Origin of the sequence: Streptantibioticus parmotrematis, from assembly GCF_019890615.1 — a bacterium.
In the GTDB taxonomy this organism is placed as follows: Bacteria; Actinomycetota; Actinomycetes; order Streptomycetales; family Streptomycetaceae; genus Streptantibioticus_D; species Streptantibioticus_D parmotrematis.
This window is the reverse complement of record NZ_JAINVZ010000002.1, coordinates 109,720-336,443: the sequence shown is the minus strand read 5'-3', so window position 1 is coordinate 336,443 and position 226,724 is coordinate 109,720. Positions and strand designations below refer to the sequence as shown.

Below are 226,724 nucleotides of genomic sequence, written 5' to 3'. Positions count from 1 at the left end.
CCGGGAAGGCCCGGCGGGGCTCGTCGTGGAAGGCTCGGGCGTGCGGCCTCGGCGGTACTCAGTACCAGCCGTTGGCCTCCCAGAACTGCTGGGCGCCGCAGGGGCTGTGGTACCGGTCGTTCATGTAGCCCAGGCCCCACTTTATCTGCGTGGCCGGGTTGGTCCGCCAGTCGGCGCCCGCCGAGGCCATCTTGGAGCCGGGCAGGGCCTGCACCAGGCCGTAGGCGCCGGAGGAGGCGTTGGTCGCCTGGTAGTTCCAGCCGCTCTCGTGCGTCACGATCCAGGAGAAGCACTCGTACTGCTGCTCGTTGCCGATGATCTGCTGGGCCATCGCCTGGATGCCCGAGACCGAGTAGTCGCCCGAGCTCAGCGTGGACAGCGACTGGCGCTGCTCGTCGCGGGAGGCGGCCTCCTGCTTCAGCTTCGCCAGCTCGGCCTGCTTCTTCTTCAGCTCGGCCTGCTTGGCGGCCGCGACGCGGGCGGCCTGCTCGGCTGCCTGCTTCGCGGCGGCGTCGGCGGCGGCCTGCTGCGACTGGACCTGTTCGGTCAGCGACGCGACCTGCGCGTTGGTCTGCTGACCGTCGACGATGGTGTCGAGGGAGGTCGCGTCGGCGACGGGCTGCGCGGCTGCGGCGGTCGGCTCGCTGCCAGAGGCGACGCCCACGACGGCACCCACGGTGGTGACCGCGGTCGCTGACGCTACGGCGATACCCCGGACGGAGATCCGGCTCACACGGTTTCCTTCCAGCGTCGCCCGCGTTGGTGACCGCGCGGACGCAATCGTGCCCCTGACACTGGCCTCCCCCTGGTGGCGGACCGGAGTCCGACTGGTCACGGGAGGCACGGGCCCGGTGCGATCCCCGAGCGGGGTCCGCGTGGTGCTGGGCGGCTTACGGCCAACACTGTTCAGTTCTGGGGGTTTTCGCACCGTCGCCGGTGCGGTGCGCCGTAAGCGGGACCTGACAGCCCCACACCCTGCCCGACGATGACGCGCTAAGGCAATTCTCAGTTGCGTGGCGAACGTCACAACGCGTTTGGGCCTGCTGGTTTCACGGAAACCCCGGCGTGTCGCCCCCGGACACGGCTAGGCTGCTGCGCCCTTCACGGACGCAGCAGCCTCAGCGTGTCAAATCCTTTACGCGCAGCGACCGTTGGCCACTGCTTCGGCGGGTCCTACGGCTGGACGTCCTCCAGCATCTCGGTCACCAGTGCGGCGATCGGGGAGCGCTCGGAGCGGGTCAGCGTCACATGGGCGAACAGCGGATGACCCTTCAGTTTCTCCACCACGGCGACCACTCCGTCATATCGTCCGACCCGAAGATTGTCCCGTTGTGCCACGTCGTGGGTGAGAACGACCCGGGATCCGGCGCCGATCCGGGACAGAACGGTCAACAGCACGTTCCGCTCCAGGGATTGCGCCTCGTCCACGATCACAAAGGCGTCGTGCAGCGAGCGGCCCCGGATGTGGGTGAGCGGCAGCACCTCCAGCATGCCGCGTTCCACGACCTCCTCGATGACGTCCGCCGAGGTGACCGCCGAGAGCGTGTCGAAGACCGCCTGCGCCCAAGGGCTCATCTTCTCCGACTCGTTGCCCGGCAGGTAGCCCAGCTCCTGTCCGCCCACCGCGTACAGCGGCCGGAAGACCATCACCTTGCGGTGCTGCCGCCGCTCCAGCACGGCTTCCAGGCCCGCGCACAGCGCCAGCGCCGACTTGCCGGTGCCCGCCCGGCCGCCCAGCGAGACGATGCCGACCTCCGGGTCGAGCAGCAGGTCCAGCGCGATCCGCTGCTCGGCGCTGCGGCCGTGCAGCCCGAACGCCTCCCGGTCGCCGCGTACCAGCCGCACCGAGCCGTCCTCGGCGACCCGGCCCAGCGCCTTGCCGCGTTCCGACTGGAGCACCAGGCCGGTGTGGACCGGCAGCTCCTCGGTGCCCGGCAGGGCGGTGGTCTCCTCGGCGAAGAGCCGGTCGACGTCCGCGCCGGTCACCTGGAGCTCCGCCATTCCGGTGTATCCGGAGGTGATGGCCAGTTCCGCGCGGTACTCCTCGGCCAGCAGCCCGACCGCGGACGCCTTGATGCGCAGCGGCAGGTCCTTGGAGACGACGGTGACGTCGTACCCCTCCGCCTGGAGGTTGCGGGCGACCGCCAGGATGCGCGAGTCGTTGTCGCCGAGGCGGAAGCCGGCCGGAAGCACGCCCGGGTCGGAGTGGTTCAGCTCGACCCTGAGCGATCCGCCGAGCTCCCCGATCGGGATGGGCGCGTCCAGCCGCCCGTAGCGGATCCGGTACTCGTCCAGCAGCCGCAGCGCCTGGCGGGCGAAGTAGCCGAGTTCCGGGTGGTGGCGCTTGGCCTCCAGCTCCGTCACCACGACGACCGGCAGCACCACTTCGTGCTCGTCGAACCGCATGACGGCGTTGGGGTCGGCCAGCAGCACGCTGGTGTCGAGGACATAGGTGTGCCGGTCGTGCTCCCGGCGATTCTTGCTGGTCACCACGGGTGGACGAACCCCCTCGGGAGAGGTGTCGAGGCGACGGCGGTACGGACTGCGCGCGCGTCGCGCGGTACTGGACCGGGGCCGGACCCGTGGGCCGAGGACCGGCCCGCACCGTGACGCGGCCCGCCCGAAGGGGCTGGGCCGATGGACAGCACGTCCGTGTGCACTGGGCCTCCCGGACGGACGGCGCGCAGCCGCCCGCTCAGTCGTCCGGCGCCCGTGGCCCGGGTGCCGGTCTGAGGGGGGTATTCCCGCGAAAGTGGTTGCGTATGCGACGAGGTCCGCGCGTGGGACGGAGGGCTACGCCCGGGGGACGGGTGCGCTAGTTGCCGTAGCGGCGGTGGCGGGCCGCGTAGTCACGCAGGGCGCGCAGGAAGTCGACCTTGCGGAACGCGGGCCAGAAGACCTCGCAGAAGTAGTACTCCGAATGGGCGGACTGCCACAGCATGAATCCGGACAGCCGCTGCTCGCCCGAGGTGCGGATGATCAGGTCCGGGTCGGGCTGGCCGCGGGTGTAGAGGTGTTCGGCGATGTGGTCGATGTCCAGCACCTCGGCGATGTCCTCCACCGAGGTGCCGCGCGAGGCGTGGTCGAGCAGCAGCGAGCGGACCGCGTCCGCGATCTCCTGGCGGCCGCCGTAGCCCACGGCGACGTTCACCAGCAGGCCGTCCGCCTCCCGGGTGGCCTCCTCGGCCTCCTTCAGCACCGCCTGGGTGTGACCCGGCAGCAGGTCCAGGGTGCCGACGTGGTGGACCCGCCAGCGGCCCCTGGCGGCCAGGCCGGAGACCGCGCCCTCGATGATGCCGAGCAGGGGGTTGAGCTCCTCCGGCGGGCGGCTGAGGTTGTCGGTGGACAGCAGCCACAGGGTGACCACCTCGACACCGGTCTCCTCGCACCAGCCGAGCATCTCGGCGATCTTGTCCGCCCCGGCCCGGTGGCCCTCCACCGCGCTGCCGCCGGAGGCCTTCGCCCAGCGCCGGTTGCCGTCGAGGATGACGCCGATGTGCTTGGGGGCCTGCGCGAGATCCAGCCGGGACTCGACGCGGCGTGCGTAGAGCCCGTACACCAGGTCGCGCAGATTCATGCTTTCCAGCCCCTCGAAATACGGCACCCCGCGGCTCACCATACTGCGCTGGGGGCCGCGACCACGACCCCGGGGCGAGGTTCGGAACCCTTGCGGGGGCCGGGCGCAAGCCGACGCGCGGGCGGTCCGCCGACCGGAAACCCGTGATAGGCAGGGCGTATGGATGTACGTTCCCTCTATCGCGCCGCCGACGAGCGCTACGCCGGCATGGAGTACCGCCGCACCGGACGCAGCGGACTGAAGCTCCCGGCGGTCTCGCTGGGCCTGTGGCACAACTTCGGCGACGACCGCACGCTCGGCTCCCAGCGGGCCATCCTGCGCCGCGCCTTCGACCTCGGCGTCACCCACTTCGACCTGGCCAACAACTACGGCCCGCCCTACGGCTCCGCCGAGTCCAACTTCGGCACCCTGATGGCCCAGGACTTCCGCCCGTACCGCGACGAGCTGGTCATCTCGACCAAGGCGGGCTACGACATGTGGCCCGGCCCGTACGGCGAATGGGGTTCGCGCAAGTACCTGCTGGCCAGCCTCGACCAGTCGCTGAAGCGCATGGGCGTCGACTACGTCGACATCTTCTACTCGCACCGCTTCGACCCCGACACCCCGCTGGAGGAGACCATGGGCGCGCTGGCGTCCGCGGTCCAGCAGGGCAAGGCGCTCTACGTGGGCGTCTCGTCGTACAACGCGGAGCGCACGGCGCAGGCGGCGCGGCTGCTGCGGGAGGTGGGCGTCCCGGCGCTGATCCACCAGCCCTCGTACTCCATGATCAACCGCTGGATCGAGGACGACCGGCTGCTGGACACCCTGGAGGCGGAGGGCATGGGCTGCATCTGCTTCGCGCCGCTCGCCCAGGGGATGCTGACGGACAAGTACCTCGGCGGCATCCCGGAGGACTCACGGGCCGCGCAGGGCACGTCGCTCGACCCGCACCTGCTCACCGACGAGGTGGTCGAACGGCTGCGCGGGCTCAACGAGATCGCCCGGCGGCGCGGCCAGTCCCTCGCGCAGCTCGCGCTCAGCTGGGTGCTGCGTGACGAACGGGTGACCTCGGCGCTGATCGGCGCGTCCAGCGTCGCCCAGCTGGAGGCCAACGTCGCGGCGGTCGGCGCGCCCGCGCTGACCGACGACGAACTGCGGGAGATCGACTCGTTCGCGGTGGACTCCGGCGTCAACATCTGGTCCCGCAGCAGCGAGGCATGAGGCGAGCGGCGGGGGCGTGAGCGGGGCGGCGGGGGCGTGCGCCGCTGGGGCCGCCCCCGCCGACGGCCCGTCAGTGCGCCGCAGCCCCCGCGCGATGCCACCCCCGCGCGGTGCCGACGCCCCGTCAGTGCGCCGCCGCGCCCAGCAGCACTCCGCCCAGCGTGCCCGCCAGCATGAACGGGCCGAAGGGGATCGCGGTGTGCCGTCCCGCCCGCCGGGTGGCCAGCAGCACCAGGGCCACGAGCGCGCCGCAGCCGAAGCACAGCACCGTGCCGGTCAGCAGCACCGGCCAGCCGTACCAGGCCAGCGCCATACCGAGCGTCGGCGCGAGCTTGACGTCGCCGAAGGCCATGCCGGAGGGGTTGATCACCATCAGCCCGAAGTAGCCGACGCCGAGCGCCAGTCCGCCCAGCAGCGCGCGCGGCCAGGACCCGGCGTGCGCGGGCAGCAGCGCGGCGCCGCCCAGGGCGAGGGCGGTCCCGGCGGCGGCCGGCAGCGTCAGCGCGTCCGGCAGCCGCATCGCCGTCAGGTCGACCCGGGCCAGCGTGAGCCCGACCGGCGCGAGCAGCAGCCACACCGCCAACTCCGGCCTTACGCCCACCACTTGGCCGAGCGCGGCGCACACCAGGCAGCCCAGCAGCGCGGACCGTATCCGTACCGCCCGGCTCACGGCGGTGGATTCGTGGTCCGCGCCGGGGGCCGCCAGCCGGTGGGCCGTGCGGGGGACGGCGGAGCCGGTGGCGAGGCCCCACAGCGCGGCCGCGCAGACGACGAGGACGTGAGGAGCCACCCGGGTGACGCTACCGCCGGTCGCGGCGCGCGGTCTCAGGTCTTGACGATGTTGCCCTTGCCGACCGTGCCGACCTGCACGCTGTCGGCGATCATGTCCGCCATCCCCTGGGTGAAGTCGGGGCCTTCGCCCTGGATGCGGATGAGCACCGGGCGGTCGCGGGCGTCCACCACGCGCAGGTAGACCACCCGGGTGCTGGGGCCGTGCTTGCCGTGCCGGTAGGTGTAGGTGACCTGGTCCGCGGGCTTGTCGCCGAGGGTGAACGCGGGGCTGCGCTTGACCTTGGCGCCCTTGGGCCGCGCCGGCCAGCCCTTGCCGGGGGCGGGCAGCACCTCGACGGTGGCGATCTCCTTGCCGTCCTGCTTCCAGACCGCGCCGGCCAGCGCGCCGTGCGGCAGGGCCGACGACGGCAGGTTGGTCCAGTCCTTGGGGTGGGCGAACGCCACGCCGTCCGCGTTGACGTAGTTCCAGCTGTCCGGTGCCCCGGCGCCCACTCCGCACCCGGTGGTGGTCGCACCCAGCAGCAGGACGCCGCCGAGGGCGACCGCCGCCGCGTTCCAGCGTCCGGCGCCGCGCTTGGAGCCGCTGCCGCGCTTCGAGCCGCTCACGCTCACTTCACCCTGCCGTTCACCTTGCCGTCCGGTACGGGCGCGGCCGGTGATCCGGGGCGCCCGGGGGGTGTGTCCCTCTGCTAAGACGCCGCACAGGTTCCCCTGGTGCCCTTTCCGTGACGGAAAGCACAGATGAACACGCGATCGCCGGAGAACGGCCGGATGGCGGGGCCCGGTGCGGGGGCGGGGTGACGCGGCGTGCCGCCGTCCGGGTGGCCGGATCACGTCCCTGGGAACGGCCGGATCACGGCGGGGAGCGAGCGGAGGGGAAGCGGAAAGAGAACGGGCCGATCCGCGGGGTGGGATGCGGATCGGCCCGAGGGGGGGACTCTCACTGTAGCGCGCGATCGGGTGGGCGGGGCCCCTTCGGACACCGAATGCCCGGTCGGGAGCGGGAAAAGAGACCGGATGACCTGTTGTACGCAGGTTGACGCGGGGAGGGCGACGTCATGGGGTGGAGCGACGGGCGGGCGGTGCTGCGGGTCCCGGCGGACGGCGGCGGCGCCGTCGCCGTACCGCTGGAGGTGGCCGCGTCCTACCGGGCGCGCAGCCGGGGACTGCTGGGGCGGGACGGCGTCGAGGGCGCGATGCTGCTGACCCCCGCCTCCGGGGTGCACACCTTCCGCATGCGGTTCGCCCTCGACGTGGCCTATCTGGACCGGCGGATGCGGGTGCTGGCGGTGCGCACGATGCCGCGCAACCGGCTGGGGCTGCCCAGGCCGCGTTCCCGTCACGTGCTGGAGGCGGCGGCCGGGGCGATGGCGGGGTGGGGGCTGCGGCCCGGGACGGTGGTCGCGGTGGAGCCGGTCGCGCCGGAGCCGCCCGGCGTCAGTCGCCCGTCGTCTTCGGGAACGTGATCTCGACGCGCCGGTTCTGGCGGCGGCCCGCCTCGGTGGAGTTGTCGGCGATCGGGTACTGCTCGGCGTAGCCGCGTACGTCGAACTGGATCGAACCGTCGTCCGGGAGGTCCCTGGCGAGTTCGGTGTAGACCGCCTCGGCGCGCTGCTTGGAGAGGGTGACGCCGTGCGCGTGGGTGCCGAGGTCGTCGGTGAAGCCGAAGACGTGCACCCAGGTGGCGTGCTGCTGGGCGATCTCGTCGGCGATGGCCCGCAGCCGGGCGTCGGCGTCCGGGCTCAGGGTGGCGCTGTCCTTGGTGAACATCACCTCGGACTGGAGGTCGAAGGTGACGGCGGCCGGGGTGTCGGAGACCCGTTCGTCCCCGGCGGAGTCCGACTCGACCGTCTCGATGTCCAGCACCTCGGGCGCCGCGAGCGTGGCTCCGGGCTGGAGGCGCAGTCCCGCCGCGTGCGGGTCGACCTGGGCCGGCGGCGAGGACGCGGTGGACGGCGCCGGGCCGGGACCGTCGTCCGCGGTGGCGACGCCCGGAGCGGCCGGGCCGAGGGCCGCGGCGGCCAGCAGCGCGAGGGCGGCCACCGTGGCGCGGTGCCGGGCGGCCGGCCTCGCGCCGCGCCGGGCGGTCGCGGGCCTCATCCCGAGATCGCGATCGTCGCGGAGGGCAGGGTCGGCACCTCGAAGTCCACCTGCGCGGTGGACGCGGGCGGCGCGGGGAACTGCGCGAAGACCGGGATGTCGGCGCCGGGCTGGATGATGTCCAGGCCGGTGGTGCACAGGCAGCGGCCGTCGGTGTCGCGCAGCACGTAGTAGCGCTTCTTGGCGGCGAGGTCCACGAGGCTGGCCCCGGCGAGCGAGCCGCCGTTCTTCACGAGCGCCTCCTCGTCGCCGCGCCAGTTCGCGGCCTGGGTGAACGGCTGGTCCCCGGTGTTGCGCACGGTGCCGGAGACGGTGACGAAGCCGCCGGACTCGCGGCGGGCCGAGGTGAGGGTGAGGACGATGCCGTCCGGGCCCTTGATGGTGGCCAGTACGGTGCCGCTGTCGCCGCTTGGCGCACCGCCCCCCGAACCGCTCGCCGCGCCCGGGTCGCTGGGGGCACCCGCCGAAGTGCCGCCGCCCGCGGCCGGTTTGGCGCCGCCACCGCAGCCGGTGAGCGCGAGGGCCAGCCCGACACTGGTCGCCACCGCCGCCGCGCCGGTGGCGAACCGCGCCGTCCGCCCGGTCCTCCGGCTCCTCGGGGTCCTCGTCATGGCCGTTCCTTCGTCGCTCAGCTGGTCAGGTGTACGTCGAACAGGTCCGCAACGGACGGGAAGACGGTCAGGTCCGAGGGGTCGACCGGCCAGCCGTGTCCGTCGCACGTCAACGTGCCCACCGGGCCGGTGGCGGAGGGACTGGGCGACGGACTCGGCGAGGGACCGCCAACCGGCGCTCCCGGCGAGGGAGTCGGGCTTGAGGTCGAAGAGGGCGCGGGCTGTACGGGCTGCCACGCGCAGCGGGGCCCGATCGCGGCGCTCGCGTCGGCGTGCGCCCTGCGGTTCTCGGTGCCCGCCAGCACGGAGCGGCCCACGGTGTAGTCGGTCTCCACGGTGACCGCGTAGCCGTCCAGGCCCTGGGGCCGGCAGTCGGTGGTGTGCGCCTTGTTGAGCGCGGCGAACTCCCCCGCCTTGTCGCAGGAGTCGCGCAGCCCGGGCAGGTCGCCGTCGAGCAGCGTGCCGATGTCGTCGAGCCGTCCCGTGCGGAAGGCGTCGAGCAGCGCGTCGCGCACCTGGTCGCCGCTGTCCTGGGCGGCGGCGAGCGCGGCGGAGTCGGCCGCCGTCTGCGCCCCGTTGCGGGTGGCGGCGGCCTGGCCGACGGCGAAGTAGGCGAACGCGAGGAAGAGCAGCGCGCCGATCACCACCACGTAGACGGGCATCATCTGGCCCCGGTCGTCGCGCCGGAGACCGGGGAGCAGGACGGAGCCCGGGGCCACCTCACAGGACGGGCCGGGACCGGGGCCGTTCAACGTGGCGTGCCGGGCGGTTACTTGGCGACCTTGGCGATCTGTGCGGTGATCGCGTCGTAGATGGTGGTGCCGATGTTCGTGCCGAGGATGGCGGCCACGATCAGGACGACGACCGCGATGATCCCCAGGTACTCGACCGACGTCTGGCCCCGGTCGGCCTTGGCGGCGACCCGGCGCACCACCGTGTCGCGCCAGCCGGTGATCCGCAGGTGGGCGGTGGTGGCCGCCCTGGAGGCGATGGTGTGCTCCCGCATCTTCCGCACGACGGACCTCTCCTTCGGTGACGCGCAGAACGCGTTCGGTGACGCTGGGGACGCCCGGAGAGTAAGGGGACAGCCGTGCCTGTTTCGAGGGCCCGGGGGCCCAAACGGGGGCCCAGGCGGCAGCGGTTGGGGAGTGCGGCGGCAGCGCGCGCGACGGGAGCCGGGCGTTCAGCCGGAGCCGCGCGCGTAACGGGAGCCGGATGCCTCGCGTCATCACCGCTCACCCCTCCCCTCGGAGTGTCCACGTGCCCAGCCAGAGGGCGATCGCCTTGCTGCGGCTGTCGGCGCGGAGTTTGCCGAAGATGCGGTTGATGTGGTTCTTGACGGTCTTCTCGCTGATGAAGCAGGCCGCCGCGATCTGCTGGTTGGTCATGCCCCCGGCGATCAGCTCCATCACCTCCTCCTCACGCGGGCTGAGGCCGAAGCGGGTCCGGTCCGCCGCCGCACGTCTCGACTGTCCCACATCCGATTGCAGTTGCGAAGGCCCAGATTGCGACTGCAAAGGAATGGGTGCGGCAGCCGTCCCGGTGGCTCCAGAGCTCCCGGCCGTCCCGCCCCCGGCGCGCATCCGGGCCAGCAGCACCGTCGCCGCGCCGGCCGAGAACGCCGCCCGGCCCGCCGCCACGTCCCGTACCGCGTCCAGCAGTTGGCCGGGCGTGAACTCGCCGTGCACCAGGTAACCGCCCGCGCCCCGGTGGATCGCCTCCTCGACGGCGGCCCGCCCGCCGGTGAACGACAGCGCCAACACCGGTGTCAGCGCGGCGAGTTCCGGCAGCGCGGCGGGGCCCTCGGCTCCGGGCAGGCGCGGGTCGAGCAGGACGAGGTCGGGCCGGTGGGCGGCGACCGCCTCGCGCGCGGCGCCGCCGTCCGCCGCCTCGGCGACCACCTCGACCCCGTCCTCGGCCGACAGCAGCGCGGCCAGGCCCGCCCGCACCACCGCCGCGGCGTCCGCCACGACCACCCGCACCGCGGGCGCCGCGCGGGCCCGCCCCGCCCCGCTCACCTGCCCAGCACCTGGCCCACGCCCACGTCGCTGCCCAGGAAGAAGCCCGCGATCAGCAGGATCATCGTGGCCGGGACCATGAACGTCGTGATGACCAGCGTGGACTTCGGGACCGCGCGGGCCGCCTGGCGGCGGGCGTTCTGCGCGTCGGTGCGGCGCATGTCCTGGGCGATCTGGATGAGGGTGTCGGCGATCGGCGCGCCCAGTTCCTCGCCCTGCTGCAACGCGGTGGTGAACTGGGCGACCGCCTCGGAGTCGTTGCGGCGGCGCAGGTCGTCGAAGGCCTGGCGGCGGCTGACGCCCAGGTCCATCTGGCGCAGGGTGATGCGGATCTCGTCGGCCCACGGCCCGCGGTAGTTGTCGGCGACGCGTTCCAGCGCCTGGCGAAAGCCGAGGCCCGCGCTGACGACGACCGCGAGCACGTCGAGGAAGTCGGCGAGGGTGCGTTCGATCTCCGCCTTGCGCTGCCGGATCGCCAGCCGGATCCCGACGTCCGTCCACCACACGCCGAACGCCAGCAGCGGCGGCGCGACCAGCCACTCCCCCCTGACCAGGAAGACCACCGCGCCGAAGAACCCGAGGAAGCCGTAGACCGCGCGCCGTGCCGCGTACCGGTCGACGGTCAGGCCGCCGGGGTTGCCGGCCAGGTCCAGCCTGCGCCGCAGCCGGTTGACGCGTGCCGGGCCCATCGCCCGCAGCACGGCGGGCGCCCACCGCATGCCGAGCCGGTCGACCACCGAGCCGACCGCCGTGGTCCGCGTCGCGCCGACCTCCAGGGCGAGCGCCAGGTCGTCGGGCAGCACCACCTCCCGGCGGTACAGCGCGATCCCGTACGCGATCCCCGCGACCGACAGCGCGGCCAGCAGCCCCAGCAGCGCTCCCGCCATCACCCCTGCCTCCCCTCGTACGAACCGGCGCCCGTCAGGCGCCCGCACACCGTCACGCGCCGACACGCCATCCCGCGCTCACACATCGATCCGCGCCAGCCGCCGGATGACCAGGAAGCCGATTCCGTAGAGCGCGAACGCCACCACGACGGCCGCCTGTCCCAGGAACGTCCCGGTCATGGTGTCCAACGAGCCGGGCGCCATCCGGTTGAGCATCAGCAGCGCGCCGATCCCGATCGCCGGGACCGCGTAGGCGGTGACGGTGACCTGGGAGAGGGTGGTGCGCACCTCGCGCCGGGTCTCCTTGCGTTCCTGGAGCGTCTCGGTGAGGTTGCGCAGCGACTCCACCAGCGTGCCGCCCGCGCGGCTGGCGAGCACCAACGTGGTGACCAGGACGGCGAGTTCGCGCGAGGGCAGCCGCTCGCGCAGGTCGCCGAGCGCGTCCTCCAGCGAGTGGCCGACCGCCAGCGCGTCGGCGACCTTGGTCAGTTCCTCGCCCGCCGGTGCCTCCAGTTCGTCGGCGGCCATGCCGATGGAGGTGCGCAGCGCGAGCCCGGCGGAGGCGCTGTTGGCCAGCAGCCGGGAGAGTTCGGGGAGTTGGCCGATGAACCGTTCGATGCGCTTGCGGTGCCGCCAGTTGAGGAACGCGTACGCGGACCAGGCGGCGATCGCGCCCGCGAGCGGCCCGAAGAACGGTGCCAGCACGGCCGCCGCCAGCACCCACAGCCCGGCCACCGCGACCACCATCCACGCGGTGAACTCGCCCGGGCTGACGTCGAGTCCGGTGGCGGCGAGCCTGCGGTCCAGGCCGCGTCCGTAGCGGGTCCGGGCCACCGCGGCGTCCAGCCCGGCGAACCGTTCGCGGCGCCCGGGGTGCCGCGCGGGGCCGGCGCCGGTGAGCCGGTCTACCAGCTCCCGCCGCTCCGCGCGCCCTCCCGCCCACACCCGCAGCCCCCACACGGCGAGCACGCAGGCGGCGAACGCGGCGCCCAGCGCGAACCAGCCCATCGGTCGCATCGCTACTCCGCCTTCCGCAGGGTGAGTTGGTCCTCGCCGGTGGCCACGCCGAACGCGGGCGGCACCGCCTCACCCGCCAGGTACAGGCGGTCGGCGGTCCGGCGCGGCAGCGGGTGGTGCTCGTAGAAGCCCCGGGTGACGCGGTCGGCGGCGAGCGGCCCGGCCCTGAACTCCCCCGCGGTCACCAGCCGGAAGCCCTCCCGGCCGCGCGAGGACAGCAACGCGATCTCGGTGACGCGGCGCGATCCGTCGGCGCTGCGGGTGAGCTGCACGATGACGTCCACCGCGCTGTTGATCTGGTCGCGCAGCGCCTCGAACGGCACCTTGACCTCGCTCATCGAGGCCAGCGTCTGGAGCCGCATCAGCGCGTCCTCGGCCGAGTTGGCGTGCACGGTGGCGAGCGAGCCGTCATGGCCCGTGGACATCGCCTGGAGCATGTCGAGGGTCTCGCCGCCGCGCACCTCGCCGACGATGATGCGGTCGGGCCGCATGCGCAGCGAGTTGCGGACCAGGTCGCGGATGGTGATGCGGCCCTTGTTCTCGACGTTGGGCGGGCGGCTCTCCAGCCGGATCACGTGGCTCTGCTGGAGCTGGAGTTCGGCCGCGTCCTCGACGGTGATGATGCGCTCGCCGTCGGGGATCAGCCCGGACAGCGCGTTGAGCAGGGTGGTCTTGCCCGAGCCGGTGGCGCCGGAGACGATCAGGTTGAACTTGGCGCGTACCAGGGCGGCCAGCAGCGTCAGCATGTGCTCGTCCAGCGAGCCCAGCTCCAGCAGTTCGGCGAGGGTGTAGGAGCGCGGGAAGCGGCGGATGGTCAGCGTCGGGCCGGTCAGCGACAGCGGCGGGATGATGACGTTGACGCGCTCACCGGACGGCAGCCGGGCGTCGACCATCGGATTCGACTCGTCCACGCGGCGGTTGACGGTGGACACGATGCGTTCGATGGTCTGCATCAGCTGCTCGGTGGAGGCGAACCGCGCGTCCACCCGCTCGACCCGGCCGGCCCGCTCGACGTAGACGTGGTCGGGCCCGTTGACCATGATCTCGGTGACGCTCGCGTCCTCCAGCAGCGGTTCCAGCACGCCGAGGCCGAGCGCCTCGTCGACGACCCGCCGGATCAGCGAGGTCCGCTCCTGGGTGGACAGGACCGGGCCCTCGCGGCTGATGATGTGGCCGAGGACGCGTTCGAGCCGCCGTCTGCGCTCGGCCATCGCGAGCGACGACATCTCGGCGAGGTCGATCTCCTCCAGCAGCTTGGCGCGGTAGGTGGCGGTCAGGTGGCTCTCCTGCTGCCGCCCGGAGTCCGGTTCGGGGGCGGCGACACGGGAACGCAGGCTCGTCATGCGCATCAGTCCCGGGGCATGGTGGCGCTGCGCGTCACCGGGTCGAGGAAGGAGATTCCGGGCAGGACGGACGGCACGGTCACGGTGGCGGTCGCCGTCACCCGGTCCGCGCCCTCGTCAAGGCCTATCCGGGGCTTGAGCCAGTCACTGGCGGAGGCGGCCCCGGCGGCGGCGTTGTCGGTACGGGCGGCGGCCCGCGCGGCGGTCCCGGCCTGCACGCCCGCGTAGGCGACCAGGCCCAACTGGACTCCGGCGAGGGCCACGAGCAGGAGGACGGGCAGGAAGCCGAGGTATTCGATGGCGACGGACCCGCGATCGCCGGTGGGCCGCCGCGTCCGTATGGCGCCGGGCCTTCCAGCGTTCCCGCTCACCACGTCCGCCCGTCCCGCGTTCCCGCTCACGGCGTCTCCTTCCCCGCGCCCGCCGTCCCGTCCACGGTGAACGGGAAGGCCAGGAAGCCGGGGACGAGCACCGGCACCTTCAGGGCGACCTTCGCGGTCACCACGTCACCGGAGCCGCCGACGGCCACCGAGGCGTTCGCCGCCCACGCGGACGGCAGGTCGGCGTCGGCGGCGGCCCGGGCGTCCTGGCCCACCGCCGCGGCCCGCGCGGCCCGGTCGGCGGCGTCGCCCGCGAGCGTGAACGTGTAACCGGCCAGCACGAACTGCCAGATCAGCAGCAGCGTCAGCAGGATCAGCGGGGTCATCCCCAGCAGCTCGACGCTGATCTGCCCGCGATCGGACCGCAGGCCCTTCCTGACGTCTCGCGGGCGCATCCTCAGCTCCCTCCCCCGGCGCCGATGGCCCTGCGCTCCGAGCGGCGCGGCAGGCGGTGCGGGGTGCGTTCGGCGCGTGCCGGGGCGGCGGGAGCACCGGCCACGCCGAGCTCCGCCGCCAGCGACCACAGCGCCTTGCGGATGGTGCCGCGCGGGTCGAGTTCGTCCATCCGGCCGCTGTCCACGACCGCCTGGAGTTCCTTGAACGCGGCGGGCACGACAGTGCGGGCGGCTCGGGTGCCGGTGACGCGTTCGACCAGGGCGGGCTGGATCTCGGTGTGCCGGGTGTGGCGGTTGACGACCGTGCGCACGTCCTGCGGCTTGCGCACCCGCAGGCGGTCCCACAGCCGCACGGTGCGCTTGGCGGCCCGGACGGCCACCACGTCCGGGGTGAGCAACAGCAGGGCGGTGTCCGCGAGTTCGACGGCGACCGCGCTGGCGCCCTCCAGGCGGCTGCCGCAGTCGATCACCACGACGTCGTGCCGGGCGCGCAGCGCGGTGACGATCTGGCGGGCGGCGCGGTCGGTGACCGCCTCGCCCTGTTCGCCGTCGGCGGGGGCGAGCAGCAGCGACAGGCCGCTGGGGTGGCTGAACATGGCGTCCGCCAGCACCCGCGAGGAGAGGTCGGTGATCTCCGCGAGGTCGGCGATGGAACGCCGGAAGCGCACGTCGAGATAGGAGGCGAGGTCCCCGGTCTGGAGGTCCATGTCGACCAGCGCGACCGAGCGGCCGGACGCCTGGGCGGCGAGGGCGAGTTGGACGGCGGTGACGGTGGCGCCGACTCCGCCCTTGGCGCCGGAGACGGTCACCACCGTGCCGGCCCGCTCGCCCGGCGCGTCCGCGCCGCCCCCGCCGAGGTGCCGCCGTACGCCGGAGGCCCACGCGGCGGCCGAGCGCACCCGGGGCGCCAGTTCCTCGTACGACGGCGGCAGGCCGATCAGCCCGCGCGCGCCCGCGTCCATCGCGGCGGAGTACAGCGCCGGGCCCTGGTCGGCGCTGAGCAGGATCACGCCGACGGCCGGGAAGCGCAGGGCGACCTCCCGCACCAGGTCCAGCGGGGGCAGCGGCCCGACATCCTCGTGGACGAGGACCACTTCGGGCAGGTCGTCCACGCCGGAGGCGGCGAGCGCGGCGAGGGTGTCGAGGAGGGCGGCGGAGTCGGCGACGGTGGTGGCCGGTTCGGTGCCGGGCACCTGACCGAGCAGGGTGGTGGTGGTCCGCGCGGCGTCGGGGTCGGCGACGGCGGCCAGCAGGCGGATGGTCATGCGCGTCTCACTTGTCGCCGTCGAGGGTGTAGGTGCGCTGGTCCTGCGGGACCGAGGGGCTGCCGGGGGCGACCAGGGCGAGCCGGACCTTCGTCGCGAACGACTCGGCGTAGGCGACGCGTTGGGCGTCCTCGGTCTGGAGCGCGAAGGTGATGGGGACCTGCTTGCCCGGGTCCCGGCTGTCGTTCTGGTCGCTGGTCTGCCCGGCCTGGGTGATCTTCCCGATCTCCAGCACCCGGGCGTCGCTGACGATGATCCGCGACTCGGGCTTGCCGCCCGGGCCGCCGTTGGCGAAGGTGGCGAAGATGTTGACCTGGTCACCGGGGTCGATGGTCCCGGCCACGCCGGTCTCGGCGTCCACCATGATCGCGATCTCCTGTTCGTCGGGCCGCAGTTGGGGCCGGTCGGAGACCATGTCGGTCTGGAGCAGCGAGCCCTTGCTGAGCGCGGCGGCGGCGATCTTGCCGTTGACGTCGCCGAGGTCGGTGACGGCGGTCGCGGGCAGCCAGCGCTTCGGCACGTTCACCCGGTGGAACTGGTCGGGGCTCAGCGGCTGGTAGGCGGGTATGTCCTGGTCCAGCTCGTACGCCGTCGTCTCGGACCCCACCTTGGAGTCGACGTCGCCCACGACGGCGACGACTCCGAAGAAGGCGGCGATCGCGCACAGGACGGACAGCGCGAGCAGGACCACACCGCGCCGCTGACGTGAGTTCATCGACAGGACCAATCGCTTCGGACGGGGGACGAACGGACTGGCTGTGCTGTGCGTATGAAGCTGTGCGTATGAAGCTGTGCCGGTGAAGGTCTGTGCGGCCGTGCGGGCTACGGAACGGCGCCGTGCTCCGCCGGTTCGGTAGCCGGGCAGGCGCAGAACGCGCAGCGGTCGCCGACGAGTTCGAGCCCGCAGCAGCGGCAGTGCGCGCGGTGTGCGGAGGTGACGAGCTGGTAGAGCACGCCGACGTCCTCGATGTACGCGGCGAACTCCACGAGCCGGGCCGTGCCCCACCAGCGGGCCGAGTCCTGCGGCAGCGCGAACTCGCTCACGTGACCGCAGTTCCACTCGGGGCCGAGCCGGGAGCGCACCCACTCGTCGGCCAGGCCGTGCGCGGCCAGCGCGAGGTGGGTGGGGTAGTCGGGCCCGGGCAGCCGGGTGTGCGGGCCGAGGGTGGTGAGGGTGGCGGCGGGGGCGGCGAGGACCGCGAAGCGGGCGCCCGGCAGCCAGGAGCGCAGGTGCGGGCCGAGGCCGACCTCCAGCCGGTCGAGCCCGGTCACGCTGGACAGGACCGCGCCCGCGTGCAGGTAGTGGGCGAGCAGCCGGGCCGCGCTGGCGAGTACGCCGGGCCCGAGGTCGTAGCGGGAGATCTGGCGTAACTGCCGGGCGAGCAGGGCCAGGGCGAGCGGCGGCAGGTCCACCTCGACCAGTGCCATCCGGTCGGTCTCCAGCAGTGAACGGATCGCGTGCAGCCGTCTGCGGTGCTCGTCCGGCAGGCCCGCCGGGACCAGGACGACGAGGTGGCCGACCGCCTCCAGCGCGGCCCAGGCCGTCGACAGCGCCTGGTCCAGGGGCTGTTGGTCCGGCGCGGGCAGCACGAGACCGGCCGGGGTGTGCTGGTCGGGGGCGGGCAGCAGGAGGTCCTTGCTGGTCACGCCGATGACGGTCGACATGCGCACCCCCTGCGTCTCACCGCTGCCCAGACACCCGCCCGTTGAACCCCTCGCGCCTCACGGTGGCCCGCAGCCTATCCGGGATTTACGGGATGAGCAGTGCCTTCTGCTACCCAACCGCGACGCACCGCAACCATGCGGGTAGCCGGGGCCGGACCATGCGGGAGGCAGCGCCCGGACCACGCGGGAGGCCGTGCCCCGACCGCGCGGCAAGCCTGTGCCCGAGCCATGCGGGAAGGCCGTGCCCGAACCCTTGACACCAGCACTGGTCTGGACCACTTTGGTCCAGGCCAATAGCCACCACCCTCCCGACGCGCGAGCGTTGCCCCCAGGAGGCTTCAATGTCAGGTCCACGCCATCACGACGCGCCGGGCTGTCGCGGCCCACGGCACTCCCGGCGCCCGCTCCCCCTGCTCACCGCCGCCGCCGTGGCGCTCTCGGCAGCCGGGATCGGCCTGTTCACCCTGTCCACGGCGAACCCGGCCGGCGCGGCCGACGCCAACCTGGCCGCCAACCCCGGCTTCGAGTCCGGCCTGTCCGGCTGGACGTGCACCGCGAACAGCGGCACGACCGTCTCCAGCCCGGTGCACAGCGGCAGTTCGGCCCTGAAGGCGACCCCGTCGTCGTCGGACGACGCGCAGTGCTCGCAGGTCGTCAGCGTCCAGCCGAACTCCTCGTACACCCTGAGCGCGTACGTGCAGGGCAGTTACGTCTACCTGGGCGCGACCGGGACCGGCGGCACCGACCCGTCGACCTGGACGCCGTCGGCCTCCTCCTACCAGCAGTTGTCGACCACGTTCACCACGGGTGCGAGCACCACGTCGGTCACGGTCTACCTGCACGGCTGGTACGGGCAGCCCGCCTACTACGCCGACGACGTCTCCCTGACCGGGCCCGCGGGCTCCGGCTCCACGACCGGCGGGACGTCCACCGGAGGCACGTCTTCGGGCTCGACCACGGGCGGGTCCACGACGGGCGGTTCCACGACCGGGGGTTCGACCACGGGAGGCTCGACGACCGGCGGGTCCACGACCGGGGGTTCGACCACCGGAGGGTCCACCACCGGGGGCTCCACGACCGGGGGTTCGACCGGCGGTTCGACCGGTCCGGGCGGGGGCGGCCTGCCCAAGCACGCGGTCACCGGCTACTGGCAGGACTTCTGCAACGGCGCCACCGTCCAGAAGCTCTCGGACGTCAACAGCGCCTACGACATCGTCGCGGTCGCGTTCGCCAACGCCACCACCACGCCCGGCGCGGTGGACTTCAGCCTCGACTCCTGCCTGAACTACACCGACGCCCAGTTCAAGGCGGACATCAAGGCGGCGCAGGCGGCGGGCAAGAAGGTCATCATCTCGGTCGGCGGCCAGAACGGCACGATCTCGGTCACCGACTCCACCTCGGCGACCAACTTCGCCAACAGCGTCTACTCGCTGATGCAGACCTACGGCTTCGACGGCGTCGACATCGACCTGGAGAACGGGATCAACCCGACGTACATGAGCCAGGCGCTGGAGGACCTGTCGGCGAAGGCGGGCTCGGGCCTGATCGTCACGATGGCCCCGCAGACCATCGACATGCTCTCGCCGTCCAGCGACTACCTGGCGACCGCGCTGAAGATCAAGAACATCCTCACCGTGGTCAACACCCAGTACTACAACTCGGGTTCGATGAACGGCTGCGACGGCAACGTCTACTCCGAGGGCTCGGTGGACTTCATCACCTCGCTCGCCTGCACCGCGATCCAGGCCGGGCTCGACCCCTCGCAGGTCGGCATCGGCGTCCCGGCCTCCTCCAGCGCGGCAGGCAGCGGCTACGTCTCGCCGTCCGTCGTGAACAACGCGCTGGACTGCCTGACCCAGGGCACCGGCTGCGGGTCCTTCAAGCCGTCGGCCAAGTGGCCGACGCTGCGCGGCGCGATGACCTGGTCCACCAACTGGGACGCCAGCAACGGCAACCAGTTCGCCTCCCAGGTCGGCGCGCACGTCCACGCGCTGCCGTAACGGCACGGACGAACGCCCGGTGGGCGGGGACGCGGACCGCGCTCCCGCCCACCGGCGTGTGCGGTCGCGGCACCACCTGAACGTCGGCCACGGCCCGGGCCGTCGGCCGCACCGAGAGGGTCCAGCGGCAGTCCGTGTCGCGTATGACGAGGGTCAACGAGCTTCCCTGCTTAAGCAGTTCACGCTCCGTGTGCGTCCCGGTGTGCCGTAACGCGGTCACCCCGTCCGCGTGCGGCATGCCCGCGGCGCGGGCCCAGGGCGCCCGCGCCGGGTCCGGGTCCAGGCGCTCCGCGAGGCGTCCGACCTGGGCCGTCAGCCAGCGCAGCGCGAGCTTGGGCGAGATCGTGTCCCACGAGGCCAGTACGTACGTGCGGGTCTGATCCGTGCCGAACACCGGGCCTTCGGCGACCACTTCGCAGCGGTAGGTTCCGTTCATGCCGGGCCGCCTCGCCACATCACCCAGGGGCGTTCGATGACCTCGGCATAGCTGGTGTGTTCCGGGTTCTCCCGCAGATGCCCGAACGCCCACTCCTGCGGCCCGCACGGATCCGCACTCGCCTGCGAACGCTCCCCGCACTCGCTGTCGTCCTCCCGCAACGCCAGACACCGCAACGCGTACGTCACCGCAGGTGCGTCGTCGTCCCGGTCCGGCCGCAACGTCCACTCCACGAACCCGAACACCCGCCTCGGCGCGCTCACAGCACCTCACCGCGACTACGGGCGTTCGCCCTCGCCGTCTGAGCCCGTAAACGCTGCTCAGGACTGACCGCCCGCACGTCCTCGGGCCTCGCGGCCCATTCCCGCCCACCGGTCACCGGCCGCAGGAACCACCGCCCGCACCACTCACCACGGAACTCACCCACCCGGTCCCGCGCCACGTCCACCACGAGCGCCCCCGGCTCAGGCGGACGCGGAAGCTCCATCGGCCCCGCAGGAACGCCCTGGTCACACACGATCACTCCTCTCCGTAGCCATTCCGCTACCAAGCGAGTTCAGCGTGACCTAGAGTTGGTGTTCGTTCAACGTGCTGATAACGGCTGGAAGGTTGGTGACGCCCCCTTGAACCGCAAGGAGTTGAACCCGGACAGCTCCCCGCAGGCAGCGTTCGGCGCCCGCTTGCGCAGCTCACGCGAGGAACGCAAGTGGACGCAGGAGGAGTTGGGCCAGCGGATGGAATATGCCAGCTGCCATATGTCGGCAGTCGAAACTGGTCGCAAGCCTCCGACCTTGCGGTTTTCGCGCAGTGCGGACCTGGCCTTCGGCAGCGGCGACATGTTCGAACGCCTGTGGCGGGAACTGCGGAACGGTTCGCTGCTGGAAGGCTTCCCGGAGTACGTGGGGTACGAGGGGCGGGCGGTGGAGATCCGGCTGTTTCAGGTCGGAATCGTGCCTGGCCTTTTACAGACGCCCGAGTACGCAAGGGTGTTGGCAGACACCGCCGTGGCGCGGGGCGCCATCCCGCCCGAACAAGGCGACGAGCGTGTGGCGCTAGTAGCCGAACGTCAGGCGGCGCTGGTGCGTCCCCGGCCGCCCATGGTGATGGCTGTGCTGGACGAGAGCTGCATCCGCCGCCCGGTCGGCGGACCGGAGATCATGCAGGCCCAACTGCAACGGCTGGTCGAGTTCGCAGCTCTCCCCAACACGGTGCTTCAGGTAGCACCGTACGACATGGGCGAACTTCGACCGTTCGACCTGCCAGTGAACCTGCTGACCCTCTCTGACCGGTCCATGGTCGCGTACGCCGAGGCGCAGACGCGAGGGCACATGGACCGTGAGACCACGCTCATCGTGCCCTTGTTGACGGCCTACCATCAGCTACAGGCCGAAGCGCTCTCACAAGCGGCTTCCGTGGCGATGATCAAGCAGGCAATGGAAGGAACCATCCGTGGCTGACGAACCCCGCTGGTACAAGTCCTCCTACAGCAACAATGGCGGCGACTGCATCGAGGTCGCCGCCAACCTCAGCGGAGCGCACGGCATCGTTCCCGTCCGTGACTCCAAAGACCCGAACGGGCCGGTTCTCTCCTTCCCGACCGACGTCTTCAGCGCTTTCGTGGAGGGCGTCAAGGCTGGAGAATTCGGCGCCGTCTGAAAGGACGCCCCGCGATGACCGAGTCCCTTCGCTGGTCCAAGTCCTCGTACAGCAGCAATGGCGGCGACTGCGTCGAAGTCGCCGCCAACCTCACCGCCTCCCAAGGCGTCGTGCCCGTACGTGACTCCAAGGACCCGGAGGGACCGGTCCTCACCTTCCCGGCCCCCGCCTTCAGCGCCTTCGTGAACAGCATCAAGAACGGGGAGCTGCGATGACCGAACCCCTCCACTGGTTCACGTCCTCCCACAGCGACAACGGCGGCGACTGCGTCGAGGTCGCCGACGCCCAGGACCACGTGCTGGTCCGGGACTCCAAGAACCCTCACGGGCCGGTGCTCGGCTTCCCCGCTGCCGCCTTCGCCGCCTTCGTGAGCAGCGTCAAAGCCGGGGAGCTGCGATGACCGAACCCCTCCGCTGGTTCAAGTCCTCCCACAGCGACAACGGCGGCAACTGCGTCGAAGTCGCCGACACGCAAGACCACGTACTCATCCGCGACTCCAAGAACCCTCACGGGCCCGCGCTCGCCTTCCCGACCTCCGCCTTCGCCGCCTTCGTGAACGACATCAAAACCGGAGAGCTGCGATGACCGAACCCCTCCACTGGTTCACGTCCTCGTACAGCAGCAACGGCGGCGCCTGCGTCGAGATCGCCGCCGACCTCACCGCCTCGCACGGGATCGTTCCCGTCCGTGACTCCAAGGACCCGAACGGGCCGGTCCTCTCCTTCCCGGCCGACGCGTTCTCCGCCTTCGTCGTGAGCGTCAAGGCCGGAGAGTTCGGTCCGGCCTGAGGACCGCCACCGCGCACGCCGGGGACGGCGGCTCACCGCCTGCCGCCTCGCCGACCTCCCGCGCGACGGGGCCGCGTCACGGCGTGGCGCGTTCCCGCTGGGCCGTGCGTCGGCGCGCGGTTTCCTCGACCATCGCCGCCAGTGCGTCCGTCGCGGCGCCAGGGTGCCGGTTCTTGGCGGTCGCGAGCGACAGCGACCAGGTCAGGTTGTCGCTGCCCGGGCCGATGACGCGCAGCGTGGGGCCCGGGTGGGCGTAGGCGTCGGGCAGGATCGCCACCCCCAACCCGTTGCGCACGTACGCCATGGCCGCCTCGGCGTTGGCCACCTCGATGGAGACGTAGCGGGACTGCCCGGCCGTGGTGAACGCGCGGTCGACGATCGACCGGCTGCCGTAGCCGATCGGGAAGTCGACGAAGACGTCGTCGGCCAGCTCGGCCAGGGTCGCCGCTCCGCGACCCGCCAGGGGATGGGTCGGGGCCACGACGAGGTGCATGCTGACGGACAGGAGCGGGGTCAGCCGCAGGCGGTGACCGGCGGGACCGGGTTCGGACAGCAGGGCCAGATCGAGACGGCCGGCGGCCAGGTCGTCGGCGAGGTCGCGGGAACCGCCCGACCGGTGGCTGAGCCGCACGCGCACCCGTGGGTGGTCCCTGTGCATCCGGCCCAGGGCGGCGGGAAGATCGATGTCGGGCAGCGAGGACACCACCCCGAGACGGACCTCGCCCTGGATACCGCCCTGGACCTCGTCGACGGCGTCGATGGCGGCCCGGGCCGCCGCGAGTGTGTCGCGGGCCCGCGGAAGCAGGGCGCGACCGGCCTCGGTCAGGGACACCTCACGGGAGGTGCGGTGGACGAGCTGGGCCCGCAACTGCCTCTCCAACGTCTTGAGTCCGGCCGAGACCGCGGATTGCACCACGTGCAACCGTGCCGCTGCCCGGGTGAAGTTCCGCTCCTCCACCACGGCGACGAAGTACTCCAGTTGCCGAAGCTCCACACCGATCACGATCGTTGATGGTAGTCAGCGCCGTTCATCGTTGGACGCGAACGGCTCGGTGGATGAGGCTCGTTGGCATGGGAGAAACGGAACCGAACGTCAGCGTGCGCAACAGCCGGGTCCTGATCGTCGGTGCCGGGGTCGCGGGACCGACCCTGGCGTTCTGGCTCGCCCGCCACGGCTTCACCCCGACGGTGGTCGAGCGGTCGCGGCGGGTACGCGGGGGCGGTCAGGCGATCGACGTGCACGGCAGGGCCGTCGACGTGCTGGCGAAGATGGGGCTGCTCGACGCCGCGCGCGCCGCCCGGACCGGTATCCGGGGCATGGACTTCGTCGACGCCCGCGGCCGGACCGTGGCCAGGACCACCGCGTTCAGCCTCACGGGCGGAGTCGCGGGCGGCCCCGACATCGAGTTGATGCGCAGCGACCTGGCGACGTTGCTGCTGGACAGCACGCGTGCCACCACCGAGTACGTCCACGGTGATCACCCGGTGGCACTCGAACAGACCGGCACGGCCGTCACCGTCGAGTTCGCGAGCGGGTCGGTCCGGGAGTTCGACCTGGTGGTGGGCGCCGACGGCGTCCGCTCCGCCACCCGGTCGTTGGCGTTCCCGGCGGGCAGCCACCGCCTGCACCGGCTCGGGCGCTACATCGCCATCGGGGACGTCCCCAACTTCCTCGGCTACGACCGCTGGGAGACCTTCTACGCCGCGGGGCCGGACCGTCGGGTCTGCTACTTCGCCGGCGCGGGTTCCACTCGCGTGATGTTCACCAAGACCGACCCGGACCTCGACGTCGACCAGCACGACGGCGAGAGCCTACGGGCGCTGCTGCGCTCCCACTTCGCCGGTGACGGCTGGCAGACCGACCGTCTGCTCGACGAGGTCACGGGCACCCCCGACTTCTACTTCGACGATCTGCGCCAGGTCCACATGGACTCCTGGCACCTCGGACGGGTCGCGCTCGTCGGGGACGCCGGCTACTGCGCCTCACCCTCCTCCGGCCTGGGAACGACCCTGGCCATCGTCGGGGCCTACGTCCTGGCCGGTGAACTGGCCGCCGCCCACGGCGATCACCAGGTCGCGTTCGCCCGCTACGACCGGCGGATGCGGCCGTTCGTCGCGGACTGCCAGGAACGCGCGCGCCGCGGCGGGAACCTCTACGTCACCCGCTCCCGCTTCTGGCTGCAGATGCAGCAGATCCGGCTCTCCAACCTGCCCCCGCTCCGACGCGTCATGACCGGTCTGGCCGCCGGAAGCAAGGAACGCATCGGCATGGGCATCACCCTCCCCGACGACGACCGCGACACTGTGTCGCCGATCCCGTGATCCGCGATCCACGCCCAGGCCGTCGATGGCATCGGTCATGAGTGTCCGCTAGCGCTCAGCGGGCCAGGAACTCGTCCACCCGGATCTCGTCCCGCGACGACCAGGGTGACGGCCGCGACGCCTCGGCTCCGCCGTCGCCGGCGGCGACTCCCGCGCGCACGGCCCCGCGCAGGCGTCAGCGTGCGAACTTCTCGATGGCCGCCGGGGTGACGGGCGTGAAGAAGTTGACGAGGTTGCCGTCGGGGTCGCGGAAGAGCAGCGAGCGGTTGCCCCAGGGCATCGTGGTGGGACCGGCGACGAAGTCGGTGACGAAGCCGGTCAGGCTCTCGTGGACGCGGTCCACGTCGTCGACGAGGAACTCCGTGATCACGCTGTGGTTGTCCGCCGGGCGGGCGGAGCCCGGGGCGAACAGCGGGACGGTGCTGGTGCCGCCGATCGCGAGGGTGGCGCCCGCCGCCGTCTTCAGTTCGGCGAACTCCTCGGTGAACCACGTCGCCCGCGCCCCCGTGGCCCGCTCGTAGAACGCGACGAGGCGGGCCACGTCGTCGGTGATGATGCGGATCGAGACGAACTCCATGGGAATCTCCTTGGCTGTGCTGAAGGCCCGCACGTTCCGGCCTGTGCTTCGCAGCCTAGGACGGATACCGGACAGAATCGGTCCTGTATTCGCGTTAGGCTGCGGACATGTCCCGACCCACCGCCCGCGTGCTGACACTCCTGGAGCTGTTGCAGTCCGGCGGCACCCGGACGGTCGCCGAGCTGGCCGACCGCCTCGGTGTGGAAGGGCGCACCGTGCGGCGCTACGTGGACCAGCTGATCGACCTGGACGTCCCCGTGGAATCGGTGCGCGGCCGCTACGGCGGGTACCGGCTCGCTCCCGGGTACCGCCTGCCTCCGCTGATGTTCAGCGACGACGAGGCGCTGGCCGTGCTGCTCGGCCTGTTCGCCGGCCGTCGTGCGGGGCTGACGACGGCGCAGCAGACGGCGAACGAGACGGCGTCGGCGAAGATCCGGCGGGTGCTGCCCCGGCACATCGCCCGTCGCCTCGACACGCTCCTGGAATCCCTCGCCTTCACCGAACAGCCCGGAGCGTCCGACACCCCGGACGCCGACGTCCTGCTCGCCGTCGCCGACGCGGTGCGCCACCGCCGACCGGTCTCCATCCGCTACACGGACCGCGACGGACGGCGCAGCGACCGCACGCTGCACGCGTACGGGATCGTCGTCCACGGGGGCCGGTGGTACGTCACGGGCCAGGACGCCCGGATCGGCGAGGACCGGACCTTCCGGCTCGATCGCATCGCGGACGCGCGGACCCTGCCCGGCTCGTTCGAGGCGCCCGCGGGTCCCGACCCGGCACAGCGCCTGTTGTCGGCGTTCGCCACGGCCGAGTACCGGCACGAGGTGACCTTGCGGGTGCACGGGACGGTCGAGCGGATCCGTGCCCATCTCCCCGCCAGCATCGCGGAGTTGGAGGAACACGAGCCCGCGGCGGACCAGGACGACCCGGCGGCCGGACGCTGGTGGCGCGTCGAGCTGCGGGCGGAACGGCTCGACTGGCTGCCTCCGCTGCTCGCCGCCCTCGACCGGCCGTTCGTCATCGAGCGCCCCGACGAACTGCGCGACCTCGTCACCGCGTTCGCCGACCGCCTCGCGTCCCGCGCCCGCCAGGCCTGACCGCGAGGACCGGCGCGTTCAGCCCAGCACCGCCAGCGCGTCGATCTCCACCAGCAGCCCGGCCGGCAGGCCCACGTAGACGGTGGTACGGGCCGGGGGCACCGTCACCCGTTCCGCCAGGAACTCGTCGTAGAGCGCGTTGAACTCGGCGAAGTGCGCGGTGTCGGTGAGGTAGACGCGCAGCATCACCGCGTCCTCCCAGCCGGCCCCGCCCTCCTCCAGCACCGCCTGGACGTTGGCCAGGGTCTGGAGCGTCTGCTCGCGCAGGCCGGGGCCGGCCGGTTCCGGCTTCCGGCCCTCCTGCGCGGGCAGGAAGCCGACCTGTCCGGCGACCTGGAGGACGCCGCCCTTGCGCACGCCGTGCGAGAAGCGGGCGGGCGGGGCGGTGTGGGTGGCGGGGGTGACGGCGACCTTGTCGCTCATGCTCGATCGGCCTCTCGTTGGCTCGGGTTGGGGAGCGGATTGGGGATCGCGTCGCCGCCCGCGTACTCGCGGGTGACGGCCCGGGCGGTGCTGAGCACCAGCGGGCGCAGGGCGAGCAGTTCCTCGGCGGTGACGACGACGTTGGGCGCCGAGATCGACAGCGCGGCGGCGACCCGGCCGTCCGGACCGCGCACCGGGGCGGCGACGCAGTTGATGGACTCCTCGTGGCCGCCGAGGTCGGCGGCCCAGCCCTGTTCGCGTACGACGGCGAGTTCGGCGAGGTAGGCGGCGGCGTCGGGCGTGGAGCACGGGGTGTAGGCGGGATACTCCAACCGGGCTGCTGTGGAACGCCGTTCGGGCTCGGGGAGGTCGGCCAGCAGCACCTTGGCGACGGCGGCCACCGTGATCGCCACCGGCCGCCCGACGCGCGAGTACATCCGCACCGGGTAGCGGCTGTCCACCTTGTCGACGTAGACCACCTCGCCCTCCTCGCGCACCGCCAGGTGCACGGTGTGCCCGCACTCCTCGCCGAGCGCGACCAGATAGGGGTGCGCGGTCTCGCGGACGTCCAGCGCCTCCATCGCGTGCTGGGCGAGCCCGAACAGCCCGGCGCCCAGCCGGTAGCGCTGGTCCGGCTGGCGGTGCACGAGGCCGTGGGCGTGCAGGGTGCGCAGGAGGCGCAGGGCGGTGGACTTGTGGACGTCCAGCCGCGTCGCGACCTGTTCGAGCCCGGCCGGGCCCTCGGCGAGCAGCGGCAGGATGCTCAGCGCGCGATCGACGCTCTGACTCACGATGCGGTCTCCGTCCGGCCCGCGGTCTCCGTCCGGCCCGCACCAGCCGCCTCAGTCCGGCTCGCGCCCGCCGCCTCCGTCCGCCCCCCGCCCTCCGTCCAGCCCGCCGCCAGCCGCAGCCCCCGCCAGGCGGCCTCGTCCAGCGCGACCAGCGCGTCGGCGTCGTCGCGGGCGGGCGGCGTGCCCAGATCGGCGTGGACGGTGAGCGCGGCGGCGGCCAGCAGATGCCCGTGCCGCAGCCGGTGTGCCATCGGCAGCCCGCGCAGGCAGCCGGAGAGGAACCCGGCGGCGAACGCGTCGCCCGCGCCGACCGGTTCGACGACCTCGACGCGCGGCGCGGGCACCTCGACGGCCGGTGCGCCGCAGGCGTACGCGATCGCGCCGTCCGGGCCGCGCTTGACGACGAGCAGGCCGGGCTCCGGCAACGCGGCCCGTACCGCGTCGGCGTCCGGGAGGCCCCACGCCTCGTGCGCCTCGTCCTCGCCGACGAACACCACGTCGCAGTCGCGGGCCAGCTCCGCCAGCACCGCCGGATCTCCCGAACGCCACAGCGCCGGGCGGTGGTTGACGTCGAACGACACCACCGGCCGGCCCGGCCGCCGCGCGGTCAGCGTCCGGAGCAGGGCGAGGCAGGGCGCGGACAGGGCGGCGGTGATGCCCGACAGGTGCAGGACGCGGCCGGACCGCACGGCGGACCCCATCGCGCCGTCCCCCGCCACGCCCTCCGGGGACATCGCGGACGCGGCGGACCCGGCACGGTGGTAGAGCACCCCGGTCCGGTCCGCCAGCCGCTCCTTGAAGTAGATCCCGGTGGGCCGGTGCGGATCGCGCTCGACGGCGCGCACGTCCACGCCGCACGCGGCGATCTCCGCCAGCAGATGGTCGCCGAAGGGGTCGGTGCCGACCCGGCTCACCCAGCGGGCGCGATGGCCGTAACGGGCCAGGTAGCAGGCGACGTTGGACTCGGCGCCGCCGATGCCCCGGTGGAAGCGGGTCACACCGGCGAGCGGGCCGCGCGTCTCGGGCGTGAAGGCGGCCATGGACTCGCCGACGCACACCACGTCGAACTCCGCGCCGCCGCCGTCGCGGTCCGGCTCCCGTTCCGTCGTGAAGAGCACGTCCGCCTCCGTCCTTCCGTTGACCCGCCGCCGCGCCGGATGTTAGACAACGGGAAGCACCGTACGCAATGAGCGTTGCACAGGATGCAACGCACTCGTCGAGGAGGCCGGATGCCCACCGTCGCGGAGCTGTCGCGGGAACGGGTCGACCACCGCTTCAAGAGCCTGCCGCCGGACGCGGAGGGCCGCACCCTCGGTGAACTGGCCGCCGAGCGCCGCGACTTGTTCGAGGGCGGCTTCCTCACCCCCGTGCTGACGCTGCTCGCGCCCGCGCTGGAGCACAACCTCGACCAGCTGGAGCACTACGCGCACGACCACCGGCTGGCCTTCGCGCCGCACGGCAAGACCTCGATGGCCCCGCAGCTCTTCGACCGCCAACTGGCGCGCGGCGCCTGGGGCATCACCGCCGCGACCCCCTGGCAGGCCCGCGTCTACCGCGCGTACGGCGTCCGGCGGATCTTCCTGGCCAACCAGGTCGTGGACCCGGCGGCGCTGCGCTGGATCTGCGCCGAGCTGACGTCCGACCCGGAGTTCCGGCTGGTGTGCTACGTGGACTCGGTGCGCGGCGTGGAGCTGATGGACGCGGCGCTCACCGCGACGCTCGACGTGGTCGTGGAACTGGGCGTGCCCGGCGGACGCACCGGGGTGCGCGACGAAGCGGCGGCCGACGTCGTCGCCGACGCGGTGGCGGCCTCCCGGTGGCTGCGGCTGGTGGGCGTCGCGGGCTACGAGGGCGAGGTCCCGGAGAAGACGGAGGACGCGGTCACCGCGTGGCTGGACCGACTCGTGGCGCTGACCCGGCGGTTCGACGCGGCGGGCCGCTTCGCGGAGGCGGACGAGATCGTGCTGAGCGCGGGCGGCAGCGCCTGGTTCGACGCGGTGGCCAAGGCCTTCGAGCCGGTCGACGGGCTGTCGAAGCCGGTGCTGCGGCTGCTGCGTTCGGGCGCCTACGTCACCCACGACGACGGCCACTACAGCGAGATCACGCCGTTCCACGACCGCGTACCGGCCGAGGGCTCGTTGCGACCGGCGCTGCGGTTGTGGACGCAGGTCGTCTCCCGGCCGGAGCCGGACCGCGCGTTCCTCAACGCGGGCAAGCGCGACGCCCCGTACGACCTGGGCATGCCCGTACCGCAGGTGATCCGGGGCGCGGACGGCTCGCTGCGCCCGGCGGACGGACTGCGCGTGACGAAGCTCGCCGACCAGCACGCGTTCGTGGAACTCACCCCCGAGACACCGCTGGAGGTCGGCGAGTGGGTGGGGCTCGGCCTGTCGCACCCGTGCACGTCCTTCGACAAGTGGCAGCTGATCCCGGTGGTCGAACAGGACGGCACGGTCACCGACTTCGTGCGCACGTTCTTCTGACGCGTCCCGACTCACCGCGAAGGCGGCCCCCTTGGATCTCGTCCTGCGAGACGCGACCGTGGTCGACGGCACCGGCGCCACGTCCCCGTACCGCGCCGACGTCGCCCTCGCGGACGGGCGGATCGCCGCCGTCGTGCCGTACGGGACGGGCCGCCGGCCGGGCGGGCGCCGGGTGCTGGACGCCGAAGGGCTCGCGCTGGCACCGGGGTTCATCGACATGCACGCCCACAGCGACCTCGCCCTGCTGCGCGACCCCGCGCACGAGGCGAAGACCGCGCAGGGCGTGACGCTGGAGGTGCTGGGCCAGGACGGGCTGTCGTACGCGCCGGTGGACGACGCCACGCTGGAGGCGGTGCGGGCGCACATCGCGGGGTGGAACGGCGACGGCGGCGACGTCGACTTCGACTGGCGTTCGGTCGGCGGCTACCTCGACCGGCTGGACCGGCAGGGCATCGCCGTCAACGCCGCCTACCTGGTGCCGCAGGGGACGGTACGGGCGATGGTGGTCGGCTGGTCGGACCGCCCGGCGACGGCGGACGAGCTGGACCGGATGAAGGCGCTGGTGGCGGCCGGGCTCGCGGAGGGCGCGGTCGGCATGTCGTCCGGGCTCACCTACACCCCCGGCATGTACGCGCCGACCGCAGAACTCACCGCGCTGTGCCGGGTGGTGGCCGCCCACGGCGGCTACTACTGCCCCCACCACCGCGGCTACGGCGCGGGCGCGCTGGAGGCGTACCGCGAGATGCTGACGGTGACCCGGGACGCGGGCTGCGCGCTGCACCTGGCGCACGCCACGATGAACTTCCCCGCCAACGCCGGTCGCGCCGGAGAGATGCTGGCCCTGCTGGACGAGGCGATCGCGCACGGCGCCGACGTCACCCTCGACAGCTACCCGTACCTCGCGGGCTGCACGACGCTCGCCGCGCTGCTGCCGGGCTGGGCCACCGAGGGCGGCCCCGAGGCGACGCTGCGCGCGCTGCGCGACGACGCGACGGCCGCGCGGATACGGCACGCGATGGAGGTCACCGGCTCCGACGGCTGCCACGGCGTGCCCGTCGACTGGGACACCGTCGAGGTCTCCGGCGTCGGGGACCGGGCGCTCGCCGGGCAGGTCGGCGCGACCATCGCGGGGATCGCGCGGGAACGCGGCGAGGAGCCGTTCGCCGTGGCGCGGGCCCTGCTGCTGGCGGACCGGCTGGCGACGACGATCCTCCAGCACGTCGGCGACGAGACGAACGTCCGCGCGATCATGCGCCACCCGGCCCACACCGGCGGCAGCGACGGCATCCTGCGCGGCGACAAGCCGCATCCGCGCGCGTACGGCACCTTCCCGCACTACCTCGGCCACTACGTGCGCGAGATGGGCGTGCTGTCGCTGGCCGAGTGCGTCGCCCACCTCACCGGGCGCCCCGCCGCCCGCCTGGGCCTGGCCGACCGGGGCCTGATCCGGGTGGGCCACCGCGCCGACCTGGTGCTCTTCGACCCCGCGACGGTGACGGCGGGCGCGACCTACGCCGCGCCCAGGACCGCCCCCGCCGGGATCCCGTACGTGCTGATCGACGGCCGATTCGTCATGGAGGACGGGCGGCGGACGGGCGTGCTGGCGGGGCGGTCGGTGCGCCGTTCGCGGGCGCCGTCCTCACGCCCACCGGTGCGGTGACGTGGCGAAAAACACCGGGCGGGGCGCGGAGGCTGCCCGTAGGGTGTGCGCATGCAGGTCATCCAGTCGACGAAGCTCGCGAACGTGTGTTACGAGATCCGGGGCCCGGTTCTCGAAGAAGCGATGCGGCTGGAGGCGGCGGGTCACCGCATTCTCAAGCTGAACACCGGCAACCCGGCGCCCTTCGGCTTCGAGTGCCCGCCGGAGATCCTGGAAGACATGCTGCGCTCGCTCGGCGACGCGCACGGCTACGGCGACGCCAAGGGCCTGCTGTCGGCACGCCGCGCGGTCGTCCAGCACTACCAGCCCCAGGGCATCGAGCTGGACGTCGAGGACGTCTACCTCGGCAACGGCGTCTCCGAACTGATCCAGATGTCCATGCAGGCGCTGCTGGACGACGGCGACGAGGTGCTGGTCCCCGCCCCCGACTACCCGTTGTGGACCGCCGCGGTCTCGCTGGCCGGCGGCACGGCCGTGCACTACCGCTGCGACGAGCAGTCCGACTGGATGCCGGACCTCGCCGACATCGAGCGCAAGGTGACCGACCGCACCAAGGCGATCGTCGTCATCAACCCCAACAACCCCACCGGCGCGGTCTACGACGACGAGATGGTCCGGTCCCTGGCCGACATCGCCCGCCGCCACCAGCTGATCGTCTGCTCCGACGAGATCTACGACAAGATCCTCTACGACGACGCCACCCACACCCCGACCGCCGCCCTCGCGCCCGACCTGCTGACGCTCACGTTCAACGGGCTGTCCAAGGCGTACCGGGTCGCCGGGTACCGCAGCGGCTGGATGGCGGTCTGCGGACCGAAGGCGCACGCGGGCAGCTACATCGAGGGCCTGACGATCCTGGCGAACATGCGGTTGTGCGCGAACATGCCCGCGCAACACGCGATCGCGACCGCGCTGGGCGGTCACCAGTCGATCAACTCCCTCGTCCTGCCCGGCGGCCGCCTGCGCGCGCAGCGCGACGCGACGTACGAGGCGCTGACCGCGATCCCGGGCATCACGTGCGTCAAGCCGAAGGGCGCGCTGTACGCGTTCCCGAGGCTGGACCCGTCGGTCTACAAGATCAAGGACGACCGCCAGATGGTCCTGGACCTGCTGAGGGCGGAGAAGATCATGATCGTCCACGGCACGGGCTTCAACTGGCCGGAGCCCGACCACTTCCGCATCGTGACGCTGCCGAGGGCGGAGGACCTGACGGACGCGGTCCAGAGGATCGGTTCCTTCTTGGACGGCTACGCGCAGTTCTGAGCCCCTGAAAACCAGGCGATCGCGCCCACCCCGAAGCCCCGAAAGGGGCGCGGGGAACTGCGCGCTCAGCCACCACCGGCCGGTGGCCGAACAACGACCGTAGGCCCCCAGACCGGTGACCCAGTCCCGGTCCGTCGTGGCTGCTCGCGCAGTTCCCCGCGCCCCTAAAAGATCTCGGGCTCAGCCCATCAAGCCCAAAGGGGCGCGGGGAAACGCCCCGCGCCCCTAAAGAAATCAGCCCAGACGTCGCACCAGGCTCCGGTACTCGTCCCACAGTTCCTTCGGGGTGTGGTCACCGAAGGTCTCCAGGTGCTGCGGGATCAGCGAAGCCTCCTCGCGCCAGACCTCCTCGTCGACCGACAGCAGCAGGTCGAGGTCCGCCTCGGAGATGTCGAGGCCGGCCGTGTCGAGCGCGCCGCGCTCCGGCAGCACGCCGATCGGCGTCTCGACGCCCGCCGCCTCGCCGTTGAGCCGCTCGACGATCCACTTGAGCACGCGCCCGTTCTCGCCGAAGCCCGGCCAGACGAAGCGCCCGCCCGCGTCCTTGCGGAACCAGTTGACGTAGTAGATCTTCGGCAGGTTCGCCGCGTCGTGCGTCTGCCCGATCTTCACCCAGTGACCGAAGTAGTCGCCCATGTTGTAGCCGCAGAACGGCAGCATCGCGAACGGGTCGCGGCGCAGTTCGCCGACCTTGCCCTCGGCCGCGGCGGTCTTCTCGGAGGCCACGTTCGCACCGAGGAACACCCCGTGCTGCCAGTCGAACGACTCGGTGACCAGCGGCACCGCGGAGGCACGCCGCCCGCCGAACAGGATCGCCGAGATCGGCACGCCCCGCGGGTCCTCCCACTCGGGCGCGATGATCGGGCACTGCGAAGCGGGCACCGTGAAGCGGGCGTTGGGGTGCGCGGCGGGCGTGCCGGACTCGGGCGTCCAGTCGTTGCCCTTCCAGTCCGTCAGGTGCGCCGGGGTCTCCTCGGTCATCCCCTCCCACCACACGTCGCCGTCGTCGGTGAGGGCGACGTTGGTGAAGACCGAGTTGCCGTACATGGTCTTCATCGCGTTGGCGTTGGTGTGCTCGCCGGTGCCGGGGGCGACGCCGAAGAAGCCCGCCTCGGGGTTGATCGCGTACAGGCGGCCGTCCTCGCCGAAGCGCATCCACGCGATGTCGTCGCCGATGGTCTCCACGGTCCAGCCGGGGATCGTCGGCTCCAGCATGGCCAGGTTGGTCTTGCCGCAGGCCGACGGGAACGCGGCGGCCACGTACTTCGGCTGCCCCTTCGGCGGGGTGAGCTTCAGGATGAGCATGTGCTCGGCGAGCCAGCCCTCGTCCCGGGCCATGACCGAGGCGATGCGCAGCGCGTAGCACTTCTTGCCGAGCAGCGCGTTGCCGCCGTAGCCCGAGCCGTAGGACCAGATCTCGCGGTCCTCGGGGAAGTGCGAGATGTACTTGGTGGAGTTGCACGGCCACGGCACGTCGGCCTGGCCCGCCTCCAGCGGGGCGCCGAGGGTGTGCACGGCCTTGACGAAGAAGCCGTCCTCGCCCAGCTCGTCCAGGACCTGCTGCCCCATGCGGGTCATGGTGCGCATCGAGACGGCGACGTAGGCGGAGTCGGTGATCTCCACGCCCAGCGCCGACAGCGGCGAGCCCAGCGGGCCCATGCAGAACGGCACGACGTACATCGTGCGGCCGCGCATCGAGCCGCGGAACAGCCCCTTGTCACCGGCGAAGACCTCCCGCATCTCGGCGGGGGCCTTCCAGTGGTTGGTGGGGCCGGCGTCCTCCTCCTTCTCGGAGCAGATGAACGTGCGGTCCTCGACGCGGGCCACGTCGGTCGGGTCGGACGCCGCGTAGTAGGAGTTGGGGCGCTTGACGGGGTCGAGCCGCTTGAAGGTGCCCTTGGCGACGAGTTCGTCGCACAGCCGCTGGTACTCGTCCTCCGAGCCGTCGCACCAGACGATCTCGTCGGGCTGGGTCAGCTCGGCGATCTCGCCGACCCATGCGATCAGGTCCTGGTGTGTGGTGGGAGCCGCATTGCCGCGCGCCACGATCGCTCCGTCCCGCCCGGGACCACGAGGAAGCCGGGCGTCAATGTCGAGGGTTGAGGGGGCCCCTTGGGGGCTGCGACCCGGATGCTTCATGGCCGCTCATCCGGTGCCGACCGCACTCATATGAGTGTCTGGCCCGTACACCCGATCTGTCCAGCCCCGGCGAGGTGAGCATTGCCACTTCAACGCCCATTCATTACTTACTCGTAACCTACGGTGGCGTAGGTAGCATGACGGGCATGACACCGGTCGAGGAGACTCGCGGCTCGGCATCGGCCGCCGCCGCGAGCCAGGGTCAGGGTGCCGTCGCGCAAGCACAGGCCGCCGTCGCGCAGGCGCAGGCCGTCGTCAAGCCCAAGCTGCGCGGATGGCTGCACGCCGGGATGTTCCCGGCCACGCTCTTCGCGGGCGTGCTCCTGACCGCGCTGGCCGACAGCCCGCGGGCGCGGGTCGGCTGCGCGGTCTACACGCTCACCGCCTGCCTGCTGTTCGGAGTGAGCGCGCTCTACCACCGGGGCAACTGGGGACCGAAGGCGTCGGCCGTCCTACGCCGTCTGGACCACGCCAACATCTTCCTCATCATCGCCGGTACGTACACCCCCCTCGCCATCCTGCTGCTGCCGTCGGGGACGGCGACCGCGCTGCTGTGGTTCATCTGGGCGGGCGCGCTGGCCGGAATAGCGTTCCGGGTCTTCTGGGTGAGCGCGCCGCGCTGGCTCTACACGCCCTGCTACCTCGCGCTGGGCTGGGCAGCGGTGTTCTTCCTGCCCGACTTCATGCGCACCGGCGGCGTCGCGGTGCTGGTCTGCGTGACGCTGGGCGGCCTGCTCTACAGCGCGGGCGGCGTGATCTACGGGATCAAGCGGCCCAACCCGTCACCGCGCTGGTTCGGCTTCCACGAGGTCTTCCACTCGTTCACGCTGGCCGCGTTCATCGTCCACTACGTGGGGATCTCCCTGGTGGCGTACACGCACAGGTGAGCGGCGTACGCGTGTACGCGCCACTGGACGGCCCGCACGCACACGCTCCGGTGAGCGGCCCGCACGCCAGGTAACGACACCGCATCCATCCAGGCTCCACCACTCCTACACCTTCTCTTCACAACCGGCGCGGGACTACCGTCCCGCCATGAAACGCCGTCATTTCGCCATATCCGTGGCCGCGTTCGCCGCGGCCTGCTCCCTCGCGGCCTGCGGGCCCACGGCGTCCGGCGCGAGCGGGGTCGCCCCCGCCACGACCGCGCCCACGGCGGCCACGACGACCGCGGCCCCGACGACCGCGCCGCCCCCTTCGCCGCCGCCCTCGCCCTCGACGCCCGCCGCCAAGCCGACGCCCACCCCGGCGGCTCCCCGCACCCACGCTCCGGCACCCACGCACACCGCGACGCGTCACCCGGCGCCGCCGCCCGTCACCCGTCCGGCCGAGCCCGCGCCGACCACCCATGCGGCGGCATCGGTGTGCAGCATCCGTTCGAACGCGGGCAACTGCTACCGCGCGGGCGAGTTCTGCCGTGACGCCGACCTGGGCAAGTCCACGACGGACAGCGCCGGCCGCGTCATCCGCTGCGTCATGGAGTCGGGCCGCCCGCACTGGACGTACTGACGATCCCGGCGCCCTCCCCGTAAGACCTCCCGCACGAGGACGACCCGCGGCAACCCGCCGCGGGTCGTCCTCGTTTTCGCGTACACACCCACGTACACACACGCCCGCACCCGTACCCCCGCCCGCACCCCCGCCGGCACCCCTGCCCGCACCCGTTCCCACCTGGGCACCTGGCGCCATGCCGCCACGGGAGTTACTATTTTTTGAGAGTGACTGTCATATAAGACTTACTACCGGATCCTCTCCGCCGTTCCCACCGCCGGAGCAGGCCCCGGCCACCGAAGGGTGAACGCCATGCACGCCACCACCCCCGCGCCCGCCACCTCCGCCCCGCCCGACCCCAAGCGCTGGTGGGCTCTGGGCGCGCTCGTCGCGAGCATGCTCGTCGTCGGGTTCGACGCCACGATCCTCAACGTCGCGCTGCCCACGATGGCTTCGCAGCTGGGCGCCGACATCAGCCAGCAGCAGTGGATCGCCGACTCCTACACCGTCGTGCTGGCCGCGCTGATGCTCCCGGCGGGCCTGCTGGGCGACCGCTTCGGGCGGCGCCGGATGCTCGTCGTCGGCCTCGCGCTCTTCCTCGCCGGTTCGCTGGCCGGGGCGCTGGCCGGCTCGCCCGCCGGGGTCATCGCCGCCCGCACCGGCATGGGGCTGGGCGCCGCGCTGATCATGCCGTTGGCGATGGCCGTGCTCCCGGCCGTCTTCGGACCCGGGGAGCGCACCAAGGCGATCGGCATGCTGACCGCCGCCACCGCGCTGGGCATGCCGCTCGGCCCGATCATCGGCGGCTGGCTGCTGGACCACTTCTGGTGGGGCTCGGTCTTCCTGATCAACGTGCCCATGGTCGCCATCGGCATCACCGCCTGCGTCTTCCTGCTGCGCGAGTCCTCCGACCCGTCCGCCCCGCGCATCGACACGATCAGCTCCGCGCTCAACTGCGTCGGGCTCGGCGCGCTGGTCTACGGGATCATCGAGGCGCCGCGCCGGGGCTGGGGCGATCCCCTCGTGCTGGTCATGTTCTTCGGCGCCGCCGCACTGCTGACCGCGCTGGTGCTGCGCGAGCGGGTGGCCGTACGGCCGATGCTGGACGTCGGCCTGCTGCGGCAGCGCAACTTCCTGTGGAACGCGGTCGCCGCGACGCTGGTGATGTTCGTGCTGATGGGGCTGCTGTTCGTGCTGCCCAACTACCTCCAGGCGGTGCTGGGCGCCGACGCGTTCGGCACGGGCGTGCGGCTGCTGCCGATGATGGCGGGGCTGCTGGTGACCGCCCGGGCCGCCGCGCCGCTGGTCGCCCGCTTCGGGCCGCGGCCGGTGATCGCGGGCGGGCTGCTGGTGCTGGCGGCCGCCGCGTTCCTGGGCAGCCGCACCACGGCGGACGACGGCTACGGCTACACCGCGCTGTGGCTGTCGGTGACCGGCTTCGGGTTCGGCTTCGCCATGATCCCGGCCATGGACGCCGCCCTGGGGACGCTGCCGCGTGAGCGCGCCGGTTCCGGCTCTGGGCTGCTGATGACGCTGCGGCAGACCGGCGGGGCGATCGGGGTGGCGCTGCTGGGCAGCGTGCTGGCCTCGGCGTTCGGCGCCAGGCTGGACACGGCCGGGCTGCCGCCCGCGGCGGGCGCGGTCGCCGGCAAGTCGGTGGTCGCGGCGCACACGGTCGCCGCCACCCTCCACGACCCCCGCCTCGCGGCCTCCGCGAACGCCGCCTACGTGCACGGCATGGACGTCGTCCTGCTGCTGTGCGGGGTGACGGCGGTCGTCGCGGCGGTGCTGGTGGCGCTGCGGCTGCCGGACTCGCGTACCGCCCAGGCACCGGCCGCCGCCGTGGCCCCCGCACCGGCCGATGCACGACAATGACGGACATGGCCTCCGCTACCACCCCCGCCGCCCCCGCGCTCGGCCTGCGGGAGCGCAAGAAGATCAGGACCCGCCAGGGGATACGGCACGCCGCCTACCGGCTCTTCGAACGCCAGGGGTACGACGCGACCACCGTCGAGCAGATCGCCGCCGCCGCCGAGGTCTCCCCCAGCACCTTCTTCCGGTACTTCCCCACCAAGGAGGACGTCGTCCTCACCGACGAGTACGACCCGCTGATGGAGGCCGCGCTGCTGGAACGCCCGGCGGACGAGCCGATCGTGGACTCGTTGCGGCAGGCGGTCGTGCCGCTGGCCCGCCAGATGGCGGCCGGGGAACACGACGAGATGCTGCAACGGATGCGGCTGGTGCGCGAGGTGCCGGCGATCCGGGCCCGGATGGGCGAGAACATGTCCGTCTCCTGCGGCCTGCTGGTCGACGTCCTCGCCCGCCGCACCGGCCGCCCCGCCGACGACCTGGGCCTGCGCATCGTGGTGGGCGCGCTGCTCGGCGGCTGGCAGGAGACGATGATGCACTGGGTCGAGAACGACGGCACCGAGGACCTGGGCGCACTGCTGGAACGCACCCTGGACATCCTCGCGGACGGCCTGGGCCGGCACGCCCTCTGAGCCCCTGAGGCACTCCGCCCTCAGCCCCCGAGCCGCTCCGCCAGCGCCTCCGCATCCGTCACCGGCGCGTCGCACGTGAAGTGGCGGCACACGTACGCGGCCGGGCGGCCGTCGACCAGCGGCCGGTCGCGCAGCAACGGGAACTCCTCGCCGTCCGGCTCGCCCACGGCGACCACCGCGCCCGGCGCGGTCCCCAGCAGCGCGGTCCGGTGCAGCGCGGCGGTCGCCGGATCGCCCGCGGGTCCGACGACGGCCACTTCGCGGGGTCCGTCCAGCGCCGCTTCCGCCGCCGCCAGGCCCCAGCCGATGAACCGCGGTGCTCGCCCGGCCAGCGCGCCCACGATCCCCAACGCGCCCTCGGCGGCGGTGCGATGGCGTTCCGAGCCGGTGTGGGCCGCGTACGACAGCAGCGCCTGCGCGGCGGCGGTCCAGCCCGAGGGGGTCGCGTTGTCGGTGGGGTCCTGCGGCCTGCGGATGAGGCGTTCGGCGTCGTCGGCGGTGTCGTGGAAGCCGCCGTCCCCGTCGGCGAAGTGCCGCAGCACGGTGTCGAGCAGCAGCCCGGCGAACTCCAGCCACACGCCCTCGCCGGTCACCCCGGCCAGCGTGACGAAGCCCTCGGCCACGTCCGCGTAGTCCTCCAGGACACCGGAGTTGGCGCCTACGACGCCGTCGCGCGAGGTGCGGGCGAGGCGCGCGTGCTCGTCGTCCATGTGCACCCGTACGAGCAGGTCGGCGGCGTCCAGCGCGGCCCGTACGAGGTCGGGGCGCTCGAAGTACGCGCCGGTCTCGGCGAGCGCGGCGATCGCCAGCCCGTTCCACGCGGCGACCACCTTGTCGTCCCGGCCGGGCCGGGGCCGCAGCTCCCGCGCCTCCAGCAGCCGAGCCCGCACCTCCCCGATCCGTTCGCCGTCCGCCAACTCCCCGCCCTTGAGCTGGAGTACGGAGGCGCCGTGCTCGAAGGTCCCGTCCTCGGTCACCCCGAAGTACTGCGCGGCGAGCCGGGCGTCCTCCTCCCCCAGCACCTCGCGCAGCTCATCGGGCGTCCACACGTAGTACGCGCCCTCGGCGTGCGTGCCGTCGGCGCGGTCGCTGTCGGCGTCCAGCGCGGAGGCGAACCCGCCCTGCGCGGTGCGCAGTTCACGCACCATGAAGTCGGCGGTCCCGACCGCCACACGCCGCGCGAGGTCAGAGCCGGTGGCCCGCCACAGATGCGCGTACACCCGGCACAGCAGCGCGTTGTCGTACAGCATCTTCTCGAAATGCGGCACGACCCATTCCCGGTCCACGCTGTAGCGCGCGAAGCCGCCGCCGAGCTGGTCGTAGATCCCGCCGCGCGCCATCGCCTCACAGGTGTCGGCCGCCATCTGCAACGCGCCCTCGGAACCGGTGCGCGCGTGGTGCCGCAGCAGGAACTCCAGCGCCATCGACGGCGGGAACTTCGGCGCGCCCCCGAACCCGCCCCGCGTGGCGTCGTACTCCCGCGTCAGCCCCAGCAGCGCGGCCCCCAGTTCCTCGGCCCCCGGCGCGGCGCCCCCGACCTGCGCGATCCGTCGTTCGGACAGATCCCGCACGATCCGCCCGGCAACCTCCCCGACCTCCTCGCGCCGGTCCCGCCAAGCGCTGCGCACGCCCTCCAGCACCTGCCGGAACCCGGGCATGCCGTGCCGTGGCTCAGGCGGAAAGTAGGTCCCGAAGTAGAACGGCTCCCCGTCCGGCGTCAGAAAAACGGTCATAGGCCACCCACCCTGCCCGGTAGCCGCCTGCACCGCCTCCATGTACACGGCGTCGACGTCCGGCCGCTCCTCCCGATCCACCTTGACCGCGACGAACCCGTCATTGACGACAGCAGCGGTGGCAACGTCCTCGAACGACTCCCGAGCCATCACATGACACCAGTGGCACGCCGAATACCCCACGGACAGCAGCACCGGCACGTCGCGCCGCCGCGCCTCCGCGAACGCCTCGGGGGACCAGGGCCACCAGTCCACCGGGTTGTCCGCGTGCTGAAGCAGATAAGGCGAGGTCACACCAGCCAGCCGGTTCATGCGATCCAGCCTCCCACAACGCCCGCCTCGGCCGGTGCGGCCCGGCCCGACAGGGCCGGAACCCCGTTCCTCCGTGTGCCTCGCCGCCCCGCTGCCGCGCCATCGAGGCCCACCGCGGTCCCTCGCCCGTTCACGAATCCCACGCCGCCGTGCGGTCACGCAGCGCGACCAGGCATCATGCCGTGACATAGGCGCTGAGCACGCACCTCGCTGCCCGCGGACACCGCGAACGGCCGCCCCGAGGCGGTGTGCCACAGTGCCGCCATCGAGGAAGGGAGCCGGCCAATGGAATTCGCGGTCCTGGGGCCGTTGTTGCTGGGCGACGGTACTCGGTGGATCAGCCCCGCCTCGGCACGGGACCGGGCCTTCCTGGGCGAGTTGCTGGTGCACGCGGGAGAACCGGTCACGGTCGAACACCTGACGGAGGCTGTGTGGCGCAAGCGTGTGCCCGCGGATCCGCGCAACGCGGTGCAGGTGCGGATCTCCCGACTGCGTCGCCTCCTCGGGCCCGGATCGGTGGCCAATGGGCCGTCCGGTTACAGCCTGCGCGCCGGCGCCGCGGACTGCCTCCGGTTCCGGGAGCTGACCCGCCGCGGCGCCGAGGCCCAGGGCGATGCCGCTGTCGATCTGCTCGACCAGGCGTTGTCACTGTGGCGCGGCCGGGCGTTCGCCGACATCCCCTCCTCCCCGTGTGTCGACATGGAGGCGTTCGCGCTGGAGGAAGCCCGGCTGGTGACGTTCGAGGACTGGGCGCAGGCCTCGCTGGACGCCGGTCGTCACGCCGAGCTGGTCACCGCACTCCGCCCGGTCCTCAACGAGCACCCGCTACGAGAACGTCTGCGCGGGCAGCTGATGCTCGCCCTCTACCGGTCGGGCGTTCCCGGCGAGGCCCTGGAGACGTACCGGGCCGGGCACGCCGAGTCGGTGCGTGAACTGGGACTCGACCCGGGTCCCGAGCTGCGGAGTCTGCACGAGGCGATCCTGGCGGGCGATCCCGCCCTGAGCGTGCCGCCACCGTCCTCGTCGGTGTCGGCCCGCCAGGTGATGGTCCCCCGGCAGCTCCCCGCCGGTGTGAACGACTTCGTCGGTCGCACGGAACTGGTCGGGGAACTGACGCGGACCCTCGGGACACCGGCCGACGGCGTGCCCGTCGTGGCCGTCACCGGCTTGGGGGGCATCGGCAAGACCAGCGTCGCGCTGAAAGCCGCGCACCAGGTGCGCGGTGCCTTCCCCGACGGCCAGCTGTTCGCGGATCTGCGCGGCACCAGTGACGCTCCTCGTTCGCCGACCTCGGTACTGGCCCAGTTCATCAGGGCGCTGAGAGGTGACGGCGCGCTTCCCGCGACCGAGGACGAACTCGCCGTCCTGTACCGCAGCCTGCTCGCCGAGCGCCGGGTGCTCGTAGTGCTCGACGACGCCGCGGATACGGCGCAGGTCAGTCTGTTGCTTCCCGGGTACCAAGGGTCCGCCGCGATCGTCACCAGCCGCACGAGGCTCGCGGCGCTCGACGGGGTCCAGTCGTTCGGCCTCACGGCACTCGTCCCCGATCACGCGGCGAAGCTGTTCGCCGACATCGTCGGTGCCGCCCGCGCCGCGTCGGAACCGGAGGCGACCGAGCGAGTGCTGACCGCGTGCGGCGGCATGCCGCTGGCGATCCGGCTCATCGGTGCCCGGCTGGCGACCCGGCCCGACCTGTCGGTCGCAGACATGGCGCGCCGCCTGTCCGGCTCGCATCCCCACCTCGACGAGTTCGACGACGGTCAGAGGTCGGTGCGCACCTGCCTGGAGACCAGCTACGTGGCCCTGCCCCCCGCCACCGCCCGAGGACTGCGCCTTCTCGGGCTGTGGGACGGCGAATGGTTCGGACCGGTCCAGTTCGCCGCGCTGGCGGACGTCTTCCCGGGCGAAGCGGAGACGGCACTCGGCCACCTCATCGGCGCGCACCTGGCGGACGCCCCGGAGGCCGGGCGCTACCGGCTGCACGACCTGGTCCACGAGTACGCGAGCGAGCGCGTCGGCAGGGAGGAGGGCGAGCCGGAACGCGACGCGGCGGTGCGCCGTCTCCTCACCTGGTACCTGAATGCCGCCGACAACGCGCGGCGCGCGATCCGTCCCAGCCGGGACAGCGCGCCCCCGCCGTACGAGGGTCCTGCCGAGGTTCCCGGCTTCGCCGACCGCGAGAGCGCGCTGGGCTGGCTCGAGCGGGAGCGCGCGAACCTGACCGCTCTGGCCGAGCGAGCCGGGCGCCGGCAGATGCACGACCTGGTCTGGTACGCCCCTCTGGTTCTGGCCGACGTGTGCCACCTGCGGGGATACTGGTCGGACTGGCTGGCGCTCTGTGAGACGGGCCTGCGTGCCGCACGCCGTCTTGCCGACCCCCGTCCGGAGACCGTGGTCGCCAACCTGGCCGGAGTCGTCTGTCTGTCTCTGCGGCGGCTCGACGAGGCCATCGAGCACTTCCGGCGGGCGGCGGAGCTGAACCACGCCTCGGGCGACCAGATCATGGAAGGCTTCGTCCTGAACAACCTCGGGGACGCCTACCACGCAACAGGATCGAACGCCCAGGCCGTCGAGGTGCTCCACCGGGCCCTGACCATCGCCGAGCAGACCGATTCCCCGCACCTGCGCGGTGCGGCGCTGTACAACCTCGCTTGCGTCGACGTCGACGCCGGCCGGCTCGACGAAGCTTTGCAGCGCTACAACGAGGCACGCGACACGTACCGTTCGAGCGGACGACCCGACGCCGAGGGCCAGGTGCTCACCGGTCTCGCCGCCGTGCAGCAACGACTCGGCCAGGACACGGCGGCGCTGGAATCGCTGCGGCAGGCCGTCCGCGTCCACCGTGACGCGGGAAACCGGCCCGGGCAGGCCGCAGCACTGCGCGACTTGGGCGACGCCCACCGGCGCGCGGGGGATCTCGTGCAGGCCCGGCGCGCCTGGACGGTCGCGCACGAATTGCTCGCCGCCGTCGGCAGCACGCAGGCCGCGGACATCCGCGCGCGGCTCTCCGAGGCCGGCGGATGAGCGCCGTCGCGGCCCGCGCACTATCGCCGCTTGTCGAGCCAGAAGCCGCCGATCGCCAGGGCGTCCATCGGCGACGACCAGAACATGCGCAGAGCGTCCGCCGGTGAGCAGACGATCGGCTCCGACTCGTCGTTGAACGAGGCATTGACGAGCGCGAGGACTCCGGTGCGGGCACCGAACGCGTGGAGGAGCCGGGCATACCGGTCGTCCGCCGCGGCGGTCACCACCTGCGGGCGCAAGGTGTCGTCCACGTGCACCGCCGCAGGGGCCCTGGTCCTGGCCGTCTCGGTGGCGTAATGGGCGACAGCCATGAAATCGGTACTGCCCGGCGACGGAGTGAGAACGAGGTCCCCGGCGGCGTCCGCGTGAACGCTCAGACCGAGCGGACGCCACCACTCGCGCCTCTTGATGTCCCGGTTCATGCGGTCACGCGTCGTGACGGAACGAGGGTCCCCGAGGATGCTTCGACGGCCGAGGGCTCTCGGTCCTCCTTCGGCGCGGCCCTGGAACCAGCCGATGACGCTGCCGTCGGCGAGCGCCGTCGCGGCTGCTTCCACGACCGCATCGCCGTGATGGGTGTAGCGGGCGCCGGTCTCGTCCAGGACACGTCCGATCCCCTCGTCGGAGAAGTCGGGGCCGAACGCGATGTGTGTCATACGCCGCGACGGGATCGTCGCGTAGCCGCGCTGACGCGCCACCTCCAGTGCCGCACCAATGGCGATGCCCGCGTCGTCGGCCGCGGGCTGCACGAAGAGTTCGGTCGCCCCGCTGTAGCGCTGCAAAACGCCGTTGGCGGCGCAGTTCAGGGCGACGTCCCCGGCCAGGCACAGCCGAGTGGTACCGGAGGCGGCCAGGGCCCGGCGGGCCAGGGAGAGCAGACACCGTTCCAGTGCGGCCTGCATCGAAGCGGCCAGGTCGGCTTGTTCCGGCGTGAAGTCGTCGCACCGGCTGAATCCTCCCGAGGCGCGGTCGTAGCTGAGCCAGCTGGTGCGCTCCGGCACTCCCAGCGCCGCGTACGCGGCGCGGCAGCATTCCTTCATGCGCCGCGACCAGTCCGGGGTGACGTGCCGGAAACCCCCGGTATCCCGCGGACCCATCCCGTACTTCGACAGGTCGATAGCGTAGCCGGAGGCGGTCTCGGTGAGGAAGCCCAGGTCATACCGTGGTTCGCCGTAGGCCGCGAGTGCCATCAGCTTGTCGGCGCCGCCCAGATCGCCGAGTCCGAGGTATCCGGCGGCACTCTCGTACAGCAGCCCGAGCGACTGGTTGAACGGGTAGTCCTCCACCAGTTCGAGGCCGTCGGGCGTGCCGCGGTAGAGGCTGGTGGCCGCGCCGTCGCCGGCACCGTCGACCACCAGCACAGCCGCACGGTCGAATCCCGAACAATGGAAGGCGGAGGCGGCGTGGGCCAGGTGATGCCCGATCACACTGACCTCCACCGGCTGGTGGCCGTCGAAGTACCTGGGCTCGAGCGTCTGCCGGATCAGTCGCCGGTGCCGGATGGCGGGCCCGTCCAGCCAGCGCGGGACGAAGCCGGCGACGATGTCGTCCACGTCCGCGAGGCCTATGCCCGCACGATCCAGGCAGAAGCTCACCGATCTCGATGTCTTGCGCGTTCCGGCACTCCATCTGCGCCTGCTGAAGCGCTCCTCCTCGGCGAAAGCGACGATCTGTCCGGTCTCGTCGACGAGACACGCGGAGGCGTCGTGGCGGTACGGACCCCCGAGTCCGAGTACGTAGGGCATGCGATGTTCCGTTCCTCTGGGTTGCGGCCCCGATGGCTCAGCGAGCCGGCATCCCCTGGGGGGCGGGCGGCGTGGTCCGGTCGCGCGTCCCGTGGTAGCCGACCGCGCCCTTCGCCATGACGATCAGGTCGGAGCCGGGCAGCGCCTCCGGCAGTCGGTGCGTGATGAAGATGAGGGTCCTGCCCGGGAAGTCACGGTCCAGGTTCCGGTAGATCTGCTCGGCTGTCTCGCTGTCGACACCGCTGAGCGTCTCGTCCATGACCATGACGGGGTAGCCGGCCAGGAGCGACCGGGCCAACGCGAGCCGCTGCCGTTCCCCACCGGAAAGCTGGGCGCCACGCTCTCCGACCGGCGCCTGGAGGCCCAGCGTGAGCCCTGCCACAAGGCCGGACAGACACACCGTCTCGAGGGCCTTCGCGATGTCGGCGTCATCGGCGTCCGGCCGGGCGAACAAGAGGTTCTCACGGATGGTCGCGTTCGACAGTACGGCTTCCTGCGGCACGAGCGTGACGTGGTCGCACAACGACGCGGTACGCGGACCGTCGGGCGGGCGAACGGAGATCTCTCCAGCGTCAGGCTGGACCAGTCCCGAGATCACAAGCCCGAGCGTGCTCTTGCCCGCACCGGACTCGCCCATCACGAAGGTCCGTGATCCGGCGTGGATCGTCGCGCTGAACCCGTCGAGCACCCGTCGGCCACTGCCCGGGAAGCCGTATCCGACGCCGTCCAGGCGGATCGAGCCGGGCCGCTCCCGCGGGCGGGTCAACGCGGCACGCGGGCTGCGCCGGCGCGTACGCGGAAGATCGAGGTAGGCGAAGATCCGCTCGAACATGGCCGCGGAGCTCTGGATCTCGGCACTGACTTGCAGCAGTTGCTGGATCGGTGTGGACAGCCTCGTCTGCAGTGTCGTGAGCACCACGACCGCGCCCAGCGACAACCCCGGCAAAACGGTCCCGGCGGCCCAGTAGGCACACGCCGGAAGGCAGGCAAGAGTCATCGCGATCAGGGCCAACGCGGTCCGCCCGGCGAGCCGTTGCCTGATGGCCTTGTCCCGCACATCCGACGAGGCGCGCTCGAACACGTCACGCTGCCAGTCCTCGCGCGCCAGCGTCCGCCCGATGATCACACCGGCCAGCGAGAGGTGCTCGCCGGAGATCTGAAGCATCCGCGCCACGTGGCTCTGCTGTTCCCTGGCGAGGCGGCGCCGCTTGCGCGCGAACCTGTTGTTCAGCAGGTTGAGGGCCAGCGACAGCACAACCGAGGCAAGCCCTATCGGCCAGCTCATGTACAGCATGACGACCGCCGAGGTGACGAACGTCGCTGCGCCGCCGAGCAGCGAGTGCGCGGCGAACGTCATGACATCGCTGACACCACCGATGTCACTGGCGAGGCGCGCCTGGATCTCAGCAGTGGACTCCTCACCGAAGTAGTCGAGCGGCATCTCCTGCATCGCGCCGTACAGATCCGTCCGCAGGGTGTGGACGATGCGCTGACCTGTCCGGTTGTTGATGGCCGCGAGCAGAATCGACAGTCCCCCGGCGAGCATTCCGGCAAGGATCATCAGGACGCACAGGACCGCGAGCAGGCCGGTGCGACAGTGTGGCAGCGCGTCGTTGATCACAGCGCGCAGCAGGACCGGGCTGGAGGCGTTCAGTCCCGAGATGATCGCGACGATCAGCAATGACAGGGCGAGCTGGCGTCGATGCGGCCTGAACAGGCGCAGCACCCGGCGCCAGACATCCGTCCTGCCGACGCCGCTGTCTCCTTGCGGGCCGGGGCGCTCCGGCCGGATCACGAGGCCCTGTCCTGCGGTGCCGGTTCGGCCGCGGTCTGGAAGAAGCCCGCGATCGAATACCTGGCGTGGTCGCCCGCCGTCACGTCCACCTTCTTGACGGCGTGCATGACGCCCGCCTTCATGACCACGAGCCGGTTCGGGTACGGCGTGACGAACTGGCCGATTCCGCCGGGTGTTCCGGTCGCCCGCTGGGGCTGCTCGTCCCCGGTACCGCGATGCCACTCCGGTGTGCCGGACAGCAGCAGCTCCGCTCCCCATTTGGGCTGCCATTCGGGGTGGAGGTAGAGGACGTAGGAACCGGCCCTGTTTTTGGCGTCCTTGTGCCAGGACAATCCGCTTCCCATGGGATAGATGTAAGACGTGCAGGTGAAGAATTCCCAGGCTTCACCCTGCTTGCCGACCCAGGGGGCAAGATCGGGCAGCGCCGCCTTGATCGCGGTGGCGACCACGTCGATGCCCCTTCCGCAGGGGTGCACCAGGACGTTCTCCGGCGGCGCCGGGTGATCGCTCAACACGGAGGAGCCGACGAGCGGATCGCCATCCAGCAGTTTGAAGGCGGTGTGCCACCGGCGCGACCTGACGTAGGTGAAGTTCTCGGACCCCAGGTACGCCTGCATCTGCTGAAAAGCCTCGGCACCGAGAAAGTCGTCGAACACGGCGAACTGGTCCGAACTGTGAAGGAGCTCCATGCGTCTTCCTGTTCTTCAGTCTTCCTGGTGCCGACGCAGGTCGGCGAGTACGGACCGGGCGATCCTGTCGGTCCTGCGCAGGAGGGCCGAGTTCATCCGCACTCTCGGCAGGCTGGAGTGGGTCGGCGTCGCGGCCGAGGCCCCGACGGCGTACCAGTGCGGATCAGGCATGCCGGACGGGGTCAGCACCTGACCGGCGTCGGACACCCTGAACTTCGGCGCCCGGGCCGCGGGAACCACACCACCGGACACGCCGTCGGCGCAGGCCGCGGTGGACAGACGCACCGGTGCCTCCGTGGAGGAAACGACCGGAGTCCCGGCGGCCGGGTCCGGCATACGCGCTTCGACGAGACTCGAGAAGTGGATCTCCGTGTCCGGGACGCAGAGCGACCGGCAGCGCAGCCGCCCGGTCCCGTCCGCGGTCACCTCGCCGATCGGTCCCAGGAAGGTGACGACGCCCGCCCGGGACAGAGCGATCAACTCTTCCTGGCGCGGCCACGGGGCCCCGCCTGCGAGGTACTTGATCTGTGATGCCAACCACCGCCTGACCCCCGCGACGGCCTCGGTCGACTCCCGTCGCAGACCGTCTCGCGGCATCTCGACCAGCAGGTTGGACACGCGCGAGAGCGCGGTCAACGCCGCACGGTCGGCACTGTGGTCCGGGCTCATGGAACGCCGCGAGGACGCCGCCACGTGACGGCGCATCCACGTCTGGAGGCTGCCGAGATCCCCGAACGTCGCTTCTCGCAGGGGGTCCGTCGTCCGCTCCAGATCGAAGACGTCCTCGGAGGACCGCACCGCCGCAGTGACCATCGCGAGCCGCGCCCGGCCCCCTGCCCGGGCCTGTCGGAGTCTGACGGAGAACTCGTCCCACGCCGAGGCCACCCGGTCCGGATGGGAGGCGAACAGCTCGAAGTAGTAAGCGTACTCGGCTTCGTACGTCACGCGCCGCTTGATGTCCGCCACGGCCGCGGCGGGATCGCTCACCCGCGCCGCCGCGAACAACGAGTCCGCGTCCGGCCAGCGAGGCACGACGCACTGCCGTGGAAGCGGGAGTTGCGGCCACGGAGCGGGACGGTGCGGAACACCGCGACGCGATCCGACCATGATCCGCGGCTCGCGACCCGACGGGACGTAGGTGAGGGAACCGGGCTTCTCCCGAACGAATCGTCCGCCTCGTTCGGTCGTCAGCAGCTGGAGGTAGTCGTAGAACGTCAGGCCGATGCCCCGCATGAGGACGGGTTCCCCCGCCGCCACCGCCGCGACCGCCTCCACCGAGGCGGTGCCGGCGGGGACATAGCTGCCCCCACTCGACCGGGCAGCGTCACGCAGCCGCTTCTGCCGGGCTGTCAGGGCCGAACCGGGTCCGCCGTACGCGAAGACGACGTAGTCGCACTCCAGCGCCTCGTCACGACCCTGCAGCCGCACCAGTTGTGTCGTCCTGCCCCGCGCCACGCGTGAGGTCACCTCGACCGCGACGGTCGCGTGCCGCTCCACGGTGACGCCGGGCGGACACTGCTCCTCGACATGCTCCAGGAACCACCGCAGGTACTCGCCCATGACCCGCCGGGACGCCCACCGCTGTCGTGAGGTCTCGGGCACGAGCGGATCGAGCGACGAGTCCTCGCTCAGCGGCGTCCCCTGCGCGACCGCCCACTCGTGCAGGGTCGGCCCCGGACGTACGGGCCCCTCGCAGTCCACCGTTGCGTCGGTGAACATCGTCACGGTTCCGGCCACCGTGTTCATCCACAACCGCCCGGGCTGGTCCCGGTGCCAGACACGACCTCCGGCCTCGACATAGGGATCGACGAGATGCATCCGAAGGCGCGTGTCCCCGCCCACCGACCGCACGTTGGCACAGATCCGTTCCAGGACCGACAGGCCACTCGGTCCCGCACCGATGACGGCCACGGACCGTTCCCCCGGATCGTCCGCGGTACCGGCTGCGCCCCTCATATCGCGCACGCCCGGCCGACGGGCCGTCCGTCATCGGTATCCGCGAAAAAGATGCCCCGGGCATCGCCCACTTCGTCGACGAGCCGCCGGAACTCGGGGAAGTTGCTGTCGTGTTCGATGATCACGGTACTGGGGGCGCACCTGCGCGAAACCTTCTCGGCCAGCTGCCAGACCGAATCGCCGATGATCTCTGAGTGGGTGTCCATCAGCGTGCCGTCCGACCTGGTGACGCCGCCCGCGAGGTGGATGTGGACGACGCGTTCGAGCGGCAGCTGGTCGAGGTACTCGTCGACGTCGAACGAGAAGTTGACAGAGTTGATGTACAGGTTGGCCACGTCCAGGAGGAGCAGGGCGTCGGTCCGGTCCACCAGTTCTGCCAGGAAGGACGCGGCGTCGAGATGGCTGCCGAGGGTGACGTTGTAGGTGATGTTCTCGATGGCGAGCGGCATCCCGATGGCCGATTGCGTCTCGAGAACGTTGCGCACGCACCGCCGCAGGCTCTCCTCGCTGAGGATCGGCGGGCACAGATGGCCGGAGTTCACGCCCGGGACATGGGTCATCGCGAGGTGTTCGCTGTAGTAGTCCGCCTCGCAAATACCCGACAGTTCCTTGATGAATACGAGGTAGTCGGGGTCGATCCTGCCGGCTCCCGCCAAGGACAGGCCCACGCCGTGCGGGACCGCACGGAACCGCCCGCACACCTCCCGCACCGTGTCGAGGCCGCCCGGCATGCGCCACTGGTCGGCGAGGATCTCCACGACGTCGATCTGTCCGGCATGCGTCGCGAGATCCTCGTGCAACTCCCGGCGATAGCCGACGCCGGCGCCCCGGCGCGCGATGCGCCGGGTGAGGCCGTCAGTGGTCACGACGTCCAGGGTCATGAGGGTGGTCTCCTAGTTCCGGTCCGCACGTCTCTGCCGTCCGCAGGCGCCAGACGCCGCAGGCACGACAGGCTTCACAGCCGTCGGCCAAACGTCCGCCGGAGGCTCGCAGGATTTCTGTGATGTCTTCGATCACGACTACGCCGGCGCCGCCGGCATCGTCATTCCGCGCACGCGCCACAGACATGGGCGATCACTCCGGATTCCATGAGCTTTTCCAGGATCGGGCCGATGGTGTCCTTCCGGATTCCGGCGTCATCGGCCCCATCCGCGTCGAGGAGTTCCGCGACCCGTGCCGGACGGCTGAGCCTGTCGGCCACCCAGGCCGCCCCCCGGGTCACCCGCAGGATCCGCGGCGTCCGCGCGCCCCGGCGCACGGAGACGATGAGGTGTGTCGGCGACCCGGTGTCCGTCATGTCGCTCTTCCTCACGACGATGCCGACGACGTCCACCGCGAAACTCGCGACGTGCGTGCCTTCGCTCCGCCAGAAGACCGCGCCCGAGGTGGGATCGCACGCCGGTTCCGACTCCGGGACAGCGGCCCGGACCGCCGTGCTCGCTGCGGAGTTGGCCGTGGCGAGGAGCCACTCGAAGCGTGCGACCTCGGGCACCGAGCGGGGAAGGCCGTCGTAGAAGAGTCCGCACTCGCTCAGGTAGCCGACAAAATCCGACACGTACGCCTCACGCGGGCGGGACGGACTCGGCAAGTGCGCGTCGACGTATTCACCAATGATCCGGGGGTTGTTCGCCTTCAGCCAGCGATAAGCGGTCGGCATACCCCGGGCCAGCAGATTCTTGTTCTTCGCCGTGAGGCTGTCGGCGAACGACTCGATCTCCCGCGGCGGAACAGCGGCCAGGAATTCCTGGCCTTCGGGCCCGAGCCCGAACGACTCCGCGCATTCGTGAGGACTGATCCTGTGGGCGATCCGATAGCCCGGATTCATGTAGAGCTTGAAGAGGGCGATCTGAGCGTCGAGGAGTTCCACGAGAGCCCGCCTTTCATCATGACTCGGTGCCGTCGTCCGGCCCGGCGGGCGACCGGGCCGGACGACGGCGATGACGTCAGCCGCAGTGCTCGCAGCCGCCGTGACACGCCTCGACTCCGCAACCGCACGGAGCGTAGAGAGCCTCGAGCTCTTCCTCCTCCGGCAGCTCCACCGGAATGATGAGCTCTGACTCGAGTTCGGCGACGGTCGGAGAAATGAGTGAACCAGGAATGGCGATCACCTCCATCAGGGAACGCGGGTTTCGCGTTCACCAGGACTATGACGATCAGGCCTGTACGCGCGCTGTCACGCCGTGAAAGGACGTGGTGACGGGCGCCGCAGCCGGGGCCAGGACTCAGGCCCGGTCGAGCCGGAACGACGGCCGCGGAGCGCGCGCCAGGGCGGTCGCCTCGTCGAACAGGGCCGCCGCGGCCTTCCCGGCATCGCACGCCGCCAGTTCCAGGACGACCCGCGACACGGCGACCCTGATCTGCTGTTCCGCCGCCGTCCTGTCCAGCGAGAGGAAGTCGGGCCCGACGGATCGCAGCACTTGGCCGACGAGCGACTTCACCGCATCGGTCACCCGCGGCGGGTGGACTCCGATGCCGATGTGCAGGGACGGCTCGCTCTCGGTCATCGCCTCGTGCGCGGTGCCGCACTCCATGAACATGACATGGCCCGCCCGTACTTCGACGACCTCGTCGACCGCCGGTGTGGCGTCCCCGGCGATCCGGCCGCCCCGCCAGCGGTCGTCATCGGGCACGCCGTGCAGCAACCACCGCTTCCGTCCGTACGTCTGGACGGCGAAGACGTGGTACTCGTCCCGGTGGACGGCCAGCCCCTGCGAGCCGGGCGGCGTCAGGAAGGCCGTCGCGCGCACTTCGGCGCCCACCGCCGCGCTCAGTCCCCGGACCAGTTCACGCGCGGGAACGTGCCACTGTTCGAGACCGCGCAACGCCAGCGTCGCACCGGCGTGGAAGTGGCGCAGCACCGCCTTCGGATCGACGTACAGCGACTGCCCGGACGCGGCGACGCGTTTCGTGGTCGTGTACTCCGCGACCGGCACCGGGACACCGTTCTTTACCAGCCCGGCGAACGGGTATCGCAGCAGGCTCGCTTCGAGGAAGTCCTCGATGTGGTCGATCGTCAGTACGCCGAGCGCGTCCTCCGACGCCTCGAACGTCCGAGGAATGCCGTCAGTCGGCACGGGAGCGGCTGCCAGAAGCCGCAGCGCCCCGGCCAGTACCCCCATGTCGCCCGTCCGGCGCGTCTCCAGATCCGGGTCTGTTTCCACCTGTCTCCTCCGGGTACTCGTTCTCGCTGTCCCGGTCGCGGAATGCTCCCGGAGGTCGTCCTGCTGACGAAGACGCCCCGTCCCTTCGCCCGCGCGGTTCCCCGCACCATGCCGGAGGCGGCTGTACGCGTGCTGTACCCCGGCGGCGAACCGGCTCCCGGCGATGCCGTCCGTCGGAAGCCGCCGCCACGCGGCCTTTTGGCTATGCGAGCCCGTACCTCGTCCCGTACGGTCAAAAGCCTTCTGTACGCGGCCTGTTGGCCGGAACGAGGCGGATGACGGGGAGGCGCGGATGGGCGAGGGGCTTCGGGAGGGGGATCGGCGGGAGGCCGAGCGCGTGGTGCGGGCCGTCGCGGGGCAGGGGCGCGACGGGGAGGAGCTGACCGCGCGGGCGCTGGCCGCGCTGGACGAGATCGCGGAGCAGGCCGGTCCCGAGTACGCGGCCTACCTGGGCGCGCTCAGCCCGGCGAGGGCCGCCGGACCCGCGGTGTTCGCCGGGGTGTCCGGGGTCGCCGCGTTCGCCATGGACCTCGGGCACGGACTGACCGCCGGGGCCGCGTTGACCACCGGGGTCGTGGTGGCCGCCGCCACCGGTGCGGCCGGCGCCGCCCGCGAGGCGATGCGCCGCCGCCCGGACGATGACGCGCAACGCCTTCGTTCCGCCTGGCTGACCGCCCTGGAGCGGCGCGGAGTGACCCCCTTCCTGGAACGCGAACGCGCCGTGCGCCCGGCCACCAAGGCCCCCAAGGACGCGCCACCGCCCGCCACGAAGACCACCTCGCTGCCCCAGCCCCGCAAGACCCAGGACCGCAGCGCCGCCGCCCGGCAACGTTCCGTCCTCCAGCAGTCGTTCGGCCAGCTCCCGCGCCCGCAGGGCCCGTACGCCGGGCGCAAGGAGCACCTCGCGCGGATCAGCCAGTGGGTGCAGCAGGCCAGGGCGTCCACCGAGACGAAGCCGGTCGTCGTCGTGCTGCACGGGCCCACCGGGTCCGGCCGCAGCTCGCTCGCGGTGCGCGCCGCGCAGCAGTTGAGCGACCAGTTCCGCGGCGCCTGCGTCGTCACGTTGCGCGGCGGCGACCCCGAGGGCTCGCTGTCGACCCGTGAGGCGCTGCTGCACCTGCTCAACCGGCTGGGCGCGCCGCGCGACCAACTGCTGTTCCGGGAGCGCCCGTCGCAGGAGCAGCACCTGAGGCTGCTGAGCGAGCAGTACCAGAAGCACCTGACCGGCCTGCCCGTCGTCGTCGTGCTGGACGACGCCGACGACCCGGCGCAGGTAAGGGAGTTGGTGCCCCGGCACTCCGAGAGCCTGGTGCTGGTCACCGGCGCCCGGCCGCTGGAGCTCGGCCTCGGGGACACCGCGTGGGTGCACCACCTGCCGGTCGACGCGCTGGCGGCGCCGGACGCGTACGGGCTGCTGCGCGAACTGGCGGACGGCAAGCCGCTGCCCGACGACCCCGCGTCGGCCGACCGCGTACGGGAGTTGTGCGGCGGGCTGCCGCTCGCGCTGCGCGCCGCCGGGACCTCGCTGGGCTCGCGCACCCTGCGCGGGCTCGCCGACGACCTCGACGCGTACGGCCCGATCGACCCGCTGGAGCGCGCCCTGAGCCTGCGCTACCGGGACCAGCCCGACGTCTCCCGGCGGCTGCTGCGCAGGCTCGCGCTGGCGGGCCGGGCCAGCCTGGGCGCCGCCGCCGGGGCCGCGCTGCTGTCCACCGACGAGGCGGAGGCCGCCCGCAGGCTCGGCGACCTGGCGCGCGCCGGGCTGGTCGAGCCGGTCCGCGGCAGCCGCTACCGGCTGCACGACGCGGTGCGCGGCTTCGCGCTGGCCCGGCTGCTGGACGAGGAGGAGCCGGACGAGCGGGCCGCCGCGCAGGAACGCCTGATCCGCACCTACTCGGAGCTGGCGGACCTGGTGATCCGGCTGGTCGACGGCAAGACCTCGACCCGCGCCGGGCACGACGCGGGCGGCGCGGTCGGCTCGCACGGCTTCGCCTCACTGGACGCGGCGCTGCGCTGGCTGGACGAGGAGTCGTCGTTCATCACCGCCGCGCTGCGCACCGCCGAGGGCGTCGACCAGGCCGCCGTGCTGCACCTGCTGGGCGCGCTGTGCGACTACTGCCTGCTGCGCGGCGACCTGTACCGGCTGGGCGAGATCAGCGAGCTGACCCAGCAGGTCGACCAGGGGCTGCTGGTGCGCTCGGTGCAGTGGCGCACCGGCATCGCCGCCCGGCAGCTGGGCGAGCTGGACCGGGCGCGCTCCACGCTGACGTCGGTGGTCAACCTCTACTTCGAGGCGCAGCACCCGGCCGGCGCGGCCCGCGCGTTGTGCAGCCTCGGCATCACCCTGCACCACCAGGGCAACCTGACCGAGGCGGCGGCCAAGCTGCGCGAGGCGCTGGACCTGCAGAGCGGCGACGACCTGCGCGCCGACCGCGCCTGGACGCTGCACGCGCTCGCCGCCGTCCTGCGCGACCAGGGCCGGGTCGCCGACGCGCTGCGGATGCTGCTGCTGGCACTGGAGCTGCACGGCGAGAGCGAGAGCGTGCACGGGCAGGCGTGGGCGCACATGCAGCTGGGGCAGGCCTACCTGCGGCTCGGGCAGGTCGCGCTGGCCGAGGCCGAACTGCGGCACGCGGCGCAGGAATACACCGCCACCCGCGACAACCGCGGCACCGCCTGGACGCTGACCCAGCTCGCCCGCGCCCGGCTGGCCCGCGGCGAGGCGGCGGACGCGGTGGCGGGGCTCGGCGAGGCGCTGGCCCGCCACCGGGAGAACGAGGACGCGCGCGGCGAGGCGTGGACGCTGTACTACCTGGGCCAGGCGCAGGAGGAGACCGGCGACGCCGACGAGGCGCTGCGGTCGCTGGAACGGGCCCGCGGGATGTTCAGCCGGATGCGCGACGTCTACGGGCTGGCCTGCGCCCGGCACCACGCGGGCCGCGTCACCCGGGACGTGCGGGCGCGGCGGGTGGGCAACCTGCGCAACAGCGGCTTCGCCCGGCAGATGCTCCAGGACGCCCGGCAGGACTTCCACCGCACCGGCGTGCCGCACGGCGAGGCGTGGTCGTGCGTGGAGCTGTCGGTGGTGGACGCGGGCAACGGGCGGCTGCCGCAGGCGCTGGCGCTCGCCGACGAGGCGGTCGCCCTCTTCCGGGGCGTCGGGGACCGCAGGGGCGAGGACTGGGCGCGTTTCCTGCGCTGCACGTATCTTCCGCTGGTCTCCGAGGAGGGCGCGGCGGAAGCCCGCGAGGAGCTGGCCGCGCTGGCGTCCGACGACTTCGAGGGCCGCGACCCGGCGATCGCCGAGTACGTCACGGCGTGGTCCCACGTGCTGCGGCGCGGTCTTGAGCCGGGGGCGGCGTGGGAGGTCTGGCGGCTCGGCATGACACCGGCACGCGCGGCCCGCGAACGGCTGGCCCTGCGGGAGGACGCACGGGCGGACGGCTGAGGGCGTACGGGGCCCGGGCGGACGGCTGAGGCAGCGCTTGGCGTGATGTCGGACACACCCGCCTGCGGGGGCCGCTGGAACCGAGGAAACGCCCGCCTGCGGGGGCCGGTCGGGACCGGCCCCCGGGTGATCGCGTTCCTCCGCGGGCCGCCTAGCCCTCGCCGCGCGCCGCCCCGCCGGAAGCGGAGCCGGTCGTGGAACCGGCGGCCGAACCTGCGGCGGAGCCACGGGCGGCCGAAGCCGGGCCGGACGCCTTCTCCTTACGTCCCGCACCCGGCTCCGGGTCGGGGGCCTCTTCGAAGTCCACCTTCTTGAACTGCTTGTTCATGCTCTTGAGCAGCAGCCACACGGCCGCGCCGAGCGCCGCGAAGACGACGAAACCGAGCAGACCGGGCGTGACCTTGTTCTGGTCGACGTCCGCGAGCATGACCAGGGCGGAGTGTGCCGGCACGGGGGCGAAGGATGCGTTCACACCGACCATTGTCTACCCGGCCTCGCCGACACCCGCGAAGAGGTCCGACTCCGGCAGGCTGGTGGGCACCCGCGACTTCGCCAGCTCGTAGTCCTCGGTCGGCCAGACCTCCTTCTGGAGGTCCATCGGCACGTGGAACCAGAAGCCGTCCGGGTCGATCTGGGTGGCGTGCGCGAGCAGCGCCTTGTCGCGGATCTCGAAGAAGTCGCCGCACGGCACGTAGGTGGTGATCTGCCGCTCGGGGCGGTCCATCTTCTCCCAGCGCTCCAGCCAGTCCCCGTACGGCGACTCCAGGCCCCGGGCGAGCAGCGCCTCGTGCAGGGCGAGGGTGCGGTCGCGGTTGAAGCCCTGGTTGTAGTAGAGCTTCAGCGGCGCCCAGGGCTCGCCCGCCTCCGGGTAGCGCGACGGGTCGCCCGCCGCCTCGAAGGCGACCATCGAGATCTTGTGGGTCATGATGTGGTCGGGGTGCGGGTAGCCGCCGTTCTCGTCGTACGTGGTCATCACGTGCGGGCGGAACGAGCGGATCAGCTTCACCAGCGCACCGGCCGCCTCGTCCACGTCCTGGAGCGCGAAGCAGCCCTCGGGCAGCGGCGGCAGCGGGTCGCCCTCCGGCAGGCCGGAGTCCACGAAGCCGAGCCACGCCTGCTTGACGCCGAGGATCTGCCGGGCCTCGTCCATCTCCTTGGCCCGCACCTCGTGGATGTGCTCCTCGATGTACGGGTCGCCCTGGAGCTTGGGGTTGAGCACGGAACCGCGCTCGCCGCCGGTGCAGGTGGCCACCAGCACGTCGACGCCTTCGGAGACGTACTTCGCCATCGTCGCCGCGCCCTTGCTGGACTCGTCGTCGGGGTGCGCGTGTACGGCCATCAGCCGCAGCTGCTCGGTCAAGACAAGATCCTTAGGAAATGGGGCTCCGGAGCCGTTCCGGGAGCACTGTCATCGCGTCCGGGGACGCCCTCTATAGTGACCGACGCGGGGGCCTGAATAATTCCGTGGCCCCGCCGCTGGAGGAACCGACATGACCGCCGTGCGCGAAGGGCTGCCCGAGGGCCGCTACGGGCGCCCCAGGACCCCCGACCGCTCCGACCGCAAGCTGCGCGTCGCGGCCTGGGTGACCGGCGCCCTCGCGGTGGTGGCACTGGGTCTGTACGGCTGGTCGTACATGTCGGGCAGCAGCGTCAACGCCGACGTCCTGACCTTCAAGGTGGTCTCCGCCTCCCAGGTGAACGCCACCATCCAGGTCTACAAGGGCGCCGACCAGACCGCCGTGTGCACGGTGGTCTCCGAGGACGTCGACAAGGACGAGGTCGGCCGCAAGGACGTCACCGTCACGCAGCACGGCACCACCGTGGTCACGGGCGTGACGATCCGCACCACCGCCCGCGCCACCGACGCCGAGCTGCTGAGCTGCACGGCACGCTGAGGCTCGGACCGCGCTGCGCCGCGTACCGCGCTGAGCCTCGGACCACGCTGCGCCGCGTACCGCGCTGACCAGCGCCGACGGCACGGCTTACGGACCGGAGGGCCGGTTTCCGGCGGGCGCGGCGCCAGGGGTGATTCACCCCTGCCCTCCTCCCGCCGGGCCGCGGGAATTGTTACGCTCGTGGTTTCGCCCGTCCGACATGGCGCAAGCTGGTTGGAGGGGCGTGTCGTACATCTGGCGCCGGACGCGCCGCGCCCGCCGGGAGCGGCACCACCCGCCGGACGGCGGACCGACGGCCACCAGAGCCGCCCGACACCGCGAGAACCACCACCAGAACCACCGCAAGCCGAGTACCGACGAGGAGCACCTGTGACCCAGACCAGCGAGAGCGTCACCTGGCTGACCCAGGAGGCGTACGACCAGCTCAAGGCCGAGCTGGAGCACCTGTCGGGTCCCGCACGCGCCGAGATCGTGGCCAAGATCGAGGAAGCCCGCCAGGAGGGCGACCTCAAGGAGAACGCCGGATACCACGCCGCGCGCGAGGACCAGGGCAAGCTGGAACTGCGCATCCGCCAGCTGACCCAGCTGCTCCAGCACGCGAAGGTCGGCGAGGCGCCCGCGGACAACGGCGTGGTCGCGCCCGGCATGGTCGTCACGATCGCCTTCGACGGCGACCCCGACGACACGCTGACGTTCCTGCTCGGCTCGCGCGAGTACGTCTCCGACGAGATCGACACCTACTCGCCGCAGTCCCCGCTCGGCTCCGCCGTCAACGGCAAGAAGACCGGTGACGACGCCTCCTACGAGCTGCCGAACGGCTCGAAGGCGGCGGTGCGCATCCTGGACGCCAAGCCGTACCAGGGCTGAGACCGGCCGCTGACCGTACGACGAGGGCCGCGAGCGATCGAACGCTCGCGGCCCTCGTGCGTGTGCGGCGGCAGGCGGCAGGAGGATCAGGCAGCAGCCGTGCGGTACTTGTGCACGGACCAGGTGCGGAAGACCAGGACGATCACGACCGACCAGATCAGCGACGCCCACGCCGGGTGCTGCATGGGCCAGGCGTGCGAGACGATCCCGGTCGGGTTGCCGAACAGCTGGCGGCAGGCCTGCACGGTCGCGCTGAACGGGTTCCAGTCGGCGATCGTGCGCAGGAACGACGGCATGTTGCTGGTGGGCACGAACGCGTTGGAGATGAACGTCAGCGGGAACAGCCAGATCAGCCCGCCGGACGTGGCCGCCTCCGGGGTGCGCACCGACAGGCCGATCAGCGCGCCGATCCAGGAGAACGCGTACCCGAGCAGGAGCAGCAGACCGAACGCGGCGAGCGTGTCGAAGACGCCGTTGTGCACCCGCCAGCCGACGATCACCGCGACGATCGAGAGCACCACGACGGTCAGCGCGGTCTGCACCAGGTCGGCGATGGTCCGCCCGGTCAGCACCGCGCCGCGCGCCATCGGCAGCGAGCGGAAGCGGTCGATCAGGCCCTTGTGCATGTCGTCGGCGATGCCCGCGCCGGCGCCCGCGGTGGCGAAGGTGACGGTCTGCGCGAAGATGCCGGCCATCAGGTAGTTGCGGTAGACCGACGGGTCGCTGCCGTGCTGGCCGGGGACCGGGATGGCGCCGCCGAAGACGTAGCTGAACAGCACGACGAACATGATCGGCTGGATGAGGCCGAAGATGACGACCTCGGGGATGCGCAGCATCCGGATCAGGTTGCGCTTGGCGACCACCAGCGAGTCGTGCGCCGCCTGGAGCGGACCGCCCGCGGGGCGCGGGGCGAGGGTCTGGTCGGTCGCGGTGGCCGTGGTCATCGGGCCGCCTCCTCGGTCTCGTTGCCGTTGCCGGTGCCAGTGCCCGTGCCCGTGCCGGTGGCGGCGTCCGGGCCGGAGCCGCCGGGCGTCTCCTCGTCGGAGTCGGCCTCCTCGGCCGCGTGCCCGGTCAGCGACAGGAACACGTCGTCCAGCGTCGGGCGGCGCAGGCCGATGTCGTCGATCCCGATGCCGCGGGTGTCCAGTTCCCTGATCACCTCGGCGAGCAGCTTGGCGCCGCCGGTGACGGGCACGGTGATGCGCCGCATCTGCCGCTCGACCTTGGCCTCGCCCTTGGCGAAGCCGGTCATCACCTCGGTCGCGGTGGCCAGCAGGTCGCGGTCCTGCACGACGACCTCGACGCGCTCGCCGCCGGTGCGGGCCTTGAGCTGGTCGGAGGTGCCGCGGGCGATCACCTTGCCGTGGTCGATGACGCAGATGTCGTGCGCGAGGCGGTCGGCCTCCTCCAGGTACTGCGTGGTGAGCAGCAACGTGGTGCCGCCGGAGACCAGTTCCTCGATGACCTCCCACAACTGCTGGCGGTTGCGCGGGTCGAGGCCGGTGGTCGGCTCGTCCATGAACATCACCGGCGGGCTGACGACCAGCGCGGCGGCCAGGTCGAGTCGGCGCCGCATGCCGCCGGAGTAGGTCTTGGCGGGCCGGTCGGCGGCATCGGCGAGGTGGAAGCGCTCCAGCAGCTCCAGCGCCCTGATCTTCGCGACGCGGGCGGACAGCTGGTAGAGCTGGCCCACCATCTGGAGGTTCTCCCGGCCGGTCAGGTACTCGTCGACGGCCGCGAACTGGCCGGACAGACCGATCGACCTGCGCACCTCGTTGGGTCGCTTGAGCACGTCGATGCCGGCGACGTGCGCGGTGCCGCTGTCGGGTTGCAGCAGGGTGGTCAGCACGCGGACGGCGGTGGTCTTCCCGGCGCCGTTGGGTCCGAGCAGACCGAGGACGGTGCCGGTGGGCACGTCGAGATCGACACCGTCCAGAGCCCTGACGTCGCCGAAGGTCTTCACCAGCCCTTCGGCGTGGATGGCGCCTGGCATGTGGGGTCTCCCAGTGTGTGGAGCGGGCGGGATGAGGATGTACCACTGGCGGGCCGCCAGCCGTACGAACATACGGAACGAAAGGCGTACGGGCGCGACAGACGCCCGGACCGCTCTGACGAGTATCGCCTAACGCGATATATCGCGTCAACCGATATGCGGGCCGTCACCCGTGCCGACGGTCCGGCCTGTCCGACCAGTCCGACCGCGCCGACCGGTCCGCTCAGCGGATGATCGTGTAGCCCGCCCCGCCGAGTGCCTCGATCAGCCGCGCGCAGTGTTCCGGTCCCTCGGTCTCCAGGTGCAGTTCCACCTCCACCTCCGTCAGCTGCAACTGCGGGTCGATGCGCACGTGGCCGACGTCCAGCACGTTGGCGTCGGCCTGCGACAGCACCCCCAGCAGCAGCGCGAGCGCCCCCGGCCGGTCGGTCAGGCGCACCCGCAGCGACAGGTAGCGGCCGGCCGCCGCCATGCCGTGCCGCAGCACCCGTTGCAGCAGCAGCGGGTCGACGTTGCCGCCGGACAGCACGGCGACCACCGGGCCCTCGAACGCGCCCGGGTCCGACAGCAGCGCGGCCACCGGGCTGGCCCCGGCGGGCTCCACCACCATCTTCGCGCGCTCCAGGCACAGCAGCAGCGCCGACGACAACGCGTCCTCCGAGACCGTGCGGACCTCGTCCACCAGCTCCTCGACGATCCGGAACGGGACGTCTCCGGGGCGGCCCACCTTGATGCCGTCCGCCACGGTGTGCGGCGACTGGAGGGCCACCGGCCGCCCCGCCGCCAGCGACACCGGGTACGCGGCGGCGCCCTGCGCCTGCACGCCCACCACGCGCACGTCCGGCCGCAGCGACTTGACGGCCACCGCGATCCCGGCCGCGAGCCCTCCGCCGCCCATGCCGACGACGACGGTGCGCACCTCGGGGCACTGCTCCAGGATCTCCAGGCCGACGGTGCCCTGGCCCGCGACGACGTCCGGGTGGTCGAAGGGGTGGATGAGGACGGCGCCGGTCTCCTTCGCGTACTCCTGCGCGGCGTGCAGCGTCTCGTCGACGACCTGGCCGTGCGCGCGCACGTCGGCGCCGTAGTCCCGGGTGGCCGCGACCTTCGGCAGCGGTGCGCCGGTGGGCATGAAGACGGTGGCCCGCACGCCCAGCAGCGAGGCGGCCAGCGCGACGCCCTGCGCGTGGTTGCCCGCGCTCGCCGCGACCACCCCGGCGGCCCGCTCGGCGGCGGTCAGGCCCGCGATCCGCACGTAGGCGCCGCGCAGCTTGAACGAGCCGGTGCGCTGGAGGTTCTCGCACTTGAGGTGGACCGGGGCACCGACCAGGGCGGACAGGTGACGGCTGCCTTCCAGCGCGGTCGTCCTGGCCACGCCCGAGAGCGTCTTGGCCGCGAGGCGTACGTCGTCGAGCGTGACGGCGGCGGGGCGTGCGACCCCGCGGCCGGTGGTGCGGTGGTCCATGCGTTCAGCATGGCAGGGCGCCGCCGGTTCGGCTCGACGGTCCGATGTTTGGACAGCGGGGGTACGGGGAACAGCCCGTCCGCGTACCCTTCCGACATGCCGACCACCGTTGACATGACGTCCACCGCACTCTACGAGCGCCTCCAGCACGAGGTGGCGCTCTTCGCCCGCCGGGCCGAGCAGACCCGGCTCGGCGGCGTGGGCAAGGCCCGCAACTCCATGGACCGGGCGGCGTACCTGCTGCTCAACCGGCTCGACCGGGAAGGCCCGATGGGCGTCAAGGCGCTCGCCGAGGGCATGGGCATCGACTCCTCCACCGTGACCCGGCAGGTCGCGCCCCTGGTCGAGGCGGGCCTGGTCAAGCGCACCTCGCACCCCGACGACGGCCGGGCCGTGGTGCTCGCGCTCTCCCCGCGCGGGATCGAGCGCCTGGAGGAGGTCCGCGCCTCCCGCCGCGAGCTGATGGCCCAGGTCACCGAGGACTGGTCGGCGGACGAACGCGAGGCGTTCACCGAGCTGTTGACGCGCTTCAACCTGGCGCTGTCGGAGTACCACCTGACGGTGGCGCAGGGCGACTGACCGCCCCGGAGATCCTCGGCGGCCGAACGCGTGCCGCCTCACGCCGAACGGGTGCCGCACGCCTCTTGACCGGGGCGGCCGCGATGCCGTCCCATGGCCCGAAACCACTGTGCCGGGGGGAGGCATGGTCAGCGCGCGACGGCGGATCAAGGAGCAGCGCAGGGCCCGCGAGTTCCAGGCGTTCACCGCGGGCGCCGGCGGACGGCTGCTGCACGTCGCGACGCTGCTCACCGGCGATCCCGGCGAGGCCGAGCGGCTGGTGGTCGCCGCGCTGTCGCGCACGTACGCCGACTGGTTCCGGATGCGCGGCGAGGACCCGTACGCGCACGCCCGTCAGGAGCTGACCGCGGGCTACGCGCACCGCGCCTGGCGCTACCGGCGCCCGTGCGGCGGCAGGCTGGACCGGCTCCCGCCCAGGGAGCGGCTGGTGCTGGTGCTGCGGATGTACGAGGGCCTGGCCGACGAGCAGGCCGCCGCCCAACTGGGCCTGCCCACCGAGCGGTTGCGCACCCTGTGCCAGCGCGCGGTGGCGGCGATGCGCAGCCGTGATCCCGGGAGCCGCGATCGGAGCGACCGCGATGCGAGCCGCGCTCCGGGCGGCCGTGGTCCCGGAGGATCCCGGTGAGCGGCGAGGCGGTCGACCGGCTGCCGGGCGGCAAGGAGGGCGAGGTCCACGCCATGCTGGACGCCGCCTACCCGGTGGTCCCGCCCGACCTGGCCGCCCGCGCGATGGCGCGCGGCTCGCGCCGCCTGCGCCGAAGACGCCTGGCCCGTACCGCCCTCGTGCTGCTCCTGCTCGCCGCCGTCGTGGCCGCCGCGGTCTGGGCGATCGCGGTCTGGCCCTCCCCTCCCCCGCTCAACGTGCCGCCGCCGCCCGGCGGTTGGTGAGCCGGGCGGCGGCGCGACGTGATACGGCTATGGGGATCAGCTATGGGGATCAGCTGTGGGGATCAGCCCAGCGCCTGCCGCAGGTCCGCCAGCAGGTCGTCGATCGCCTCGATGCCCACCGACAGCCGGACCAGGTCGTTCGGCACCTCCAGCGCGGAACCCGCCGCCGAGGCGTGGGTCATCCGGCCCGGGTGCTCGATCAGCGACTCCACGCCGCCCAGCGACTCGCCCAGGGTGAACAGCTTCGCCCGGTCGCAGACCCCGACCGCCGCCTCCTCGCCGCCCTCGACGCGGAACGAGATCATGCCGCCGAACGCCTTCATCTGCTTGGCGGCGACCTCGTGCCCGGGGTGCGTGGGCAGGCCCGGGTAGAGCACCTGGCTGACCTTCGGGTGGTTGCTGAGCATCTCGGCGACCCGCTCGGCGTTCGCGCAGTGCCGGTCCATGCGCACCGCCAGCGTCTTGATCCCGCGCATCACCAGCCACGCGTCGAACGGACCAGCCACCGCGCCCATCGCGTTCTGGTGGTACGCCAGCCGCTCGCCCAGCTCCGCGTCGGAGGTGACCAGCGCGCCGCCGACCACGTCGGAGTGGCCGCCCATGTACTTGGTGGTCGAGTGCACGACGACGTCGGCGCCGAGCGCCAGCGGCTGCTGGAGGTAGGGGCTGGCGAAGGTGTTGTCGACGACGAGGTGGGCGCCCGCGCCGCGCGCGACGGCGGCGAGCGCCGCGATGTCGGTGATGCCGAGCAGCGGGTTGCTGGGCGTCTCCACCCAGACGACCTTGGTGTTGGGCCGCAGCTGCGCCCTCACGGCGGCGGTGTCGGAGGTGTCGGCCACCGACCACTCCACGCCCCAGCGCTCGACGACCTTGGAGAACAGGCGGAAGGTGCCGCCGTAGGCGTCGTTGGGGATCACCACGTGGTCGCCGGGGGCGAGCAGGGTGCGCAGCAGGCAGTCCTCGGCGGCGAGCCCGGAGGCGAACGCCAGACCGCGGCGGCCGCCCTCAAGCGCGGCGAGGTTCTCCTCCAGCGCGGTACGGGTCGGGTTCGCCGACCGGCTGTACTCGTAGCCGCCGCGCAGGCCGCCGACGCCGTCCTGCTTGTACGTCGACACCTGGTAGATCGGCGTCACGACGGCGCCGGTCTGGGCGTCGGCGGGCTGGCCGGCGTGGATGGCGCGGGTCTCGAAGCCCCGGTCCTGGTGGGTGTGGTGCTCACTCATGGTGCGAGCGTAATGCGCCGGGAAGGAATGCCGGGAAGGAATCCCCCGCGGACCGTCGGCGTTGACGCTGACGTCGTCAGGTCGGCCCGGATCCCTCGGAGAGGTAGCGATGTTCTTCAGCCGCTTCAAGACGAAGCTCCCCACCGCGCAGGAGGCCCTGCCCGGCCGCACCGAACCCGTGCTCGCCGGGTCGCCCCGGCACACCGTCCTCGGCAACCCGATCCTCGGCCCGTACCCGCAGGGCCTGGAGGTGGCGGACTTCGCCCTGGGCTGCTTCTGGGGAGCGGAGCGGCGTTTCTGGCAGACGCCGGGCGTGTGGACCACGCTCGTCGGCTACCAGGGCGGCCACACGCCGAACCCGACGTACGAGGAGGTCTGCTCCGGCGAGACCGGCCACACCGAGGCGGTCCGGGTGGTCTTCGACCCGGAGGTCGTCTCGTACGAGCAGCTGCTGAAGGTCTTCTGGGAGTCGCACGACCCCACGCAGGGCTTCCGCCAGGGCAACGACGTGGGCACCCAGTACCGCTCGGCGCTCTACACCCACGACGACCTCCAGGCGAAGACCGCCGCCGCCTCCCGCGACGCCTTCCAGCCGGTCCTGTCCGCGAACGGCTACGGCGGGATCACCACGGAACTGGCCCCGGCGGGCCCGTTCCACGCCGCCGAGGAGTACCACCAGCAGTACCTGGACAAGAACCCCGCGGGCTACTGCGGCCTGGGCGGCACGGGCGTCTCCTGCCCGGTGGGCGTGGCGAGGGCCTGAGGGGGCCGCGGGCCGGGCGGCGGGGTGCCGTCCTCGGGCGTGGGGCCGTCCTCGGGCGTGGGGCCGTCCTCGGGCCTGTGACCGTCCTCCGGTACGTAGACGACGAGGGTCTGTTCGGGCTGCTCCGCCAGGTGGAAGGCCGTATAGGCGTACGTGACGATGCCCCGGCCCGAATGCCGTAGGCGTTTACGGCCGCTGTGGCGGGGCTGGACCTCGTAGCGGGACCACCAGGCGCGCGCCTGCGGGCTGCCCTCGCGCAGCTCCTCGACCAGTCGTGTCCAACGCGGGTCGCCGGGGTGGCGGGCGGCGAGGGTGCGCAGGCGGGCGAGCAGGCCGCGGGCCTCCGGCTCCCAGTCGACGACGACGTCGCGGGCGACCGGTTCGAGGAAGACCCAGCGCACGAAGTTGGCCGGGCGCCCCTCCCGCACCAGGCCGGGGAACAGCTCCTCGGCGGCCGCGTTGTGGCTGAGCACGTCGTAGGTGCCGCCGATGACGTACGCGGGAGCCGGCTGGAGGAGCAGGGGGACGGCGGCCGCGGCGGCGGTGAGCGGCTCGCGTTCGCCGGTCGCGTCCGCCCGCGGGTGACCGGCGAGGCCCAGCAGGTGGTCGCGTTCGTGCCGGTCGAGGCGGAGCGCGACGGCCAGGGCGGTCAGCACCTGCTCCGAGGCGCGGATGTCCCGCCCCTGCTCCAGGTACGTGTACCAGGTGGCGCTGATCCCGGCGAGCAGGGCCAGCTCCTCCCGGCGCAGCCCCGGCGTGCGGCGCCGCCCGGTCGACGGCAGGCCGCACTCCTCGGGCGTGAGGCGTTCCCGGCGGCTGCGCAGGAACGCGCCGAGCTGGCGACGTCGCTCCGGAGGATGGGCGGGCATGGCGAATGGCACCTCTGGTTCCAGAATGAACGCGGTCTGGATACCAGGCTAAGCCGCGTCAAGACTGATGGTCGTACGTAATGGAACGACGGAAACAGGAGGCACCCGATGTCCGGAATCACCGGCAAGGTCGTGGCGATCACGGGGGCCGGCAGCGGCATCGGCGAGGCGGCGGCGCTGTTGCTGGCCGAACGCGGCGCCCGGGTCGTCCTCGGCGGCCGCAGGTCCGAGCGGCTGACGGAACTGGCGGACCGGATCGTGAAGGCGGGCGGTGAGGCGGCGTGGGTCCGCGCGGACGTGACCCGGCGGGAGGACCTGGAGGCGATGGTCGCGCTGGCCGTCGAACGGTTCGGCCGACTCGACGTGTTCGTGGCCAACGCCGGGGTCGGCACGATCTCGCCACTGGACGACCTGCGGGTCGAGGAGTGGGACCACATGGTCGACGTCAACGTGAAGGGCGTGCTGCACGGCATCGCCGCCGCGCTGCCGGTCTTCCGCGCCCAGGGCGCGGGCCACTTCGTCACGACGGCGTCCACGGCCGCGTACCGCGTGGTGCCGTCGATGGCGGTCTACGCGGGAACGAAGGTCGCGGTCCGCGCGATCTGCGAGGGCCTGCGCCAGGAGGCGGGCGCGGACCTGCGGGTCACCACGGTCTCCCCCGGCGTCACGGCGACGGACTTCGCGGAGGCGTCCAGCAACCCGGAGGTCAGGGCGAACATCACGAAGATGCGCGACGACCTGGCGATCCCGCCGACCGCGATAGCCGAAGCGATGGCCTTCGCGATATCCCAGCCGAAGACGGTGGACGTCAACGAGATCATCGTCCGGCCGACGGCGCAGAGCTGAAGAGCCCGATACGCCCACGCCGGGTAGCGGCGACCGCCGAGGACGCCTCAGTCCCCCGTCCACGCCCTGAAGCGGAAGCTGCCCTCCCCCCGTACGACCTCCGTCTTGCCGAAGCCCGCCTCGCTCAGGCGGGGCGGGAGGGTGTCGGGGTCCACCTCCACCCTCGTGTCGCCGATGTGGAGGAGGCGGAATCTGCGGCTGGTCAGGCTGTCGGTGCCGGTGAAGACGCCTCCTGGGCGCAGGACCCGGCGGGCCTCGGCGAACAGGCGGTCCTGGAGGGCCGGGGACGGCACGTGGTGCAGCATCGTGAAGCACACCACCGCGTCGAACGCCGCGTCCGGCAGCGGCATCGCGCTGCCGTCGCCCTGGACGATCCGCGCCCGGTCCCCGAACTCCCGCTCCAGCAGCCGGGCCGAGGCCGGGTCGACCTCCAGCGCGGTCAGCCTCGGGACCCGCCGGACCAGGACGCGCGTGGTGGCGCCGAAGCCGGGGCCGATCTCCAGTACGTCGGTGCCCAGGTCGAGGCCGTCCAGGGCCCACGGCAGGACGCCCTCCTCGATCTTGCGCGCCCACGCGTCGGAACTGCACAACTTACGGTGGATGAGATTCATCGGCATGCGTTCGACGCTAGAACGGGGGGCGAATGTCCACCACCGGCTGGAGTGCCAACTGATGTCGCGAGAAGGACAACCCCCTCTGCACGACCCGCCCGTGAGCCCGGACGCTCCGCCCACCAGCGCCATCGCGGTCGGCGCCTTCGCCCTCGCCGACGGCCAGTGGTTCGAGGAGCACGTCCACGCGCACCACCAACTCGCCTGGTCCTTCAAGGGAGTTCTGACCGTGCGCGCGGCGGGCAGCGTCTGGGTGCTGCCGCCGTCGATGGCGTTGTGGCTGCCCGCGCGCACCCCGCACGCCACCGGCGCCGCGGTCGCCACGTTGTCGCGCAGCCTGTACTTCCCGCCCGCGCGGTGCCCGGTGCGCTGGTCGGCGCCCACGGTCGTGGCCGTCTCGCCGCTGCTGCGCGAGCTGATCTGCCACCTGGCCGACGGTTCGGTGGGCGAGGCGGCCAGGGCCCGCGCCGAGGGCGTCGTCTTCGACCAGCTGCGGCCGGTCTCGGTGACGACGGTGCTGGCGCCGATGCCCGACGACCCCCGGGCCCGGCGGGTCGCCGAGGCGCTGCGCGCGGACCCGGCCGACGGGCGGACACTGGCCGAGTGGGGGACGCTGGTCGGCGCCAGCGGGCGCACGCTGGCCCGGGCGTTCGTCTCCGGGACCGGTATGGCGTACGGGAGTTGGCGGGCGCGACTGCGGTTGCAGGAGGCGATGCCGCTGCTGGCGGCGGGCGCCCCGGTGGCATCGGTGGCCCGCCGCGTCGGCTACGCCTCACCGAGCGCGTTCGTGGCGGCGTTCCGCAGGACGGTGGGGGTGGCGCCGGGGGCGTACTTCGCACCGTGAGCGACCCACTCGCGTCATCCGCCCGTCGCGCCCCCGCCCTCGCGCTCGGTCAGCTCGACGCGTCCCCGCCCTCGCGCTCCGTCAGCTCGACGCGCCCCCGCCTGAGCACCGCCAGCCGGGGTGCCCGGCGCGCGGTCGCCGAGTCGTGCGTGACCATCACCAGCGTCGGGACGTACCCCGGTTCCGGGACGGCGTCGGCATGGCGGGCGGCCTCCAGCAGCGCCAGCACCTCCGCGGCGTCCTGTCGGCCGAGGCCCCCGGTCGGCTCGTCGGCCAACAGCACCTTCGGTCGCTTCACCACGGCCCGGGCGACCGCCACCCGTTGCCGTTCGGCGGGCGTCAACTCGGCCGGTACGCACCGCAGTCGAGCGCCGAGACCGGCCCATTCCAGCGCCCGCGCCGCCCGCGTCCGCCGTTCGCCGCGCCGTACGCCGAGCGGCACGAGGGCGGCCTCCACGTTCTGCCGGGCGGTCAGCGCGGGCAGCAGGTGCGCACGGCGCGGGACGAATCCGATGTGCTCGGCGCGTACGGCGGCCAACGTGCCGTCGTCCAGCGCGGCCAGGTCCGTGCCGTCCAGTTCGACGGTGCCCTCGGTCGGGCGGTCGAGGCCGCCGAGCAGCCGCAGCAGCGTGGACTTGCCGCCGCCGGGCGGGCCCTGCACGACGAGCTGCCCGCCCCGGGGGACGGACAGCGTGACGTCGCTGAGCCCTTCGACCGTGTCGTCGGCCGGCCCGTAGCGCTTGGTGACGGCGGTCAGCCGGTACATGGGTGATCCCATCGCGGCAGCCTACGGCCGTGCCGAGGCGCGTGCCGCGCTCACCGGTCGCGGCCGGCCCACCCGCCAGGCGCCGCAGGCCGCCACGAGCAGGGCGGCGCCCAGCGCGAGGACGGCGGCGAGCGCGATCAGGGAGGAGGAGACGGGCGCGGTCAGGGCGACGCTCAGGGCCCGGCCGCCCGTGTGCCCCGCGCCGCGGGTGACGGCGTGCAAGCCGTCGAGGTCGCCGGGGGAACCGGCGACCGCCGCGAGGTCTCCGGCCCGGGTGTGGGAGGCGCCGGAGCCGGAGGGGCGGGCGGTGAGCGTGGGTCCGATCGCGGTGAGCAGGCGGGTGGCGGTCAGGCCGAGGGCCAGCCCGGCGGCGGCGCCGATCAGACCGGTCGCGCCCGCCAGACCGACCGCCTGCCGGGCGATCCGGGCGCGCCCCCAGCCGAGGGCGCGCAGCGTCGCGTACCCCCGCTCGCGTCGGCCGATCGCGGAGGCCATCAGGACCGCGGCGGCCACGACGGCGGCCGCCGCCACGCCGAACGCGGCCCAGCCGCCGGGTCCTGACGTCCAGCGGTAGGTGGTGGCCAGCGGGCCGCTGACGCCCGCGGCGAGGTCGGCGGAGGTGGAGACGGTGGTGCCGGGCAGGGCGGCACGGATCGCGGCGGCCACCCCCTGCGCCGGGTCGCCCGAGGCCGTGGCCGCCGCACCCGCCGCACCCGCCGCACCGGCCGGCTCCTGCGACACCGTGACGTAGACCGTGCCGACCGCTCCGGGTGTGCCGGCGAGGGCCTGGGCGCGTCGCAGGGGGAGGTAGAGCTGCGCGGGGGCGGTGCTGTCGGACGTGGTGGCGATGCCGACGATCCGGTACGCGGTCCCGGCCAGCGTCACCGACGAGCCGATGCCGAGATGGTGGGCCAGGGCGTAGCCGCTGTCGGCCACCGCGACGGGCTCGTCGCCCTGCGCGGCGGTGAAGGCGGTGCCGCGAGTGATCGTGGAGGCGCTCAGCGGTCCGAGACCCGGCGCGGTCACGTCCACGCCGTACGCGCTCAGCTGTGCGCCGCCGCCGTGCGTCGCTCGGCCGCCGTGGGTCGCGGTGTCGCCGTGCGTCGCGGTGTCGCCGTGCGTCGCGGTGTCGCCGTGCGTCGCGGTGACGTCGAGCGCCAGGCCGCCCGCCGCCCGCGCCACCCCGGGCTGCGCGGCGACCTTCGCGACCGCCGAGGCGTCCAGCGGCGCGGGCCCCCGCACGGTGACGCGGTCGCCGTCGCGGGTGGTGGGGCCGACGCGGGCCGCGAACTCCAGCCCGGGAGCGCCGCCGTCGCCCGGCGCGGCCCGCGTCACCGTCAGATCGGTGCCGGTGCCGTACGCGGAACGCAGCACCTCGTCGCGGGCCCGCTGCGTTCCGGCGCGCAGCGCGCAGGTGGTGAGGACGAGGGCGACGGCGAGGGCGAGCCCCGCCATCACCGCGAGCACGCGCCTGCCAGGACGTCGCAGCTCACGCCGTAGACAGGTGAAGAACATCCCAACCCTCGCCAGTGCCGCCGCCCACCGCTCCCGCACCCCAGCTTAGGGAGCGGCGGTGAGGGGTCGCTGAGGCGTGGATGAGACCGCGGTGAGAAGATCCGGCGCTCACGGGGCGCGCCGGTCCGTACCACCAGGGTGAACCGACCCCCCCTAAAAAGCCTGACGGGCCGTCAGGACGCGGCGCCGCCCGCGGTCCACTGGCTCCACGGCATGTTCCAGTCGCTGAGCCCGTTGTCCGGCGCGATGGTCTTGTCGTGGGAGTTCTTGACGATCACCACGTCACCCACGAGCGAGTTGCCGTAGAACCACGCGGCGTTGGTCGTCGGGTCGCCCGCGCCCTTGACGTCGCGCATCCCGATGCAGCCGTGGCTGGTCGCGGCCGAACCGAAGATGCCCGGCGCGGACCAGTAGTTGCCGTGGATGAAGGTGCCGGACGCGCTCAACCGCATCGCGTGCGGCACGTCCGGGATGTCGTACTCCCCGCCGAAGCCGACCGTGGAGCCGTTCATCCGAGTCTGCTGGTACTTCTCGGAGATCACCATCTGCCCGTTGTACGTGGTGTGCTGCGGGCTGCCGGTGGAGACCGGGATCGTGCGGATCACCCGGCCGTCGCGGACCACCGTCATGGTCTGGGTGGCGGCGTCGACCGTGGAGACCTGCGAACGGCCCACGGTGAACGTGACGGTCTTGTTCTGCACACCGGTGAGACCGGAGGCGCCCTTGACGTTGTCCAGGTCCATCTTGAGGGTGACCTTGGAGCCGGGCTTCCAGTACTGCTGCGGCCGGAAGTCGAGCCGCTGGTCGCCGAACCAGTGACCGACCACGCGCTGGCCGCTGCTGGTGGAGACCGAGATGTGCGAGGCGACGGCCCGCTTGTCGGTGATCGCCTTGTCGAAGTCGAGCGAGACCGGCATGCCGACGCCCACCGTGGAGCCGCCGTCCGGCGTGTAGTACGCGATGAAGCTGTGCGCGGGCGAGACGGTGGTGAACGTCGCGTTCGCGTCCGCCGGGCGGCCTCCCGCGTCCTTGGCGCTCGCGGAGATCCGGTACTGGGTGGCACGCGACAGCCGGTCGTCCGGCGTCCAGCTCTTGCCGTCGGCGGATATCCGGCCCGCCACCGCCTTGCCGCTGACGGCCTCGGTCATCGTCACGTGGGTGAGGGTGCCGTCCGCCACGGTGACCTTGGAGTCGGCGGCGATGCTCGCGCCGGAGCTCCGGTCCTTCGGGGTGATGGTGATCTTCGCCTGCGAGATGTCCTTCGCGGGCGCCGAGTCGGCGGCGGCCGCACCGGTCGCCTTCGACGCGGCGTGCGAGCCCGATCCGCCGCACGCGGTGAGCGCGAGGGCGCCGCCGAGCAGCACCGACGCCGTGGCGACGCCGCGCCGTGCGACGCGCCGGCGGCGCTGCTCGGAGGACGTGCCGGGACCGGCCTGCGAGGGGGACTTCACACCTATCTCCATCCATACGGCTACTGCGCGGGTTTCACGCCGACGCACTAAAGGAGAACATCTGTGGCCATAGGTCCGTTCCGTTCCCTGGGTTTCTGTGAGGAATCGCACCCGGGCACACGTGGGGCCCGTGACCGCGTTCTCGCTGGTCACGGGCCCTGTGGGCCTCCTGTGAGGCCTACTCGTCCTCGGTCTCCTCGGTCTCCTCGTCAACCTCGTCGTCGGCCTCGTCCTCCCACAGGTCCCACTCGTCGTCGTCCGGGTCGTACTCGGTGTGGGCGCTGTTCCACGACGCCTGCACGAGTTCCACCCCGGGGACCCCGGTGACCAGGTCGAAAGGGTCGACCAGATAGGCGAGCGCCTCGGCCTCGTCGCGCTGGACGGCGTCCCTGGCGTGCGCCCGCTCGTCGTCGGGCATGAACTCGTCGCCGGTGATCTGGTCCAGCGCGGCGCCGGTCAGTTCGCCGGTGTCGGTCAGCTCCAGGACCAGTTCGACCTGGAGGCGGACGTAGCGGGCGCCGTCGCCCTCGGCCTCGGTCTCGATCTCGGTCTCCGTGGCGCCGTTGGGGGGTTCGTTCTCCGTACTCATGCGACGGAGGGTAGGCGCCCGGGGCGCCCGCGGTGGCCCGGACACGGCGGGCGCGGCGGCGTTCACCACCGCCGGAGGGCCGCTGAGCGGGCGCATTACCAGGTGACTTCCCAGCGGCGCTCGAATCTCACTAACATCGTCGCCACGGTGAACTCGCCGTATCTGCAAGGGGGTTCCATGGCCACGCGCCGTTCGCTCACCACCACGACCGCGGTCGCGGGGGGACTGCTCGCCGCCCTGTGTTTCGTGCCCTCGGCGTCCGCGTCGGTCGAGCATCCCGAGCACTCCGCGACGGCGTCCGCCGCCTCGGCGGGGACGACCGCCTCCACGCGGTCGTCCGGTACCGCCGCGGCCACCCGGCACACCGCGGACACCGTCAGGGGCGCCGCCGCGGCCACCGCCGCGGGGCTCGCCGACACCGGAAGCGTCGACACCACGCCGTACCTGGTGGGCGGCAGCGCCTTCCTGGGCGTGGGCGCGGCGCTCCTGCTGTACTCCAGGCGCCGCGCCCTCGTCCTGTTCTGAGGCGTGTGCCCCGGCCCGTTACGCCAGCGGGCCGGTGACCGACTCGGCGGCGCGCACCAGGGCGCCGGAGCGGACGAACGCCTCGGCCGCCGCGAGGTCCGGGGCCAGGAAACGGTCCCGGCCCGGGCCCTGCACACCGGCGGCGCGGGCGGCCTCGATGACCGCGCGGGTCGCGGGCGCGGCGGCGGCCTCCTCGTGCGCCTGCTCGCGGATCTCGATGGCGCGGGTGGCGGCGACCAGCTCGACGGCGACGATCCGGGCCAGGTTGTCCACCGCCAGGCGCAGCTTGCGGGCGGCCGACCAGCCCATGGAGACGTGGTCCTCCTGCATCGCGGAGGACGGGATGGAGTCGGCGGAGGCCGGTACCGCGAGCCGCTTGTTCTCGCTGACCAGCGCCGCCTGGGTGTACTGGGCGATCATCAGGCCGGAGTCGACGCCCGGGTCGTCGGCGAGGAACGGCGGCAGGCCGTGCGAGCGGTTCTTGTCCAGCAGGCGGTCGGTGCGCCGCTCCGCTATCGAGCCGAGGTCGGCGGCGGCGATCGCCAGGAAGTCCAGCACGTACGCGACGGGCGCGCCGTGGAAGTTGCCGTTGGACTCGATACGGCCGTCCGGCAGCACCACCGGGTTGTCCACGGCGGCGGCCAGCTCGCGGTCGGCGACCAGGCGGGCGTGCGCCAGGGTGTCCCGGCCGGCGCCCGCGACCTGCGGCGCACAGCGGATGGAGTACGCGTCCTGCACGCGGGGGGCGGCGTCCTGGTGGTGGCCGGTGAGGCTGGAGCCCTCCAGCACCCGGCGCATGTTCTCGGCGCTGGCGGCCTGGCCGGGGTGCGGGCGGATGGCGTGCAGCTCGGGGGCGAGCACTTTGTCGGTGCCGAGCAGCGCCTCCAGGGACAGCGCGGCGGTGACGTCGGCGGAGCTGAAGAGCGTGGCCAGGTCGGAAGCGGCCATCAGCAGCATGCCGAGCATGCCGTCGGTGCCGTTGAGCAGCGCCAGGCCCTCCTTCTCGCGCAGCTCGACCGGCTCGATGCCGTGCTCGGCGAGCAGCTCGCCGGACGGGCGCACCACGCCGTCCGGGCCCTCGGCCTCGCCCTCGCCCATCAGGGTCAGCGCACAGTGCGACAACGGCGCCAGGTCGCCGGAACAGCCCAGCGAGCCGTACTCGTGGACCACCGGGGTGATCCCGGCGTTGAGGATCGCCGCCATGGTCTCGGCGACCACCGGCCGCACGCCGGTACGGCCCGAGGCCAGCGTCTTCAGGCGCAGGAACATCAGCGCCCGCACGACCTCGCGCTCGACCCGCGGGCCCATCCCGGCCGCGTGCGAACGGACGATGGAGCGCTGCAACTGCGCGCGCAGCTCGGGACCGATGTGCATGACCGCGAGCGCGCCGAAGCCGGTCGAGACGCCGTAGACCGGACGGGAGGACGCCGCCAGCTCGTCGATGACCGCGCGCGAGGCGGCGATGCCCTCCAGCGCCTCGGCGGACAGCTCGACGCGCGCGGCACCCCGCGCCACCGCCAGCACGTCGTCCGCGCTGGTCCCCGACGATCCCAAGACCACACTGTGCATATTCATATTCACGAACCATAGACAGTGAATCGTTAGCTGTCACGACCCGGCCGGGAACCGTTACGCGGCCGACGCCCCCGGAAGCTGCGCCGCTCGTCCGGGCGGGACGGCGTGGAGTCCGCCAGTTCGGCCACCGCGCGCCCGGCGACCACCGGCCTGGCGGATCGTTCCGCCTTGGCGCGGTACTGCGCCGCGTCCGCCAGCCGGAACAGCCGCCGCGCCGAGCGCACCGGCCCGGCCGGCGAGTCGGTGGACGCCATGCCCACCGCCACCCCGTCGCCCAGGCCCAGCCAGCGCGCCCGGGAGCACAGCTCGACCGCCGCCTTCTCCACCTCGGCCGCCTCGCACCCCTCCGCCAGCAGGCAGAACTCGTCGCCGCCCAGTCGGGCCGCGAGGCTGCCGGGCAGCATCGCGCCGCACAGCGACAGCACCGAGCCGAAGCCGACCAGCAGCTTGTCGCCGACCTCGTGGCCGAGGGTGTCGTTGACCCGCTTGAGCCCGTTCAGGTCGCAGACCACCAGGCTGACCGGGGTGCCCTGCTGCCGGTGGCGCTCCAGCGCCTGGTCCAGCCGGGCGTCGACCGCCCGCCGGTTGGCGAGCCCGGTGAGCGGGTCGGTGAACGCGAGCCTGCGCACCTCCTCCAGCCGCTCGGTCTGCGCGATCCCGGCCGCGATCACGGCGGCCAGCACGGTGGCGAACTCCGCGTCCGCCCGGTCGAAGATCCGCGCGCCCGGCTCGCGGGCGACGTACAGCTCGCCCCAGGCCCGCCCGTGCAGCACGATCGGGGCGACCACGCAGCACCCCCGGCCCCTGCGGCGCAGGGCGGCGACCCTCTGGTGCGGGTACGCGCCCGCGCCCGCGCCGTCCACGGTCTCCACCCACGCGTGCGGCTCGCCGCCGCCGGCCCACTCGTCGTGCAGGTACTCCACGACCTCGGGGAAGTCGTTGACCGGATAGGTCTCGTCGGTGGGCAGCGGCTCCTCGCCCGGAGCGAGGTCGCCGTCGTTGACCAGCACCCGCAGCTGCCCGGACTCCCGCTCCCACACCGAGACGGCGGCGAACGTGCCGCGCAGGGCGGTGCGCGCGCGCCCGACGGCCGCGCACGCCGCGTCCAGGGGCGTCTGCGCCGTCGCCACGGCCTGGGCGAGCCCCACGACGGCCATCATCCGCCCGTCACCCACCATCTCCGCGCTCACCGCTCACCGCCCTCCGTCGCGCCGTTCGTCGTTCGGTCTCCCAAGGCTAAGGACATCCGGGAGGTTTTGACTCGCGTGACGGTGCGTTAGGGCTGAACAGAGCAGTGATGGGGCGGGCGGCTCTCGGGGGCGGAGTGCTTCTTCTGCGCCGCTGCGCGGCTTGAGGGGGCGGAGGCGGGGGGCCTAGGTGCTGCGCACCTGCCGACACCGGCCGCTGCGCGGCCGTAGGAGGCATGGTTCCCGAATCGCTTGCTTCACCGTTGTCTCCGGCAAGGACTTTGGCGGTGGAATTCCTTGCCGGAGACAACGACGTGACAAGTAATCCGGCAAGGGACGCCCCCGGGCCGCCACGTTCCGGGCGCGCAGCGCCCGGGCATCAGCGAGGTGCGCAGCACCGGGGCCCCCGCCTCCGCCCCCTCAAGCCGCGCAGCGGCGCAGACGTGACACTCCGCCTTCCGGCCCCCGCCTCCCTGCCCCCGCCCAAAAAGACCTACACCCCCGGCCAGTCCGGCTTGCGCTTCTCGTTGAACGCGGCGACCCCCTCCGCCCGGTCCGCCGAGAACGCCGTCGCCCGCCAGGCCGCGTCCTCGACCTCCAGGCCCTCCCGCAGGCCCAGCCCCTGCCCCAGCCGCAGCGCGCGCTTGGCGCTGCGCAGGCCGATGGGCGAGTTGGCCGCGATGCGCTCGGCCATGGCCAACGCCTCCTCGCGGTCCTGTCCGTCGTCCACCAGCACGTCGACCAGGCCCAGCTCACGGGCTTCTGCGGCCTCAACGCGGCGGGCGGTGAAGACCAGCTCGGCCGCCCGCGCCGCGCCGACCCTGCGCGGCAGCAGCTGGGTGCCGCCACCTCCGGGGATGACGCCGACCGAGACCTCGGGCAGGCCCACCACCGCCGTGCCGTCGGCCACGATCACGTCGCAGGACAGCGCGAGTTCGAAGCCGCCGCCGAGCGCGAAGCCGTGCACCGCCGCGATCGTCGGCATCGGCAGTTCCAGCACGCCGGTGTACGCGGCCCTGGTCACCGGGCGCTGCCGCATCAGGTCGGCGTCGCTGAAGCCGTTGCGCTCCTTGAGGTCGGCGCCCACGCAGAAGGCCCGCTCGTGGGTGGAGGTCAGCACGACGACCCGCACCCCGGCGTCGGCCGCGAGGTCGGCGCAGGCCGCGCCGACGTCCCCGGCCATCCGCGTGGAGATCGCGTTCATCGCCTTGACCCGGTCCAGGACCAGTTCCGCCACGAACCCGCGGTCACCGTGTCGCCGGACGGCGACCCACTCCCCGTACCGCTGTGTCTGCTGTTGCTCCGTCATGAGCGCCGATCATGGCAGCTCAGCCGCGCCGCGTCAGCAGCCAGGGCTCGACGACGCCCAGTCCGCGCACCGGACGGCGCCACATCGGCTGGAGCGCGAAGCGGTACTTGTCGTCCTCGTCGACCTCCGCCTCGGAGACGGGCGCGTCGCCCGACTCGCCCAGCGCCTGCGCCAGCGAGCCGTCGACCAGGACCGCGTCCCGGGGCGCTATCGAGGTCAGCCGGCTGGCCAGGTTGACGGTGGTGCCGAAGACGTCGCCCATCCGGGTCGTCACCGTGCCGAAGGACATCCCGACCCGCAGCGCAGGCATCGTCTCGTCGCCGGTCAGCGTCTCGATCATGCGCAGGCCGATCTCCGCCGCGACCCCGGGGTCGTCGGCGACGAAGAGCACCTCGTCGCCGAGCGTCTTGATCAGGCGGCCGCCGTGCGCGGCGACCAGGTCGGCGGTGGTGGTCTCGAACGCCTCGACCAGCTCGCCGAGCTCCTCCTCCTCCAGCCTGCGGGTCAGCCGGGTGAAGCCGACCAGATCGGCGAAGCCCACCGCGAGCCTGCGCTTGACCGCCTCCTCGTCGTCGGCCTGCGCGACCCGGCTGGTGGCCGCCGCCAGCTGCCGCCGCCAGACGTAGACCAGGAACTCCTCCAGCTCCGGCAGCAGCAGCTCGACCAGCGGGTACGCCACCTCGGCCCGGGTCATCCCGGGCTCCGGCGGTTCGGTGAGGCCCTCCAGGAAGGAGTCGGTCTGCCAGTCGGCGAGGCGGGCGGTGGTCTGGCCGGTGGAACGGGCGACCTGCACCGCCATCGACTCGCTCAGCAGTCCGGCCTCCACCAGACCGGCCAGCCGCCGCAGCGCCAGCACGTCCGCCTCGGTGAGCGCCTTGGCCTGCCCGATGTCGGCGAAGCCCATGGCCCGCCAGAAGCGGGAGGCCAGTTCCATCGAGACCCCGGCACTGCGGGCCGCCTGGAACGGCGTGTACCGGCGGTCGGCGCCGAGGATCAGCTGTTCGAGGCGGAGCGCCAGCGGGTTCGCGCCGACCGCCTCGCTGCGTTCCTCGGGAGTGCTGGCGCCGCCGGTGCGCGGCTCGTCGTCCGCGGTCACCGCCCGCCCCCTGCCCGGCTCTTGACCACTGCCCTTCCGATCACACTGGGGGTCACCTGGGATGCCCCAGGAGAACGTCGGGTCAACGATACGGCAGTGTGCCGTAGCTCACGCTCAGGACGTCGCTCGTACGTGCACCACGTCACCCGCGGCGACGGTTTCGCGCCGTTCCCCGGTGTCGACCACCAGCCGCCCGTCGCCGTCGATGGCGACCGCCTCGCCGACCAGGTCCTGACCGCCCGGCAGCTCGACGCGGACCGTGCGGCCCAGGGTGGAGCAGCCGGCCGCGTAGGTCTCCTGGAGGCGGCAGGCGTGCGCGTCGCCCTCGGCGGCCCGCCAGGAGCCGTACCACTCGCCGAGCGAGCGCAGCACGGCGCGCAGCAGCGGGTCGCGGTCGGTCGTCTTCGCCCCGGCGAGCGCGAGCGAGGCGGCGGTGGGCACCGGAAGCTCGTCCTCGGTCAGCGTGACGTTCAGTCCGATGCCGAGGACGATGCCGTCGTCCCCGGCGCGTTCGGCGAGGATGCCCGCCGCCTTGCGCTCGGAGCCGGGTGGGGTCTCCCCTGGACGGAGCTTGTCGGAGTCCTCGGGGACCGTGACCAGCAGGTCGTTGGGCCACTTCAGGCCGGTGTCGACGCCCGCGGTGCGGGAGACCGCGGCGGCGGTGGCGACCCCGGCGAGCAGCGGCAGCCAGCCCCAGCGCTCTACCGGTACCCCGGTCGGCCGCAGCAGCACGGAGAAGAACAGCCCGGAGCGGGCGGGCGCCGACCAGCGGCGGTCCAGCCGCCCGCGCGCCGCCGACTGCTCCTCGGCGACCAGCACCGCGCCCCCGGCGGCACCTTCGCGGGCCCGGGCCGCGAGGTCGCTGTTGGTGGAGCCGGTGTTCTCGACGACGTCCAGCGAGGTCCACAGGCTGTCGTCGGTCAGCAGCGCGCGGCGCAGCGCGGTCTCGTTCAGCGGCGGGCGGTCGAGGTCGGCCCAGCGGTTGGAGGTCATGACGGCACCCTACGAGCCCGCACGGCCCAGTGTGGCCAACGCCGCAGTGCTCACAGCGCCACCTCGACACTACGCTGAGGAAACAGCGTTACTCGTTAGTCACGTCGCGCACCCGTATGTCCGACCAGACGAGCAGGAGAGCCGCCGGATATGGCCGAGCCGGAGTACGACATCCACACCACCGCGGGCAAGCTCGCGGATCTGCGCCGCCGTATCGAGGAGGCCACCCACGCGGGCTCCGCCAGGGCCGTGGAGAAGCAGCACGCCAAAGGCAAGCTGACCGCCCGTGAGCGCGTCGAGCTGCTGATGGACGAGGGGTCCTTCGTCGAGCTGGACGAGTTCGCCCGGCACCGCTCCACCAACTTCGGCCTGGAGACCAACCGCCCGTACGGCGACGGCGTGGTGACCGGCTACGGCACCGTGGACGGCCGCCCGGTCGCGGTCTTCTCGCAGGACTTCACGGTCTTCGGCGGCGCGCTCGGCGAGGTCTACGGCGAGAAGATCGTCAAGGTGATGGACTTCGCGCTGAAGAACGGCTGCCCGGTCATCGGCATCAACGACTCCGGCGGCGCGCGCATCCAGGAGGGCGTCACCAGCCTCGGGATGTACGGCGAGATCTTCCGCCGCAACACCCACGCCTCCGGGGTGATCCCGCAGATCTCCCTGATCGTCGGCCCCTGCGCGGGCGGCGCGGTCTACTCCCCCGCGATCACCGACTTCGTGGTGATGGTCGACCAGACCTCGCACATGTTCATCACCGGCCCCGACGTCATCAAGACGGTCACCGGCGAGGACGTCGGCTTCGAGGAACTCGGCGGCGCCCGCAGCCACTCCACGAGGTCCGGCAACGCGCACCACATGGCGGGCGACGAGAAGGACGCCATCGAGTACGTCAAGGCGCTGCTGTCGTACCTGCCGAGCAACAACCTCTCCGAGCCGCCCGCGTACGCCGAGGAGGCGGACACCGCGGTCGGCGACGAGGACCTGGAGCTGGACACCCTGGTGCCGGACTCCGCCAACCAGCCGTACGACATGCACACCGTCTTCGAACACGTCCTGGACGACGGGGAGTTCCTGGAGACGCAAGCGCTGTTCGCGCCGAACATCCTCACCGGCTTCGGCCGCGTCGAGGGCCGCCCGGTGGGCGTGGTCGGCAACCAGCCGATGCAGTTCGCGGGGTGCCTGGACATCGACGCCTCCGAGAAGGCGGCGCGTTTCGTGCGCACCTGCGACAGCTTCAACATCCCCGTGCTGACCTTCGTCGACGTGCCCGGCTTCCTGCCCGGCACCGACCAGGAGTGGAACGGCATCATCCGCCGCGGCGCCAAGCTGATCTACGCCTACGCCGAGGCCACCGTCCCGCTGATCACCGTCATCACCCGCAAGGCGTTCGGCGGCGCGTACGACGTCATGGGCTCCAAGCACCTGGGCGCCGACCTCAACCTGGCCTGGCCGACCGCGCAGATCGCGGTGATGGGCGCGCAGGGCGCGGTCAACATCCTGCACCGCCGCACCCTCGCGGAGGCCGAGGACCCCGAGACGCTGCGCCAGCAGTTGATCACCGAGTACGAGGACACCCTGCTCAACCCGTACGTCGCGGCCGAACGCGGTTACGTCGACGCGGTGATCGAGCCGTCGCTGACGCGCTCGCACATCGTCAAGGCGCTGCGGACGCTGCGCAACAAGCGCGAGAGCCTGCCGCCGAAGAAGCACGGCAACATCCCGCTCTAGGAGGCCGCGATGATCAAGGTCGTACGGGGCAACCCGACCCCTGAGGAACTGGCCGCGGCGCTGGCGGTCGTCCAGGCCCGCACGGCGTCCGGCGAGGACACGGAGGGCGGCGGCACACCGCTGCGGGCGTGGGCGGACCCGGCGCGCTCGCCGGCGCTGCGCCCGCTGCCGAGGGCGGGCGCGGGCGTGTGGCGCACCGCGTTCTGGCCGAACTGAGGCGCGCAAGCGGTGGGACGGTCGGCCCGCGCGTTCTGAGTACTCCTACTCAGGCGCGGGCCGACCGGCTCGGCGCAGGATCGGGGGATGCTGTGGTCCGACCGCCGATCCGACGAACCCGATGAATCCCACGAATCCGACGTACCAGATGCGGAGTTGCGGCGGGCGCTGGCGAGGATGCGGCGGGCCGGGCTGCTGATGGCGGCGCTGCTGCCGCTGCTGATGGTGCTGGCCGCCTGGCGGCCGTGAGCCGGCCGCCGCGCGGCGCTCGTTACCCTGATCCGCATGACCGCTGACCGCACCCTGGTGCTCGCCTCCGCCTCCCCCGCCCGGCTCGGACTGCTGCGGCAGGCCGGACTCGATCCGCGGGTGGTGGTCAGCGGGGTGAACGAGGAGGCGATCAGCGCACCCACCCCGGCCGAGCTGGCCCGGGTGCTGGCCGAGGCCAAGGCGACCGCGGTGGCGGGCGGGTTGGACGATCACGCGCTGGTCGTCGGCTGCGACTCGGTGCTGGACCTCGACGGGCGGGCGCTGGGCAAGCCGAAGGACGCCGCCGACGCCGTGGAGCGCTGGCGGGCGATGCGCGGGCGCAACGGCGTGCTGCGCACCGGGCACTGCGTGATCGACACGGCCACCGGCAAGCGGGTCAGCGAGACGGCGTCGACCACGGTGCGGTTCGGCACGCCGGACGACGCCGAGATCGAGGCGTACGTGGCCAGCGGCGAACCGCTGTACGTGGCGGGCGCGTTCACCCTCGACGGCCGGTCGGCGCCGTTCGTCGAGGGCGTGGACGGCGACCCGGGCAACGTGATCGGCTTGTCGCTGCCGCTGCTGCGCCGCCTGCTGGCCGAACTGGGCGTGCGCATCACGGACTTGTGGGTCCGGTAGGTCACCCGGTTCGGTGGGGCCGGGTCACCCGGTGGTGGGGCTGGGCGAGCCGTCCGGCGGCCCGTCGGCCGGTACCGGGCGCGGCGGCGCGTAGGACATCAGCGTGGCCACCACGAGGGCCAGCACCACCATCATCGCCGCGAACGCGAGCCACCCCATCATCCCGACCAGGAACGCGCCCAGCACGCCGTGCACCACCGCGCAGACGACGAGCACGATCCGCCCGACCCGGCCGGGACCCCGGTCGGTGATCGCGGCGCGGGCCGCGAAGGCCGCGCACACCAGCAGGAAGAGCCCGAACAGCACCGCGGCCCCGAACGCCCCCGAGGACATGGCCTTCGGCTTCAGCCCGGCCAGCGACATGTTCTGGCGCTTGACGGCGAGGCCCAGGATCACGTTGACGAAGGCCACGGCGCACGCGTCCACCACCAGTGCGACCGCCGTGACCGCGGCTATCGGTCTGCGCATGGGCCCCCCTCGTTACCGGCGGTATCAACGGGATTGACGCTACTAACGGGTAATCCTGGCCACAAGACGCCGGACGATCTCTGTCGCGTCTCCGTCGTGCATCTGTCGGGTATCCGCCGTGCGTCAACCGGCACACGTCAGACTTTCCGGCCTTCACTCGTGGGAATCCCACAAAGAATCGCCCCTGCTCGCCCCCGGGTCCGTGCCGCGGGGGCGATCCGGCCGGATGGCGCGATCACCCGGCGTACCGTGGACCGACAAGGCCTCCAGCGTCGCGCGAGAGATCGGTACCACCCTGCGTGTGGGCAAGCTCACCCATAGGGGTGACTCGGCATGACGTGTCGGCAGTCCCTAAACTCGGCTTGTTTCAAGGAGGGAGCCATCGTGCGCAAGGTGCTCATCGCCAACCGCGGCGAAATCGCCGTCCGCGTCGCCCGTGCTTGCCAGGACGCCGGGATCGCCAGCGTAGCCGTCTACGCCGATCCGGATCGGGACGCTCTGCACGTCCGCGCGGCCGACGAGGCGTTCGCGCTGGGCGGCGACACCCCGGCCACCAGCTACCTGGACATCGCCAAGGTGCTGAAGGCGGCGGCGGATTCGGGGGCGGACGCGATCCACCCCGGTTACGGCTTCCTGTCGGAGAACGCCGAGTTCGCGCAGGCGGTGCTGGACGCGGGGCTGATCTGGATCGGCCCGCCCCCGCACGCCATCCGCGACCTGGGCGACAAGGTGGCCGCCCGCCACATCGCGCAGCGCGCCGGTGCCCCGCTGGTCGCCGGCACCCCGGACCCGGTCTCCGGTGCCGAGGAGGTCGTGGACTTCGCCCGGGAGAACGGCCTGCCCATCGCCATCAAGGCGGCGTTCGGCGGCGGCGGCCGCGGCCTGAAGGTCGCCCGCACCCTCGAAGAGGTCCCGGAGCTGTACGACTCCGCGGTCCGCGAGGCGGTCGCCGCCTTCGGCCGTGGCGAGTGCTTCGTCGAGCGCTACCTCGACCGCCCCCGGCACGTGGAGACCCAGTGCCTGGCCGACAAGCACGGCAACGTGGTCGTCGTCTCCACCCGTGACTGCTCGCTCCAGCGCCGCCACCAGAAGCTGGTGGAGGAGGCCCCGGCGCCGTTCCTGTCCGAGGCGCAGGTCGCCGAGCTGTACCGCGCCTCCAAGGCCATCCTGACGGAGGCCGGGTACGAGGGTGCGGGCACCTGCGAGTTCCTGGTCGGCCAGGACGGCACGATCTCCTTCCTTGAGGTCAACACCCGCCTCCAGGTGGAGCACCCGGTGACCGAAGAGGTCGCCGGCATCGACCTGGTGCGCGAGATGTTCCGCATCGCCGACGGCGAGGAACTCGGCTACGACGACCCGCAGTTGCGCGGCCACTCCTTCGAGTTCCGCATCAACGGCGAGGACCCGGGCCGCAACTTCCTGCCCGCCCCCGGCACCGTGACCCGTTTCGACGCGCCCTCCGGCCCCGGTGTGCGGCTGGACGCGGGCGTGGAGGCCGGCTCCGTGATCGGCCCGGCGTGGGACTCGCTGCTGGCCAAGCTGATCGTCACCGGCGCCACCCGCAGGCAGGCGCTGGAGCGGGCGAGCCGGGCGCTGGCCGAGTTCCAGGTCGAGGGCATGGCGACCGCCATCCCGTTCCACCGCGCGGTCGTCACCGACCCGGCGTTCGGCCCCGAACTGACCGGCTCCGACGCGCCGTTCACCGTCCACACCCGGTGGATCGAGACCGAGTTCGACAACACCATCCCGCCGTTCGCCGGTGGCGCGGTGGACGACGAGGAGGGCGAGGGCGGCCGCGAGACCGTCGTCGTCGAGGTCGGCGGCAAGCGCCTGGAGGTCACCCTGCCCGCGTCGTTCGGCGGCGGCCTCGCGGTGGCCCCGGCGGCCGGCGCGAAGAAGGCCACCCGCCGCAAGACCGCCAAGAAGGCGGGCGCCGCGGCCTCGGGTGACACCCTCGCCTCCCCGATGCAGGGCACGATCGTCAAGGTCGCGGTCGAGGAGGGCCAGGAAGTCGCCGAGGGCGACCTCATCGTGGTCCTGGAGGCCATGAAGATGGAGCAGCCCATCAACGCCCACCGGGCCGGCACCGTCAAGGGCCTGGCGGCCGAGGTCGGTTCCTCGGTCTCCTCCGGCGCGGCGATCTGCGAGATCAAGGACTGACCCCGCCCCGCGCGGATGCGAGGGCCCCGGCCGCCTGTTCCTGAGGCGGCCGGGGCCCTTCGCGTACGCGATGGCGTACGCGGCGACGTACGGCTAGCGCCTGCGCGGGGTCAGGTCGGCCACCCGGCCGTCCTGCGGCAACGGCGTCCCGCGCAACGGGCCGCCGCCGGACGGCGTAGCGCCGCCCGGGCGGGCGTGGCGGCGCGGGCCCGGTACCGGAACGTCTCTGCGCGGCGGCCGCCCGCCTGACGCGCTCTCGCCGCCGTCCGCGGGCGACACCTGCGCGACGGTGATCCGCACCCCGCAGTCGGCGAGCGCCTGGAGCTCGGTCGCCGCCCGGTCCTCGCCCGCGGGCGGCTCGTCGGTGACCAGGTGCGTGATCACGTCGGACGGCACGGTCTGGAACATCGTGTCGGTGCCCAGCTTCCCGTGGTCGGCGAGGACCACGACCTCCGCCGCCGCCTGCACCAGGGCGCGGTCGACGCTGGCGGAGAGCATGTTGGAGGTGGACAGGCCGCGCTCCGCGGTCAGGCCGCTGCCCGACAGGAAGGCCCGCGACACCCGCAGCCCCTGCAACGACTGCTCGGCGCCACTGCCGACCAGCGCGTAGTTGGAGCCGCGCAGGGTGCCGCCGGTCATCACGACTTCGACCCGGTTGGCGTGCGCGAGCGCCTGGGCGACCAGCAGCGAGTTGGTGACGACGGTCAGGCCGGGGACGCGGGCGAGCCTGCGGGCCAGCTCCTGGGTGGTGGTCCCGGCCCCGACCACGATCGCCTCGCCCTCCTCGACCAGTCCGGCCGCGAGGTCGGCGATCGCGGTCTTCTCCGCGGTGGCCAGGTGGGACTTCTGGGGGAAGCCGGACTCCCGGGTCAGACCGCCCGGCAGCACCGCGCCACCGTGCCGGCGGTCGAGCAGTCCTTCGGCCTCCAGCGCCCGCACATCACGCCGTACGGTCACTTCGGAGGTCTGGACGACGCGGGCGAGCTCCCGGAGCGAGACCGCTCCGTTCGCCCGCACCATTTCGAGGATCAACTGACGACGTTCTGCTGCGAACACAAAACAGACGGTAACGCCAACGAGCGTCTGCTTTCAGTAGTTTGCACCAATTAACAGAAGTTGTTCACGGGCAGGCCGTCCCGGTGCTATAACGCGCGTGGGGAACCAGCCGTTCCGGCCGGTTCCCCATGGGGCAGGGTTTTTGGCGGAGCGTCAGTTCTGCGCGGTCCTGCGGCTGTGCAGCTGCCGCGCCACCTCGGCGATCGAACCCGACAGCGACGGGTAGACGGTGAAGGTGTTCGCGATCTGCTCGACGGTCAGGTTGTTGTCGACCGCGATCGAGATCGGGTGGATCAGTTCGCTGGCGCGCGGCGAGACCACCACGCCACCGACGATGATCCCGGTGCCGGGGCGGCAGATCAGCTTCACGAAGCCGTCCCTGATGCCCTGCATCTTGGCCCGCGGGTTGCGCAGCAGCGGCAGCTTGATGACCCGGGCGTCGATGACGCCGTTGTCGACGTCGGCCTGGCTGTAGCCGACGGTGGCGATCTCCGGGTCGGTGAAGACGTTCGCGGAGACCGTCTTGAGGTTCAGCGGCGCGACCGTCTCGCCCAGGAAGTGGTACATCGCGATCCGGCCCTGCATCGCGGCCACCGACGCGAGCGCGAGCACGCCGGTGCAGTCGCCGGCCGCGTAGACGCCGGGGGCGGTCGTGCGCGAGACCTTGTCGGTCCACACGTGACCGGACTCCTTCAGCCGCACGCCCGCTTCCTTCAGGCCGATCCCCTCGGTGTTGGGGATCGAGCCGACCGCCATCAGGCAGTGCGTACCGGAGATCACCCGGCCGTCCGCGAGCGTCACCTCGACGCGGTCCCCCACGCGCTTGGCGGCGGCCGCGCGGGAGCGGGCCATCACGTTCATGCCGCGGCGGCGGAAGACGTCCTCCAGCACGGCGGCCGCGTCCGGGTCCTCGCCCGGCAGCACCCGGTCGCGGGACGAGACCAGGGTGACCCGGCTGCCCAGCGCCTGGTAGGCGCCCGCGAACTCGGCACCGGTCACACCGGAGCCGACCACGATCAGCTCTTCCGGCAGCTCCTCCAGGTCGTAGACCTGCGTCCAGTTCAGGATGCGCTCGCCGTCCGGCTGGGCGTCGGGGATCTCGCGGGGGTGGGCGCCGGTGGCGACCAGGACCGCGTCGGCGCTGAGCGTCTCGGTCGTGCCGTCCGCGGCGGTCACCGTGACGGTACGGGTGCCGTCCAGCTCCTGCGTCGGCTCCAGGCGGCCGCGGCCGCGCATCACCCGGCCGCCGGCGCGGGTCACGGAGGCGGTGATGTCGTGCGACTGGGCCAGCGCGAGGCGCTTGACGCGGCGGTTGACCTTGCCCAGGTCCACGCCGTGCACGCGGGCGGACTGCTCGCGGGGCGGGGTGTCGTCGGTGACGATGATGCCGAGTTCCTCATACGAGGAGTCGAAGGTCGTCATGACCTCGGCCGTCGCGATCAGGGTCTTCGACGGCACGCAGTCGGTCAGCACCGACGCGCCGCCGAGGCCGTCGCAGTCGACGACGGTCACCTCCGCGCCGAGCTGGGCGGCGACCAGCGCCGCCTCGTATCCGCCGGGTCCGCCACCGATGATCACGATCCGAGTCACGCCCTCCATTGTCCCGCACGCGACGAGAGCGTCGAACCGGGGGCTCGGTCGGGCCCGCCTCGCGTTCGGGCGGCTCCCGTACGCTGTCGCTCATGTCGCTCTACGCCGCCTACGCCGGCAACCTCGACGCCAGGCTGATGACCCGCCGCGCACCGCACTCCCCGCTGCGCGGGACGGGCTGGCTGAACGGGTGGCGGCTGACGTTCGGCGGCGAGCAGATGGGGTGGGAGGGGGCGATCGCCACGCTCGTCGAGGATCCCCTGCACCAGGTGTTCGTGGGGCTGTACGACATCGCGCCGGTCGACGAGGAGTCGATGGACCGGTGGGAGGGCGTGCCGCTGGGGATCTACCGGCGGACGACGGTGCGGGTGCACACGCTGGACGGGGATCTGACGGCGTGGGTGTACGTGCTCAACGACTACGAGGGCGGGTTGCCTTCGGCGCGGTATCTGGGGGAGATCGCGGACGCGGCGGAGTCGGCGGGGGCGCCGCACGATTACGTGATGGAGCTGCGGAAGCGGCCCTGCTGATCGCTGCCCCTTCGGCGGCGGGGTCGGGGGCGGGGCGGGGCAGTCCCTCCGTGGACCGCATATTTACGAGCCCCCGCCCTGGACGCACGACGTTCCTTCACGGGGACGTTCGGGGACTCACAAATATGCGACAGCGTCCACGGAGGAACTGCCCCGCCCCGCCCCCTTCTGCCGTCCCCCACAGTGCTGCTCCGCTTCCCGTGCTCTGTGATGCTTCTGCCGCTCTCCGCCGCTTCGATGAACCTCGGTCCGGAAACCGGCTGACCTGTCCCTGATCTACGGGTGGCGCGGGGCGAAAGCTGTGTGATCTACGCAAAACGATCACTGTCAACTGTTCGATCGGACAATTCTTCCGACCCCGTCCAGGAGACGTCTACGCGCGTAGGCAAACCTCGGTTACCCTCATCCGCGTGAACGCAACCGCATCCGCATCCGAGAGCCCCTACGCCGCCGCCGAGACCGCCGCCGCACGCCTGCGCGAGCTGACCGGTGCGGAGAGCCACGACGTCGCGCTGGTCATGGGGTCGGGCTGGGTCCCGGCCGCCGACGCGCTGGGTGAGCCCGAGCACGAGATCGCCGTCACCGAGCTGCCCGGCTTCCCGCCGCCCGCCGTCGAGGGGCACGCGGGCAAGATCCGTTCCGTGCGGATCGGCGAGAAGCGCGCCCTGGTCTTCCTGGGCCGCAACCACCTGTACGAGGGCAAGGGTGTCGCCACCGTGGTGCACGGTGTCCGTACCGCCGTCGCCGCCGGGTGCAAGACCATCGTGCTGACCAACGGGTGCGGCGGGCTGCGTCCCACCTTCCGTCCGGGCGAGGCGGTCCTGATCAGCGACCACATCAACATGACGGCGACCTCGCCGATCCAGGGCGCCCACTTCGTCGACCTGACCGACCTGTACTCGCCGCGGCTGCGCGCGCTGTGCCAGGAGGTCGACCCGACGCTGACCGAGGGCGTCTACGTCCAGCTGCCCGGCCCGCACTACGAGACCCCGGCCGAGATCGGCATGGTCCGCGCGATCGGCGGTGACCTGGTCGGCATGTCCACCACGCTGGAGGCGATCGCCGCGCGTGAGGCGGGCGCCGAGGTGCTGGGTATCTCCCTGGTGACCAACCTCGCCGCCGGCATGACGGGCGAGCCGCTCAACCACGAAGAGGTCCTGGAGGCCGGCCGCGAGTCGGCGACCCGGATGGGCAGCCTGCTGGCCCAGGTCCTCGGCCGTATGTGACGCACTCGCACCGACGCGACTAGGAGCCGTAGATGGTCAACGACGACACGTTGGCGCAGGCACGCGCCTGGCTGGCCGAGGACCCCGACCCCCGGACCCGGGCCGAGCTGGCCGAACTGCTGGAGGCGGGCACCGAGGCGGCCGCGGCCGAGCTGGCCGAGCGCTTCGCCGGGACGCTGCAGTTCGGCACCGCGGGGCTGCGCGGTGAGCTGGGCGCGGGCCCGATGCGGATGAACCGCGCCGTCGTCATCCGCGCGGCGGCCGGTCTCGCCGCGTACCTCGAGGGGCGCGGGCAGGGCGACGGGCTGGTCGTCGTCGGCTACGACGCGCGCCACAAGTCGTACGACTTCGCCCGGGACACGGCGGCCGTGATGACGGGGGCGGGCCTGCGCGCCGCGGTCCTGCCGTCGCCGCTGCCCACGCCGGTGCTGGCCTTCGCCATCCGCCACCTGGGCGCGGTCGCGGGCGTCATGGTGACCGCCAGCCACAATCCGCCGCGCGACAACGGCTACAAGGTCTACCTGGGCGACGGCTCGCAGATCGTGCCGCCCGCCGACGCGGGGATCGCCGCCGAGATCGCCGCCGTCGAGGCGCTCGCGGACGTGCCGCTGGCGGACGGCGGCTGGCAGGTGCTGGGCGAGGAGATCACCGACGCCTACCTGGCGCGCACCGCGTCCGTGGTGACGGAGGACGGACCGCGCGAGGTGTCGGTGGTCTACACGCCGATGCACGGGGTCGGGCGCGACGTGCTGGTCGCCGCGTTCGAACGCGCGGGCTTCGGCACGCCGTCGGTCGTTCCCGAGCAGGCCGAGCCCGACCCGGACTTCCCCACGGTGGCGTTCCCGAACCCGGAGGAGCCGGGCGCGATGGACCTCGCGTTCGCGCACGCCCGCCGCGTCTCGCCGGACCTCGTGATCGCCAACGACCCGGACGCCGACCGCTGCGCCGTGGCCGTGCCCGACGCCTCGGCGGACGGCGGCTGGCGGATGCTGCGCGGCGACGAGGTCGGCGCGCTGCTCGCGGCGCACCTCGTGCGCTCCGGCGCCAAGGGCACGCTGGCGGCGTCCATCGTCTCGTCCTCCCTGCTGTCGCGGATCGCCGCGGCGGCCGGACTCCCGTACGAGGACACGCTCACCGGCTTCAAGTGGATCGCCCGGGTGCCGGGGCTGCGCTACGGCTACGAGGAGGCGCTGGGCTACTGCGTCGACCCCGAGGGCGTACGGGACAAGGACGGCGTGACGGCGGCGCTGGCCGTGGCCGAACTCGCGGCGGGCCTGAAGGCGCAGGGCCGCACGCTCACGTCCCTGCTGGACGAGCTCGCGCTGGAACACGGGCTGCACGCCACCGACCAGCTGTCGGTGCGGGTCGCCGACCTCGGTCTGATCGCGGGGGCGATGGCGCGGCTGCGGGAGCGTCCGCCGGTGCGGCTCGCGGGTCTCGACGTCGCCTCGGCGGAGGACCTCGCGCGGGGCACGGACCAGCTGCCGCCGACGGACGGCCTGCGCTACCACCTCTCCGGCGACGGCGAGGTCGCCTCGGCACGCGTCATCGTCCGGCCCAGCGGCACCGAGCCCAAGCTCAAGTGCTACCTGGAGACCGTCGTCCCGGTGGCCGGTCCTGAGCGGCTCGACGCGGCGCGGGCGACGGCCCGGGAGACGCTTGCGGCCCTGAAGAAGGACTTCGCGGCAGCGGCCGGGATCTGACCGGACAGCGGTACGGGCAGGCTCACCAGTGGGTGGGCCTGCTCACCGTTTCCGGCAACTTCGTCGTCATGTCGCCCTGCGCGGCGGTCAGTTGGGGCTGGGTGAGGAACAGGGTGCCGGTGAGGTCGGCGCCGTGCAGGCGCGCGTCGCGCAGGTCGGCTCCGGTGAGGTCGGCCGCGCGCAGGTCCGCTCCGCGCAGGTCGGCCGCGACGAGGCAGGCACCGCGCAGGCTCGCTCCCCGCAGGGACGCTCCCCTCAGGCGGGCCGCGAACAGGTCGGCGCCCCTCCTGTCCTTCGTGCGCCCCGGGACGCCCGCGCGGGCCAGGTCGCTCGCGCGCAGCAACGAGGCGTTGACCTCGGCGCGCACCGCGGCCACGTCCACCGCGACGACCTCCTCCGGCGTTCCCCGGGTCAGCTGCTCGACGCGCTCGCGGGCCGCCGCCAGTTCGTCGTGGACGGGCGCGGCGGCGGGCAGGACCAGCGCTTCCGCGAGGTACCGCAGCAGCTCGTGCAGGTGCCGCATCACCGGGAAGACCTCGGACATCCGCCGGGCCCGCTTCGCGTCGCCGCGCCAGTCGCGCCCCTCGAACGTCACCTGCGAGACCTTCTGCCCGGCCCCGAAGCAGTCGAAGACGGTGCACCCGGTGAAGCCGTCGCGGCGCAGGGTGGCGTGCGTCCCGCACCGGAAGTCGTCCGCCAGGTTCGGGCACGGCGTTCCCGCGGCCTTGTCGATCGCGAAGTCCGCCGACCGCGCGAACGGCAGCGCGACGCAGCACAGCCCGAAGCAACGGGAGCAGTCCGCCCGCAGTTCCGACAGCTCGGACGGGGACGGGTTCTCTGCTGGGTCGCCAGGGCGCACGCGGGGGTCCTTCGAGGGGAACGGGCGGACGGGCGGGCGGGCCGGGGCTCAGCTCGCGGCGAGGACGACGGTCGCGATCGCGCCGACGACGGCGGGGGCGATGACCTCGTAGGCCCAGCGCACCGCCACCTCGCCCTTGGCGGCGTCCTTGGGCGCGTTGCGCTCGGCGAGATCGTTGAGCTGGTCGATGACCTGGTCGGACTGGGCGCGGGGCGGGCCGTCCGTGGCCGTGGTGCCGCCGCGGCCGAAGGCCGGACCGCGGGACGGCGCGCTGCCGGTCTCCACGCCCGCCGCCGCCCGCATGGCCTGCCGGCTGGCGCGCTTGCGGGCCCGCATCGAGACCGGCACCGACCACAGCTGGAACTTCCTGCCCCCGGCCAGCACCTCACTGGTGTAGCCGGACCGCACGGCCTCCACGGCGGCCCACGGGATCGTGATGGTCCGGAACGGGTTGCGCACCAGCATCCGGGCCTCGCCCGCGTAGACCACCGGGCGCAGCGTGAAGGCGTAGACGAGCGGCGCGCCCAGCACCAGGACGGCCAGCGCCAGCCAGGGCGTGCGCCCGCTCCCGTGCAGCATGGCGTCGATCACCAGCCACAGCCCCAGCGCGAGCAGCAGCACGCCGCCGACGACGCCCATGGGCGAACGGAAGGCGCGGTCCGCGTAAGCGGAGCCGTCGGCGCCGGAGCGCCGGTTCGGCGAGGGGGACGGGTACTGGCTGGTCATGCGATCGATTCTGCACGAGGCCCGGGGGTGAACCGCGAGCGGCTCGGGTTGCGGTATGGCATCGATGGATCGGTCGGCGTGGGCGGGTGCGATCGGCGGGGCGGGGGTGCGTGTCGCCGAATCAGTTGTCCGGTCATTGTCTCCGACAAGGTTTTCAGGGGGGGTCGAGAGGACGGAAAGTTGACGATTTCCTTGTCGAAGACAACGGGGTGACAAGCGATTCGTGAACCTCCATCGCCCGCCGGGGGTCGGTGCTCTACGTCCCGGGCCATGGCAGCAGAGGCCCCGTGTCGTACGTCCCTGGTCGCGACGGCGTACGGCTCGCCCACCGGGAGGTGGGCAACGACCTGGATCGTCGGCACCATCGAGGGCGCGGTTCTCCTCCACCGTCCGGCTCTCCGGCGCGGGTTCGCCCCCTTCAGCCAGCTTCTCGAGCAGGGCGTCGATCTGGGGGTCGAGGGACACGAGGAGGGCCTTCCTGGAGCTGGCGCCGGGGGCAGTGGAGGGGTGCGGGTCAGCGGGCGATCGAGATCGCGAAGGGGGTGAATCCAGCGGACCGGATGAGGTGGGGGACGAAGAGGATCGCGGCCTCGGTGGCGCGGGCGGTCTGGATCCCGCCGAGGTCGGTGATCCATTCCTTGTGCCAGCCGAGGTCGGTGAGCAGGTCACCGACCTCCTGCTTGGCCTGCTGGTCGTCGCCGGAGAGGAACGCGGTCGGTGCCTGGGTGAGCGTGGCCGGGGCGGTCATCACGGGGAAGAGCATGGTGTTGAGGGTCTTGACGACGCGGGTTTCGGGGAGGGCGTCCTGGAGTTGTTCGGCGAGGCTTGAGCCGGGGTGGATCAGGTCGGCGGGCAGTCCGTCCGGTCCGTCGGTGGTGGCGTTGGAGACGTCGACGAGGATCTTGCCGGACAGTTCGTCGCGCAGGGCGGCGAGCCGTTCCAGCGAGCCGGCTCCCGGGGTGGCGTTGATGACGATCCGGGCTGTCCGGGCGGCGTCGGCGGCGGCGCCCGGCGCGCGGTCCGCCACCATCACCTCATGCCCTGCCCGGGAGAGGGCCGCGGCCAGGTTGCCGCCGACGCGGCCGTTTCCGAGAACTGCGATCGTGGTCATGGTGATCTGGTCCTTTTCGTGGGTGCGAACGGTGATACGCGGTCAGCGGGAGAGCGTGGCGACGGCCTCGGCGTGGACGCCGGGCGCGACGGCGGGCCGTTGCCCCCCGAGGCTTCGGAGCCGGCTAGCTGAAGAACCGACGGACGCGGGAGACGAACCATTCCGGTTGTGCCAGGTGTGGATAGTGCGTGCGGGTCGGTGCCTGCTCGACCACGGCCGCGGGAATACGGCCGGCGAGCCAGTCGGCGTAGTCCCCACCGGGATCGGTTCCGTGCAGGGACAGGTACGGAACGTCGGGCGGGAGACTCGTGGTGCGCCGGGACCACGCTGCCAGTGCGTCTGCGTCCCAATCGAGCAACGGGGTCCAGTACCCGCTGAACACTTCCTGGTCGAGGGTGCGGCGGCGTTCGATGTCGGCCACCAGCGCAGGGTCCAGCTCGCCGTGCAACTGGGCGAAAACCGTACGGACGCAGTCGGCGAAGCCCTCTCCCCGCACGGCGGCGGCTATCTCCGCGGGGAGTGGGCCGACCCGTAGTGACTGGTCGACGTTGACCACGCCACGAGTCGGGTAGCGGGCCGCGTAGGCAGTCGCGATCACTCCGCCGAGGGAGTGACCGACGATGAACGGGGATTGGTCCTCGCCCAGGGACTCGATCAGCCGGTGGACGTCCTCCACCGACTCGTCGATCCCGTACGGCCGGGTCCGAGGCGAGTCTCCGTGGCCACGCAGGTCGACGCTCAGCACGCGAAAGTGCTGCCGCAGGTCAACGGGGTCCCAGAAGCGCCGGTTTTCGGTGATGCCGTGGACGACCACGAGTATCGGTCCCGTGCCGGCGAGGTCGTGAGCCAGCTGATCGTCGGCCATGACGTGGTCCTTTCCTGCGGGGTGTGGTGAGCGGTCAGCGGGAGAGCGTGGCCACGGCTTGGGCGTGGATGGCGGGTGTGGTGGCCAGGAGGCTCTCGCTCCGCGGGGTCCAGGGGCGGCCCTGGGCGTCGGAGATGTGTCCGCCGGCCTCGGTGACGAGCAGTGCCCCGGGCAGCAGGTCCGCGCGGGCGCCGGCGAACTGCCAGAAGGCGTCGATGCGGCCGGCGGCCACGTTCATCAGGTGCAGGGTCGCGGGCACGGAGGTGCGCACGACGAGCGCGTCGAAGAGCATGGCGGTGATGGAGGAGCCGACGCGCCGCACGACCTCGTCGTCCTCGTCGGGCCGGGCCTGGCTGGTGGCCACGATGCTCAGGCCGAGGTCCGCGGTCGCCGAGACGTGCAGCGGCCGGCCGTCGACGTGGGCGCCCGCGCCGGTGAGCGCGGTGTAGGTCTCGCCGGTCAACGGCAGGTGGACCACGGTGAGCACCGGCTGGTTCTCACGCACGAGGGTCGCGGTCACCGCCCATTCCGGCAGGGCGTGCAGGTGGTTGACGTTGCCCTCGGCCGGATCCACGACCCACCATTCGCCGGACGGCAGCGCTCCGCCGTCCAGTTCGTCCTCCACCCAGCCGGCGTGCGGGCGCAGCTGCGCCAGGCGCGGGCGCAGGATGTCGAGGGCCGTGTCGTCGTTGGCGGCCAGCGCGCGCATCAACTCCTCGCGACTCCGGTAGCCGACTACTTCGCCGAAGCGCTCGCGCAACGCGGAACCGGCCGCACGCACGGCGATCGCGGTCTGGGCAAGCACCTCGGCGTCGGAGGCAGTGACGTCAGCGTCGGCACCCTGAAGGGTTTCGGACATGGTGAACTCCCTTGCGAATAGGGGGTGATGGGGCCGTTCGGGCCGAACCACGCGCTCTGTTCAGCGCTCTGCTCGCGACGGTATACAGCCCCTTGATTAACTTCAAATGCATGTAAAGCATGACTAGGATTACTCACATGCAATTGGACTTGAACCTGCTCGCCGCGCTCGACGCTCTGCTGGAGGAGGGCAGTGTGGCCGGGGCGGCCGCACGCCTGCATGTCACCGCCCCCGCGATGAGCAGGAGCCTGGGCCGAATCCGGTGCACCACCGGGGACCAGATCCTGGTACGCACCGGCCGCACGATGACCCCGACGCCGTACGCGATCGCCGTCAGGGAACAGGTGCACGAGCTGCTGCACCAGGTCCACGGAGTGCTGGCGCCGAGTCGTGAACTCGACCTGGCAACGCTGGAGCGCACCTTCACCCTCCGCTGGCACGACTCCCTGGTCGCCCTGAGCGGCCCCGCACTGCTCTCGGCCGTACGCGAACAGGCGCCGGGCGTGCGCTTGCGCTTCGTCGCGGAATCGAGCATCGACACCCCCGGGTTGCGGCGGGGCGAGGTCGACCTGGAGGCGAATGCCAACCGCCCGAGCGCACCGGACATCCATGCCGAGAACGTGGGCGAGGACCGAATCGTCGTCGTCGTGAGGCAGGGACACCCCCTCAGCCGCGTCAGGACCGTTACCGCGAAGCGGTACGCCGCCGCTGAGCACGTCACCGTCTCTCGGCGCGGAAGCCTCAGCAATGCCCTCGACGACGCCCTCGCGCGGCTCGGCCTCACCCGCCGCGTGGTGGCGACCGTGCCCACGGAAGCGGCCGCGCTGGAGTTCACGCGCGGCTCCGATCTCCTGGTCTGCGTCCCCGAAGCCACCACGCGCTCCGCGGTCGCCGACCTCGGCCTGGTCGTGCTCCCCCTACCACTCGAACTGCCGTCGGCACCGATATACCTGTCGTGGCATCAGCGCTACGACACCGACCGCGCCCACGCCTGGCTGCGCGGGCTGGCGCGAACCGCGCTGGCCACGGGCGGAGCGTCCGCATAGGCGGCGCCGTCTCGCCGTGGTTCAGGTGGCCGTTGCGGGAACCAGGTTGTCGAGCCCTTTCGCACTGCCCGTCGCGGCTTCTTTCGAACGCGGCAGCATGATGCTCTCGTAGGCGCGGACGGCGTCGTCGACGCCGGATTCGGTGACGAGGGCGTGGGCGAGGTCGGCGCCGTCGAGCATGGCCAGGTTCGCGCCCAGACCGACGGGTGGCATCAGATGCGCGGCGTCGCCGAGGAGCGTGACGCCGGGAACGTGGTCCCAGGTGTGCGGGGCGGGCAGGACGAACAGGGACCGATGGATGAACCCGTGGTCGCTGTTGCTCAGGATGTAGCGCAGGCTCTCGTCCCAGTCGTCGAACAACCTCAGCAGATGTGTGCGCACGGCCCGCTGGTCGTCAGGGGCGATCCCGGCGGCCTCGTGCCAGTCCTCGGGTGCGCGGAGCGCGATGTAGGCGCGGATGTGGCCGTTGCTGTTGCGCTGGGCGACCAGAGTCCTGCCGACGCCTTTGGCCAGCATCGATCCGTTGCCGACCAGCCGCGCGAGGTCGGGATGGCGGGTGTCGCAGTCGTCGAACCCGGTCTCGACGAAGGTGACTCCGGTGTAATCGGGTACGGCGGGCGACAGGGCCGGGCGGACGCGTGACCAGGCGCCGTCGGCGCCGACCACCAGGTCGAAGTCCTCGGTGGTGCCGTCGCGGAACAGCAGTCGGCAGGTTCCGTCCGCGAGCGGGGTGGCACCGCCCACGGCGCGGTCCCAGCGCACCGCGCCTTCGGTGAGCGAGTCCAGGAGCAGGCCACGCAGCTGGCCCCGGTCGATCTCCGGCCGGCCACCGTCGGCCGTCGGCCCCTGCCGCGCCAGGAGGGCGGCGGTGGCGAAGTCGAGCACACGCCACTCGTCACCTTCGGGACGGGCGAGGGCGTGGAACCGGTCGAGGAGCCCCGCCGTACCGAGCGCGGCCTGGCCGGTACCGGGATGCATGTCCAGGGAGCCGCCCTGCGGGCGGGCATCGGCGGATACCTCGCGTTCGAAGACGGTGACGGAGCGACCGTGGTGCTGGAGGACGCGGGCGCAGGTGAGGCCGCCGAGACCGGCGCCGACGATCGCGATGCGGGGATCACGAGCAGAGTTCATGGGAGTGTCCCTCGGGTGGTGGATCAGCCGCCGGGAGACCCGGCACCACCAAGAAACCACACTCACCACGTAAGTGCAATGACTCAACTTTCGAAGTGAATACGCTTCGAGGTATGGTGGGCAGGTGACCGAACCGACCGGGCGCCGCGAGCGCAAGAAGGCCCAGACCCGCCAGTCCCTGGCCGACGCCGCACTCGAACTCTTCCTCGACCGCGGCTACGACCAGGTCGGCGTCAAAGACATCGCCGACCGCGCCGACGTCTCGGTGACCACCCTGTTCAAACACTTCTCCGGCAAGGAAGCCCTGGTCTTCGACCAGGACGACGACCTGGAAGCAGAGCTCGTCGCCGCCGTGCGCGAACGCGCCCCGGGCCAGTCGGTCCCGCAGGCGCTGCGCGAGCACATCCTGCTGAAGCAGACCCAGCTCGCCGTCCATGCCGCCGACCCGCGGTTCGCCGACTTCACCCGCCTGGTACAGGAGACCCCCGCGCTGCGCGACTACGCCCACCGCATGTGGACGCGCCACGAAGCGGCCCTGGCCGGGGCCATCGCCGAAGCGACGGATGCGCCCGAGGACGACGTCAGCTGCGCCGCCCTGGCCCGGTTCGCCCTGGAGGCCCGCAGCCTCGTCCTGCGGCACCCCGAACCGCACCGAGCCGCCGACCAGGTCTTCGCGCTGCTCGAACACGGCTGGGCAGCCTCCCACCCGAGCGACTGACCGGGCCGCCAGGCGCCCCGCGGTGCGCTGTGGCGGTGCGCGCGCCGGGACCTCGGCGAGGCCCCTCCGTGCGACATCGCCCCTCGATACCCCGTCGGCCCTCATCGCACGGGCCCGGCCGATGAGCCGGATGGCGTTGTACCTACCGGCGGTCCGGGTGGCCCGCGCAGGGCCACCCGGAACCCCGGGGGGGTGACAGCCGCTACGCGCGTAGATATGCTCGGGTGGTGACCATGCCCCAGTCCATCCCCCAGACGGTCCCCGCCCACGGCCCCGACGCCGCCGCGCGGCTGGCGTCCATGGCGGACGTGACCGCCTCCGATGCCGCGCTGCGCCGGTTCCTGCACGGGCTGCCCGGTGTCGACGCGGTCGGCCTCGAAGGCCGGGCCGCGATGCTCGGTACGCGTTCGATCAAGACGACGGCCAAGGCCTACGCCATCGATCTGGCCATCTCGATGATCGACCTGACGACCTTGGAAGGCGCCGACACCCCCGGCAAGGTCCGGGCGTTGTGCGCCAAGGGCGTCAGCCCCGACCCGACCGACCGCACCACCCCGAGGGTCGCCGCGATCTGCGTGTACCCGGACATGGTGGAGACCGCCAAGGCCGCGCTCGCCGGTTCCGGCGTCCACGTCGCCTCGGTCGCCACCGCCTTCCCGGCCGGCCGGGCCGCGCTGCCCGTCAAGCTGGCCGACACCGCGGACGCGGTCGCCGCGGGGGCGGACGAGATCGACATGGTCATCGACCGCGGTGCCTTCCTGGCCGGCCGCTACCTGTCCGTCTTCGAAGAGATCAAGGCGGTCAAGCAGGCGTGCGCGAGGGAGGACGGCAGCGCCGCCCACCTCAAGGTGATCTTCGAGAACGGCGAGCTGTCCACGTACGACAACATCCGCCGCGCCTCGTGGCTGGCGATGCTCGCGGGCGCCGACTTCATCAAGACCTCGACCGGCAAGGTCGCCGTCAACGCGACGCCGCCGGGCACCCTGCTGATGCTGGAGGCGGTCCGCGACTTCCGCGCGGCGACCGGCGTGCAGGTGGGCGTCAAGCCCGCAGGCGGCATCCGCACCTCCAAGGACGCGATCAAGTACCTGGTGATGGTGAACGAGACGCTCGGCGAGGAGTGGCTGACCCCCGAGTGGTTCCGCTTCGGCGCCTCCAGCCTGCTGAACGACCTGCTGATGCAGCGTCAGAAGCTGAGCACCGGCCGGTACTCCGGTCCCGACTACGTGACGGTGGACTGATCACGATGACCTCCCCCTTCAGCTACGCGCCCGCCCCCGAGTCGCGGTCGGTCGTCGAGATCGCGCCGTCCTACGGGCTGTTCGTCGACGGCGAGTTCCGCGAGGCGGCGGACGGCAAGGTCTTCAAGACCGTCAGCCCCTCCTCCGAGGAGGTGCTCTCCGAGGTCGCGCAGGCCGGTGCCGCCGACGTGGACGCCGCCGTGGGCGCCGCCCGCAAGGCGTTCGAGAAGTGGTCCGCGCTGCCGGGCGCCGAGCGCGCCAAGTACCTGTTCCGCATCGCCCGGATCGTCCAGGAGCGCTCGCGCGAACTGGCCGTGCTGGAGTCGCTGGACAACGGCAAGCCGATCCGCGAGTCGCGCGACGCCGACCTCCCGTTGGTCGCCGCGCACTTCTTCTACTACGCGGGCTGGGCCGACAAGCTCTCCCACGCGGCCCTCGGGCGGAGCCCGATGAACGGCACGAGCGGCACGGACCCGAAGCCGCTGGGCGTCGCGGCCCAGGTCATCCCGTGGAACTTCCCGCTGCTGATGCTGGCGTGGAAGGTCGCCCCGGCGCTGGCCTGCGGCAACACGGTCGTGCTCAAACCCGCCGAGACCACGCCGCTGTCCGCGCTGTTCTTCGCCGACATCTGCCGCCAGGCGGGCCTGCCCAAGGGCGTCGTCAACATCCTCACCGGTGACGGCTCGACCGGCGCGGAGCTGGTGGCCCACCCGGACGTGAACAAGGTGGCGTTCACCGGCTCGACGGAGGTCGGCAAGGCGATCGCGCGCACCGTCGCGGGCACCCGCAAGAAGCTGACCCTCGAACTCGGCGGCAAGGCGGCCAACATCGTCTTCGACGACGCCCCGGTCGACCAGGCCGTCGAGGGCATCGTCAACGGCATCTTCTTCAACCAGGGCCACGTGTGCTGCGCGGGCTCGCGCCTGCTGGTGCAGGAGTCGGTCGCCGACCAGGTGCTGGACGCGCTCAAGCGGCGGATGGCGACGCTGCGGGTGGGTGATCCGCTGGACAAGAACACCGACGTTGGCGCCATCAACTCGGCCGAGCAGCTGGCCCGGATCACCGCGCTGGCCGAGGCGGGCGAGGCGGAGGGCGCCGAGCGCTGGGCCCCGGCCTGCGAACTGCCGTCCTCCGGTTACTGGTTCGCCCCGACGCTGTTCACCGGCGTCACCCAGGCGCACCGGATCGCCCGCGAGGAGATCTTCGGCCCGGTGCTGTCGGTGCTGACCTTCCGTACGCCCGCGGAGGCGGTGGAGAAGGCCAACAACACGCCGTACGGGCTGTCGGCCGGCATCTGGACCGAGAAGGGCTCGCGCATCCTGTGGATGGCCGACAAGCTGCGCGCGGGCGTGGTGTGGGCCAACACGTTCAACAAGTTCGACCCGACCTCGCCGTTCGGCGGCTACAAGGAGTCGGGCTTCGGCCGCGAGGGCGGCCGGCACGGTCTGGAGGCCTACCTCGATGTCTGAGTCGCGCTTGAACGTCCTCAAGACCTACAAGTTGTTCGTCGGGGGCAAGTTCCCCCGGTCCGAGAGCGGGCGGGTGTACGAGGTGTCGGACGCCAAGGGCAACTGGCTCGCCAACGCGCCGCTGGCCTCGCGCAAGGACGCGCGGGACGCGGTGGTGGCCGCGCGCAAGGCGTTCGGCGGCTGGTCGGGGGCGACCGCGTACAACCGCGGCCAGGTCCTCTACCGCGTCGCGGAGATGCTGGAGGGCCGCCGCGAGCAGTTCGTCCGCGAGGTGGCCGACGCGGAGGGGCTGTCGAAGTCCAAGGCGGCGGCGGTCGTGGACTCAGGCATCGACCGCTGGGTCTGGTACGCGGGCTGGACGGACAAGATCGGGCAGATCGCGGGGGCCGCGAACCCGGTGGCCGGACCGTACTTCAACCTGTCGACCACCGAGCCGACCGGCGTGGTCACGGTGCTGGCGCCGCAGGACTCCTCGTTCCTGGGCCTGATCTCCGTGCTGGCGCCGGTGATCGCGACCGGCAACACCGCGGTCGTGGTGACGTCGTACGAGGCGCCGCTGCCCGCGCTGTCGCTGGCGGAGGTGCTGGCCACCTCGGACGTGCCCGGTGGCGTGGTGAACGTGCTGTCCGGCAAGGCGTCGGAGATCGCGCCGCACCTGGCCGCGCACGCGGACGTCAACGCGATCGACCTGACCGGCGCGGACGCCGACCTGGCGCGTGAGCTGGAGGTCGCGGCGGCGGAGAACCTCAAGCGGGTGCTGCGTCCCGCGGTGACCGCCGAGGACTGGACGGCGGAGCCGGGCACCGAGCGGCTGCTGGCGTTCCTGGAGACGAAGACGGTCTGGCACCCGATCGGGGTGTGAGCGCGGCCCTCTTCAGGGCGACCCTCTTCGGAGTGAACGAAGGCGGCGGTCCGTGTGCGTGACGGACCGCCGCCTTCGGCGTGTGCGCGGGGAGATGTCCGCTCAGCCGGGCAGCAGGTTGGTGACCTCGCCGACCAGCGGCAGCTGGGACAGCGAGTCGCCGTCGGTCAGCGGGCCGGTGACCGTCTGGGTGCCGACCGGCTTGAAGTCGGCGATCTGGGTGCCGACGCCGTTGGTCAGCGGGTCGACGGTGGTGCGGGCCAGCGGGTCGAGCTGGAGGTGCTTGACGGGGGCGACGCCGCTCTCCAGTCCCTGGATCGTGCCGCCCACCACGTCGTCGGCGCCGGGCAGTTGGCTCGCCTGGGCGGCACCCGCGCCGGCGGCCAGGGCGGCCCCGGCCGCCGACAGGGCGAGTGCGGTACGCAGCAGGGCGCGGGAGGCGGACGTGGTGCGGAACGACATGGGGTACCTGCCTGCCGGACGGTGCGGTGGTCTGTGCGGTCTTCTGCTTCGAGCCCGGACCGTAAGTCCGCTCATCGAACCGTACGATTAACGGGCATTACGGACACAACGCGCTGACCGCACAGCGTAGTTGATCCGGCGCGGTCGGTCCACCAGCGCTCGCGCGCGGCGGATGCGTCACACTGGTCTTCCGTGACCACCGCTGATCCCGCCGCCCCCGTCGCCGTGCCCACCGCCCGCGTCGTCCTGCTGACCGGGCCCTCCGGGTCGGGGAAGTCCACGCTCGCCGAGCGCACCGGGCTGCCGGTGCTCAATCTCGACGACTTCTACAAGGCCGCCGACGACCCCACGCTGCCCCAACTGCCGCACGGCGCGGGCCCCGACTGGGACTCACCGCTGTCGTGGCACGCGGACGCCGCGATGGCCGCGCTGGAGACGCTGGCGCGCACGGGGACCGCGCGGGTCCCGGTGTACGACATCGCGTCCAGCTCGATCACGGGCGACGCGGTCGTCGGGCTCGGCGGGGTGGGCCTGTTCGTGGCGGAGGGGATCTTCGCCGCCGAACTGGTCGCCCGGTGCGAGGCGGCCGGGCTGCTGGGCGCGGCGGTGTGCCTGCGCGGACGGCCGGTCGTGACGGCGTGGCGGCGGCTGCGGCGGGACCTGCGCGAGGGCCGCAAGTCGGTGCCGTACCTGCTGCGGCGCGGCTGGCGGCTGATGCGCGCCGAACGCGGCATCGTGGCCCGGCAGACCGCGCTGGGCGCGACGGCGTGCGACGACGGAGCGGCACTGGCCCTGATCACCCGCGCGGCGTTGACACCCTCACGGCGGCGGCCGGAGGCGTACGCGGTCCGGTAGGCGGCGGGGGCGCGTCGACCGCCCCCATACCGAAGGCGGTCGCGGGCGCCTTCGGGGCCCCATTTCCCCGCAAGCGCGCGCGACCGCCTGTTTTTCCCCTCGGCGCGGGGCCGTGCCCCGCGCCCCCTCGGTTCCCCCGGTCCTCTCAGGCCACCAGCTCGCCGAACGCCTCGTTCTCGTCGCGGCCCTGGGCCAGCGCCTGGTCGTCGCGCAGGCGGCGCAGCGAGCGCCAGATGCTGCTCTTGACGGTGCCGACGCTGATGCCCAGGATCCCGGCGATCTCCGGGTCGGTACGGCCCTCGTAGTAGCGCAGCACCAGCATCGTGCGCTGGGTCTCGGGCAGCTTGGCCAGCGCCTGCCACAGGACGGCGCGCAGCTCGGTGCCGTGCATCTCGTCGCTGTCGCCGACCGTCTCGGGCAGCTCCTCGGTCGGGTACTCGTTGAGCTTGCGGCGGCGCCAGGCGGAGATGTGCAGGTTGGTCATGGTGCGGCGCAGGTAGCCGCCCACCGCCGCCTTGTCGGTGATCCGGTCCCAGGCGCGGTAGGTGGAGAACAGCGCGCTCTGCAGCAGGTCCTCCGCCTCGTGGCGGTCACCGGTGAGGTGGTAGGCGGTCGCGTACAGGGAGGCGCGGCGTTCGGCGACGTAGGCGGTGAAGTCCGCCTCGCTCGAACGGCTCTTCCGCTCCCCCGTGGCCTCCCCGTACGCGGTGGCGGCGACCCCCGCGGCCCCGCCCTCGATCGCGGTCATGAACGGCGCGCGGTGGCGCACGGAACCGGACCCGACCGGCTGGCGTCCGGTACCTCGGGAGACCTCGGACCGCAGGCGCGGCGCGCACCCCCGCCCGCCCCTGCTCTGCGGCAGGAGGTGTCCCTCGGCACCGGACAGATTGTCGTTCCACTCGGCGGAGTGCGGGCGCTGCCGCACGATCGCGGCGGAGGTGGTGGTGTGCATGGCGCTCATCTCGGGACCCCCGTGGAGTGGAACCAGCTTCTGACGGTTTCGGCGGTGGTCGGCCGCCGTGGTGAAAAGACTGTCGGATCAGTTTCATGGGCCTGTCCGTCGAATGTCACAGCACCGTCACAGCGCGGCCCGCTACGCCGGGTGGACGTGACGCGACGGGCGGAAGAACCGTTCAACATCGACGCGCGGGCGTTTCCCCGTGACGCACGGTGAGCGCCGGGCGTTCCGGGGAGACCGGAGGGCGGAAGGGCGGACGGCGGCGGTCGTGGGCCGCCGGGGCCGTGCGACACAATGGCCTGCGTGCCCTACCTGTTGCTTATCGAGGACGACGACGCGATTCGTACCGGCCTCGAACTCGCCCTGACCCGACAGGGTCACCGTGTGGTGGCCGCCGCGACCGGTGAGGAGGGTCTGGAACGGCTGCGCGAGCAGCGCCCCGACCTGGTCGTGCTGGACGTGATGCTGCCGGGCATCGACGGGTTCGAGGTGTGCCGCCGCATCCGGCGTACCGACCAGTTGCCGATCATCCTGCTGACCGCGCGCAGCGACGACATCGACGTGGTCGTCGGCCTGGAGTCCGGCGCCGACGACTACGTGCTCAAGCCGATCCAGCCGCGGGTGCTGGACGCCCGCATCCGCGCCGTGCTGCGCCGGGGCGAGCGTGACAGCACCGACGCCGCCGCGTTCGGCTCGATCGTCATCGACCGCTCCGCGATGACCGTCACCAAGGACGGCGAGGACCTCCAGCTGACGCCCACCGAGCTGCGGTTGCTGCTGGAACTGAGCCGCAGGCCCGGACAGGCGCTGTCCCGCCAGCAGTTGCTGCGCCTGGTGTGGGAGCACGACTACCTCGGCGACTCCCGGCTGGTGGACGCGTGCGTGCAGCGGCTGCGGGCCAAGGTCGAGGACGTGCCGTCCTCGCCCCGGCTGATCCGCACGGTGCGGGGCGTCGGCTACCGGCTGGACCCGCCGCAGTGACGACGCGCTCCACGGCACGTCGTGCGCTGTCCTGGGTGACCCGGGTGCGGTTCGGCAGCCTGCGGCTGCGGCTGCTGGCGGTGTTCGCCGCGGTCGCGCTGACCGCGGCGGTGTCCGCGTCGGGCATCGCGTACTGGCTCAACCGCGACGCGGTGCTCACCCGCGCCCAGAACGCGGCGCTCGACGACTTCCGCGCCTCGATGACGCGCAACGTGGGCTCGCTCCCGGTGAACGCGCCCTGCGACGAGTTGCAGGAAGCCGCCGACCGGATGGCGAGCAACACCCAGAGCTACCAGGTCCTGCTGCTCGGCACGGACGTCAACGGCGCCCATTGCGCGGCCAGTTCGGGCCACGGCGCCTTCACGCTCGCCCAGGTGCCCGCCTCGCTGCGGACGGCCGTGGACAAGGCCCGGCCGCTGACCGACGGCAACCACGACGCGTACCACCTGTACTGGCAGCGCACGACGGCCGGCGGGCGCCCGTACCTGGTCGGCGGCGCGCGGATGATCGGCGACGGGCCGACCGGCTACATGTACAAGTCGCTGGCCGCCGAGCGCAGCGACCTCAACTCGCTCGCCTGGTCGCTGGGGATCGCCACCGCGCTGGCGCTGATCGGCGCCGCCCTGCTGGCGCAGGCCGCCGCGTCCACCGTGCTGCGGCCGGTGCAGCGCCTCAGCGTGGCCGCGCGCAGGCTGGGCGAGGGCAGGCTCGACACCCGGCTGCGGGTGTCCGGCACGGACGAACTGGCCGAGTTGTCAAGGACGTTCAACAACGCGGCGGAGGCGTTGCAGCGCCAGGTCGAGGATCTGAGCAACCGTGAGGCGGCCTCCCGGCGGTTCGTCGCCGACATGTCGCACGAACTGCGCACCCCGCTGACCGCCATCACCGCCGTCACCGAGGTGCTGGAGGACGAGGCGGACTCCCTCGACCCGATGATCGCCCCGGCGGTGCGGCTGGTGGTCACCGAGACCCGGCGCCTCGGCGACCTGGTGGAGAACCTGATGGAGGTCACCCGTTTCGACGCGGGCACCGCCAGGCTGCGCGTCGACGAGGTCGACGTCGCCGACCTGGTGACCGCCTGCATCGACGCCCGCGCCTGGCTGGACGCGGTCGAACTCGACGCGCCGCGCGGCATCCTGGTCCGCCTCGACCCGCGCCGCCTCGACGTCGTCCTGGCCAACCTGATCGGCAACGCCCTCAAGCACGGCGGCTCTCCGGTCCGCGTCACGGTACGCACCGAGGGCCCCGACGAAGGCGTGGCGCGAAGCGCCTCCGTCGAGGGTGGTGGTGGGAGAGGGACCGGACTGGTGGTGCGCGTCTCGGACAACGGGCCCGGCATCCCGGAAGAGGTGCTGCCGCACGTCTTCGACCGCTTCTACAAGGCGGACGCCTCCCGGGCCCGCAGCGAGGGCAGCGGCCTGGGCCTGTCCATCGCCATGGCGAACGCCCACATCCACGGCGGCGACATCACCGCCGCCAACCGCCCCGAAGGCGGCGCGGAGTTCACCCTGCGGCTACCGATCCCCCCGCCGGAAGGCGAGGAGCACGACGGCGACGACGACCACGGCGGCGACAACGGCGACGCGGCACACGACGGCCACAACGGCGAGGCGAACGGGGGGCAGCGGTGAGACGCACGACGACCGGCCCCGCCCACGAGACGACGGCGGCCGGGGCGGCGTCCCGGGCCGTGCGGCGGGCGCTGCGGCTGACGCTGGGCCTGGCGGTGCTGGGCGGCGCCGCGGCGGGCTGCGGGATCAGGGCCACGGCCGTGCCGGTGGACGCCGGGCCCGCGCCGACCCGGGTGTCGTGCGCGCTGCCGCGGGCGACAGCCCCGGGCGACACGTCGGGCCTGACGTCGGTCGAGGTCTACCTGGTGTGCAGCCAGCGGGTCTCGCCGGTCCAACGTGCCGTTCCGGAAAAGGCGTTGAACCAGTCGGACCGGCTGACGGCGGCGCAGCTGCTGCTGGCCGAGCTGGAGCGCAAGCCGGACCAGGCCGAGGAGAAGGGCGGCTTCGCCACCGAGGTGCCCGGCGGGCTCCAGGTGGTCGGGCCCGCGACCGGCGACCCGGCCGCGACGCTCCGCCTCGACCAGGACCCCGACGACCTGCCCTCGTACGCGATGGGCCAGCTGGTGTGCACCTTCGCGGGGACCCCGGCGGGCGACACGGGCCGCACGGTGGTGCTGGGCGGGCCCGACCCGCACGTCCCGCCGCGGCGTTACACCTGCGACGAGACGATGCGCACGGTGCCGGACGCGGGGACGACGGCGGGCAAGCCCGCGTCGTAGGACGCTCCCGCAGGACGAGGGAGGCGCGGCGGACGTGACCGGCGTCGCACCGGCTTTCACGGAACCGGCACTTCTACCGCGGCGTCCATACTTGACGTGCAGCGAGAAGTACTTTCCGTCGACGAGCGGACCACACGCAGCGGCGGGCGACAGCCGTCCCTGAGGTGGGCGCGTCCGGTGGGCGCCGCTCTCGTCGCACTCCACCTCGTCGCCGTCTACCTGCTGGCGCTGCGCCCGATGTCGGGCACCTGGGTCCCGGCCGGGAGCGTGGTGCCGCTGCACACCATCCGGCAGTACCTGGAACTCGGCCCGGCCGCCGCCGTGCACCACCTCGCCACCGGGCTGTCGCTGCTGGCGCCGCTGGGCGTGCTGCTACCGCTGGCCGGCGGGCGGGTGACCACTTCGGCGCCGGGCTCCTTCGCGCGCACCGCGTTCGGCGGGCTGATGCTGGCGTTCGGCGCGGAGGTCGTGCGGACCGGGATGGCCGGTTCGGTCTTCGACGTGGACGTGGTGCTGCTCAACACGCTCGGGGTGGTGCTGGCGCACCTCGCGGTGGTCCCGGCGGCCCGCGCGGCGCTGCGGCGGCGCGGCTACGGACAGGCCGCCGAGGCGTGGACGACCGACGCGGCCGTGGGGACGGCGGGAGCGGGCGCTGCGGGTTCGGGTCCGGTGGGTGCGGCGGGGCCGGGTCCGGTGGCGGGCGCGGGGGCCGGTTCCGGTGCCGCGATGCCGTCGGTGCGGCTGGTGCCGTAGCCCACGAGCCCCGGCCGCGACCGCGCGGGTACGCCAACGGGCCGCGCCCGTGAAGGAGCACGGCCCGTTTCCGGACATGCGACGCGCTCGCGGTCGGCGGCGCGTCGGTGCCGTTGGCGTGCGGGTGTCAGCCGCCCAGCGGGAGCGAGCCGCTCAGGTTGCCGACCGGCAGACCGCCCAGCAGGCCACCGCCGTTGGCGGCGGCGAGGGTCGCCGGGGCGTTGTGCACGACGCCCTTGACCGCGTCGGTGGCCTGGGCGGCACCCGGGACCAGGTTGGAGACCTGGTCGACCGGCAGCTGGGTGGTGAGCGCGTCGAGAGCGGAGGCCGGGTCCGCGGCGGGCACCGACGGGAGCGCCGGGGCCGCGCTGGCCGAGCCGGCGGCCGCGGCGGCGAAGGCCACGCCGAGAGCGGCGGCACCGAGGGTCTTGATGGTTCCGGTCTTCATCGAATTACATCCTCGAACGATGGCTTGTGTCGGCGATGGCGTGCGCCGGCCCGCGATGGCGTGCGGACCGCTACCGTTACCGCGGAAAAGTGGTGATCACGACGGGTGAAGGTGTGATCACCGTTCGTCAGACGCTAGCCAGGTGCGCCACGCCGCGCAAACAACGGGCCGGGGCCGCGCGCCTCACGCGTGACTCCGGCCTTCCCGCCTCGTTCGGGCGGTTCCCCGCCGCCGCCGCGTTACGCGCCGGGCGTGGCGGAACCGCTGGCCACGCCCGATGATCCGGCCGCGTGCTGGAACAGCCATTCGGCCTTCAACTCGGCGTAACCCGGCTTGATGACGTCGTTGATCATGGCCAGACGTTCATCAAAAGGAATGAAGGCGGACTTCATCGAATTGACGGTGATCCATTCCAGGTCGTCCAGCGTGTAGCCGAAGGCGTCCACCAGATGGCCGAACTCGCGGCTCATGGTGGTCGCGCTCATCAGCCGGTTGTCGGTGTTGACGGTGACCCGGAAGTGCAGCGCGCGCAGCAGGCCGATCGGGTGCCGCTCGTACGAAGGGGCCGCGCCCGTCTGGAGGTTGGAGGTCGGGCACAGCTCCAGCGGGACGCGCTTGTCGCGCACGTAGGAGGCGAGGCGTCCCAGCTTGACCGTGCCGTCCTCGGCGACGTGGATGTCGTCGATCAGCCGCACGCCGTGACCCAGCCGGTCCGCGCCGCACCACTGGAGCGCCTGCCAGATCGACGGCAGGCCGAACGCCTCACCGGCGTGGATGGTGAAGTGGTTGTTCTCCCGCTTGAGGTACTCGAAGGCGTCGAGGTGGCGGGTGGGAGGGAACCCGGCCTCCGCGCCCGCGATGTCGAAGCCGACGACGCCCAGGTCGCGGTAGCGGTTGGCGAGTTCGGCGATCTCCAGCGAACGGGCCGCGTGGCGCATCGCGGTCAGCAGCGCGCCGACCCGGATGCGGTTGCCGGCGGCCAGCGCGCGGCGCTCGCCCTCCCGGAAGCCCTCGTTGACGGCCTCGACGACCTCTTCGAGGGACAGGCCCGCCTCCAGGTGCTGCTCGGGGGCGTAGCGGATCTCGGCGTAGACCACGCCGTCGGCCGCCAGGTCCTCGGCGCACTCGGCGGCGACCCGGAAGAGCGCGTCACGGGTCTGCATCACGGCGCAGGTGTGGGCGAAGGTCTCCAGGTAGCGTTCCAGGCCCTTGCCGCCGTCGTCGCCCTGCGCCTTGGCCGGGGAGTCCGCGGCCTCGCGGAACCACTCGGCGAGCTTGCCCGGTTCGGTCTCCGGCAGGTCGCGGTAGCCGACCGCGTCGGCGAGTTCGATCACCGTCGAGGGGCGCAGGCCGCCGTCGAGGTGGTCGTGGAGCAGCACCTTGGGAGCGCGCACGATGCGCTCGGCGGTGGCGGTCGCGGGGGTGACGAGCGCCGTGCCCGGGCGGGCGGCGTCGGCGGCTCGTACGGCGGCCCCGGCGCCGGCGCGCGGGGCGGTCTCGGCCGCGGTGTGCGGCGTGCCGGTCTCACCGGCGTGACGGTTCTCGCTCTGCATCGGCCGATGGTAGCCCCTACGCGCGTAGACCGTGGCCGAAGAAGGTGCTGGAGGCGTTCTGATACCGAAGATTGACCTACTGGCCAGGTGGTGACCACCGATCCTTCTGCCAAGGTTTTGCCATGGCTTCGCAAGCTTTGCCTGTACGTGGTGCCCGGCTCGGGCGCGCGGTGGGCGCCGACGCGGTCCGCGGCGTGCGCGCGGCGGTGATCGTGCTGCCGGCGGCGCTGCCGGTGAGCACCCGGCACGGCTCCGCGCTGTCCACCGCGGCGGTCCGCCCGATCGTGCGGCGGCTGGCCCGCGCCGGGGCGGACGACGGGCTGGTCGCCCACGTCGTGCGCTACCGCTTCCGCGGCTGGAACGGCGGCCACGCGCATCCGGCGCAGGACGCGGCCTGGGCGGCCGACGAGATCGTGCGGCGGTACGGGGACGTGCCGGTGTGCCTGGTCGGCTACGACATGGGGGCGCGGGCGGCCCTGCACGCGGCGGGCCATCCGGCCGTCAACGCGGTCGTCGCCCTCGCCCCCTGGCTGCCGCCCGGCCCGGAACCCGATCCGGTGAAACAGCTCGCCGGCCGCCACGTGCTGATCGCCCACGGCACGGACGACTCGGCCTGCGACCCTGAACTGTCGTACCGGTACGCGGCGCGGGCCAAGAAGATCAACCCCGACGTCTGCCGCTTCGAGGTCCACTCCGACGGCCACGCCCTCCGCCACCACCGCCCCGAAGTCCTCGCGTTGACCCAGGACTTCACCCTCGGCACCCTGTGCGCCCACCCGCTGTCCCGCCCGGTCGTCGACGCCCTGGCCGCACCCCCGCCGCTCGGCCTGCGCATGCCCCTGGCGTCGGGGTTCGGACGGGGGCGGTGAGCGAAGGAGGCGCACGCCCCGCCCGGTGACGCCCGCCCGGTGACGTCTAGCGCGGCAGCAAGCGCCCCCGTCTGGCGAGGAGGAAGCGTTTGAAGGCGGTTACCGGTGGGGTGTCGGGGTGGCCTTCCAGCCAGGCCACGCCGATCTCGCGGACGGCCTTCGGGGCGGTGACCGCGAGTTCGACGACGCCGGGGCGCGGGACCGCGGGCGGCGGGAGCAGGGCGACGCCCAGGCCCGCCGCGACCAGGCCGCGCAGCGTCTCCGCCTCCTCGCCCTCGAAGGCGACCTTCGGGGTGAAGCCCGCCTCCTCGCACAGCGCGTCGGTGATGCGCCGCAGCCCGTAACCCGTCTCCAGGGTCACGAACCACTCCCCCTCCGCCTCCGCGACCCGCACCCGCTTGCGCCCGGCCAGCCGGTGGCCCTCCGGGACGACCAGCCGCAGCCGCTGCTCGTCCAGTGACCGCACCACCAGGTCCGGCGCGTCCGGCAGCGGCGCGGTCAGGCACAGGTCCAGGTCTCCCGCGCGCAGCCGTTCCAGCATCGCCTCTCCGTAGTTCTGTACGAGCTGGAAGCGCACCCGGGGATGGTCCGCCCGGAACTCCCGCAGCAGACTGGGCACCGTCTCCGGGCCCAGCGTGTGCAGGAAGCCGAACGCCACCTTGCCGCTGTCCGGGTCGGCGTCGGCCCGTACCTCCTCCGCGGCCCGCCGCACCCCGTCCAGCGCGCGGTCCACCGAGGCGAGGAAGGCGCGGCCCGCCGGGGTGAGCGAGACGGTGCGGCCGTGCCGGGCGAAGAGCGTGACCTCGAGGTCGGCCTCCAGCCGGGCCATCGCGCGGCTGAGGGTGGACTGCGGCACGCCGAGCTGCTGCGCGGCCCGCGTCACGTGCTCGTGCCGGGCGACGGCGGCGAACTGCGCGAGCCGGGGCGCCAGCAACCCGTCCCACGCCACCTCGCCGTGCTCGGGGTGCGCCACGGAATTCGTCACGGAAATGTCTTCTTCTTTGCGACCGCGTGACACCGACCGCGCTGACCTGTCTTCATGCACCACAGCATCGATTATCGGTCATTCGTGCATTGGACGCATGAAAGGCGCCGCCGTAGCGTCGAAGCATGCCTTCCGCGGATACCGGGGCGGCGCGCGACGCCGCCATTCTCGCTGCCCAACTCCCTTCGGACACCAAGCTGTTGCCCGGCACCTCCGCGTACCGCCGGGCGATCCTCGCGCTGTTCGCCGCGGGCACCGCGACCTTCCTGCTGCTGTACTCGACCCAGGGCGTGCTGCCCGCGATCTCGCAGAGCCTGCGGGTGACCCCGGCGCAGGCCAGTCTCACGGTGGCGATGACGACCGCCGGCCTCGCGGTGGCGCTGATCCCGCTGTCCGCGCTGTCGGAACGCTTCGGCCGGGTGCCGGTGATGGCCGCCTCCGTCTTCAGCGCCGCGCTGATCGGGCTCGCGGTGCCGTTCGCGCCGGACCTGACCACGCTGGTCGTGCTGCGCACCCTTCAGGGCGTCGCGCTGGCCGGACTGCCCGCGACCGCGATGGCGTACCTGGCGGAGGAGGTCTCGCAGGCCGCGATCGCCTCCGCGATCGGGCTGTACGTGGCGGGCAACAGCATCGGCGGCATGTGCTCGCGGGTCATCGCGGGCTTCGTCACGCAGGTCGCGGGCTGGCGGGTGGCGCTCGGCGTGCTGGGCGTGCTGTCGCTGGCGTGCGCGGTGGCGTTCGTCCTGCTGGCGCCGAAGGCGCGGCACTTCCGTCCCGCGCCGATCTCGCCGCGTGCGCTGGCCCGTACCGTCGGCGGCCACCTGGGCAATCCGCTGCTGGTGCGGCTGTATCTGCTGGGCATGCTGTTCATGGCGGTCTTCGGCTCGGTCTACACCGTGCTCGGCTACCGGCTGACCGCGGCGCCGTTCGACCTGCCCGAGGGGCTGGTCGGGGCGATCTTCCTGGTCTACCTGGTCGGCACGGCGTCCAGCGCGGCGACCGGTCGCCTGGTGGCGGGAGTCGGGCGGCGCGGCGCGCTGTACGTGGGGATCACGCTGGTGGCCGCGGGGCTCGGGCTGACGCTGCTGGCGTCGCTGGCCGCGGTGCTGGGTGGTCTGGTGCTGATCACGGCCGGGTTCTTCGTGGGGCACGCGACCGCCTCCGGGGCGGTGGGTCACACCGCGAAGGCGGCCCGAGCGCAGGCCTCGGCGCTCTACCTGACGGCGTACTACATCGGCAACAGCGTGGGCGGCATGGTCGGCGCGACCGCGTACCACGGCGACGGCTGGCCCGGCACGGTAGCGGTGGGCCTGACGGCGATGGTGGCCGCGACGGGCATCACGCTGTACGGCACCCGGGCGGCCCGCAGGAGTCCGACCCGCGTGCGGACCGCGTGAAACCCGTCAACTCCCCGGAAAGGCTCCGGTGTCGATCGTGAGGTCGAAAGGCGCCGGAAGGTGGACCTGGTCGCCGAACTTGGCCGTCTGCAAGGTCTTGTACGTGTGTTCCTCCGGCTCTCCGAAGAGCGTGACCAGCGGGCCGCCCGGTGCCCAGCGGTCGACCAGGAGGTAGAGGGGAACGCCGCCTGTCGCGTATCCCGCGAGCTTCGTGATGCGGTCGCGCCTGGCGTTCGACGGCGAGGTGACCTCGATGGCCAGCAGCACCTGATCAGCCGCGACGTAGTGACCAGGGGTGTGGTCGACGACGTCCTCTGGGATGACGACCAGGTCGGGGACGTAGAGGTTGCCGTACGCGGGCACGGCGACATCCAGGGTTGTGTACACGCCGAGTTCGTCCGGGATGGCCTTGACGAGCATGCGCAGCAGTTTGAAGACGATGCTGGAGTGCTGATTGGCCGGCGATGGCGTCACCGTGATGCTCCCATCGATGATCTCCACCTTGCAGCCCTCGGGATGGTCCATCGTCGCCCAGATCCCGACAAGCTCGTCCCAGCTGTAACCGTCATCCTGCGGCGGCTCGATGGGGAGTGCGCTCATGGTGGTCTCCTTAGTCCGTACGCCACCCACCCAAGCATGACGAACGGGACCGGTGGCCGTCCACCGATCCCGTTCACCCAGAAGGGGAAACCGCAGCTCAGGCGATACGTTCCAGCACGATCGGGTCCGCCTCGAAGGACGTTCCGGGCGCCTCGATCGTCACGCCTCCGTCCAGCGCCTCGATCGCGTACGCGAAGCGCTCCGGCGTGTCGGTGTGCAGCGTCATCAGCGGCTGGCCCGCGGTGACCTGCTCGCCGGGCTTGGCGTGCAGTTCGACGCCCGCGCCCGCCTGCACCGGGTCCTCCTTGCGCGCGCGGCCCGCGCCGAGCCGCCAGGCGGCGACGCCGACCGCGTACGCGTCCAGGCCGGTGAGCACGCCGGTCGCGGAGGCGGTCACCACGTGCCGCTCGCGGGCGACGGGCAGCGCCGCGTCCGGGTCGCCGCCCTGCGCCGCGATCATGCGCCGCCAGTGGTCCATCGCGGAGCCGTCGCGCAGCGCCTTCTCGGGGTCGGCGTCCTTCAGGCCGGCCGCGTCCAGCATCTCGCGGGCCAGCGCGAGGGTCAGCTCGACCACGTCGGCCGGGCCGCCGCCCGCCAGCACCTCGACGGACTCGCGCACCTCCAGCGCGTTGCCCGCGGTCAGGCCGAGCGGGGTGGACATGCCGGTGAGCAGCGCGACGGTGCGCACCCCGTGGTCGGTGCCCAACCCGACCATGGTGGAGGCGAGTTCGCGCGCGTCGTCGAGGTTCTTCATGAACGCGCCGGAGCCGACCTTGACGTCCAGCACCAGCGAACCGGTGCCCTCGGCGATCTTCTTGGACATGATGGACGAGGCGATCAGCGGGATGGCCTCGACCGTGCCGGTGACGTCGCGCAGCGCGTACAGCTTCTTGTCGGCCGGGGCCAGCCCGTCGCCCGCCGCGCAGATGACCGCGCCGACGTCCCGCAGCACGCCCATCATCTCGTCGTTGGACAGCAGCGCCCGCCAGCCGGGGATCGACTCCAGCTTGTCCAGCGTGCCGCCGGTGTGGCCGAGGCCGCGCCCGGACAGCTGCGGAACGGCCGCGCCGCAGGCGGCGACCAGCGGCGCGAGCGGCAGCGTGATCTTGTCGCCGACGCCGCCGGTGGAGTGCTTGTCGGCGGTGGGCCGGGGCAGCGACGCGAAGTCCATCCGCTCGCCGGAGGCGATCATCGCCGCCGTCCAGCGGGCGATCTCGGCGCGGTCCATGCCGTTGAGCAGGATCGCCATGGCGAGCGCGGACATCTGCTCGTCGGCGACCTCGCCACGGGTGTACGCGTCGATCACCCAGTCGATCTGCTCGTCGGTGAGGCGGCCGTGGTCACGCTTGGTGCGGATGACGGAGATGACGTCCATGAATGCGGTTCAGATCCTTACCTGTCTCAGCGGTTGAGGTCGTCCGGTCTCAGCGGTCGAGGTCTTCGGGGCCGAAGGCGTCCGGGAGCAGCTCGCGCATCGGGCGGACGCCGGAGGCGGTGTCGACCAGCAGCTCGGGGCCGCCGTTCTCCCACAGCAGCTGGCGGCAGCGCCCGCACGGCATGAGCACGTCGCCGTTGCGGTCGCAGCAGGTGAACGCGGTCAGCCTGCCGCCGCCAGAGGCGTGCAGCGCGGAGACCAGACCGCACTCGGCGCACAGCGCGACGCCGTAGGCGGCGTTCTCCACGTTGCACCCGGTCACGGTCCGGCCGTCGTCGACCAGGGCGGCGGCGCCCACGGGGAAGCCCGAGTAGGGGGCGTAGGCCCGGGTCATGATCTCCCGGGCCCGCTCCCGCAGGGCCGCCCAGTCGACGGCGCCGGTGTCGACGGCGCCGGTCGCGTCGCGAGCCGTCACTTGCCCTGGCCCTTCCGGTACGGCTTGCCGTCCGCCTTGGGCATGCGCAGCCGTTGCGCGGACAGCGCGAGGACCAGCAGCGTGGCGACGTACGGGGTGGCGCTCACGAACTCGGAGGGGATGGTGTCCGTCATGAGGAACCACAACAGCAGCAGGGCGGCGAAGACCGCGCTCAGCACGGCCTGCCGGTAGCTCTTACGGGAGAACTTCCAGACCGCCATCAGGACCAGCAGCAGCACCAGCAGGAGCAGCAGCGCGTGCGCGGCCGGGCCGCCGTTGCGCAGCTGGAGGCTGTCGGTGTAGCCGAACAGGCCCGCGCCCATGGCGAGTCCGCCGGGCCGCCAGTTGCCGAAGATCATCGCGGCGAGGCCGATGTAGCCGCGGCCGCCGGTCTGGCCCTCGTTGTAGGCGTGCGCCGGGACCATCGCCAGGAACGCGCCGCCGAAGCCGGCCAGGCCGCCGGACAGGATGACGGCCGCGTACTTGTAGCGGTAGACGTCGACGCCGAGCGACTCGGCGGCCACCGGCGCCTCGCCGCAGGAGCGCAGCCGCAGGCCGAACGGCGTGCGCCACAGCACCCAGTACGTGGCGCCGAACAGCAGCGCGGCGATCACGGTGAACACCGACAGGTTGGTGACCAGCCCGCCCAGCACACCGGCCAGGTCGGAGACGAGGAACCAGTGGTGGGCCTCGACGTGCGCCAGCCACGGCGACAGGCCCGGCACGGTGATCGACGGGACGCTGTTGATCGGCGGGGACTGCTTGGGGTTGCCGCCGAGGGTGGCGGCCTTGCCGGTGTTGAACCAGATCTTGGCGAGGTACTCGGTGGCGCCCTGTGCGAGCAGCGTGAGGGCGACACCGGAGACGATGTGGTCGACGCCGAAGGTGACGGTGGCGATGGCGTGCACCAGGCCGCCGAGCGCGCCGCCGATGACACCGGCGAGCAGGCCGATCCACGGGCCGTGCTGCCAGCCCGCCCAGGCGCCGAAGAAGCTGCCCAGGATCATCATGCCTTCGAGGCCGATGTTGACCACGCCGGCGCGTTCCGACCACAGGCCCGCGAGCCCGGCGAGGCCGACGGGCACGGCCATCTGCAGGGCGCCGCCGATCTGGCCGGAGGAGGTGACGTCGCGGGCGCCGGTGATGGCCCGCACCGCCGCGACGGCGATCAGCGCGCCCGCGACGATGAGCAGGATCACGGGGGTGGACAGCTTGGTGCGCGACGCCTTCGCGGGCGCGGTCTTGGCGGCCGGAGCCGCGGTGGTCGTGGCGCTCACGCCGTCACCTCCGCCTTCTCAACGGTCTTCAGGGACGCGGCGGCGGCAAGTTCCTCGCCGACCTTGCGTTGCTGGCGGCCCAGGCCGTAGCGGCGCACGACCTCGTAGGCGATGACGACGCACAGCACGATGACGCCCTGGATGACGCCGACGATCTCCTTGTCGTAGCCGTTGAACTCCAGCCAGTTGGAGGTGCGGTCCAGGAACGCCCACAGCAGCGCGCCGATGCCGATGCCGACCGGGTGGTTGCGGCCGAGCAGCGCGACGGCGATGCCGATGAAGCCGATGCCGGTGGGGAACTCGTCGCTGTAGGTGTGCGCCTCGTTGAGCAACGCGGGCATGCCGACCAGACCGGCCAGCGCACCGGAGATGATCATGCTGGTGACGATCATCTTCTTGACGTTGACACCGCTGGCCTCGGCGGCCGACTCGGACTGGCCGACGGTGCGCAGGTCGAAGCCGAAGCGGGTGCGCGACAGCACGAACCAGTAGGCGACACCGGCGAGCACCGCGATCACGATGAAGCCCTCGATGGGACCGGCCGCCGGGTTGGTGGTCATGGTGAAGAACCACGCGGACTTCGGCAGCATCGTGGTGTAGACGCTGTTGGTGTTGGAGTTCAGGTGCGCGAGCCTGCCCGGCTGGAGCAGGTAGGAGATGACCGCGGTGGCGATCGAGTTGAGCATGATCGTGGCGATCACCTCGCTCACGCCACGGCCGACCTTCAGGAAACCGGCGATGGCGGACCACGCGGCGGCGACCACCATCGACACGACGATGATCAGCGGGATCTCCAGGAACGACGGCAGGGTGACCATGCCGCCGACCACGGCGCCGAAGAAGGCGCCCATCCGGTACTGGCCGTCGACGCCGATGTTGAACAGGTTCATCCGGAACCCGATGGCGACGGCGAGACCGGCCAGGTAGTAGGTGGTGGCCTCGTTGAGGATGAAGACCTGGCTGTCGCTCTTGAAGCCGTAACTGACCATGATCTGGAAGGCCTTGAACGGCTCCTTGCCGGTGGCCAGCAGCACCAGGGCGGTGACGACCAGCGCGGCGACCACCGCGAGGACGGGCGCCGCTATGCCGAGCAGCAGCCGGTCCTTGTCGATCTTGGCGAACTTCTTCATCAGTCCTCTCCCCCGGCCGTGTCGGAGGCGGTGTCGGAGACGGCGGTGTCCCGGGCGGTGCCGGTGACGGCCCCCGCGGCGGCGTGTTCGAGGTGGCCGGAGCTGGCGCCGGTCATGGCGGAGCCCAGTTCCTCGGGGGTGATGGTGGCGGGGTCGGCGTCGGCGACCAGCCGCCCGCGGAACATCACCCGCAGGCAGTCGGACAGGCCGATCAGCTCGTCGAGGTCGGCGGAGATCAGCAGCACCGCCAGGCCCTCGCGGCGGGCCTCGCGGATCTGGTCCCAGATCTGCGCCTGCGCGCCGACGTCCACGCCGCGCGTGGGGTGGGCGGCGATCAGCAGCTTGGGCTGGTGGCTCATCTCGCGGCCGACGATCAGCTTCTGCTGGTTGCCGCCGGACAGCGAGGCGGCGGTGACGTCGATGCCGGGGGTGCGCACGTCGTACTCGGCGACGATGCGCTCGGTGTCGCGGCGGGCGGCGGCCGGGTCGAGCAGCGCGCCCTTGCTGTTGGGCTTCTCGGTGACGTGGCCGAGGATGCGGTTCTCCCACAGCGGGGCCTCCAGCAGCAGGCCGTGCCGGTGGCGGTCCTCGGGGATGTAACCGATGCCGTCCTCGCGCCGCTTGCGGGTCGGCGTGCGCGAGATGTCCCGGCCGTCGAGGGTGAGCACGCCCGCGTCGGGGGCGCGCATGCCCATGATGGCCTCGACCAGTTCGGCCTGGCCGTTGCCCTCCACACCCGCGATGCCCAGGACTTCGCCCTTGTGGATGGTCAGCGCGATGTCGTCCAGCACGGTGCGCTCGACGCCGTCCTGGTCGGGGGCGGTGAGCTTGAGGCCGTCGACCTGGAGCATCGGCACGTCGGTGACGGTGGACTCGCGGGTCTCGGGCGACGGCAGTTCGCTGCCCACCATCAGCTCGGCGAGCTGCTTGGTGGTGATGGTCTTCGGGTCGGCGGTGCCGACGGTGGTGCCGCGCCGGATGACGGTGATCTCGTCGGCGACGGAGAGCACCTCGCCCAGCTTGTGCGAGATGAAGATGACGGTCAGGCCCTCGGCCTTCAGCTCCCGCAGGTTGTCGAAGAGCGCGTCGACCTCCTGCGGGACCAGCACCGCGGTCGGCTCGTCGAGGATGAGCGTGCGGGCGCCGCGGTAGAGGACCTTGAGGATCTCCACGCGCTGCCGGTCGGCCACGCCGAGGTCCTCGACCAGCACGTCGGGCCGCACGTTCAGCCCGTACGCGTCGGAGATCTCGGTGATCTTCGCGCGGGCCTTCGTGCCGATGCCGTACAGCTTCTCGCTGCCGAGCACCACGTTCTCCAGGACCGTGAGGTTGTCGGCGAGCATGAAGTGCTGGTGCACCATGCCGATGCCCCGGACGATGGCGTCGCCCGGGTTGGAGAACGAGACCTGCTCGCCGTCGACGGCGATGGTGCCCTCGTCCGGCTTCTGCATGCCGTAGAGGATCTTCATCAGGGTGGACTTGCCGGCGCCGTTCTCGCCGACGAGGGCGTGCACGATGCCACGGCGGACCGTGATGTCGATGTCGTGGTTGGCGACGACGCCGGGGAACCGCTTGGTGATTCCCTTGAGTTCCACGGCGGGGGCGCTCGCGGGGGCACTCGCGGCGGAAGGGGGACTGGACGCGTTGATGGCGCACTCTCCTCGGGGCGAAGGAGCCGGGCGGTGGGCGGCGGAGGCGGCGGTGGGCGCGCCGGCCGGATGACCGTGCCCTGGTCGGGCGGAAGGCGAAGGGCGAAGGTACCGCGCCTACGGGTGTCTACGCGCGTAGCGGTACCGAGGGAAATCCGCCGCCGGGCGACAACGCGTTGCGGCGGTGCTTTCCGGGGGCTCTCAGGGGGCGTTCACGGGCTTTCCCACCGGCGGCGCGAGGGGCCCGGAGGGAGTGGTTCCTCTCCCGACGGGCCCCGTACGCCTGGCGGCCGGCCCGCCCGGGGCCCGCGGCCGGGACCGGGCGGTGTGCCGCGGTGCCGGTCACGGGTGACCCGGGGTCAGACCCGTGGTCCGTGTCAGGGGGTCTGCTTGACCTTGATCTGACCGGAGATGATCTTCTTGGTGATCGCGTCCAGCTGCGGCTGGATGTCCTTGATGAACCCGCCGCTGGTGGCCAGGCTGACACCGCCGTTGGCCAGGTTGTAGGTGTTGTTGCCGGTGAGCGGCTTGCCGTTGTGGACGCTCTGGATGAGGTCGTAGACGGCGACGTCCACGTTCTTGACCGCGGAGGTCAGGATGGAGTCCTTGTACTTCGCCAGCGCCGGGTCCTGGTACTGGTCGGAGTCGACGCCGATCGCCCAGGCGCCCTTCTTGGCCGCCACGGTCTCGATCGAGCCGGTGCCGGAGCTGCCGGCCGCGGAGTAGACGACGTCGATGCCCTGGGAGAGCATGCCCGCCGCGGCGCTGGCGCCCTTGTCGGGGCTGGAGAAGCCGGACAGGTCGGAACCGGTGCTCAGGTACTGCACGGTGACCTTGTCGGACGGCTTGGTGTCGGTGACACCCTGCTGGAAGCCCGCCTGGAAGCCCTTGATCAGCGCGTTGTCGACACCGCCGATGAAGCCGATGTGGCCGGTCTTGGACTTCAGCGCCGCGGCGACACCGGCGAGGTAGGAGCTCTCCGGGGTGGCGAAGCTCATGCTGTCGATGTTGCTGCCCGGGACCACCGAGTCGACGATCGCGAAGGTGGTCTTGGGGAACTTCGGGGCCTCGGCCTTGAGGGCGTTGGCGTAGGCGAAGCCGACCGCGATGACCGGGTTGTAGCCGTTGGACGCGAGGTCGTCGAGGTACTGCTCGCGGTCCTGGTCGGTGTCGGTCGTCTTGGCGGTCAGCTCCTTGGGCGTTCCACCGAACTCCTTGGTGGCCTTGTCCAGGCCACGCGCGGCGGAGTCGTTGAACGAGTGGTCGCCACGACCACCGACGTCATAGGCGATGCCGACCTTGAGGCTGCCCTTCCCGGAGGAGGAGGACGAGCCGGAGCTCTGGGTCGAGCTGGCGCCACACGCGGTGGCACTGAGGGCAAGGGCCGCGGTGGCTATACCGGCGGCGGCAAACCTGGTTACCCGGCGCACGAGGGGTACCCCTTCATCCATCTAGCGCCCCGTCCGGCGCTGGTTCTGCGGCAGCTTAACGCGCGTAGATGTCAGGTAAAGGGGGGTTGGGAACCCGTTATCGGATCGACGCCAACGGCAGGTTTCACGGCGATCAACGCCCGATGGCGGACGAAGCCCACCCTATCCGCCCGCCCCGACGGAAGATCCGCAGCTCAGGGCGGGGGCGAGGCGGCGGACGACGTACCGGGCGGCCGGACGGTTCGGCGGGGCGGGCCGACTGGCTGGCCGGTTTGGCGAGGTTGCGTTGTCCGTTCATCGGAAGGTTCGTTGACTAGGTGGAGGACGGACCCGGAGGGTGAGCCGTAGCGCATGAACGTTCCACCCGCGCCCTACGTGTACGAGATAGGTGTACGACGTCGAGCACCTTCCCCGACCAGCCCAGGTGTGATGCCCGGTGAACCTGACCACGGCGACCGAAGCCGAACTGCTCGCCAGACGCGACCGGCTGCGCGAGCAGTACGCCGCGCTGAAGGGCCGGGGGCGTTCCCTGGACCTCACCCGCGGCAAGCCGTCCGCCGCCCAACTCGACCTGTCCGCGCCGCTGTTGTCGCTGCCGGGCCCCGAGGCGTACACCGGGGCGGACGGCACCGACGTGCGCAACTACGGCGGCGCGATGGGGCTGCCGGAGCTGCGGGAGATCTTCAGCGGCCCGTTCCAGGTGCCCGCCGACCGGCTGCTGGCGCTGGGCGGCTCCAGCCTTGAGCTGATGTACGACTGCGTGGCGCACGCGCTGCTGCTGGGGCTGCCCGGGTCGGTGCGGCCGTGGGCGGCCGAGCAGTCGGTGGCCTTCCTGTGCCCGGTACCCGGCTACGACCGGCACTTCGGGATCTGCGAGCAGCTGGGTGTCGACATGATCCCGGTGCCGATGACCGCCGACGGGCCGGACATGGACCGGGTGGAGCACCTGGTGGCGCGCGACCCGCAGATCAAGGGCATCTGGTGCGTGCCGAAGTACAGCAACCCCACCGGCGTCAGCTACGCGCCCGAGACGGTGCGGCGACTGGCCGCGATGCCCACGGCGGCGCCGGACTTCCGGATCTTCTGGGACAACGCCTACGCCGTCCACCACCTCACCGACGCCGAGCCGCAGATCGCGGACGTGCTCGCGCTGGCCGCCGCGCACGGCAACGAGGACCGGCCGTTCGTCTTCGGCTCCACGTCGAAGATCACCTTCCCCGGCGCGGGCGTGGCGTTCCTCGGCGCCTCCCCCGCCAACGTCCGCTGGACCCTGCGCCACCTGTCGCGCCGCACCATCGGCCCCGACAAGGTCAACCAGCTGCGGCACACCCTCTTCCTGCGCGACGCGGACGGCGTACGGGACCACATGCGCCGCCACCGCGAGGTGCTGGCGCCGAGGTTCGACCTGGTCGAGCGGGTGCTGACGGAACGCCTCGGCGGCACCGGGATCGCCTCGTGGACCCGCCCGGAGGGCGGCTACTTCGTCACCCTGACCGTGCCGGACGGCTGCGCCACGCTCACCGTCTCGCTGGCCGCGGAGGCGGGCGTCGCCCTGACCCCGGCCGGCGCCCCGTACCCGTACGGCCGCGACCCCCACGACCACACGATCCGCATCGCCCCCAGCTACCCGTCCCTGCCCGAACTGTCCGAGGCCTTGGAGGCGTTGACGGTGTGCGTGCTGCTGGCGGGGGTGGAGCGGTTGCTGGGGACGTGAGGCTGGGGCGGGGGCCAGGCCGGGGGCCGGGCCTCCCGGCGCTCCGCGGGAGGCCTCGGCCGTGCCGCGTCCTCAGCCGTGCAGGGCCGTCGCCGTGAAGAGTTCGACGCCTACGCGGATCGCGTTCTCGTCGGCGTCGAAGTCGCCTCGGTGCAGGTCGCGGATGGCCGGGTCGCCGGGGGTGCGGACGCCGAGGCGGGCGAGCGCGCCGGGGACGTGTTCGAGGTACCAGGAGAAGTCCTCGCCGCCCAGGCTCTGTTCGGTGTCCTCGACCGCGTGGGTGCCGAAGCGCGAGACCATCGCGTCGCGCAGCAGCTCCGCCGAGGTCTGCTCGTTGACGACCGGGGGGACGCCGCGGTGGTAGGTCAGCTCCCACTTGGCCCGGTACATCGCGGCGATCTGGTCGATGACCTCGTGGATGAGGTCGGGCGCGTCCCGCCAGGCGGTCAGGTCCAGGCAGCGGACGGTGCCCTCCAGCTCGGCGTGCTGCGGGATCACGTTGCAGGCGTGGCCGGCCTGGATGCGGCCCCACACCACCGACAGGCCCGCGCGCGGGTCGATCCGGCGGGCCAGCACCGCGGGCAGCTCGGTGGCCATCTTGGCGGCGGCGGTGACCAGGTCGGTCGTCAGGTGCGGGCGCGCGGTGTGGCCGCCCGCGCCGTCCACCGACAGCACCAGGCGGTCGCAGGCGGAGGTGATGGGGCCGGTGCGCAGGCCGATGCGGCCGACCTCGACCTTGGGGTCGCAGTGCACCGCGAGGATGCGGTCGACGCCGTCCAGCGCCCGTGCCTTGATCACGTCGAGCGCGCCGCCGGGCATGGCCTCCTCGGCGGGCTGGAAGACCAGGCGGACCGGGCGGGTGAGCCGTCCGGCGGCGGCCAGAGAGGCCAGCACGATGCCGGTGCCGAGGACCACGGTGGTGTGCATGTCGTGACCGCAGGCGTGGGCCTTGCCCTCGTGCGTCGAGCGGTACGGCACGACCTTGGTGTCCGGGATCGGCAGCGCGTCGATGTCGGCCCGTAGCGCGAGGCGTGGACCGCCGTCCTGTGGACCGATGTCGCAGATCAGGCCGGTGCCGGGAAGCTCGCGCGGGGTCATCCCGGCCTGCTCCAGACGGGCCTTGATCGCGGCCGTGGTGCGGAACTCCTGGCGGGACAGTTCGGGGTGCATGTGCAGGTCGCGGCGGAACTCGACGAGCTCGGCGAAGAGCTCGTCGGTCAGGGCGCCGGACTCCGGAGTTGAGTGGTCCACCCCCGACAGCGTAGGACTCATGACCACTCCCGAGTAACGTCGTTGGCGAAAATTCCAGCCCGTGAGACCAAAAAAGTTCCCGCGTCGCGCATACCCTGACACGGCGTGGGTATTGCCACCCTTTAGGCCTACACGAGCCCCACCTTTTCCATGGTGGACCAACGAGCAACCTCACGCGCGGCAACGGGTCCGGATGGCGGACACCTGCTCGACTACGCTCGGTGACCGATCTCGTCCAGAAGCCCGGCGTAGAGCGCCAGCAACGGTGCCGCCTGGGTCTGCCAGCACCACTGCCGCAGCACGCCGGAACGCTCGTAGGCGCGGCGGTAGCGCGGCGGGTTCGTCAGCACCGCGCCCACCGCGCGCACGAAGTCGGCGGTGTCGGCCGCCCGGAAGACCTCGCCGTTGCCGGTGGCCAGGGTGGCCGCGGCCATCGCCCGCACGTCGCTGACCACGACCGGCAGCCGCGCGTGCGCGTACTCCAAGTACCGGGTGGCGACGTGCGCGTACTCCAAGTACCGGGTGGCGAGGGTGACTTCGTGGTGCGGCAGGTGGTGCACCGGGACCACCCCGATGTCCGCGCTCGCCAGGAACGCGGGGACGTCCTCGGGCGTTGTGTAGGGCAGGACGTGCAGGCGTGCGGCGACCCCCAGCTCGCCCGCCCGGTCGACGAGGTCGCGCACCCGCTCGTCGCCGGGATCGGGCACCACGAAGGCGGCGTGCAGGTCGTACAGCTTGGGCAGCGCCTCGACCGCGGTGAGGAGGCCGCGTTCCGGGGCGACGCCTCCGCTGTGCACCAGCAGGGGGACGTCCGGCCCGAGCCCGCAGGCGGCGCGCACCCCGCCGCAGGCGGCGACGGTCGGGACCGCCGCCGGGGCGACCGTGCCCGCGGGCACGCGAGCTGAAGCGGCTGCGCGTGCGGAGGAGGCCGCGCGTGCGGCGGTGACGGCGCGGGCCGAGGCGGTCGCGCGTGCGGAGGAGGCCGCACGCACCGAGGCGGTCGCCCCTGCTGAGGTGGTCACCCGTGCCGCGGAGGCGGTCGCGCGCACCGCCGAGGCCGCCGACCGCGCTCGCGCGACCGGGGCCGACGCGTGCGCGTGCACCGGGGTGTCCGCGTGCGCCGGCGCGTTCAGGACGACCAGCGGCGGGCGGGCCGGCCGGAGGCGGGCGGCGAGGTGGTCACCGTAGGCCGCGCAGGCGGTCACGACCGCGTCGGCCTCCTCGGCGTGGGCGCGTTCGTCCGACTCGCGGGCCGCCGCCGCGCGCCGGGTGGCCGCCGGGGTGAGCGCCGAGCAGTCGGTCGCGTCCCAGATCACCCGCACCGTGCGCCCGGCGGCCTCGGCGCGCACCGCCGCGCGGACGGCGACGCCCAGCGAGCGGCGGCCGCGCGCATGGATCAGGTGCGGGCGGCACGCGTCCAGCACCGGCCCGTACGCCGCCTCCAGGTCGAGCAGCGACGGGTCGAGCCGCCGCCAGGCCCGCCTGCGCGCGGTCAGCCTGACGAACGCCGTCACCACGTCGTCCAGCGCACCGGTCGGCGTCAGGCGGCGACGCACCGCCGCCTCGTACTGCGCGGCACGCAGGCGCGTCCAGGCCCCGCGGACGGCGTGCCCGAGCCGGGCGGCGGCGTGGATGGCGCGCGCCACCGCCTGCCTGGACAACGGCCGGTACCGCACCGCGAGTTCCGCTTCCCGGGTACGAAGTGTCCGGTCCCGCACCGCGAGCCGCGCGGTGCGGTGGCGGTGGGTCTCGGCGCTGCGGTACGCCAAGGGCCAGCGCAGGCCGGGCCTCGGCCGCGCGGCGCGGTGTCCGGCCAGGGTGCCCGGCACCTCGACGCGGCGCACCGTCACCCCGGGCAGCGCGGGAGGAGGGCTGTCGTCCGCCCTGCCGACCAGCGTCACGTCGTACCCGGCCGCGGCGGCGGCCCGGGCGACGCGGTGCGCGCGCGAGTCGTGGCCGAGTGCGGCGCTGTCCGAGACCACCAGAACGCGCGCGGCCGGGCGCCGGGCGGGCGAGGCCGTGCCGTCCAAGGGCGATGTGCTCCCCATGGGAGCAGACAACCCGACACCGGTGATCGGCCGATGACCCGGGCATGGCGCGCCGCTGAACGCCACGCGGAGGCTTTCCGCCGCCGAAGGCCCGACCGCGGCGCCCACCACCACGTACGCGTCACCCGTCACCGACGCGCCGCCCGCCGTCGACGCTCCGCCCACCACCCCGTACGCGTCACCCATCATCGTCGCTCCGCCCACCACCACGTACGCGTCACCCGCCGTCGTCGCTCCGCCCGCCACCCCGTACGCGCCGCCATCGCCCACGTACCGCCCCCGTCTCAGCCGCGCCCGTACTTGTCCTCCGCCTGCCAGCACACGACCAGGCCCAGGGCCAGGGTGAAGAACGCCCAGAAGAAGGCGAGCGGCCAGATGTGCGGGGTCAGGCCGCCGTAGCCAGCCAGCAGGCAGTGGCGGGCCAGTTCGATGTAGATCGCGCCGGGATTGGCGTCCATCAGGACCTTCACCACGTGCGGCGCGTGCGCGACGACCTTGGAGACGCTGTAGAAGACACCGCACAGGTACATCCAGGTGCGCAGCAGCCACGGCACCAGCTCGCCGATGTCGTGGTTGCGCGAGCCGACGCGTGCCATCAGCATCGAGCAGCCGAAGTTGAACAGCGTCTGGAGCGCCATCGCGGGGATCAGCAGCAGCCAGCGTGCCCTGATCGGTTCGCCGGTGGCCAGCACCACGGTGAGCACCACGCCCATCGACAGCAGCAGTTGCTGGAGCTGGATGAGGGTCGCCGACAGCGGCAGGCAGGCACGCGGGAAGTGCACCGCGCGCACCAGGTCGAGGCGGGCGGAGATCGACCAGGTGCCGGTGGCGATCGACTCGCGGGTGTAGGTGAACACGAAGACGCCGACGGTGAGGAACGCGATGTAGTTGTCGCCGGTGCCGTCGGTGCGCTGGAGGAGTTCGCCGAAGATCAGCCAGTAGACGAAGACGTTGAGCAGCGGCGTCAGCACGTGCCAGATCTGGCCGAGTCTGGCGGTGGTGTAGAGGGCGGTCAGGCGGGCGTGGGCGTACTGCGTGGTGAAGTGCCGCCGCGACCACAACTCCCGTACGTACTCCGCCAGTCCGGGGCGGCGGGCGGCCGGGGCGAGTCCGTGGCGGGCCACCAGGGCGTCGACCTCGGCGTCGGTCAGTTCCGCCGGAGCGAGGTCCGTGTCGAGGGTGAGGGTCACGAAGTCACCGCCGGGAGGATGGAGTTGGTGAGCGGGTTGCGGGCCGTGCCCAGGCCGTGCCTGCTGCGGGCGGCCTGGGTGATGCCGGACAGGAAGCCGTGCGCGCGCGGCGAGGCGTGGCCGGTCAGCCAGGACGGGTCGACCTCCAGGACGTCGACCCGCACGCCGGTGCCGGCCAGCGCGAGCGGCAGGGTGTGCACCACGGTGGAGGGGAAGCTCAGCAGCCGCGAGCCGATCGGGCCGCGCCGCGCCACGAGTTCCAGCGGCAGGTCGGGCCGTACGATCTCCAGCCCGGTGCGGCGGGACAACTCCCGGAGTTTGTCCTCGCGTTCACGGCGGTGCGCGAAGTAGCGGGTGGCGCCGCCCTCCTCGGCGATGGCGGCGACGGCGGCGAGATAGCGGTCGTGGTCGACCACGCCGGACTCCACCAGGGAGGTGCCTATCAGGTCGGCGCCGTCGCGCAGCTTCGGCGGGCCGAAGCGCGCACGCGTCCACTCCAGCCGGTTGGGGCGCACCACGGCACCGGGCGGGGCGGTCACCGGCATCGCGCTGAACAGCTCGATGCCGGTGCCGCGCCCGGCGGTCAGACGGCGCCTGGCGTGCGCGGCGAACGCGGCGAAGGCCAGGTCGCGGGGACCGCGCGAACCGCCCGCCCGGTGCCAGCGCACCAGCCGCCTGCCCTCGGCGATCAGCGTGGCGAACTCCATGGTCGCCGTGCCGTCGTCGATCACCACCAGCTCGCGGGCCCGGCTGAACGGCAGCAGCGCCTGCACGAAACGGGAGAACGGATCGCCCAGCACCAGCCGCGAGGCCCGCATCAGCGAGGGCGCCAGGCCCGCCAGCGTGCGCAGCGGCCCGGCGGAGGCGGTGCGCGGCTCGCACCAGCGCACCGCCAGCCCCTCGTCCCGGGCGAGTTCGGCCATCCGGCGCAGCTGCCCCCGGCTCATCGGGTCCCGCGGCGGCAGCACGACGACCGTGCAGGCACCGGGGGCGTCGTCGCCGGAGCCGACGGCGTCACCAGAGGCGTCGGCGTCAACGGAACCGTGTGCAGCGGCGTCAACGGAACCGCGCGCGTCGGCGAACCGCGGCCCGCCGCGTTCCGCGTGCGCCCACTCCAGCAGGTTGAGCAGCTGTACGGGCGACTCGACCAGGGCGAGGGTGCGCGCCGGGGCGTCGGCGTCGGCACCGGTCACGCGTTGACCGGCTCTCGGCCCTGCTCCTCGGCCCGGCCCGCGGCCTCCGACTCGGCCCGCGCCTCCGCCTGCGCGACGACGCCCTGGACCCGGCGCAGCTTGCGCATCGGCCCCAACTCGCCTTCGTAGACCCGCTTGACGCCGTCGCCGAGTGAGGTCTCGACGATGCGGATGTCGCGCACCAGGCGCTGCAGGCCCGGGGTCTCCACGGAGGCCGCCTGGTCGGAGCCCCACATCGCGCGGTCGAGGGTGATGTGCCGCTCGACGAAGACCGCGCCGAGGGCGACGGCGGCCAGTGTGGTCTGGAGGCCCACCTCGTGGCCGGAGTAGCCGATCGGCACGTTGGGGTACTCGGCCTGGAGGGTGTGGATCATCCGCAGGTTGAGCTCCTCGTGCTTCGCCGGGTACGTGGACGTGGCGTGGCACAGCAGGATGTTGTCGCTGCCCAGCACCTCGACCGCGTGCCGGATCTGCTTCGGGGTGGACATGCCGGTGGACAGGATCACGGTGCGGCCGGTCGCCCGCAGGGCGCGCAGCAGTTCGTCGTCGGTCAGGCAGGCCGAGGCGACCTTGTGCGCGGGCAGGTCGAAGTTCTCCAGGAACTCGACGCTGGGCACGTCCCACGGCGAGGCGAACCAGTCGATGCCGCGCTCCTTGCAGTACGCGTCGATCGCGCGGTACTCGTCCTCGCCGAACTCCACGCGGTGGCGGTAGTCGATGTAGCGCATCCGGCCCCACGGGGTGTCGCGCTCTATGTCCCACTGGTCGCGCGGGGTGCAGATCTCGGGGGTGCGCTTCTGGAACTTCACCGCGTCGCAGCCTGCGTCGACGGCCGCGTCGATGAGCCGGTAGGCGTTCTCCAGCTCGCCGTTGTGGTTGATGCCGATCTCACCGGTGACGTAGACGGGCCGGCCGGTGCCGACGACGCGCTCGCCGAGAGTGCGCAGGCGCTGGGGTGCGGGGGTCATGGGGACGGGTCCTTTCGATGGGGGGTGCGGTGCGGCAAAAGGGCTTCGGGGAAAGGGAGTTCAGTGGGCGGTGGCGGAGAGCGGGGAGTCGGCGGGAAGCGGGGAGGCGGCGGGAAGCGGGGAGGCGGTCGGGAGCGGGGAGTCGGTCGGGACGCCGTCGAGCAACGGCGCCAGGGCCCGGGCCCGCGCCAGGTCGTCCGGCTCGTCGATCTCCAGCACGCGGGCGGGGTCGGTGCGCACCAGCGCGGTCCTGCCGAAGAACCGGTGCCCGGCCTCGCGGAAGCCGTCGACCCGCATCGCGTACGCCGCGCCGGTCTCCAGCAGGTCTTCGGGGCGGTCCTGGCGGCGCGGGCGGACCGCCTTGTCGTGGTTGACGCCCACCGCGTCGTGGTTGACGCCCACCGCCTCACCGCCGCGCCCCCGCGGGGAGCCGCCGTCCACCCGCCACATGAAGCCGTGGAACGGTGCCGCGGTCAGCGCGCTGTCGGCGCCCTCGTGGACCACGGCGGCCGCGACCGCGTCGATCTCGTCGGCGGTGACGAAAGGGCTGGTGCACTGTACGAGCAGGACGACGTCCACGCGGCTGCCGTGCATCGCCTCGTACGCCTCCAGCGCGTGCAGGACGGCGGCCTCGCTGGTGGCGGTGTCGCCCGCGATGGCGGCCGGGCGGGGCACGACGTCCGCGCCGGCCGCGCGGGCCGCCTCGGCGATGCCAGGGTCGTCGGTGGTGACGACGGTGGCGCCGACCAGCCCGGCACCGAGGCAGGCCCGGACCGCGCGGGCCACCAGCGGGACGCCGCCGACCGGTTGGAGGTTCTTGCCCGGTACGCCCTTGGAGCCGCCGCGCGCGGGGACGACGGCGAGGACGAACGGGGTCGTGGGCGTGGCGTTCACAGTTCTCCCAGGCGGCGGATGACGGGAGCCACGCGCTGCACGCCGTGGCGGTAGGCGGCGCGGGCGGCGTTACGGGTGAACTCCCGCGTGAGGCGCCGCACTTGCCCGTCTTCGGCAGGCGGCGCGGTTCCCACGGGGCGCCCTTGCGGGTCGAGTCCGTGGCGGGCGAGCACACCGGGCAGGTAGGCGGGGGCGGTGCGGGGGGTGTAGTACGGGCGCGGGGGCGGCAGTTGGCCTGCGGCGGCGAGGTCCTCGACGCGTTCGCGCACCAGGCGGAACGGGTCGTCGGCGCCGACCCCGTTCGCGCGCAGCCAGTCCGCGTCGGCGCGCGGCAGCAGCCCGTCGTCCAGCTCGTCCCAGGAGGCCAGGCACCCGGAGCCGGTGAAGTGGTGGTTGCCCAGCGCCTCGCGCACCCCGAAGTCGGTCAGCACGGCGGTCGGCATGCCCCGGTGCATCGCCTCCAGGGCGGCCGTCGAGGAGACGGTGACCAGCAGGTCGGCGCGGTCCAGCACCTCGCCCATCCGCCCGTAGACCAGGCGGACGCCTGGCGGCAGCGGGGGGTCGAGGCGCGCCGCGAGGCGTTGCAGCGGGAACTCCTCGACGTGGGTGGTGTGTTCGCCCGGCTTGCTGCGCAGCTTCACCAGCACGTCGCGGTCCGGGTGGCGCTCGGCGTGCCGGGCCGCGCGGCGCAGCAGGTACGTGCGCTCCTCGCGCGAGGCCGGTACGGAGGGCTGGGCGGCGAAGACCACGGTGAAGCGGCGCGCGGCGTCCGGGCCCCGGTAGGGGGCGCCGTCGAGGAACGGCAGCGCGGCCTCGGTCACGCAGGAGGCGTCGGCGCCCACGCCCTCGTAGACGTCGCGGAAACGGCGGGCGTCCTGCGGGCTGTTGGCGATCACGACGTCGGCGCCGTGCCGCAGCAGCAGGCCGTCCGCCAGCTTCTCGTAGACCACGCCCACGTAACCGGTGACGGTGACCGGCCGGGGCCGAGGCGCCTGCCCCCAGACCCGCGCCAGCCCGTGCAGCGCGGCCTGGACGGTCCCGCCCACGCAGGCGAGCAGGACGACACCGGGGCCGCCGGAGTCAGGGTCGCTCGCGGCATCGTGGTGACCGCCACGAGCCCCCGCCTCTGCTTCTGCCTCCGCCTCCGCCTCCGCGAGGAACTGACGCATCGTCACTTCCCGCAACGAGTCGGCGGCGATACCCAGTTCACTCAGCTGACGGGTCGTCGGTGTCGCCCGACCACGCAGCAGCCGTCCGTCGAGCCGGGCCTCCGGCGCGATACGGCGAGCGGCCAGCGCACCCCATTTCCAACGCGTGTCGGAATCCGCGAGCACGGTGATGTGATGGATCTGATCGGGACTTACGGGCACGACGCAGACCGTAGGAATCGAATCGGAGCGCGGGGCATACGAAGTCGCAACAAACGGTTAACAGACCGCCGACGAACGGGGCTCCGGAATACCCGTAAAGATCATCGGGGAGAAGGCCCGGACCGGGTTCACGGCGCTGCCACACGTCGTTCACCGACTGGCCCGCGCACCGCAATCCCGTGTGGCCGCCCGCCCCCTACCGTTCCGCGGGTGGTCAAGCTCTCCGTCATCGTGCCGTTCTACAACGTGCAGACATTCGCGCCCGACATGCTGAGAAGCCTGGCATCGAATGCGCGCTCCGATTTCGAATTCATTCTTGTGGATGATTGTTCGACCGACCGGACCCCGGAGATACTGGAACGTGCCGTGGGGAAGGGCGGACTGCCCGGCGCCCGTCTCGTACGGCACGAGCACAACCGCGGTCTCGCCACCGCCCGCAACACCGGTCTCGACGCGGCCGAGGGTGAGTACCTGGCCTTCCTCGACGGCGACGACTGGCTGGCGCCCGGCTACCTGGAGCGCCTGCTGACCGGGATCGAACGGCTGGGCTGCGACTTCGTGCGCACCGACCACGTGCAGTGCACCCGCGCGGAGCGCACCCTCCACCGCGTCCCGCACGGCCGCCGTGGCGAGGTGCTCGACCCGCGTGACGCCATCCTGCCCGCGCACACCTCGACCTCCGTCGACTACCCGTACGCCTGGGCGGGCATGTACCACCGCAGGCTGCGCGAGGCGGGGCTGCTGCACTTCCCCGACGGGCTGCGCACCGCCGAGGACCGGCCGTGGATCTGGCGGCTGCACCGTGAGGCGGACTCGTTCGCCGTGCTCGGGCTGCTCGGCGTCTTCTACCGCCGTGGCGTGGCGAGTTCGCTCACCCAGATCGGCGACGTGCGGCAACTGGACTTCATCCGCTCGTTCGACCAGGTGCTCGCCGAGACGGCGACCGACGCGCGGGCGGCGGAGTTCCTGCCGAAGGCGGTGCGCACCTACTGCGCGATCATCGCCCACCACCTGTCCAACATCGACCGCTTCGAACCGCACGTCGCCCGCCGCCTGCGCACCCTCAGCGCGGCGGCCCTGCGCCGCATGCCGCAGGACCTGCTGCGCGACGCCCTCGACACGATGGACCTGGACCGCACGGTCCGCCTCAGGCGCCTGCGCCTGGTCGACCGCCTGCGCGCGGGCGGCACCGTCGGCCGGGGCGCGGGCGGCGCCCGGAGCGCGGGCGGCGGCCGGAGCGCGGGCGCGACGCGCAACGAGGAGGAGGCGGCGTGACCGCGAAGGAACCGCAGGCGAAGACCCCCGGCTCCGGACCACAGGCCCCGGCGGAGCCGACGGCACCGGGATCCGGGAGCGGGACGCGCACCCAGATCTTCCTCGCGTCCACCCTCTACGGCACCGCGACCCTCGCGGCCGCCCTCGACGCGGGCCTGTTCCGCCCGGCCGACCGCCGCATCCTCCTGGTGAGCAACAACGCCGCCGTCCCGGAGACCACCCGCCCCCTGAACGAGGCCCCCGGCTTCAGCGCCCTGCGCGACCGCTTCGACGAGGTCATCTCCTGGAACGAGGCCATCTCGCCCTTCCACCCCAGCGGCTGGTCCCCGCGCCCGGACGACGTCCCCCTGTGGGAGCGTCACCTGCGTCTGCTGTGGAACCTCCAGGACACCGAGGTCGAACTGGCCGTGGAGTCGATCCAGGTCGAACCCGCTCTCGCCCTCGTCCAGCTCTTCCCGGCCGCACCCATCGACGTCTACGCGGACGGCCTGATGAGCTACGGGCCGACCCGCAACAAGCTCGACCTGCTGGTCGTCACCCGGGTGCGCCGCCTGCTCCACCTGGACCTGGTCCCCGGCCTCACCCCGCTGCTGCTGTCGGAGAGCAGGGTCCGCCCGCACATCGTGCCGACGCCCGCGGTCATGAAGGTGCTGGCCCAACTCGCCGCCGTCAACGAGCCGTTGACCGCCGCCGCGACGGCCGCCGACCCCGGCACCGGGTCCTCGGGCCCGGCCCTGCTGCTCGGCCAGTACCTCTCCGCACTCGGCATCCTCACCGCCGACGAGGAAGAACGCCTCCACCTGCGCATGCTGCGCGGAGCGGTCTCCCGCGGCCACCGGGCGATCGTCTTCAAGCCGCACCCGACCGCCCCGGCCCGCTACTCCCGCCTGCTGGAGAAGGAAGCCGCCGAACTCGGCGTCGAGTTCACCGTGCACGACGAACCCGTCCTCGCCGAAGTGCTCTTCCAGAACCTGCGCCCGGCCCTGGTCGTCGGCTGCTTCTCCACCGCGCTGCTGACCGCCTCGGCCCTGTTCGGCCTGCCGGTCGCGCGCACCGGGACCGAATTGCTGCTGGAGCGCCTGGCCCCCTACCAGAACAGCAACCGCGTCCCCGTCACCATCGCCGACGCGCTCCTGCCCCCGCTCACCCCGCAGGACCGCCCCGCGGCCACGCCCGACGGCACGCCGCTGCCCGTTCCCCAACTCACCGCCCTGCTAAGGGCGGTGGGCTACTGCATGCAGTCCAAGGCCTATCCCCGGCTGCGCGACGACGCCATCACCTACCTGACCCGGCACCTCGACGCCCACACCCGCGTCTACTTCAAGCGCCGCCGCCTCACCGCCCTCGCGCTCCCCGGCGGCGTCCCCGCCCAACTGGCGTTCCTCCCCCGCAACCGCACCGTGCGCCGCGCGGTCCGCCGCGCCCGCCACGTGCTCAGGCCCCGCGTCCCCCGCCAGGACCCCGCCCGATGACGCCGGCAGCGGAAGGCGGCGCCGAGGGCGCGATAGCCGCGGGCGCGATATCGGCGGGCGCGAGCGGCGGCACGGATGCGGGCGCGGGCGGCGGTACGAGCGCGGGCGCCGGTTCGTTCGGGGAAGGCCGCAGGGCGGCGGGGCGGCGGCTGCGCGCTCTGGACGGACTGCGGTTGATCGCCGCGCTCGCCGTCTGCGCGTACCACTACGCGGGGCGCGGAGGCGACATCGCACACGCCTGGGGAGCCTCCGCGCACACCCTCTTCCCCACCCTGTCCGGCCCGTTCTCCTACGGCTGCCTGGGCGTTCAGCTCTTCTTCGTGATCAGCGGGTTCGTGATCTGCATGAGCGGCTGGGGCCGCACTCCGCGCGCGTTCGCCGCCTCCCGCGCGGCACGGCTGCTGCCCGCGTACTGGATCGCGATCCTGCTGATCACCGTCGTGTTCGCGCTGCCCTGGGTCCCGTTCCGCCCGGTCTCCCCCAGCGACCTGCTGACCAACCTGACGATGCTTCAGATGCCGGTCGGCGCCCCCCGGGTATTGGGGGTCTGCTGGACCCTGTGGGCCGAGTTGCGCTTCTACCTGCTGTTCGCGCTGTTCGTCCTGTGGCGCGGTGCCGGACGCCGCCAGGTCCTCACGTTCTGCGTGCTGTGGACCGCGGCGGCGGTGATGGCCGACGGATCCCACCAGCCGCTGCTGAAGCTGGTGTTGATGCCCGAGTACGCCCCCTTCTTCGTCGGCGGCATGGGCCTGTACCTGGTACACCGGTTCGGGCACGACGCCGCGAGCTGGTCGGTGGTGGCGGTCGGCTGGCTGCTGGGACAGCACTACGCGGTGAGCGAGATGGTGGCGCCGCGCACCGCCCACGTCTTCCACCACCGCGGCCAGCTGACGGTCATCGCCCTGGTCACGCTGTCCTTCGCCGCGGTCGCCGTCGTCACCCTGACCCCGGTGAGCCGCGTCGACTGGCGCTGGCTGACCACCGCGGGCGCCCTGACGTACCCCTTCTACCTGGTCCACGAACACCTGGGCTGGGTGCTCATCGACGCCCTCCGGCACGACCTGCCCGGACGCGCGCGGCCGCCCGCCTGGGCCGTACTGCTCGGCTGCGCCGCGAGCATGCTGCTGCTCGCCTGGCTGCTCCACGTCCTGGTGGAACGCCCGCTCACGCCCCGGATCAGGCGGGCACTGCTGAAGTCCGCCGGTCCGCCGACGCCCGCTCTGCCTCCGGCCCCTTGACGCCCGCCCGTCGCCCTCAGGGGGCCGACAACCGCGCCACGCGGCAGAGGAACGGGAAAAAGCCTGTCGACGCGGGCGGGGCGGGGGGAAAGACGCCCCGCCCGCGTCAGGCGCGGACTTCAGGCCGGTAACGGGGGAACCGGCACGCCCGCGGGTCGATGACCAGTCGACCCACCATGCTCTGCGCCGGGTGGCCGGAAAGTGTTACACCGGCCCACGGGCGCGGGCGCGCGGCGACTTCGGACGGTGCCCGGGCGGGGCGAGGAGGGGCGGGAAGCCGGGTGGGCGTGCCGTGGTCAGTGACTCAGCAGGGTTCCGGGCAGGCTGCCGAGACGCTTCGGAACGTGGCCGTGCCCACCGCCGCCGTCGCCCCCGGAACCGTTGGATCCGCCACCGACAGGCGGCTTCCCGCCAGATCCGGCGCCGCCGGAGCCCGGTCCGCCCCAGCCCTTGCCGCCCGAACCCTTGCCCGGGGAGCCCGGGGCCCCGCCGACCGGGGCGTTGCCCGTCGGGAGCGGGTCGAGGTGCTTGCCGCAGTAGGCGTCGAAGGCCTGCTCGGCCGCGCCTCCGGCCAGTTGCTGAAGAAGGCGCTGCTGCGCGGCGCTGCCGTGGCCGTTCCTGACGGCGAGGTAGGCGGCGCAGAACGCGGCGGCGTCACGCGCACCGGAGCCGCCCTTGCCCCACTGCTCCGGCGGGAGGAGGGTTCCGGACGGCAGGCCCGACGAGTCCGGAGAGCCCGGCGACGAGTGGGACGGCGTCGGGCCCGTGGAGCCCGGACCGCTCGCGCCCGCGCTCGGCGAGACGGGCAGCCCGGAGGAGGACCCGGTCGGCAGCGGTGTGGAGGGGGACGCCGTTCCGCCGAGGGATGGCGAGGCGGAACCGCCCGACGCCTCGGGCACCGGATCACCGCTGCTGAACGGCGACGGAATGACACCGGTCCCGGCCGCTGCGGCGACACCGCCCACCAGAGCGGTCGCGGCGAAGGCGGCCGCCACCGCGACCTTGGCGGAGCCCGTCAGCCCCCGCAGCCCGTTCCACCCGCGACGCAGGCCGAAGCGTCCGCCCGGTGACGGGTTCGGGAAGGCGCCCGTGGTCGCCGCGGCCACCCCAGCCGTCGCGGTCGCCGCGTTCGCCGTGGCCGCCGCGTTCGCCTCGCGGAAGGCGGCCAGGGCCGCGGACTCACGTGCCGGGTCGATCGGGACGGCGTCGACCTCGGCGACGGCGGCCGTCAACAGCTCGTTCAGCCCTGTCAGTCCACGCTTCTGTGCATCGTTGGGCACAAACCCATCATTTCGGGTGACATCGATGGCAGGGACGGCGGACGCGGCGCCGGCAACGACGTCAGGGGCGGCGTCGGACTCGACGCCGGGGGCGGCGTCGGCAGCACCCGGCGCACCCGGCGCGCCCGCCTCTGCTGAACCGTTACGGCTGGTCGGACCCGCGCCCGCGCTCCGGGAGCCACCTGCTGCGGCGGCCACGGGGTCGGCCGACTCGTGTCCGGGGTCGGCCGACGCGCGCCCGGGACCGACCGGCTCGCGTCCGGGGTCGGCCGACGCGCGCCCGGGACTGACCGGTTCGTGTCCGGGGTCGGCCGACGCACCGCTCAGCAGACGCTCGGCGGTTTCGTCGTCCAGCCATTCATGGCGGCTTCCGCTCATCTCACGTCCTTCTGCGTCGGCGCCCCCGCAAACGTCACACCGTCCGACGCAGTGTCGTCCTCCAGTAGTTCCGCCAGCCTTCGCAGCCCCCGGTGCGCCGAGGTGCGTACCGCCCCCGGCCGCTTGCCCAGCACCTGCGCCGCGCTCTTCGCGTCCAGGCCGACGACCGCGCGCAGCACGACCGCCTCCGCCTGGTCGGCCGGCAGCCGGGAGATCAGGGCCATCGCCCGTCCCGTCGCCAGCGAGGCGAGCGCCTCGTCGGCGGTGTCCGAGCGGTCGGGTATGCCGTGGAGCACGGTCTCGTCGCCACCGGGCAGCGGGCGGCGGCCGACCTTGCGTATGTGGTCCAGCGCGCGGTTGCGCGCGATGGTCGCCGTCCAGCCGCGGAAGCGGTCCGCGTCGCCGGTGAACCGGCCGAGGTCACGCGTTATCTGCAACCACGCCTCGGACGCGACGTCCTCCGCGTCCGCGTCGCCGACGAGCGTGCGCACGTAGGCGAGGAGCCGGGGGTGGACGGTGCGGTAGACCGTGCGGAACGCGGTCTCGTCGCCGTGCTGGGCGGCGGCGACGGCAGCCGTCACCCGCTCGTCGTCCGTGTCCTGGTCCGCCCCCGCCACGTGCCTCATCATGCCTGATCCGAAAGCTTGCGCCGAGTGCCCGTACCTGGGCGGTGTGACACTTTCCCGGCCTTGGACGCTGACTGGAATAAGCGACGCGCACGAACGGCACGCGCCGCGAGAGGGTGGCCGGGGAAGCTCCTGTGGGGGGAGGCGACTCCGGCCGCCTCTCACTCTTCTGCCTCATAACCGGTTGAAACGTCAACCTGTGAGCCGCAAGTGGACGCCGACGGTCCACGCGCGATCCCGGCCGTCACCGTTCCGGTGGCCCGCCCCACGTCCACCCCACGCGACGCTCCCCTCCCGTACGAGTGAAATTCGCGCATCTGTCGGTCAGCTCCGCTCATCGCCCGATACGTTGGTCGGGCCGCACGGTGCCCCGACACCACCAGCCGCACACACCCAGCAGCCGCACACATCCGGCCACACACACCTGGAGCCGAAGCTGGCCAGCGACCTCCCGGCGGTCCCGCACGCCCCGTGCGGCGCGACGTCGGCCCCGCTACCCGCGCAGAGCCGCGGGGCCACGACGCCTGCCGCTCCGCCGCCGGTCCGTCCCGCGCGGGAAGCGCGCCTGCGCACGGGTCTCGCCCGTCTCAACGCCGCGGCCTCCGGGGAGGCTGAGCGCATGCTGCTGGACTGCTGCGCCAGCGGACGCTGGGCCCGGAGGGTGGCGGACCACCGCCCGTACCGCGACCTGGGCACGCTGCTGGCCGCCGCCGACGAGGCCGCGTACGACCTCAACCCGTCCGATCTCACCGAGGCGCTCGCCGGTGAGTGCGCGCAGCCGCTGCCGCCGACCAGTGGCGGGCTCGCCGCCCACACCGCGCTGAGCGCCGCGCACGCCGAGTACGAGCGGCTCTTCGGCCACGCCTTCGTGATCAGCCTCGACGGGGTCGACCCCGAGGAGCACGCCAACCACGTGCTGGCCGGCATCCGCTCCCGCCTGGGCAACAACGTCGAGGAGGAGCGCAACATCGCCGCGGCCGAGCTGCGCGCCCTGGCCCGCGCCCGCCTCAGCGCCCTCGTCCACGCCGACGCCTGAAGCCGCGACCGCCTGAAGCCGCGCCCCCGAAGCCGCGACCGCCTGAAGCCGCGCGCCCCCGAAGCCGCCTCCATACACCCCGCTCGACCCGCTCGCGTTCACCCGCTCGTGCGGGATCGATCACACCTGACCGACCCCGGACGCGAGTACCGACAACGCGTCGCTACGATGTCCAGGGCCGGTGGACCATACCCGGCCGGGCCCGACCGACAGTGAAGCCGGCAGGTCCCTAGTCCCGTAACCGGAGGGTTTTCCGTGCCGGCTGGAACGCTGTACCGCGGCCGGGAAGGAATGTGGTCCTGGGTGGCTCATCGAGTCACCGGCGTCCTCATCTTCTTCTTCCTGTTCGTACACGTCCTCGACACCGCGCTCGTTCGTGTCTCCCCGCAGGACTACGACAAGGTCGTCGCGACCTACAAGAACCCCGTCGTGAACCTGCTGGAGTACGGCCTGGTCGCGGCCATCCTCTTCCACGCGCTCAACGGCCTGCGCGTCATCGCGGTCGACTTCTGGTCCAAGGGCCCGAAGTACCAGCGGCAGATGCTGTGGTCCGTGGTCGGAATCTGGATCGTGCTGATGGCCGGGGCGTTCTACCCCGTGCTCCAGCACTCGCTGCGCATTCTGTTCGGGAGCTGAGGATGTCTGCCGATACCCCTGTCGACGCCGTGGAACTGACCTCCACCAGCGGTGCGAGCGCCTTCTCCCCGGACAACCCGGCGCCGGTCATCGAGCCGCCGCGCGCCCGCACCAAGCGCACCCCGCGCGCCACCCGCACCAACTTCGAGCTCTACGGCTGGCTGTTCATGCGGCTGTCGGGCATCGTGCTCGTGGTGCTGGTCCTCGGCCACCTGCTGATCCAGCTGGTGCTGGACGGCGGCGTGAGCAAGATCGGCTTCGCGTTCGTCGCCGGTCGCTGGGCCAACCCGTTCTGGCAGCTGTGGGACCTCACCATGCTGTGGCTGGCGATGCTGCACGGCGCCAACGGCCTGCGGACCGTCATCAACGACTACGCCGAGCGGGACGCCACCCGCAGCTGGCTGAAGGCGTTGCTGTACACCGCCACGGCGTTCACCGTGCTCCTCGGCACGCTGGTGATCTTCACCTTCGACCCGAACATCCAGTAGATCCGGGGCTGACGCGACATGCAGATCCACAAGTACGACACCGTCATCGTCGGCGCGGGCGGCGCCGGCATGCGCGCCGCCATCGAGGCGACGAAGCGCAGCCGCACCGCCGTGCTGACCAAGCTGTACCCGACCCGCTCCCACACCGGTGCGGCGCAGGGCGGCATGGCCGCCGCGCTCGCCAACGTCGAGGACGACAACTGGGAGTGGCACACCTTCGACACGATCAAGGGCGGCGACTACCTGGTCGACCAGGACGCCGCCGAGATCCTGGCGAAGGAGGCCATCGACGCGGTCCTGGACCTGGAGAAGATGGGCCTGCCGTTCAACCGGACGCCCGAGGGCCGCATCGACCAGCGCCGGTTCGGCGGTCACACCCGCAACCACGGTGAGGCGGCCGTCCGCCGCTCCTGCTACGCGGCCGACCGCACCGGTCACATGATCCTCCAGACGCTGTACCAGAACTGCGTCAAGGAGGGCGTGGAGTTCTTCAACGAGTTCTACGTGCTCGACCTGCTGCTCACCGAGGTGGACGGCGTCAAGCACACCGCGGGCGTCGTCGCGTACGAGCTGGCCACCGGCGAGATCCACGTCTTCCACGCCAAGGCGGTCATCTTCGCCTCCGGCGGCAACGGCAAGTTCTTCAAGGTGACCTCCAACGCGCACACCCTGACCGGTGACGGCCAGGCCGCCGCGTTCCGGCGCGGGCTGCCGCTGGAGGACATGGAGTTCTTCCAGTTCCACCCGACCGGCATCTGGCGCATGGGCATCCTGCTGACCGAGGGCGCCCGCGGCGAGGGCGGCATCCTTCGCAACAAGGACGGCGAGCGCTTCATGGAGAAGTACGCGCCGGTCATGAAGGACCTCGCCTCGCGTGACGTCGTCTCGCGCGCGATCTACACCGAGATCCGCGAGGGCCGCGGCTGCGGTCCCGAGGGCGACCACGTCTACCTCGACCTCACGCACCTGCCGCCGGAGCAGCTGGACGCTAAGCTGCCGGACATCACCGAGTTCGCGCGCACCTACCTGGGCATCGAGCCGTACACCGACCCGGTGCCGATCCAGCCGACCGCGCACTACGCGATGGGTGGCATCCCGACCAACGTCCAGGGCGAGGTGCTGTCCGACAACACCACGGTCGTCCCGGGCCTGTACGCGGCCGGCGAGGTGGCGTGCGTCTCGGTGCACGGCGCCAACCGCCTGGGCACCAACTCGCTGCTCGACATCAACGTCTTCGGCCGCCGTTCCGGCATCGCCGCCGCCGAGTACGCCTCGACCCACGACTTCGTGGAGCTTCCGGAGGACCCGGAGGCCCAGGTGATCGAGATGGTCGAGAGCATGCGCGACGCGACCGGCAACGAGAAGGTCACCGACATCCGCAAGGCGCTGCAGGAGACGATGGACACCAACGCGATGGTGTTCCGTACCGAGCAGACGCTCAAGCAGGCCGTCGAGGACATCGCGGAGCTGAAGCGTCGCTTCCAGCGCGTGAGCGTCCAGGACAAGGGCAAGCGGTACAACACCGACCTGCTGGAGGCCATCGAGCTGGGCAACCTGCTCGACCTGGCCGAGGTGCTCGCGGTCTCCGCGCTGGCCCGCAAGGAGTCGCGCGGCGGTCACTACCGCGAGGACTTCCCGAACCGCGACGACGTCAACTTCATGCGTCACACCATGGCGTACCGCGAGGTGGGCGACGACGGCACCGAGACGATCCGTCTCGACTACAAGCCGGTCGTGCAGACCCGCTACCAGCCGATGGAGCGTAAGTACTGATGAGCACCGCAACGGTGGACAACAACCACTCCGCCGCGCTGGACGCCGCCGAGAGCACCGACGCGCACCTGATCACGGTCACGCTGCGGGTCCGGCGCTACAACCCCGAGGTGTCCGACCAGGCCTCCTGGGTGGACTACAAGCTGGAGATGGACCCCAAGGAGCGCGTCCTGGACGCCCTCCACAAGATCAAGTGGGAGATCGACGGGACGCTGACGTTCCGCCGGTCCTGCGCCCACGGCATCTGCGGGTCCGACGCCATGCGGATCAACGGCCGCAACCGGCTGGCCTGCAAGACGCTGCTGAAGGACATCAACCCCGAGAAGCCGATCACGGTCGAGCCGATCAAGGGGCTGGCGGTCCTGAAGGACCTCGTGGTCGACATGGAGCCGTTCTTCCAGGCCTACCGCGACGTCATGCCGTTCCTGATCACCAAGGGCAACGAGCCGACCCGCGAGCGCCTGCAGTCCTCCGAGGACCGCGAGCGCTTCGACGACACCACCAAGTGCATCCTGTGCGCCGCGTGCACGTCGTCCTGCCCGGTCTTCTGGAACGACGGCCAGTACTTCGGCCCGGCCGCGATCGTCAACGCGCACCGCTTCATCTTCGACTCGCGCGACGAGGCCGCCGAGCAGCGCCTGGAGATCCTCAACGACCGTGACGGCGTGTGGCGTTGCCGCACGACCTTCAACTGCACGGACGCCTGCCCCCGCGGCATCGAGGTCACCAAGGCCATCCAGGAAGTCAAGCGCGCCTTGATCACGCGCCGCTTCTGACGGACACCGCTCGCGCCGAAGGGGCCGCGTTCCACCCGGAACGCGGCCCCTTCGGCGTTGTCGTGTCGTCAGCCGCTCGTGCGCAGCGCCTTCAGGCCCCGCAGGCCGATCAGGCCGATGGCGGTGCCCAGGAGGAAGGAGACGATGGCCAGCAGGAGGTGGATCCAGAAGTAGGCGGTCGGGTCGCCGTCGTGGAAGGCGAGACCGCTGGCGTCGGCCCAGAGGTTCTTGACGAAGGTGATCCAGATGCACCAGCTCCACGCGCCGAAGGCGACCAGGAACCAGCAGACGCGGCGGCTGAGCTTCATGGCGTCCAGTATGGACGGGGTCCCGGAGCCGCCCGTCGCGGGGGTGCGCGGGACGGTTCCGGATGCGCGGGGCGTTCGCCCGGTTGCATGACCGGAACGTGGGTTTCCTCACTCAGCCGGGTCATCGTCGGGGTGTCCGCTTTCGCCGGATCCCCCTGTACGTTCATGGGGTGCCCTCGAACCGTCCGGCCCTGCGAGGCCGTCCTGCCCTGACCGTCAGCGCCGCCGTGCTGGCCGGTTCCGCCGTGCTGGCGTCGAGCCCGGTCGCCCATGCCGCCGACCCCGCGGAGCCCCGGCCGCCCGAGCACATGTCGACCGTGGGCGGCGACCGGCTGGGCCAGGAAGGCACGCAGGTCGCGCTCACGGCGGGGGTCCCGGCGCTGCCGAAGACCACCGCGCGCTCGTGGATCATCTCGGACGCGGAGACCGGCCAGGTGCTGGCCGCGCACAACGCGCACTGGCAGCTGGCGCCGGCGAGCACCCTGAAGATGCTCTTCGCCGACACCGTGATGCCGAAGCTGCCCAGGGCCCAGACGCACGTCGTCACCGCGCAGGATCTCGCGGGGATGGGCGTCGGCAGCAGTCTGGTGGGCATAAAGGTCGGCCTGCCGTACACCGTGCAGGACCTGTGGCGCGGCGTCTTCCTGCGGTCCGGCAACGACGCCGTGCACGTGCTGGCCTCGTTGAACGGCGGAGTGGCGACCACCGTCAAGGAGATGCAGGCCAAGGCGGCCGACCTGCAGGCCGACGACACCCACGTGATCAGCCCGGACGGCTACGACATGCCGGGCCAGGTCTCGTCCGCGTACGACCTGTCGCTCTTCGCCCGCGCGGGGCTGCAGAACGCCGACTTCCGGTCGTACTGCTCGACGGTGAGCGCGCAGTTCCCCGGCGACTTCAAGAAGGGCTCGAAGGACCGCGAGAGCTTCGCGATCCAGAACACCGACCGCCTGCTGGCCGGTGACCCCGTCGAGGGGCTCAGGCCGTACCCGGGCATCGCGGGCGTCAAGAACGGCTACACGACCAACGCGGGCAACACCTACACCGGTGTCGCCGACCACGACGGCGTGAAGCTGCTGGTCACCGTGATGCATCCGGACGCCGGCGGTGACGAGGTCTACAAGGAGGCCGCGTCGCTGCTGGACTGGGGCTTCAAGGCCGCGGGCAAGGTCCAGCCGGTCGGCACGCTGGTCGCGCCGAAGAGCGCGCTGCCGGGTGACGGCGCCTCGGCGGGCGCGGGCAAGGCCGGCGGTACGTCCGCGTCGGCGAAGCAGGCCGGTTCCGGCTCGGGCGGCATGTGGACGGCGGCGGGCATCACCGCGGGCGCGCTGGTGGTGCTGGCCGGCATCGCCGTGGCGGTCCGCCGCAAGTGGCCGCTCCCGTCGGGCAACCGCCACCGGGGCTGAGCGGCGCGCCACCGAGGCTGAGCGGCGCTGAGCGACACGTCCACGCCCGGGGTCAGGTCCCGCCGCCTCGCGGTCAGGGGCTGTCCGCGGCGGTCGTCTGTCCCCGGTGGCCGGGCCCGGAGTCGTCCCGCTGCTCGAGGCGGCAGACCTCGGCGCGCTCCTCGCGTTCCGCACGGCGGACCCGCGCCCGCTCCGCACGGCGGGCGTCGGTCTCCTCCTCCGCGTCCTCCTGCCGGTCCTCCCGCGCCTGCTCCGACTCCGCTTCGGCCTCCGCGACGCGGTCCATCTCCATCTCGCCCTGGGAGCACTGCGTCGCCGTCCATGCCGAGCACAGCAGCAGCAGCTTCGCCATGAAGTTGATCCACAGCAGCAGCGCCACCGGCGTGCCGAAGGCGCCGTACATGCTCTTGCCCGCGACGCCCTGGAGGTAGCCGCTCATGGCGACCTTGAGTATCTCGAAGCCGACGGCGCCCAGCAGCGCGGCGCTCACCACCGCGCGGCGGCCGGGGCGCACCCTGGGCAGCGAGGTCAGCAGGTAGGCCAGCATCAGGAAGTCGCCGAGCACGGCGATGACGTAGCCCGCGACGGTCAGCAGCCAGCTGCCGACGCCGTTGCTGGGAATGCCGATGTGGTGCGCGGTCCAGCCCACGGCCGAGGTCGCGAAGGCCGAGCACGCGGTGGTGGCCAGGCCGACGACGCCCAGCCCGAACAGCACGCCGAGGTCGAGGACCTTGCGGACGATCGGGTTGTCGTTGGGGTCGTCCAGCTCCCAGACCGCGCGCAGGCAGCCGCGCAGCGCCCCGATCCAGCCGATGCCGGTGAGCAGCAGCAGCGCGCCGGCGATCAGGCCGACGGTGCCCGCGTGCGCGGCGAGGCTGCTCACGTCGATCTGCTTGGACAGTCCGGGGAGCTGCTGGTTGAGCTTCTGCTCGACGGTGTGCAGCTGGCCGGGGCTGAGCACGGCGGCGCCGATGGCCGCGCCGACGGTGATCAGCGGGAAGAGCGCGATGAAGCTGGTGAAGGTGATGGCGGCGGCGAGCCGGGACCACTGCACCCGCTGTGCGTGCTCGAACGCCCGCCAGCCGTGGGTGCGCATCCCCCGCGCGATCCACGGCCCGATGACGGGAAGCCGCGTCAACCAGTCCATGATCGCCGGATACCCCCGATACCGCCGTGCACACCGCTTGGGCCGCCAGAACCGCCGAATTCCCCCAATGGGGTGGTCTTGCCGGGTTTTCCCGTCGTGGCTCCGACGTGCGGGCGCCGCATGGCCGTGTTAGGCGGGGCGCGGCGACCCGGTACGAGACGGCCCGCGCCGGACGCGACCGCCGACGCGGGGAACCGCCCCTCAGGCGCCGTCTACCGCACCGGTTCCGTCTACCGCACCGGCTCCGTCTACCGCACCGGTTCCGCCGCGTCCAGGCCGCCCGACTGCTGCTGTGGCACCCCCGGTGTCAGGCCGGACGCGTGGGCGAAAGGGTAGTCGCGCAGGGTGCGCCAGACCCCGTCGTCGCCCTGCTCGTAGAGGCGGAAGCCGGTGACCGTCCAGGACGCGGTGTATCCGGCCAGTTCCCGCTGGGCGCGGTCGAGCGCCTCCTCGGGCACGCCGTGCGCCACGGTGACGTGCGGGTGGTACGGGAATTGCAGCTCCCGGGCGACCGGCCCGGACCGTACCCGTTCCTGGAGGGCGGCGCACTCCGGTCCGCCCTCGGCCAGGGTCACGTAGACCACCGGGGAGAGCGGGCGGAAGGTGCCGGCGCCGGCCAGGCGCAGCCGGAAGGGGCGGCCTGTGCGCGCGACCTCGGCCAGGTGGGCGCCGAAGGCGTCCAGCACGGCCGCGTCCACCTCGGTGGGCGGCAACAGCGTGACGTGCGTCGGAATGGCGTGCGCAGCCGGGTCCCCGAAGCCCGCGCGGCGCTGCTGGAGCAGGCTGCCGTACGGCTCGGGGACCGCGATGGATACACCGATCATCCGTGTCCCCAATGCGATCTCCCCTTTCGAGGTGTTGAGGAGGCCGGGCCTTCGACGTCTTCGGTGGTGGTGGGTCCTGGCGGCCGCTCGCGGCCGGGTGCCTTCGGCGCGGTCCCGCGCGTCCGGCACCCGGGGCGGCGGACGGTCAGTGCTTGGCCGGCACGAAGCCGACCCGGTCGTACACCGTGGCCAGGGTCTCCGCCGCGACGGCGCGGGCCTTCTCCGCGCCCTTGGCCAGGACAGAGTCCAACGACTCCGGGTCGTCCAGGTATTCCTGGGTGCGCTGCCGGAAGGGGGTGACCCACTCGGTGAAGACCTCGGCGAGGTCCGTCTTGAGCGCGCCGTAGCCCTTGCCCTCGTAGCGCCGCTCCAGCTCCGGGACGGCGGTGCCGGTGAGCGTCGCGTAGATGGTCAGCAGGTTGCTGACGCCGGGCTTGGCCTCGGTGTCGTAGCGGATGACGGTGTCGGTGTCGGTGACCGCGCTCTTGAACTTCTTGGCCGAGGTCTTGGGCTCGTCGAGCAGGTTGACCAGGCCCTTCGGTGAGGAGGCCGACTTGCTCATCTTGACCGCGGGGTCCTGAAGGTCGTAGATCTTCGCGGTCTCCCGGACGATGTAGGCGTCGGGGATGGTGAACGTGGGCCGGGCGGCGCCCTGGTCGAAGCGGCCGTTGAAGCGCTCGGCGAGGTCGCGGGTCAGCTCGATGTGCTGGCGCTGGTCCTCACCGACCGGCACCGCGTCCGCCTGGTACAGCAGGATGTCGGCGACCTGCAGTATCGGGTACGTGAACAGCCCGACGGTGGTGCGGTCGGCGCCCTGCTTGGCGGACTTGTCCTTGAACTGCGTCATCCGGGAGGCCTCGCCGAAGCCGGTCAGGCAGTTCATCACCCAGCCGAGCTGGGCGTGCTCGGGCACGTGGCTCTGGACGAACAGCGTGCAGCGCTCCGGGTCCAGCCCGGCCGCCAGCAGCTGGGCGGCGGCGAGGCGGGTGTTGGCGCGCAGCTCGGCCGGGTCCTGCGGCACGGTGATCGCGTGCAGGTCGACCACCATGTAGAACGCGTCGTGGGTCTCCTGGAGCGCGACCCACTGGCGGACGGCGCCGAGGTAGTTGCCGAGGTGGAACGAGCCCGCGGTCGGCTGGATGCCGGAGAGCACGCGAGGCCGCTGACGGGCGACGGGCGACGGTTCGAAGGCCATGCGGTCATTGTCTCAGGTCCCGGGCCCCGCCCGGCACGGCCGCGCGCTCCTTCTCGCGCGGCGGCCGTGCGGGCCTGAGGGGTCCCGGGCGTCGGGGGTCCCGGGCGTCAGGGATTCCGGGTGTCCGGGGCCCCGGGTGCGGCGGGTCAGCTCAGGTCGACGCCCGGGTAGAGCGGGAAGCCGGAGAGCAGTTCCGCGGCGCGGGCGGCGACCCGCAGGGCCACGCCCTCCTCCAGCACGTGCTGCGCCTTCGACGGCTTGCCGCCCGAGGTCAGCCCGGGCTGCGCGGAGCCGAGCACGGTGTCGATCAGCGCCGCGATCTCGTCCATCTCCGCCGTGCCGAGCCCCCGGGTGGTGAGCGCGGGCGTCCCCAGGCGGACGCCGGAGGTGTACCAGGCGCCGTTGGGGTCGCCGGGGACGGAGTTGCGGTTGGTGACGATGCCGGACTCCAGCAGCGCCGCTTCCGCCTGCCGTCCGGTGAGCCCGTAGCCGGTCACGTCCAGCAGCACGAGGTGGTTGTCGGTGCCGCCGGTGACCAGCTTGGCGCCGCGCCTGAGCAGGCCGTCGGCGAGCGCGCGGGCGTTGTCGACGACGCGCTGGGCGTAGTCGCAGAAGTCGGCGCGGCGGGCCTCGGCGAAGGCGACCGCCTTGGCTGCCATGACGTGCGGCAGCGGCCCGCCCAGCACCATCGGGCAGCCCCGGTCGACGTGCTCGGCCAGCTCGCTCTGGCACAGCACCATGCCGCCGCGCGGCCCGCGCAGCGACTTGTGGGTGGTCGTGGTCACGATCTGCGCGTGCGGCACGGGGTCGAAGTCGCCGGTGAGCACCTTTCCGGCGACCAGCCCCGCGAAGTGCGCCATGTCGACCATGAGCGTGGCGCCCACCTCGTCGGCGATCTCCCGCATGATCCGGAAGTTCACCAGCCGGGGGTAGGCGGAGTAGCCGGCGACGATGATCAGCGGCCGGAAGTCGCGGGCGGTCTCGCGCAGCGCGTCGTAGTCCAGCAGCCCGGTCGCCGGGTCGGTGCCGTAGGAGCGCTGGTCGAACATCTTGCCGGAGATGTTGGGCCGGAAGCCGTGGGTGAGGTGGCCGCCCGCGTCCAGCGACATGCCCAGCATCCGCTGGTTGCCGAAGTCGGCGCGCAGCGCGGCCCAGTCGGCGTCGGTCAGCTCGTTGACCTGCCGCACGCCCGCCTTCTCCAGCGCGGGGCTCTCGACGCGCTGGGAGAGCACCGACCAGAACGCGACGAGGTTGGCGTCGATCCCGGAGTGCGGCTGCACGTAGGCGTGCTCGGCGCCGAACAGTTCGCGGGCGTGCTCGGCGGCGAGCGACTCGACGGTGTCGACGTTGCGGCAGCCCGCGTAGAAGCGGCGGCCGACGGTGCCCTCGGCGTACTTGTCGCTGAACCAGTTGCCCATGGCCAGCAACACGGCGGGGGACGCGTAGTTCTCGCTGGCGATCAGCTTGAGGGAGGAGCGCTGGTCCTCGACCTCGGCGCCGATGGCGTCGGCGACGCGCGGCTCGACGTCACGGATGACGTCGAGGGCGGCGCGGAAGGCGGTGGACTCGGTGGAGCGCGGGGTCGGCTCTGGTGCCATGGGATCCTCCGGCGGTCTTACGTGCGTGCTTCACGGACGTGTACGAACGGTCGGTCGGCCCAGGCGCACGGCACTCGCTTCCCGGGCCGCTCCCCGATGGTCGGTCCCATCCCAGCGCGCCAGTCACGGCCCGTCGCCACTCTAACCATCGGGATTTTCTTGCGCCCTATCGATAACCCGGAATGCGCGCTTTCTTCCCCGGCCCGCGGGCGGACGATAGAAAGAGGCCACCCCCGCCGGACGCCCGAGCAGGTCACGCCTGCGCGCGCGAGCAGGTCATCCTGCGCACGATCGGAGAACGCCATGACCACGCAGCCGACGCAGCCGACAGCGGCCGCCCCGCAGGACCCGCACGCCTCCCCCGCTTCATCCGCTGCGCTGATCAGCCGGGCCGACGCGTACAGCGCGCACAACTACCACCCGCTGCCGGTGGTCGTCGCCTCCGCCGAGGGGGCCTGGATGACCGACGTCGAGGGCCGCCGCTACCTCGACATGCTCGCCGGGTACTCGGCGCTCAACTTCGGCCACCGCAACCAGCGGCTGATCGACGCCGCCAAGGCCCAGCTGGACCGCGTCACGCTCACCTCGCGCGCCTTCCACCACGACCGGTTCGGCGACTTCTGCGAGCAGCTGGCCGAGCTGTGCGGCATGGAGTCGGTGCTGCCGATGAACACCGGCGCCGAGGCGGTCGAGACGGCCGTGAAGACCGCCCGCAAGTGGGGCTACCGGGTCAAGGGCGTGCCGGACGGCCAGGCGCGGATCGTCGTGGCCGCCGACAACTTCCACGGGCGCACCACGACGATCATCAGCTTCTCCACCGACGAGGAGGCCCGCGCCGACTTCGGCCCGTACACGCCGGGCTTCGACGTGGTGCCGTACGGCGACCTGGCGGCGCTGGAGGCCGCGATCGACGAGCGCACGGTGGCCGTGCTGCTGGAGCCGATCCAGGGCGAGGCGGGCGTCCTGGTCCCGCCGCCGGGCTACCTCGCGGGCGTGCGGCGGATCACCCGCGAGCGCGGCGTGCTGTTCGTCGCGGACGAGATCCAGTCGGGACTCGGCCGGACGGGACGCACCTTCGCCTGCGAGCACGAGGGCGTGGTGCCCGACATGTACGTGGTGGGCAAGGCGCTGGGCGGCGGCGTGGTCCCGGTCTCCGCGATCGTCTCCTCCGCCGAGGTGCTGGGCGTCTACCGGCCCGGCGAGCACGGTTCGACGTTCGGCGGCAACCCGCTGGCCTGCGCGGTCGCCCTGGAGGTCATCGCGATGCTGCGCACCGGCGAGTTCCAGCAGCGCGCGGCGGAACTCGGTGACCACCTGCACGCGGAACTGGGCGCGCTGGTGGGCGGCGGCACGGTCGACGCGGTGCGCGGACGCGGGCTGTGGGCGGGCGTGGACATCGCACCGGGCCACGACACCGGCCGCGAGGTCTCCGAGGCGCTGATGGAACGCGGCGTGCTGGTCAAGGACACCCACGGCTCGACGATCCGCCTCGCGCCGCCGCTGGTGATCTCCAAGGAGGACCTGGACTGGGGGCTCACGCAGCTGCGCGAGGTGCTGGGGGCGTAACGGGCGCCTCCTGGGCGGCGGTTGGCGTTCGGCGGTCGGCGTCCGCCGAGCAACGATTCGCGTTTCGGCACCCGGTGTCCGTCACGCGGCGGTCCGGCGTCGTTCCGTGCCCGCCACCGGGACGCCGAGGGGGCGGGCCAGGCCGATCACGCCCTCGTCGAGCCGTTGCAGGTGGCGCAGCACGCGGAAGGTGACCGTGCCGGGGCGCGGGCCCGCCGCCTGCGGTCCCTCCAGCATGGCGGCGATGCTCGCGCCCGACTCGACCTCGCCGGTGGCCTGCTCGTCGGTGAGGTACGCGGTGAGCACGTCGAGGTTGTCGTGGATGCGCCGCACGGCCCCCGCCAGCCGGGGGTCGGCGGCGATCCTGGTGCTGTCGGGCACGAGTTCGGCGGTGGCCGCCAGCGAACGCGCGTGGTAGGCGCACGTCTCCAGCATCGCCACCACGTAGCGCGCGGTGCGCCTGCGCACCCGCAACGGCGTGATGGGGTGCGTCAACGGCCGCGTGGAACGGCGCAGTTCGTCCAGCGCGGTGTCCAGGTCCCGTGCCATGTCCAGCAGATCGACGGGCGTGCCGCCGCTGAGCTGGGCCACGGCCGCGGTGCTGACGTCCCTGAGCCGTTCCAGGACGGCGCGCAGCTGCTGGTCGGTGCGTTCGCCGGTACGTACCGGCAGCACCATCAGCGCGGCGATCATCCCGCAGCTGGCGCCCAGCGCCGTCTCCTCGATCCGCAGCACCAGCACGGCGGCGCTGTAGGTGTTGAGCAGCGTGTAGAGCAGGCCGAGCATCGCCGTGACGAAGAACGACATCAGCGCGTACGACAGCGGCGCGGTGAAGAACATCCCGAACACGCACAGCAGCACCAGCAGGAACGCGGTCCAGGTGTGGTGGCCGACCAGCCCGGCCAGCCCGACACCGGCGACGACGCCGCACACCGTGCCCAGCACCCGGCGGTAGCCCTTGACCACGATCTCGCCGGTCGAGGAGGTGTTGAGGAAGACCACCCAGCAGGTCAGCACCGCCCAGTACCAGCGCTGCGAGGACAGGAACTCGCCGCCCACGATGGCCAGCGCGGAGCCGACCGCGACCTGGCAGGCGGCCCGGGTCGTCGGCCGGTCCAGGCCGTGCGGCTGCTCGTCCTCGTCGCCCGCCTCCTCGGCGGCGATCGACAGCCCCTCCGCCTCGAACTCCTCACGCGAACGCGTCGTCTCCGGCGCGTCGTCGGACTCGTCGTCCACGCCGTCGTTGATGGCCAGCCGCAGTCCCAGCACCGCGCGGGCCGCCTCGCCGACGCAGCGGAAGACGTCCTGCACGGCGAGCGGGGCGTCCGGCAGGTTCTCCTCGTCGCGGTAGGACAACAGCCGGTTGCGGATGACGGTGAGCGCGGTGCCGGGGGCGCCTGGGCCGAGCCGGGTGATCAGCAGGTGCAGCCCGGCGAGGTCGCGGCGCAGCCGCTGCGTCGTGGCGTCCTCGATCGGGCTGTCGGTCGGCGCGGTGAGCGCGGAGGCGTCCGGCAGGTGCAGCGTGAGGGTGTCGGCGCCCTCGTAGTCGCGGGCCTTCATCAGCATCAGGCCGAGGCGTTCCGCGGCGATCTCGGCGTCGGCGATGCGGCGTTGCAGGAGCGCGGCGGAGGCGGCGTCCCGGGTGCCGTCGTCCAGCCGCCCCTGGATCATCAACGCGCACTCGTGCAGCCGGGCGGTCTGGCGGCGCAGGTCGTCGACGGTCTTCTCCACGCGGTCGGCGGCCGCCTCGCCCACCAGCTCCGCCTCGATCAGCACGACCTGCGCCAACCGCGCCCGGAACGCGTGCCGCAACCGGTCGAGCACCCCTTCCGGCGTCGCCCGCACCAGCACGAACCGCCCGACCGCCGCCCCCAGGAAGGCCGCCGCCAGCGTGCCCGTCAGCTCCGGCAGCATCCCGACCCGGGCGTGCACGAACAGCGAGACGAAGTAGATCTGAAACCCGATCAGGCCGAGCGCGGTGCCCCGGTCGCCGAACCTCCGCACGTACACGGCGGTGAAGATCAACGCGATGAAGAACAGGTCACCGGCGACCACGTACTGGTTGAGCACCGCGCCCAGCGAGACCGCCGCGACCGCCGTGGGGAACCCCAACGCCAGCGTGAGGGCCTGGTCCTTCGGCACCCGCTCGCTGATCGCGAACGTCGCCACCATCGCGGCCATCGCCCCGGCCACCAGCAACGGCGCGGGCGCCCCGAACGCGGCCAGCACCGCCAGCGCCAGCACGATCGACGCCACCGTGCGCAACCCGGCCATCAACCGCAACAGCCCAGGATCGGAGGCGCCGAACCGATCCCACCAGCCGGTTGGTCCCTGCCGCCTCAGTCCCGTCATGCCGCCGCCGCTCTCCCCGCTCCCGTACTTCCGCCGCACGTCAATGCCGTTGTACGCCGCGAACAGGATCTCACGTAAGGGGGCGCGGGCGACGGGACGGGGCGGGGTGGGCCGGGGCGGGGTGGGCCGGGGCGGCGGTGGCTGACGACGGCGGAGGGTGGCGGGCTTCCCAGCGGTGGGCTTCCCGACGGTGGGCTTCCCGGCGGTGGGCTTCCCGACGGTGGGCAGCGGGGTGGGGGCGGCAGCGGCGGGTGGGGTGCGGGCGGCAGCGGCGGCGGCGCGCGTGGCGGGCGGCAGCAGCGGGCGGCAGGCGGCGGGAAATCGGCTCCGGGCGGGGCGGGCCCGTAGAGTCCGGGGCGTGCTACTTGGTCTGCTCTGTGCTCTCGGTTCCGCCGTCTGTTTCGGCACCGCCTCCGTCTTCCAGGCCGTGGCCGCCCGCCGCGCGGCCTCCGCGGACGACTCCGCGGGCGTCGATCCGCGCCTGGTGATGCGCGCGGTACGGCAGGGCTGGTACGTGCTCGGGCTCACGCTCGACGGGGCGGGCTTCCTCCTGGAACTGGTCGCGCTGCGTTCCGTGCCGATCTACGCGGTCGGCGCGGCGCTGGCCGCGAGCCTCGCGGTGACGGCGGTGGTGGCCTCCTGGATGCTGAAGGTGTCGCTGGGCAGGGCGGAATGGGGCGCCGTCCTCGTCGTCTGCCTCGGCCTCGGGCTGCTGGCGGCGGCCTCCGGCGCGGAGGGCCACGGCACCGGCGGACCGGCGCTGCGGTGGGGCACGCTGGGCGCGGCCGCGCTGGTACTCGTCGCCGGCCTCGCCGCGGCCCGCCTGCCGGCCCGGGCACGGTCGGCGGCGCTGGGCCTGGGCGCGGGGCTCGGCTTCGGCGTGGTGACCGTCGCGGTGCGGCTGATCCCCGACTTCGGCATCACCGACCTGCTCACCAATCCCGCGACCTACGCCGTGCTGCTGGGCGGCGGCACCGCGTTCCTGCTGCTGACGACCGCGTTGCAGCACGGCTCGGTGACCGTGGCCACCGCGGGCATGGTGATCGGCGAGACGATCGGCCCGGCGCTGGTCGGCGTCCTGGCCCTCGGCGACCGCACCCGCGACGGCCTGGCGGGTCTCGCCATCGCGGGCTACGCCCTGGCGGTCGTGGGCGCGCTGGCGCTGGCCCGATTCGGCGAGGGCGGAGCGGAGCCCCATCCCCGGGACACGGGGGCTTCGGCGACGTCCGAGGACACCGGAGGCACGGGGGGCACCGGGGGCACCGGGGGCACCGGAGGCGGGACTTCGGCTTAGGCGAGGCGGGCGCGGTCGACGCGGGCACGAGCGGCGTTGACGCGGGCCGCGTTGACGCGGGCGTGGGCGACCCCGGTCCGTTGGCGGCGTTGGCGCAACTGGCCGTCGGACGTGGGCGGAGGCGCGGGCTACGCCGCCGCCGGGGCGCTCGTGATGACCGCGAACAGCGCGCCGAACGGGTCCGCCAGGACCGCGGAGCGGCCCACGCCGGGTATCTCCTCCGGAGGCATGATCACGCTTCCGCCCCGGGCGCCCGTCGTCGCGGCGGCCGCGTCCGCGTCGGCGACCTCGAAGTAGGGCCGCCAGCCGGACGGTGTCCCGGCCGCCACGAGGTTCTCCGCGACCGGCATGATGCCGCCGTGCGCCGCCTCGGCACCCGCCCCCGTGGGGCTGACGACCGTGTACGTGAACCCCTCCATCGGCGACTCCTGGGCGTCCCAGTCGAAGACCGAGGCGTAGAAGTCCTTCGCCCGGGCCGGGTCGGTGCTGTGGAGTTCCGTCCAGCACAGCGTGCCCGGGTCGGTGACCGCGTCCAGACCCTTGGTGCCGCCGGGCTGCCAGACGGCGAACTCCGCCCCCGTCGGGTCGGTGAGCCCCGCCGTCCGGCCCGCCGTGAAGACGTCGTACGGCCCCGAGCGGATCTGCCCGCCCGCCTGCTCGACCGCCTTGGCCGTGGCGTCCGCGTCGGCGGTGGTGAAGTACAGCGTCCAGGCCGAGGTGGCGGCTTCCTCGGTCAGCGGTCCCACGGCCGCCACCGTGGCGCCGTCCAGGGTGAACATCCCGTAGCCGCCCGCCTCGGGCCCGGCCGAGCGGAAGACCCAGCCGAACAGCTCGCCGTAGAACTCGGCGGCGGCCTGTGTGTCGGGCGTGCCGAGGTCGACCCAGTTGGGCGCTCCCGGCACGTATCGCGTGGTGAGCATGGTGAACACTCCTCGGCTCTCGATCCGGGTCTCCCGGCTCTCGTCCCGCTTCTCCTCCAGCTTGGCAGCGACCACTGACAATCGCCCCGCGAGAGCGACGCGCCCGAGGTCACGGGGCGGAACCGGGCCGCGTGCGCCGGCCTTGGAGGGCGAGGGTGGCGCCGCGGGGTCGTCGCACAGTCGAGCGGGGCTCCATGGCCCGGTCCCTAGGCTCCTTGTGTTATGCGCGAGTTGACGACCGCAGGAGCGCGGCGCTCCGGCACACGCCTGGAAGCGCTCTTAACCTTCGGAGAAAGGGGTGGGGGAAGTCGTGCACTTCGCCGAGCTTGAGGTTCCCGGGACCTACGTCATCACACCGGACCAGATCGTCGACGACCGTGGCACGTTCTACGAGTCCATGCGCACCGACGAGTTCGAGCGGGTGCTCGGCCACGCCTTCGAGCCCCGCCAGATCAACTACTCGGTCTCCCGCCGCAACACCCTTCGCGGCATCCACAGCGTGACGAACCCGCCGGGCCAGGCGAAGTACGTCACCTGCGTGCGCGGCACGCTGCGCGACTTCGTGGTCGACCTGAGGGTGGGCTCGCCGACCTTCGGGCGGTACGCGAGCAACGTGCTGGACGCGGAGTCCGGACGGTCGGTGTACGTGCCGGAGGGCGTGGGCCACGGGTTCATCACGCTCACCGACGACGCCTGTATCTGCTACGTGCTCTCCAGCACGTTCGTGCCCGGCACGCAGATCGACATCGACCCGCTCGACCCCGATCTGGCGCTGCCGTGGGGGTACACGGAACAGCCGCTGATGTCCCCCAAGGACGAGAAGGCGCCGTCGCTGAAGGAGGTCATGGAGGCGGGCCTGCTCATGCGGTGGGAGGACTGACCGCCCGCCGTCCGGTGGACTGAGGCGGCCGCCGCCACGCGACGAGCCACCGAGGACCTGCCGAGACGCCCCGCCGCAAAGCCGTGCCGGGGCCGCGTCAGGGGCGTGCCGGGCCGCCGCCCGGGCGCACCCGTGTCAGGGCCACCCGGCGCGCCGCGTCAGGCCTGCCCGGCGCACCGCGTCAGGCTTCGTCCTCCGCGAGCCTGGCACGGGCCTCCATCAGGGCGAACCCGAGCAGGTTGAGGCCGCGCCAGCCGTCCGGGTCCGCCGCGCGCTCGTCGTCCGCGGCGAGGCCGATCCCCCACACCCGGTCGAGCGGGCTCGCCTCGACCAGCACCCGCTGACGCGTCCCCAGCAGGTAGGCGCGCAGCGCGGGATCCTGGCCGAACTTCGCCACGTTCCCCCCGACCACCAACTCCCAACGGCGCAGCGCCCATTCGTCCTCGTCGAAACCGGTCACGTCGCGACCCAGTTTCTTCGCCTCGGCGGGAGTGCGCGCCGCCAGAACACGTATTCGGGCCCGTTCGTCACCGAACAGCCGCGCCTTGCCGGCCATCATCCAGTGGTGTTCCGCGCTGGCGTAGCGGACGCCGTCCAGCTCGAAGGGCGCGGGCCACCACTGGCTGAGGCAGCCGGGCCCCACGCCACCGTCCCGCGACGGCCGGTGCCCCCAGAACATCAGGTACTTCGGGCGCACGCCCCGGGCCACCAGCGCCGACAACTCCGCGCGGTCACGGACCTCGTGCGGCTCCATCGCCCCTGTCGTTCTCCCCTCGGCGGCCCCGACGGGGGCCTGGTTCCCGTTCATGCCTGGATCCTGCCAGAGGGGTCTGACAACGCCCGTACGCCGACGGCGGATTACCCACCTCGGCAGGGCTTCGCGCGAGCGGCCTCAGGACTCGCGCGCCGGCGGCGACATCCGGGTCGTGACCCCGATGCGGTTCCAGGCGTTGATCGTGATGGACATCGCGATCAGCCGGCTCAGCTCGGCCTCGTCGAAGACGCGGGCGGCCTCGTCGTAGACCTCGTCGGGGACGCCGTGCTCGCCCAGGGTCGTGATGGCCTCGGCCAGGGCCAGCGCGGCGCGTTCGCGTGCGCTGAAGAAGGGCGTGTCGCGCCACACGGCGACGCCGGTCAGCTTGCGGTCGCCGACGCCGAGCGCGCGGGCGTCACGGGTGTGCATGTCGAGGCAGAAGGCACAGCCGTTCAGCTGTGAGGCGCGGATGCGGATCAGCTCGCTGACGACGGGGTCCAGGCCGTCGCCAGCCGCTTCGTCCAGGGCGCGCATCGCGGCGTAGAAGTCCGGGGCGAGCTTCGGCAGCCGCATGCGCTGCGGCTCGGCGGGGACCGGGGCGTCGGTGGCGTGCTCCAGGGTTTCGGTGGTGTTCGCTGTCGTCGTCATACCTCCCACCCTAGGCAGCCATTGGCTCGGTGCTGTGGTCCACTTGAGGCATGGACGAGCGGGCCAATCACGGCGTCGACCTGCATCTGGAGCTGTCCCGCGGCGGCGGTCTGCGGGCCGGGCTCGAAGGGGCGCTGCGGGCTGCCGTACGGGAGGGCCGTCTTACGCCCGGCACCCGGCTGCCCTCGTCGCGCACGCTGGCGAAGGACCTGGGGATCGCGCGCAACACGGTCGCCGACGCGTACGGGCAACTGGTCGCGGAAGGCTGGCTGACGGCGCGGCAGGGATCCGGCACGCGCGTCGCCGGGCGGGCCTGCCCCGAACCGCCCGTACCGGCGAGCACGCTGGTCGACGCCTCACTGCACGCCGCGGAGCACGGCTTGTCGGAGACGGCCACGCTCGCGCAACGCAGGCAGTACGACCTGCGGCCGGGCTCGCCGGACCTGTCGTCGTTCCCCCGCTCGGCCTGGCTCGCCGCTGCCCGGCAGGCGCTGAACCGCGCGCCGAACGAAGCGTTCGGCTACACCGACCCGCGAGGCCGCCCGGAACTGCGCGAGGCCCTCGCCGGGTATCTGTCGCGTGCGCGGGGCGTGCGCGCGCACCCCGATCTCATGGTGGTGTGCACCGGGTTCGTCCAGGCGGTGGGGCTGCTGGGCAGGGCTCTGGCGGCCGGCAGCGGCGCGCCGCCCTCTGGTCGCGGGACGTCGCGCGGTGGGCGGCGCATCGCCGTCGAGGCGCTGGGCTTCCCCGACACCCGCACCGTGCTGCGCCGGGCGGGGCTGACGACGTACGAGCTTCCGGTGGACGCGGACGGCGCCCGGGTGGACGCCCTGGGCGACACCGACGCCGTCCTGCTCACGCCCTCGCACCAGTACCCGACCGGCGTCCCGCTCTCACCGGCGCGGCGGGGCGAGGTGGTGGCGTGGGCCCGCAGGACGGGAGGAGTGGTCGTCGAGGACGACTACGACGGGGAGTTCCGCTACGACCGGCAACCGGTCGGCGCGTTGCAGGGCCTCGATCCGTCGGCGGTCGTCTACGCGGGCACCGCGAGCAAGAGCCTGGTGCCGGGGCTCCGGCTGGCCTGGCTGGCGCTTCCGGCGCGGCTTCTGGAGCCGGTCGTGGCGGAGAAGCGGCTGGCCGATCACCACTCCCCCGTACTCGACCAGTTGACGCTCGCGGAGCTGATCACCTCGGGGGCGTACGACCGCCATGTGCGGCGGATGCGGCTGCACTACCGCCGTCGGCGCGACCGCCTGGTGGCCGCGCTGGCCGAACACGTCCCGCACGTGCGGGTGTCGGGCATCGCGGCGGGACTGCACGCAGTGGTGGAACTGCCCCCGGGCTCCCCGTCCGAAGCGGAACTCGTCGCGCGTGCGGCCCGGTTGGACCTGGCGCTGGCCGGCAAGAGCTACTACGGCACGGTGGACGCGGCCGGCCCCGCGTTGGTCATCGGTTACGGCAGCCCTCCGGAACACGCCTTCACCGGCGCGTTGGAGAGGCTGTGCGCGGTGCTGGCGGGGTAGGGCGGCCGGGCCCGATTCACACGGAACCGACCCCCCGCCCTCACTCCCCGTCACGGCGAGAACCGGCCGCCCAACCCCCGCGAGAAAGCCGGACGTTCGGCCGGATCCCGCTCTGTCGAGGCCGCCGGACGCGGCCCTATCGTGTGGATCCTCTCGGCGCCGAGACACCCACCATTTGGCATGCCTCAGTCAGGCGGCGGATCCGGTCCACCGGCCCCACCCACGGGCTCCACCCACCGGTTCCGCCTGTCTGACCTGCGGCAGCGATCGAAGGGAAACGTCCCCATGCTCGGTGCGTTAGCCATAGGCGGGGCGGCCGCGTCGCTCATCGCGTCGTCGCTGATCGGCGCCCACAGCGCGCAGGTGTGGCCCATCGGCGACGTCCCGCCGCCGTCGTTCACGGTCGGGCTCGTCAGCGTCAACGGCTCGGGCTGCCCGGCCGGGACCGCGGCGGTGGCCGTCTCGCCGGACGACACGGCGTTCACCGTGAGCTACAGCAGCTACCTCGCCCAGACCGGCGGCGGCGCCGCGCCCACCGACTTCCGCAAGAACTGCCAGCTCGACGTCAGAGTCAACGCCCCGCAGGGGCTCACGTACGCCATCGCGGAGGCCGACTACCGCGGCTACGCCTATCTGGCGAGCGGCGCCAGTGCCCAGGAGAGAGCCAACTACTACTTCCAGGGCGAGTCGCAGACCAGCAGCGCCACGCACTCCTTCTCCGGCCCGATGGACGACGACTGGCAGGCCTCCGACGTCACCGGCATCGCCTCCCTCGTCTACGCGCCGTGCGGGGAGACCCGCAACCTCAACATCAACACCCAGCTCAACGTCACCGCCGGGTCCTCCGACCCGTCGAGCACGAGCTTCATGACCATGGACTCGACCGACGGCAGCCTGACCACGATCTACCACCTCGACTGGGCCACCTGCCCGACGAGTTGACCACGCGCGACAGCCCGCCGCCAGGCCTGTGGAAAAGCCTGGCGGCGGGCTGCCGACCCCACCTGTGGATAACTCTGGGTCACGCCCCGGACACGAGTAGTGTGGAACGCGCTCAGGCCCTCGAGGTCAGAGCAGACCCAGGGCGCGCACCGCGTCGCGCTCCTCGGCCAGCTCCTTGACAGAAGCATCGATGCGAGCGCGCGAGAACTCGTTGATCTCCAGCCCCTGGACGATCTCGTACGAGCCGTCCTTGGTGGTGACCGGGAAGGAGGAGATGAGGCCCTCCGGAACGCCGTACGAGCCGTCGGAGACGACGCCCATGGAGGTCCAGTCGCCGTCCGCCGTGCCGTTGACCCAGGTGTGGACGTGGTCGATGGCGGCGTTCGCGGCGGACGCCGCCGACGAGGCACCGCGCGCCTCGATGATGGCGGCACCGCGCTTGGCGACGGTCGGGATGAAGTCCTCGGCGAGCCACTTCTCGTCGCCCACGGCCTCGGCGGCGTTCCGGCCGGCGACCTCGGCGTGGAAGATGTCGGGGTACTGGGTGGCCGAGTGGTTGCCCCAGATCGTCAGCTTCTTGACGTCTTCGACGCCCGCGCCCAGCTTCTTCGCGAGCTGGGTGGCCGCGCGGTTGTGGTCGAGGCGCGTCATGGCGGTGAAGCGCTCCGCGGGTACGTCCGGCGCGGCGGCGCGGGCGATCAGGGCGTTGGTGTTGGCCGGGTTGCCCACCACCAGGATCTTGACGTCGTCGGCGGCGTGGCCGTTGATGGCCTTGCCCTGCGGCGCGAAGATGCCGCCGTTGGCCTCCAGCAGGTCACCGCGCTCCATGCCCTTGGTGCGCGGGCGGGCGCCGACCAGCAGGGCCACGTTGGTGCCGTCGAACGCGACGTTCGGGTCGTCGGAGATGTCGATGCCGCGCAGCAGCGGGAAGGCGCAGTCGTCGAGCTCCATGGCGGTGCCCTCGGCGGCCTTCAGGGCCGGGGTGATCTCCAGCAGCCGCAGCTTCACCGGGACGTCGGCGCCGAGCAGCTGACCGGAGGCGATCCGGAAGAGCAGTGCGTAGCCGATGTTTCCGGCGGCACCGGTGACGGTGACGTTGACGGGAGTGCGGGTCATTGCGATCTCCTGCGCTGTGTTTACGGGGGGATGCCCCCGGTCCCGGGACGGTGGGCGTCCCCGGCCCTGTCGGCCCTTGGTCCGGCTCCCGCGACCTCATCTCTCGACGCCGAGAGAACCGCCGTCAGGCTATCGGACGGCGGCCGCCCGGGATCGCCGGGAGGGTGTGGTGCGTCCCACTCCGTCCCGGGCCGGGGCGGCCGTTCACAGCCCGGCGCATGGCCGACCGCTGGAGGCGCTCTAGGGGGTCCGCGTGGTGTGCGCGGGCGGCGGACAGGAGTGTTCGAGGCCGCTGGCGAGTCCGCCGCCGAGGATGGCGGTGGCGAGGAGTCCGGCGATGACCGCCCGCTTTCGTCGGGTGCGCCGGTCGGCGAGCACCGGGTCCTGGCACGGGCGCTCCTGCGGTCCGGGCAGCGGCGAGCGTGGCCGTGGCACGTACGTCCTGTCCCCGGTGAGCGTGCGTGCGGTCCCTTCGGACGCGACGGACATCGCGTGCGGTAACTGGCGACAGCCTGCCATGTCGATTCCCCCGTTCGTAGCGTGGTGTCCCACCATGACTACCCAAGGCGACGGCATACAGGTCAGATTGGTTTCGGAAAACCTTCCCGTTGGGCCGAGATCCGGCCAGATACAGGGCGATCGCCCGGGTCCCGCAGCGCGGCGGGACGGCGCGGCGGAAGGGCACGCCGAGGGTGCGGCGAACCGCAGGCGGCACAGCATGGCGAAGGCCCGCCCCCTTCGCCGGGAAGGGAACGGGCCTTCGGATGCGGCTTGTTCGCCGCGAGGGCCGTCGACCGGTGACCGCGACGCCCCAGCGCCCGCGCACCCCGGCGCCTCAGCGGCGCACGGCGAAGCGCAGCAGGTGATCGAGGAACTGCAGGTGCAGCACGGGGTTGGGCTGCGCCATGAGCGTCAGCAGCACGATCGCGGCGCCCAGGACGCCGTACGTGATCAGGTCGGTGAAGCGGCTGCGCACCGCCAGCATGCCCACCGAGGGGACCAGCCAGCGCAGCAGCGCCCCCAGCAGCAACGAGGCGCCGACCACGATCAGCCCGGGCCGGAAGGCGCCCGCGCCGGTGATCGCCAGCCCCAGCGCCACGCCGCCCAGCACCGTCAGCAGCGGCCACTGCCGTACCGGCGCGGAGTGCTCGCCGCCGACCGCGCGGCCGCCGCCCTCGGGCCGCGCGGTGTCGGTGGTCTGCGGGAACCCGGCCTTCCCGTCGGCCGGCTCAGCCGGCATGGCCCGCGGCGGCCGCGCGTTCGGCCGCTTCGACGACGTTCTGCAGGAGCAGGGCGCGGGTCATCGGGCCCACGCCGCCCGGATTCGGCGAGATCCAGCTCGCCACCTCGCGCACCCCGGGGTGGACGTCGCCGACGATCCGGCCCTCCTCGTCCCGGCTGACACCGACGTCCAGCACCGCGGCGCCCGGCTTGACGTCCTCCGGCTTGACCAGGTGCGGCACCCCGGCGGCGGCCACCACGATGTCCGCCTGGCGCAGCACAGCCGCCAGGTCACGGGTGCCGGTGTGGCAGAGCGTGACGGTGGCGTTCTCCGAACGGCGGGTCAGCAGAAGGCCGATGGAGCGGCCGACGGTGATGCCGCGTCCGACGACGGCGACGTTGGCGCCGTTGATGGCGACGTCGTGACGGCGCAGCAGCTCGACGATGCCGTTGGGGGTGCACGGCAGCGGGCCGGTCTGGCCGAGAACGAGACGGCCCAGGCTCATCGGGTGCAGGCCGTCGGCGTCCTTGTCCGGGTCCATCAGTTCCAGCACCCGGTTGGTGTCGATGCCCCGGGGGAGCGGGAGTTGGACGATGTAGCCGGTGCAGGCCGGGTCGTCGTTGAGCTCGCGGACGACCGCCTCGATCTGCTCCTGGGTGGCGTCGCCCGGCAGTTCGCGCTGGATGGAGGCGATGCCGACCTGGGCGCAGTCGCGGTGCTTGCCCGCCACGTAGATGTGGCTGCCGGGGTCGTCGCCGACCAGGATGGTGCCGAGGCCGGGCGTCACGCCCCGGGCCTTGAGCGACTCGACGCGGGCGGCGAGTTCGGACTTGATCGCGGCGGCGGTGGCCTTGCCATCGAGAATCTGGGCGGTCATGCCCCCCAGTGTCCCGGATGGGGCGCGCGGTGTACCAATCAGGACACCGCACCGGTCGGCAAAACGCGCATTTCACCGCAAGGGACCTGCGGCGACCGTAGCTGTCTGGACATGGCATGTCTTGTGCTAAGACGATGGGGCAGCTGGGCCACGGGGGTGCGGGGCGGTAGGAGTCCTGATGTCTTCTTGCGTCCGGCCGTCCCCGTTTCTCCGCTCCACGGCTCGAAGGACTTGCCAGTGAGTTACCCGCCCGGCCCCAGCGACCCGTACGGCCAGCAGCCTCCGCAGTACGGCTACCCCCAGCAGGGTCAGCCCCCTCAGCCCCCGCAGGGCTACCCGCAGCAGGGCCAGCCCCAGTACGGCTACCCGCAACAGGGGCAGCCGCAGTACGGATACCCGCAGCAGGGCTACGACCCGAACGCCGCGTCGTACGGCTACCCGCAGCAGCCGCCGGGCACCGTCCAGGCCAACAGCGGCTACGTCAACATCGCCTACCTGGGCACCGTCCAGGTGGCCACGATGGGCCAGCGGTTCCTCGCCCGGCTGCTCGACGGGCTCGTGACCTCCGTCGTCATGGGCATCGCGATGTTCGCGGGGCTGGCCAGTGTGCTGGGCATCGCACACAAGGTGAAGGACTGCTCGGGCTACGACCCGACGACCGACGCGTACAGCCAGTGCGTGCACGACCAGGCGGCCGCCGGCGGCAGCGCCGTCGCGGCGATGCTGGGCTTCATGGCCGTGTTCGCGATATTCGCGCTGCTCTACGAGTGGCTGATGATCTCGTTCCTCGGCGCGACGCTGGGCAAGATGGCGCTCGGCCTCAAGGTCGTCAAGGAGGCCAACGGGCAGGTGCCCGGCCTCGGCAGCGGCTTCGTGCGGTACATCATCCCGGTCGTCGGCATCTTCCTGTGCTACGTCGGCGCGCTGCTGGTGTACATCTCGCCCTTCTTCGACAGCAGCGGCAAGCTCCAGGGCTGGCACGACCGCGCGGCCGGCACGCTCGTCATCAAGAAGTAGCCCGTCAGGGCCGGCCGGAGGCCTCTGCTCCCCGGACCCGTTCCGGCCCGGGCGGGGGCCTTCGCCGTGTCCTGCCGGAGGCCTTCGCCGTGTCCTGCCGGGGGTCGGGGCGGCGCGTCCGCATACTGGCGGCGATGACGCGCGCGGACCGGCCGGAGCGGCCAGAACGACGAACGCGGCGGGGACGCCGGGCACCACGGCTGTGGGCGGCGCTGGTGGCGTCGCTGCTGCCGCTGCTCACGGCGGGCGGCCGGTGCCCGCCGCCGGGGCCCGTCGACGCGGGCGAGGTGGGCGGCGCGGGCCAGGTCGTCGCCGTCGCGGCGCACGGCTCGTACGCCACCGTGACCGCCTGGCAGCGCACCGGCGCGGGCTGGCACGAGGTCAGCGCGACGGCGGGCGCCCGCGTGGGCGCGAACGGGGTCACCGACGGCGCGACGCGCGTGCAGGGCACCGACACCACGCCCACCGGCGTCTACCGCCTCACGCACGCCTTCGGGGTGGGCCCCGATCCGGGGACGGCGCTGCCGTACCACCAGGTCACCGCGGACGACTGGTGGGTGGAGGATCCCGGCTCCCGTTACTACAACCGCATGCGCCGCGCGTCGCAGGGCGGCTTCCCGCTCACCGAGTCGGGACCGCACGCCAGCGAGCACCTGGCCGGTTACCCGGTGCAGTACCACAACGCGGTGGTCGTCGACTTCAACACCGACCCCGCGGTACCGGGCCGCGGCGCGGGCATCTTCCTGCACGACCTCGGGCCGCAGCACGGTGCGACGGCGGGCTGCGTGGCCGTACCGGAACCGGTCCTGACCGGCATCCTGCGCTGGCTCGACCCGGCCCGCCGCCCCGTCATCGCCATCACCGGCGACGCGGTCGCGGGCGGCGCCCGTTGACCCCGGAAGGGCCGAACAGCCGCCGCCCGCGCGGGCGATGGTCAACGGCGCGACACCGCCGCCCTCATCGGTGGAAGACGTCCACCGCCATCAGTGGAAGAAGTGCCGCGTCCCGGTGAAGTACATCGTGACGCCCGCCTTCTTCGCCGCCTCCACGACCAGTTCGTCGCGCACCGAGCCGCCGGGCTGGACGACGGCGGTCACGCCCGCCTCGGCCAGCACCTCGAAGCCGTCGGGGAACGGGAAGAACGCGTCGGACGCCGCGTAGGAACCGGCGGCCCGCTCGGCGCCGGCGCGCTGCACGGCGAGCCGGGCGGAGTCGACGCGGTTGACCTGGCCCATGCCGACGCCGACGGTCGCGCCGTCCTTGGCCAGCAGGATCGCGTTGGACTTCACCGCACGGCAGGCGCGCCAGGCGAAGGCCAGCTCCCGCAGGCCCTCGGCGGACAGCGCCTCGCCGGTGGCGAGCGTCCAGTTCGCCGGGTCGTCGCCCTCGGCCTGGAAGACGTCGGTGTGCTGGACGACGGCACCGCCGGAGATCAGCTTCAGGTCGGTGGGCTGGGCGGGGGTGCCCTCGACGCGCAGGACGCGGATGTTCTTCTTGCGCGCCAGCACCTCGACCGCGCCGTCCTCGTAGGCGGGGGCCGCGATGACCTCGGTGAAGATCTCGGCGACCTGCTCGGCGAGCGCCGCCGTCACCGGGCGGTTGACGGCGATGACGCCGCCGTACGCGGAGACCGGGTCGCAGGCGTGCGCCTTGCGGTGCGCCTCGGCGACGTCCGCGCCGATCGCCACGCCGCACGGGTTGGCGTGCTTGATGATGGCGACGCACGGCTCGTCGTGGTCGAACGCGGCGCGCCGGGCGGCCTCGATGTCCACGTAGTTGTTGAAGGACATCTCCTTGCCGTGCAGCTGCTCGGCGTTGGCGAGCCCGCCGGGGCGGCCGTCAGTGTAGAGGGCGGCGGCCTGGTGCGGGTTCTCGCCGTAGCGCAGGACGCGTTCGCGCTCCAGGGCGGTGCCGGTGAACTCCGGCAGCGGCGCGGCGGGCTCCTCGGGCGCGTACGCGGTGGTGAACCAGTTGGCCACTGCCACGTCGTAGGCGGCGGTGTGCTGGAACGCCTCGGCGGCCAGCCGCTTGCGGGCGGTCAGGTCGAAGCCGCCGGCCGCGACGGCGGTGAGCACGTCGGCGTAACGCTCGGGGTTGACGACAACCGCGACCGAGGGGTGGTTCTTGGCGGCGGCGCGGACCATCGAGGGGCCGCCGATGTCGATCTGCTCGACGCACTCGTCGGGCGACGCGCCGGAGGCGACGGTCTGCCGGAACGGGTAGAGGTTGACGACGACCAGCTCGAACGGCTCGACGCCGAGGTCGGCCAGCTGCTCGCGGTGGGCGTCGAGGCGCAGGTCGGCCAGGATGCCGGCGTGGATGCGCGGGTGCAGCGTCTTGACCCGGCCGTCGAGGCACTCGGGGAAGCCGGTCAGGTCCTGCACGGCGGTCACCGGCACCCCGGCCCCGGCGATGCGGGCGGCGGTGGAGCCGGTGGAGACCAGCTCGACGCCGGCCGCGTGCAGTCCGCGGGCCAGCTCCTCCAGGCCGGTCTTGTCGTAGACGCTGACCAGGGCGCGGCGCACCGGGCGGCGGGAGTCCGCGAAGCCGGCGGCGGGACGGTCGGGGCTCACGGGGCTGTCGGGGGTACTCACGGGACGATGACCTTTCTTCCCTCGATGCGGTAACCGTCGCGGGCGAGACGTCCCACGACATCGACGAGCAGACGGCGCTCGACTTCCTTGATGCGCTCGTGCAGTGCGCTTTCGTCGTCCTCGGGCCGGATCTCGACCACGCCCTGGGCGATGATCGGCCCGGTGTCGACGCCGTCGTCGACGAAGTGGACGGTGCAGCCGGTGACCTTGGCGCCGTAGGCGAGCGCGTCACGCACGCCGTGTGCCCCGGGGAACGCGGGCAGCAGCGCGGGGTGGGTGTTGACGAAGCGCCCGCCGAACCGGGCCAGGAACTCCTTGCCGACGATCTTCATGAACCCGGCCGAGACGACCAGGTCGGGCTGGTGCGCGGCGACCGCCTCGGCCAGCGCGAGGTCCCAGGCCGCCCGGTCCGGGTGGTCCTTGACCCGGCGTACGAACGTCGGCAGCCCGGCGCGCTCGGCGCGTTCCAGGCCCGCGATGCCGTCCCGGTCCGCGCCCACGGCGACGATCGTCGCGCCGTAGCCGGGGTCGGCGGCGACCGCGTCCAGCAGGGCCTGGAGGTTGGTCCCCGAGCCGGAGACCAGCACGACGAGACGGGCGGGGCGGGCGGGGGTGCTTCCGGGGGAACCGGCGGAGGCCACGGGTGGGTTCCTTCTCGTGGGACCGTGTGTTTGTGTGGTCGTACGAACCGAAGGGGTCGCGGGATCCGGGGAACCCTACGAAGGCGCCGACCGTCAGCAACGATACCGGCACGGCGAACGGCCCCCGCAGGCACTGGGGCGGCACCGCCCGGTAGCGTCTCAGTACCGGGGGCCGACCGCCCTTCGGGCAGAGGGGCCGACGGGGCCGACGGCCGGACCACGGCCGCGCAGGCGGGACGAGGAGCAGACGGCAGGGCATGGCGCGAGCAACGATGAGCAGCGGCCGGATCACCATCACGCGCGGCGCGGGGACCACTCCGGTCGCGCTCCCGGCGCTGCGCGAGCGGCGGACCCCGTCCTCCCCCGGTGGTTCGGATCCCGGGCAGGACTCCGGTTCCGGGCGGGAGTCCGGTTCCGGGCAGGACAACCCGTTCGCCGCGCCGCCCAAGGATGCGCCCGGCCGGCCGTGGCAGCCGCGGCAGCCCGACCGCGGCGACGACGAGAACAACGAGAACGATGAGCACTCCGGCGACCGGGGTGACCGGCCGCAGGGCGACCGCTGGAGCAGCCACCAGCCCGAGCCCGGCCGGGGCAGCGGTCCTTCCGGCCCCTTCGGTGGGGGGCCGTTCGGCGGCGGACAGGGGCAGGGGCCAGGGCCGGGGCAGGGACCCGGGCGGCCGACGCGCCAGCAGCAGGGGCCGCGCTTCGACGTGACCGACCCGGTGCAGCGGCGGGCCCGGTACGCGCTGCTGGGCGGGATGTGGGGGCTGTTCTTCGCGCTGTTCGGCGTACCGCAGCTGGCGCTGCTGCTGGGCGCGCTGGCGCTGTACTGGGGTATCAGCGCGCTGCGCGGCAAGGCCAAGCCGCCCGCCGCCGCCGGACAGGCGGGGCAGGACGGGCAGACCGGGAAGGCGGGGCAGGCCGACCAGGCGACGCGGGAACGTGCGCTGTCCGCGTGGCAGTCGCCCGCCCCGGCGGAGCAGGGCCGACCGGCGTCCCAGGCCGGGTCGCAGGGTGGCGCCGGGGCGTACCGCCCGCAGTTCACGGCGGCGGTGAGCGGGATCGTCGCGGCGGCGGTCACGCTGGCGATCGTGGCGGCGACGTTCTCGTTCCAGCTGGCCTACCGCGACTACTACACCTGCGTGAACGACGCCCTCACCACGCCCGCCCGGCAGTCGTGCAGCCATCTGCTGCCCAAGCCGCTGCGGGCGGTCTTCGGCAACCAGGGCTGAGCGCGGCGGGAACAGAGCCGAGCGCGGCGGGCCGCTGACCTCCGGCGTCAGGGGCGCGGGGTCTCGGCCTGACCCCCCGCGCCCTCGGCGGACGCGGCCCGATCCTCAGCGCTCTCAACCGGCGCCTTCGGCTCACGGCGGTGCCACCACCACGCGCCCAACGCCCCCGGCAGCGCGATCGCCGCGGTCCACGCCGCCGCCGCGCCCCCGGTGAGCCAGCCGTCCGGGCCGAAGCGCGCCAGCGTGTCCACCCCCATCGGCCCGGCGGTGAACCAGGTGGCCACCGTCAGCACGCCCCCGCACACCACCGCCGCCCCGCAGCAGGCCCCCGCGATCCGCCCCACCGTCCAGCCGTCTCCCACCGCGGCCCGGCCCACGAACCACGCCACCACTCCCCCGGCGCACACCGGCACCGCCAGCGCGGCCCAGGCGACCGCCGAGCTTCCGTGCGGCAGCGCGGCCAGCAGGGGGAAGCGCGGCAGCACCGGCGGGTAGCCGTGCGCTCCGGCGGGGCTGACGGCGCTGTTCAGGCCGACCGCGAAACCGGGGCCCAGGGCGTACGCGGCCGACCACACGGCGGCGTTCGGCACGAGCGCGGCCGCCAGCAGCAGCACCGCGCAACGGCCGGACAGCGCGTTGGTGAGCCCGGTGAAGGCGTCGCCCACCGCGTGCGCGTGCCAGCCCAGGGCGATCGCGACCAGCAGCGCGCCGCCGCCCGCCAGCGCCACCGCCCCGGCCAGCCCCGCGCGCACGGCCACCGCGATCTCGTACGACCACCCGCGCAGCCGCCGGGGCAGGGCGAGCGGCGGGCACCCGCAGGCGGTCCAGGCGCCGGACGCGCCCGCGCAGGCGGCAACCACGGGCACGCGCAGCAGCGCCCAGAGCGGTTCGGCCCGCAGCGGCCCGACCTGGGCGCAGCACACGACCAGCACGGCGACCAGCAGATACCCGCCGACCAGCCAGGCCGTCGTACCGACCGGGCCCAGCAGGCGCGGACGCCCGGACCAGGAGCGGTGCGGTCCCCGAACGAGGCCGGGGCCGCTTCCCTCGTCGGCGCCGTCGGCGTCCCCGGCGTCATGGGCCCCGTGGACGTCTCCCGTGGCGGCGTCGTCGTCCGGCTCGTCCTCGGAAAGGGCGTGCGCCGCCGCGCGGTGGACGAGCCAGACCGGCAGCGCGAGCAGCAGCGCGGGTGTGACCCCGACCGGCGCCCAGCCGCCGGTCAGCGCGTCCGGCCGCAGCAGCCGGGCGCCGTGCGCCAGCAGCCACAGGGCCGCCGCGACGTGCAGCGCGTCGCCGGGGCCGCCGTCCGGATAGGGCGAGGTGATCCACATCAGCAGCACCAGCACGGCGATCGCGCCGAGCCCGAGCCCCGCCGCGACCACCCCGCCCAGCAGCGCCACGACCGCCTCGGGGGCACGGCGTACGGCGCGTTCCCGCAGCGGCGGCGTGTACCGGGCGGACGGCGGGGGCGAGGCGAGCTGGGTCACGTCGAGCCATGATGCCGACAATGCCCGGTTCATCCCGGTAGCCGCCGATTGGTCGACGTGTCGTTCGCACCCGGTCGGTCGAGGTGTCGTTCGTACCCCATCGGCGACGTGTCGTTCGTACCGGCGCGAGCCCCACGGCACGGTTGCGGGCATGACGAAGGCCCGGTCCCACACGAACGGCGGGAACCGGGCCTTCGGTCACGAGCACGAGGGGTGCCCGCACGAGCCTCACGGCCGTACGGGCGTCCTCTGACGCCTCAGCGGCGCGCGTCGGGCGTCGGGCGCCCTCGGACGCCTGAGCGAAGCGTCGTCGGCGTTCAGGCGCCGAGCGCGGCGCGGGCGAGGCGGGCGGTCTCGGACGGGGTCTTGCCGACCTTGACGCCCGCGGCCTCCAGGGCCTCCTTCTTCGCCTGCGCGGTGCCGGAGGAGCCGGAGACGATGGCGCCGGCGTGGCCCATGGTCTTGCCCTCCGGGGCGGTGAAGCCCGCGACGTAGCCGACGACCGGCTTGGTCACGTTCTCCTTGATGAACGCCGCCGCGCGCTCCTCCGCGTCACCGCCGATCTCGCCGATCATGACGATCAGGTCGGTGTCGGGGTCGTCCTGGAAGGCCTTGAGCGCGTCGATGTGGGTGGTGCCGATGATCGGGTCACCGCCGATGCCGACCGCGCTGGAGAAGCCGATGTCGCGCAGCTCGTACATCATCTGGTACGTCAGCGTGCCGGACTTCGAGACCAGGCCGATGCGGCCGGCCTTGGTGATGTCGCCCGGGATGATGCCGACGTTGGACTGGCCCGGGGTGATCAGACCGGGGCAGTTCGGGCCGATGATGCGGGTCTTGTTGCCCTTGGCACCGGCGTGCGCCCAGAAGGCGGCGCTGTCGTGCACCGCGATGCCCTCGGTGATCACGACGGCCAGCGGGATCTCGGCGTCGATGGCCTCGACGACCGCGTCCTTGGTGAACTTCTCCGGGACGAAGATGACGGTGACGTCCGCGCCGGTGGCCTCCATGGCCTCGTTGACGGAGCCGAACACCGGTACCTCGGTGCCGTCGAAGTCGACCTTCTGGCCGGCCTTGCGGGGGTTGACGCCACCGACGACGTTGGTGCCGTCGCCGAGCATGAGCTTGGTGTGCTTCATGCCGGTGGAGCCGGTCATGCCCTGGACGATGACCTTGCTGTCCTTGGTCAGGAAGATAGCCATGGTGTGGTTGTCCTCGTCCCTTACTTCGCAGCCAGCTCGGCGGCGCGCTCGGCCGCGCCGTCCATGGTGTCCACGCGCTCCACGAGCGGGTGGTCGGCGTCGGTGAGGATCTTGCGACCCAGCTCCGCGTTGTTGCCGTCCAGGCGGACGACGAGCGGCTTGGTGACGTCCTCGCCGCGCGACTTCAGCAGCTCCAGGGCCTGCACGATGCCGTTGGCGACCGCGTCACAGGCGGTGATGCCGCCGAAGACGTTGACGAAGACGGACTTGACGTCCGGGTCGCCGAGGATGATCTCCAGGCCGTTCGCCATGACCTCGGCGGAGGCGCCGCCACCGATGTCGAGGAAGTTGGCGGGCTTGACGTTGCCGTGCCGCTCACCGGCGTACGCGACGACGTCCAGGGTGCTCATGACGAGACCGGCGCCGTTGCCGATGATGCCGACCTCGCCGTCGAGCTTGACGTAGTTGAGGCCCTTGGCCTTGGCCGCTGCCTCCAGCGGGTTGGCGGCGGCCTTGTCCTCCAGCGCCTCGTGCTCCGGCTGGCGGAAGGCGGCGTTCTCGTCCAGTGAGACCTTGCCGTCGAGCGCGATGATCTTGCCCTCGCCGGACTTGATCAGCGGGTTGACCTCGACGAGGAGGGCGTCCTCCTCGATGAAGACCTTCCACAGGCTCTTGAGGACCTCGGCGACCTCGCCGGCGATCTCGGCCGGGAACTTCGCCGCGGCGACGATCTCGCGGGCCTTGGCGTCGGTGACGCCCTCGATCGCGTCGACCGGGATCTTCGCGAGCGCCTCGGGCTTGCTGACCGCGATCTCCTCGATCTCCATGCCGCCCTCGACGGACGCCATGGCGAGGAAGGTGCGGTTGGTGCGGTCCAGCAGGAAGGAGACGTAGTACTCCGCCGCGATGTCCGCGGTCTGGGCCAGCATCACCTTGTGAACGGTGTGGCCCTTGATGTCCATGCCGAGGATCTGCCCGGCCTTCTCCACGGCGTCGGCCGGGTCGGCGGCCAGCTTCACGCCGCCCGCCTTGCCACGGCCACCGGTCTTGACCTGGGCCTTGACGACCGCACGGCCACCGAGACGCTCGGTCACCTCGCGCGCGGCTTCCGGGGTGTCGATGACTTCACCGGCAAGCACGGGTACGCCGTGCTTGGCGAAGAGGTCCCTCGCTTGGTACTCGAACAGGTCCACGCGCGTCCGTCCCTTAGTTTCTCTGGAATCGCGGTCTGTGATCGCGGTTTGGTGTCTGCGTGGGCGTGCCGTGAGCGGCAGCGTGACTACGCGATCGGTGAGAGGGCGCACACGTCGGCCAAATACGCGGCATGTCCGCATCGCAGGTTATCCCTGCCTCAGGCAAGGGTCTAAATTCCAGGGAACACCCGGGCGGTGAGAACGGTCACAGAGCGACGGGTCGTACGCGAGGGGTGACGCGGACCGTACACGGGTGTGGCGCGGGTGTGGCGTGCGCGCTACGGGCGGATGGCGGGGGGAACGCGGGCCGCCGAGGGGCGTTTCCGCGGGGCGGCGGGGCCGGTTCTACGGGCGCGGCGAAGCCGGTTCCGCGGCAGGACTGGTCTACGGCAAGGCCGGGGCGGATGTGCCGCAGGGCCGGGCGGCCCGGGACGCGTGGGGGGAGTGGTCACACGTCCGGGCCGCCCGGGGTCGGGGCACTGCTCAGGCGCTCAGACGTTCAGCGGCAGCGAGGTGGCGGTCGGCAGCTGCGACAGCGCGGCCGTGGGGACGCCCGCCGTCGGCAGCTGCGGCAGGCCCGCGGTGGGGACACCGGCCGTCGGAAGCGCGCCGGTCGCGGGCAGGGACGGCAGGGCCGGGAGCGACGGGATCGCCGTCGCGCCGCCGACCGGGCCGGTCACCCCGGACGCCACGCCGCCGACCGGCACCGCCGTCACGGTGTAGCGGACCCCGTTGACGGCGCCGGTGCCGGTGGCCAGGGCGCTGGGGGCGACGGTGCCCGCGGCACCCTGCGCCAGCGGCACGACGCCCGCCGTCACCCCGTCGGCGAGCGGGACGGCCTGACCGGCCACGCCCTGCGCGAGCGTGCCGACGCCGCCGACCGCGCCCTGGGCGACGGGCAGCACGTTGCCCACCGTGCTCAGGGTCACCGGCAGGACGTCGTTCACCGCGCCCTGCGCGACCGGCAGGACGTCGTTCACCGCGCCCTGCGCGACCGGCAGGACGTCGTTCACCGCGCCCTGCGCGACCGGCGGCAGTACCTGCGACGTGACCTGGCCGGTGCCGGTGCCGATGCCGGTGCCGGGCAGGGCCTGGGTGAGCTGCGCGGACTTGGCGATCCGGGTCAGGGTGTCCAGCCGGGTGCCCGCCGCGAGAACGCCGTTGGCGACGTCGGCCGCGTTGCCCGGGTCGGCCGGCAGCGCCGGAATGTGGCCCGTCCCGCCGGTCAGCCCGCTCGCGGTGCCGGTGACGCCGGACGCGGCGCCCGCCGGGTCCTTCGGCAGCGCGCCCGTGACGGAGCCGACCGGCAGCTTCCTGGCGACGCCCGCGACGCCCGCGACGCCCGAGGCGCCGGTGGTGTCCGGCACGTGGACGGACTTGACGGCGCCGAGGCGGCCGAGGGCGTCGCCGGTGGCGTTCTTGGCCTGCGGCTGTTCGACCTGACCGCCGCCGGTGAGGCCCTGGACGGTGCCGAGGGTGGTGCCGACCGCGCCGGACGGGTCCGCGACACTTCCGGCGGTGCCGGACACGGTGCCCACGGCGCCGGAGGCGGCACCGGTCGCGCCGCTCAGGGCGCCGGAGGCGGTACCGGTCAGGGTGTGCGAGGCGGGCAGGGTGCCGGTCACGCCGGAGACGGCCCCGGTCGCGGTGCCGACGGCGCCGCTGGTGCCGCCGGTGCCGGGGACGGCCGGAAGGGTGGCGGCGTTGGCGGCGACGCTGCCGAGGCCCCAGATGCCGCCCGCGGCAGCGACGACGACTACGGCACGACGAATGCTCGTACGCATGGAGATGGTGCTCCTTGATGATGTGGTCCGCATCGACTCACGTGTGAGCGAACGGAATTGATGGAGCGTCAGGTAAAGGTGACGCGAGGGGGAACCGGTGGGTGGGGCCGGTCCGGCTCACGTGACGCGGGGGTTCGGACGACGCGACGGGGTACGAGCGGGGCGGCGCGCTCCGGATCGGCCCGTGGGCCGTTTCGCCAGCCGCGGGCGTCGGCCTGTAGGCCGTTTCGCCTGCCGTGGGCGACCGAGGTCAGCCGCACGGCGACCACCTGCCCGCACGACGAACCATGGGGGCCACCGCGAGGCGGCCGTGGTGAGCGCCGGACAGGCTGAACGCCGGAGGGGCTGACGTCGGAAGGGCTGACGCCGAAGAGACACCGCTCGCCCGCCCTCGCCGCGCGGCGTCGTCTACGTGCGCGGGTGGGCCGGGCCGGTGCCGCCTAGTCCGGCTGTACGGAGACGTCCGACGCCCGCCGAAGCGGCGCCGGACCGTGCGCGGCGCCCGGGGCGGCCGCGTTCAGGGGGAACCGCACGCCGCACCCGAAGAGGTCGGCGTGCCCGTCACCCGTGTGGTGGGCCGCGCCGTCACCCTCGACGGGGTGTCCGGAGCGGTCCGAGGGCGCCGGGGCGTGCCCCGGGGCCTGCTGGGGTGCCGCCTTCGATCCCGCGAGCGGGAACGGGTGGGCGGCGCCGTGCGCCATCACGTCGTAGGCCTGCGGCCCGCTGACCTGCGACGCGAAGGCGCCGCCGCGGACCACGCCGGGACGCCCGGCACCGCGGTGCCGTACGGTCCCGCCCGAGGTTGCTGCACCCCCGTGCCCGGACCCGTGGTGACCGGCGTTCACGTCGCCGATCACCCGGACGACGGGCGCGGTGACCCGGCCCGCCGTGGCACGGACGGAGCCGGCCAGGCCGTTCAGCGGTCGCGCGGTCCTGGTGGCCGCCGCCACCGTGCCGCGCACGCCCGAACCCGCCCGATCAGCGGACGAGTTCACGTCCCGCGTGGCCTGACCCGCGACGTTCCCAGCTGCTTGATCGGCCGTCAGCGGCCGGTCGGGCAGCGTGGCGGCGCCGGGGAGGGTGGTGGCAGCGGGGCGCGCGGGCTGGTTGCCCGGCGTGTCCGCGTGCGCCTTCCCTCCGCAGACGAAAGCGAGGGCCAGGAACCCCCCGAGCAGCAGCGCCACCCACAGCGCGCGCCGGGCGACCGTGGTGCGCGGACGCACGACGGCAGCGGGCAATGCGAGGGCGGGGGGCAGCACAGTGGGGGGACCTTCCCGTACGGATGACACACGTTCCGGGTGACGGGTTCGATCCTTGCACGCGCGACGGGGGTCGGCGCAACCCCTCTCTCCGGCTTACGGCTGATGCGGGGTCATGTCCGCTATGCGCGGTCCGTCTATGCGCGGTCCGTCACCGGGCGTCGGCGGCCCGGAGCCGCAGGCGCCCGGCGTCAGTGCTCCGTCGTGAGCGGCGTGCCGTCCAGTTCCGGGTCCGGCACCGGCAGCGGGCGCTTCTCGATGGCCGCCGCCATCACGTCGGGGAAGAGGTCGGGCGTGCAGGCGAACGCGGGCGCCCCCAGCGCGGCGAGCGCCGCCGCGTGCTGCCGGTCGTAGGTAGGAGGGCGCGCCCTCGTCGGACAGCGCGAGCAGCGCGACGAACTGCGTGCCGGCCGCCTTCATCGCCGCCACCCGCGCCAGCATCTCGTCGCGTATGCCGCCCTCGTACAGGTCGCTGATGAGGACGACGATCGTGTCGGCGGGACGGGTGATGAGCGTCTGGCAGTAGGCGAGGGCGCGGTTGATGTCGGTGCCGCCGCCCAGCTGCGTGCCGAACAACACCTCCACCGGGTCGTCGAGTTGATCGGTGAGGTCCACCACGGAGGTGTCGAAGACCACGAGCTTCGTCGCGATCGACCGCATCGACGCGAGCACCGCGCCGAACACCGACGCGTACACCACCGACGACGCCATCGACCCCGACTGGTCGACGCAGAGCACGACGTCCTTCGTCACGCCGCGCGCCGCCCGCCCGTGGCCCACCAGCCGCTCGGGCACGACGGTGCGGTACTCGGGCAGGTAGTTGCGCAGGTTGGCGCGGATGGTCCGGTCCCAGTCGATGTCCCGGTGGCGGGGGCGGTTGACGCGGGTGGACCGGTCGAGCGCTCCGGTGAGCGCCGAACGGGTGCGGGTGGCGATCCGCCGCTCCAGGTCGCGCACCACCTTGTCGACGACCACGCGGGCCGTCGCCTTGGTGGTCTCCGGCATCGCGTGGTGCAGCGACAGCAGCGTGCCGACCAGGTGCACGTCCGCCTCGACGGCCTCCAGCATCTCGGGTTCCAGCAGCAGGGCGGACAGCCCGAGCCGTTCGATCGCGTCGCGCTGCATCACCTGGACCACGGACGACGGGAAGTAGGTGCGGATGTCGCCGAGCCAGCGGGCGACCCGCGGCGCCGAACCCCCGAGCCCGGCGGCCCGTTCGCTCCCGGAGCCGCCCTCCGCCCCGCCGCCGTACAACGCGGCGAGCGTGCGGTCCATCGCGGCGTCACGGCCACCGAGCACGCAGCCCGTGCCGTCCGCCTCCCCGCCGCCCAGCACCAGCCGCCACCGGCGCAGCCGTTCGTCACCGTCCGCCACGGGGGCCTCGACGGCCGCCTCCGGTACGGCGTTTCGCGTCGCGGTCATTCGGAGCCTCCTGCGTCGTCGTGAATGGTGGTGGCGCCCGCGGCGGGGGCCCCGGCGAGTGCGGGCAACGGGCCTGCGGCCGGGGCTGGATCCGGCGCGGCGGCCGGCACAGGCTCCGGTGCGGCGGCCGGCACGGGCGCCTGCGCGGCGGTCCCCAGCAGCAGCCTGAGCGTGGGCAGCACGGCATCGGCGCGCGCCAGGTCCAGCCCGGCACCGAAGCCCATCGCGGCGCCCGGAGCCTTCGCCGAGCCACCAGGCGACCCGGACCCGCGCCGCACCAACTCGCCCACCCCGCGCCGCACTCCGGACTCGAACCCGGCGAACGTCCTGCGCACCAACGGCAGCACATCCGTGAACGCCTCCGCCGGAACCGACGACAGCCAGGCGTCCACCAGCCCCAGCAGCCGTTCGTCGTGGAGCAGCAACATGCCGCCGCCGGACAGGAAGCCGTCCACCCAGGCCGCCGCCTGCCGTGGCTCGGTGCCCGGCGACAGCGCGAGGCCCATCAGCCGCGCGGCCCGCTCCGCGTCGAGCAGCCCGTCGTCCAGCAGCAGCCGGGCCGCCCGCCCGCGTATCAACCCCGGTACGCCGCCGTACCGTTCGGCGAGCGCGCGCAACGTCCCGGCCCAGCGCTCCCGCAACGCGTCACCGGCCCCGGTCAGCAGGCCCACCGCCGCGTGGACGGCGTCGAGGTGCGGACGCGTCCCGGCCGCGCCGTCGTCGTCTAGTCCCGCACAGGCGGGCGGCAGCCCCACGCAGACCCGGACCGCGATCCCCTCGGCGACCTCCCGCAGCGCGCCGGAGTCCGTCCCGCGCACGTCCCCGTACCGTACGGAACGCACCAACGCGGGCAGCGCCTCGGCGAGGTGGATCACGTCCGCGTCGAGCGCGGCCCGGTCGGCGAGGACCCGCATCACGGTCGGCAGCGCGTCCGGCAACGCGGCCAGCAGGCACCGCTCGGCGAGCCCGGTCACCTCGGCCAACGTCGCGGCGGCCGCCGCCACGTCCTCGGCCTTCGCGACGGCGGCGGACTCCACGGTCGTCCCCCACACGCCCGCCTCGGCCACCCGGACCGTCAACTCCGGCTCCCAGCTCAGCCGCCACGTCTCGCGGAACGTCCCCGTGCCCGCGGTGCGCGAACGCGTGGGCGCGCCCCACTCCACGCCCAGCAGCCGCAACCGGTGCAACAGCCTGCTGCGGCCCGCGTCCGTGTCCTTGCGAAGGTCGAAATCGAGTTCGCGGTCGGCGGCCTCGGGCTTGAGCCGCAACGCGCGCTGTTGCCGGGCGAGATCGCGGGCGAGCGGGACGGCGGGCGCGGAGTCGGGCACCTCCCCCATCTCGTCGCCGACCACGAGCCGTTCACGGATCAGCGCCAGCGGGACGTCCGAGCCCTCGCACATCACCGCCCGCACCGCGTCCGTCGTCTCGCCCAGTCCGGCCAGCGGACGCCCGCGCATCGCCGCCAGCGTCCCGGCGAGCCGGACCGCCTCGATGACGTGCGCGCTGGAGACCTGCCGGTCCTCCGCCCGCAGCAGCCCCGCGACCCTGGTCATCCACCGCTCCACCGGCCGGTCCCGGCAGCCGAACAGGTGCCGGTACCACCCGGGCGAGTCGATCCCCGCGCCGTACCCGCTGTCCCGGCTCAGCCGCCGGTGCGTCCACGGCACCCAGGTGACCTCGGCCTTCACCTTGGGCAGCCCCTTGAGCACCGCGCGGTCGGCGGCCACGGTCGTACGGGCGGCGAGCGCGGGCACGTGCCAGGCGCCGCACACCACCGCCGTACGGTCGTACGCGCGTCGCGCCTCCCGCAGCCGCAACCGCATGTGCGCCTCGCGGACCGCGTCGCGCGGATGCCCGCCGTCGCCGTACCGCTCGCGCAACTCCCCCATGGCCTCGGCCACCGCCTCGAACGCCGCGAGCGCGTCACCGCCGTCGTCCACGCCTCCGCGGTGCTCGACGGCGTCCTCCCACCATCGCTCCGGATCGTCGTACCCGGCGGCCTGCGCGAGCACGGCGAGGGGGTCGATGCGAACGGGGTCCTCGGTTGCAGCGTCCTCGTCGGGAGCCACCCCCGCCGGTTCGTCCGGTCCCGCGCCCGCCGAACCACCGCCCATCGCGAGGGAGTTGGACGCGGGCAGGTCGATGAAGCGGACCGGGACGCCGCGCTCGAGCGCCCAGCGGATCGCCACCCACTCCGGCGAGAACTCCGCGAAGGGCCAGAACGCGGACCGCGCGGGCTCGTCGGCGGCGTGCGCCAGCAGCGCCACCGGCGGGCGCAGGCCCTCGTCGGCCGCGATGTCCACGACCGCGTCCGCCTCGGGCGGCCCCTCGATCAGCACGACCTGCGGGTCGTACTGATCGAGCGCGGACCGTACGGCGCGGGCCGAGCCGGGCCCGTGGTGCCGTACGCCCAGCAGCCGCACCGCGTCGTCCGGCGACCGGGGAGGCCGGGGGGACGGGGGCTTCGGGGTGGTCATGCGCTCACCTCCCGGCAGGCCCGGTAGAAGTCCTTCCAGCCGTCGCGCTCGCGGACCACGGACTCCAGGTACTCGTTCCAGACGACACGGTCGGCGGCCGGGTCGCGGACGACGGCGCCGAGGATGCCCGCGGCCACGTCGGCGGAGCGCAGCACCCCGTCGCCGAAGTGGGCGGCGAGGGCCAGGCCGCCGGTGACGACCGAGATCGCCTCGGCCGTGGACAGCGTCCCGGAGGGCGACTTGACCTTGGTGCGGCCGTCCGCGGTGACGCCGTCGCGCAGTTCGCGGAAGACGGTGACCACGCGGCGGATCTCGTCGGCGCCGGGCGGGGCCTGGGGCAGGTCGATGGCGCGCCCCATCTGGTCGACGCGACGGGCGACGATGTCCACCTCGTCCTCGACCGTGGCGGGCAGCGGCAGCACCACCGTGTTGAAGCGTCGGCGCAACGCGCTGGACAGGTCGTTGACCCCGCGGTCGCGGTCGTTGGCGGTGGCGATCAGGTTGAAGCCGCGTACCGCCATCACCTCCTGGCCCAGCTCCGGTATCGGCAGCGTCTTCTCGGAGAGGATCGTGATCAGCGTGTCCTGCACGTCGGCCGGGATGCGGGTCAGTTCCTCGACGCGCGCGATGCCGCCGCCCGACATCGCCCGCATGACGGGACCGGGCACCAGCGCGTCCCGGCTGGGCCCGTGGGCGAGCAACCGGGCGTAGTCCCAGCCGTACCGGATCGCCTCCTCCGGCGTGCCCGCGGTGCCCTGCACCAGGAGCGTCGAGTCGCCGCTGACGGCCGCCGCGAGGTGCTCCGACACCCAGGTCTTGGCCGTCCCCGGCACTCCCAGCAGCAACAGCGCGCGATCGGTGGCGAGCGTGGTCACGGCGACCTCGACGATCCGCCGCGGGCCCACGTACTTGGGCGAGATCGCGGTGCCGTCCGGCAGCACCCCGCCCAGGAGATAGGTGGCGACGGCCCACGGCGAGAGGTTCCAACGCGCCGGGCGCGGGCGGTCGTCGGCGGCGGCCAGCGCCTTCAGCTCGTACGCGAAGGCGTCCTCGGCGTGCGGCCTGAGAACCTCTTCCTCCGCCCCGGTCCCTGCTCCCTCCGCCCTGGCGGCCGACTCCTCCGCCCCGGCCACCGGTCCCCCCGCCCTGGCGACCGCCGCCTCGTCCGCCCTGATCTCTGATTCCTCGGCCCTGGCCCCTGGTCCCTGGGCCCTGTTCTCCGGCTCTCCGACCCTGTTGTCCGACATGACGTCCCCCTGACAAATGTGGAAACGGCCGCGCCCGGACGAGGCCGTGCGCGGGCAGCACGGCCCTCGTCCAACCCCCGTGGGCCGCCTGCGAATCCACCTTGCACCCGACCACTGACAACGCCTCTCCGGACCGGTGAAACCGCAGGTCAGAACCGATTGTCAGTGGCCGCTCGTAGCGTTGCGGACATGGAGGACACCGAACAGCGGTGGTCGGCCGGGCAAGTGCTCGCACTCGCTCCTGACGCCGCGTCAAGCAAGGCGGGCACCAAGCTCGGCGTGCCCGGCCCGTGGTCCGGCACGGGCCTGTCGGAGGGGTGCGCGCCGCCGGGCGGCGAGGGCACGGCCAAGGGCGTCGAGGCGGCACGCGCGGACGGGGAAGACGGGGAGCCGGGCGGCGGCGTCCTCATGGTCTGGGGCCTGTGCGCGGGCAGCGGCAAGACCCCGTACCGCACGGTCGTGGACGTTACCGCTCCCGCGTTCAAGTGTTCTTGCCCCAGCCGCAAGTTCCCGTGCAAACACGCCCTGGGCCTGCTCCTGTTGTGGTCCCAGGGACGGGAGGGCGGCGTCGCGGCGGCCGAGCCGCCGGACTGGGTGCGGGAGTGGCGGGCGGGGCGTCAGGCCACGGCGACGCGGCGCCGCACGCCCAGGGCCGAGGTGGCCGATCCGGCGGCGGCCCGGCGCAGGGCGGAGCGCAGGGCGTCCCGGGTGGCGGCCGGGGCGGCGGAGCTGGACCAGCGACTGGCCGACAGCCTGCGGTCGGGCCTGGCCTCCGCGGGCCACGAGGACCGCCGGATCTGGCAGGAGGTGGCAGCCCGCATGATGGACGCCCAGGCTCCCGGACTGGCCTCCTGGACAAGAGAGTTGGCGGTGATACCGGGTTCCGGCGGGGACTGGCCGACGCGGCTGCTGGAGGAGCAGAGCCTGCTGCACCTGCTGGCCCGCGGCTACCTGGGGTGCGACGGGCTGCCCGAGGGCCTGGCGGCCACCGTCCGCACCCGGGTCGGCTTCACCGCGGACACCGCGGAGCTGCTGGCCGGCCCGACCGTGCGGGACCGCTGGCTGGTGCTGTCCCAGCAGGATGCGCTGGAGGGGCAGTTGACGACCCGGCGGATATGGCTGCTCGCTGCGGAACGAGGGCGTGCCGCGCTGCTGCTGGGGTTCGGCGCGACGGGCCGGACGCCTGAGCTGTCGCTGCCGGTCGGCCGGATCGTCGACGCCGAACTCGCCTACCACCCCGGCGCCGTCCCGCTGCGCGCCGCGCTCGGACCTCAGCACGGTGCGCCGGAGCCGGGCCGAATACCGCCCGCAGTGGCGGTCGGCGACGCGCTCGGGGCGTACGGGGAGGCATTGCGCGCCGATCCGTGGCTGGACGAGTGGCCGGTCGTGCTGGGCCCGGTCGTGCCGGTGCCGACAGCGCACGGCTGGCAACTGGCCGACGCGGAGGGCGACTCGGCGCTGCCCGTGGATCCCCGGCGCCTGGACCGCCCGGGCCTGTGGCGCCTGGCCGCGGTCTCGGGCGGCACCCCGGTCACCGTCTTCGGCTCGCTGGGCCATCGCGGCTTCACGCCCCTGACGGCCTGGTCACCGCAGGCCCCGGGCGACCCGGTACGGCTGTGAGCGCCGCGCGGCAGCCGTACGGGGGTCGGCCGCCGCGATGCCGTCCGGCGAGGCGCAGGGGCCACCACGCGGTCGTGGCCGCGTGACTGAGGCGCAGGCGTCAACCGCGCGGTCGTGACCGCGAGACCGCGCACGGCGCGCGCGGTCGTGACCGCGTAGGGCACGCACGGGCACGACCGCGCTCACGGGATCGACAGCGTGAGCCCTGATGCAGAACGACACGATCAGAAGGGGGAGAGCAGCCATGGCACTGACGACACCGCGTCCACCCGCGACCGGGGCCGACACGGGCAGCGCGCATCCTGAGGAGCCCGGGAGGTCGGCGGGGTCCGGGCCGCCGGGCGGGCCCGCGTCCGGTCGGCGGCCGGGCGCTCGCACCGCGCCGGGTGGGCGGGACGCACCGGAGGTCCGCGAGAGCCGAGACCGACCCCTCCCCTCCTGGGAGGAGTTGTTGTCCGCCGCCCTGCTCGGGACGGACCGGCGGGCGGCCTCCCGCCTGGACGGCGCGGGTGACGATCCGGCCCGTGCGCTGCTGGACGCCGCAGCCGTGGAGACCGTACGCAGACGCGCGGGCCTGCGGCCGCCGACCGCCGCGCCGCGTCCCGTGCCCGCGCAGCACGACCCCCGGCCGCCGCTGCCCGCGGCGGCCCGGGACCGGCTCACCATGTTGCTCAGCGACCGCGTGGGCGCCGGGGGTTCGGGCGGCGGGGGCCGGCGCGGGACGGCTCCGGCGCTCGCGGAGTTGCTGCCGCAGTGGCTGGCGGCGGCCACGGCCCACGGCTACCGCGCGCCGGACGCCGCGCTGCCCGCGTTGCTGGACGCGGCGCGGGCCAGGACCGACCTGCGGCCCGACGCGCTGGCGCTGGCCGGGCCGCGCGGGCTGTGGCTCGCGGAACTGAACCCGGACTGGCGGTTCGCGCTGCGTTCCGGCGGTCGCGGCGCGGCGGGGCGGGCGGCGGACGAGCCGGAGGCGGCACGACGGCTGTGGGAGGAGGGGCTGTTCGCGGAGCGGGTCGCGGTGCTGACCTCGATACGGGAGCGCGATTCGGCCGAGGGGCTGGCGTTGCTGCGTTCGACGTGGGCGAAGGAGCGGGCCGAGGACCGGCTGATGTTCCTGGACTCGTTGCGGGAGCGGCTGTCGGCGGACGACGAGCCGTTCCTGGAGCAGGCGCTCGCCGACCGCAGCCGCAACGTGCGGGCGACGGCGGCGGAGTTGCTGGCGGGTCTGCCGGGTTCCGCGCTGGCCGGGCGGATGGGGGCGCGGGCGATCAGCTGCGTGGCGTTGGACCGTACGGGGGTCGGTCCGCGCGTCGTGGTGGAGGCGCCGCACGAGTGTGACGCGGCGATGGAACGCGACGGGGTGGCCCGCAAGCCGCCGTCCGGCCGGGGCGAACGGGCCTGGTGGCTGGGGCAGTTGGTGGAGGCCGCGCCGCTGGGCATATGGACGGAGCGGCTGGGCGGGCGGGCGCCCGGGGAGATCGTGGCACTGCCGGTGGCCGACGACTGGCAGGCGGACCTGCACGCCGCCTGGTGCCGGGCCGCGGTGCGGCAGCGGGACGCCGACTGGGCGCGGGCGCTGCTCGGGCCACCGCCGGAGCGGGCGGACGCGGGCGGCACGGCGTCGGTGGTGGGCGATCCGGCGAAGCTGCTGTCGGTGCTGCCGCACGAGGAGCGGGCGGCGTGGGTGACGCGGTTCATCGCGGCGCACGGGCTGTCGGAGGCGTTCCAGCTGCTGGGGGCGTGCGCGGTGCCGTGGGCGGAACCGCTGGGCCGGGCGGTGGTGGACGCGCTGGACATCGCCCGGGAGGCGGGCAGCTATCCGTGGAGCTTCAGCGGGGTGATGGGCCTGGCGGAGCGCTGTCTCGACCCGGCACAGGCGGACCGGCTGGAGCCGCTCACCGCGATACCCGAGGAACCGCCGGACGGCTCGCCCGGCGCCGGGGGCTACTGGTCGGAGGCGTTCCAGCGCCTGGTGGGGACGCTGCGGCTGCGGGCAGCGATGTACGCGGAGCTGGCCCCGGACGCGTAGGGCGCCGGGGCGGTGCCGCGCCGGGGCAGTGCTGTGCCGGGGCGGTGCGCGGGGTGCCGGCCGGGCGTGGCCCCACCGGCCCCTGCCCGGAAAGGCGGGCCGGGTGCGGGCTACGCCCCCGCGGGCTGGCGGACGTTCTCGCGGACCCAGGTCACGACGTCGCCGGTGGTCGTGCCGGGGGTGAAGATCGCGGCGACGCCCAGCTCCTTGAGCGGGGGGATGTCCGCCTCGGGGATGATGCCGCCGCCGAAGACCTGGATGTCGCGGGCGTCGCGCTCGCCGAGCAGTTCGATGACCTTGGCGAAGAGCGTCATGTGCGCGCCGGACAGGATGGACAGGCCGATCGCGTCGGCGTCCTCCTGGATCGCGGTGTCCACGATCTGCTCCGGCGTCTGGTGCAGGCCGGTGTAGATGACCTCCATGCCCGCGTCCCGCAGCGCGCGGGCGATGACCTTGGCGCCGCGGTCGTGGCCGTCGAGCCCCGGCTTGGCGACCACCACGCGGATCGGACCCGACACACCCATCACTGCCTCCATGCCTGCCGTGCCATCGCTGCCATCGGGCTCACGTTGTGAACGAACGTTATCCCCCAGCATCCCGCACGCGGCAGTTTCGCGGCACGGGGGGAGGGGGAAATCACACGTGGGACATATTCACGGCGCGCCAGGCCCGAGTCCCGCCCTCGGTGATCCGGCGTCACGCCACAGCCGGACTCCCGTGGCGAGGGGGCCGCGCGCGCCAGGGGAGCCGCAGCCAGGCCCCGCGCCGCCGTGCCGTCAGCCGCCCGGCACGGCGGCGCGACCGGGCCGCCGACCGCCACCTCTCGCGTCGGCACGCCATCCGCCCGGCCGTCCGCCGAGCCGCTCACGCCTGCCCTACGGCTGCCCTCAAGGGCGTACGGAGACGATGCCGCCCGCGTACGCCGCACGGGGAGGCAGGCCATGGACAGCAGCGACCCGAGCACGACGACCGACGACACCGGGTGTCCGTACGGGTTGGGGCGCATGGCCGCCACGGCCCGGGTGACGATGACGGAGGTGGCGGTGCTCGCGCGGCACCTGCTGCTCTATCCGACGGGTGTGTTCCAGGAGTCCCCGGCCCCTGCGGCAGCGTCCGTGCCGCGACAGCGCACCGCACCGCCTCGGACGGCACCGCCGACCGGCCCGTCCGGCCCCGCCCACACGCCGCTCACCGGCCCCGTGCCCACGCCCGTTCCCGTCGCGGACCTCCCGCCGGGGAACGGACCGGTGGGCGCGGACGGGCAGCTGCCGGTGCTGTTGCTGCACGGGTTCGTGGACAACCGTTCCGTCTTCACCCCGTTGCGCCGCAACCTGCGCCGGCACGGCTGGCGGCAGGTGAGCGCGCTCAACTACTCGCCGCTGACCAGCGACGTGCGGCACGCGGCCGCGCTGCTCGGGCGCCACGTCGAGGAGTTGTGCGAGCGCACCGGCAGTGCGCGCATCGACCTCGTCGGGCACAGCCTCGGCGGGCTGATCGGGCGGTACTACGCGCAGCGGCTCGGCGGTGACGTCCGGGTGCGGACGCTGGTCACGCTGGCGACGCCGCACGCCGGGACGCGCGCCGTGCCGTTCGCCGACCCGCATCCGGTCGTGCGGCAGATGCGGCCGCGTTCCGCGCTCATGGCCGAACTCGCGCTTCCCGCGCCCGGTTGCCGTACGCGGTTCGTCGCGTTCTGGAGCGATGCCGACCCCATCATGACGCCCACGGAATCCGCGCGGCTCGACCACCCGGATCTGATCATCGAGAACGTCGGCGTGCAGGGCGTCGGTCATCTCGCGATGGCGGTGAACGCGCAGGTCGTGGCGGGGGTTCGACAGGCTTTGCGGAGCGTTTCCGACGCCTCGGAGGCAGTGGACGCGGCCTGATCCGCCCCTCACTCGCACGCCTCGCGCGTATGCCCGAAATTTCCCCGCATTGTCGGGTTCGGCCGTGCCGGTATACAGTCGCCGATCATTGTCATGACGCCGACGCGAAAGAGATGTCGACGGTGGACGATCGTGAACACGATCCGCTTTTCGGCCCGTTGCCCGGTGGTCACGACGGGCAGCACGCGTACGCGTACGGCGAACCGCGTTCCGCGTCGTACGGGAGCCCGTACGGCGACCCCGCCACCGCCCGGCCCGGCCCCGCCGACCCCGCCGCCTCCAGCGCCTCGGAGGTCCCCGGCTCCCCGGCCCGCGGTCCCGTCCGGCATCGGCATCGGGCCCGCGGGCGGGCCGGTGGACGGCGTCGCAAGGCGCCGCCGAAGCGGTTCACCCTGCTGACGGTGGCGGTGCCCTCGGTCGCCCTGCTGGGGGTGGCCGCGGCGGCGGTGAGCAGTTTCGCGGCCGGGCAGCACGGCGGCGGCCACTCGCGTACCGACGCCGCGTCAACCGCCGCCCACCAACGCGCCGTTGACGGCGCCGATGCGACGACCCCCGCTACGGCCTCCGCCACGACCGCCTCAGGAGCCGCCGCTCGCACCGCCGTCCCCGCCGCCGACCGGGCCCGTCAGCGCGCGGCCCTGAAGCAGCGTCAGACGCAGGACGCACCCCACGACGTCCTGCCCGTCGTCCAGCGCGGCCTGAGCGCGTACTTCGGCGAGACCGGCGCGCACTGGCTGTCGATGCACACCGGCATCGACTTCCCCGTGGAGCCCGGCACGCCGGTGCGGGCGGTCACCGACGGCACGGTGCGCGTCAAGTGGAATCCGTCGTACGGGAACATGGTCGAACTGACCGCGCCGGACGGCACGCAGACCTGGTACTGCCACCTGAGCGCGGCGCGGGTCGCCTCGGGCGCGGTCCGGGCGGGCGAGGTCATCGCGTACTCCGGCAACACCGGCAACACCACGGGGCCGCACCTGCACTTCGAGGTGCGGCCGCACGGCGGCGCGCCGGTGGACCCGCTGCCCTGGCTCCTCGCCCACGGCCTCGACCCCCGCTGAAGGCCTGCGGCAACTCCCCGGCCCGCCTCAGCCCTACAGCTCCCGGCCCGCGTCAGCCCTACAGCTTCTCGACCGGCGCGTACCGCAGCAGCAGCCGCTTCGGCTTCTCGCCGCCGAAGTCCACCGTCGCCTCCGCGTTGTCCCCGCTGCCCTTGACGGCGACGACCGTGCCGAGGCCGAACGAGTCGTGGGTGACGCGGTCGCCGACCGCCAGCGCGACCACCTCGCGTTCCCGCGCGCCCGCACGCCGTGTCGCGAACCGCGAGGACGTGCCGCCGCCACCGCGCCCGCCGGAGGCGAGCACCGACGACCCGGGCGAGACCTTCGGCGACGGGGCCGAACCACCGGTGCGCTTCCAGTCGATCAGCGTCGGCGGGATCTCCTCCAGGAAGCGCGACGGCGGGTTGTACGCGGGCTGGCCCCAGGCGCTGCGCATCGCCGACCGCGTCACGTACAGCCGCTCGCGGGCACGGGTGATGCCGACGTACGCCAGCCGTCGTTCCTCCTCCAGCTCCTTGGTCTGGCCGAGGGCGCGCATGTGCGGGAAGACGCCGTCCTCCATGCCGGTCAGGAACACCACCGGGAATTCGAGGCCCTTGGCGGTGTGCAGGGTCATCAACGTGATGACGCCACCGCTCTCGCCCTCCTCCCCCTCGTCCGGGATCTGGTCGGAGTCGGCGACCAGGGCGACCTGTTCCAGGAAGTCCGCGAGGGTGCCTTCGGGCTGTTCCTGCTCGAACTCCAGGGCCACGGCGGCGAGTTCCTGGAGGTTCTCCACCCGGGTCTCGTCCTGCGGGTCGGTGGACGCCTGCAACTCGGCCAGGTAGCCGGTGCGTTCGAGGACCGCCTCCAGGACGGTGGCCGGGCCCGCGCCGGACTCCACGATCGTGCGCAGCTCCTCCAGCAGCTCGTTGAAGCGGCGCACCGCGTTCGCCGAGCGCGCGGCCATGCCGTACGCCTCGTCGACCCGGCGCAGTGCCTGCGGGAAGGAGATCCGCTCGCGCAGCGCCAGCGCGTCGATCATCGCCTCGGCGCGGTCGCCGATGCCGCGCTTGGGCACGTTGAGGATGCGGCGCAGCGGGACGGTGTCCTCGGGGTTGGCCAGCACGCGCAGGTAGGCCAGGACGTCCCTGACCTCCTTGCGCTCGTAGAAGCGGACGCCGCCGACGACCTTGTACGGCAGGCCGACGCGGATGAAGATCTCCTCGAACACACGGGACTGCGCGTTGGTCCGGTAGAAGACCGCGACGTCCGACGGCTTGGCGTGGCCCGCGTCCGTGAGACGGTCTATCTCCTCGGCGACGAACTGCGCCTCGTCGTGCTCGGTGTCGGCGACGTAGCCGGTGATCACCGCGCCCGCGCCGGCCTCGGTCCACAGGTTCTTCGGGCGGCGGCTGGTGTTGCGTTCGATGACGGCGTTGGCGGCGGTCAGGATGTTCTGCGTGGAGCGGTAGTTCTGCTCCAGCAGGATCGTGGTCGCGTCGGGGTAGTCCTCCTCGAACTGGAGGATGTTGCGGATGGTCGCGCCGCGGAACGCGTAGATCGACTGGTCGGCGTCGCCCACCACGCACAGCTCGGCCATCGCGTCGTCCGGGTCGGCGGCCTGCGGCGGCACCGCGGGGTCCGGCTCCAGCGTCGCGGGCGTGCCGACCAGCTCGCGCACCAGCGTGTACTGGGCGTGGTTGGTGTCCTGGTACTCGTCCACGAGGACGTGGCGGAAGCGGCGGCGGTAGTGCCCGGCGATGTCGGGGAACGCCTGGAGCAGGTTGACCGTCGTCATGATGATGTCGTCGAAGTCCAGTGCGTTCGCCTCGCGCAGGCGGGCCTGGTAGAGCGCGTAGGCCTCGGCGAGCTTCTTCTCGAAACCGTTCTCGCTCTGCGCCGCGAAGCTCTCCTCGTCGATCAGCTCGTTCTTGAGGTTGGAGACCTTCGCGCTGAACGACTTCGGCGGGTACGTCTTCGGGTCGAGGTCCAGGTCGCGGCAGACCAGGGCCATCAGGCGCTTGGAGTCGGCCGCGTCGTAGATCGAGAAGCTGGACGTGAAGCCCAGGTGCTTGCTCTCCCGGCGCAGGATGCGCACGCACGCGCTGTGGAACGTGGAGACCCACATCGCGTTGGCGCGCGGGCCGACGAGCTGCTCGACGCGCTCCTTCATCTCGCCCGCGGCCTTGTTGGTGAACGTGATCGCGAGGATCTGGCCGGGATGGACGCCGCGGTCGCCCAGCAGGTGGGCGATGCGGTGGGTGAGCACGCGGGTCTTGCCCGAGCCCGCGCCGGCGACGATGAGCAGGGGCGAGCCGGAGTGGACGACGGCGGCGCGCTGCTGCTCGTTCAGCCCTTCGAGCAGCGCGGCCGGGTCGACGACGGGGCGGGCCACACCGTCACGGTAGTGCGCGTCCCGGGGCGCGGGCACGTCGAAGCGACCGCCGAACAGGTCGTCCGGCGCGTCGTGGTCCGCGGGCCGCGCGCCGTCGTGGGACACGTGGGCGTCGTCGTCCGGTGGCGGAGGCGCCTCGTCCGCGGGCGGTTCGAACGAGGCGAGGAAGTTGTCGTCGAAGAGGCTGCTCATCGTCGTACGAGTCTAGGCGGCGGCACTGACAGCCCGCGGCGCCTCCCGGGATCCGGGTGCCGCTCGCGTAGGACGTGCCGCGGATGGCTCGCGCCCCACGTGCCGCAGATCACGAAAGCATTTCGGACAGATCACGTCTCAGGCTTCACATCCGCCCCGCGCGTTCGCTAGCGTGCTCGGCCAAGGCGGCCGTCCCCCACCACCGGCGCAGTGCCGGTGCGGTACGCCTCCGCCTTCCGGGGCCCCGATCCGGCGTACGCCAACGGCCGCCACCCGCGGAACAAGCCACCGGCGGGCGGTCCACGGAAGGAGCGCCGTCCATGGCGTCGCACCGCAAACCGTCCCCCCGCATCGCCGCGATACCCGGGCCCCGCGCGGCGATCTGCGTCACCTCCGCCGCGCTGGCGACCGTCACCCTGCTCGGCGAGAACGCCTCGGCCGCCCCGGCGAAGCCCCAGCCGACCATCGCGCAGGTGCAGGCCCAGGTGGACTCCCTCAATCACCAGGCGGAGGTGGCGAGCGACCAGTACGACCAGGCCGCGCAGAACACCGCCACCCAGCGGCAGAAGGCCGACGCGCTGCTCGACCAGCTCGCCCAGGGTGCCCAGCGGCTCAACGACGCCCGGCGCACGCTCGGGCAGCTGGCCGACGCCCAGTACCGCACCGGAGGGCTCGGGCAGACGGCGCAGTTCCTGCTCGCCTCCGACCCCCAGCAGCTGTTCGAGCAGACGCACACCTTCGACCGCATGACCCAGCGGCAGCAGCGGGCGTTGTCGGACTACGAGACCCAGCAGGCGAAGACCTCCGGCGCCCGGGCCCGTGCCGCGAGCGGCGTGCGGGCGCTCACGCTCTCGCAGCAGAAGCTGGCGGGCGACAAGGCGACCGTGCAGAAGAAGCTCGCGCAGGCGCAGTCCCTCCTCAACAGCCTCACCGCGCAGCAGAAGGCGAAGCTCGCGGCGTTGCAGAAGCAGCGCGAGGAGGCGGCGGCGCGGACCGCGGCGAAGCTGGCGGCGGAGCAGAGGGAGCGGGCGAAGCAGTCCTCCGGCTCGTCGTCGGGCTCGTCGTCCGGCGGCTCGTCGTCCGGCGGGTCCTCCGACGCGTCGTTCGCGGCGAAGGCGGCCAAGGCGATCGCGTTCGCCAGGGCGCAGCTCGGCAAGCCGTACGTGTGGGGCGCGACGGGCCCGAACTCCTACGACTGCTCGGGCCTGACCCAGGCGGCCTGGGCGGCGGCAGGCGTGACGCTGCCGCGTACGACCTGGGACCAGGTCAAGGTCGGCACCCGTGTCTCCGTCGACGACATGCAGCCGGGCGACCTGGTCTTCTACTACAGCGACATCAGCCACGTGGCGATGTACATCGGCGACGGCCAGATGATCCAGGCCCCGCACACGGGCGCGGTGGTGGACGTCCAGCCGGTCACGGAGATGCCGATCTACGGGGTGACGCGCCCGGCGTAGGGGGCCGGAGGGCCGGGGTGGGGCGCCGGAGGCGTCAGGTCCACAGCACGGCGATGAAGATGTTGGCGACGGTCAGCGCCCCGACCGTCGCCACCACGCCCTTCTCGACGGTCTCCTCGTCCCGCTTGACGTAGACCAGGCCCAGGATGACCACGAGGAACGCGAGCTTCAGCCCGATCTTCGGCACGCTGAGGTGGACGTGCTGGGCGTCGCTCAGCCCGACCAGCACGATGCCGGTGACCAGCATGGTCAGCGCGCCGTGCAGCATCGCGGGCACGACGCGGGCCTCGCCGCCGCGCATCGCCTTCATCTGGGTGAGCACGCCGCCGAGCAGGGCGGCGATGCCGATGATGTGGAGCCCGACGAACAGGTGGGTGAGCACGTCCATGCCGGCGAGCCTAACCAGGCCCCTCCGGGGCCCCGCGCCCACCCCCTGGCACGACCCGGCCGAATCCCGGCGGGGGCGGTGAGCCGGGGGCTACGGTGGTGCGCGGTGCTCGGGAACGGGAGGCGGCCGTGACGCGGCGACGTGGGCCCTGGTGGGCGCTGTTGGCGACCGCCGGGCCGCTGTACGTGACGATGATCGCCTCGTCGGCCGCCGCGCTGGTGGACACGGCGCTGCTGGGGCATTACGCCACGGCCTCACTGGCCGCGTTCTCCGTGACGATCGCCGTGTTCAACCCCGTGATGTCGATGATGCAGGGGGCGGAGCGCGGCGTGTTGCCGTTCGTGGCCGCGCACAAGGACGACCCCGAGGCCCTGCTGCCGGTGGTGCGCAACGCGATGTGGCTCGGCTACGCGGTCGGCACGCTGGGGGCGCTCGTGGTGGGCGCGGTGCCGTTGATCGGTGAGATGACCGGGACGCCGAGGGCGACGCTCGATCATCTGGGCGTCTTCCCTTACCTGTTGGTGGGCAGCGTGGTGGCGACCGCGCTCGGGACCACGACGTCGACCGTGCTGATCGGCCTGGGGCGGGCCCGGGTGGTGATGAAGGTCGGGCTGCTCAACACCGGTATCGGGGTGGGGCTTTCGCTGCTGCTGGTGCGCGGCGCCGGACCGCTCCCGCCGTTGGGCCTGACCGGGGCGGGCATCGCCATGCTGACGTCCACGGTGGTCGCCCGCGCCGTGGCGAAGGCGGCCCTGATGCGGCATCCCGCGATGAGGGGAACGCGGCTGCGGCCGGGAAGGCCCGACCTGCCCGAGGTACGGCGACTGGCCGACGTGGCGCTGCCGCTGGCCGGAACGGTGCTGGTGAAGTTCGTGGTGATGGGCGTGCTGACGTTCGCCGCGGCGCGGATCGGCACGGCTGACGCCGCGGTGCAGATCGTCTGTGTGTCGCTGTCCAACGTGATGTACACCGCGGCGGTCGCGGTGGGCCAGGCCGTGGCGCGGACCGTGGCGGTCGCGGCTCGGGGCCACGAGGTCGCGGCGGTGCGGCGGATCGTCGCCGTGGGCGCGGTGCTGGCGCTGGGCGCGGCGGCGTTCTTCGGGATCGTCCTGGTGGGGTGGCGGCACCAGGTCGTGTCCGTCTTCAGCTCCGACCATGTGGTGTTGGCCGGCGTCATGGCCTTGTTGCCGTTGCTGCTGGCCTCGGTGGCGACGGACGCGTTGCAGGCGGTCTCCGGTTTCGGCCTGGTCGGGTTGAGGGTGACGCGGCCGAGCCTGACGTGGACGCTCCTGTGGTTCGGGCTGCTGGGCGTGGTGGCCGTGCCGGTCGCCGAGTCGGGCGGTCTGCGGGCGCTGTGGTCCGCGCTGGTGGTGGCGAACGCCCTGCAGGTGGTCAGCAAACTGGCGTCCTTCCGCAAGCACAGCGCCCTGTGCGCGGCGGCGGAGCCGCTGCCCGCCTCCGCGACCGCGTAATCCACCGACTCCTCGCGCCTGAGGCGTCAGCCCGCCCAGCGTCCTGACAGGTACGTGAGGGCGAAGACCGTGGTCAGGGGGACGGTGAGGCTGAGGCAGGCGGTGTGGAAGCGGGGGGAGCGCAGGCCCCGGGAGGCCAGGGCGGTCCACAGGGGCCACCACAGGAGGGTGGCGCGCGGGATGGACATGTACCAGTAGGACGTTCCCAGGGCGCACAGGTTGAGGCCGATGTAGAGGGCTTCCGGCCAGCGGCGTTCACGTATCAGGAGGCCGAGCAGGAGCACGCCGACGACCATGGCGACGAGTTCGGCCTGGAACATGAAGGCGTAGCCGGTGGTCTGGGCGTGGCCGAACGCGTTGTGCCAGGTGGTGCTCCAGGCGTCCCAGGGTGTGTGGAACGTGCGGTACCAGCCGCGTTCCTGGGCGTGCTGCCACGCCATCCAGTCGCCGGTACGGGCGTGCAGGTACCAGCCGTAGAGCAGCGCCGGTACGGCGGGCAGGGCCAGCCAGGGCAGCGGTCGCAGGTCCCGGCGGGCGCGGACGGAGAGCAGCAACTCCAGGGCGAGCGCGGCGGCGAGGAACAGGCCGCTGACGCGTACCGCGGTCGACAGGGCCGCCAGTGCGGCCGCCAGGGGCCAGTCGCGGTGCCGGGCCGCGAGCCAGGCGGGCAGCGCGAGGGCGAGGAAGAGGGCTTCCGTGTAGCCGACGGCCAGGAATATCGCGCAGGGGGAGAGCAGGAAGATCAGTACCGTGCGCCGCCCGGCGTCGGGCTCGGGCAGGTGCAGGCGGGCGACGCGCGCCAGGGCCACCACGGCGACGGCTCCCGCGACGAAGGAGATCAGTAGCCCGGCGAGAGTCCAGTCGGGGACGAGGACGTGGACGGCGCGGAGCAGGAGCGGGAAGCCGGGAAAGAACGCCTCCCGGTTGTCCCAGCCCTTCTGCCAGGGACCCGCGCCGCCGGGGAAGTAGCCGTCGCGGGCGATGTCGAGGAAGTGGACCCAGTCCCACTGCTGGAACGGCGCGAGGAGCGGACCGGGGCTACGGGTGCCGGGGTCGGCCGGGAACAGCCATCGGACGCTGTAGGCGGTGATCCAGATGCCGATTCGGGTCAGCAGGTACAGCCAGAGCACGTCCCGGTCGGCCGGGCCGAGGCGCGGCCGACCGGGAAGGCGCGGGCGTTCGGGAAGGCGCCGGTGCGGTGGTCCCGGTGCGGCGGGGCGCTTCGGGGCGGCCGGTGCGTGCTCCCGCGCGGTGGGCGACATCGCGCACATATCGGGCTCCTCAGGATGTACGGAGGCATGCGTGATCCAGGGACGACCCACTGGGTCACGACTGCGGTGGCTTCGATCAGGGGGCGGTGGTGGCGGACCCGGGCGCGGTGGACGTGGACCGGGGGCCGGTGGACGGGGCGGAGGGCGGCGTCGTGCGTACCGGTTGCCCGCTGGTCGGCGCGGTCGGGGCTCCCGTTCCCGGCGCGGTCGGATCGCCCGTACTCGACGACGTGGGCGTCCGCGTCGGGCTGCCGCTCAGCGAGGGCGAGGGACTGGTCGCCGGGACTTCCAGGGCCGGCCGGTGCGGCAGCAGCGTGACCGCGGTGGCCGCTCCCCCGGCGAGGAGCACGCAGACGACCGCGGCGAGGACGACGAGCCGTCGCCGCGCCCGTTCGGCCCGCCCGGTGATGTACGCGACCGGTGGCGCGACGGTACGGGCCTGCCCGGCCTGGGCCGCCTGCTGGAAGAGGGACCGCAACGGGTCCTGGGGCTCAGGCACCGGGGGCCTCCTCGACGCGCGGATCCTGCATGCGGTGGGCGAGCGCGGTCCGGCCCCGGCTCAGGTGCGTCTTGACGGTGCTCACCGAAAGCCCCGTCTCACCGGCGATCTGCTCGACCATCAGATCGCACAGGTAGTGCAGGGTCATGATCCGCCGCTGCTGGGCGGGCAGTTCGCGCAACGCCTCCACCAGCGCCAGCTGCTCCGGCCCCGGCCCCTCGACGTGGGGCGGGGCGCCGCTGCGCTTCCAGGCGTCGGCCGACCGGCGCCCGAAGCGCCACCGGCTCACCGCCATACGCCAGGCGACCGTACGGATCCACGCCTCGGGCCGCCCGTCCCGGTCGAGCTGCCGACGCCTGCTCCAGCCCCTGACGAACGCCTCCTGCACCACGTCCTGCGCCTCGTGCAGATCGCCGGTCATCACGTACAGCTGGCCCGTGAGCCGCGTCACCGTCTGGGCGTAGAACTCTTCGAACTCCTCGACGGTCAACGGCCACTCCCGGATCTCTCGCTTCACCAGGGATACGCCCGCCGGGGGCCGCCAGGTCGACACCGGTCAGGTGGAATCGGTGTGAGGGTCCTCACGTAACCGCGCAGCGACGACCGTACGTCTCACGCCGAAGTCCCCGGCTACGGAGTGGACGCCTCTCGGTGTCGTCTCGCCCGTCGTTGAACCTGTCGTCGAACCTGTCGCCGGAAAAGACCGAGGCTGCCATCAGGCCGCCGGACGGCTGTTTCTCTCCAGCCTTGGCCCCGGCGATGATGGCAGCCTCGGGCGCCGCGAAAAGGGGGTTCACCACGTGACGTCACCGCTGAACCGCCCCCCGGGTTCCGCGATTTCCGCTTAATGCGGCAGAAATCCGGTGTTCGGGCTCTGCCCCGAGTTCCAGGAGCGAATACCGGGCAGAGCGACCGCTCAGCTCACGTCGGCGTAGGTGGTTCCGAGCTTGAGACCGTCGACCCAGTTGGTGAGCAGATGCGTTGTGTCGCCGCGGTCGTAGACGCCCCATTTCGGTTCGTTGGCGGAGTCCCAGGTGCGGCCGGTGTAGTTGGTGGAGCCGTTGGTGAAGGTCTGCCTGACTCCGTTGTAGTACAGCTCGACGCTGCCGGCGGAGGCGGAGGAGGACGTGTGGATGCCGATCGCCACCCGGTTCCAGTCGTAGGCGGTGACCGGCTTGGACCAGATGTACTTCCAGCCCTGGCCCGGGCCGACGTAGACGAGGTTGAGCTTGCCGTCGCTCACGGTCATCAGCAGGGGGTAGTCCTGCTCCGCGTCCGGATAGGACTTCCACTGCCAGGGCACCCAGTCGCTCCCGGTGGGCACGACGGCGAACCTCTGCTGCCAGCCGAACCAGTACGTATGACTGTCGGCGAACTGGTACCGGGAGCCGTCGACCCGTATACCGCGCGACTCGCAGCGGTAGACGCCGACCGCCTTCGTGTAGCGGAAGACCGTTCCGTGTCCGTCGGTTCCGGCGACAGGGGTGACGCTCCCCGGCGACGCGCAGTCGAGGTTGCCGAACACCTTCGTGCCTTGCGAGGCGTCACCGTTCCACACCTCGGACGCCTCGGCCGACCAGGTGTTGGCCGCCAGTACGGCCACCGCGGCGGCTGCGACGGCGAACAAGGGGATTCGCGGTTTCCTGCGGGCATGCGTCGGCACGAGACCTCCAGGGTTGTGGGGGGATTGCTGAACGGCCGGGATCTCCGACGGCGCCAGTTTCTACCAGAAGGCGACAGGAACCGGCAATCAATTCGCCGGGTCACGTTTTGTTGACCGTCCAGGCAACCCGGGAACGAAAAAGGGGAATCGTCAAGGATTTTCGGAAACTTGACGAACTAAGGGGTATAGCGGTCCACACCTCTCGGCCGACTATTACTCAATAGTAGGTCAAGGCTTTTTGAGGACGGCTGTGGGAGTCGCTCGGGACGTGGTTTTGTGAGTCGGTCTCCGCGAGAGGCCCGCGAGAGGCCCTTTGATCCCGGCAGTTGGTGGTTCGGGGTGCTCTTGCGACGGGCGGCGTCGGAGCCCGCCGGGCGCGGTGGGTGAGCGCTCGTCGTCCGTACCGCGGCGACGTGCCCGCCGCCCGGGGCACGTTGATCGGACCGGTCTTCACCGAGGTCGGGGCCGATGGCGGCCGCCAGAACAGCGTCCGCGCGGCCAGGGCACGGCCACGGCGGCTCGCTGGGCGACGGTTTTCGACGGTCGTACCGCGTGATCGCCGGTCCGGCGGCGCGGCCGCGTCGAGGCCGTCGGGAAGTTCTGGCCCCGCCCTCGCCTCACTCCTGATGAGGGCGTGCCATTTGACGACAACTCTCAGGCCGGTGAACGGCCTGACGCGCGGTCAGGACTGCTTCAACGCCCGTTCGATCGCGAAGCGGGCCCGGCCCGCGGCCGACCGGTCGTGCTGGAGCTGCATGGCCGCGTTCAGCGCCAGTCCGGCGGCGACGATCTCGAACAGTGCCTGGTCGATGTCGAACCCGGCAGGCAGTTCGGCGTTCTCCACCGCCGCGGCCAGGTCCGCCCGCAGCTGTTCCCGCCAACGCGACCACACTTCGGCCACCGCGTCGCGGACCCGGCCGGGGCGGCCGTCGTACTCGGTGAGCGCCGCGGTCATCAGGCAGCCGCCGGGCAGCAGCGGCGCTTCCAGATAGCCCACGGAGTTGGCGCACACCGCGCGCAGCCGCCGCAGGCCCGGGGGTTCGCCCAGCGCGGGCTCGACCACCCGGTGCCAGAAGTCCACGAACGCCTTGTCCAGCGTGGAAATCTGCAACGACTCCTTGGTGCCGAAGTGCTTGTGCACCCCGGACTTGCTCATCTCCAGCGCCTCAGCGAGCCGTCCGATGGTGATGCCGTCCAGCCCCTCCTCGGAGGCGATCTCAGCGGCACGGCTGAGGATCCGGCCCTTCGTGGCCTGCGCTTCGGCTACTGAGCGGCGTGGCGACATGCGACGAGCATAGCGTACGAGCGTCCGCTATTTACTTGGAGAACGTCCGTACGCTAATTTTGCCGCCGTCACCGAGACCAATTAACGAGACCAAGGAGTACGGGATGCGAGTGCGACGGTTGGGCTGGGCAGGACTGGAGATCGAGGCCGGCGGCAAGCGACTGGTGATCGACTACGTGCGGGACATCTCGCCGCTGTTCACGGCGTGGAAGCCCGGCGAGTGGCTGGCGGCGCCGACCGGGAAGGTCGACGTCGCGCTGGTCACCCACCTGCACCGGGATCACACCGACGCGCCCGCGCTCGCGGAGGTGCTGGTACCGGGAGCGCCGGTGCTGCGACCGGCTCCTGGCCCCGGTGATGACGTGGACAACATGACGACGTTGCTGGCTGAGGGCGAGTTGACCCGGCACCGGCTGGCGGCCACTGTCGTCGACGTCTGGTCCACCCGTGAGATCGGGCCGTTCCGCGTCACCGCCGTCCCGGCCGTGGACGGGCTGGGCGACCCCCAGCTGAACTGGGTGGTGGAGGCCGACGGACAGCGGGTCTTCCACGGCGGCGACACGATGTTCCACGGCTACTGGTGGCTCATCGCGCGCCGGTTCAGTCCGTTCGACGCGGTGTTCCTGCCCGCCAACGGAGCCGTCGTCGACGCGCCGCACCTCCAGCCGCCGAGCCCGCTGCCTGCCGCGCTGGACCCGAGGCAGGCAGCCGCGGCGGCGGAGATCCTCGACGCCCGGTACGCGGTCCCGATCCACTACGAGCCGGAGCAGCCGGACAAGATCGCGGGCTACGTCGAGGTCGCCGACCCGGAGAGTGAACTGCGCACGTATGCCGGCCAACGCGCGCACACGCTGGCCGTCGGGGAATGGCTGGACCTGACCATGTGACGGGAGAGTCCGCCGTGCCGAGGGGGCCGGTCGCGCCGGGGTCGCCCGAGCCCGACGTGCACCCGCCGACTCACCTCACAGCGTCAGCCGTCGCACGACGCCCGGGCCGACGCGAACGTGACGAACGCGGCCCAGGCGTCGGGCATGAACGCGAGGCGGGGCCCTTCGGGGTCCTTGGAATCACGTACGTGAACCATGGCCGCGCAGGCGGCGACTTCGACGCAGGCGCCGCCATGGGAGTCGCTGTGGCTGGACTTCTGCCACGGAAGCGCGACTTCCACGCAGTCGCCGCCCTGCGAGTCGCTGTGGCTCGACTTCTGCCACGGGAGGGCGACCTCTACGCAGGCGCCGCCTTGGTCGTCACTGTGGCTCGACTTCCGCCACGACAAGGCGACTTCGACGCAGGCACCGCCCTCCGAGTCGCTGTAGCTCGACTTGAACCACGCTAACCCGCCGGCCATGGCCCCTCCTACGGACTACGCGGACTGAGTCGCAGCGAACTCCACGAACGCGGCCCACGCGTCACGCGAGAAGGCGAGCTGCGGCCCGGACTTGTCCTTCGAGTCACGCACGCGGATGGCATTGGCGCAAGGGGCGATTTCGACGCAGTTGCCGCCGTGAGAGTCGCTGTAACTCGACTTGAACCAGGCCAGTTCGGTGCTCATAGTTCCTCCGCCAGCTTGCTGATGAACTCCGCCGACGCCTCTACGTTGAGGGCCTGCATGCGGATCATGCCATAGCGCTGGCTCAGCGAACTCAGTCTGTCAGGATCGGAGTACAGGGTGCTCGTGTCCTGGCTCTCGATGTACGCGTAGTGCTCGTGATCGGCCGTTTCCAGGAGGACGAACGAACCGTCGAGTGCTGCCGAGTTGGCCCCCTTGTCGACCGGGAGAACCTGGATGGAGACGTTGCGCAGCTTGCCCAGCTCGACTAGCCGCAGCAGTTGCTCCTTCATCACTGCCCGGCCGCCGACGAGGGATCGCAATGACCCCTCGTAGAGCACGAAGCTGCAATGGGTGAGTGGCTTGCACGTCAACTTTCCCTGTCGTTGCAGCCGTGCGGCGATCCGCGCCTCAATGGTCTCGTCATCCCGAGGCGGACAACTCTCGTTGATCAACGCTCGCGCGTACGCCTCCGTCTGGAGCAAGCCCGGGATCAGCAGCGCCTCGTACGAGTGGATGGTGATCGCTTCCGCCTCGATGAGCATGAACTCCCGCGACCGCGCCGGGAACTTCTCCGGCTTCAGGTAGTCCTGCGCGGCGAGCAGTAACCCTCCCGCCCCGCACAGCTCGTCCGCCACCTGGAGGACGCGCAGCGTCGGCCTCCTCCTGCCCGTCTCCATCGACTTGATCGTCTCGTACTCGTAGCTCGCCGTCTGGGCGAGCTTGTCCCGTGTGACGCCCGCCTTCTCGCGCCAGAGTTTGATCTGGCTGCCGCAGTAGCGCCAGGCCATCGGCGGTTCGGAGTCGTTCATCGCATCGTCTGACCCTCCGTGCGTACCTCACGCGTACGGTCGTCGCCGTACACGAGCCGTTACTCCGGACCGTACGACCAGACACGCACCGTATGTGATGTGAATGCAGTAACTTCCCCTCGAACAAGTGAATGTGAATGGCGGCTCCCGCGCACACCCCGCAGCGCCGGGCGCTCCCGTGCGCTCCTGCGTGCGCGGGCGCACGACTGGAAGCTGGCGGAGGACGCCATCGAGACCGCCGTGTTGCTGGTGAGCGAGCTGGTGACCAACGCGTGTACGCATGCGAGGAGTTCGCCGGGCCGGGAGATCGGCGTGCGGTGTGTGCTGAGCGGCGGGCGGCTGCGCGTAGAAGTGTCGGACGCGGGTGACGCGTGGCCCAAACGGCGCGAGGCGGGCGACGAGGACGAGTCGGGGCGCGGGCTCGCCCTGGTGGAGGCGCTGGCGGACGCGTGGGACGTGGAGCCGAGACCGTACGGCGTCGGGAAGACGGTGTGGTTCGAACTCGCGGCGCCCGACCCGCCCGTTCAGCCCGAAGCCCCCGAGAACGGGCGGGAGTTGAGCCCCTAGCCCCTTACAGGTCCGCGTTCACACCAGCCGTCGCGCCGTCGCCCACCTCGTCAGCTCATGCCGGTTGGACAGCTGCAGCTTGCGCAGGACCGCCGAGACGTGGGACTCGACGGTCTTGACCGAGATGAACAGCTGCTTGGCGATCTCCTTGTACGCGTAGCCCCGCGCGATCAGCCGCAGCACCTCGCGTTCGCGCTGGGTCAGGCGGTCGAGGTCCTCGTCCACCGGCGGCGCGTCGGTCGAGGCGAACGCGTCGAGGACGAAGCCCGCCAGGCGCGGGGAGAACACCGCGTCGCCGTCCGCCACCCGGAAGACGCTGTCGACCAGGTCCGGGCCCGTGATCGTCTTCGTCACGTAGCCGCGCGCGCCGCCGCGGATCACGCCGATGACGTCCTCCGCCGCGTCCGAGACCGACAGCGCGAGGAAGCGCACCGGGTGGTCCGCGTCGCCCATCAACGGCGCGCAGCGGCGCAGCACTTCGACGCCCCCGCCGCCCGGCAGGTGGACGTCGAGCAGGACGACGTCGGGCCGGGTGGCGGTGACCACCGTGACGGCCTGGTCGACGTCGGCCGCCTCGCCCACGACCTCCACGCCGGTGCGCGACGTTTCGCCGATCTCCGCCTGCACCCCGGTGCGGAACATCCGGTGGTCGTCGACGAGCACGACCCGCACCTGACGGGCCGCCTGCCCCTGGGTCCCCTGGGTTTCCTCGGTCATGCCGCCGACCTCTCCATCTCCAACTCGACTTCCGTTCCCCCGCCGGGCGCGGCGCGCAGCCGTGCCTCGCCGCCGTTGCGCCGCATGCGGCCGATGATCGACTCGCGCACGCCCATGCGGTCGTCGGGCACCGCGTCCAGGTCGAAGCCGGGACCGCGGTCGCGCACCGAGACGAAGACGCGGCCGTCCTCGACCTCCGCGTAGACCTGCACCGGCCCGTCGCCACCGTACTTGGCCGCGTTGACCATCGCCTCACGCGCCGCCTGCATCAACGCGCCGAGCGCGCCTTCCAGCGGGCAGTCCCCCACGCACACCACCTCGACCGGCACCCCGTGGTGGTCCTCGACCTCGGCGGCGGCGCGGCGCACGGCGTCGGCCAGGGTGTCCGGCTCGTCCTCGCGGCCGGTGCCCTCGGGCCGGTACAGCCAGGCGCGCAGCTCGCGTTCCTGGGCGCGGGCGAGCCGGGCCACCTCGCGGGCGTCGTCGGCGTTGCGCTGGATCAGGGTGAGGGTGTGCAGCACGGAGTCGTGCACGTGGGCGGCGACCTCGGCGCGTTCCTGCGCGCGGATGCGCATCATGCGTTCGTCGGACAGGTCCTGGGTGATGCGCACGACGTACGGTCCGGCGAGCAGCGCGATGCCGACCAGCACGGCCAGCGACGCCTGCACGATCGCGCCGAGGTGGCGGGCCGATCCCTGGAGCACGAGGAACGCGGTGACCCCGGCGGCCACCAGGATCACGCCGCCCACGCCGCGCGCCAGCGGCCAGAAGCGCTTGCCCCGGCTCATCTCGACCCAGCGGGCGCGCCGCGCGTTGTCCGCCTGCCGCCACACCAGCGCGACGCCCGCGCCGATCAGCAGCATCGGCCAGACGTAGGCGTTGGCGACGCCGAGGTGGAGGTTGTCCACCACGACCGCGAGTCCCGCGAGCATCACCACCAGCGCGAGGACCGAGCCGCGATCGGGCCTGCGCCCGGCCAGCCAGGACCGCGCGTCCCAGGGCTCCTTCGCCGCGTCCACGCCGCCGATGCCCAGCGGCACCACGAACCAGAAGACCGCGTAGAGCGGCACGCCGAGCCCGCCGAACATGGCCAGGATGACGAAGACCACGCGCACCCACGTCACCGGCAGGCCCAGGTGCCCGGCGAGCCCGCGCGCGACGCCGCCGATGATCCGGCCCTCGGAGCTGCGGTAGAGCCGCGGCGGGGGCGGGTCGTCGGAGGCGTCGCGGGCGGGCCCGGCGGGCGGCGCGGGCGCGGACGTGGCTGACATGCCTCGATGGTCACACGGCGGCGGGCGTCGCGGCATCAGGGTTGTCCCCGGAGAACCCCGGACCCCGCCTGCCGTTCCGCGGGCCCGCCGCCTGTCGTTCCGCGGGCCCGCCTCACGGCCGCTCCCGCCCGGCCCCGGCCGCCCAGCCGCTCCCCCGGGGGCCCACCCCGATCCCGGATCAGGGTCCCGCCAGGGTCCTCACGGATACCGGTCACCCTCCCCCACCCGGCACGATGGGCGCATGACGGACCACACGACCGGGGAGGCCGCCTCCCCCGACGCCTCCGGGCCCGGGCGGGACGCCGGACCGCCGCGCAGGCTGCTGACCCGCAGCCGCCGCCCGAAGGTGCTGGGCGGCGTGTGCGGCGGCCTGGGCCGGTACTTCGGCATCGACCCGGTCGTCTTCCGCGTCGTGATCGCCGTCCTCGCCCTGACCGGCGGCATCGGCCTCATCTCGTACGGCATCGGCTGGCTGCTGATCCCGATGGACGGCGAGGACGAGACGGAGCTGCGCAGGCTGCTGTCGGGACGTCTGGAGGGCGGCTCGCTGACCGCCGTGCTGTGCACGCTGGTGGGCTCCGGGCTGTTCCTGTCCACCATCGACAACGGCGACAACCAGGGGTTCTCACTGTGCCTGGCCGCCGCCACCGTGGGCGCCGTCTACTGGTCGTACCGGCGCAGGACGATGCCGGCCGCCGGGCAGGGCGACGCCGAGGGTTCCGTGGCGGGCGGGGCCGCGCAGGTCGCCGACGCGCCACCGGCCGCACAGCCGCCGCCGACCGCGACGCCCTCGTGGTGGCGGACGACCAGCGCGGGCACGGTGTCGTTCGACAAGTCCGACGCGTACGGGCCCGCGGGCGGCGGCTCGGACGGGCGAGGGACGCGCTACCTGTGGGGGCCGGAGGAAGGCCCGGGCGCTGGTTCCTCCGCGTACGAGAGCACGTACGAGAGCGTGTACGAGAAGGAGCGGGACGGCGACGCGGACCGGCCCACGGCAGGCCGCCCCCGGCGGTCCTACCTCGGCGCGATCGCCTTCCTGCTCGCGGTGGCCGCCTGCGGGACCGGGATCACCGCGACCTGGCACGGGCACGCGCTGCGCACGATCCTGGAGACCGGGCTGGTCGCCGCGCTGTCGGTGCTCGGCATCGGACTCGTCACCGCCGCCTTCACCGGGGTCAGGGCGGGCGGCACGATCACCTGGGCGGTGCTCACCTGCGTCCTGCTCGCCGGTGCCTCGCTGGTGCCGCCGTCGGTGGGCACCCACTGGGGGAACGTGACCTGGCGTCCCGCCACCGCGGCCCAGGTCCGGCCGCACTACGACCTGGGCACCGGCGAGGCGGAGCTCGACCTGACCGGGCTCGCGCCGCCGCACGGCGCGACGACGGCGACGTCCGTGTCGGTCGGCGCCGGACGCCTGGAGGTGCGGGTGCCGCGGAACGCCACCGTGCGGCTGACCGCCCACGTCGGCGTCGGCGACCTGCGGATCGGCGACGGCCCGCACAAGGTCCGCGTCGCCCCCGACCAGAACCGTTCCGTCACCCTCGCGCCCCCGAGCGGCACCGCGTCCGGCGGCACGGTCGCCCTCGACCTGCGCCTGGGCACCGGAGAGCTGGAGGTGCTGCGTGACCAGTCCTGACGACGAGACCCGGCGCGAGCCGAGGTTCGAACCGGCGTCTGACGACGAAGCCCAGCGCGGGCCGAGGTTCGAACCGGCGTCCCTGGTGGCCGGGCTGCTCTTCCTGGGCATCGCCGCCGCCTTCGGCTGTGATGCGGCCGGGCTGTGGCACCCCGAAACGTGGCTGCTCGCGCCCACCCTGGGCATCGGCCTGGCCCTGACCGGCGCGACGACGGCGGCGACGGAGGCGGTACGGGAACGCCGCCGCCGCAAGCGGTCCTAGACCCTAGGCGTCCGTGGCGGCGGTCGTCCCGCGGTGCCGCCGCCGCTTGGCGATCAGCGCGTCAAGCGACAGGTAGGGCGCCCCGGCCAGGACCAGCGGCAGCCACGCCATCAGGTACGCCAGGTCGTTGCCGTAGTAGTACGGCGTGCTGGACCAGCTCACCGTCAGCCACAGGCTCAGCGAGATCAGCGCGCCGCCCGCCGCCGCGACCCGGCCCAGCAGCCCGACCAGCGTGCCGAGCCCCACGGCCAGCTCGCCGAACGCGATCGCGTAGCCGAACCCGGCCGGGCTTTTCAGCGCGAGGTCGACCAGTCCGGGTATGGCGGCGCTGTCGCGCACCGCGTGCAGCGTGGTCACCAGGGCGTCGGGGCCGCTCCCGGAGAAGAACGCCGGGGTGGTGAGCTTGTCCAGGCCGGCGTAGACGAACGTCACGCCGAGGAAGACGCGCAGCGGCAGCAGGGCGTAGCGGACGGCGAGGGCCCGCAGTCCGCTCGGCCCGCCGTCGCCGCGGTGGTTCGGGTCGGAGCCCGTGGTCGTCTGGTTCATCGCGTCGATTCCGGTCATCACGTCACCGATTCTTCCGATTCAACCTGTGTGACCGGGTGTACGGGGTACGGGAGCCATCCGCTCACGCGATACGCCCGACCGGCGCAGCCGGGCCCGCGCCCCTGACAGGCCCGTGCGTCCGGCCGACGCGGCCGGGCGGCGCTCCGCCACCGGATCAGGTGAACAGGTCCGGCTCGCTGCGGCTGATCTGCTGGAACAGCGGCTGGTAGTTGATCCAGGCGACGAGGTCGTTGCCGAGCTGGTCGCGGGTGTGGACCGCGTTCTCGTGGCTGATCGGCACCGGCTTGCCCGCCGCCTTCGCGGCCAGCTGCACCTGGCAGGAGCGCTCCATCGTGATGAACCACCAGGCCGCGGCGTCCACCGAGTCGCCGACGGTGAGCAGCCCGTGGTTGCGCAGGATGACCGCCTTGTGCGGGCCGAGCGCCCCCGCGATCCTGCGCCCCTCCTCGGCGTCCACCACGACACCGGTGTAGTCGTCGAACAGCGCGTGGTCCTCGTAGAACGCGCAGACGTCCTGCGTGATCGGCTCCAGCAGCTCGCCCAGCGCGGACAGCGCGCGGCCGTACGTGGAGTGGCTGTGCGCGGCGGCGACCACGTCGGGGCGGGCCCGGTGCACCTGGCTGTGGATGGCGAACGCGGCCTGGTTGACGTGGTACCGGCCCTCGACGACCTGGCCGGAGTGGTTGACCAGGATGAGGTCGCTGACGGTGATGTGCTTGAAGGACATGCCGAACGGATTGACCCAGAAATGGTCGGTGAACTCCGGGTCGCGGGCGGTGATGTGCCCGGCGACACCCTCCTCGAACCCGAACCGCCCGAAGAGCCGGAGGGCGGCGGTGAGGCGTTCCTTGCGGTACTGGCGCTCGGCGGCGACGTCGTCTCCGAAGGACGGCGGCAGGGCGAACTGGAGCTGGTCGGTGGGTATCGGCTCGGGAGCGTGGCGCGCGCTGGTGTCCGTCATGCGACGGAAGTTACCGCCAGGTACACCGCTTGGCCAGGGGTCAGAGCTGGTCGATGGCGGTGAGGTCGATGTCGATGACGTACGGCTCGGTCAGCTTGAGCCGACTGTGGTGAACACCCTGGTGAACATAGGTCCGGGTGGCTGGAGCCAGCGAGAAGACGTGGACGGTGGGCATCTCGTTGTGGTGGGCCATCTCCACTCGCCAGAAGTTCGGGATTCCCGCGGCGGCGTACTTGTGCGGCTTGGTGTCCCGGTCCCTGGCCTCGGAGTCCGGTGAGACCACTTTCACCGCCAGCACCACGGCGGATGCCTCGTAATAGGTCTGGGTGCGGCCGGTCACCGCTTCGGCCCTCAGCACGGAGATGTCCGGCTCGAAGCCGTTGCGGCGGTCTATGACGACCGTCATCTCACGCTTCACCCGGTACTCCGGGGGCACTGTGCCGCGCAGACCAGCGACCAGGAGGTCGATGGTGTCGCTGTGGAAACTGCGCTGCGGACTCACGAAGACCAGGCTCCCGTCGATCAACTCCGTGTGCGGCGGGAGGTCGGGCAACGTCAGCAGGTCGTCCACGGTGTAGCCGTCCTGCGGCGGCATCGGCCAGGCGCGGGCGGGCTCAGCGGTCATGGTGCCTCCCATGGACGGGATTCTCTGCCGTACGACGAGCGTACCCAGCACAAATGACCGCACCGCCGCCCAAACGAATGAGCGACGGTGCGGTCGTTGACGAAACGGGAGGTCACTCCCACTCGATCGTGCCCGGCGGCTTGCTCGTCACGTCGAGGACGACCCGGTTGACCTCGGCGACCTCGTTGGTGATGCGCGTCGAGATCCGCTCCAGCACCTCGTACGGCAGCCGCGACCAGTCGGCGGTCATCGCGTCCTCGGAGGAGACCGGGCGCAGCACGACCGGGTGACCGTAGGTGCGGCCGTCGCCCTGGACGCCGACCGAGCGGACGTCGGCCAGCAGCACGACCGGGCACTGCCAGATCTCGCGGTCGAGACCGGCCGCGGTCAGCTCCTCGCGGGCGATCGCGTCGGCGTCGCGCAGCAGGTCGAGCCGGTCGCGGGTGACCTCGCCGATGATGCGGATGCCGAGGCCGGGGCCGGGGAACGGCTGGCGCCAGACGATCTCGGAGGGCAGGCCCAGCTCCTCGCCGACCTTGCGCACCTCGTCCTTGAACAGCTTGCGCAGCGGCTCGACCAGCCGGAACTGGAGGTCCTCCGGCAGGCCGCCGACGTTGTGGTGGGACTTGATGTTGGCGGTGCCGGTGCCGCCCCCGGACTCCACGACGTCCGGATAGAGGGTGCCCTGCACAAGGAACTCGACCTGCTCGCCGTGCGCGCCCGCGTCGGCGACGACCTCGGAGGCGGCCTGCTCGAAGACCCGGATGAACTCCCGGCCGATGATCTTGCGCTTCTCCTCCGGGTCGGTCTTCCCGGCGAGCGCGGCCAGGAACCGCTCCTGCGCGTCGACCACCTTCAGCTGCACGCCGGTGGCGGCCACGAAGTCCTTCTCGACCTGCTCGGCCTCGCCCTTGCGCAGCAGACCGTGATCCACGAAGACGCAGGTCAGCTGGGAACCGACGGCCTTCTGCACGAGGGCGGCGGCCACCGCGGAGTCCACGCCGCCGGACAGGCCGCAGATGACGCGCTTGGTGCCGACCTGCTCGCGGATCGCGGCGGTCTGCTCCTCGACGACGTTGTGCGTGGTCCAGGTGGGCTCCAGGCCCGCGCCCCGGTACAGGAAGTGCTCCAGCACCTGCTGCCCGTGCGTGGAGTGCATGACCTCGGGGTGGTGCTGGACGCCGTAGAGCCGCAGGGCGTCGTTCTCGAAGGCGGCGACCGGGACCTCGTCGGTGGAGGCGGTGACCGTGAAGCCCTCGGGGGCGGCCGAGCAGGCGTCGCCGTGCGACATCCACACGGTCTGCTCGTCCGGGGTGCCCTCGAACAGGGTCGAGCCGGGCTTGGCGACGTGCAGCGGGGTGCGGCCGTACTCGCGGCGGCCGTTGTTGTCGACCGAGCCGCCGAGGGTGATGGCCATCAGCTGGAAGCCGTAGCACATGCCGAAGACCGGGACACCGGCCTCGAACAGCGCGCGGTCCAGCCGCGGCGCGCCCTCCTCGTAGACCGACGAGGGGCCGCCGGACAGGATGATCGCCTTCGGCTTCTTGGCGAGCATCTCCGCGACCGGCATGGTGCCCGGCACGATCTCGCTGTAGACCCGGGCCTCGCGGACGCGGCGGGCGATGAGCTGGGCGTACTGCGCTCCGAAGTCGACAACGAGAACGACGTCAGGGGTGTCCGGGGTGTCCGGTGTCGCGTTGTCGAGCGGGGCGGGGGTCGCTGATGCCACGGGCGGCCTTCCGGCGATTGCTACAAGGGATCGGTTCCCGATTCTACCGTTGATACGACGGCTACCGGATCGGTGCCCGATTCCGGGGGCGGGCGGCCCTCCGGCCGGGCTTGCGGGCAGCCCCGCGGGCGGCTTGCCGGAAGGGCGGCCGGGCCGCCCGGACGTCGGGCATAATGGCGGCATGTTCAGCGGCACGCGTTTCGCGTTTACCTATGGCACCGGCTGGCCCGGCTGCCATGGTCACGCTGTCTGAACGAACCCCAGACACCCATCAGGCGCCCCGGACCGGTTTCGGTCCGGGGCGCCTGGCGTTTCCGCGACCGTACGCACGGCGGGGGCTCCGCACCACAGGCGGGAGCCACGACATGAGCACCACGACCACGATGCCGACCACGGCCACGGCCATGGCCACGGAAACAAGCGCGGCCAGGGAGACGACCACGGTCGCGGAGACGACCACGGTCGCGACGGCCGACACCGGCGCGCGGACCGACGAGGCCGCGGCGCTGATCACCGGCGCGCGGGAACGGATCGACGACCTGGACCGGCGGATCCTCGCGCTGGTACGGGACCGGGTCGCGGTCTCCGAGGGCATCCAGCGGGCCCGCCTGGGCTCCGGCGGCCGACGCGTCAACCTGGCACGCGAAATGGAGATCATCGGGACGTACAGCGACGAGCTGGGCAAGCCGGGCACCGCGCTGGCGATGACGCTGCTGGAGCTGTGCCGGGGCCGGGTCTGACGCGACGGGCCCCGGCGGCGGCGCGGCCCGGCACGAGGTGCGCCGGGTAGCCCGTTCGGGGCCCATCACCCGTACGGCACGTGACCGGCCGGGCGGCGGTTCGTTGGACCGAGTGCCGTTCCAGCCAGGGGCGGTCGGGATGGAAACAACCACGCGTGGAGACCACTCAGGCGCAGCTGGGTGGAGTTCACCGGGGCGATGAGGCGTGCCTGGGTTGCACGTCGTGGGACCTCGCCCCGGTGCCAGAGGTGACCGGTCAGCAGGGGACAGCAGCCCGGTCGCCGCACACAAAGAGGCGGTCGGTCCCGGGGACGCCTGGGCCCGGCCGCTCTGCGAACAACACGCGATGCACCCTACCCACACGCACGCGTTCCCGACTCGTACGCATGCGTTCCCGGGGCTCACGACGCTCGATCGAGTGAGTCGGCGGGACGCCGGTGGACGCCACCCCTCCGGCGAGCCTCACCTCGCCGTGTCCGTGGGCGCCGTCATCCTCCGTGGGCGCCTACGCCTATTCCGCCGCGTCCGTGGGCGTCTCCGCGCGCCCGGGCGCCTCTGGCTTCCCCTGCTTCCTCCGCTTCTTCGGCGGCACCGTCGGGACCGGCAGCACCAGCGCCCCGAAGGCGTCCGCAGGGACGGCGGGGTCGCGCGGCGGCACGGGCGCGACGGTCTCGTAGGCCTCGCCCTGGGCCGGGCGCGGGTCCGCCTCGCCCTTGTTCGGCCAGAGCGACATCGCCCGTTCCGCCTGCGCGGTGATCGTCAGCGACGGGTTGACGCCGAGGTTCGCGGAGACCGCCGAGCCGTCGACGACCGCGATGCCGGGGTGCCCGTGGAGGCGGTGGTACGGGTCGATGACGCCGTGCTCGGAGTCCTCGCCGATCGGGCAGCCGCCGAGGAAGTGCGCGGTCAGCGGGGTGCCCATGAGCTCGCCGACGTTGCTGCCCGCGAAGCCGTTGATGTCCTCGGCGATCAGCCGGGCCGCCTCGGCGCCCTCGGGGATGAAGTCGGGGTTGGGCGCGCCGTGGCCTTGCCGGGCGGTGAGCAGGCCCTTGCCGACGCCGCCGCGCTTGCGGTACGTGGTCAGCGAGTTGTCGAGGGACTGCATGACCAGGCCGATGATGGTCCGTTCCGACCAGCGGCGGTTGGACAGCGAGCGCGCGGTGAGCACCGGGTGGCGGGCGGAGTTGGCGAGGAAGGCGAGGGAGCGCGGCAGCCGTCCGCCGTGCGGCACCTGGAGGATGGACAGCGCGCCCATCGCGTTGGAACCGCGGCCGTAGCGGACCGGTTCGATGTGGGTGTTCTCGTCCGGGTGGATGGACGAGGTGATGGCGACGCCGCGGGTGAAGTCGGCGCGCCGCTCCCCCGTGCGCTCGCGGTAGCGGCGGTCGACGGTCTGCGCGCCCACCAGCGCCTCGGAGTTGGTCCGGGTCAGCTCGCCCAGCCGCGGCGAGATGCCGGGCAGGCGTCCCTCGTCCCGCATCCGGTGCAGCAGCGTCTGCGTGCCGTACGTACCGGCCGCGACCACCACGTAACGGGAACGCAGCACCCGCGGCGTGACCTTCGCGCGGCGGCGCCGGTCGGTGGGGACGACGGTGACGTCGTAGCCGCCCTCGGGGTTGTCGGCGAGCGCGGTGACCGTGGTCATGGGGTGGATGCGGGCGCCGGCGCGTTCGGCGAGGTGGAGGTAGTTCTCGTTGAGGGTGTTCTTGGCGCCGTGGCGGCAGCCGGTCATGCACTCGCCGCACTCGGTGCAGGCCTTGCGGGACGGGCCCGCGCCGCCGAAGTACGGGTCGGGCACCTCGGTCCCGGGGGCGGCCTTCGCCGAGCCGTCGGCGTCCTCGCCGTCGCCGAAGAAGACGCCGACCGGTGCCATGTGGAAGGTGTCGCCGACGCCCATCTTCTCGGCGGCGGCCTTCAGGTGGACGTCGGAGGGCGTCATCGTGGGGTTGAGCCGCACCCCGAGCATCCGCCGGGCCTGCGCGTAGTAGGGCTCCAGCTCCCGCTGCCAGTCGGTGATGTGGCCCCACTGACGGTCGGTGAAGAACGCCTTGGGCGGCACGTAGAGGGTGTTGGCGTAGTTGAGCGAACCGCCGCCGACCCCGGCCCCGGCCAGGATCATCACGTTGTTGAGCAGGTGGATGCGCTGGATGCCGTAGAGGCCGAGCGCCGGGGCCCACAGGTAGTTGCGGATGTCCCAGGAGTTCTTCGGCAGGGTGGCGCGGGTGAAGCGGCGGCCGGCCTCCAGCACGCCGACCGAGTAGCCCTTCTCGGTCAGCCGCAGGGCGCTCACGGATCCGCCGAAGCCCGATCCGATCACGATCACGTCGTAGTCGTACGACACCAGTGCTCAGTCCTTAGGTGGTGCGGGCGGGGGCGGGCGTTGCGGTCAGGGGGCAGGCCGGGACGCCGCGGTCGGCGGATGGCGGCGATCCGGGCCGGGCGGCCCGGTCAGCGCAGGCGGAACGCCTTCATCGCGCGCAGGCTGCGGCTCATGAACGCGGCGTACTTCTCGTCGTCCATGCCGAGCGACGGCGCCATCGGCAGCAGCCGCTGGGTCGCCACGGTCTGCGCCTCGGTGTACTTGAGGATGCCCTCGGAACCGTGCCTGCGGCCGAGCCCGGAGTCCTTCATGCCGCCCATCGGCGACTGGACGCTGCCGTAGGCGGGCGCGTAGCCGTCGTTGACGTTGACCGTGCCGGTGCGCAGGGCGGCGGCGACGCGGGCGCCGCGGCGGGTGTCGCGGGTCCACACCGAGGAGTTGAGCCCGTACGGCGTGGCGTTGGCGCGTTCGACCGCCTCGGCCTCGTCGCGGAAGCGGTAGACGGAGACGACCGGGCCGAAGGTCTCCTCGGTGCACACGGCCATCGGGGACTCGACGCCGTCCAGGACGGTCGGCTCGAAGAAGTACGGGCCGATGTCGGGGCGCGCCCGGCCGCCCGCGAGCACCGTAGCGCCCTTGGCCACCGCTTCCTCGACGTGCCTTACGACGGCGTCGAGTTGGCGCTGCCCGGCGAGCGAGCCCATGCCCGCGCCGTAGGCGAGCGCGGTGCCGAGCTTGAGGGCGCGGGTACGGGCGGCGAAGCGCTCCAGGAACGCCTCCGCGATCGACTCGTCGACGTACAACCGCTCGATGGAGATGCAGAGTTGGCCGGCGGAGGAGAAGCAGGCGCGCACCGCGCCCTCGGCGGCCTTGTCCAGGTCGGCGTCGCGCAGCACCAACATGGCGTTCTTGCCGCCGAGTTCGAGTGAGGCGCCGATCAGGCGGGAGGCGGCACGGGTGGCGACGTCCCGCCCGGTGCGGGTGGAGCCGGTGAACGACACGTAGTCGGCGTGCTCCACGACCGCCGGTCCGACGACCGGCCCGTCACCGATGACGACCTGCCAGACGTCGGCGGGCAGCCCGGCCTCGATGAGCTGCTCGCGGGCCCACAGCGCGGTCAGCGCGGTCTCGGTGTCCGGCTTCATCACGACCGCGTTGCCCGCGACGAAGGCGGGCAGCGCGTCGCCGATGGACAGCTCCAGCGGGTAGTTCCACGGCGCGATCTGGCCGACGACACCGCGCGGGTGGCGCAGCTCCGTGACCTTGGTCAGCACCGGGATGGCACCGGTGTGCCGCTTGGGGCGCAGGTACGCGGGGGCCTTCAGGCCGTAGTGCCGGGCGGCGACGGTGACCGCCTGCACCTCCTCGTGGGCGTGCAGCCGGGTCTTGCCGGTCTCCAGCTGGATCAGGTCCAGCACCTCGGACTGGCGGCGCAGCACGAGGTCGTGGAAGCGCAGCAGCACGGCGGCGCGCCGCCGCACCGGGGTCTCGGCCCAGGCCCGCTGGGCTGTGCGGGCCCGCTCGAAGGCGGCGGCGACGTCCTCGGGCGTGGCCTCCGGCAGGTCCGCCAGCTTCTCACCGGTGAACGGCGTGTGGTTGGCGGTACGGCCCGAGCCCGCGACGCCCCGGGTGAGGCGGGCGACCAGCTCAGGGGTGACGACGTCGGCCGCGGCACGGGGACCGGCCGGGAGCACGGGGTTGCGGGGGACACCGCCCGGCGTGACGTCGTCGGTGCCGCCGGGAGCGTCGGGAGTCGTGGCTGAGGCCTGCGCGTCCGTCATGGCGCGAGGTTACGACCGCCGCGCGCTTTTGGATACCCGGCGGTAACCGGATTTCACGGGTCATCCACAAATACGCCAGTGATTGCTGGCGCGATTCTCTTTTTGCGCGAGACATGGATGCGGGCAGGCGTTCGGGTTCCCCGGGGGCAGGCATTCGGTTCCAGGGGGCGTCAGGCGGACGGGGGCGGGAGCGGTGCGGCGGCGAGCGCGGGCGGTGCGGCGGCGAGCGCTCGCGTGCGGACGGGCCGTCGCGGGCCCCGCGGCCGGCGGCGGCGGAGACAGGCCGCCGGAGGCCATCGTGCGCACCGTCCAGCGTTCCCTCACGGGTCCGGGAGAGGCCATCGTGCGCACCGTCCAACACCCCTCACGGTGCCGGGCTACCCGCCAGGGCATCCTTCAGCGCGTCGCCGATCGCCCGGTGGAAAGTCGGGTACGCCCAGATCTGCTCGCGCAGCACCGCCAACGGCACCCGGGCGTGGACGGCCACCGCGAGCGCGCCGAGGATCTCGCCGCCGTACGGCCCGGCCGCAGTCGCGCCCACCAGGACGCCGCTGAGCATGTCGGCGACCACCTTCACGAAGCCCGCGTTGCCCGTCTGGTGGACGTAGCCGCGACTGCTCGCCGCCAGGTCCGTGAAACCGCTGCGCACCGCGAGCCCCCGCTGCCGTGCCTCCGCCTCGGTCAGCCCGACCGCGCCGACCTCCGGATCGGTGAACGTGACCCGCGGGACCGCGTGGTACGCCGCCGGCGCGCCGCCCTCGCCGAGCACCCCGCGCACCACCAGCTCCGCCTGGTACATCGACACGTGGGTGAACGCGCCCTTGCCGGTGGCGTCGCCCAGCGCCCACACCCCGGGCCTGCCGCCGCCGGGCGCGATGACCCGCATCCGCTCGTCCACCGGGATCGCCCGTGCGTCCGGGTCCACCCCGACGGCGACCACGCCCAGCCCGGCCAGCGGGGTGCGGCGGCCGGTGGCGACCAGCAGCCGCTGCGCGGTGAAGCGCTCACCGCGGGCGCAGCGCATGGTGAAGCCGCAGCTGTCCCCGTACTCCACGGAGCCGACCTCGGCGCCGGTGTGCACGTTCAGCCCGTCCTCGGTCAGGACGCGCAGCAGCAGTTCGTGCGCTTCCGGCTCCTCGCGCGGCAGCAGGCGCGGGCCGCCCTCGACCACGGTCACCGCGGTGCCGAACCTGCTGAAGGCCTGCCCCAGTTCCAGCCCGATCGCGCCGCCGCCGAGCACCAGCAGGGAGCGCGGTGGCTCCTCGGCGGTGATGGCGTCGCGGTTGGTCCAGTACGGCGTCCTGGCCAGCCCCGGCACCGGCGGCACGGCAGGCTCGCTGCCGACGGCGAGCACGATCGCGCGGCGGGCCCGGATGGCGGTCTCGTTGCCGTCGCCGTCCGCGACGGTCACCTCGTCACGGGCGGTCAGGCGGCCGGTGCCGCGCAGGAAGCGCACGCCGCGGCCGGTCAGCCGGTCCACCGCGATCTTGTCGTCCCAGTCCATGGTGGCCTCGCGCACGGTGCGCGCGACCGGGTGCCAGTCGGGGTGCACCATCGCCGTCCCGGCGTGCCCGGGGATGCGGCGCCCCTCGGCCAGCAGGTCCGCGTCGCGCACCATGATCTTCGACGGGATGCAGCCGTAGTACGGACACTCCCCGCCGACCAGCCGTTCGTCGACGCCCACCACGTCCAGTCCCGCGTCCGCGAGCCTTCCAGCGGCATCCTCCCCACCGGGGCCGAGCCCCACGACGATCACATCCGCGTAGTCCACAGGACCGGCAGCCATGGGGTCCTCCTCGCGCGCGCTACGTCAGGAGTCCCTTCCCACGGTACGCGCGCCCCCGCCCCGCCGCGTCCCGCTGTCACGGGTGCGGTCGGAAGGGCCACACACCGGGCATGACCACCGTTGAGAGAGCCCTCGCGGACAGCTGAGGACCCCCACGGGCACCGCCGACCGCGGTGACCGCCGGCGGCCGCCTCCTCTCGTCCGCCGTGTGGCCATCATGGACCCGGCCGCGGCCCTGTGGGGGTTATCCACAGGGTGAAGGTCGCGGGATCTCCACGGCGTTGAGGTAGGCCAGCCCGTCCAGCGGCCGGTCGGTGACGAACCGGGCGATCACATCGGCGAACTCCTCGATCCGTTCCATGTGGACGAGGTGGTCGGCGCTCCGGACGGTGGTGAAGACCGCGCCGGGCAGCCGTTCGGCCAGGGCGCGGCCCATGGCCGGCGTGGTCAGCGCGTCGTGCTCGCCGGTGAAGACCAGCGTGGGCACCGCCGCCACCCGCTCCGGCCGGTACCACTCGTGGTTGAGCAGCCGGGTGTTGTGGTCGACGACCGCCATTTGGATCTGCCGCGGCGTCTGCTCCATGAACTGCCGGTGGATCAGCCGCGAGATGGCCGCGTGCCGCCGGATGTCACCGGCGCCGGGGTTCGACATGAACCGCCCGACGAGCTGGTCGGCCATGTCGGCGTGCCGGTCGTCGTCCAGCATCCGCAGCCACAGCGGCACGGCCCGCGCGTACTCCTCCGGCACGTACGGCGTCATCCCGGCCAGCAGCAGCCGTTCCAGCGTGTCCGGGTAGTGCTGGGCGAACCGCAGCGCGATGGCGCCGCCGAAGCAGGCGCCCAGCAGGTTGACGCGGGGCATGTCGAGCTCGTGGAGCATGTGGCGGGCGGCGGCGGCCAGGAAGTCCATGCCGTAGCGGGTCGGCAGCGGATCGGCCTCGCCGTACCCCGGCAGGTCGACGGTGACCACGGGGCACAGCGGCGTGAGCCACCGCTCGTGCCGCGCCCATGACATCCGGTCCTGCGACGAGCCGCCGAACACCACCAGCGGCGCGACGGCGGCGCCCCTGCCGTCCCCGTCATTGCCGCCGCCGCGGCTCCCCGCACCCCGCTCACCTGACGTGTCCGCCCTGCGCACCACCCGGGCGACGAAGCGGAACCCGTCGAAGGAGAGCCGGTGTTCCTCCACGACGTCCGCCGGACGGTCCGGACTACGGGCAGGACGCGGTACCGGAGCGTGCGCGGTGGTGGTGTCGATGGACATGGGGTGACTCCCAAACTCGCGTGCGCCGGACCCTGGGTTGTCTATCACCGGCGACGCGCCGCCCCCTCATCCGTCACTCGTTGGAGGGCGAGCCGCGGCACGGCGTCTACGCGAGCGTGTGCGAGGCGTCAACTGCACGGAACCTCAAGGGACTCGGGAGGAAGCCTCGGCAACGGGAGCCTCATGGAGCGCGACAGCCTCTGGGGGCGTCCGCAGCCTCTGAGAGCGAACGCAGCCTCGGGGGGAGGGCGTCGGCAGCCTCAGAAATTTGTGAAGCCGTTCAGGAGGATCCCGGGCGGAAGCTGCCCGCCGCCGCCGTGAAATCGGCGTCCACCGAAGCCTGTTGGTCGTCCGGGCCGATGACGAGCACGACGTCGTACGCGCCGCCGTTCAGCACGGCGAGGTTGCGGGCGTACAACTGCTCGCCGGAATCGGGGTCGCGCCAGGTGAAGGTGCCCTCCGCCGCGGGAGCACCGGTCAGTTGGACATTCTTCACGTCCGAGGACGACGCCCAGCTGCTCGCGCGGAAGTCGGACAGCTCCGGTTCCTTCTGGTTCTCGTACGTAAGCGGGTCGGAACCGTAACTCGCCACCGTGTCACGACCGTCGGCGACGACGAGACGATAGGTGGCGTCGTTCGACGCGTAGACCGTCTCGTCGTCCGGACCGGTGGACCTGGTCCAGCCGTCCGGCACCGCGACGGTGAACCCCGCCGGGTCCTTGCGCAGGGCGAAGCCAGCCGGAACGGTGGGGCCCGGTGCCATCGAGTGGTCGCTGGGCGTCGGCGCGTCCTGGGCGCCGGACGACGACACCGTTCCCGTACCGGGCGCGGGCCGCGCGCCGGAACCGGTACGCCGGTGCGGCATCAGCAGCGTCGCGTACGCGAGTCCGGCCAGCAGTGCGGCGAGCACCAGCGCGATCAGCAGCAGGCCCAGACGCCGGGGGCCGCGCCGGGCAGGGGCGTCCGCATGCCCCGACTGCCTCGTGACAAGCGGTATTTCGCGTTCCGGCACGGCGACCGGGCCGCCGCGCGGGGCCCTCCTGGCGCGGGCGTGCCGTCCGTGCTCGACGTGAGCGCGCGACGCCTTGCGCCCGCGCAGCCGTACGAGTTCGCCCTTGCGCCGGATCTCCGGCAGCCTGCGCGGATCGACGTGGTCGGACGGGACCTGGAGGGTGCGGGTGCCGACGCCCGGCTCGGGCGCCGACCGGATCAGCGAGCGCAACCAGCCGCGCAGCTCCTCGAACTCCGGCCGCTCATCCGGGTCCTGACGCAGGAGCGACTCCACGACCGGCCGCAACGGGCCGCACTCCTCGGCGAGCGCGGGCGGCTCGGCGCACACCAGGGCGACGAGTTCCGCGGCGCTCTCCTCCGGGAACGCGGGGTGCCCCTGTACGCAGCGGAAGAGCAGCGCGCCGAGCGCCCACAGGTCGGCGGCCGGGCCGACCGGCGGCGCGAGCTGCCAGTTGCCGCCCACGGGGGCCACGGCCTGCTCGGGAGCCCAGCGTTCGGTGACCGGCCCGACGACCGTCATGCGCGCCTGCCGGGCCCGTTCCAGGGCGAGCGCGGAGTCGGGGCCGCCCCAGCCCGCGCGCTCCCGCGCTTCGTCGCCGTCCGCACCGTCACCGCCGCCGCCCTCGTCGCCCCGCCCGCCGTCTTCGCGACGCGGGGCGGTCAACACCTGGGCGGGCACCGGGTCGTAGCCGCACAGCGCCTCCTGGGCGGCGCCGAACGCCAGTCCGTCGAGCATGGCGCGTCCGTCGTCGCAGACCAGCACGGTGTGCGCGGTGATGTTGCGGTGCGCCCAGCCGTGCGCGTGCAGCGCGCCGAGGCCGCCGAGCAGGTCGGAGGCGACCTCGGCGGCGCGGTAGGGGCTGAGGTGTTCCTCGGCTATGAGCGCGGCCACAGGCCGGGCGGGCACGAGTTCGGAGACGACCCACAGGCTGCCGTTCTCGACCAGCACGTCGAAGACCTGCACGAGCCTGGGGTGGTCCGGTATCGCCGCGGCGGCGCGGGCCGCTTCGAGCGCGCGGCGGGCCGGATCGCCCCCGTCGCCTCCGCCTCCCGTAGCCGGCTCGGCGCCGACGACCTCGGCCTGCACGATCTCGGGCAGCAGCAACTGCCGTACGAGGACTTCCTGTTCGCTGTAGGTGTCGTACGCGCGGGTCTCCACCAGCTCGAACTCGTCGGCGCGCGGCCGGGGCAGGCGGTAGCGGCCGCCCAGCACCCGCCCGGCGTACTCCTCCACGGCCCCTCCCCAAGAGCGCGTCATTCGCTGTCCACGGCCCGCCCGCCGCGGTACGTACCCCCCGAACGCCCGGTCAAGCCCGAGCGACCGCCCCGTTCAGACCCGGGACGACGCCGGACACGTCCGGTCACACCTGTTCGTATCCGATCACGCATGGCCCGACTGCGGACAGTCTGCGGACTTTTACGATACGTGCTCGGGAGGGGTCAGTCGGCCGCTTTGAAGGTCTGGAAGAAGGTCTGCCGCAACGTCGTGCAGGACGCCGCGTTCCAGTCCGCCGTCGGGCAGCTGAACATGATCGCGTATCCCGCGTGCGCGTCGGCGAAGCCGCGGTCGACGACGTGCACCGGCGTGCCGTGGTCGGTGCGGGTGAACTCCCAGTCGGCCGCGGTCACGAAGCCCTGGTACGCGATCTTCCTGATGCCGAGGCCGTGGTAGTCCTGGCTGCTCGCGGCGACGCTGGGCTCCAACTGCCGCCAGGAGGCCGCCGCGTCCTTCCCGGGCGAGGAGCTGTAGTCGACCTGGACCCGCGGATAGCCGCCGTCGGAGGCGGCGAAGACCGCGCCAGAATCGTCACCCGCGGTGGCTATGCGGTGCCACCCGGTGGGCAGCGCCATGGAGAAGTGGAAGGCGGAGTCCTGGTGCGCGACGTATCCCGCCGGAACGCCCGCCGCCGACCCGCCCGACGCGGAGGCCTGCGGCGCCGACGCGCCACCGGAGGCACCCGGGCTCGCGGTGTCGGCCACGCGCGAGGAGGTCTGCGCCGAAGGGCTGGTGTCCGTCGCGCCGCCACCCGCGGCACGTGAACTGCCGTTCCGCTGGCCGGACTTCGTACCCGACGTTCCCTTGCCGCCGCCACCGCCGCCCCCGCTGGCCGCTATGGCGATGACCGTGCCGAGCACGGCGAGCACGACGACGGCCACCACGACGACCAGCGTGCGGCGCGGCACGACGTCGGTCAGCGACGCGCGGGAGCGGGACAGCGGCGCGGTGGCGGCGACCGGCTTCAGCCGCGGCTCGGGGTCGGGCTTGGCGGCCGTGTTCCGCACGCTGCGCAACGCGCCGAGCACCTTCTCCTGCGCCGCCTTGGCCGCCTTGGCGGGGTCGGCGCTCTTCTGGCGCGGCACGGACGGCGAGCGGGTCGGCACCGGGGGTGTCGACGCGGTAGAGCCGGCGCGGGGAGCCGCCGCGGGGCGGCGCACGTCGGTCGGCACGGGCTGCGGGTCGGCGGGCAGCACCATGGTGCGCGTCGCCTCGACGACCGGGGTGTCCGGCGCGCTCTGCGCACCGACGAGCAACGCCCGCACGCCCGCGTCGTCGAGCCGCTTGGCCGGGTCCTTGATCAGCATCCCGTGGATCGCCTCCGCGAGGGGCCCCGACACCTTCGGGGGCTCCAGCGGCTCGGTCATCACCGCGGTGAGGGTGGCGATAGCCGAACCCTTGTCGTACGGCGGACGTCCCTCGATCGACGCGTACAGCAGCGCGCCCAGCGACCACAGATCGGCGGGCGGGCCCGGCTTCTGGCCGCGGGCGCGCTCCGGCGAGATGTACGAGGGGGCGCCGACCAGCATGCCGGTGGACGTCACGGACGGGTCGCCCTCGACCTGGGCGATGCCGAAATCGGTCAGCACGACCCGGCCGTCGTCGGCGATCAGGACGTTGGACGGCTTCACGTCACGGTGCAGGATGCCCTCGCGGTGCGCGGCGCGCAGGACGTCGAGCACGGCGAGCCCGACCTCGGCGGCGCGTCTGGGGGGCAGCGGGCCGTCGGCACGGATCACCTCGGACAGCGAACGGCCCTCGACCAGCTCCATGACGATCCACGGGCGGTCGTCCTCCTCGACGACGTCGAAGACGGTCACCGCGCCGTTCGCCCGGATCCTGGCGGTCGCCTTGGCCTCGCGCAGCGTCCGCGTGATCAGGCGGCGCTTCTCGTCGTCGTCGACGTTGCCGGGGAAGCGCAGTTCCTTGACGGCCACCGTGCGGCCCAGTGTCTCGTCGACCGCCCGCCACACCGTGCCCATGCCGCCCTTGCCGAGGACCTCGCCGAGGCGGTAGCGGTCGGCGAGGAGACGGCCGGTGGAGCCTTGCGCCTGGGTCATCAACGTCCTTCGCAGATCGGTGTGACGGTGCCTCGGGCGGGCGCACCGGATCGACTCGGGGTCGATGCGCTTGCCCCGGGCCATTCTCTCTCGCGGCAAGGACATCCGCGTCCCTGCCCCCGGTTCCGCGACCGGCTGCTCATACTTCGGCCGGTATGCGGCTGCCCGCAATTCGGCGCGTATACGTCGCGGTTCCGCCCGGCGGCCCGAACCAGCCGCATGGTGACGCCGGTTCGGAGCGCCGCCGGGCGGCCGGTGTCAGGACGTGGGACGGAACGTCTTGATCGCGGTCTCGAACACCGGCAGCCAGTTCGCCCAGTCCGCGTCGGGGGCCTGCACGTAGACGGCGTACTCCGTGCCGCCCTCCTGACCGAAACCGAGGTCGATGGCGTGCTCCAGTTGCGACGGGCCGTTCCAGGTGAACTCCCAGATGGCCGCCGGTTCCTGGACGCCGTTGACCGTGGTGCTGGTCGCGTTCATCCGCAGCAGACTGTAGCCATTGTGGTGCGCCTGCAGGGTCTTCTGCAGGTCCTGCCAGTGCTGCAAGGGGCTCGGGCCGGCGAAATTCTCGATGCTGATGCGCAGGAACGCGGTGTCGCCCTGGTGCTTGGCGTAGTCGATCTCGGTGCCGTTGGACTGCGCGTCGCGAACCCACCCGTTCGGGACCGCAACCGAGAACATGGCCTTGTCGTTGACGAAGTGGTACCCCGCCGGGGCGGTCGGCTTGGGCGTGGGCGCCGGAGTGGACGGCGCCGGGCTGCCACCGCCCGGGGATCCGCCCGCGTGGTCGTCACCGCGGTGACGCGCCAACAGCAGCCCGCCCGTGCCGAGTCCGGCCACCAGGACCAGCGCGGCCACCGTCCACAGCAGGACGCGCGGGCCGCGCCGCCGTGCCCTGCGCCGTGAACCGCCCTGCCCGGCGGCCCCCGTCCCGGCTGTCGTGTCGTCGCCACCGCCCGTGCCCACGGCGGCCAGACCGGTGGTCGTCGCGGTGGCCGGACCCGCGCTCCTCGCGGTGGGCGCGGTCGTCTCCTGGTCCGGTACCGGGCGCGGCTCGGGAACGACGACGTCGCGGCCGGTGTACGCGTCGGCTCCGGGGGCGTACGCCGGCTCGCCGGGCGCGCCCGCCTGCCTGGGCACCACCTCGGTGGGGCCCTCTGCCGCCCCCAGGGCGCCCGTCGACGCGGTCGCGCCCGTGGTGCCCGTCGTACCGGTGGCGTCCGTCGCGGCCTCGCCCGCCGCCGCTGCCCGCGCTGCCTCCGCCGTCGCCTCGCCGGTCGCCCAGGACGGCGTCGTGCGCGGCCCCTGAGCACCCGCTGCGGGGACACCGCGCGGCGGTGTGCCGTTGGTGAGCACCGTCTTGACCGAGGAGACGAGGAGCCGCTCCACCTGAGCCGCCGACATACGCCGTTCCGGGTCCTTCTCCAGCAGCGAGGAGATGACCGGGGCGAGCGGGCCCGCGTTGCGCGACGGCGGCACCGCTTCCGCGGCGATCGCGTACGCCGTCTCGATCGGCGTGTCCCGGTGGAACGGCGCCACACCTTCCACGGCCTGATAGAGCGTCGCCCCGAGTGCCCACAGGTCGGACGCGGGCCCGGGGCTGCCCCCAGTGATGCGCTCCGGCGCGAGATAGTCGAACGATCCGATCAGCTCACCGGTGCGTGTGAGCGTGGACGTCCCGGTGGCCGACGCGATGCCGAAGTCGGTCAGAACAATCCGGCCGCCCGGCCAACTGTCGTCCTCCTCCGGCTCGTCGAGCCCGAGCAGCACGTTGGCCGGTTTGACGTCGCGGTGCAGCACACCGGCGCGGTGCGCCGCGCGCAGCGCCGCCACCATGCCGCGCCCTATTCGCGCCGCCTCGCGCGGGGTGATCGGGCCGTCGTTCTTGAGCACGTCGCCGAGGGTGCGCGACTGCACGTACTCCATGACGATGCACGGCAGGCCCTCGTCCTCGACCACGTCGTGCACCACGACCACGTTGGGATGGGTGATGCGGGCCGCGCTGCGGGCCTCGCGGCGCGTGCGCTCGTACAGCGTCTCGCGCTCGTCGTCGTGCAACTGCGGTGGCACGCGCAGCTTTTTGACCGCCACCTGACGGGCGAGCAGTTCGTCCTCGGCTCTCCAGACCGTGCCCATACCGCCGCGGCCGATCATTTCGGCCAGCCGGTACCTCCCCGACACCAGCCGCCCCTGGTCGGACACCCTCCGCCCCTCTCGTCCCCCGTCACGCCTGATGCAGGTGTGGCCGCACGGTCTAAAGGGGCACGATATCCGGCGCGCCCAAGCGCGCCGCGTCCGCGGTCAGATCGTCGGGCTGGCGCTGCGATTCGCGCTCCGCCTCGACCCGCTTCTCGTAGTGCTCGATCTCCTTCTCGACCTGCTGTTTGTCCCAGCCCAGGACCGGTGCGACCAGCTCCGCGGCCTCCCGCGCGCTCAACGCCCCCCGGTCGAACGTCTCGATGGAGATCCGGGTGCGCCGCGTCAGCACGTCGTCCAGATGCCGGGCGCCTTCGTGCGACGCCGCGTAGACGACCTCGGCGCGCAGGTAGTCGTCGGCGGCGGCGAGCGGCTCACCGAGTGACGGGTCCTCGGAGATCAGGTCCAACACCTCCTGGGCCAGCGAACCGTAACGGTTGAGCAGGTGCTCGACCCGCACGACGTGCAGCCCGGTGCGCGCTGCGATGCGCGCCCGCGCGTTCCACAAGGCGTGGTAGCCGTCGGCCCCGGTGAGCGGGACCTCCTCGGTGCAGCAGTCGGCGACCCGCCGGTCCAGCCCGTGCACGGCCGCGTCCACCGCGTCCTTGGCCATCACCCGGTAGGTGGTGTACTTGCCGCCGGCCACGACCACCAGGCCGGGCACCGAGTGCGCCACCGTGTGCTCGCGCGACAGCTTGCTGGTCGCCTCCGACTCACCGGCCAGCAGGGGGCGCAGCCCGGCGTACACGCCCTGCACGTCGTCCCGCGTGAGAGGGACCGCCAGCACGGAGTTGACGTGCTCCAGCAGGTAGTCGATGTCGGCGCTGGACGCGGCGGGGTGCGCCTTGTCCAGGTCCCAGTCGGTGTCGGTGGTGCCCACGATCCAGTGTCTCCCCCACGGGATCACGAACAACACACTCTTCTCGGTGCGCAGGATCAGCCCGGTCGAGGAGTGGATCCGGTCCTTGGGCACGACCAGATGGATCCCCTTGGACGCCCTGACGTGGAACTGCCCCCTCTCCCCCACCAACGCCTGTGTCTCGTCGGTCCACACCCCGGTCGCGTTGACGACCTGACGGGCCCGGACCTCGTACTCTCCGCCCTGCTCTACATCCTGCACCCTGGCACCGACAACGCGTTCCCCCTCGCGGAGGAAGCCGACGACGCGGGCCCGGTTGGCGACCGCCGCGCCGTAGGAGGCGGCCGTGCGCACCAGCGTCGCCACGTAGCGCGCGTCGTCCATCTGGGCGTCGTAGTACTGGAGCGCGCCGACCAGCGCGTCCTTGCGCAGGCAGGGGGCCACCTGCAACGCGTGGGTGCGGCTGAGGTGCCGGTGGACCGGCAGGCCGCGGCCGTGCCCCGAGGAGACCGACATCGTGTCGTAGAGCGCCACGCCCGACCCCGCGTACAGCCGCTCCCAGCCGCGGTGCTGAAGCGGGTAGAGGAACGGCACCGGCTTGACCAGATGCGGCGCCAGGCGGTTGATGAGCAGCCCGCGTTCCTTGAGCGCCTCGCGCACGAGCGCGAAGTCCAGCATCTCCAGATACCGCAGACCGCCGTGGATGAGCTTGCTGGACCGGCTGGAGGTGCCCGACGCCCAGTCACGCGACTCGACCAGCCCGGTCAGCAGGCCGCGGGTCGCGGAATCCAGGGCGGTGCCCGCGCCGACCACGCCACCGCCGATCACCAGGACGTCGAGTTCCTGCTCCGCCATCCGGGCCAGCGCCTGCGCGCGCTCCTGCGGCCCCAGTTGCGCCGATTTCACTGCGCCTCCTCGCTCGCGCTTCCTCGCGCCCGGTCTCTCCCGTGCCGCCCTGGGCCCTTCCCCTCGATGGTGACCGGCGACGGGGCCACGCGCCACACGAAGCGTTCAATACTGAATATCAGTCATATTTCTGCTTAGCCTTAAATGGCTTCATCCAGGAATTCTGGACCGCGCAGGTCCGGGACGACACGCGGTCCGGCCCGGACCGTGCCGTGCGCGACACCCAAGGGGGCTGACCTTCCATGCCCGCAGACCTCGCCGTCATCGGACTCCACCACTTCGGACTGCCCCTCGCCCAGTCCGCCACCGCCGCCGGGATCGACGTCATCGGCTACGACACCGACCCGGCCGTCACGGCAGGC

The 226,724-nt window shown here is 72.6% G+C and carries 206 protein-coding genes, 3 pseudogenes and 1 riboswitch (1 of these 210 running past the window's edge); of the genes and pseudogenes, 80 read left to right on the top strand and 129 right to left on the bottom strand.

Going from position 1 to position 226,724, the window contains the following annotated elements:
• Positions 1-58 precede the first annotated feature (58 nt).
• The 3 genes from K7472_RS04290 to K7472_RS04280 form a co-directional block, all read right to left on the bottom strand.
• Positions 59-733 carry an aggregation-promoting factor C-terminal-like domain-containing protein gene (locus K7472_RS04290; RefSeq protein WP_222973995.1) on the bottom strand — a complete coding sequence of 225 codons (675 nt, stop codon included), beginning with the start codon at positions 731-733 and terminating at the stop codon, positions 59-61.
• A gap of 440 nt (positions 734-1,173) precedes the next feature.
• Positions 1,174-2,493, bottom strand: coding sequence for an RNA 5'-3' helicase PhoH2 (gene phoH2 / locus K7472_RS04285; RefSeq protein WP_222973993.1), 1,320 nt, complete (start codon positions 2,491-2,493; stop codon positions 1,174-1,176).
• Positions 2,494-2,815: 322 nt separating this feature from the next.
• Positions 2,816-3,577: an isoprenyl transferase gene (locus tag K7472_RS04280; protein ID WP_222973991.1), complete on the bottom strand. Its 762-nt coding sequence runs from the start codon at positions 3,575-3,577 to the stop codon at positions 2,816-2,818.
• Positions 3,578-3,736: 159 nt separating this feature from the next.
• On the opposite strand from K7472_RS04280, the gene mgrA reads away from it, so the two are divergent.
• Positions 3,737-4,777: an L-glyceraldehyde 3-phosphate reductase gene (gene mgrA, locus K7472_RS04275; RefSeq protein WP_222973989.1), complete on the top strand. Its 1,041-nt coding sequence runs from the start codon at positions 3,737-3,739 to the stop codon at positions 4,775-4,777.
• A gap of 124 nt (positions 4,778-4,901) precedes the next feature.
• Here mgrA and K7472_RS04270 read toward each other — a convergent pair whose 3' ends face one another.
• Both K7472_RS04270 and K7472_RS04265 read right to left on the bottom strand, forming a co-directional pair.
• A complete protein-coding gene (locus K7472_RS04270; protein ID WP_222973986.1) occupies positions 4,902-5,567 on the bottom strand; it encodes a prepilin peptidase in 666 nt (221 codons plus the stop codon).
• Between the two features lie 35 nt (positions 5,568-5,602).
• Positions 5,603-6,175 carry a hypothetical protein gene (locus tag K7472_RS04265; RefSeq protein WP_308013767.1) on the bottom strand — a complete coding sequence of 191 codons (573 nt, stop codon included), beginning with the start codon at positions 6,173-6,175 and terminating at the stop codon, positions 5,603-5,605.
• Positions 6,176-6,627: 452 nt separating this feature from the next.
• Between K7472_RS04265 and K7472_RS04260 the strand changes: the two genes are divergently transcribed.
• The gene (locus K7472_RS04260) at positions 6,628-7,035 is read left to right on the top strand and encodes a DUF192 domain-containing protein (RefSeq protein WP_222973984.1); all 408 of its coding nucleotides are present in this window, start codon (positions 6,628-6,630) and stop codon (positions 7,033-7,035) included.
• Here the strand turns inward: K7472_RS04260 and K7472_RS04255 are convergent.
• From K7472_RS04255 to K7472_RS04200, 13 genes are all read right to left on the bottom strand, one after another.
• Positions 7,007-7,669, bottom strand: a complete 663-nt coding sequence (locus K7472_RS04255) for an OmpA family protein (RefSeq protein ID WP_222973982.1) — start codon at positions 7,667-7,669, stop codon at positions 7,007-7,009. The two genes, K7472_RS04260 and K7472_RS04255, sit on opposite strands and share 29 nt — an antisense overlap.
• Positions 7,666-8,280, bottom strand: a complete 615-nt coding sequence (locus K7472_RS04250; protein WP_222973980.1) for a hypothetical protein — start codon at positions 8,278-8,280, stop codon at positions 7,666-7,668. Before K7472_RS04250 ends, K7472_RS04255 begins: the two co-directional genes overlap by 4 nt.
• 17 nt (positions 8,281-8,297) lie before the next feature.
• Positions 8,298-8,999 (bottom strand): pilus assembly protein TadG-related protein, encoded by a 702-nt coding sequence (locus K7472_RS04245; protein WP_308013766.1) that lies wholly within the window; start codon positions 8,997-8,999, stop codon positions 8,298-8,300.
• Positions 9,000-9,049: 50 nt separating this feature from the next.
• Positions 9,050-9,286, bottom strand: a complete 237-nt coding sequence (locus tag K7472_RS04240; protein WP_252395107.1) for a hypothetical protein — start codon at positions 9,284-9,286, stop codon at positions 9,050-9,052.
• A gap of 229 nt (positions 9,287-9,515) precedes the next feature.
• Positions 9,516-10,298 carry a LuxR C-terminal-related transcriptional regulator gene (locus tag K7472_RS32445; RefSeq protein WP_308013765.1) on the bottom strand — a complete coding sequence of 261 codons (783 nt, stop codon included), beginning with the start codon at positions 10,296-10,298 and terminating at the stop codon, positions 9,516-9,518.
• The gene (locus K7472_RS32440; RefSeq protein WP_252395036.1) at positions 10,295-11,185 is read right to left on the bottom strand and encodes a DUF5936 domain-containing protein; all 891 of its coding nucleotides are present in this window, start codon (positions 11,183-11,185) and stop codon (positions 10,295-10,297) included. Before K7472_RS32440 ends, K7472_RS32445 begins: the two co-directional genes overlap by 4 nt.
• 78 nt (positions 11,186-11,263) lie before the next feature.
• Entirely contained in the window at positions 11,264-12,202 is a 939-nt protein-coding gene (locus tag K7472_RS04230; protein WP_222973976.1) for a type II secretion system F family protein, read from the bottom strand.
• A 2-nt stretch (positions 12,203-12,204) separates the two neighbouring features.
• Positions 12,205-13,545 (bottom strand): TadA family conjugal transfer-associated ATPase, encoded by a 1,341-nt coding sequence (locus K7472_RS04225; protein WP_222973973.1) that lies wholly within the window; start codon positions 13,543-13,545, stop codon positions 12,205-12,207.
• Between the two features lie 5 nt (positions 13,546-13,550).
• Positions 13,551-13,946 carry a TadE/TadG family type IV pilus assembly protein gene (locus K7472_RS04220; protein WP_222973972.1) on the bottom strand — a complete coding sequence of 132 codons (396 nt, stop codon included), beginning with the start codon at positions 13,944-13,946 and terminating at the stop codon, positions 13,551-13,553.
• A complete protein-coding gene (locus tag K7472_RS04215; protein ID WP_222973969.1) occupies positions 13,943-14,320 on the bottom strand; it encodes a TadE/TadG family type IV pilus assembly protein in 378 nt (125 codons plus the stop codon). The genes K7472_RS04220 and K7472_RS04215 overlap by 4 nt, the downstream gene beginning before the upstream one ends.
• 2 nt (positions 14,321-14,322) lie before the next feature.
• A complete protein-coding gene (locus K7472_RS04210; RefSeq protein ID WP_222973967.1) occupies positions 14,323-15,585 on the bottom strand; it encodes a CpaE/TadZ family protein in 1,263 nt (420 codons plus the stop codon).
• 7 nt (positions 15,586-15,592) lie between these two features.
• Positions 15,593-16,300, bottom strand: coding sequence for a Flp pilus assembly protein CpaB (gene cpaB, locus K7472_RS04205; protein ID WP_222973965.1), 708 nt, complete (start codon positions 16,298-16,300; stop codon positions 15,593-15,595).
• A 107-nt stretch (positions 16,301-16,407) separates the two neighbouring features.
• Positions 16,408-17,250, bottom strand: coding sequence for a hypothetical protein (locus K7472_RS04200; protein ID WP_222973963.1), 843 nt, complete (start codon positions 17,248-17,250; stop codon positions 16,408-16,410).
• Between the two features lie 341 nt (positions 17,251-17,591).
• On the opposite strand from K7472_RS04200, the gene K7472_RS04195 reads away from it, so the two are divergent.
• Positions 17,592-19,250: a chitinase gene (locus K7472_RS04195; RefSeq protein ID WP_222973961.1), complete on the top strand. Its 1,659-nt coding sequence runs from the start codon at positions 17,592-17,594 to the stop codon at positions 19,248-19,250.
• 432 nt (positions 19,251-19,682) lie between these two features.
• Here K7472_RS04195 and K7472_RS04190 read toward each other — a convergent pair whose 3' ends face one another.
• Complete coding sequence (locus tag K7472_RS04190; protein WP_222973959.1) at positions 19,683-19,949, bottom strand: DUF7848 domain-containing protein; 267 nt, start codon at positions 19,947-19,949, stop codon at positions 19,683-19,685.
• A 360-nt stretch (positions 19,950-20,309) separates the two neighbouring features.
• On the opposite strand from K7472_RS04190, the gene K7472_RS04185 reads away from it, so the two are divergent.
• From K7472_RS04185 to K7472_RS04160, 6 genes are read left to right on the top strand one after another with little or no spacing between them, the layout of a single operon-like run.
• The gene (locus K7472_RS04185; protein ID WP_222973957.1) at positions 20,310-21,143 is read left to right on the top strand and encodes a helix-turn-helix domain-containing protein; all 834 of its coding nucleotides are present in this window, start codon (positions 20,310-20,312) and stop codon (positions 21,141-21,143) included.
• Positions 21,136-21,342 (top strand): DUF397 domain-containing protein, encoded by a 207-nt coding sequence (locus K7472_RS04180; protein ID WP_222973955.1) that lies wholly within the window; start codon positions 21,136-21,138, stop codon positions 21,340-21,342. The genes K7472_RS04185 and K7472_RS04180 overlap by 8 nt, the downstream gene beginning before the upstream one ends.
• A 14-nt stretch (positions 21,343-21,356) precedes the next feature.
• Positions 21,357-21,557: a DUF397 domain-containing protein gene (locus K7472_RS04175; RefSeq protein WP_222973953.1), complete on the top strand. Its 201-nt coding sequence runs from the start codon at positions 21,357-21,359 to the stop codon at positions 21,555-21,557.
• Positions 21,554-21,742: a DUF397 domain-containing protein gene (locus tag K7472_RS04170; RefSeq protein WP_222973951.1), complete on the top strand. Its 189-nt coding sequence runs from the start codon at positions 21,554-21,556 to the stop codon at positions 21,740-21,742. The genes K7472_RS04175 and K7472_RS04170 overlap by 4 nt, the downstream gene beginning before the upstream one ends.
• The gene (locus K7472_RS04165) at positions 21,739-21,927 is read left to right on the top strand and encodes a DUF397 domain-containing protein (RefSeq protein WP_222973948.1); all 189 of its coding nucleotides are present in this window, start codon (positions 21,739-21,741) and stop codon (positions 21,925-21,927) included. The genes K7472_RS04170 and K7472_RS04165 overlap by 4 nt, the downstream gene beginning before the upstream one ends.
• Positions 21,924-22,130 carry a DUF397 domain-containing protein gene (locus tag K7472_RS04160; protein WP_222973946.1) on the top strand — a complete coding sequence of 69 codons (207 nt, stop codon included), beginning with the start codon at positions 21,924-21,926 and terminating at the stop codon, positions 22,128-22,130. Before K7472_RS04165 ends, K7472_RS04160 begins: the two co-directional genes overlap by 4 nt.
• A gap of 76 nt (positions 22,131-22,206) precedes the next feature.
• Here the strand turns inward: K7472_RS04160 and K7472_RS04155 are convergent, their stop codons facing one another.
• The gene (locus K7472_RS04155; RefSeq protein WP_308013764.1) at positions 22,207-23,133 is read right to left on the bottom strand and encodes a LysR family transcriptional regulator; all 927 of its coding nucleotides are present in this window, start codon (positions 23,131-23,133) and stop codon (positions 22,207-22,209) included.
• Between the two features lie 68 nt (positions 23,134-23,201).
• Here K7472_RS04155 and K7472_RS04150 point away from each other — a divergent pair, with 68 nt between their 5' ends.
• The gene (locus K7472_RS04150) at positions 23,202-24,452 is read left to right on the top strand and encodes an FAD-dependent monooxygenase (RefSeq protein ID WP_222973944.1); all 1,251 of its coding nucleotides are present in this window, start codon (positions 23,202-23,204) and stop codon (positions 24,450-24,452) included.
• A 175-nt stretch (positions 24,453-24,627) separates the two neighbouring features.
• Here K7472_RS04150 and K7472_RS04145 read toward each other — a convergent pair whose 3' ends face one another.
• Positions 24,628-25,029, bottom strand: coding sequence for a VOC family protein (locus K7472_RS04145; RefSeq protein ID WP_222973942.1), 402 nt, complete (start codon positions 25,027-25,029; stop codon positions 24,628-24,630).
• 107 nt (positions 25,030-25,136) lie between these two features.
• On the opposite strand from K7472_RS04145, the gene K7472_RS04140 reads away from it, so the two are divergent.
• The gene (locus K7472_RS04140) at positions 25,137-26,129 is read left to right on the top strand and encodes a helix-turn-helix transcriptional regulator (RefSeq protein WP_222973939.1); all 993 of its coding nucleotides are present in this window, start codon (positions 25,137-25,139) and stop codon (positions 26,127-26,129) included.
• A gap of 18 nt (positions 26,130-26,147) precedes the next feature.
• Here K7472_RS04140 and K7472_RS04135 read toward each other — a convergent pair whose 3' ends face one another.
• The 3 genes from K7472_RS04135 to K7472_RS04125 are packed head-to-tail and all read right to left on the bottom strand — an operon-like array spanning position 26,148 to position 28,383.
• Positions 26,148-26,552: a RidA family protein gene (locus tag K7472_RS04135; RefSeq protein WP_222973937.1), complete on the bottom strand. Its 405-nt coding sequence runs from the start codon at positions 26,550-26,552 to the stop codon at positions 26,148-26,150.
• On the bottom strand, positions 26,549-27,343 hold the full coding sequence (locus K7472_RS04130; RefSeq protein ID WP_222973935.1) for an IclR family transcriptional regulator: 795 nt from the start codon (positions 27,341-27,343) through the stop codon (positions 26,549-26,551). The genes K7472_RS04135 and K7472_RS04130 overlap by 4 nt, the downstream gene beginning before the upstream one ends.
• Positions 27,340-28,383 (bottom strand): sugar kinase, encoded by a 1,044-nt coding sequence (locus tag K7472_RS04125; RefSeq protein ID WP_222974368.1) that lies wholly within the window; start codon positions 28,381-28,383, stop codon positions 27,340-27,342. The genes K7472_RS04130 and K7472_RS04125 overlap by 4 nt, the downstream gene beginning before the upstream one ends.
• A 189-nt stretch (positions 28,384-28,572) precedes the next feature.
• On the opposite strand from K7472_RS04125, the gene K7472_RS04120 reads away from it, so the two are divergent.
• Genes K7472_RS04120 through K7472_RS04110 form a run of 3 tightly spaced genes read left to right on the top strand, consistent with a single transcriptional unit; the run spans position 28,573 to position 32,749 of the window.
• On the top strand, positions 28,573-29,826 hold the full coding sequence (locus K7472_RS04120; protein WP_222973933.1) for an amino acid deaminase: 1,254 nt from the start codon (positions 28,573-28,575) through the stop codon (positions 29,824-29,826).
• Positions 29,827-29,857: 31 nt separating this feature from the next.
• On the top strand, positions 29,858-31,486 hold the full coding sequence (locus K7472_RS04115; protein ID WP_222973931.1) for an N-acyl-D-amino-acid deacylase family protein: 1,629 nt from the start codon (positions 29,858-29,860) through the stop codon (positions 31,484-31,486).
• 51 nt (positions 31,487-31,537) lie between these two features.
• Complete coding sequence (locus tag K7472_RS04110) at positions 31,538-32,749, top strand: pyridoxal phosphate-dependent aminotransferase (RefSeq protein WP_222973929.1); 1,212 nt, start codon at positions 31,538-31,540, stop codon at positions 32,747-32,749.
• 234 nt (positions 32,750-32,983) lie between these two features.
• On the opposite strand, the gene K7472_RS04105 is transcribed toward K7472_RS04110, so the two are convergent.
• Positions 32,984-34,795: a phosphoenolpyruvate carboxykinase (GTP) gene (locus K7472_RS04105; protein WP_222973926.1), complete on the bottom strand. Its 1,812-nt coding sequence runs from the start codon at positions 34,793-34,795 to the stop codon at positions 32,984-32,986.
• A 230-nt stretch (positions 34,796-35,025) separates the two neighbouring features.
• Here K7472_RS04105 and trhA point away from each other — a divergent pair, with 230 nt between their 5' ends.
• The 4 genes from trhA to K7472_RS04085 all read left to right on the top strand — a co-directional run bounded on the left by trhA (position 35,026) and on the right by K7472_RS04085 (position 38,880).
• Positions 35,026-35,775 carry a PAQR family membrane homeostasis protein TrhA gene (gene trhA / locus K7472_RS04100; RefSeq protein WP_372457902.1) on the top strand — a complete coding sequence of 250 codons (750 nt, stop codon included), beginning with the start codon at positions 35,026-35,028 and terminating at the stop codon, positions 35,773-35,775.
• A 148-nt stretch (positions 35,776-35,923) separates the two neighbouring features.
• A complete protein-coding gene (locus K7472_RS04095) occupies positions 35,924-36,397 on the top strand; it encodes a hypothetical protein (RefSeq protein WP_222974411.1) in 474 nt (157 codons plus the stop codon).
• A gap of 294 nt (positions 36,398-36,691) precedes the next feature.
• Complete coding sequence (locus K7472_RS04090) at positions 36,692-38,254, top strand: MFS transporter (RefSeq protein WP_222973924.1); 1,563 nt, start codon at positions 36,692-36,694, stop codon at positions 38,252-38,254.
• Positions 38,251-38,880, top strand: coding sequence for an acyl-CoA-like ligand-binding transcription factor (locus K7472_RS04085; protein WP_222973922.1), 630 nt, complete (start codon positions 38,251-38,253; stop codon positions 38,878-38,880). The genes K7472_RS04090 and K7472_RS04085 overlap by 4 nt, the downstream gene beginning before the upstream one ends.
• 20 nt (positions 38,881-38,900) lie before the next feature.
• On the opposite strand, the gene K7472_RS04080 is transcribed toward K7472_RS04085, so the two are convergent.
• On the bottom strand, positions 38,901-40,925 hold the full coding sequence (locus K7472_RS04080; RefSeq protein WP_222973920.1) for a thioredoxin domain-containing protein: 2,025 nt from the start codon (positions 40,923-40,925) through the stop codon (positions 38,901-38,903).
• Positions 40,926-41,210: 285 nt separating this feature from the next.
• On the opposite strand from K7472_RS04080, the gene K7472_RS04075 reads away from it, so the two are divergent.
• A complete protein-coding gene (locus tag K7472_RS04075; protein WP_222973918.1) occupies positions 41,211-43,949 on the top strand; it encodes an AfsR/SARP family transcriptional regulator in 2,739 nt (912 codons plus the stop codon).
• Positions 43,950-43,969: 20 nt separating this feature from the next.
• On the opposite strand, the gene K7472_RS04070 is transcribed toward K7472_RS04075, so the two are convergent.
• From K7472_RS04070 to K7472_RS04035, 8 genes are all read right to left on the bottom strand, one after another.
• Entirely contained in the window at positions 43,970-45,694 is a 1,725-nt protein-coding gene (locus K7472_RS04070; protein WP_222973916.1) for a carbamoyltransferase family protein, read from the bottom strand.
• 37 nt (positions 45,695-45,731) lie between these two features.
• Positions 45,732-47,489 carry an ABC transporter ATP-binding protein gene (locus K7472_RS04065; protein ID WP_222973914.1) on the bottom strand — a complete coding sequence of 586 codons (1,758 nt, stop codon included), beginning with the start codon at positions 47,487-47,489 and terminating at the stop codon, positions 45,732-45,734.
• Positions 47,486-48,178 carry a 2OG-Fe(II) oxygenase gene (locus K7472_RS04060; RefSeq protein ID WP_222973912.1) on the bottom strand — a complete coding sequence of 231 codons (693 nt, stop codon included), beginning with the start codon at positions 48,176-48,178 and terminating at the stop codon, positions 47,486-47,488. Before K7472_RS04060 ends, K7472_RS04065 begins: the two co-directional genes overlap by 4 nt.
• Before the next feature lie 15 nt (positions 48,179-48,193).
• On the bottom strand, positions 48,194-50,134 hold the full coding sequence (locus tag K7472_RS04055) for an FAD/NAD(P)-binding protein (RefSeq protein WP_252395035.1): 1,941 nt from the start codon (positions 50,132-50,134) through the stop codon (positions 48,194-48,196).
• Entirely contained in the window at positions 50,131-51,015 is an 885-nt protein-coding gene (locus K7472_RS04050; RefSeq protein WP_222973908.1) for an MbnB/TglH/ChrH family RiPP precursor modification enzyme, read from the bottom strand. The genes K7472_RS04055 and K7472_RS04050 overlap by 4 nt, the downstream gene beginning before the upstream one ends.
• A 161-nt stretch (positions 51,016-51,176) precedes the next feature.
• Entirely contained in the window at positions 51,177-52,001 is an 825-nt protein-coding gene (locus tag K7472_RS04045; RefSeq protein WP_222973905.1) for a hypothetical protein, read from the bottom strand.
• A 76-nt stretch (positions 52,002-52,077) separates the two neighbouring features.
• A complete protein-coding gene (locus K7472_RS04040; protein ID WP_222973903.1) occupies positions 52,078-52,248 on the bottom strand; it encodes a hypothetical protein in 171 nt (56 codons plus the stop codon).
• A 108-nt stretch (positions 52,249-52,356) separates the two neighbouring features.
• Positions 52,357-53,295 (bottom strand): JmjC domain-containing protein, encoded by a 939-nt coding sequence (locus K7472_RS04035; protein WP_222973901.1) that lies wholly within the window; start codon positions 53,293-53,295, stop codon positions 52,357-52,359.
• A 292-nt stretch (positions 53,296-53,587) separates the two neighbouring features.
• On the opposite strand from K7472_RS04035, the gene K7472_RS04030 reads away from it, so the two are divergent.
• A complete protein-coding gene (locus K7472_RS04030; protein WP_222973899.1) occupies positions 53,588-56,743 on the top strand; it encodes a tetratricopeptide repeat protein in 3,156 nt (1,051 codons plus the stop codon).
• 151 nt (positions 56,744-56,894) lie between these two features.
• Here K7472_RS04030 and K7472_RS04025 read toward each other — a convergent pair whose 3' ends face one another.
• Positions 56,895-57,215, bottom strand: coding sequence for a hypothetical protein (locus K7472_RS04025; RefSeq protein WP_372457900.1), 321 nt, complete (start codon positions 57,213-57,215; stop codon positions 56,895-56,897).
• Positions 57,216-57,227: 12 nt separating this feature from the next.
• Positions 57,228-58,103 carry a mycothiol conjugate amidase Mca gene (mca, locus tag K7472_RS04020; protein ID WP_222973895.1) on the bottom strand — a complete coding sequence of 292 codons (876 nt, stop codon included), beginning with the start codon at positions 58,101-58,103 and terminating at the stop codon, positions 57,228-57,230.
• Between the two features lie 130 nt (positions 58,104-58,233).
• Here mca and K7472_RS04015 point away from each other — a divergent pair, with 130 nt between their 5' ends.
• From K7472_RS04015 to greA, 3 genes are all read left to right on the top strand, one after another.
• Positions 58,234-58,638: a DUF4307 domain-containing protein gene (locus K7472_RS04015; RefSeq protein WP_222973892.1), complete on the top strand. Its 405-nt coding sequence runs from the start codon at positions 58,234-58,236 to the stop codon at positions 58,636-58,638.
• A gap of 223 nt (positions 58,639-58,861) precedes the next feature.
• Positions 58,862-59,011, top strand: a complete 150-nt coding sequence (locus K7472_RS04010) for a hypothetical protein (RefSeq protein WP_222973890.1) — start codon at positions 58,862-58,864, stop codon at positions 59,009-59,011.
• Positions 59,008-59,505 (top strand): transcription elongation factor GreA, encoded by a 498-nt coding sequence (gene greA / locus K7472_RS04005; protein WP_109451621.1) that lies wholly within the window; start codon positions 59,008-59,010, stop codon positions 59,503-59,505. Before K7472_RS04010 ends, greA begins: the two co-directional genes overlap by 4 nt.
• Positions 59,506-59,591: 86 nt before the next feature.
• On the opposite strand, the gene K7472_RS04000 is transcribed toward greA, so the two are convergent.
• The 3 genes from K7472_RS04000 to ilvA form a co-directional block, all read right to left on the bottom strand.
• A complete protein-coding gene (locus tag K7472_RS04000) occupies positions 59,592-60,449 on the bottom strand; it encodes an ABC transporter permease (RefSeq protein WP_222973889.1) in 858 nt (285 codons plus the stop codon).
• Positions 60,446-61,498, bottom strand: a complete 1,053-nt coding sequence (locus tag K7472_RS03995; RefSeq protein WP_222973887.1) for an ATP-binding cassette domain-containing protein — start codon at positions 61,496-61,498, stop codon at positions 60,446-60,448. Before K7472_RS03995 ends, K7472_RS04000 begins: the two co-directional genes overlap by 4 nt.
• Before the next feature lie 223 nt (positions 61,499-61,721).
• A complete protein-coding gene (gene ilvA, locus K7472_RS03990) occupies positions 61,722-62,963 on the bottom strand; it encodes a threonine ammonia-lyase (RefSeq protein WP_222973884.1) in 1,242 nt (413 codons plus the stop codon).
• A 96-nt stretch (positions 62,964-63,059) separates the two neighbouring features.
• Here ilvA and K7472_RS03985 point away from each other — a divergent pair, with 96 nt between their 5' ends.
• The 3 genes from K7472_RS03985 (at position 63,060) to K7472_RS03975 (ending at position 64,430) form a co-directional block, all read left to right on the top strand.
• A complete protein-coding gene (locus K7472_RS03985) occupies positions 63,060-63,542 on the top strand; it encodes a MarR family winged helix-turn-helix transcriptional regulator (RefSeq protein WP_222973882.1) in 483 nt (160 codons plus the stop codon).
• Between the two features lie 124 nt (positions 63,543-63,666).
• A complete protein-coding gene (locus tag K7472_RS03980; protein WP_222973880.1) occupies positions 63,667-64,167 on the top strand; it encodes a sigma factor-like helix-turn-helix DNA-binding protein in 501 nt (166 codons plus the stop codon).
• Positions 64,164-64,430: a hypothetical protein gene (locus K7472_RS03975; RefSeq protein ID WP_308013762.1), complete on the top strand. Its 267-nt coding sequence runs from the start codon at positions 64,164-64,166 to the stop codon at positions 64,428-64,430. Before K7472_RS03980 ends, K7472_RS03975 begins: the two co-directional genes overlap by 4 nt.
• A gap of 62 nt (positions 64,431-64,492) precedes the next feature.
• Here K7472_RS03975 and K7472_RS03970 read toward each other — a convergent pair whose 3' ends face one another.
• The gene (locus tag K7472_RS03970) at positions 64,493-65,653 is read right to left on the bottom strand and encodes a cystathionine gamma-synthase (protein WP_222973878.1); all 1,161 of its coding nucleotides are present in this window, start codon (positions 65,651-65,653) and stop codon (positions 64,493-64,495) included.
• Positions 65,654-65,762: 109 nt separating this feature from the next.
• Here K7472_RS03970 and msrA point away from each other — a divergent pair, with 109 nt between their 5' ends.
• The gene (gene msrA / locus K7472_RS03965) at positions 65,763-66,416 is read left to right on the top strand and encodes a peptide-methionine (S)-S-oxide reductase MsrA (protein ID WP_222973875.1); all 654 of its coding nucleotides are present in this window, start codon (positions 65,763-65,765) and stop codon (positions 66,414-66,416) included.
• On the opposite strand, the gene K7472_RS03960 is transcribed toward msrA, so the two are convergent.
• A complete protein-coding gene (locus tag K7472_RS03960) occupies positions 66,359-67,285 on the bottom strand; it encodes a helix-turn-helix transcriptional regulator (RefSeq protein ID WP_222973873.1) in 927 nt (308 codons plus the stop codon). The two genes, msrA and K7472_RS03960, sit on opposite strands and share 58 nt — an antisense overlap.
• Before the next feature lie 108 nt (positions 67,286-67,393).
• On the opposite strand from K7472_RS03960, the gene K7472_RS03955 reads away from it, so the two are divergent.
• The gene (locus K7472_RS03955) at positions 67,394-68,131 is read left to right on the top strand and encodes an SDR family oxidoreductase (RefSeq protein WP_222973871.1); all 738 of its coding nucleotides are present in this window, start codon (positions 67,394-67,396) and stop codon (positions 68,129-68,131) included.
• A gap of 47 nt (positions 68,132-68,178) precedes the next feature.
• Here the strand turns inward: K7472_RS03955 and K7472_RS03950 are convergent, their stop codons facing one another.
• Complete coding sequence (locus tag K7472_RS03950; protein WP_222973868.1) at positions 68,179-68,748, bottom strand: class I SAM-dependent methyltransferase; 570 nt, start codon at positions 68,746-68,748, stop codon at positions 68,179-68,181.
• 55 nt (positions 68,749-68,803) lie between these two features.
• Here K7472_RS03950 and K7472_RS03945 point away from each other — a divergent pair, with 55 nt between their 5' ends.
• The gene (locus K7472_RS03945) at positions 68,804-69,586 is read left to right on the top strand and encodes an AraC family transcriptional regulator (protein WP_222974362.1); all 783 of its coding nucleotides are present in this window, start codon (positions 68,804-68,806) and stop codon (positions 69,584-69,586) included.
• Between the two features lie 49 nt (positions 69,587-69,635).
• On the opposite strand, the gene K7472_RS03940 is transcribed toward K7472_RS03945, so the two are convergent.
• The 4 genes from K7472_RS03940 to K7472_RS03925 all read right to left on the bottom strand — a co-directional run bounded on the left by K7472_RS03940 (position 69,636) and on the right by K7472_RS03925 (position 73,907).
• Entirely contained in the window at positions 69,636-70,352 is a 717-nt protein-coding gene (locus K7472_RS03940; protein ID WP_222974360.1) for an ABC transporter ATP-binding protein, read from the bottom strand.
• Positions 70,353-70,373: 21 nt separating this feature from the next.
• Complete coding sequence (locus K7472_RS03935) at positions 70,374-71,867, bottom strand: ABC transporter permease (protein ID WP_222973865.1); 1,494 nt, start codon at positions 71,865-71,867, stop codon at positions 70,374-70,376.
• Positions 71,868-72,040: 173 nt separating this feature from the next.
• A complete protein-coding gene (locus K7472_RS03930; protein WP_308013760.1) occupies positions 72,041-73,318 on the bottom strand; it encodes a L,D-transpeptidase in 1,278 nt (425 codons plus the stop codon).
• A gap of 178 nt (positions 73,319-73,496) precedes the next feature.
• Complete coding sequence (locus K7472_RS03925; RefSeq protein ID WP_308013759.1) at positions 73,497-73,907, bottom strand: hypothetical protein; 411 nt, start codon at positions 73,905-73,907, stop codon at positions 73,497-73,499.
• A 177-nt stretch (positions 73,908-74,084) separates the two neighbouring features.
• Here K7472_RS03925 and K7472_RS03920 point away from each other — a divergent pair, with 177 nt between their 5' ends.
• On the top strand, positions 74,085-74,432 hold the full coding sequence (locus tag K7472_RS03920; RefSeq protein WP_222973861.1) for an LAETG motif-containing sortase-dependent surface protein: 348 nt from the start codon (positions 74,085-74,087) through the stop codon (positions 74,430-74,432).
• Positions 74,433-74,450: 18 nt separating this feature from the next.
• On the opposite strand, the gene hutH is transcribed toward K7472_RS03920, so the two are convergent.
• From hutH to K7472_RS03895, 5 genes are all read right to left on the bottom strand, one after another.
• Positions 74,451-76,001, bottom strand: a complete 1,551-nt coding sequence (hutH, locus tag K7472_RS03915; protein ID WP_222974355.1) for a histidine ammonia-lyase — start codon at positions 75,999-76,001, stop codon at positions 74,451-74,453.
• Positions 76,002-76,033: 32 nt separating this feature from the next.
• Positions 76,034-77,185, bottom strand: coding sequence for a GGDEF domain-containing protein (locus K7472_RS03910; protein WP_222974353.1), 1,152 nt, complete (start codon positions 77,183-77,185; stop codon positions 76,034-76,036).
• Between the two features lie 502 nt (positions 77,186-77,687).
• Positions 77,688-78,503, bottom strand: coding sequence for an enoyl-CoA hydratase/isomerase family protein (locus K7472_RS03905; protein WP_222973859.1), 816 nt, complete (start codon positions 78,501-78,503; stop codon positions 77,688-77,690).
• A gap of 19 nt (positions 78,504-78,522) precedes the next feature.
• Complete coding sequence (locus K7472_RS03900) at positions 78,523-79,599, bottom strand: adenylate/guanylate cyclase domain-containing protein (protein WP_308013758.1); 1,077 nt, start codon at positions 79,597-79,599, stop codon at positions 78,523-78,525.
• A 114-nt stretch (positions 79,600-79,713) separates the two neighbouring features.
• Positions 79,714-80,592: a biotin--[acetyl-CoA-carboxylase] ligase gene (locus K7472_RS03895; RefSeq protein WP_222973857.1), complete on the bottom strand. Its 879-nt coding sequence runs from the start codon at positions 80,590-80,592 to the stop codon at positions 79,714-79,716.
• Between the two features lie 150 nt (positions 80,593-80,742).
• Here K7472_RS03895 and K7472_RS03890 point away from each other — a divergent pair, with 150 nt between their 5' ends.
• From K7472_RS03890 to K7472_RS03875, 4 genes are all read left to right on the top strand, one after another.
• On the top strand, positions 80,743-82,323 hold the full coding sequence (locus tag K7472_RS03890; RefSeq protein WP_222973855.1) for an acyl-CoA carboxylase subunit beta: 1,581 nt from the start codon (positions 80,743-80,745) through the stop codon (positions 82,321-82,323).
• 9 nt (positions 82,324-82,332) lie between these two features.
• Positions 82,333-82,539 carry an acyl-CoA carboxylase subunit epsilon gene (locus K7472_RS03885; RefSeq protein ID WP_222973853.1) on the top strand — a complete coding sequence of 69 codons (207 nt, stop codon included), beginning with the start codon at positions 82,333-82,335 and terminating at the stop codon, positions 82,537-82,539.
• Positions 82,540-82,626: 87 nt separating this feature from the next.
• A complete protein-coding gene (locus K7472_RS03880) occupies positions 82,627-82,788 on the top strand; it encodes a hypothetical protein (protein WP_222973850.1) in 162 nt (53 codons plus the stop codon).
• Positions 82,789-82,824: 36 nt separating this feature from the next.
• Positions 82,825-83,427, top strand: coding sequence for a nucleoside triphosphate pyrophosphatase (locus tag K7472_RS03875; RefSeq protein ID WP_222973847.1), 603 nt, complete (start codon positions 82,825-82,827; stop codon positions 83,425-83,427).
• Positions 83,428-83,451: 24 nt separating this feature from the next.
• On the opposite strand, the gene K7472_RS03870 is transcribed toward K7472_RS03875, so the two are convergent.
• Positions 83,452-83,895 carry a hypothetical protein gene (locus K7472_RS03870; RefSeq protein ID WP_222973843.1) on the bottom strand — a complete coding sequence of 148 codons (444 nt, stop codon included), beginning with the start codon at positions 83,893-83,895 and terminating at the stop codon, positions 83,452-83,454.
• Between the two features lie 384 nt (positions 83,896-84,279).
• Between K7472_RS03870 and K7472_RS03865 the strand changes: the two genes are divergently transcribed.
• A complete protein-coding gene (locus K7472_RS03865; RefSeq protein WP_222973841.1) occupies positions 84,280-86,055 on the top strand; it encodes an acetyl/propionyl/methylcrotonyl-CoA carboxylase subunit alpha in 1,776 nt (591 codons plus the stop codon).
• Between the two features lie 93 nt (positions 86,056-86,148).
• Here K7472_RS03865 and K7472_RS03860 read toward each other — a convergent pair whose 3' ends face one another.
• Together K7472_RS03860 and K7472_RS03855 are read right to left on the bottom strand one after the other, a co-directional pair.
• Positions 86,149-87,075, bottom strand: a complete 927-nt coding sequence (locus K7472_RS03860; protein ID WP_252395093.1) for a DeoR/GlpR family DNA-binding transcription regulator — start codon at positions 87,073-87,075, stop codon at positions 86,149-86,151.
• Positions 87,076-87,264: 189 nt separating this feature from the next.
• Positions 87,265-88,716: pseudogene (locus K7472_RS03855) on the bottom strand (NAD(P)H-quinone dehydrogenase); the annotation flags it as partial.
• 77 nt (positions 88,717-88,793) lie between these two features.
• Here K7472_RS03855 and K7472_RS03850 point away from each other — a divergent pair.
• The 3 genes from K7472_RS03850 to K7472_RS03840 all read left to right on the top strand — a co-directional run bounded on the left by K7472_RS03850 (position 88,794) and on the right by K7472_RS03840 (position 92,160).
• Complete coding sequence (locus K7472_RS03850) at positions 88,794-89,231, top strand: gamma-glutamylcyclotransferase family protein (protein WP_109451578.1); 438 nt, start codon at positions 88,794-88,796, stop codon at positions 89,229-89,231.
• 404 nt (positions 89,232-89,635) lie between these two features.
• Positions 89,636-90,457: a purine-nucleoside phosphorylase gene (locus K7472_RS03845; RefSeq protein ID WP_222974350.1), complete on the top strand. Its 822-nt coding sequence runs from the start codon at positions 89,636-89,638 to the stop codon at positions 90,455-90,457.
• Between the two features lie 32 nt (positions 90,458-90,489).
• The gene (locus K7472_RS03840) at positions 90,490-92,160 is read left to right on the top strand and encodes a phospho-sugar mutase (protein ID WP_222973836.1); all 1,671 of its coding nucleotides are present in this window, start codon (positions 90,490-90,492) and stop codon (positions 92,158-92,160) included.
• Between the two features lie 22 nt (positions 92,161-92,182).
• On the opposite strand, the gene K7472_RS03835 is transcribed toward K7472_RS03840, so the two are convergent.
• The 5 genes from K7472_RS03835 to K7472_RS03815 form a co-directional block, all read right to left on the bottom strand.
• Positions 92,183-93,019, bottom strand: a complete 837-nt coding sequence (locus tag K7472_RS03835) for a pentapeptide repeat-containing protein (protein WP_222973835.1) — start codon at positions 93,017-93,019, stop codon at positions 92,183-92,185.
• A gap of 48 nt (positions 93,020-93,067) precedes the next feature.
• Positions 93,068-93,745: a PH domain-containing protein gene (locus K7472_RS03830; RefSeq protein ID WP_222973834.1), complete on the bottom strand. Its 678-nt coding sequence runs from the start codon at positions 93,743-93,745 to the stop codon at positions 93,068-93,070.
• 514 nt (positions 93,746-94,259) lie between these two features.
• Positions 94,260-94,856 carry an NADPH-dependent F420 reductase gene (locus K7472_RS03825; protein ID WP_222973833.1) on the bottom strand — a complete coding sequence of 199 codons (597 nt, stop codon included), beginning with the start codon at positions 94,854-94,856 and terminating at the stop codon, positions 94,260-94,262.
• Between the two features lie 124 nt (positions 94,857-94,980).
• Entirely contained in the window at positions 94,981-95,721 is a 741-nt protein-coding gene (locus K7472_RS03820; RefSeq protein ID WP_222973832.1) for an alpha/beta fold hydrolase, read from the bottom strand.
• Positions 95,722-95,755: 34 nt separating this feature from the next.
• Complete coding sequence (locus tag K7472_RS03815) at positions 95,756-96,580, bottom strand: inositol monophosphatase family protein (protein WP_222973831.1); 825 nt, start codon at positions 96,578-96,580, stop codon at positions 95,756-95,758.
• A 137-nt stretch (positions 96,581-96,717) separates the two neighbouring features.
• Between K7472_RS03815 and K7472_RS03810 the strand changes: the two genes are divergently transcribed.
• Positions 96,718-97,626, top strand: coding sequence for a LysR family transcriptional regulator (locus K7472_RS03810; protein ID WP_222973830.1), 909 nt, complete (start codon positions 96,718-96,720; stop codon positions 97,624-97,626).
• A 21-nt stretch (positions 97,627-97,647) separates the two neighbouring features.
• Here the strand turns inward: K7472_RS03810 and K7472_RS03805 are convergent, their stop codons facing one another.
• Positions 97,648-98,757, bottom strand: a complete 1,110-nt coding sequence (locus K7472_RS03805) for an FAD-dependent oxidoreductase (RefSeq protein WP_222973829.1) — start codon at positions 98,755-98,757, stop codon at positions 97,648-97,650.
• Positions 98,758-98,881: 124 nt separating this feature from the next.
• Between K7472_RS03805 and K7472_RS03800 the strand changes: the two genes are divergently transcribed.
• The 4 genes from K7472_RS03800 (at position 98,882) to K7472_RS03785 (ending at position 103,047) form a co-directional block, all read left to right on the top strand.
• On the top strand, positions 98,882-99,475 hold the full coding sequence (locus K7472_RS03800; protein ID WP_222973828.1) for a TetR/AcrR family transcriptional regulator: 594 nt from the start codon (positions 98,882-98,884) through the stop codon (positions 99,473-99,475).
• Positions 99,476-99,708: 233 nt separating this feature from the next.
• Positions 99,709-100,716 (top strand): deoxyribose-phosphate aldolase, encoded by a 1,008-nt coding sequence (gene deoC / locus K7472_RS03795; protein WP_372457914.1) that lies wholly within the window; start codon positions 99,709-99,711, stop codon positions 100,714-100,716.
• 5 nt (positions 100,717-100,721) lie between these two features.
• A complete protein-coding gene (locus tag K7472_RS03790) occupies positions 100,722-102,185 on the top strand; it encodes an aldehyde dehydrogenase family protein (protein ID WP_222973827.1) in 1,464 nt (487 codons plus the stop codon).
• Positions 102,178-103,047, top strand: coding sequence for an aldehyde dehydrogenase family protein (locus K7472_RS03785; protein WP_222973826.1), 870 nt, complete (start codon positions 102,178-102,180; stop codon positions 103,045-103,047). Before K7472_RS03790 ends, K7472_RS03785 begins: the two co-directional genes overlap by 8 nt.
• 102 nt (positions 103,048-103,149) lie before the next feature.
• On the opposite strand, the gene K7472_RS03780 is transcribed toward K7472_RS03785, so the two are convergent.
• Positions 103,150-103,509, bottom strand: a complete 360-nt coding sequence (locus K7472_RS03780) for a hypothetical protein (RefSeq protein WP_222973825.1) — start codon at positions 103,507-103,509, stop codon at positions 103,150-103,152.
• A 192-nt stretch (positions 103,510-103,701) separates the two neighbouring features.
• Between K7472_RS03780 and K7472_RS03775 the strand changes: the two genes are divergently transcribed.
• Entirely contained in the window at positions 103,702-104,364 is a 663-nt protein-coding gene (locus K7472_RS03775) for a uridine kinase family protein (protein WP_222973824.1), read from the top strand.
• A 145-nt stretch (positions 104,365-104,509) separates the two neighbouring features.
• On the opposite strand, the gene K7472_RS03770 is transcribed toward K7472_RS03775, so the two are convergent.
• Positions 104,510-105,325: a SigE family RNA polymerase sigma factor gene (locus tag K7472_RS03770; protein ID WP_222973823.1), complete on the bottom strand. Its 816-nt coding sequence runs from the start codon at positions 105,323-105,325 to the stop codon at positions 104,510-104,512.
• A 300-nt stretch (positions 105,326-105,625) separates the two neighbouring features.
• Here K7472_RS03770 and K7472_RS03765 point away from each other — a divergent pair, with 300 nt between their 5' ends.
• The 4 genes from K7472_RS03765 (at position 105,626) to K7472_RS03750 (ending at position 109,346) form a co-directional block, all read left to right on the top strand.
• Positions 105,626-106,303: a response regulator gene (locus K7472_RS03765; RefSeq protein WP_222973822.1), complete on the top strand. Its 678-nt coding sequence runs from the start codon at positions 105,626-105,628 to the stop codon at positions 106,301-106,303.
• Positions 106,201-107,934 (top strand): sensor histidine kinase, encoded by a 1,734-nt coding sequence (locus K7472_RS03760; RefSeq protein ID WP_222973821.1) that lies wholly within the window; start codon positions 106,201-106,203, stop codon positions 107,932-107,934. The genes K7472_RS03765 and K7472_RS03760 overlap by 103 nt, the downstream gene beginning before the upstream one ends.
• On the top strand, positions 107,931-108,593 hold the full coding sequence (locus K7472_RS03755) for a hypothetical protein (RefSeq protein ID WP_308013756.1): 663 nt from the start codon (positions 107,931-107,933) through the stop codon (positions 108,591-108,593). Before K7472_RS03760 ends, K7472_RS03755 begins: the two co-directional genes overlap by 4 nt.
• A 177-nt stretch (positions 108,594-108,770) precedes the next feature.
• Positions 108,771-109,346: a VanZ family protein gene (locus K7472_RS03750; protein ID WP_222973820.1), complete on the top strand. Its 576-nt coding sequence runs from the start codon at positions 108,771-108,773 to the stop codon at positions 109,344-109,346.
• A gap of 127 nt (positions 109,347-109,473) precedes the next feature.
• Here the strand turns inward: K7472_RS03750 and K7472_RS03745 are convergent, their stop codons facing one another.
• A complete protein-coding gene (locus K7472_RS03745; RefSeq protein WP_222973818.1) occupies positions 109,474-109,794 on the bottom strand; it encodes a hypothetical protein in 321 nt (106 codons plus the stop codon).
• 239 nt (positions 109,795-110,033) lie between these two features.
• Positions 110,034-111,347: an adenosine deaminase gene (locus K7472_RS03740; protein ID WP_222973817.1), complete on the bottom strand. Its 1,314-nt coding sequence runs from the start codon at positions 111,345-111,347 to the stop codon at positions 110,034-110,036.
• Between the two features lie 122 nt (positions 111,348-111,469).
• Here K7472_RS03740 and K7472_RS03735 point away from each other — a divergent pair, with 122 nt between their 5' ends.
• A complete protein-coding gene (locus K7472_RS03735) occupies positions 111,470-112,216 on the top strand; it encodes a dienelactone hydrolase family protein (protein WP_222973816.1) in 747 nt (248 codons plus the stop codon).
• A 46-nt stretch (positions 112,217-112,262) separates the two neighbouring features.
• Here K7472_RS03735 and K7472_RS03730 read toward each other — a convergent pair whose 3' ends face one another.
• Positions 112,263-113,207, bottom strand: a complete 945-nt coding sequence (locus K7472_RS03730; RefSeq protein ID WP_222974344.1) for a LysR family transcriptional regulator — start codon at positions 113,205-113,207, stop codon at positions 112,263-112,265.
• 119 nt (positions 113,208-113,326) lie between these two features.
• On the opposite strand from K7472_RS03730, the gene K7472_RS03725 reads away from it, so the two are divergent.
• Positions 113,327-114,598, top strand: coding sequence for an MFS transporter (locus K7472_RS03725; protein ID WP_222973815.1), 1,272 nt, complete (start codon positions 113,327-113,329; stop codon positions 114,596-114,598).
• 6 nt (positions 114,599-114,604) lie between these two features.
• On the opposite strand, the gene K7472_RS03720 is transcribed toward K7472_RS03725, so the two are convergent.
• From K7472_RS03720 to K7472_RS03695, 7 genes are all read right to left on the bottom strand, one after another.
• Entirely contained in the window at positions 114,605-115,198 is a 594-nt protein-coding gene (locus tag K7472_RS03720; RefSeq protein ID WP_222973814.1) for a Uma2 family endonuclease, read from the bottom strand.
• Between the two features lie 97 nt (positions 115,199-115,295).
• Positions 115,296-116,573, bottom strand: coding sequence for a thymidine phosphorylase (locus tag K7472_RS03715; protein ID WP_222973813.1), 1,278 nt, complete (start codon positions 116,571-116,573; stop codon positions 115,296-115,298).
• A 49-nt stretch (positions 116,574-116,622) separates the two neighbouring features.
• Positions 116,623-117,048: a cytidine deaminase gene (locus K7472_RS32430; protein ID WP_308013754.1), complete on the bottom strand. Its 426-nt coding sequence runs from the start codon at positions 117,046-117,048 to the stop codon at positions 116,623-116,625.
• Positions 117,045-118,325 (bottom strand): ABC transporter permease, encoded by a 1,281-nt coding sequence (locus tag K7472_RS32425; protein ID WP_308013753.1) that lies wholly within the window; start codon positions 118,323-118,325, stop codon positions 117,045-117,047. Before K7472_RS32425 ends, K7472_RS32430 begins: the two co-directional genes overlap by 4 nt.
• Complete coding sequence (locus tag K7472_RS03705; protein ID WP_222973811.1) at positions 118,322-119,455, bottom strand: ABC transporter permease; 1,134 nt, start codon at positions 119,453-119,455, stop codon at positions 118,322-118,324. The genes K7472_RS32425 and K7472_RS03705 overlap by 4 nt, the downstream gene beginning before the upstream one ends.
• Positions 119,455-121,104, bottom strand: a complete 1,650-nt coding sequence (locus tag K7472_RS03700) for an ABC transporter ATP-binding protein (protein WP_222974342.1) — start codon at positions 121,102-121,104, stop codon at positions 119,455-119,457. The genes K7472_RS03705 and K7472_RS03700 overlap by 1 nt, the downstream gene beginning before the upstream one ends.
• Positions 121,105-121,481: 377 nt before the next feature.
• The gene (locus K7472_RS03695) at positions 121,482-122,534 is read right to left on the bottom strand and encodes a BMP family lipoprotein (protein ID WP_222973810.1); all 1,053 of its coding nucleotides are present in this window, start codon (positions 122,532-122,534) and stop codon (positions 121,482-121,484) included.
• 436 nt (positions 122,535-122,970) lie between these two features.
• Between K7472_RS03695 and K7472_RS03690 the strand changes: the two genes are divergently transcribed.
• Complete coding sequence (locus K7472_RS03690; RefSeq protein WP_222973809.1) at positions 122,971-124,248, top strand: aspartate aminotransferase type Ic; 1,278 nt, start codon at positions 122,971-122,973, stop codon at positions 124,246-124,248.
• A gap of 72 nt (positions 124,249-124,320) precedes the next feature.
• Here K7472_RS03690 and K7472_RS03685 read toward each other — a convergent pair whose 3' ends face one another.
• The 7 genes and pseudogenes from K7472_RS03685 to K7472_RS03655 all read right to left on the bottom strand — a co-directional run bounded on the left by K7472_RS03685 (position 124,321) and on the right by K7472_RS03655 (position 133,162).
• On the bottom strand, positions 124,321-125,520 hold the full coding sequence (locus tag K7472_RS03685) for a M20 family metallopeptidase (protein ID WP_222973807.1): 1,200 nt from the start codon (positions 125,518-125,520) through the stop codon (positions 124,321-124,323).
• Positions 125,521-125,711: 191 nt separating this feature from the next.
• Positions 125,712-127,547 carry a glycosyltransferase gene (locus K7472_RS03680; RefSeq protein ID WP_222973804.1) on the bottom strand — a complete coding sequence of 612 codons (1,836 nt, stop codon included), beginning with the start codon at positions 127,545-127,547 and terminating at the stop codon, positions 125,712-125,714.
• Between the two features lie 284 nt (positions 127,548-127,831).
• Positions 127,832-128,737: an ABC transporter permease gene (locus K7472_RS03675; protein WP_222973802.1), complete on the bottom strand. Its 906-nt coding sequence runs from the start codon at positions 128,735-128,737 to the stop codon at positions 127,832-127,834.
• Positions 128,734-129,930 (bottom strand): hypothetical protein, encoded by a 1,197-nt coding sequence (locus K7472_RS03670; RefSeq protein ID WP_222973801.1) that lies wholly within the window; start codon positions 129,928-129,930, stop codon positions 128,734-128,736. The genes K7472_RS03675 and K7472_RS03670 overlap by 4 nt, the downstream gene beginning before the upstream one ends.
• The gene (locus tag K7472_RS03665; RefSeq protein ID WP_222973800.1) at positions 129,927-130,898 is read right to left on the bottom strand and encodes an N-acetylneuraminate synthase family protein; all 972 of its coding nucleotides are present in this window, start codon (positions 130,896-130,898) and stop codon (positions 129,927-129,929) included. Before K7472_RS03665 ends, K7472_RS03670 begins: the two co-directional genes overlap by 4 nt.
• A gap of 108 nt (positions 130,899-131,006) precedes the next feature.
• A pseudogene (locus K7472_RS03660) lies at positions 131,007-131,792 on the bottom strand (acylneuraminate cytidylyltransferase family protein); the annotation flags it as partial.
• Entirely contained in the window at positions 131,789-133,162 is a 1,374-nt protein-coding gene (locus K7472_RS03655) for a DUF6716 putative glycosyltransferase (RefSeq protein WP_308013752.1), read from the bottom strand. The pseudogene K7472_RS03660 and the gene K7472_RS03655, both read right to left, overlap by 4 nt.
• Positions 133,163-133,372: 210 nt before the next feature.
• Between K7472_RS03655 and K7472_RS03650 the strand changes: the two genes are divergently transcribed.
• The 3 genes from K7472_RS03650 to K7472_RS03640 all read left to right on the top strand — a co-directional run bounded on the left by K7472_RS03650 (position 133,373) and on the right by K7472_RS03640 (position 137,147).
• Entirely contained in the window at positions 133,373-134,437 is a 1,065-nt protein-coding gene (locus tag K7472_RS03650; RefSeq protein WP_222973798.1) for a glycosyltransferase family 2 protein, read from the top strand.
• A 95-nt stretch (positions 134,438-134,532) separates the two neighbouring features.
• Positions 134,533-135,909 carry an alpha-2,8-polysialyltransferase family protein gene (locus tag K7472_RS03645; RefSeq protein ID WP_308013778.1) on the top strand — a complete coding sequence of 459 codons (1,377 nt, stop codon included), beginning with the start codon at positions 134,533-134,535 and terminating at the stop codon, positions 135,907-135,909.
• Positions 135,906-137,147 (top strand): acyltransferase family protein, encoded by a 1,242-nt coding sequence (locus K7472_RS03640; RefSeq protein ID WP_222973793.1) that lies wholly within the window; start codon positions 135,906-135,908, stop codon positions 137,145-137,147. Before K7472_RS03645 ends, K7472_RS03640 begins: the two co-directional genes overlap by 4 nt.
• Before the next feature lie 296 nt (positions 137,148-137,443).
• On the opposite strand, the gene K7472_RS03635 is transcribed toward K7472_RS03640, so the two are convergent.
• Together K7472_RS03635 and K7472_RS03630 are read right to left on the bottom strand one after the other, a co-directional pair.
• Complete coding sequence (locus K7472_RS03635) at positions 137,444-138,427, bottom strand: hypothetical protein (protein ID WP_222973792.1); 984 nt, start codon at positions 138,425-138,427, stop codon at positions 137,444-137,446.
• A 374-nt stretch (positions 138,428-138,801) separates the two neighbouring features.
• A complete protein-coding gene (locus K7472_RS03630) occupies positions 138,802-139,422 on the bottom strand; it encodes an RNA polymerase sigma factor (RefSeq protein ID WP_308013751.1) in 621 nt (206 codons plus the stop codon).
• Between the two features lie 574 nt (positions 139,423-139,996).
• On the opposite strand from K7472_RS03630, the gene K7472_RS33635 reads away from it, so the two are divergent.
• The 5 genes from K7472_RS33635 (at position 139,997) to K7472_RS03605 (ending at position 144,140) form a co-directional block, all read left to right on the top strand.
• Entirely contained in the window at positions 139,997-140,467 is a 471-nt protein-coding gene (locus tag K7472_RS33635; protein WP_252395077.1) for a 2-oxo-4-hydroxy-4-carboxy-5-ureidoimidazoline decarboxylase, read from the top strand.
• A gap of 255 nt (positions 140,468-140,722) precedes the next feature.
• The gene (gene sdhC, locus K7472_RS03620; protein WP_109451516.1) at positions 140,723-141,103 is read left to right on the top strand and encodes a succinate dehydrogenase, cytochrome b556 subunit; all 381 of its coding nucleotides are present in this window, start codon (positions 140,723-140,725) and stop codon (positions 141,101-141,103) included.
• A gap of 2 nt (positions 141,104-141,105) precedes the next feature.
• Entirely contained in the window at positions 141,106-141,591 is a 486-nt protein-coding gene (locus K7472_RS03615) for a succinate dehydrogenase hydrophobic membrane anchor subunit (protein WP_109451508.1), read from the top strand.
• 18 nt (positions 141,592-141,609) lie between these two features.
• The gene (gene sdhA, locus K7472_RS03610) at positions 141,610-143,364 is read left to right on the top strand and encodes a succinate dehydrogenase flavoprotein subunit (protein WP_222973789.1); all 1,755 of its coding nucleotides are present in this window, start codon (positions 141,610-141,612) and stop codon (positions 143,362-143,364) included.
• Positions 143,364-144,140, top strand: coding sequence for a succinate dehydrogenase iron-sulfur subunit (locus tag K7472_RS03605; RefSeq protein ID WP_222973787.1), 777 nt, complete (start codon positions 143,364-143,366; stop codon positions 144,138-144,140). Before sdhA ends, K7472_RS03605 begins: the two co-directional genes overlap by 1 nt.
• Positions 144,141-144,208: 68 nt before the next feature.
• Here the strand turns inward: K7472_RS03605 and K7472_RS03600 are convergent, their stop codons facing one another.
• Complete coding sequence (locus K7472_RS03600) at positions 144,209-144,448, bottom strand: SCO4848 family membrane protein (RefSeq protein ID WP_222973785.1); 240 nt, start codon at positions 144,446-144,448, stop codon at positions 144,209-144,211.
• A gap of 170 nt (positions 144,449-144,618) precedes the next feature.
• On the opposite strand from K7472_RS03600, the gene K7472_RS03595 reads away from it, so the two are divergent.
• Positions 144,619-145,854 carry a D-alanyl-D-alanine carboxypeptidase family protein gene (locus tag K7472_RS03595; RefSeq protein WP_308013750.1) on the top strand — a complete coding sequence of 412 codons (1,236 nt, stop codon included), beginning with the start codon at positions 144,619-144,621 and terminating at the stop codon, positions 145,852-145,854.
• A gap of 73 nt (positions 145,855-145,927) precedes the next feature.
• Here the strand turns inward: K7472_RS03595 and K7472_RS03590 are convergent, their stop codons facing one another.
• The 4 genes from K7472_RS03590 to K7472_RS03575 all read right to left on the bottom strand — a co-directional run bounded on the left by K7472_RS03590 (position 145,928) and on the right by K7472_RS03575 (position 150,618).
• A complete protein-coding gene (locus K7472_RS03590) occupies positions 145,928-147,001 on the bottom strand; it encodes a YihY/virulence factor BrkB family protein (protein ID WP_222973781.1) in 1,074 nt (357 codons plus the stop codon).
• Positions 147,002-147,249: 248 nt separating this feature from the next.
• On the bottom strand, positions 147,250-147,837 hold the full coding sequence (locus K7472_RS03585) for a 2'-5' RNA ligase family protein (protein WP_222973779.1): 588 nt from the start codon (positions 147,835-147,837) through the stop codon (positions 147,250-147,252).
• A gap of 133 nt (positions 147,838-147,970) precedes the next feature.
• The gene (gene trpS, locus K7472_RS03580; RefSeq protein ID WP_222973777.1) at positions 147,971-149,020 is read right to left on the bottom strand and encodes a tryptophan--tRNA ligase; all 1,050 of its coding nucleotides are present in this window, start codon (positions 149,018-149,020) and stop codon (positions 147,971-147,973) included.
• 146 nt (positions 149,021-149,166) lie between these two features.
• Complete coding sequence (locus tag K7472_RS03575; RefSeq protein WP_222973775.1) at positions 149,167-150,618, bottom strand: glycine hydroxymethyltransferase; 1,452 nt, start codon at positions 150,616-150,618, stop codon at positions 149,167-149,169.
• Positions 150,619-150,668: 50 nt separating this feature from the next.
• Positions 150,669-150,755: riboswitch (ZMP/ZTP riboswitch) on the bottom strand.
• A gap of 166 nt (positions 150,756-150,921) precedes the next feature.
• Here K7472_RS03575 and rocD point away from each other — a divergent pair.
• Complete coding sequence (rocD, locus tag K7472_RS03570) at positions 150,922-152,184, top strand: ornithine--oxo-acid transaminase (RefSeq protein ID WP_222973773.1); 1,263 nt, start codon at positions 150,922-150,924, stop codon at positions 152,182-152,184.
• Positions 152,185-152,265: 81 nt separating this feature from the next.
• Here rocD and K7472_RS03565 read toward each other — a convergent pair whose 3' ends face one another.
• On the bottom strand, positions 152,266-154,536 hold the full coding sequence (locus tag K7472_RS03565; protein ID WP_252395031.1) for an FUSC family protein: 2,271 nt from the start codon (positions 154,534-154,536) through the stop codon (positions 152,266-152,268).
• Positions 154,537-154,894: 358 nt separating this feature from the next.
• Between K7472_RS03565 and K7472_RS03560 the strand changes: the two genes are divergently transcribed.
• On the top strand, positions 154,895-155,830 hold the full coding sequence (locus K7472_RS03560; protein ID WP_222973771.1) for a hypothetical protein: 936 nt from the start codon (positions 154,895-154,897) through the stop codon (positions 155,828-155,830).
• Between the two features lie 128 nt (positions 155,831-155,958).
• On the opposite strand, the gene K7472_RS03555 is transcribed toward K7472_RS03560, so the two are convergent.
• Positions 155,959-156,750 carry a VOC family protein gene (locus K7472_RS03555; protein ID WP_222974334.1) on the bottom strand — a complete coding sequence of 264 codons (792 nt, stop codon included), beginning with the start codon at positions 156,748-156,750 and terminating at the stop codon, positions 155,959-155,961.
• 298 nt (positions 156,751-157,048) lie between these two features.
• Between K7472_RS03555 and K7472_RS03550 the strand changes: the two genes are divergently transcribed.
• Entirely contained in the window at positions 157,049-157,630 is a 582-nt protein-coding gene (locus K7472_RS03550) for a dTDP-4-dehydrorhamnose 3,5-epimerase family protein (RefSeq protein WP_372457897.1), read from the top strand.
• A gap of 181 nt (positions 157,631-157,811) precedes the next feature.
• On the opposite strand, the gene ybiA is transcribed toward K7472_RS03550, so the two are convergent.
• Positions 157,812-158,384 (bottom strand): riboflavin biosynthesis intermediates N-glycosidase, encoded by a 573-nt coding sequence (ybiA, locus tag K7472_RS03545; protein WP_222974330.1) that lies wholly within the window; start codon positions 158,382-158,384, stop codon positions 157,812-157,814.
• A 138-nt stretch (positions 158,385-158,522) separates the two neighbouring features.
• Positions 158,523-159,032, bottom strand: coding sequence for a carboxymuconolactone decarboxylase family protein (locus tag K7472_RS03540; protein WP_222973769.1), 510 nt, complete (start codon positions 159,030-159,032; stop codon positions 158,523-158,525).
• A gap of 50 nt (positions 159,033-159,082) precedes the next feature.
• On the opposite strand from K7472_RS03540, the gene pdxR reads away from it, so the two are divergent.
• A complete protein-coding gene (gene pdxR, locus K7472_RS03535; RefSeq protein WP_222973767.1) occupies positions 159,083-160,555 on the top strand; it encodes a MocR-like pyridoxine biosynthesis transcription factor PdxR in 1,473 nt (490 codons plus the stop codon).
• Between the two features lie 285 nt (positions 160,556-160,840).
• Positions 160,841-161,497 (top strand): DUF4360 domain-containing protein, encoded by a 657-nt coding sequence (locus tag K7472_RS03530; protein ID WP_222973765.1) that lies wholly within the window; start codon positions 160,841-160,843, stop codon positions 161,495-161,497.
• Between the two features lie 126 nt (positions 161,498-161,623).
• Here the strand turns inward: K7472_RS03530 and K7472_RS03525 are convergent, their stop codons facing one another.
• From K7472_RS03525 to K7472_RS03510, 4 genes are all read right to left on the bottom strand, one after another.
• Positions 161,624-162,613: a malate dehydrogenase gene (locus K7472_RS03525; protein ID WP_222973762.1), complete on the bottom strand. Its 990-nt coding sequence runs from the start codon at positions 162,611-162,613 to the stop codon at positions 161,624-161,626.
• 240 nt (positions 162,614-162,853) lie between these two features.
• Complete coding sequence (locus K7472_RS03520; protein WP_222973761.1) at positions 162,854-163,048, bottom strand: hypothetical protein; 195 nt, start codon at positions 163,046-163,048, stop codon at positions 162,854-162,856.
• 400 nt (positions 163,049-163,448) lie between these two features.
• Complete coding sequence (locus K7472_RS03515; RefSeq protein ID WP_222973760.1) at positions 163,449-163,853, bottom strand: DUF3017 domain-containing protein; 405 nt, start codon at positions 163,851-163,853, stop codon at positions 163,449-163,451.
• Positions 163,843-164,712 (bottom strand): bifunctional methylenetetrahydrofolate dehydrogenase/methenyltetrahydrofolate cyclohydrolase, encoded by an 870-nt coding sequence (locus K7472_RS03510; RefSeq protein WP_222973759.1) that lies wholly within the window; start codon positions 164,710-164,712, stop codon positions 163,843-163,845. Before K7472_RS03510 ends, K7472_RS03515 begins: the two co-directional genes overlap by 11 nt.
• A 237-nt stretch (positions 164,713-164,949) precedes the next feature.
• On the opposite strand from K7472_RS03510, the gene K7472_RS03505 reads away from it, so the two are divergent.
• Both K7472_RS03505 and K7472_RS03500 read left to right on the top strand, forming a co-directional pair.
• Positions 164,950-165,729, top strand: coding sequence for an RDD family protein (locus K7472_RS03505; RefSeq protein ID WP_222973758.1), 780 nt, complete (start codon positions 164,950-164,952; stop codon positions 165,727-165,729).
• 134 nt (positions 165,730-165,863) lie between these two features.
• Entirely contained in the window at positions 165,864-166,622 is a 759-nt protein-coding gene (locus tag K7472_RS03500; RefSeq protein WP_222973756.1) for a L,D-transpeptidase family protein, read from the top strand.
• A gap of 90 nt (positions 166,623-166,712) precedes the next feature.
• Here the strand turns inward: K7472_RS03500 and purH are convergent, their stop codons facing one another.
• Together purH and purN are read right to left on the bottom strand one after the other, a co-directional pair.
• Positions 166,713-168,302 carry a bifunctional phosphoribosylaminoimidazolecarboxamide formyltransferase/IMP cyclohydrolase gene (gene purH, locus K7472_RS03495; RefSeq protein WP_308013777.1) on the bottom strand — a complete coding sequence of 530 codons (1,590 nt, stop codon included), beginning with the start codon at positions 168,300-168,302 and terminating at the stop codon, positions 166,713-166,715.
• 17 nt (positions 168,303-168,319) lie between these two features.
• Positions 168,320-168,964, bottom strand: a complete 645-nt coding sequence (gene purN, locus K7472_RS03490; RefSeq protein ID WP_222973751.1) for a phosphoribosylglycinamide formyltransferase — start codon at positions 168,962-168,964, stop codon at positions 168,320-168,322.
• A 257-nt stretch (positions 168,965-169,221) separates the two neighbouring features.
• Between purN and K7472_RS03485 the strand changes: the two genes are divergently transcribed.
• A complete protein-coding gene (locus tag K7472_RS03485) occupies positions 169,222-170,196 on the top strand; it encodes a hypothetical protein (protein ID WP_222973749.1) in 975 nt (324 codons plus the stop codon).
• Between the two features lie 47 nt (positions 170,197-170,243).
• Here the strand turns inward: K7472_RS03485 and K7472_RS03480 are convergent, their stop codons facing one another.
• The 8 genes and pseudogenes from K7472_RS03480 to K7472_RS03445 form a co-directional block, all read right to left on the bottom strand.
• Positions 170,244-171,683 carry a cell division protein PerM gene (locus tag K7472_RS03480; RefSeq protein ID WP_222973747.1) on the bottom strand — a complete coding sequence of 480 codons (1,440 nt, stop codon included), beginning with the start codon at positions 171,681-171,683 and terminating at the stop codon, positions 170,244-170,246.
• 317 nt (positions 171,684-172,000) lie between these two features.
• Positions 172,001-172,885 (bottom strand): succinate--CoA ligase subunit alpha, encoded by an 885-nt coding sequence (gene sucD / locus K7472_RS03475; protein ID WP_222973746.1) that lies wholly within the window; start codon positions 172,883-172,885, stop codon positions 172,001-172,003.
• Between the two features lie 20 nt (positions 172,886-172,905).
• On the bottom strand, positions 172,906-174,078 hold the full coding sequence (gene sucC, locus K7472_RS03470; RefSeq protein WP_222973745.1) for an ADP-forming succinate--CoA ligase subunit beta: 1,173 nt from the start codon (positions 174,076-174,078) through the stop codon (positions 172,906-172,908).
• Between the two features lie 491 nt (positions 174,079-174,569).
• Entirely contained in the window at positions 174,570-175,862 is a 1,293-nt protein-coding gene (locus tag K7472_RS03465) for a hypothetical protein (protein ID WP_222973744.1), read from the bottom strand.
• Positions 175,863-176,302: 440 nt separating this feature from the next.
• On the bottom strand, positions 176,303-177,085 hold the full coding sequence (locus K7472_RS03460) for a hypothetical protein (RefSeq protein ID WP_222973743.1): 783 nt from the start codon (positions 177,083-177,085) through the stop codon (positions 176,303-176,305).
• A 227-nt stretch (positions 177,086-177,312) separates the two neighbouring features.
• A pseudogene (locus K7472_RS03455) lies at positions 177,313-178,543 on the bottom strand (VWA domain-containing protein).
• Positions 178,540-181,020, bottom strand: a complete 2,481-nt coding sequence (locus K7472_RS03450; RefSeq protein ID WP_222973742.1) for a DUF5682 family protein — start codon at positions 181,018-181,020, stop codon at positions 178,540-178,542. Before K7472_RS03450 ends, K7472_RS03455 begins: the two are co-directional and overlap by 4 nt.
• Positions 181,017-182,267, bottom strand: a complete 1,251-nt coding sequence (locus tag K7472_RS03445) for an ATP-binding protein (protein WP_252395029.1) — start codon at positions 182,265-182,267, stop codon at positions 181,017-181,019. The genes K7472_RS03450 and K7472_RS03445 overlap by 4 nt, the downstream gene beginning before the upstream one ends.
• A 189-nt stretch (positions 182,268-182,456) precedes the next feature.
• Here K7472_RS03445 and K7472_RS03440 point away from each other — a divergent pair, with 189 nt between their 5' ends.
• Both K7472_RS03440 and K7472_RS03435 read left to right on the top strand, forming a co-directional pair.
• Positions 182,457-183,887, top strand: coding sequence for an SWIM zinc finger family protein (locus tag K7472_RS03440; protein WP_222973740.1), 1,431 nt, complete (start codon positions 182,457-182,459; stop codon positions 183,885-183,887).
• A gap of 451 nt (positions 183,888-184,338) precedes the next feature.
• Positions 184,339-185,916 (top strand): DUF5691 domain-containing protein, encoded by a 1,578-nt coding sequence (locus K7472_RS03435; RefSeq protein ID WP_372457896.1) that lies wholly within the window; start codon positions 184,339-184,341, stop codon positions 185,914-185,916.
• 110 nt (positions 185,917-186,026) lie between these two features.
• Here the strand turns inward: K7472_RS03435 and icmB are convergent, their stop codons facing one another.
• Entirely contained in the window at positions 186,027-186,440 is a 414-nt protein-coding gene (icmB, locus tag K7472_RS03430; protein ID WP_222973736.1) for a coenzyme B12-dependent isobutyryl CoA mutase small subunit, read from the bottom strand.
• 417 nt (positions 186,441-186,857) lie between these two features.
• Between icmB and K7472_RS03425 the strand changes: the two genes are divergently transcribed.
• Positions 186,858-187,802, top strand: a complete 945-nt coding sequence (locus K7472_RS03425) for an esterase/lipase family protein (protein WP_372457895.1) — start codon at positions 186,858-186,860, stop codon at positions 187,800-187,802.
• Between the two features lie 122 nt (positions 187,803-187,924).
• Entirely contained in the window at positions 187,925-188,863 is a 939-nt protein-coding gene (locus tag K7472_RS33350) for a M23 family metallopeptidase (RefSeq protein ID WP_308013749.1), read from the top strand.
• 58 nt (positions 188,864-188,921) lie between these two features.
• Here the strand turns inward: K7472_RS33350 and pcrA are convergent, their stop codons facing one another.
• On the bottom strand, positions 188,922-191,432 hold the full coding sequence (pcrA, locus tag K7472_RS03415) for a DNA helicase PcrA (protein WP_222973734.1): 2,511 nt from the start codon (positions 191,430-191,432) through the stop codon (positions 188,922-188,924).
• A gap of 320 nt (positions 191,433-191,752) precedes the next feature.
• Here pcrA and K7472_RS03410 point away from each other — a divergent pair, with 320 nt between their 5' ends.
• Positions 191,753-192,889, top strand: a complete 1,137-nt coding sequence (locus K7472_RS03410) for a C40 family peptidase (RefSeq protein ID WP_222973732.1) — start codon at positions 191,753-191,755, stop codon at positions 192,887-192,889.
• A gap of 34 nt (positions 192,890-192,923) precedes the next feature.
• Here the strand turns inward: K7472_RS03410 and K7472_RS03405 are convergent, their stop codons facing one another.
• A complete protein-coding gene (locus K7472_RS03405; protein ID WP_222973730.1) occupies positions 192,924-193,277 on the bottom strand; it encodes a hypothetical protein in 354 nt (117 codons plus the stop codon).
• A gap of 128 nt (positions 193,278-193,405) precedes the next feature.
• Between K7472_RS03405 and K7472_RS03400 the strand changes: the two genes are divergently transcribed.
• Positions 193,406-194,749: an MATE family efflux transporter gene (locus K7472_RS03400; RefSeq protein ID WP_308013748.1), complete on the top strand. Its 1,344-nt coding sequence runs from the start codon at positions 193,406-193,408 to the stop codon at positions 194,747-194,749.
• 26 nt (positions 194,750-194,775) lie between these two features.
• Here K7472_RS03400 and K7472_RS03395 read toward each other — a convergent pair whose 3' ends face one another.
• The 5 genes from K7472_RS03395 to K7472_RS03375 all read right to left on the bottom strand — a co-directional run bounded on the left by K7472_RS03395 (position 194,776) and on the right by K7472_RS03375 (position 199,467).
• Positions 194,776-196,020 (bottom strand): mannosyltransferase family protein, encoded by a 1,245-nt coding sequence (locus tag K7472_RS03395; protein ID WP_252395028.1) that lies wholly within the window; start codon positions 196,018-196,020, stop codon positions 194,776-194,778.
• Between the two features lie 76 nt (positions 196,021-196,096).
• Positions 196,097-196,519 carry a hypothetical protein gene (locus K7472_RS03390; RefSeq protein ID WP_222973728.1) on the bottom strand — a complete coding sequence of 141 codons (423 nt, stop codon included), beginning with the start codon at positions 196,517-196,519 and terminating at the stop codon, positions 196,097-196,099.
• Positions 196,512-197,009, bottom strand: a complete 498-nt coding sequence (locus K7472_RS03385) for a SigE family RNA polymerase sigma factor (protein WP_222974317.1) — start codon at positions 197,007-197,009, stop codon at positions 196,512-196,514. The genes K7472_RS03390 and K7472_RS03385 overlap by 8 nt, the downstream gene beginning before the upstream one ends.
• A gap of 426 nt (positions 197,010-197,435) precedes the next feature.
• Complete coding sequence (locus K7472_RS03380; RefSeq protein ID WP_222973726.1) at positions 197,436-198,146, bottom strand: polysaccharide lyase family protein; 711 nt, start codon at positions 198,144-198,146, stop codon at positions 197,436-197,438.
• A gap of 718 nt (positions 198,147-198,864) precedes the next feature.
• Positions 198,865-199,467, bottom strand: a complete 603-nt coding sequence (locus K7472_RS03375) for a TetR/AcrR family transcriptional regulator (protein WP_222973725.1) — start codon at positions 199,465-199,467, stop codon at positions 198,865-198,867.
• Positions 199,468-199,571: 104 nt separating this feature from the next.
• Between K7472_RS03375 and K7472_RS03370 the strand changes: the two genes are divergently transcribed.
• Entirely contained in the window at positions 199,572-200,354 is a 783-nt protein-coding gene (locus tag K7472_RS03370; protein ID WP_222973724.1) for an MBL fold metallo-hydrolase, read from the top strand.
• 83 nt (positions 200,355-200,437) lie between these two features.
• On the opposite strand, the gene K7472_RS03365 is transcribed toward K7472_RS03370, so the two are convergent.
• The 3 genes from K7472_RS03365 to K7472_RS03355 are packed head-to-tail and all read right to left on the bottom strand — an operon-like array spanning position 200,438 to position 201,828.
• The gene (locus tag K7472_RS03365) at positions 200,438-200,815 is read right to left on the bottom strand and encodes a DUF397 domain-containing protein (protein WP_222973723.1); all 378 of its coding nucleotides are present in this window, start codon (positions 200,813-200,815) and stop codon (positions 200,438-200,440) included.
• A 15-nt stretch (positions 200,816-200,830) separates the two neighbouring features.
• The gene (locus K7472_RS03360) at positions 200,831-201,019 is read right to left on the bottom strand and encodes a DUF397 domain-containing protein (RefSeq protein ID WP_222973722.1); all 189 of its coding nucleotides are present in this window, start codon (positions 201,017-201,019) and stop codon (positions 200,831-200,833) included.
• A complete protein-coding gene (locus tag K7472_RS03355; RefSeq protein WP_252395027.1) occupies positions 201,016-201,828 on the bottom strand; it encodes a helix-turn-helix domain-containing protein in 813 nt (270 codons plus the stop codon). The genes K7472_RS03360 and K7472_RS03355 overlap by 4 nt, the downstream gene beginning before the upstream one ends.
• An 18-nt stretch (positions 201,829-201,846) precedes the next feature.
• On the opposite strand from K7472_RS03355, the gene K7472_RS03350 reads away from it, so the two are divergent.
• Positions 201,847-202,395 carry an ATP-binding protein gene (locus K7472_RS03350; protein WP_308013747.1) on the top strand — a complete coding sequence of 183 codons (549 nt, stop codon included), beginning with the start codon at positions 201,847-201,849 and terminating at the stop codon, positions 202,393-202,395.
• Positions 202,396-202,413: 18 nt separating this feature from the next.
• Here K7472_RS03350 and K7472_RS03345 read toward each other — a convergent pair whose 3' ends face one another.
• Together K7472_RS03345 and K7472_RS03340 are read right to left on the bottom strand one after the other, a co-directional pair.
• Positions 202,414-203,112 (bottom strand): LuxR C-terminal-related transcriptional regulator, encoded by a 699-nt coding sequence (locus K7472_RS03345; protein WP_222973720.1) that lies wholly within the window; start codon positions 203,110-203,112, stop codon positions 202,414-202,416.
• Positions 203,109-204,383: an ATP-binding protein gene (locus tag K7472_RS03340; protein ID WP_222973717.1), complete on the bottom strand. Its 1,275-nt coding sequence runs from the start codon at positions 204,381-204,383 to the stop codon at positions 203,109-203,111. The genes K7472_RS03345 and K7472_RS03340 overlap by 4 nt, the downstream gene beginning before the upstream one ends.
• Before the next feature lie 241 nt (positions 204,384-204,624).
• Between K7472_RS03340 and K7472_RS03335 the strand changes: the two genes are divergently transcribed.
• Both K7472_RS03335 and K7472_RS03330 read left to right on the top strand, forming a co-directional pair.
• On the top strand, positions 204,625-206,019 hold the full coding sequence (locus K7472_RS03335) for a PspC domain-containing protein (protein ID WP_222973715.1): 1,395 nt from the start codon (positions 204,625-204,627) through the stop codon (positions 206,017-206,019).
• Positions 206,006-206,281 (top strand): hypothetical protein, encoded by a 276-nt coding sequence (locus K7472_RS03330; RefSeq protein ID WP_222974409.1) that lies wholly within the window; start codon positions 206,006-206,008, stop codon positions 206,279-206,281. Before K7472_RS03335 ends, K7472_RS03330 begins: the two co-directional genes overlap by 14 nt.
• 3 nt (positions 206,282-206,284) lie before the next feature.
• On the opposite strand, the gene K7472_RS03325 is transcribed toward K7472_RS03330, so the two are convergent.
• From K7472_RS03325 to guaA, 4 genes are all read right to left on the bottom strand, one after another.
• On the bottom strand, positions 206,285-206,845 hold the full coding sequence (locus K7472_RS03325; RefSeq protein ID WP_252395026.1) for a DoxX family protein: 561 nt from the start codon (positions 206,843-206,845) through the stop codon (positions 206,285-206,287).
• A gap of 157 nt (positions 206,846-207,002) precedes the next feature.
• Positions 207,003-207,809, bottom strand: a complete 807-nt coding sequence (locus K7472_RS03320; protein WP_222973713.1) for a class II aldolase/adducin family protein — start codon at positions 207,807-207,809, stop codon at positions 207,003-207,005.
• A 40-nt stretch (positions 207,810-207,849) separates the two neighbouring features.
• A complete protein-coding gene (locus tag K7472_RS03315; protein ID WP_222973711.1) occupies positions 207,850-208,446 on the bottom strand; it encodes a Uma2 family endonuclease in 597 nt (198 codons plus the stop codon).
• A 100-nt stretch (positions 208,447-208,546) separates the two neighbouring features.
• The gene (guaA, locus tag K7472_RS03310; protein ID WP_222973708.1) at positions 208,547-210,163 is read right to left on the bottom strand and encodes a glutamine-hydrolyzing GMP synthase; all 1,617 of its coding nucleotides are present in this window, start codon (positions 210,161-210,163) and stop codon (positions 208,547-208,549) included.
• Positions 210,164-210,528: 365 nt separating this feature from the next.
• On the opposite strand from guaA, the gene K7472_RS03305 reads away from it, so the two are divergent.
• Positions 210,529-210,903 carry a chorismate mutase gene (locus K7472_RS03305; RefSeq protein ID WP_222973705.1) on the top strand — a complete coding sequence of 125 codons (375 nt, stop codon included), beginning with the start codon at positions 210,529-210,531 and terminating at the stop codon, positions 210,901-210,903.
• 511 nt (positions 210,904-211,414) lie between these two features.
• Here K7472_RS03305 and K7472_RS03300 read toward each other — a convergent pair.
• From K7472_RS03300 to K7472_RS03265, 8 genes are all read right to left on the bottom strand, one after another.
• Positions 211,415-213,244, bottom strand: a complete 1,830-nt coding sequence (locus tag K7472_RS03300) for a GMC oxidoreductase (protein WP_222973703.1) — start codon at positions 213,242-213,244, stop codon at positions 211,415-211,417.
• 107 nt (positions 213,245-213,351) lie between these two features.
• Positions 213,352-215,004 (bottom strand): succinic semialdehyde dehydrogenase, encoded by a 1,653-nt coding sequence (locus K7472_RS03295; protein WP_222973701.1) that lies wholly within the window; start codon positions 215,002-215,004, stop codon positions 213,352-213,354.
• A 364-nt stretch (positions 215,005-215,368) separates the two neighbouring features.
• Positions 215,369-216,790 carry a dihydrolipoyl dehydrogenase family protein gene (locus tag K7472_RS03290; protein ID WP_222973700.1) on the bottom strand — a complete coding sequence of 474 codons (1,422 nt, stop codon included), beginning with the start codon at positions 216,788-216,790 and terminating at the stop codon, positions 215,369-215,371.
• A 244-nt stretch (positions 216,791-217,034) separates the two neighbouring features.
• A complete protein-coding gene (locus tag K7472_RS03285) occupies positions 217,035-218,054 on the bottom strand; it encodes an alpha/beta fold hydrolase (RefSeq protein ID WP_222973699.1) in 1,020 nt (339 codons plus the stop codon).
• A 280-nt stretch (positions 218,055-218,334) separates the two neighbouring features.
• Positions 218,335-220,299 (bottom strand): serine/threonine-protein kinase, encoded by a 1,965-nt coding sequence (locus K7472_RS03280; protein WP_222973698.1) that lies wholly within the window; start codon positions 220,297-220,299, stop codon positions 218,335-218,337.
• A gap of 206 nt (positions 220,300-220,505) precedes the next feature.
• Entirely contained in the window at positions 220,506-222,401 is a 1,896-nt protein-coding gene (locus K7472_RS03275) for a serine/threonine-protein kinase (RefSeq protein WP_222973697.1), read from the bottom strand.
• A gap of 258 nt (positions 222,402-222,659) precedes the next feature.
• A complete protein-coding gene (locus K7472_RS03270) occupies positions 222,660-224,603 on the bottom strand; it encodes a serine/threonine-protein kinase (RefSeq protein WP_308013746.1) in 1,944 nt (647 codons plus the stop codon).
• 52 nt (positions 224,604-224,655) lie between these two features.
• Complete coding sequence (locus K7472_RS03265) at positions 224,656-226,362, bottom strand: glycerol-3-phosphate dehydrogenase/oxidase (protein WP_222973695.1); 1,707 nt, start codon at positions 226,360-226,362, stop codon at positions 224,656-224,658.
• A gap of 242 nt (positions 226,363-226,604) precedes the next feature.
• Here K7472_RS03265 and K7472_RS03260 point away from each other — a divergent pair, with 242 nt between their 5' ends.
• On the top strand, positions 226,605-226,724 hold the start of the coding sequence (locus tag K7472_RS03260; RefSeq protein WP_222973694.1) for a nucleotide sugar dehydrogenase. Its footprint extends 1,140 nt past the window's final position; only the first 120 of its 1,260 coding nucleotides appear in the window; the start codon lies at positions 226,605-226,607; its stop codon lies off the right edge, out of view.

Excerpts from the sequence above, each read along its gene's own strand:
- K7472_RS04280 (WP_222973991.1), bottom strand. The coding sequence starts at position 3,577 with ATGAATCTGCGCGACCTGGTGTACGGGCTCTACGCACGCCGCGTCGAG.
- mgrA (WP_222973989.1), top strand. The coding sequence starts at position 3,737 with ATGGATGTACGTTCCCTCTATCGCGCCGCCGACGAGCGCTACGCCGGC.
- K7472_RS04260 (WP_222973984.1), top strand. The coding sequence starts at position 6,628 with ATGGGGTGGAGCGACGGGCGGGCGGTGCTGCGGGTCCCGGCGGACGGC.
- K7472_RS04255 (WP_222973982.1), bottom strand. The coding sequence starts at position 7,669 with ATGAGGCCCGCGACCGCCCGGCGCGGCGCGAGGCCGGCCGCCCGGCAC.
- K7472_RS04250 (WP_222973980.1), bottom strand. The coding sequence starts at position 8,280 with ATGACGAGGACCCCGAGGAGCCGGAGGACCGGGCGGACGGCGCGGTTC.
- K7472_RS04240 (WP_252395107.1), bottom strand. The coding sequence starts at position 9,286 with ATGCGGGAGCACACCATCGCCTCCAGGGCGGCCACCACCGCCCACCTG.
- K7472_RS32440 (WP_252395036.1), bottom strand. The coding sequence starts at position 11,185 with ATGGCGGGAGCGCTGCTGGGGCTGCTGGCCGCGCTGTCGGTCGCGGGG.
- K7472_RS04230 (WP_222973976.1), bottom strand. The coding sequence starts at position 12,202 with ATGCGACCGATGGGCTGGTTCGCGCTGGGCGCCGCGTTCGCCGCCTGC.
- K7472_RS04225 (WP_222973973.1), bottom strand. The coding sequence starts at position 13,545 with ATGACGAGCCTGCGTTCCCGTGTCGCCGCCCCCGAACCGGACTCCGGG.
- K7472_RS04215 (WP_222973969.1), bottom strand. The coding sequence starts at position 14,320 with ATGCGCCCGCGAGACGTCAGGAAGGGCCTGCGGTCCGATCGCGGGCAG.
- K7472_RS04210 (WP_222973967.1), bottom strand. The coding sequence starts at position 15,585 with ATGACCATCCGCCTGCTGGCCGCCGTCGCCGACCCCGACGCCGCGCGG.
- cpaB (WP_222973965.1), bottom strand. The coding sequence starts at position 16,300 with ATGAACTCACGTCAGCGGCGCGGTGTGGTCCTGCTCGCGCTGTCCGTC.
- K7472_RS04200 (WP_222973963.1), bottom strand. The coding sequence starts at position 17,250 with ATGTCGACCGTCATCGGCGTGACCAGCAAGGACCTCCTGCTGCCCGCC.
- K7472_RS04195 (WP_222973961.1), top strand. The coding sequence starts at position 17,592 with ATGTCAGGTCCACGCCATCACGACGCGCCGGGCTGTCGCGGCCCACGG.
- K7472_RS04175 (WP_222973953.1), top strand. The coding sequence starts at position 21,357 with ATGACCGAGTCCCTTCGCTGGTCCAAGTCCTCGTACAGCAGCAATGGC.
- K7472_RS04170 (WP_222973951.1), top strand. The coding sequence starts at position 21,554 with ATGACCGAACCCCTCCACTGGTTCACGTCCTCCCACAGCGACAACGGC.
- K7472_RS04165 (WP_222973948.1), top strand. The coding sequence starts at position 21,739 with ATGACCGAACCCCTCCGCTGGTTCAAGTCCTCCCACAGCGACAACGGC.
- K7472_RS04160 (WP_222973946.1), top strand. The coding sequence starts at position 21,924 with ATGACCGAACCCCTCCACTGGTTCACGTCCTCGTACAGCAGCAACGGC.
- K7472_RS04150 (WP_222973944.1), top strand. The coding sequence starts at position 23,202 with ATGGGAGAAACGGAACCGAACGTCAGCGTGCGCAACAGCCGGGTCCTG.
- K7472_RS04145 (WP_222973942.1), bottom strand. The coding sequence starts at position 25,029 with ATGGAGTTCGTCTCGATCCGCATCATCACCGACGACGTGGCCCGCCTC.
- K7472_RS04140 (WP_222973939.1), top strand. The coding sequence starts at position 25,137 with ATGTCCCGACCCACCGCCCGCGTGCTGACACTCCTGGAGCTGTTGCAG.
- K7472_RS04135 (WP_222973937.1), bottom strand. The coding sequence starts at position 26,552 with ATGAGCGACAAGGTCGCCGTCACCCCCGCCACCCACACCGCCCCGCCC.
- K7472_RS04125 (WP_222974368.1), bottom strand. The coding sequence starts at position 28,383 with ATGGCCGCCTTCACGCCCGAGACGCGCGGCCCGCTCGCCGGTGTGACC.
- K7472_RS04120 (WP_222973933.1), top strand. The coding sequence starts at position 28,573 with ATGCCCACCGTCGCGGAGCTGTCGCGGGAACGGGTCGACCACCGCTTC.
- K7472_RS04110 (WP_222973929.1), top strand. The coding sequence starts at position 31,538 with ATGCAGGTCATCCAGTCGACGAAGCTCGCGAACGTGTGTTACGAGATC.
- trhA (WP_372457902.1), top strand. The coding sequence starts at position 35,026 with ATGACGGGCATGACACCGGTCGAGGAGACTCGCGGCTCGGCATCGGCC.
- K7472_RS04095 (WP_222974411.1), top strand. The coding sequence starts at position 35,924 with ATGAAACGCCGTCATTTCGCCATATCCGTGGCCGCGTTCGCCGCGGCC.
- K7472_RS04090 (WP_222973924.1), top strand. The coding sequence starts at position 36,692 with ATGCACGCCACCACCCCCGCGCCCGCCACCTCCGCCCCGCCCGACCCC.
- K7472_RS04085 (WP_222973922.1), top strand. The coding sequence starts at position 38,251 with ATGACGGACATGGCCTCCGCTACCACCCCCGCCGCCCCCGCGCTCGGC.
- K7472_RS04080 (WP_222973920.1), bottom strand. The coding sequence starts at position 40,925 with ATGAACCGGCTGGCTGGTGTGACCTCGCCTTATCTGCTTCAGCACGCG.
- K7472_RS04075 (WP_222973918.1), top strand. The coding sequence starts at position 41,211 with ATGGAATTCGCGGTCCTGGGGCCGTTGTTGCTGGGCGACGGTACTCGG.
- K7472_RS04070 (WP_222973916.1), bottom strand. The coding sequence starts at position 45,694 with ATGCCCTACGTACTCGGACTCGGGGGTCCGTACCGCCACGACGCCTCC.
- K7472_RS04060 (WP_222973912.1), bottom strand. The coding sequence starts at position 48,178 with ATGGAGCTCCTTCACAGTTCGGACCAGTTCGCCGTGTTCGACGACTTT.
- K7472_RS04055 (WP_252395035.1), bottom strand. The coding sequence starts at position 50,134 with ATGAGGGGCGCAGCCGGTACCGCGGACGATCCGGGGGAACGGTCCGTG.
- K7472_RS04050 (WP_222973908.1), bottom strand. The coding sequence starts at position 51,015 with ATGACCCTGGACGTCGTGACCACTGACGGCCTCACCCGGCGCATCGCG.
- K7472_RS04040 (WP_222973903.1), bottom strand. The coding sequence starts at position 52,248 with ATGGAGGTGATCGCCATTCCTGGTTCACTCATTTCTCCGACCGTCGCC.
- K7472_RS04030 (WP_222973899.1), top strand. The coding sequence starts at position 53,588 with ATGGGCGAGGGGCTTCGGGAGGGGGATCGGCGGGAGGCCGAGCGCGTG.
- K7472_RS04015 (WP_222973892.1), top strand. The coding sequence starts at position 58,234 with ATGACCGCCGTGCGCGAAGGGCTGCCCGAGGGCCGCTACGGGCGCCCC.
- K7472_RS04000 (WP_222973889.1), bottom strand. The coding sequence starts at position 60,449 with ATGACCACGGCCACCGCGACCGACCAGACCCTCGCCCCGCGCCCCGCG.
- K7472_RS03995 (WP_222973887.1), bottom strand. The coding sequence starts at position 61,498 with ATGCCAGGCGCCATCCACGCCGAAGGGCTGGTGAAGACCTTCGGCGAC.
- ilvA (WP_222973884.1), bottom strand. The coding sequence starts at position 62,963 with ATGGACCACCGCACCACCGGCCGCGGGGTCGCACGCCCCGCCGCCGTC.
- K7472_RS03985 (WP_222973882.1), top strand. The coding sequence starts at position 63,060 with ATGCCGACCACCGTTGACATGACGTCCACCGCACTCTACGAGCGCCTC.
- K7472_RS03980 (WP_222973880.1), top strand. The coding sequence starts at position 63,667 with ATGGTCAGCGCGCGACGGCGGATCAAGGAGCAGCGCAGGGCCCGCGAG.
- K7472_RS03970 (WP_222973878.1), bottom strand. The coding sequence starts at position 65,653 with ATGAGTGAGCACCACACCCACCAGGACCGGGGCTTCGAGACCCGCGCC.
- msrA (WP_222973875.1), top strand. The coding sequence starts at position 65,763 with ATGTTCTTCAGCCGCTTCAAGACGAAGCTCCCCACCGCGCAGGAGGCC.
- K7472_RS03960 (WP_222973873.1), bottom strand. The coding sequence starts at position 67,285 with ATGCCCGCCCATCCTCCGGAGCGACGTCGCCAGCTCGGCGCGTTCCTG.
- K7472_RS03955 (WP_222973871.1), top strand. The coding sequence starts at position 67,394 with ATGTCCGGAATCACCGGCAAGGTCGTGGCGATCACGGGGGCCGGCAGC.
- K7472_RS03950 (WP_222973868.1), bottom strand. The coding sequence starts at position 68,748 with ATGCCGATGAATCTCATCCACCGTAAGTTGTGCAGTTCCGACGCGTGG.
- K7472_RS03945 (WP_222974362.1), top strand. The coding sequence starts at position 68,804 with ATGTCGCGAGAAGGACAACCCCCTCTGCACGACCCGCCCGTGAGCCCG.
- K7472_RS03940 (WP_222974360.1), bottom strand. The coding sequence starts at position 70,352 with ATGTACCGGCTGACCGCCGTCACCAAGCGCTACGGGCCGGCCGACGAC.
- K7472_RS03935 (WP_222973865.1), bottom strand. The coding sequence starts at position 71,867 with ATGTTCTTCACCTGTCTACGGCGTGAGCTGCGACGTCCTGGCAGGCGC.
- K7472_RS03925 (WP_308013759.1), bottom strand. The coding sequence starts at position 73,907 with ATGAGTACGGAGAACGAACCCCCCAACGGCGCCACGGAGACCGAGATC.
- K7472_RS03920 (WP_222973861.1), top strand. The coding sequence starts at position 74,085 with ATGGCCACGCGCCGTTCGCTCACCACCACGACCGCGGTCGCGGGGGGA.
- hutH (WP_222974355.1), bottom strand. The coding sequence starts at position 76,001 with ATGCACAGTGTGGTCTTGGGATCGTCGGGGACCAGCGCGGACGACGTG.
- K7472_RS03910 (WP_222974353.1), bottom strand. The coding sequence starts at position 77,185 with ATGGTGGGTGACGGGCGGATGATGGCCGTCGTGGGGCTCGCCCAGGCC.
- K7472_RS03905 (WP_222973859.1), bottom strand. The coding sequence starts at position 78,503 with ATGACGGAGCAACAGCAGACACAGCGGTACGGGGAGTGGGTCGCCGTC.
- K7472_RS03895 (WP_222973857.1), bottom strand. The coding sequence starts at position 80,592 with ATGACCTCCAACCGCTGGGCCGACCTCGACCGCCCGCCGCTGAACGAG.
- K7472_RS03890 (WP_222973855.1), top strand. The coding sequence starts at position 80,743 with ATGGCCGAGCCGGAGTACGACATCCACACCACCGCGGGCAAGCTCGCG.
- K7472_RS03885 (WP_222973853.1), top strand. The coding sequence starts at position 82,333 with ATGATCAAGGTCGTACGGGGCAACCCGACCCCTGAGGAACTGGCCGCG.
- K7472_RS03880 (WP_222973850.1), top strand. The coding sequence starts at position 82,627 with ATGCTGTGGTCCGACCGCCGATCCGACGAACCCGATGAATCCCACGAA.
- K7472_RS03875 (WP_222973847.1), top strand. The coding sequence starts at position 82,825 with ATGACCGCTGACCGCACCCTGGTGCTCGCCTCCGCCTCCCCCGCCCGG.
- K7472_RS03870 (WP_222973843.1), bottom strand. The coding sequence starts at position 83,895 with ATGCGCAGACCGATAGCCGCGGTCACGGCGGTCGCACTGGTGGTGGAC.
- K7472_RS03860 (WP_252395093.1), bottom strand. The coding sequence starts at position 87,075 with ATGGTGCGGGCGAACGGAGCGGTCTCGCTCCGGGAGCTCGCCCGCGTC.
- K7472_RS03850 (WP_109451578.1), top strand. The coding sequence starts at position 88,794 with ATGTCGCTCTACGCCGCCTACGCCGGCAACCTCGACGCCAGGCTGATG.
- K7472_RS03840 (WP_222973836.1), top strand. The coding sequence starts at position 90,490 with ATGGTCAACGACGACACGTTGGCGCAGGCACGCGCCTGGCTGGCCGAG.
- K7472_RS03830 (WP_222973834.1), bottom strand. The coding sequence starts at position 93,745 with ATGACCAGCCAGTACCCGTCCCCCTCGCCGAACCGGCGCTCCGGCGCC.
- K7472_RS03825 (WP_222973833.1), bottom strand. The coding sequence starts at position 94,856 with ATGACCACGATCGCAGTTCTCGGAAACGGCCGCGTCGGCGGCAACCTG.
- K7472_RS03820 (WP_222973832.1), bottom strand. The coding sequence starts at position 95,721 with ATGGCCGACGATCAGCTGGCTCACGACCTCGCCGGCACGGGACCGATA.
- K7472_RS03815 (WP_222973831.1), bottom strand. The coding sequence starts at position 96,580 with ATGTCCGAAACCCTTCAGGGTGCCGACGCTGACGTCACTGCCTCCGAC.
- K7472_RS03810 (WP_222973830.1), top strand. The coding sequence starts at position 96,718 with ATGCAATTGGACTTGAACCTGCTCGCCGCGCTCGACGCTCTGCTGGAG.
- K7472_RS03805 (WP_222973829.1), bottom strand. The coding sequence starts at position 98,757 with ATGAACTCTGCTCGTGATCCCCGCATCGCGATCGTCGGCGCCGGTCTC.
- deoC (WP_372457914.1), top strand. The coding sequence starts at position 99,709 with ATGCCCCAGTCCATCCCCCAGACGGTCCCCGCCCACGGCCCCGACGCC.
- K7472_RS03790 (WP_222973827.1), top strand. The coding sequence starts at position 100,722 with ATGACCTCCCCCTTCAGCTACGCGCCCGCCCCCGAGTCGCGGTCGGTC.
- K7472_RS03785 (WP_222973826.1), top strand. The coding sequence starts at position 102,178 with ATGTCTGAGTCGCGCTTGAACGTCCTCAAGACCTACAAGTTGTTCGTC.
- K7472_RS03780 (WP_222973825.1), bottom strand. The coding sequence starts at position 103,509 with ATGTCGTTCCGCACCACGTCCGCCTCCCGCGCCCTGCTGCGTACCGCA.
- K7472_RS03770 (WP_222973823.1), bottom strand. The coding sequence starts at position 105,325 with ATGAGCGCCATGCACACCACCACCTCCGCCGCGATCGTGCGGCAGCGC.
- K7472_RS03745 (WP_222973818.1), bottom strand. The coding sequence starts at position 109,794 with ATGAAGACCGGAACCATCAAGACCCTCGGTGCCGCCGCTCTCGGCGTG.
- K7472_RS03740 (WP_222973817.1), bottom strand. The coding sequence starts at position 111,347 with ATGCAGAGCGAGAACCGTCACGCCGGTGAGACCGGCACGCCGCACACC.
- K7472_RS03735 (WP_222973816.1), top strand. The coding sequence starts at position 111,470 with ATGGCTTCGCAAGCTTTGCCTGTACGTGGTGCCCGGCTCGGGCGCGCG.
- K7472_RS03725 (WP_222973815.1), top strand. The coding sequence starts at position 113,327 with ATGCCTTCCGCGGATACCGGGGCGGCGCGCGACGCCGCCATTCTCGCT.
- K7472_RS03720 (WP_222973814.1), bottom strand. The coding sequence starts at position 115,198 with ATGAGCGCACTCCCCATCGAGCCGCCGCAGGATGACGGTTACAGCTGG.
- K7472_RS03715 (WP_222973813.1), bottom strand. The coding sequence starts at position 116,573 with ATGGACGTCATCTCCGTCATCCGCACCAAGCGTGACCACGGCCGCCTC.
- K7472_RS03705 (WP_222973811.1), bottom strand. The coding sequence starts at position 119,455 with ATGAAGAAGTTCGCCAAGATCGACAAGGACCGGCTGCTGCTCGGCATA.
- K7472_RS03685 (WP_222973807.1), bottom strand. The coding sequence starts at position 125,520 with ATGAGTCCTACGCTGTCGGGGGTGGACCACTCAACTCCGGAGTCCGGC.
- K7472_RS03680 (WP_222973804.1), bottom strand. The coding sequence starts at position 127,547 with ATGGGGAGCACATCGCCCTTGGACGGCACGGCCTCGCCCGCCCGGCGC.
- K7472_RS03665 (WP_222973800.1), bottom strand. The coding sequence starts at position 130,898 with ATGACCCCCGCACCCCAGCGCCTGCGCACTCTCGGCGAGCGCGTCGTC.
- K7472_RS03640 (WP_222973793.1), top strand. The coding sequence starts at position 135,906 with ATGACGCCGGCAGCGGAAGGCGGCGCCGAGGGCGCGATAGCCGCGGGC.
- K7472_RS03615 (WP_109451508.1), top strand. The coding sequence starts at position 141,106 with ATGTCTGCCGATACCCCTGTCGACGCCGTGGAACTGACCTCCACCAGC.
- sdhA (WP_222973789.1), top strand. The coding sequence starts at position 141,610 with ATGCAGATCCACAAGTACGACACCGTCATCGTCGGCGCGGGCGGCGCC.
- K7472_RS03605 (WP_222973787.1), top strand. The coding sequence starts at position 143,364 with ATGAGCACCGCAACGGTGGACAACAACCACTCCGCCGCGCTGGACGCC.
- K7472_RS03600 (WP_222973785.1), bottom strand. The coding sequence starts at position 144,448 with ATGAAGCTCAGCCGCCGCGTCTGCTGGTTCCTGGTCGCCTTCGGCGCG.
- K7472_RS03590 (WP_222973781.1), bottom strand. The coding sequence starts at position 147,001 with ATGGACTGGTTGACGCGGCTTCCCGTCATCGGGCCGTGGATCGCGCGG.
- trpS (WP_222973777.1), bottom strand. The coding sequence starts at position 149,020 with ATGGCCTTCGAACCGTCGCCCGTCGCCCGTCAGCGGCCTCGCGTGCTC.
- K7472_RS03575 (WP_222973775.1), bottom strand. The coding sequence starts at position 150,618 with ATGGCACCAGAGCCGACCCCGCGCTCCACCGAGTCCACCGCCTTCCGC.
- rocD (WP_222973773.1), top strand. The coding sequence starts at position 150,922 with ATGACCACGCAGCCGACGCAGCCGACAGCGGCCGCCCCGCAGGACCCG.
- K7472_RS03565 (WP_252395031.1), bottom strand. The coding sequence starts at position 154,536 with ATGACGGGACTGAGGCGGCAGGGACCAACCGGCTGGTGGGATCGGTTC.
- K7472_RS03555 (WP_222974334.1), bottom strand. The coding sequence starts at position 156,750 with ATGCTCACCACGCGATACGTGCCGGGAGCGCCCAACTGGGTCGACCTC.
- ybiA (WP_222974330.1), bottom strand. The coding sequence starts at position 158,384 with ATGGAGCCGCACGAGGTCCGTGACCGCGCGGAGTTGTCGGCGCTGGTG.
- K7472_RS03540 (WP_222973769.1), bottom strand. The coding sequence starts at position 159,032 with ATGACGACGACAGCGAACACCACCGAAACCCTGGAGCACGCCACCGAC.
- pdxR (WP_222973767.1), top strand. The coding sequence starts at position 159,083 with ATGGACGAGCGGGCCAATCACGGCGTCGACCTGCATCTGGAGCTGTCC.
- K7472_RS03530 (WP_222973765.1), top strand. The coding sequence starts at position 160,841 with ATGCTCGGTGCGTTAGCCATAGGCGGGGCGGCCGCGTCGCTCATCGCG.
- K7472_RS03525 (WP_222973762.1), bottom strand. The coding sequence starts at position 162,613 with ATGACCCGCACTCCCGTCAACGTCACCGTCACCGGTGCCGCCGGAAAC.
- K7472_RS03515 (WP_222973760.1), bottom strand. The coding sequence starts at position 163,853 with ATGCCGGCTGAGCCGGCCGACGGGAAGGCCGGGTTCCCGCAGACCACC.
- K7472_RS03510 (WP_222973759.1), bottom strand. The coding sequence starts at position 164,712 with ATGACCGCCCAGATTCTCGATGGCAAGGCCACCGCCGCCGCGATCAAG.
- K7472_RS03500 (WP_222973756.1), top strand. The coding sequence starts at position 165,864 with ATGACGCGCGCGGACCGGCCGGAGCGGCCAGAACGACGAACGCGGCGG.
- K7472_RS03485 (WP_222973749.1), top strand. The coding sequence starts at position 169,222 with ATGGCGCGAGCAACGATGAGCAGCGGCCGGATCACCATCACGCGCGGC.
- sucD (WP_222973746.1), bottom strand. The coding sequence starts at position 172,885 with ATGGCTATCTTCCTGACCAAGGACAGCAAGGTCATCGTCCAGGGCATG.
- K7472_RS03465 (WP_222973744.1), bottom strand. The coding sequence starts at position 175,862 with ATGCGTACGAGCATTCGTCGTGCCGTAGTCGTCGTCGCTGCCGCGGGC.
- K7472_RS03450 (WP_222973742.1), bottom strand. The coding sequence starts at position 181,020 with ATGACCACCCCGAAGCCCCCGTCCCCCCGGCCTCCCCGGTCGCCGGAC.
- K7472_RS03445 (WP_252395029.1), bottom strand. The coding sequence starts at position 182,267 with ATGTCGGACAACAGGGTCGGAGAGCCGGAGAACAGGGCCCAGGGACCA.
- K7472_RS03440 (WP_222973740.1), top strand. The coding sequence starts at position 182,457 with ATGGAGGACACCGAACAGCGGTGGTCGGCCGGGCAAGTGCTCGCACTC.
- icmB (WP_222973736.1), bottom strand. The coding sequence starts at position 186,440 with ATGGGTGTGTCGGGTCCGATCCGCGTGGTGGTCGCCAAGCCGGGGCTC.
- K7472_RS03425 (WP_372457895.1), top strand. The coding sequence starts at position 186,858 with ATGGACAGCAGCGACCCGAGCACGACGACCGACGACACCGGGTGTCCG.
- pcrA (WP_222973734.1), bottom strand. The coding sequence starts at position 191,432 with ATGAGCAGCCTCTTCGACGACAACTTCCTCGCCTCGTTCGAACCGCCC.
- K7472_RS03410 (WP_222973732.1), top strand. The coding sequence starts at position 191,753 with ATGGCGTCGCACCGCAAACCGTCCCCCCGCATCGCCGCGATACCCGGG.
- K7472_RS03405 (WP_222973730.1), bottom strand. The coding sequence starts at position 193,277 with ATGGACGTGCTCACCCACCTGTTCGTCGGGCTCCACATCATCGGCATC.
- K7472_RS03395 (WP_252395028.1), bottom strand. The coding sequence starts at position 196,020 with ATGTGCGCGATGTCGCCCACCGCGCGGGAGCACGCACCGGCCGCCCCG.
- K7472_RS03375 (WP_222973725.1), bottom strand. The coding sequence starts at position 199,467 with ATGTCGCCACGCCGCTCAGTAGCCGAAGCGCAGGCCACGAAGGGCCGG.
- K7472_RS03370 (WP_222973724.1), top strand. The coding sequence starts at position 199,572 with ATGCGAGTGCGACGGTTGGGCTGGGCAGGACTGGAGATCGAGGCCGGC.
- K7472_RS03365 (WP_222973723.1), bottom strand. The coding sequence starts at position 200,815 with ATGGCCGGCGGGTTAGCGTGGTTCAAGTCGAGCTACAGCGACTCGGAG.
- K7472_RS03360 (WP_222973722.1), bottom strand. The coding sequence starts at position 201,019 with ATGAGCACCGAACTGGCCTGGTTCAAGTCGAGTTACAGCGACTCTCAC.
- K7472_RS03355 (WP_252395027.1), bottom strand. The coding sequence starts at position 201,828 with ATGAACGACTCCGAACCGCCGATGGCCTGGCGCTACTGCGGCAGCCAG.
- K7472_RS03345 (WP_222973720.1), bottom strand. The coding sequence starts at position 203,112 with ATGACCGAGGAAACCCAGGGGACCCAGGGGCAGGCGGCCCGTCAGGTG.
- K7472_RS03340 (WP_222973717.1), bottom strand. The coding sequence starts at position 204,383 with ATGTCAGCCACGTCCGCGCCCGCGCCGCCCGCCGGGCCCGCCCGCGAC.
- K7472_RS03335 (WP_222973715.1), top strand. The coding sequence starts at position 204,625 with ATGACGGACCACACGACCGGGGAGGCCGCCTCCCCCGACGCCTCCGGG.
- K7472_RS03325 (WP_252395026.1), bottom strand. The coding sequence starts at position 206,845 with ATGACCGGAATCGACGCGATGAACCAGACGACCACGGGCTCCGACCCG.
- K7472_RS03320 (WP_222973713.1), bottom strand. The coding sequence starts at position 207,809 with ATGACGGACACCAGCGCGCGCCACGCTCCCGAGCCGATACCCACCGAC.
- K7472_RS03315 (WP_222973711.1), bottom strand. The coding sequence starts at position 208,446 with ATGGGAGGCACCATGACCGCTGAGCCCGCCCGCGCCTGGCCGATGCCG.
- K7472_RS03305 (WP_222973705.1), top strand. The coding sequence starts at position 210,529 with ATGAGCACCACGACCACGATGCCGACCACGGCCACGGCCATGGCCACG.
- K7472_RS03295 (WP_222973701.1), bottom strand. The coding sequence starts at position 215,004 with ATGACGGACGCGCAGGCCTCAGCCACGACTCCCGACGCTCCCGGCGGC.
- K7472_RS03290 (WP_222973700.1), bottom strand. The coding sequence starts at position 216,790 with ATGGCTGCCGGTCCTGTGGACTACGCGGATGTGATCGTCGTGGGGCTC.
- K7472_RS03285 (WP_222973699.1), bottom strand. The coding sequence starts at position 218,054 with ATGTCCATCGACACCACCACCGCGCACGCTCCGGTACCGCGTCCTGCC.
- K7472_RS03275 (WP_222973697.1), bottom strand. The coding sequence starts at position 222,401 with ATGACCCAGGCGCAAGGCTCCACCGGCCGTCTCCTCGCCGACCGCTAC.